The 230,112-nt window shown below is 58.2% G+C and carries 210 protein-coding genes, 1 tRNA gene, 8 pseudogenes and 1 riboswitch (2 of these 220 cut by a window edge); of the genes and pseudogenes, 133 read left to right on the forward strand and 86 right to left on the reverse strand.

Features of this window, described 5'->3' with window-relative positions:
• Positions 1-560, reverse strand: partial view of a chlorophyll synthase ChlG gene (gene chlG, locus AABB31_RS15015; protein WP_342077373.1) — the 5' portion only. The gene continues 346 nt to the left of window position 1, outside the view; the window shows 560 of its 906 coding nt (coding positions 1-560); the start codon lies at positions 558-560; its stop codon lies beyond the left edge, outside the window.
• Between the two features lie 229 nt (positions 561-789).
• On the opposite strand from chlG, the gene AABB31_RS15020 reads away from it, so the two are divergent.
• The 8 genes from AABB31_RS15020 to AABB31_RS15055 all read left to right on the forward strand — a co-directional run bounded on the left by AABB31_RS15020 (position 790) and on the right by AABB31_RS15055 (position 9,074).
• The gene (locus tag AABB31_RS15020; RefSeq protein WP_342077372.1) at positions 790-1,572 is read left to right on the forward strand and encodes a ThuA domain-containing protein; all 783 of its coding nucleotides are present in this window, start codon (positions 790-792) and stop codon (positions 1,570-1,572) included.
• Entirely contained in the window at positions 1,569-2,618 is a 1,050-nt protein-coding gene (locus AABB31_RS15025; protein WP_342077371.1) for a Gfo/Idh/MocA family oxidoreductase, read from the forward strand. The genes AABB31_RS15020 and AABB31_RS15025 overlap by 4 nt, the downstream gene beginning before the upstream one ends.
• Before the next feature lie 137 nt (positions 2,619-2,755).
• Positions 2,756-3,133 (forward strand): hypothetical protein, encoded by a 378-nt coding sequence (locus tag AABB31_RS15030; RefSeq protein ID WP_342077370.1) that lies wholly within the window; start codon positions 2,756-2,758, stop codon positions 3,131-3,133.
• 92 nt (positions 3,134-3,225) lie between these two features.
• The gene (locus AABB31_RS15035; protein ID WP_342077369.1) at positions 3,226-4,062 is read left to right on the forward strand and encodes a flagellar motor protein MotB; all 837 of its coding nucleotides are present in this window, start codon (positions 3,226-3,228) and stop codon (positions 4,060-4,062) included.
• A gap of 100 nt (positions 4,063-4,162) precedes the next feature.
• The gene (locus AABB31_RS15040; protein WP_342077368.1) at positions 4,163-5,491 is read left to right on the forward strand and encodes a flagellar hook-basal body complex protein; all 1,329 of its coding nucleotides are present in this window, start codon (positions 4,163-4,165) and stop codon (positions 5,489-5,491) included.
• A gap of 20 nt (positions 5,492-5,511) precedes the next feature.
• Positions 5,512-6,960, forward strand: coding sequence for a flagellar hook-associated protein FlgK (gene flgK, locus AABB31_RS15045; protein ID WP_342077367.1), 1,449 nt, complete (start codon positions 5,512-5,514; stop codon positions 6,958-6,960).
• Positions 6,961-6,963: 3 nt separating this feature from the next.
• Complete coding sequence (locus AABB31_RS15050; RefSeq protein ID WP_342077366.1) at positions 6,964-7,968, forward strand: flagellin; 1,005 nt, start codon at positions 6,964-6,966, stop codon at positions 7,966-7,968.
• Complete coding sequence (locus AABB31_RS15055; RefSeq protein WP_342077365.1) at positions 7,968-9,074, forward strand: flagellar basal body P-ring protein FlgI; 1,107 nt, start codon at positions 7,968-7,970, stop codon at positions 9,072-9,074. Before AABB31_RS15050 ends, AABB31_RS15055 begins: the two co-directional genes overlap by 1 nt.
• Before the next feature lie 346 nt (positions 9,075-9,420).
• On the opposite strand, the pseudogene AABB31_RS15060 reads toward AABB31_RS15055, so the two are convergent.
• Positions 9,421-10,556: pseudogene (locus AABB31_RS15060) on the reverse strand (IS3 family transposase).
• Between the two features lie 23 nt (positions 10,557-10,579).
• On the opposite strand from AABB31_RS15060, the pseudogene AABB31_RS15065 reads away from it, so the two are divergent.
• Positions 10,580-11,004: pseudogene (locus tag AABB31_RS15065) on the forward strand (IS5/IS1182 family transposase); the annotation flags it as partial.
• 10 nt (positions 11,005-11,014) lie between these two features.
• Here AABB31_RS15065 and fliP read toward each other — a convergent pair.
• From fliP to fliF, 4 genes are read right to left on the reverse strand one after another with little or no spacing between them, the layout of a single operon-like run.
• Positions 11,015-11,752: a flagellar type III secretion system pore protein FliP gene (fliP, locus tag AABB31_RS15070; RefSeq protein ID WP_342077364.1), complete on the reverse strand. Its 738-nt coding sequence runs from the start codon at positions 11,750-11,752 to the stop codon at positions 11,015-11,017.
• A gap of 1 nt (position 11,753) precedes the next feature.
• Positions 11,754-12,047 (reverse strand): FliM/FliN family flagellar motor switch protein, encoded by a 294-nt coding sequence (locus AABB31_RS15075; protein WP_342077363.1) that lies wholly within the window; start codon positions 12,045-12,047, stop codon positions 11,754-11,756.
• Entirely contained in the window at positions 12,040-12,600 is a 561-nt protein-coding gene (locus AABB31_RS15080) for a hypothetical protein (protein WP_373634926.1), read from the reverse strand. Before AABB31_RS15080 ends, AABB31_RS15075 begins: the two co-directional genes overlap by 8 nt.
• On the reverse strand, positions 12,601-14,199 hold the full coding sequence (gene fliF / locus AABB31_RS15085; RefSeq protein ID WP_373634927.1) for a flagellar basal-body MS-ring/collar protein FliF: 1,599 nt from the start codon (positions 14,197-14,199) through the stop codon (positions 12,601-12,603).
• 103 nt (positions 14,200-14,302) lie between these two features.
• Between fliF and fliL the strand changes: the two genes are divergently transcribed.
• From fliL to AABB31_RS15135, 10 genes are all read left to right on the forward strand, one after another.
• Positions 14,303-14,797, forward strand: a complete 495-nt coding sequence (gene fliL, locus AABB31_RS15090; RefSeq protein ID WP_342078814.1) for a flagellar basal body-associated FliL family protein — start codon at positions 14,303-14,305, stop codon at positions 14,795-14,797.
• 10 nt (positions 14,798-14,807) lie between these two features.
• Positions 14,808-15,164, forward strand: coding sequence for a hypothetical protein (locus AABB31_RS15095; protein ID WP_342077359.1), 357 nt, complete (start codon positions 14,808-14,810; stop codon positions 15,162-15,164).
• Complete coding sequence (locus AABB31_RS15100; RefSeq protein ID WP_342077358.1) at positions 15,161-15,733, forward strand: magnesium transporter MgtE N-terminal domain-containing protein; 573 nt, start codon at positions 15,161-15,163, stop codon at positions 15,731-15,733. Before AABB31_RS15095 ends, AABB31_RS15100 begins: the two co-directional genes overlap by 4 nt.
• 84 nt (positions 15,734-15,817) lie before the next feature.
• Positions 15,818-16,687 (forward strand): flagellar motor stator protein MotA, encoded by an 870-nt coding sequence (gene motA, locus AABB31_RS15105; protein WP_342077357.1) that lies wholly within the window; start codon positions 15,818-15,820, stop codon positions 16,685-16,687.
• Positions 16,684-18,918 (forward strand): hypothetical protein, encoded by a 2,235-nt coding sequence (locus AABB31_RS15110; protein WP_373634928.1) that lies wholly within the window; start codon positions 16,684-16,686, stop codon positions 18,916-18,918. The genes motA and AABB31_RS15110 overlap by 4 nt, the downstream gene beginning before the upstream one ends.
• Before the next feature lie 79 nt (positions 18,919-18,997).
• A complete protein-coding gene (locus AABB31_RS15115; RefSeq protein WP_342077354.1) occupies positions 18,998-19,363 on the forward strand; it encodes a hypothetical protein in 366 nt (121 codons plus the stop codon).
• Positions 19,360-21,450 carry a flagellar biosynthesis protein FlhA gene (gene flhA, locus AABB31_RS15120; RefSeq protein WP_342077353.1) on the forward strand — a complete coding sequence of 697 codons (2,091 nt, stop codon included), beginning with the start codon at positions 19,360-19,362 and terminating at the stop codon, positions 21,448-21,450. Before AABB31_RS15115 ends, flhA begins: the two co-directional genes overlap by 4 nt.
• Positions 21,447-22,229, forward strand: a complete 783-nt coding sequence (locus AABB31_RS15125) for a flagellar biosynthetic protein FliR (RefSeq protein ID WP_342077352.1) — start codon at positions 21,447-21,449, stop codon at positions 22,227-22,229. Before flhA ends, AABB31_RS15125 begins: the two co-directional genes overlap by 4 nt.
• Positions 22,226-23,308 carry a flagellar type III secretion system protein FlhB gene (locus tag AABB31_RS15130; protein WP_342077351.1) on the forward strand — a complete coding sequence of 361 codons (1,083 nt, stop codon included), beginning with the start codon at positions 22,226-22,228 and terminating at the stop codon, positions 23,306-23,308. The genes AABB31_RS15125 and AABB31_RS15130 overlap by 4 nt, the downstream gene beginning before the upstream one ends.
• Positions 23,309-23,331: 23 nt before the next feature.
• Entirely contained in the window at positions 23,332-23,700 is a 369-nt protein-coding gene (locus tag AABB31_RS15135) for a hypothetical protein (protein WP_342077350.1), read from the forward strand.
• On the opposite strand, the gene AABB31_RS15140 is transcribed toward AABB31_RS15135, so the two are convergent.
• Genes AABB31_RS15140 through AABB31_RS15180 form a run of 9 tightly spaced genes read right to left on the reverse strand, consistent with a single transcriptional unit; the run spans position 23,688 to position 28,216 of the window.
• Entirely contained in the window at positions 23,688-24,185 is a 498-nt protein-coding gene (locus AABB31_RS15140) for a flagellar basal body-associated FliL family protein (RefSeq protein ID WP_342077349.1), read from the reverse strand. The genes AABB31_RS15135 and AABB31_RS15140 overlap by 13 nt on opposite strands.
• Positions 24,186-24,203: 18 nt before the next feature.
• Positions 24,204-24,950, reverse strand: a complete 747-nt coding sequence (flgH, locus tag AABB31_RS15145; protein ID WP_342077348.1) for a flagellar basal body L-ring protein FlgH — start codon at positions 24,948-24,950, stop codon at positions 24,204-24,206.
• Positions 24,937-25,353, reverse strand: coding sequence for a flagellar basal body P-ring formation chaperone FlgA (flgA, locus tag AABB31_RS15150; RefSeq protein WP_342077347.1), 417 nt, complete (start codon positions 25,351-25,353; stop codon positions 24,937-24,939). Before flgA ends, flgH begins: the two co-directional genes overlap by 14 nt.
• The gene (gene flgG, locus AABB31_RS15155; protein WP_342077346.1) at positions 25,350-26,135 is read right to left on the reverse strand and encodes a flagellar basal-body rod protein FlgG; all 786 of its coding nucleotides are present in this window, start codon (positions 26,133-26,135) and stop codon (positions 25,350-25,352) included. Before flgG ends, flgA begins: the two co-directional genes overlap by 4 nt.
• A gap of 12 nt (positions 26,136-26,147) precedes the next feature.
• Positions 26,148-26,864, reverse strand: coding sequence for a flagellar hook-basal body complex protein (locus AABB31_RS15160; protein WP_342077345.1), 717 nt, complete (start codon positions 26,862-26,864; stop codon positions 26,148-26,150).
• A gap of 2 nt (positions 26,865-26,866) precedes the next feature.
• On the reverse strand, positions 26,867-27,133 hold the full coding sequence (locus AABB31_RS15165; RefSeq protein ID WP_342077344.1) for a flagellar biosynthetic protein FliQ: 267 nt from the start codon (positions 27,131-27,133) through the stop codon (positions 26,867-26,869).
• Entirely contained in the window at positions 27,133-27,414 is a 282-nt protein-coding gene (gene fliE, locus AABB31_RS15170) for a flagellar hook-basal body complex protein FliE (RefSeq protein WP_342077343.1), read from the reverse strand. Before fliE ends, AABB31_RS15165 begins: the two co-directional genes overlap by 1 nt.
• Positions 27,415-27,426: 12 nt before the next feature.
• The gene (gene flgC, locus AABB31_RS15175; protein WP_342077342.1) at positions 27,427-27,819 is read right to left on the reverse strand and encodes a flagellar basal body rod protein FlgC; all 393 of its coding nucleotides are present in this window, start codon (positions 27,817-27,819) and stop codon (positions 27,427-27,429) included.
• A 10-nt stretch (positions 27,820-27,829) separates the two neighbouring features.
• Positions 27,830-28,216 carry a FlgB family protein gene (locus AABB31_RS15180; RefSeq protein WP_342077341.1) on the reverse strand — a complete coding sequence of 129 codons (387 nt, stop codon included), beginning with the start codon at positions 28,214-28,216 and terminating at the stop codon, positions 27,830-27,832.
• Between the two features lie 84 nt (positions 28,217-28,300).
• On the opposite strand from AABB31_RS15180, the pseudogene AABB31_RS15185 reads away from it, so the two are divergent.
• Positions 28,301-29,649 (forward strand): annotated as a pseudogene (locus tag AABB31_RS15185) (FliI/YscN family ATPase).
• 1 nt (position 29,650) lies between these two features.
• Here AABB31_RS15185 and AABB31_RS15190 read toward each other — a convergent pair.
• The 6 genes from AABB31_RS15190 to AABB31_RS15215 all read right to left on the reverse strand — a co-directional run bounded on the left by AABB31_RS15190 (position 29,651) and on the right by AABB31_RS15215 (position 33,712).
• Complete coding sequence (locus AABB31_RS15190) at positions 29,651-30,457, reverse strand: DUF1217 domain-containing protein (RefSeq protein ID WP_342077340.1); 807 nt, start codon at positions 30,455-30,457, stop codon at positions 29,651-29,653.
• Entirely contained in the window at positions 30,454-30,858 is a 405-nt protein-coding gene (gene flbT / locus AABB31_RS15195; protein WP_342077339.1) for a flagellar biosynthesis repressor FlbT, read from the reverse strand. The genes AABB31_RS15190 and flbT overlap by 4 nt, the downstream gene beginning before the upstream one ends.
• Before the next feature lie 2 nt (positions 30,859-30,860).
• Positions 30,861-31,232: a flagellar biosynthesis regulator FlaF gene (flaF, locus tag AABB31_RS15200; protein WP_342077338.1), complete on the reverse strand. Its 372-nt coding sequence runs from the start codon at positions 31,230-31,232 to the stop codon at positions 30,861-30,863.
• 95 nt (positions 31,233-31,327) lie between these two features.
• Positions 31,328-32,881, reverse strand: a complete 1,554-nt coding sequence (locus AABB31_RS15205; RefSeq protein WP_342077337.1) for a flagellin — start codon at positions 32,879-32,881, stop codon at positions 31,328-31,330.
• Positions 32,882-33,084: 203 nt separating this feature from the next.
• Positions 33,085-33,426, reverse strand: a complete 342-nt coding sequence (locus tag AABB31_RS15210; RefSeq protein ID WP_373634929.1) for a hypothetical protein — start codon at positions 33,424-33,426, stop codon at positions 33,085-33,087.
• Positions 33,419-33,712, reverse strand: a complete 294-nt coding sequence (locus AABB31_RS15215; protein ID WP_342077335.1) for a rod-binding protein — start codon at positions 33,710-33,712, stop codon at positions 33,419-33,421. Before AABB31_RS15215 ends, AABB31_RS15210 begins: the two co-directional genes overlap by 8 nt.
• An 81-nt stretch (positions 33,713-33,793) precedes the next feature.
• On the opposite strand from AABB31_RS15215, the gene AABB31_RS15220 reads away from it, so the two are divergent.
• On the forward strand, positions 33,794-35,140 hold the full coding sequence (locus AABB31_RS15220; RefSeq protein WP_342077334.1) for a flagellar hook-length control protein FliK: 1,347 nt from the start codon (positions 33,794-33,796) through the stop codon (positions 35,138-35,140).
• Between the two features lie 10 nt (positions 35,141-35,150).
• On the forward strand, positions 35,151-35,822 hold the full coding sequence (locus AABB31_RS15225; protein WP_342077333.1) for a flagellar hook capping FlgD N-terminal domain-containing protein: 672 nt from the start codon (positions 35,151-35,153) through the stop codon (positions 35,820-35,822).
• Between the two features lie 275 nt (positions 35,823-36,097).
• On the opposite strand, the gene ubiB is transcribed toward AABB31_RS15225, so the two are convergent.
• Positions 36,098-37,627, reverse strand: coding sequence for a 2-polyprenylphenol 6-hydroxylase (ubiB, locus tag AABB31_RS15230; RefSeq protein WP_373634930.1), 1,530 nt, complete (start codon positions 37,625-37,627; stop codon positions 36,098-36,100).
• Between the two features lies 1 nt (position 37,628).
• A complete protein-coding gene (gene ubiE, locus AABB31_RS15235) occupies positions 37,629-38,381 on the reverse strand; it encodes a bifunctional demethylmenaquinone methyltransferase/2-methoxy-6-polyprenyl-1,4-benzoquinol methylase UbiE (protein ID WP_342077332.1) in 753 nt (250 codons plus the stop codon).
• 160 nt (positions 38,382-38,541) lie between these two features.
• Between ubiE and mutM the strand changes: the two genes are divergently transcribed.
• The 10 genes from mutM (at position 38,542) to gyrB (ending at position 49,165) form a co-directional block, all read left to right on the forward strand.
• A complete protein-coding gene (gene mutM / locus AABB31_RS15240; RefSeq protein WP_342077331.1) occupies positions 38,542-39,393 on the forward strand; it encodes a bifunctional DNA-formamidopyrimidine glycosylase/DNA-(apurinic or apyrimidinic site) lyase in 852 nt (283 codons plus the stop codon).
• 63 nt (positions 39,394-39,456) lie between these two features.
• Positions 39,457-40,233 (forward strand): enoyl-CoA hydratase, encoded by a 777-nt coding sequence (locus tag AABB31_RS15245; protein ID WP_342077330.1) that lies wholly within the window; start codon positions 39,457-39,459, stop codon positions 40,231-40,233.
• Positions 40,234-40,411: 178 nt separating this feature from the next.
• Positions 40,412-40,675, forward strand: a complete 264-nt coding sequence (gene rpsT / locus AABB31_RS15250; RefSeq protein WP_342077329.1) for a 30S ribosomal protein S20 — start codon at positions 40,412-40,414, stop codon at positions 40,673-40,675.
• 643 nt (positions 40,676-41,318) lie between these two features.
• The gene (gene dnaA, locus AABB31_RS15255; RefSeq protein ID WP_342077328.1) at positions 41,319-42,650 is read left to right on the forward strand and encodes a chromosomal replication initiator protein DnaA; all 1,332 of its coding nucleotides are present in this window, start codon (positions 41,319-41,321) and stop codon (positions 42,648-42,650) included.
• 123 nt (positions 42,651-42,773) lie between these two features.
• The gene (gene dnaN, locus AABB31_RS15260; protein ID WP_342077327.1) at positions 42,774-43,892 is read left to right on the forward strand and encodes a DNA polymerase III subunit beta; all 1,119 of its coding nucleotides are present in this window, start codon (positions 42,774-42,776) and stop codon (positions 43,890-43,892) included.
• Positions 43,893-43,944: 52 nt separating this feature from the next.
• On the forward strand, positions 43,945-45,045 hold the full coding sequence (recF, locus tag AABB31_RS15265) for a DNA replication/repair protein RecF (RefSeq protein ID WP_342077326.1): 1,101 nt from the start codon (positions 43,945-43,947) through the stop codon (positions 45,043-45,045).
• Positions 45,042-45,482 (forward strand): VOC family protein, encoded by a 441-nt coding sequence (locus tag AABB31_RS15270; protein WP_342077325.1) that lies wholly within the window; start codon positions 45,042-45,044, stop codon positions 45,480-45,482. Before recF ends, AABB31_RS15270 begins: the two co-directional genes overlap by 4 nt.
• A complete protein-coding gene (locus tag AABB31_RS15275; RefSeq protein WP_342077324.1) occupies positions 45,469-45,999 on the forward strand; it encodes a GNAT family N-acetyltransferase in 531 nt (176 codons plus the stop codon). Before AABB31_RS15270 ends, AABB31_RS15275 begins: the two co-directional genes overlap by 14 nt.
• Before the next feature lie 3 nt (positions 46,000-46,002).
• Positions 46,003-46,623: a LysE family translocator gene (locus AABB31_RS15280; RefSeq protein ID WP_342077323.1), complete on the forward strand. Its 621-nt coding sequence runs from the start codon at positions 46,003-46,005 to the stop codon at positions 46,621-46,623.
• Positions 46,624-46,750: 127 nt separating this feature from the next.
• Entirely contained in the window at positions 46,751-49,165 is a 2,415-nt protein-coding gene (gyrB, locus tag AABB31_RS15285) for a DNA topoisomerase (ATP-hydrolyzing) subunit B (RefSeq protein ID WP_342077322.1), read from the forward strand.
• Between the two features lie 195 nt (positions 49,166-49,360).
• Here the strand turns inward: gyrB and AABB31_RS15290 are convergent, their stop codons facing one another.
• Both AABB31_RS15290 and AABB31_RS15295 read right to left on the reverse strand, forming a co-directional pair.
• On the reverse strand, positions 49,361-50,455 hold the full coding sequence (locus AABB31_RS15290) for an AbrB family transcriptional regulator (RefSeq protein ID WP_373634934.1): 1,095 nt from the start codon (positions 50,453-50,455) through the stop codon (positions 49,361-49,363).
• Positions 50,392-51,165: an aminoglycoside phosphotransferase family protein gene (locus tag AABB31_RS15295; RefSeq protein ID WP_342077320.1), complete on the reverse strand. Its 774-nt coding sequence runs from the start codon at positions 51,163-51,165 to the stop codon at positions 50,392-50,394. Before AABB31_RS15295 ends, AABB31_RS15290 begins: the two co-directional genes overlap by 64 nt.
• A gap of 73 nt (positions 51,166-51,238) precedes the next feature.
• On the opposite strand from AABB31_RS15295, the gene AABB31_RS15300 reads away from it, so the two are divergent.
• From AABB31_RS15300 to AABB31_RS15320, 5 genes are read left to right on the forward strand one after another with little or no spacing between them, the layout of a single operon-like run.
• Positions 51,239-51,979: a class I SAM-dependent methyltransferase gene (locus AABB31_RS15300; RefSeq protein ID WP_342077319.1), complete on the forward strand. Its 741-nt coding sequence runs from the start codon at positions 51,239-51,241 to the stop codon at positions 51,977-51,979.
• Between the two features lie 58 nt (positions 51,980-52,037).
• Positions 52,038-53,285 (forward strand): sarcosine oxidase subunit beta family protein, encoded by a 1,248-nt coding sequence (locus AABB31_RS15305; RefSeq protein ID WP_373634935.1) that lies wholly within the window; start codon positions 52,038-52,040, stop codon positions 53,283-53,285.
• Positions 53,286-53,296: 11 nt separating this feature from the next.
• The gene (locus AABB31_RS15310; protein WP_342077318.1) at positions 53,297-53,563 is read left to right on the forward strand and encodes a sarcosine oxidase subunit delta; all 267 of its coding nucleotides are present in this window, start codon (positions 53,297-53,299) and stop codon (positions 53,561-53,563) included.
• Positions 53,560-56,352, forward strand: coding sequence for a 2Fe-2S iron-sulfur cluster-binding protein (locus AABB31_RS15315; RefSeq protein ID WP_342077317.1), 2,793 nt, complete (start codon positions 53,560-53,562; stop codon positions 56,350-56,352). Before AABB31_RS15310 ends, AABB31_RS15315 begins: the two co-directional genes overlap by 4 nt.
• A complete protein-coding gene (locus AABB31_RS15320) occupies positions 56,345-56,875 on the forward strand; it encodes a hypothetical protein (protein WP_342077316.1) in 531 nt (176 codons plus the stop codon). The genes AABB31_RS15315 and AABB31_RS15320 overlap by 8 nt, the downstream gene beginning before the upstream one ends.
• Positions 56,876-56,877: 2 nt before the next feature.
• On the opposite strand, the gene AABB31_RS15325 is transcribed toward AABB31_RS15320, so the two are convergent.
• Together AABB31_RS15325 and AABB31_RS15330 are read right to left on the reverse strand one after the other, a co-directional pair.
• Entirely contained in the window at positions 56,878-57,783 is a 906-nt protein-coding gene (locus AABB31_RS15325) for a rhodanese-related sulfurtransferase (protein WP_373634936.1), read from the reverse strand.
• A gap of 24 nt (positions 57,784-57,807) precedes the next feature.
• Positions 57,808-59,055 carry an Hsp70 family protein gene (locus AABB31_RS15330; protein ID WP_342077315.1) on the reverse strand — a complete coding sequence of 416 codons (1,248 nt, stop codon included), beginning with the start codon at positions 59,053-59,055 and terminating at the stop codon, positions 57,808-57,810.
• A gap of 137 nt (positions 59,056-59,192) precedes the next feature.
• On the opposite strand from AABB31_RS15330, the gene AABB31_RS15335 reads away from it, so the two are divergent.
• From AABB31_RS15335 to dxs (AABB31_RS15360), 6 genes are all read left to right on the forward strand, one after another.
• Positions 59,193-59,726 (forward strand): AAA family ATPase, encoded by a 534-nt coding sequence (locus AABB31_RS15335; protein WP_342077314.1) that lies wholly within the window; start codon positions 59,193-59,195, stop codon positions 59,724-59,726.
• Complete coding sequence (pncA, locus tag AABB31_RS15340) at positions 59,723-60,322, forward strand: bifunctional nicotinamidase/pyrazinamidase (protein WP_342077313.1); 600 nt, start codon at positions 59,723-59,725, stop codon at positions 60,320-60,322. The genes AABB31_RS15335 and pncA overlap by 4 nt, the downstream gene beginning before the upstream one ends.
• Before the next feature lie 240 nt (positions 60,323-60,562).
• Positions 60,563-61,483 carry a histone deacetylase family protein gene (locus tag AABB31_RS15345; protein ID WP_342077312.1) on the forward strand — a complete coding sequence of 307 codons (921 nt, stop codon included), beginning with the start codon at positions 60,563-60,565 and terminating at the stop codon, positions 61,481-61,483.
• Complete coding sequence (locus tag AABB31_RS15350) at positions 61,483-61,716, forward strand: exodeoxyribonuclease VII small subunit (RefSeq protein WP_342077311.1); 234 nt, start codon at positions 61,483-61,485, stop codon at positions 61,714-61,716. Before AABB31_RS15345 ends, AABB31_RS15350 begins: the two co-directional genes overlap by 1 nt.
• A complete protein-coding gene (locus AABB31_RS15355; protein WP_373634938.1) occupies positions 61,709-62,611 on the forward strand; it encodes a polyprenyl synthetase family protein in 903 nt (300 codons plus the stop codon). The genes AABB31_RS15350 and AABB31_RS15355 overlap by 8 nt, the downstream gene beginning before the upstream one ends.
• A gap of 11 nt (positions 62,612-62,622) precedes the next feature.
• Complete coding sequence (gene dxs / locus AABB31_RS15360) at positions 62,623-64,539, forward strand: 1-deoxy-D-xylulose-5-phosphate synthase (protein ID WP_373634939.1); 1,917 nt, start codon at positions 62,623-62,625, stop codon at positions 64,537-64,539.
• A gap of 208 nt (positions 64,540-64,747) precedes the next feature.
• Here the strand turns inward: dxs (AABB31_RS15360) and AABB31_RS15365 are convergent, their stop codons facing one another.
• Positions 64,748-65,254 (reverse strand): DUF3592 domain-containing protein, encoded by a 507-nt coding sequence (locus AABB31_RS15365; protein WP_342075654.1) that lies wholly within the window; start codon positions 65,252-65,254, stop codon positions 64,748-64,750.
• A 260-nt stretch (positions 65,255-65,514) separates the two neighbouring features.
• On the opposite strand from AABB31_RS15365, the gene AABB31_RS15370 reads away from it, so the two are divergent.
• The 8 genes from AABB31_RS15370 (at position 65,515) to AABB31_RS15405 (ending at position 82,177) form a co-directional block, all read left to right on the forward strand.
• Positions 65,515-66,135: a hypothetical protein gene (locus AABB31_RS15370; RefSeq protein WP_373634940.1), complete on the forward strand. Its 621-nt coding sequence runs from the start codon at positions 65,515-65,517 to the stop codon at positions 66,133-66,135.
• 248 nt (positions 66,136-66,383) lie between these two features.
• Positions 66,384-72,071, forward strand: a complete 5,688-nt coding sequence (locus AABB31_RS15375; protein ID WP_342077309.1) for a hypothetical protein — start codon at positions 66,384-66,386, stop codon at positions 72,069-72,071.
• Positions 72,072-72,171: 100 nt separating this feature from the next.
• Positions 72,172-73,503 (forward strand): type VI secretion system baseplate subunit TssK, encoded by a 1,332-nt coding sequence (gene tssK / locus AABB31_RS15380; RefSeq protein WP_342077308.1) that lies wholly within the window; start codon positions 72,172-72,174, stop codon positions 73,501-73,503.
• A complete protein-coding gene (gene icmH, locus AABB31_RS15385) occupies positions 73,503-75,134 on the forward strand; it encodes a type IVB secretion system protein IcmH/DotU (protein WP_342077307.1) in 1,632 nt (543 codons plus the stop codon). The genes tssK and icmH overlap by 1 nt, the downstream gene beginning before the upstream one ends.
• A 44-nt stretch (positions 75,135-75,178) precedes the next feature.
• On the forward strand, positions 75,179-78,733 hold the full coding sequence (gene tssM, locus AABB31_RS15390) for a type VI secretion system membrane subunit TssM (RefSeq protein ID WP_342077306.1): 3,555 nt from the start codon (positions 75,179-75,181) through the stop codon (positions 78,731-78,733).
• A gap of 3 nt (positions 78,734-78,736) precedes the next feature.
• Positions 78,737-79,423, forward strand: coding sequence for a type VI secretion system-associated protein TagF (gene tagF, locus AABB31_RS15395; protein WP_342077305.1), 687 nt, complete (start codon positions 78,737-78,739; stop codon positions 79,421-79,423).
• Positions 79,420-80,214 (forward strand): PP2C family serine/threonine-protein phosphatase, encoded by a 795-nt coding sequence (locus tag AABB31_RS15400; RefSeq protein WP_373634941.1) that lies wholly within the window; start codon positions 79,420-79,422, stop codon positions 80,212-80,214. The genes tagF and AABB31_RS15400 overlap by 4 nt, the downstream gene beginning before the upstream one ends.
• Positions 80,207-82,177, forward strand: coding sequence for a serine/threonine-protein kinase (locus tag AABB31_RS15405; protein ID WP_373634942.1), 1,971 nt, complete (start codon positions 80,207-80,209; stop codon positions 82,175-82,177). Before AABB31_RS15400 ends, AABB31_RS15405 begins: the two co-directional genes overlap by 8 nt.
• A gap of 2 nt (positions 82,178-82,179) precedes the next feature.
• Here the strand turns inward: AABB31_RS15405 and AABB31_RS15410 are convergent, their stop codons facing one another.
• The 6 genes from AABB31_RS15410 to AABB31_RS15435 form a co-directional block, all read right to left on the reverse strand.
• The gene (locus tag AABB31_RS15410; protein ID WP_342077303.1) at positions 82,180-83,451 is read right to left on the reverse strand and encodes a hypothetical protein; all 1,272 of its coding nucleotides are present in this window, start codon (positions 83,449-83,451) and stop codon (positions 82,180-82,182) included.
• Positions 83,448-83,852 carry an ExbD/TolR family protein gene (locus tag AABB31_RS15415; RefSeq protein ID WP_373634943.1) on the reverse strand — a complete coding sequence of 135 codons (405 nt, stop codon included), beginning with the start codon at positions 83,850-83,852 and terminating at the stop codon, positions 83,448-83,450. The genes AABB31_RS15410 and AABB31_RS15415 overlap by 4 nt, the downstream gene beginning before the upstream one ends.
• Positions 83,849-84,325 (reverse strand): ExbD/TolR family protein, encoded by a 477-nt coding sequence (locus AABB31_RS15420; RefSeq protein ID WP_373634944.1) that lies wholly within the window; start codon positions 84,323-84,325, stop codon positions 83,849-83,851. The genes AABB31_RS15415 and AABB31_RS15420 overlap by 4 nt, the downstream gene beginning before the upstream one ends.
• On the reverse strand, positions 84,325-84,963 hold the full coding sequence (locus AABB31_RS15425) for a MotA/TolQ/ExbB proton channel family protein (protein WP_342077300.1): 639 nt from the start codon (positions 84,961-84,963) through the stop codon (positions 84,325-84,327). Before AABB31_RS15425 ends, AABB31_RS15420 begins: the two co-directional genes overlap by 1 nt.
• Positions 84,964-85,003: 40 nt before the next feature.
• Positions 85,004-85,450: a hypothetical protein gene (locus tag AABB31_RS15430; protein WP_342077299.1), complete on the reverse strand. Its 447-nt coding sequence runs from the start codon at positions 85,448-85,450 to the stop codon at positions 85,004-85,006.
• 105 nt (positions 85,451-85,555) lie between these two features.
• Positions 85,556-85,807: a hypothetical protein gene (locus tag AABB31_RS15435; RefSeq protein WP_342077298.1), complete on the reverse strand. Its 252-nt coding sequence runs from the start codon at positions 85,805-85,807 to the stop codon at positions 85,556-85,558.
• Positions 85,808-86,009: 202 nt separating this feature from the next.
• On the opposite strand from AABB31_RS15435, the gene AABB31_RS15440 reads away from it, so the two are divergent.
• The 5 genes from AABB31_RS15440 to AABB31_RS15460 all read left to right on the forward strand — a co-directional run bounded on the left by AABB31_RS15440 (position 86,010) and on the right by AABB31_RS15460 (position 91,556).
• Positions 86,010-86,429, forward strand: coding sequence for a DUF1036 domain-containing protein (locus AABB31_RS15440; RefSeq protein ID WP_373634947.1), 420 nt, complete (start codon positions 86,010-86,012; stop codon positions 86,427-86,429).
• A gap of 63 nt (positions 86,430-86,492) precedes the next feature.
• Positions 86,493-88,079, forward strand: a complete 1,587-nt coding sequence (locus AABB31_RS15445; protein WP_373634948.1) for a caspase family protein — start codon at positions 86,493-86,495, stop codon at positions 88,077-88,079.
• Between the two features lie 2 nt (positions 88,080-88,081).
• Positions 88,082-90,415, forward strand: coding sequence for a peptidoglycan DD-metalloendopeptidase family protein (locus AABB31_RS15450; RefSeq protein WP_373634949.1), 2,334 nt, complete (start codon positions 88,082-88,084; stop codon positions 90,413-90,415).
• Positions 90,408-90,563: a hypothetical protein gene (locus AABB31_RS15455; protein WP_342077292.1), complete on the forward strand. Its 156-nt coding sequence runs from the start codon at positions 90,408-90,410 to the stop codon at positions 90,561-90,563. The genes AABB31_RS15450 and AABB31_RS15455 overlap by 8 nt, the downstream gene beginning before the upstream one ends.
• A gap of 120 nt (positions 90,564-90,683) precedes the next feature.
• A complete protein-coding gene (locus tag AABB31_RS15460; protein ID WP_342077291.1) occupies positions 90,684-91,556 on the forward strand; it encodes a LysR substrate-binding domain-containing protein in 873 nt (290 codons plus the stop codon).
• A 2-nt stretch (positions 91,557-91,558) separates the two neighbouring features.
• Here AABB31_RS15460 and AABB31_RS15465 read toward each other — a convergent pair whose 3' ends face one another.
• The 11 genes from AABB31_RS15465 to AABB31_RS15515 all read right to left on the reverse strand — a co-directional run bounded on the left by AABB31_RS15465 (position 91,559) and on the right by AABB31_RS15515 (position 104,892).
• Positions 91,559-92,341 carry a hypothetical protein gene (locus tag AABB31_RS15465; RefSeq protein ID WP_342077290.1) on the reverse strand — a complete coding sequence of 261 codons (783 nt, stop codon included), beginning with the start codon at positions 92,339-92,341 and terminating at the stop codon, positions 91,559-91,561.
• A 26-nt stretch (positions 92,342-92,367) separates the two neighbouring features.
• Positions 92,368-95,103 (reverse strand): type VI secretion system ATPase TssH, encoded by a 2,736-nt coding sequence (tssH, locus tag AABB31_RS15470; protein ID WP_342077289.1) that lies wholly within the window; start codon positions 95,101-95,103, stop codon positions 92,368-92,370.
• Positions 95,104-95,144: 41 nt separating this feature from the next.
• The gene (tssG, locus tag AABB31_RS15475; RefSeq protein ID WP_373634951.1) at positions 95,145-96,128 is read right to left on the reverse strand and encodes a type VI secretion system baseplate subunit TssG; all 984 of its coding nucleotides are present in this window, start codon (positions 96,126-96,128) and stop codon (positions 95,145-95,147) included.
• Entirely contained in the window at positions 96,125-98,065 is a 1,941-nt protein-coding gene (gene tssF, locus AABB31_RS15480; protein ID WP_373634953.1) for a type VI secretion system baseplate subunit TssF, read from the reverse strand. The genes tssG and tssF overlap by 4 nt, the downstream gene beginning before the upstream one ends.
• Positions 98,062-98,646: a type VI secretion system baseplate subunit TssE gene (gene tssE, locus AABB31_RS15485; protein ID WP_342077286.1), complete on the reverse strand. Its 585-nt coding sequence runs from the start codon at positions 98,644-98,646 to the stop codon at positions 98,062-98,064. Before tssE ends, tssF begins: the two co-directional genes overlap by 4 nt.
• A 92-nt stretch (positions 98,647-98,738) precedes the next feature.
• Entirely contained in the window at positions 98,739-99,236 is a 498-nt protein-coding gene (locus tag AABB31_RS15490) for a type VI secretion system tube protein Hcp (protein ID WP_342077285.1), read from the reverse strand.
• A 67-nt stretch (positions 99,237-99,303) separates the two neighbouring features.
• On the reverse strand, positions 99,304-100,797 hold the full coding sequence (tssC, locus tag AABB31_RS15495) for a type VI secretion system contractile sheath large subunit (RefSeq protein WP_342077284.1): 1,494 nt from the start codon (positions 100,795-100,797) through the stop codon (positions 99,304-99,306).
• Positions 100,798-100,854: 57 nt separating this feature from the next.
• Positions 100,855-101,382 (reverse strand): type VI secretion system contractile sheath small subunit, encoded by a 528-nt coding sequence (tssB, locus tag AABB31_RS15500; RefSeq protein ID WP_342077283.1) that lies wholly within the window; start codon positions 101,380-101,382, stop codon positions 100,855-100,857.
• 101 nt (positions 101,383-101,483) lie between these two features.
• On the reverse strand, positions 101,484-102,842 hold the full coding sequence (locus AABB31_RS15505) for a type VI secretion system ImpA family N-terminal domain-containing protein (RefSeq protein ID WP_342077282.1): 1,359 nt from the start codon (positions 102,840-102,842) through the stop codon (positions 101,484-101,486).
• A gap of 130 nt (positions 102,843-102,972) precedes the next feature.
• On the reverse strand, positions 102,973-104,259 hold the full coding sequence (gene tagH, locus AABB31_RS15510; RefSeq protein WP_342077281.1) for a type VI secretion system-associated FHA domain protein TagH: 1,287 nt from the start codon (positions 104,257-104,259) through the stop codon (positions 102,973-102,975).
• Positions 104,260-104,295: 36 nt separating this feature from the next.
• On the reverse strand, positions 104,296-104,892 hold the full coding sequence (locus AABB31_RS15515) for a hypothetical protein (protein ID WP_342077280.1): 597 nt from the start codon (positions 104,890-104,892) through the stop codon (positions 104,296-104,298).
• A 182-nt stretch (positions 104,893-105,074) separates the two neighbouring features.
• Between AABB31_RS15515 and AABB31_RS15520 the strand changes: the two genes are divergently transcribed.
• Positions 105,075-105,731, forward strand: coding sequence for a hypothetical protein (locus AABB31_RS15520; protein WP_342077279.1), 657 nt, complete (start codon positions 105,075-105,077; stop codon positions 105,729-105,731).
• On the opposite strand, the gene AABB31_RS15525 is transcribed toward AABB31_RS15520, so the two are convergent.
• The gene (locus AABB31_RS15525) at positions 105,697-106,557 is read right to left on the reverse strand and encodes an SDR family oxidoreductase (RefSeq protein WP_342077278.1); all 861 of its coding nucleotides are present in this window, start codon (positions 106,555-106,557) and stop codon (positions 105,697-105,699) included. The two genes, AABB31_RS15520 and AABB31_RS15525, sit on opposite strands and share 35 nt — an antisense overlap.
• A gap of 56 nt (positions 106,558-106,613) precedes the next feature.
• Between AABB31_RS15525 and AABB31_RS15530 the strand changes: the two genes are divergently transcribed.
• On the forward strand, positions 106,614-107,240 hold the full coding sequence (locus AABB31_RS15530) for a methyltransferase domain-containing protein (protein ID WP_342078813.1): 627 nt from the start codon (positions 106,614-106,616) through the stop codon (positions 107,238-107,240).
• Here the strand turns inward: AABB31_RS15530 and AABB31_RS15535 are convergent.
• On the reverse strand, positions 107,237-107,980 hold the full coding sequence (locus AABB31_RS15535) for a class II aldolase and adducin N-terminal domain-containing protein (protein WP_373634958.1): 744 nt from the start codon (positions 107,978-107,980) through the stop codon (positions 107,237-107,239). The two genes, AABB31_RS15530 and AABB31_RS15535, sit on opposite strands and share 4 nt — an antisense overlap.
• A 78-nt stretch (positions 107,981-108,058) precedes the next feature.
• On the opposite strand from AABB31_RS15535, the gene araD reads away from it, so the two are divergent.
• The 5 genes from araD (at position 108,059) to AABB31_RS15560 (ending at position 113,938) form a co-directional block, all read left to right on the forward strand.
• Positions 108,059-109,801, forward strand: coding sequence for an L-arabinonate dehydratase (gene araD / locus AABB31_RS15540; RefSeq protein WP_342077277.1), 1,743 nt, complete (start codon positions 108,059-108,061; stop codon positions 109,799-109,801).
• Positions 109,801-110,712, forward strand: a complete 912-nt coding sequence (locus AABB31_RS15545; RefSeq protein ID WP_342077276.1) for a Gfo/Idh/MocA family oxidoreductase — start codon at positions 109,801-109,803, stop codon at positions 110,710-110,712. The genes araD and AABB31_RS15545 overlap by 1 nt, the downstream gene beginning before the upstream one ends.
• A 162-nt stretch (positions 110,713-110,874) precedes the next feature.
• Positions 110,875-112,203 carry an NAD(P)-dependent oxidoreductase gene (locus AABB31_RS15550; protein ID WP_342077275.1) on the forward strand — a complete coding sequence of 443 codons (1,329 nt, stop codon included), beginning with the start codon at positions 110,875-110,877 and terminating at the stop codon, positions 112,201-112,203.
• A 38-nt stretch (positions 112,204-112,241) separates the two neighbouring features.
• Complete coding sequence (preA, locus tag AABB31_RS15555) at positions 112,242-113,546, forward strand: NAD-dependent dihydropyrimidine dehydrogenase subunit PreA (RefSeq protein ID WP_342077274.1); 1,305 nt, start codon at positions 112,242-112,244, stop codon at positions 113,544-113,546.
• An 80-nt stretch (positions 113,547-113,626) separates the two neighbouring features.
• On the forward strand, positions 113,627-113,938 hold the full coding sequence (locus tag AABB31_RS15560; protein WP_342077273.1) for a hypothetical protein: 312 nt from the start codon (positions 113,627-113,629) through the stop codon (positions 113,936-113,938).
• Here AABB31_RS15560 and AABB31_RS15565 read toward each other — a convergent pair.
• Complete coding sequence (locus AABB31_RS15565; protein ID WP_373634960.1) at positions 113,908-114,510, reverse strand: TetR family transcriptional regulator C-terminal domain-containing protein; 603 nt, start codon at positions 114,508-114,510, stop codon at positions 113,908-113,910. The two genes, AABB31_RS15560 and AABB31_RS15565, sit on opposite strands and share 31 nt — an antisense overlap.
• A 164-nt stretch (positions 114,511-114,674) precedes the next feature.
• On the opposite strand from AABB31_RS15565, the gene AABB31_RS15570 reads away from it, so the two are divergent.
• The 15 genes from AABB31_RS15570 to AABB31_RS15640 all read left to right on the forward strand — a co-directional run bounded on the left by AABB31_RS15570 (position 114,675) and on the right by AABB31_RS15640 (position 129,839).
• The gene (locus AABB31_RS15570; protein ID WP_342077272.1) at positions 114,675-115,925 is read left to right on the forward strand and encodes a Zn-dependent hydrolase; all 1,251 of its coding nucleotides are present in this window, start codon (positions 114,675-114,677) and stop codon (positions 115,923-115,925) included.
• A complete protein-coding gene (locus tag AABB31_RS15575; protein ID WP_342077271.1) occupies positions 115,922-116,482 on the forward strand; it encodes a hypothetical protein in 561 nt (186 codons plus the stop codon). The genes AABB31_RS15570 and AABB31_RS15575 overlap by 4 nt, the downstream gene beginning before the upstream one ends.
• Positions 116,479-117,933: a dihydropyrimidinase gene (hydA, locus tag AABB31_RS15580; protein ID WP_373634961.1), complete on the forward strand. Its 1,455-nt coding sequence runs from the start codon at positions 116,479-116,481 to the stop codon at positions 117,931-117,933. Before AABB31_RS15575 ends, hydA begins: the two co-directional genes overlap by 4 nt.
• Before the next feature lie 25 nt (positions 117,934-117,958).
• On the forward strand, positions 117,959-118,414 hold the full coding sequence (locus AABB31_RS15585) for a hypothetical protein (protein WP_373634963.1): 456 nt from the start codon (positions 117,959-117,961) through the stop codon (positions 118,412-118,414).
• 1 nt (position 118,415) lies between these two features.
• The gene (locus AABB31_RS15590; RefSeq protein WP_342077269.1) at positions 118,416-119,192 is read left to right on the forward strand and encodes an ABC transporter ATP-binding protein; all 777 of its coding nucleotides are present in this window, start codon (positions 118,416-118,418) and stop codon (positions 119,190-119,192) included.
• A gap of 39 nt (positions 119,193-119,231) precedes the next feature.
• Positions 119,232-120,152, forward strand: coding sequence for an ABC transporter permease (locus AABB31_RS15595; RefSeq protein WP_373634964.1), 921 nt, complete (start codon positions 119,232-119,234; stop codon positions 120,150-120,152).
• Positions 120,149-121,003 carry an ABC transporter permease gene (locus tag AABB31_RS15600; RefSeq protein WP_342077268.1) on the forward strand — a complete coding sequence of 285 codons (855 nt, stop codon included), beginning with the start codon at positions 120,149-120,151 and terminating at the stop codon, positions 121,001-121,003. Before AABB31_RS15595 ends, AABB31_RS15600 begins: the two co-directional genes overlap by 4 nt.
• A gap of 47 nt (positions 121,004-121,050) precedes the next feature.
• Positions 121,051-122,043 (forward strand): ABC transporter substrate-binding protein, encoded by a 993-nt coding sequence (locus AABB31_RS15605; protein ID WP_342077267.1) that lies wholly within the window; start codon positions 121,051-121,053, stop codon positions 122,041-122,043.
• A gap of 233 nt (positions 122,044-122,276) precedes the next feature.
• Positions 122,277-123,308 carry a LacI family DNA-binding transcriptional regulator gene (locus tag AABB31_RS15610; RefSeq protein ID WP_342077266.1) on the forward strand — a complete coding sequence of 344 codons (1,032 nt, stop codon included), beginning with the start codon at positions 122,277-122,279 and terminating at the stop codon, positions 123,306-123,308.
• Positions 123,309-123,401: 93 nt separating this feature from the next.
• On the forward strand, positions 123,402-124,715 hold the full coding sequence (locus AABB31_RS15615) for a sugar ABC transporter substrate-binding protein (RefSeq protein ID WP_342077265.1): 1,314 nt from the start codon (positions 123,402-123,404) through the stop codon (positions 124,713-124,715).
• Between the two features lie 138 nt (positions 124,716-124,853).
• Positions 124,854-125,720, forward strand: a complete 867-nt coding sequence (locus AABB31_RS15620) for a sugar ABC transporter permease (RefSeq protein ID WP_342077264.1) — start codon at positions 124,854-124,856, stop codon at positions 125,718-125,720.
• Positions 125,721-125,722: 2 nt separating this feature from the next.
• A complete protein-coding gene (locus tag AABB31_RS15625; RefSeq protein WP_342077263.1) occupies positions 125,723-126,553 on the forward strand; it encodes a carbohydrate ABC transporter permease in 831 nt (276 codons plus the stop codon).
• Positions 126,554-126,565: 12 nt separating this feature from the next.
• Positions 126,566-127,570: an ABC transporter ATP-binding protein gene (locus tag AABB31_RS15630; RefSeq protein WP_342077262.1), complete on the forward strand. Its 1,005-nt coding sequence runs from the start codon at positions 126,566-126,568 to the stop codon at positions 127,568-127,570.
• The gene (locus tag AABB31_RS15635) at positions 127,567-128,340 is read left to right on the forward strand and encodes an L-iditol 2-dehydrogenase (RefSeq protein WP_342077261.1); all 774 of its coding nucleotides are present in this window, start codon (positions 127,567-127,569) and stop codon (positions 128,338-128,340) included. Before AABB31_RS15630 ends, AABB31_RS15635 begins: the two co-directional genes overlap by 4 nt.
• Before the next feature lie 29 nt (positions 128,341-128,369).
• Complete coding sequence (locus AABB31_RS15640) at positions 128,370-129,839, forward strand: mannitol dehydrogenase family protein (RefSeq protein ID WP_373634966.1); 1,470 nt, start codon at positions 128,370-128,372, stop codon at positions 129,837-129,839.
• Positions 129,840-129,999: 160 nt separating this feature from the next.
• Here AABB31_RS15640 and crtC read toward each other — a convergent pair whose 3' ends face one another.
• Both crtC and crtD read right to left on the reverse strand, forming a co-directional pair.
• On the reverse strand, positions 130,000-130,866 hold the full coding sequence (gene crtC, locus AABB31_RS15645) for a carotenoid 1,2-hydratase (RefSeq protein ID WP_342078812.1): 867 nt from the start codon (positions 130,864-130,866) through the stop codon (positions 130,000-130,002).
• Positions 130,821-132,383, reverse strand: a complete 1,563-nt coding sequence (crtD, locus tag AABB31_RS15650; protein ID WP_373634967.1) for a 1-hydroxycarotenoid 3,4-desaturase CrtD — start codon at positions 132,381-132,383, stop codon at positions 130,821-130,823. The genes crtC and crtD overlap by 46 nt, the downstream gene beginning before the upstream one ends.
• An 88-nt stretch (positions 132,384-132,471) precedes the next feature.
• Between crtD and AABB31_RS15655 the strand changes: the two genes are divergently transcribed.
• The 19 genes from AABB31_RS15655 (at position 132,472) to AABB31_RS15745 (ending at position 148,802) form a co-directional block, all read left to right on the forward strand.
• Positions 132,472-133,353, forward strand: coding sequence for a polyprenyl synthetase family protein (locus AABB31_RS15655; protein WP_373634969.1), 882 nt, complete (start codon positions 132,472-132,474; stop codon positions 133,351-133,353).
• Positions 133,353-134,501, forward strand: a complete 1,149-nt coding sequence (locus tag AABB31_RS15660; RefSeq protein ID WP_373634971.1) for a methyltransferase — start codon at positions 133,353-133,355, stop codon at positions 134,499-134,501. Before AABB31_RS15655 ends, AABB31_RS15660 begins: the two co-directional genes overlap by 1 nt.
• Before the next feature lie 114 nt (positions 134,502-134,615).
• Complete coding sequence (gene bchC, locus AABB31_RS15665; protein ID WP_342078811.1) at positions 134,616-135,554, forward strand: chlorophyll synthesis pathway protein BchC; 939 nt, start codon at positions 134,616-134,618, stop codon at positions 135,552-135,554.
• Complete coding sequence (locus AABB31_RS15670) at positions 135,551-136,555, forward strand: chlorophyllide a reductase iron protein subunit X (RefSeq protein ID WP_342077256.1); 1,005 nt, start codon at positions 135,551-135,553, stop codon at positions 136,553-136,555. The genes bchC and AABB31_RS15670 overlap by 4 nt, the downstream gene beginning before the upstream one ends.
• Entirely contained in the window at positions 136,542-138,134 is a 1,593-nt protein-coding gene (bchY, locus tag AABB31_RS15675) for a chlorophyllide a reductase subunit Y (protein ID WP_342077255.1), read from the forward strand. The genes AABB31_RS15670 and bchY overlap by 14 nt, the downstream gene beginning before the upstream one ends.
• Positions 138,135-138,210: 76 nt before the next feature.
• Positions 138,211-139,671: a chlorophyllide a reductase subunit Z gene (gene bchZ, locus AABB31_RS15680; RefSeq protein ID WP_342077254.1), complete on the forward strand. Its 1,461-nt coding sequence runs from the start codon at positions 138,211-138,213 to the stop codon at positions 139,669-139,671.
• Positions 139,668-139,892, forward strand: coding sequence for a cytochrome PufQ (gene pufQ, locus AABB31_RS15685; RefSeq protein WP_373634972.1), 225 nt, complete (start codon positions 139,668-139,670; stop codon positions 139,890-139,892). Before bchZ ends, pufQ begins: the two co-directional genes overlap by 4 nt.
• A 147-nt stretch (positions 139,893-140,039) precedes the next feature.
• The gene (pufB, locus tag AABB31_RS15690) at positions 140,040-140,195 is read left to right on the forward strand and encodes a light-harvesting antenna LH1, beta subunit (protein ID WP_342077252.1); all 156 of its coding nucleotides are present in this window, start codon (positions 140,040-140,042) and stop codon (positions 140,193-140,195) included.
• 15 nt (positions 140,196-140,210) lie between these two features.
• The gene (gene pufA / locus AABB31_RS15695; protein ID WP_342077251.1) at positions 140,211-140,369 is read left to right on the forward strand and encodes a light-harvesting antenna LH1, alpha subunit; all 159 of its coding nucleotides are present in this window, start codon (positions 140,211-140,213) and stop codon (positions 140,367-140,369) included.
• Positions 140,370-140,496: 127 nt separating this feature from the next.
• On the forward strand, positions 140,497-141,327 hold the full coding sequence (gene pufL / locus AABB31_RS15700; RefSeq protein WP_342077250.1) for a photosynthetic reaction center subunit L: 831 nt from the start codon (positions 140,497-140,499) through the stop codon (positions 141,325-141,327).
• Between the two features lie 14 nt (positions 141,328-141,341).
• Positions 141,342-142,271 (forward strand): photosynthetic reaction center subunit M, encoded by a 930-nt coding sequence (pufM, locus tag AABB31_RS15705; RefSeq protein WP_342077249.1) that lies wholly within the window; start codon positions 141,342-141,344, stop codon positions 142,269-142,271.
• Positions 142,272-142,282: 11 nt separating this feature from the next.
• Positions 142,283-142,519, forward strand: coding sequence for an RC-LH1 core complex protein PufX (pufX, locus tag AABB31_RS15710; protein ID WP_342077248.1), 237 nt, complete (start codon positions 142,283-142,285; stop codon positions 142,517-142,519).
• 179 nt (positions 142,520-142,698) lie between these two features.
• On the forward strand, positions 142,699-144,624 hold the full coding sequence (gene dxs, locus AABB31_RS15715) for a 1-deoxy-D-xylulose-5-phosphate synthase (protein WP_342077247.1): 1,926 nt from the start codon (positions 142,699-142,701) through the stop codon (positions 144,622-144,624).
• Positions 144,625-144,793: 169 nt separating this feature from the next.
• Entirely contained in the window at positions 144,794-145,180 is a 387-nt protein-coding gene (locus AABB31_RS15720; RefSeq protein ID WP_342077246.1) for a Fur family transcriptional regulator, read from the forward strand.
• A gap of 29 nt (positions 145,181-145,209) precedes the next feature.
• Complete coding sequence (locus AABB31_RS15725; protein ID WP_342077245.1) at positions 145,210-145,824, forward strand: DUF2796 domain-containing protein; 615 nt, start codon at positions 145,210-145,212, stop codon at positions 145,822-145,824.
• 15 nt (positions 145,825-145,839) lie between these two features.
• Positions 145,840-146,526 (forward strand): ABC transporter ATP-binding protein, encoded by a 687-nt coding sequence (locus AABB31_RS15730; RefSeq protein WP_342077244.1) that lies wholly within the window; start codon positions 145,840-145,842, stop codon positions 146,524-146,526.
• Entirely contained in the window at positions 146,523-147,773 is a 1,251-nt protein-coding gene (locus AABB31_RS15735; RefSeq protein WP_342077243.1) for an ABC transporter permease, read from the forward strand. Before AABB31_RS15730 ends, AABB31_RS15735 begins: the two co-directional genes overlap by 4 nt.
• 22 nt (positions 147,774-147,795) lie before the next feature.
• Positions 147,796-148,296: a DUF3299 domain-containing protein gene (locus tag AABB31_RS15740; RefSeq protein ID WP_342077242.1), complete on the forward strand. Its 501-nt coding sequence runs from the start codon at positions 147,796-147,798 to the stop codon at positions 148,294-148,296.
• Positions 148,290-148,802 carry a DUF3299 domain-containing protein gene (locus AABB31_RS15745; protein ID WP_342077241.1) on the forward strand — a complete coding sequence of 171 codons (513 nt, stop codon included), beginning with the start codon at positions 148,290-148,292 and terminating at the stop codon, positions 148,800-148,802. Before AABB31_RS15740 ends, AABB31_RS15745 begins: the two co-directional genes overlap by 7 nt.
• On the opposite strand, the pseudogene AABB31_RS15750 reads toward AABB31_RS15745, so the two are convergent.
• Positions 148,770-149,559: pseudogene (locus AABB31_RS15750) on the reverse strand (IS5 family transposase). The gene AABB31_RS15745 and the pseudogene AABB31_RS15750 overlap by 33 nt on opposite strands.
• Before the next feature lie 135 nt (positions 149,560-149,694).
• On the opposite strand from AABB31_RS15750, the gene AABB31_RS15755 reads away from it, so the two are divergent.
• On the forward strand, positions 149,695-150,036 hold the full coding sequence (locus AABB31_RS15755) for a hypothetical protein (RefSeq protein WP_373634975.1): 342 nt from the start codon (positions 149,695-149,697) through the stop codon (positions 150,034-150,036).
• Between the two features lie 1,083 nt (positions 150,037-151,119).
• Here AABB31_RS15755 and AABB31_RS15760 read toward each other — a convergent pair.
• The 3 genes and pseudogenes from AABB31_RS15760 to istA all read right to left on the reverse strand — a co-directional run bounded on the left by AABB31_RS15760 (position 151,120) and on the right by istA (position 159,014).
• A complete protein-coding gene (locus AABB31_RS15760; protein WP_373634976.1) occupies positions 151,120-156,390 on the reverse strand; it encodes a hypothetical protein in 5,271 nt (1,756 codons plus the stop codon).
• Between the two features lie 382 nt (positions 156,391-156,772).
• Positions 156,773-157,479, reverse strand: a pseudogene (gene istB, locus AABB31_RS15765) (IS21-like element helper ATPase IstB).
• Positions 157,412-159,014 (reverse strand): annotated as a pseudogene (gene istA, locus AABB31_RS15770) (IS21 family transposase). Before istA ends, istB begins: the two co-directional pseudogenes overlap by 68 nt.
• A gap of 36 nt (positions 159,015-159,050) precedes the next feature.
• Here istA and AABB31_RS15775 point away from each other — a divergent pair.
• From AABB31_RS15775 to AABB31_RS15815, 9 genes and pseudogenes are all read left to right on the forward strand, one after another.
• Complete coding sequence (locus tag AABB31_RS15775; RefSeq protein WP_342077238.1) at positions 159,051-159,800, forward strand: cupin-like domain-containing protein; 750 nt, start codon at positions 159,051-159,053, stop codon at positions 159,798-159,800.
• Positions 159,801-159,833: 33 nt separating this feature from the next.
• Entirely contained in the window at positions 159,834-160,301 is a 468-nt protein-coding gene (locus AABB31_RS15780) for a hypothetical protein (protein WP_342077237.1), read from the forward strand.
• Complete coding sequence (locus AABB31_RS15785; RefSeq protein ID WP_342077236.1) at positions 160,282-161,247, forward strand: hypothetical protein; 966 nt, start codon at positions 160,282-160,284, stop codon at positions 161,245-161,247. Before AABB31_RS15780 ends, AABB31_RS15785 begins: the two co-directional genes overlap by 20 nt.
• Before the next feature lie 46 nt (positions 161,248-161,293).
• Positions 161,294-161,581, forward strand: a complete 288-nt coding sequence (locus tag AABB31_RS15790; RefSeq protein WP_342077235.1) for a hypothetical protein — start codon at positions 161,294-161,296, stop codon at positions 161,579-161,581.
• A gap of 79 nt (positions 161,582-161,660) precedes the next feature.
• Positions 161,661-163,117, forward strand: a pseudogene (locus tag AABB31_RS15795) (IS3 family transposase).
• 189 nt (positions 163,118-163,306) lie between these two features.
• Positions 163,307-164,206, forward strand: a complete 900-nt coding sequence (locus AABB31_RS15800; RefSeq protein WP_342077234.1) for a LysR family transcriptional regulator — start codon at positions 163,307-163,309, stop codon at positions 164,204-164,206.
• Between the two features lie 78 nt (positions 164,207-164,284).
• On the forward strand, positions 164,285-164,980 hold the full coding sequence (locus AABB31_RS15805; protein ID WP_342077233.1) for an RraA family protein: 696 nt from the start codon (positions 164,285-164,287) through the stop codon (positions 164,978-164,980).
• Positions 164,977-166,368, forward strand: a complete 1,392-nt coding sequence (locus tag AABB31_RS15810) for an MFS transporter (RefSeq protein ID WP_342077232.1) — start codon at positions 164,977-164,979, stop codon at positions 166,366-166,368. The genes AABB31_RS15805 and AABB31_RS15810 overlap by 4 nt, the downstream gene beginning before the upstream one ends.
• Positions 166,369-166,534: 166 nt before the next feature.
• A pseudogene (locus tag AABB31_RS15815) lies at positions 166,535-167,753 on the forward strand (IS3 family transposase).
• A 274-nt stretch (positions 167,754-168,027) separates the two neighbouring features.
• On the opposite strand, the gene AABB31_RS15820 reads toward AABB31_RS15815, so the two are convergent.
• A tRNA-Lys gene (locus AABB31_RS15820) sits at positions 168,028-168,103 on the reverse strand.
• A 95-nt stretch (positions 168,104-168,198) separates the two neighbouring features.
• On the opposite strand from AABB31_RS15820, the gene dapF reads away from it, so the two are divergent.
• From dapF to AABB31_RS15840, 4 genes are read left to right on the forward strand one after another with little or no spacing between them, the layout of a single operon-like run.
• Positions 168,199-169,014 (forward strand): diaminopimelate epimerase, encoded by an 816-nt coding sequence (gene dapF / locus AABB31_RS15825; RefSeq protein WP_373634977.1) that lies wholly within the window; start codon positions 168,199-168,201, stop codon positions 169,012-169,014.
• 6 nt (positions 169,015-169,020) lie between these two features.
• On the forward strand, positions 169,021-170,274 hold the full coding sequence (gene mtaB / locus AABB31_RS15830) for a tRNA (N(6)-L-threonylcarbamoyladenosine(37)-C(2))-methylthiotransferase MtaB (RefSeq protein WP_342077231.1): 1,254 nt from the start codon (positions 169,021-169,023) through the stop codon (positions 170,272-170,274).
• A gap of 2 nt (positions 170,275-170,276) precedes the next feature.
• Positions 170,277-170,912: a glutathione S-transferase gene (locus AABB31_RS15835; RefSeq protein ID WP_342077230.1), complete on the forward strand. Its 636-nt coding sequence runs from the start codon at positions 170,277-170,279 to the stop codon at positions 170,910-170,912.
• A 19-nt stretch (positions 170,913-170,931) separates the two neighbouring features.
• Positions 170,932-171,534 carry a glutathione S-transferase gene (locus tag AABB31_RS15840; RefSeq protein ID WP_342077229.1) on the forward strand — a complete coding sequence of 201 codons (603 nt, stop codon included), beginning with the start codon at positions 170,932-170,934 and terminating at the stop codon, positions 171,532-171,534.
• On the opposite strand, the gene AABB31_RS15845 is transcribed toward AABB31_RS15840, so the two are convergent.
• Positions 171,535-172,182: an outer membrane protein gene (locus AABB31_RS15845; RefSeq protein ID WP_373634978.1), complete on the reverse strand. Its 648-nt coding sequence runs from the start codon at positions 172,180-172,182 to the stop codon at positions 171,535-171,537.
• 407 nt (positions 172,183-172,589) lie between these two features.
• Here AABB31_RS15845 and petA point away from each other — a divergent pair, with 407 nt between their 5' ends.
• Genes petA through AABB31_RS15860 form a run of 3 tightly spaced genes read left to right on the forward strand, consistent with a single transcriptional unit; the run spans position 172,590 to position 175,387 of the window.
• The gene (gene petA / locus AABB31_RS15850) at positions 172,590-173,150 is read left to right on the forward strand and encodes a ubiquinol-cytochrome c reductase iron-sulfur subunit (protein ID WP_342077227.1); all 561 of its coding nucleotides are present in this window, start codon (positions 172,590-172,592) and stop codon (positions 173,148-173,150) included.
• 12 nt (positions 173,151-173,162) lie between these two features.
• Positions 173,163-174,512 (forward strand): cytochrome b N-terminal domain-containing protein, encoded by a 1,350-nt coding sequence (locus AABB31_RS15855; protein ID WP_342077226.1) that lies wholly within the window; start codon positions 173,163-173,165, stop codon positions 174,510-174,512.
• A 17-nt stretch (positions 174,513-174,529) separates the two neighbouring features.
• Complete coding sequence (locus AABB31_RS15860; RefSeq protein ID WP_342077225.1) at positions 174,530-175,387, forward strand: cytochrome c1; 858 nt, start codon at positions 174,530-174,532, stop codon at positions 175,385-175,387.
• Between the two features lie 72 nt (positions 175,388-175,459).
• Here the strand turns inward: AABB31_RS15860 and AABB31_RS15865 are convergent, their stop codons facing one another.
• Genes AABB31_RS15865 through thiB form a run of 3 tightly spaced genes read right to left on the reverse strand, consistent with a single transcriptional unit; the run spans position 175,460 to position 178,642 of the window.
• Positions 175,460-176,161: an ATP-binding cassette domain-containing protein gene (locus AABB31_RS15865; RefSeq protein ID WP_342077224.1), complete on the reverse strand. Its 702-nt coding sequence runs from the start codon at positions 176,159-176,161 to the stop codon at positions 175,460-175,462.
• On the reverse strand, positions 176,148-177,677 hold the full coding sequence (locus AABB31_RS15870) for a thiamine/thiamine pyrophosphate ABC transporter permease ThiP (RefSeq protein ID WP_373634980.1): 1,530 nt from the start codon (positions 177,675-177,677) through the stop codon (positions 176,148-176,150). Before AABB31_RS15870 ends, AABB31_RS15865 begins: the two co-directional genes overlap by 14 nt.
• The gene (gene thiB / locus AABB31_RS15875) at positions 177,653-178,642 is read right to left on the reverse strand and encodes a thiamine ABC transporter substrate binding subunit (protein WP_342077223.1); all 990 of its coding nucleotides are present in this window, start codon (positions 178,640-178,642) and stop codon (positions 177,653-177,655) included. The genes AABB31_RS15870 and thiB overlap by 25 nt, the downstream gene beginning before the upstream one ends.
• Positions 178,643-178,679: 37 nt before the next feature.
• Positions 178,680-178,782, reverse strand: a riboswitch (TPP riboswitch).
• Between the two features lie 349 nt (positions 178,783-179,131).
• Between thiB and aroC the strand changes: the two genes are divergently transcribed.
• From aroC to AABB31_RS15890, 3 genes are all read left to right on the forward strand, one after another.
• Positions 179,132-180,241 carry a chorismate synthase gene (aroC, locus tag AABB31_RS15880; RefSeq protein WP_373634981.1) on the forward strand — a complete coding sequence of 370 codons (1,110 nt, stop codon included), beginning with the start codon at positions 179,132-179,134 and terminating at the stop codon, positions 180,239-180,241.
• Between the two features lie 82 nt (positions 180,242-180,323).
• Positions 180,324-181,442, forward strand: coding sequence for a polysaccharide biosynthesis/export family protein (locus AABB31_RS15885; RefSeq protein ID WP_373634982.1), 1,119 nt, complete (start codon positions 180,324-180,326; stop codon positions 181,440-181,442).
• Positions 181,443-181,680: 238 nt separating this feature from the next.
• Complete coding sequence (locus AABB31_RS15890) at positions 181,681-182,031, forward strand: H-type lectin domain-containing protein (RefSeq protein WP_342077220.1); 351 nt, start codon at positions 181,681-181,683, stop codon at positions 182,029-182,031.
• Here the strand turns inward: AABB31_RS15890 and AABB31_RS15895 are convergent.
• Positions 182,025-182,945 (reverse strand): hypothetical protein, encoded by a 921-nt coding sequence (locus AABB31_RS15895; RefSeq protein ID WP_342077219.1) that lies wholly within the window; start codon positions 182,943-182,945, stop codon positions 182,025-182,027. The two genes, AABB31_RS15890 and AABB31_RS15895, sit on opposite strands and share 7 nt — an antisense overlap.
• A 495-nt stretch (positions 182,946-183,440) precedes the next feature.
• Between AABB31_RS15895 and AABB31_RS15900 the strand changes: the two genes are divergently transcribed.
• Positions 183,441-183,707 (forward strand): LuxR C-terminal-related transcriptional regulator, encoded by a 267-nt coding sequence (locus AABB31_RS15900; RefSeq protein WP_373634984.1) that lies wholly within the window; start codon positions 183,441-183,443, stop codon positions 183,705-183,707.
• A 38-nt stretch (positions 183,708-183,745) separates the two neighbouring features.
• Here AABB31_RS15900 and AABB31_RS15905 read toward each other — a convergent pair whose 3' ends face one another.
• The gene (locus tag AABB31_RS15905; protein WP_342077218.1) at positions 183,746-184,765 is read right to left on the reverse strand and encodes a ribose-phosphate pyrophosphokinase; all 1,020 of its coding nucleotides are present in this window, start codon (positions 184,763-184,765) and stop codon (positions 183,746-183,748) included.
• Between the two features lie 112 nt (positions 184,766-184,877).
• On the opposite strand from AABB31_RS15905, the gene AABB31_RS15910 reads away from it, so the two are divergent.
• A complete protein-coding gene (locus AABB31_RS15910; protein WP_373634985.1) occupies positions 184,878-185,474 on the forward strand; it encodes a 2-hydroxychromene-2-carboxylate isomerase in 597 nt (198 codons plus the stop codon).
• Entirely contained in the window at positions 185,474-186,259 is a 786-nt protein-coding gene (locus AABB31_RS15915) for an alpha/beta fold hydrolase (RefSeq protein ID WP_373634987.1), read from the forward strand. Before AABB31_RS15910 ends, AABB31_RS15915 begins: the two co-directional genes overlap by 1 nt.
• Here the strand turns inward: AABB31_RS15915 and AABB31_RS15920 are convergent.
• From AABB31_RS15920 to AABB31_RS15945, 6 genes are all read right to left on the reverse strand, one after another.
• Positions 186,219-187,274 carry a beta-eliminating lyase-related protein gene (locus AABB31_RS15920; RefSeq protein WP_342077216.1) on the reverse strand — a complete coding sequence of 352 codons (1,056 nt, stop codon included), beginning with the start codon at positions 187,272-187,274 and terminating at the stop codon, positions 186,219-186,221. The two genes, AABB31_RS15915 and AABB31_RS15920, sit on opposite strands and share 41 nt — an antisense overlap.
• Complete coding sequence (locus AABB31_RS15925; protein ID WP_342077215.1) at positions 187,274-187,741, reverse strand: YcgN family cysteine cluster protein; 468 nt, start codon at positions 187,739-187,741, stop codon at positions 187,274-187,276. The genes AABB31_RS15920 and AABB31_RS15925 overlap by 1 nt, the downstream gene beginning before the upstream one ends.
• Positions 187,731-188,672, reverse strand: a complete 942-nt coding sequence (locus AABB31_RS15930) for a bifunctional riboflavin kinase/FAD synthetase (protein ID WP_342077214.1) — start codon at positions 188,670-188,672, stop codon at positions 187,731-187,733. The genes AABB31_RS15925 and AABB31_RS15930 overlap by 11 nt, the downstream gene beginning before the upstream one ends.
• 36 nt (positions 188,673-188,708) lie before the next feature.
• The gene (locus tag AABB31_RS15935; RefSeq protein WP_342077213.1) at positions 188,709-189,152 is read right to left on the reverse strand and encodes a MaoC family dehydratase; all 444 of its coding nucleotides are present in this window, start codon (positions 189,150-189,152) and stop codon (positions 188,709-188,711) included.
• A gap of 89 nt (positions 189,153-189,241) precedes the next feature.
• Positions 189,242-190,117: a TIGR01459 family HAD-type hydrolase gene (locus tag AABB31_RS15940; RefSeq protein WP_373634990.1), complete on the reverse strand. Its 876-nt coding sequence runs from the start codon at positions 190,115-190,117 to the stop codon at positions 189,242-189,244.
• Between the two features lie 73 nt (positions 190,118-190,190).
• A complete protein-coding gene (locus tag AABB31_RS15945) occupies positions 190,191-191,108 on the reverse strand; it encodes a manganese-dependent inorganic pyrophosphatase (RefSeq protein ID WP_342077212.1) in 918 nt (305 codons plus the stop codon).
• Between AABB31_RS15945 and AABB31_RS15950 the strand changes: the two genes are divergently transcribed.
• Both AABB31_RS15950 and AABB31_RS15955 read left to right on the forward strand, forming a co-directional pair.
• A complete protein-coding gene (locus AABB31_RS15950) occupies positions 191,107-191,238 on the forward strand; it encodes a hypothetical protein (RefSeq protein WP_342077211.1) in 132 nt (43 codons plus the stop codon). The genes AABB31_RS15945 and AABB31_RS15950 overlap by 2 nt on opposite strands.
• Positions 191,239-191,328: 90 nt before the next feature.
• Positions 191,329-192,021, forward strand: coding sequence for a DUF2161 domain-containing phosphodiesterase (locus AABB31_RS15955; protein WP_373634991.1), 693 nt, complete (start codon positions 191,329-191,331; stop codon positions 192,019-192,021).
• On the opposite strand, the gene AABB31_RS15960 is transcribed toward AABB31_RS15955, so the two are convergent.
• The 7 genes from AABB31_RS15960 to AABB31_RS15990 form a co-directional block, all read right to left on the reverse strand.
• Positions 191,997-192,998: a TraB/GumN family protein gene (locus AABB31_RS15960; RefSeq protein ID WP_342077210.1), complete on the reverse strand. Its 1,002-nt coding sequence runs from the start codon at positions 192,996-192,998 to the stop codon at positions 191,997-191,999. The genes AABB31_RS15955 and AABB31_RS15960 overlap by 25 nt on opposite strands.
• A 54-nt stretch (positions 192,999-193,052) precedes the next feature.
• Complete coding sequence (locus AABB31_RS15965) at positions 193,053-193,358, reverse strand: hypothetical protein (RefSeq protein ID WP_342077209.1); 306 nt, start codon at positions 193,356-193,358, stop codon at positions 193,053-193,055.
• A 496-nt stretch (positions 193,359-193,854) separates the two neighbouring features.
• Positions 193,855-194,535, reverse strand: coding sequence for a Crp/Fnr family transcriptional regulator (locus AABB31_RS15970; protein ID WP_373634992.1), 681 nt, complete (start codon positions 194,533-194,535; stop codon positions 193,855-193,857).
• Positions 194,532-197,528 carry an adenylate/guanylate cyclase domain-containing protein gene (locus AABB31_RS15975; protein ID WP_373634994.1) on the reverse strand — a complete coding sequence of 999 codons (2,997 nt, stop codon included), beginning with the start codon at positions 197,526-197,528 and terminating at the stop codon, positions 194,532-194,534. Before AABB31_RS15975 ends, AABB31_RS15970 begins: the two co-directional genes overlap by 4 nt.
• A gap of 27 nt (positions 197,529-197,555) precedes the next feature.
• Entirely contained in the window at positions 197,556-200,519 is a 2,964-nt protein-coding gene (locus AABB31_RS15980) for an NAD(P)-binding protein (RefSeq protein WP_373634996.1), read from the reverse strand.
• A gap of 170 nt (positions 200,520-200,689) precedes the next feature.
• Positions 200,690-201,670: a hypothetical protein gene (locus tag AABB31_RS15985; protein WP_373634997.1), complete on the reverse strand. Its 981-nt coding sequence runs from the start codon at positions 201,668-201,670 to the stop codon at positions 200,690-200,692.
• Between the two features lie 163 nt (positions 201,671-201,833).
• The gene (locus tag AABB31_RS15990; RefSeq protein WP_342077205.1) at positions 201,834-202,355 is read right to left on the reverse strand and encodes a tail fiber protein; all 522 of its coding nucleotides are present in this window, start codon (positions 202,353-202,355) and stop codon (positions 201,834-201,836) included.
• 522 nt (positions 202,356-202,877) lie between these two features.
• Between AABB31_RS15990 and AABB31_RS15995 the strand changes: the two genes are divergently transcribed.
• The 5 genes from AABB31_RS15995 (at position 202,878) to AABB31_RS16015 (ending at position 207,061) form a co-directional block, all read left to right on the forward strand.
• Positions 202,878-203,123, forward strand: a complete 246-nt coding sequence (locus tag AABB31_RS15995; RefSeq protein ID WP_342077204.1) for a hypothetical protein — start codon at positions 202,878-202,880, stop codon at positions 203,121-203,123.
• Positions 203,124-203,182: 59 nt separating this feature from the next.
• Positions 203,183-203,782, forward strand: a complete 600-nt coding sequence (locus AABB31_RS16000; RefSeq protein ID WP_342077203.1) for a hypothetical protein — start codon at positions 203,183-203,185, stop codon at positions 203,780-203,782.
• A 179-nt stretch (positions 203,783-203,961) separates the two neighbouring features.
• Positions 203,962-204,624: a response regulator transcription factor gene (locus AABB31_RS16005; protein WP_342077202.1), complete on the forward strand. Its 663-nt coding sequence runs from the start codon at positions 203,962-203,964 to the stop codon at positions 204,622-204,624.
• Positions 204,621-205,958, forward strand: a complete 1,338-nt coding sequence (locus tag AABB31_RS16010) for an ATP-binding protein (protein WP_373634998.1) — start codon at positions 204,621-204,623, stop codon at positions 205,956-205,958. Before AABB31_RS16005 ends, AABB31_RS16010 begins: the two co-directional genes overlap by 4 nt.
• A 110-nt stretch (positions 205,959-206,068) precedes the next feature.
• Positions 206,069-207,061: a DUF2125 domain-containing protein gene (locus AABB31_RS16015; RefSeq protein ID WP_342077199.1), complete on the forward strand. Its 993-nt coding sequence runs from the start codon at positions 206,069-206,071 to the stop codon at positions 207,059-207,061.
• Between the two features lie 2 nt (positions 207,062-207,063).
• Here AABB31_RS16015 and AABB31_RS16020 read toward each other — a convergent pair whose 3' ends face one another.
• From AABB31_RS16020 to AABB31_RS16030, 3 genes are read right to left on the reverse strand one after another with little or no spacing between them, the layout of a single operon-like run.
• A complete protein-coding gene (locus tag AABB31_RS16020; RefSeq protein WP_342077198.1) occupies positions 207,064-208,050 on the reverse strand; it encodes a TIGR01620 family protein in 987 nt (328 codons plus the stop codon).
• Complete coding sequence (locus tag AABB31_RS16025) at positions 208,047-208,484, reverse strand: GNAT family N-acetyltransferase (RefSeq protein WP_342077197.1); 438 nt, start codon at positions 208,482-208,484, stop codon at positions 208,047-208,049. Before AABB31_RS16025 ends, AABB31_RS16020 begins: the two co-directional genes overlap by 4 nt.
• On the reverse strand, positions 208,481-209,893 hold the full coding sequence (locus AABB31_RS16030) for a YcjX family protein (RefSeq protein WP_342077196.1): 1,413 nt from the start codon (positions 209,891-209,893) through the stop codon (positions 208,481-208,483). Before AABB31_RS16030 ends, AABB31_RS16025 begins: the two co-directional genes overlap by 4 nt.
• A gap of 94 nt (positions 209,894-209,987) precedes the next feature.
• Between AABB31_RS16030 and truA the strand changes: the two genes are divergently transcribed.
• Positions 209,988-210,773 carry a tRNA pseudouridine(38-40) synthase TruA gene (gene truA, locus AABB31_RS16035; protein WP_342077195.1) on the forward strand — a complete coding sequence of 262 codons (786 nt, stop codon included), beginning with the start codon at positions 209,988-209,990 and terminating at the stop codon, positions 210,771-210,773.
• On the opposite strand, the gene AABB31_RS16040 is transcribed toward truA, so the two are convergent.
• Both AABB31_RS16040 and AABB31_RS16045 read right to left on the reverse strand, forming a co-directional pair.
• Positions 210,770-211,291: a DUF3726 domain-containing protein gene (locus AABB31_RS16040; RefSeq protein WP_342077194.1), complete on the reverse strand. Its 522-nt coding sequence runs from the start codon at positions 211,289-211,291 to the stop codon at positions 210,770-210,772. The genes truA and AABB31_RS16040 overlap by 4 nt on opposite strands.
• Positions 211,288-212,883, reverse strand: coding sequence for a hypothetical protein (locus AABB31_RS16045; protein WP_373635000.1), 1,596 nt, complete (start codon positions 212,881-212,883; stop codon positions 211,288-211,290). Before AABB31_RS16045 ends, AABB31_RS16040 begins: the two co-directional genes overlap by 4 nt.
• A 179-nt stretch (positions 212,884-213,062) precedes the next feature.
• Between AABB31_RS16045 and AABB31_RS16050 the strand changes: the two genes are divergently transcribed.
• Complete coding sequence (locus tag AABB31_RS16050; RefSeq protein WP_373635001.1) at positions 213,063-214,832, forward strand: autotransporter assembly complex family protein; 1,770 nt, start codon at positions 213,063-213,065, stop codon at positions 214,830-214,832.
• Entirely contained in the window at positions 214,829-219,079 is a 4,251-nt protein-coding gene (locus tag AABB31_RS16055) for a translocation/assembly module TamB domain-containing protein (RefSeq protein ID WP_373635002.1), read from the forward strand. Before AABB31_RS16050 ends, AABB31_RS16055 begins: the two co-directional genes overlap by 4 nt.
• Before the next feature lie 12 nt (positions 219,080-219,091).
• Here AABB31_RS16055 and AABB31_RS16060 read toward each other — a convergent pair whose 3' ends face one another.
• From AABB31_RS16060 to AABB31_RS16085, 6 genes are all read right to left on the reverse strand, one after another.
• Positions 219,092-220,723, reverse strand: coding sequence for a substrate-binding domain-containing protein (locus tag AABB31_RS16060; RefSeq protein WP_373635003.1), 1,632 nt, complete (start codon positions 220,721-220,723; stop codon positions 219,092-219,094).
• Positions 220,724-220,735: 12 nt separating this feature from the next.
• Positions 220,736-221,743 (reverse strand): oligopeptide/dipeptide ABC transporter ATP-binding protein, encoded by a 1,008-nt coding sequence (locus tag AABB31_RS16065; RefSeq protein ID WP_342077188.1) that lies wholly within the window; start codon positions 221,741-221,743, stop codon positions 220,736-220,738.
• Complete coding sequence (locus AABB31_RS16070) at positions 221,743-222,708, reverse strand: oligopeptide/dipeptide ABC transporter ATP-binding protein (RefSeq protein ID WP_342077187.1); 966 nt, start codon at positions 222,706-222,708, stop codon at positions 221,743-221,745. Before AABB31_RS16070 ends, AABB31_RS16065 begins: the two co-directional genes overlap by 1 nt.
• A 2-nt stretch (positions 222,709-222,710) precedes the next feature.
• Positions 222,711-223,637 carry an ABC transporter permease subunit gene (locus AABB31_RS16075; protein ID WP_342077186.1) on the reverse strand — a complete coding sequence of 309 codons (927 nt, stop codon included), beginning with the start codon at positions 223,635-223,637 and terminating at the stop codon, positions 222,711-222,713.
• 12 nt (positions 223,638-223,649) lie between these two features.
• The gene (locus tag AABB31_RS16080; protein WP_342077185.1) at positions 223,650-224,657 is read right to left on the reverse strand and encodes an ABC transporter permease subunit; all 1,008 of its coding nucleotides are present in this window, start codon (positions 224,655-224,657) and stop codon (positions 223,650-223,652) included.
• An 87-nt stretch (positions 224,658-224,744) separates the two neighbouring features.
• A complete protein-coding gene (locus AABB31_RS16085; protein ID WP_342077184.1) occupies positions 224,745-226,379 on the reverse strand; it encodes a peptide ABC transporter substrate-binding protein in 1,635 nt (544 codons plus the stop codon).
• Between the two features lie 277 nt (positions 226,380-226,656).
• Here AABB31_RS16085 and AABB31_RS16090 point away from each other — a divergent pair, with 277 nt between their 5' ends.
• Positions 226,657-227,244, forward strand: a complete 588-nt coding sequence (locus AABB31_RS16090) for a hemerythrin domain-containing protein (protein WP_342077183.1) — start codon at positions 226,657-226,659, stop codon at positions 227,242-227,244.
• Here the strand turns inward: AABB31_RS16090 and AABB31_RS16095 are convergent.
• A complete protein-coding gene (locus AABB31_RS16095; protein ID WP_342077182.1) occupies positions 227,241-228,104 on the reverse strand; it encodes a DMT family transporter in 864 nt (287 codons plus the stop codon). The genes AABB31_RS16090 and AABB31_RS16095 overlap by 4 nt on opposite strands.
• Here AABB31_RS16095 and AABB31_RS16100 point away from each other — a divergent pair.
• Positions 228,082-228,885, forward strand: coding sequence for a response regulator transcription factor (locus AABB31_RS16100; protein ID WP_342077181.1), 804 nt, complete (start codon positions 228,082-228,084; stop codon positions 228,883-228,885). The two genes, AABB31_RS16095 and AABB31_RS16100, sit on opposite strands and share 23 nt — an antisense overlap.
• Positions 228,878-230,112, forward strand: partial view of a HAMP domain-containing sensor histidine kinase gene (locus AABB31_RS16105; RefSeq protein WP_342077180.1) — the 5' portion only. It continues 157 nt past the right edge of the window; 1,235 of the gene's 1,392 nt are visible here — the first part of the coding sequence; its start codon is at positions 228,878-228,880; its stop codon lies beyond the right edge, outside the window. The genes AABB31_RS16100 and AABB31_RS16105 overlap by 8 nt, the downstream gene beginning before the upstream one ends.

Below are 230,112 nucleotides of genomic sequence, written 5' to 3' on the forward strand. Positions count from 1 at the left end.
AGAACAGCAATAATGATGACGTCTGCCTGCGGCGCACCCGCGCTGAGAATTGCCGCGCCGGTGATCCAGGGAAGCGTCTCGTATGCCAGTCCGCAAAGGCCGGGCCCCCAAAAGCCCGATTGCTTTGCCCGGATCGGTTCCGCCGAATAGGCCCACGCCGCCGCAACGGCCAGAATCGTCGCACCAAAGCCCCACGGCCCCAGTTGATATCCCAACAATAGCGACAATCCGGTCATCGCAAGTGCGATATACAGCCCCCATCGGCCCGGAATGCGTCCGGATGGAATCGGCCTGTCCGGTTCGTTGATCGCGTCCACATGCCGGTCGCACCAGTCATTGGCGGCTTGGCTCATGCCGCAGACGACTGGCCCGGCCAAGATCACCCCCAGAATGATCAATACCCAATGGCCAGAGGGGCTTACCCCAGATGACACGACGCCACATAAGTAGGCCCACATCGGCGGAAACCACGTGACCGGCTTGATCAGGCGCAGCGTTGCGCGCGGTTCCGGCCACCGCCGTGTCGTGGTCTCAATCTGTAAATCTGACGTGACACTCATAACGTCAGTCTAAAGTGACATGCCTCATCGGAGCAAGTGTAAAGGTAGCTTGACACTTTTGCGCCGCGTCGGTCGCCCAAATACGATCTGTCACGCCGTCGGATCTTGCCTGATGCCCCGCCTGCAGGCGGCCATGACGGCCTGCCGCTGGTTATTGATCGCAGATGACTTGCGTTTCTGCAGATTTCGCCGCAGGGTTTTCCAAAGCGCTTTGAGAAGAGGTAAAACCATGCCAATCCGTGCAGTTGTCTGGGGCGAGAACGTTCACGAACAGACGAATAAGACAGTATCCGATCTCTACCCCGACGGAATGCACGGCACTATCGCTGCCGCATTGCAAAGTGATGATGTCACCGCCACGACGGCAACGTTGCAGGACCCGGAACATGGGCTGACGGCCGAACGGCTTGCAGAAACTGACGTGCTGTTATGGTGGGGGCATGCGGCCCATGGGGATGTGTCGGACGCCGTTGCCGAAAGGGTGGTCGAGGCCGTCTGGTCCGGCATGGGTTTCATCGCCCTGCATTCGGCCCATTTCGCCAAACCCTTCAAACGGCTGATGGGAAGCGCCTGCAACCTCACCTGGCGCGAAGCCGGTGAGCGCGAGCGGCTGTGGGTGACATCCCGCAACCATCCGATTGCCGCGGGGCTTCCTGATCATTTCACACTTGAGAATGAGGAAATGTATGGCGAGCCCTTTGGCGTCCCTGAACCGCTGGAAACCGTCTTTATCAGTTGGTTTCAAGGGGGCGAGGTATTCCGGTCCGGCCTGACATATAAACGTGGGGCCGGGAATGTTTTCTACTTCCGCCCGGGCCACGAAACCTATCCGACCTATCACGACCCCAATGTCCAGCGCGTGCTGCAGAACGCGGTGCGCTGGGCCTATAACCCCGCCCGCCGTGTTGTCGGGGTGAATGACGCCCCGAATGTGCCGGTTGATCAGGCACTCGAGCCCATTCAGGAACGCGGTCCCCGGCTTCATCAGGATGGCGAGGAGGGTTTTCGATGATCCGCGTCATCATTGTCGGCACCGGCAGCATGGCCCGAGAGCATGTGGCCGCCTATTCCAAAATACCGGATGTTCAGGTCGTCGGTGGCGTCGACCCGAATGCCGAGGCGCTTGCCGCATTCTGCGCCACGCACGATATCCCCAACGCGTTTAATTCGGTCGAAGCTGCCGTGGAATGGGGTGGATTTGATGCGGCATCCAATGTGACCCCTGATCAAATTCACCATCGGACGACGCTACCGCTGTTGGCCGCGGGTAAACATGTTCTGTGCGAGAAACCGCTTGCAAGCAATCAGACCGATGCCGCCGAAATGGCCAATGCCGCCGCCAAAGCCGGCGTGATCAATATGGTCAATCTCAGCTATCGTAACGTGCCTGCGCTGGAGGAGGCCGCCAAACTGGTCGCCGCAGGCGAGATTGGCGGGGTGCGCCACTTCGAGGCCTCATATCTGCAAAGCTGGCTGACCCAATCGCTGTGGGGTGATTGGCGGGAAGAGGCCCAGTGGCTGTGGCGGCTGTCATCGGCCCACGGCTCTATGGGCGTTCTGGGGGATGTAGGCGTTCATATTCTTGACTATGTCTGCCATGCCATCGGAGCGAATGCAGATCATGTATCCTGTCGGTTAAAGACATTCCCCAAGGCCCCCGGCGACAAGATTGCGGACTATGCCTTGGATGCCAATGACAGCATGGCCATGCATCTGACCCTTGCGAACGGGGCGATGGGTGTCATCCATGCCAGCCGATTTGCCAGCGGGCATATCAATGACCTCAGCCTTCGCATTTACGGGACACTTGGTGGGCTGGATGTGCAATTTATCAACTTCGAAAGCAGCCTGAAGATCGCAAAGGGTAAGGATTTGCAGACCGGCACGTGGCGCCCGGTCGCTGCCCCCGATATCCCATCAAACTATGTCAGGTTTCTTGATGCCATCCGCGCGGGTAAACCCGTTCAACCCGATTTTGCACATGGCGCAACCTTGCAACGTGTCCTTGATTTGGCGGTGTTGTCCAGTCAGCGCAACTGCGCTGATCAGTCTATTTAAACGCGGTTTTTGGCATCAACACAGCCTCAAAACACAGCATATCCGGGTGTCGGCGCCAAAATAAGGACTGAGATTAGCCATATTATTTTGTGTTTTTGGTGCTAGGCATGCATCGTTCTTGCACCGGATAGCAGTTGATGGCCGAAATACTAGTCCCACTCCAACCCGTCGAGTTGGTGGAGCGTTTGCAACATCAGCGCGTGGTCCTGGCCTTTCTGGACGAACCGCTTGCGCGGGCTGCACAGGCTGCCCGGGTCGAGGTATTGCAACGGATCGCCGACCGGATTTTGCCTGATGATCCTGCGCAAATGACGCTTTGGGACGCTCTCTTTGACGTGCTGACTGAATTGCACACGCTTGAACACGAGATCCGCAGTTTTGAGCAACAGGGCGATTTTGGCACCGCATATGTTGCGTTGACCCAGTCTTATATGGCCGCCCGCGCCACGCGTGCCCAACTCAGGATCGACATTGCAGCGGGCCTGGCCCTGATCGTTGGATCGGATGATCACTGATTACCGCCGCATTTGCATTGAATTGTTACTTTAAGGGCGTTTTCACACCCTCCCTCTACCTCTGCCAGCGGGGTGAAATTCGAGGGTAGATCATGAGCGGTACATCAAACGCACCGACAATCATCAAACGCAAGAAAGTGGTCGGCGGTGGCGGCCATCATGGTGGCGCCTGGAAAGTCGCCTATGCCGATTTTGTAACGGCGATGATGGCCTTCTTCATGTTGATGTGGTTGCTGAACGCCACAACAGAACAGCAGCGCAAAGGGATCGCGGATTATTTTTCGCCAACAATTCCGATCAGCCGGGTTTCCGGCGGTGGGTCCGGCGCTTTTGGTGGCAATAACATCTTTACCGAAGACAGCCTCGCCAGAAGCGGGACGGGCATCAACCAACCCACGATCGGCCAGAACCCCTTGCGGACGGAAAGTGATGATGAGGGCGACGCCGCCGAAGCCGCGCAGGTCGCGTCACTGCAAAACATCGAGGATATCCTTTTGGGGCAGGGCGGCGAAAGCATGGTTTCGGACCTTGCGCTTCGGCATATTGTCACCCGCCTGACAGATGAGGGTCTGGTGATCGAGATATTCGACCGCCCTGACGTGAAACTGTTTGAAGCGGACGGCGTGACCCCACGCCCGGTTGCGACACAGATCGGCCTGATGCTGGGCCGCCTCTTTCAAAGCGTCACCAACCCGGTTGCGATCAAGGGACATCTTTCTGCTGAAACTGTCTTGCGGGTGGACCGGCCTGTCTGGGATCAATCCATCGGTCGCGCCACGCAGATGCGACTGCTGCTTGAAGAAGGCGGTTTGCCGTCAAGGCGCATCGTGCGCCTGACCGGTGCCGGTGATCGGCATCCGGTGGTCACCGATCCGACGGCACCCCGCAACAGCCGGGTCGAGATCGTTTTGCTGCGTTCCGACCGTTGAGATTATTTGAAGCGCATTTGAGATATTAGGGGGACATTAAGTAAGGGCGTTTAGGCAGGTGAGGACTTTGCAAGTCATCCCAGGTGCAGAAAGGCTCAGAATGACGATTTCCTCCTCTTTGAATGCCAGCGTTGCCGGTTTGGCGGCCAATGCGTCCCGCTTGGCCACGATTTCGGACAATATCTCGAATTCATCGACCTTCGGCTACAAACGTGCCGTGACGGATTTTGAATCCATGGTGATCGAAAGCGGGCGAGGGACCTATTCTGCCGGCGGTGTCCGAACCACGACAACCCGTCTCATTGATGAACGCGGGGCATTGGTTTCAACCACAAACCCCACTGATCTGGCGGTACGCGGTCGGGGCATGTTGCCGGTGACTTCCGAGACATCGGTGGCTGTGGATAATGGCGACAACCCATTGTTCCTGACAACAACCGGATCGTTCCGGCCTGATGCACAAGGATATTTGCGCACACCGGGCGGGTTGGTCCTGATGGGCGTTCCAGCGGCGGCAGATGGTACCATTCCAAACTATCCGCGTGATTCCATCGACGGGTTGGTTCCCGTCCAGATCAACGCCAACCAATTCGCGGGTGAGGCAACGACACGGGTCGACCTGTCTGTAAACCTCCCTGCAACCGCGACGCGGGAGGACTCAGATGGTGACACCGAAACCTTGTCGGTCGAGTATTTTGACAATCTCGGCGCGTCATCCAATCTCGATTTCACATTCACTCCAACAGTTCCGGCCAACGGGTCATCCAACCAATGGACGATGGAAATCCGGGACAGCGAGACTGACGTGGATGCTGACGGGATCGGTGATGTTGTCGGTGAGTATATCCTGCAATTCGATGATAGCCGCGGTGGGGGCGGAACGCTTCTGAGCGTGGCAAATACGGCCGCAGCTGTTGGTGACCCTTATGACCCGGCGACGGGGACAATGGTCATCAACGTTGATGGCGGGCCCATGGAAATCAATATCGGACAACTGGGCAGTTCGATTGGTTTGACGCAATTGTCCGACGCCTTCGCACCGGTCTCGATTTCGAAGAACGGAACACCCGTCGGCAGTCTGACTTCGGTAGAGGTCGATCAAAACGGCTTTGTCCGCGCATCATTTGATATCGGCATCAACCGGGTCCTCTATCAAATCCCGCTGGTCGATGTTCCCAACGTGAACGGGTTGGAAACACTCGACAAGCAAAGCTTTCGGGTGACGCCTGACAGCGGAACATTCTTCTTGTGGGATGCGGGCGACGGGCCGACCGGTGACATCGTGAGTTACGCGCGCGAAGAATCTGCAACCGACGTAGCGGGCGAATTGACAGAACTGATCCAGACGCAGCGCGCATATTCGTCGAATGCCAAGGTGATCCAGACAGTGGATGAGATGTTGCAGGAAACCACCAACATCAAGCGCTAAGTAGAAAAGGGGTCTAGGTGATGAGCATTTCAGGCGCACTCAGCAATGCATTGTCCGGTCTCGCGACAACATCGCGCATGGCTGACATTGTCTCATCGAACCTGTCGAACGCGTTAACCGATGGTTATGGTCGGCGGCAGGCAGAGCTTGCATCCTCACAACTTGGCGGTGCCGGTGGTGGGGTGCGCATTGAAGGTATCACCAGATTTGTGGACGCGGGACTACTGGCTGATCGCAGACTGGCGGATGCTGCGCTGACCGGGCAGGAACGCGGGGCCAGTACCCTTAACCGTCTGGAGCAGAGCATTGGTGGACCAGAAGATGCGGCCAATCTGGGTATGCGACTTGCCGCATTCGAGCGGGCCCTGATCAGTGCAGCAAGCGACCCGGCGTCCGAAACACGGCTGGCATCCGCTGTTACGCGCCTTGGTGACGTGGCCGAGACCCTACGTGAAAATACCAGGGCTGTTCAGACCCTGCGGCAAGAGGCTGATGCCAGCATCGCGCGGGATATTGATGTGTTAAATACCGCCTTGCTTCAGGTTGAAGGGCTCAATCGCGATATCGTTCGCTTGAACGCCACGGGGACCGATACAAGCTCACTTGTTGACGCACGCCAACGTGTGATTGACCAAATCGCCGAGATTGTCCCTGTTCGCGAAATGACCCGAGATAACGGGACGGTCGGCTTGTTAACGACCTCTGGAACCACGTTGCTGGATAGCAAAGCGGCGCAGTTTAGCTTTGACCAAACGCCAACGATCACGGCCGACATGACCTTTGCGTCCGGCGCTTTGTCGGGCATCATGATTGATGGCGAGCCGATCAGCCCGACAAACGGGATCGGACGACTGGACGGTGGGTCACTTGGTGCTGCATTCTCTATGCGGGATGCGACGCTTGTCGAAACCCAGGTGGGTCTGGATGAAATTGCAGCCGATCTCGTCGCACGGTTTCAGGATCCCGCCAACGATTCCACAATCATTGCAGGTGATCCCGGCCTGCTGACCGACGAAGGTGGCGCGCTTGATCTGGCCGATCTTGACGGCCTTGCAGGTCGCATCAGCCTGAATGCTGCAATTGACCCGTTTCAGGGCGGGAATGCCACGCTGATCCGTGATGGCTTGGGTGCGGTTGCTGCAGGACCGACAGGGGACCCTGGCCAACTCAACAACTGGATCGCGGCACTTGGTGCGGCACGGGCCGACACGCCAAACAGCGCCAGCAGAAGTGCTGCAGGTCGCATGGCTGACTTTACCGCACAGGTCGGGTCAACGCGTTTACGCGCGGAAGAGCAACTAAGCTTTACAACCGCCAGATGGGACACCTTGCGCGAAGCCGAACTTGCAAATGGTGTTGATACTGATGTCGAACTGCAAAATCTGCTCCGCATCGAGCAGGCTTATGCCGCAAATGCCAAAGTTATCCAGACTGTTGATTTCATGATGCAACGCTTGATGGAGCTCTAATTTATGCCGGTAACTTCCGTGGGCGATATGGCCCAACAATTTGTTTCCATGCGTAACGGTGGCCGGATCAAAACCGACCTATCGCAGCTCGCGCAAAGTCTCTCGACCGGCCGGGTTACCGATGTGACGGCCACGCTCGGTGGGGAAACAGCGCGTTTGAGTGGCATCAACTACACGCTTAATCAGTTGGAAAGCTACGAGCAGGTTAGTAAAGAAACCACACAAACCTTGTCGGGAATTCAGACTATTCTGAGCCAGGTGAACAGTCTGCGTGCGCAAACTAGCGAGCAATTGCTTCTTCTCAGCGACGAAAGCAATCCATCCCAAATCGACGAAGCTGGGCGGGCATCCCGAGAGACATTCAATCAAATGATTGCAACATTGAATACGCGGGTCGCGGATCGTTCACTGCTGAGTGGTAGCGCCGTCGAAGCGCAGGCTTTGGCAGATGGCGATGACATGATCGCGGACATGATCGCCACATTGGGCGGTGCCACGACGTCAGACGACATTTTGCAGGGCATTGATACCTGGTTTGACGACCCCGCTGGCGGCTTTGAAACGATGGGCTATCTTGGTGATCGCGGCCCTGATCCAGAAAAGCGGCTGTCTGATACCAAGTCTCTGGTCATCGATGCACGCGCCAACGACGCAGAAATCATAAACCTGTTGAAAGCCGCCGCAGTTGCGGCAATTGCCGATGAACTGCCAACCATCGACCTGCAAACAAAGTCCACCTTGCTGCAATCGGCAGGTCGCAGCCTCTTTGCAGCGGCAGATGGAATGGTAGATGTACAGGCACGTATCGGATTTTCAGAAGCAAATATCGCGAGATGGGCTGCCGAACTGAATGCTGAGAAGACGGCACTGCAGATTGCAAAAAACGATATGATATCTGCCGATCCGTTTGATACGGCTTCGCGTTTGCAAAGTGCGCAACTGCAGCTTGAAACCCACTACAGTGTAACAGCCAGAATGTCGCGAATTAGCCTGTTGGATTATATTTGATGTCCCATATAAAAGCCTTCGTCCTGACACTCATATTATTGTTTCCAGGTTTTGCGCAGGCGACCCCAATTCGCATCAAAGACCTTGTGGAGTTTGACGGCGTGAGATCCAATGATCTCGTTGGTTATGGCTTGGTTGTCGGACTTAACGGTACCGGCGACGGGCTTCGGAACGCACCTTTTACCGAGGAAATGTTAAGTAACATTTTGGAGCGCTTGGGCGTCAACGTCACTGGCGAACAATTCCGGCCAAAGAACGTTGCGGCGGTGCTGGTAACTGCGAGTCTTCCTCCGTTTTCCAGGGCTGGCAGCCCTTTAGATGTGACGGTCTCCGCGATTGGTGATGCAAACAGCCTGCTTGGTGGAACATTGATCATGACCCCGCTTAATGCAGCGGACGGTGACATATACGCCGTCGCGCAAGGAACGATAATTGCCGGTGGTGCGTCAGCAACGGGCGATGCCGCTGCCGTAGTGCAAGGTGTTCCAACCGCAGGCGTTATTCCATCGGGTGCAACAATCGAGCGCGAGGTGGACTTCGACTTTACAGAGATGCGCACGTTGAGGTTGGCACTTAGAACACCGGACTTCACCACTGCCGGGCGTATCGAGCAGGCCATCAACCAGAACTTTGACCGAGTTGTTGCCGTTATGCTTGATGCTGGCACAGTTGAGCTGGACATCGTGGCGACCCGTATGGCGTCACCAGCTCATGCGCTGGGCCGCATCGAGAACATACTTGTGGAACCCGAGCGACGTGCCCGGGTTGTTGTGGATCAACGCTCTGGTACAATCGTTATGGGTGAAGATGTGCGCATTAGCCGGGTCGCCGTCAGCCAAGGCAACCTGACACTCAGGATTCAGGAAACACCTCTGGTTGCCCAGCCAAATCCATTCGCGCCAGGTGAAACAGTGGTTGTTCCAAGAACCAATGCATCGATCACTGATGAACCGGGTATTGGCTTGGCCGAATTGCCGGACGGTACATCGTTGAGCGAGGTCGTTGCAGGTCTTAATGCACTTGGCGTTTCACCTCGCGATATGATTGATATACTGAAAAGTATCAAAGCAAGTGGCGCGTTGCATGCTGAATTTGTCGTTCGGTAGTTTCTAGACGACATAGCCGGGTCGAACTGCTTATGAGTTGCCAGCTGCTCCAATTCCTGACCAAGATTGAGCAAAATAAGCAAGACAACGATCAAGCATTCACTGGAGGGGCGAGAGCGGGCCGTTCGCATGAATTTAGACATGTCCGGGCTGCATGAGCACCGCTGAATCAATTGTCGGAAAGGTGGACCTGTGACGGGCGTATTCTGCTCCTTTGACTTGGCATTATGTCACAATGGAGAGCCGTTATGGCACAGAAACCAACGCCAAAATTCCTCGCCACGGTAGTTTGGGTAGTAGTGACCCGCTGCCTGCGGCGTGGGCAAGTTCAATAGTCCCTAGTTTCCTAGACAGCCTCCCGGATCGCTTGGCCCTGCCTGTTTTCGAAGTCGACAGGCGACGACATGCCGTGTCCGACATGTTTACGTTTTGGCTTATACGGCATTTCGATGTAGTCGAAGATGTCCTTGCCTCGCTTGCTTCGGCGTTCTGTACATGTGGGGGCGACTACGTTCGCGTTTGAGCAGGTTGATGAGGCTTTCTGGCAGTCCATTTTCGCCATTCATCCGAGGACAATGGACATGCGCGTTACTATGACAATTTCTGCGCCTGTTCATTGAATCATCAACGCTGTGAGTCCAAAGAAATGCCGTCCAATCCTTGCTCGTTTATTGGGAACCCCGATCCGTGTAGATTAAGAAAGGGTGCTTTGGTTTGCGCCGCCAGACAGCCATTGTTAGCGCCTGCAGGACAAGGTCAGTTGGCTGGCGTGACCGCGTGGCCTAGCCAATCACACGACTTCAGTACAGGTCGCTGACAACAGCCAGATACAAGAACCCCAGAGAGATCTTGATGCAGGCCATGTCAGATACTTAAGCCGTGTCTGGCGCAACCGCATCGAACTGCCGATCCAGTTAATTGCCAACGATGACGGAAGGCCTACCGCCATAGCTGCCGGGTATGCGTTTATGGCCGATTTGGGCGCGGATATCTGCCAGACGGGCCAATCTCGCGATACGGTTTGGGCAACTTGCCTCGCCCTGTTCGATGAGGTCGTCATGCTTTTTGCGACATCCATAGACTTTGCTGCCGTCTTTCTATGCATCTTTGAGCAAAGTGGTCGAGCGGGCATCCTCATGCGCGCGCTGGCTTAACCTGTTTGTAACCCATGCAGAAAACCCGCTGGGATGAATGTTGAGTCAACGGCACATCCGACATACCAAAAACTGTGGGTGGCGCTCGGCGACAAACGCGTCCTCCACCTTGCATCCTTTGCGAAGTACGCGGCTGCCTTTTTTGGATATCGCGCTCCTGTGTTATCCGGACCATCTCACGATTGAGCCTGCGGTTCTCGGCTTCATGGTCCGCAGGTGATACCTGTGACGCGGCCTTGGCTTACAACTTCATCTATCTGTATTGCGCGTAGGCGCTGACGCCTAACCGCTCTGAAACGTTCCGAACCGGATATTCAGGTACCGCGATCCTCCTCTCATCGAAACTGCGTTTCGACTGGGGCCGCGGACGCCGCCTGGTTGAAGGCCCACCACACCGCGACCAGCATATGCGTGAAAAAGGGGGGCGTCGGCTGAACCTGTTCGTCACTGCTGGCCAGGTCAGCGCCGACATTAGCGCCCAGGCATTGCTGCGCAGTATTCTGGATGTGGACCGGCTGCTGGGTGACCGCGGCGATGACTCGGATTGGGTTCGAGAAGCGTTGGAAAACAAAGGGATACGACCCTGCACCCCCGGACGAAAGAAATGCAGGCCCACCGTGAAGTACGCCAAGCGTCGGTACAAGAGGCGTAACAGCATCAAAATCATGTTCGACAGGCCCAAGGACTGGCGACGCGTCACAACCCGCTATGGTCGCTGCCCCAAGGTTTTCCCTGCAGCTATCGCACGCGCTTCAATCGTCAGCTGGAGGCTATGAGCCCTGCCCCTTAGAGGGTAGTGCCATAGCCGCGGACCAGACTTGACGCAATTAGCCCCCAGCCATCAGCAACCACAAAGAATGCCAACTTAAACGGCAGTGACACGATTGCCGGCGGAACCATCATCATCCCCATTGACATCAAAACAGCTGCGACGACGAGATCAATGATCAGGAACGGTATGAAAATAAGAAAACCGACCTGAAACGCGCGTTCCATCTCACTTAACAGGAATGACGGTACCAAAACGGAAAGTGGCGCGTCGCTAATAGTACTGGCGGCGCTTACATCTGGGCGCAAGTCCGCCAAGGCGGCAAAGGTGTCGGCCGCAATCCGGCCCGACATGAACGTGCGCAGCGGCTCCATCGTGCGCAGAAAGCCCTCCTCGATTTCTATGCTTCCCGCCAGCAGGGGATCTATGCCGGCCTGCCAGGCTTCGATAAAGACCGGCTCCATCACGAAATAAGTCAGGAATAGTGCCAAGCTGACCATCAGCATATTCGGCGGCGATTGTTGCAACCCGATTGCTTGACGCAAAATTGCAAAGACGGTCACGATGAAGGGGAAACACGTCACCATGATCGCGATACCCGGCACCAAGCTGAGAACTGTGATCAGTACAAGCAGCTGTATCGACCGGGTTGCGAGTGATCCATCATCGCCAAGCGTTATGGACACTTCTTGGCCAAATGCGGGTGAGACCCCGACAAGCAGAAGCACCGATGCAGCGAATGCAAGCGCCCGCATTTTAGTCGAGATCGCCTTTATCGGTCACAACTTCCGTCAAGCGGACAGCAAGTTGCCCGTGCTCGCCACCTTCAAGCTCCTGTAATTCCCCACGCGCGATCAGCCGATCACCGACGAATAGCTCAACTGGATCCTCAATGCGCTTGTCCAATGGTAGGACGGCGTGTTCGCCCAGGCTCAGCAGATCACGCACGAGAGGGCGTGCTTTTCCCACAGTTACCGATATTTCAATCGGAATGCGTTGAAGTGGGTGAGTGTCGTCGACACCACTCGGCCCGGCAGATGCATTATCCATGCTCAATGGTCCTTTCGAATTCCGTCTCTATCGCGCCAAGCATCTTGTCGATCTCTGCAGTGATCGAACTTAAGTCAAACAGACACTCAGCATCGTCCCTGCCGATCCATGCGGTCAGCGCCGGCAACGATACGTCTGGTTTCACATCGACCTGGATGGGCAAGCCGGACAGGGCGGCCAAGACCGCCTCATATTGGTCGGTGCTGACATGGACCGATAGTGGCTTTCCAATTTCGGCCGCCGCGCCATTGGACAGGGTATTTGCAAGCTGACTGGCAAAACCGGCGTCAACACAATGCGGTAGGATCTTTTCGCTGAGTGCCTGAAAGAGCGGGCGCAAGGATCGCAATAGTTGGCTGCTTGCTTCGGCATAGGTGAATTCCGCGTCGGATACGGACTGAACAAATGAACTGGCAAGCGCTGCGCTATCGGCTTCGGCCTCTGCTCGTCCTGCCGCCAATCCTTCCGCGTAGCCCGCAGCATAATCTTCATTGGGGCCAGTTTCGACCACAAGCGCTTTCTCGAACGATTCTAGTGATAGTACCTGTGCCATTTATGCGCGTTCCTTTGCAGCGGGGTCTTCGATCCAATCCTGTAGGATCTGAATGGTTTCTTCCTCGCGGTCCGCAATCATATTTCGCAGGCGCGAGACAGGGTCCTCGTCGGGCGAGGCAATCATCCCGACATCACCTCCCATGAAGTCGCCCATTGTGTCGTCACTGATCGCCATCGTCATCGGTGGCACGACATCGTCGGCCTCAGACAAGTCGCCTGATGACTCAATCAGCTGCTGCGACGACATCTGTGTCAAAATCGGACGCACGACGAATAGGCCGAGTATCAGGGATACCAGCGCCAGAACCCCGATTTGGATAAGCCGCATAATATCCAGCGGTACCCGTGCAGACGATGCCAACGCTTCGGTGCCGAGCACGGAAGCAGGCTCAAACGACATTGATTTCAGTGTGATAATGTCGCCGCGCGCCGCATCAATGCCGACGGCAGATGCCACGAGATCTCGCAATGCATCGAGTTCCTCTTCGCTGCGCGCTGTTGTTGTGGCGTTGCCGTCTGGGCCTACGACAGAAGCCTCATTTACCAGCACAGCAACGGTAAGCCGCTTGACTGCCCCGGCGGCGCGCACCAATTGACGTTCTGTCTGCGATACTTCGTAATTTGTCAGTGCGCGGCTCTCGCTGTTTTCGTTCGTGGATCGCCCGTTTTCACCGCCCGCATCCCCATCCGGCAGGTTGGATGCGACAGTGACATTTCCGTTTCGACTATCGGATGATGTGCCGGCTGTTTCGGTAACGTCCGTACTGATCGCAACGCGGCTGTCCGGATCAACTCTGCGCTCGATAATCGACTCCGTCTCTGTGACGGTGTCGATGCTCACCTCGACCAGCGCATTGCCCGGACCGACCCGGGCGGCAAGCAGTCTTTCCGCACGCTGCTTGAGCTCACGCGCTCTTTCATCGCCATTCGTCGCCGCGATGCTGTCACCGCTTTCGGACAGCAGGCCACCATCGCCGTCGATAATTGCGACCGCTTCTGGCGCAAGGCCAGGAACGGCTGATCCAACCAGATACTGCAGTGCCTTGACCTGCTGGGCGGACAAACTGCCGGCACCGCTTGAGACTGTCACCGCTGCGGTGGCGACATGGTCCCGCTGAAACGGTCGATTTGCCGGCACCGAGATATGAACCCGCGCCGAACGAATGTGAGGGCTGGCGACAATTGTGCGCGCCAATTCACCTTCTCGCGCACGCCAATAGGCGGCGTCGAACATTTGCGAGGTGGTGCTGAAACCCGACAATTCATCGAGAATCTCGTATCCTTGATTCCCGTTGGCGGGCAAGCCATTGCCTGCCAACGACATCCGAACGCTGTCACGATCCGCGGTCGGTACATAGATTGCAGCGCCTCGCACCTCGTAAGGGACACCACTTTGATCAAGAGCGGTAATTACATCCCCTGCTGCACCTGCTTCCAACCCCCCGAACAGCAGCGACATATCTTTGTCACCTGCGCCCCGCGCCAAGAATAAAACGGCTGCAAACATGGCCAGTGTTGCAATGACCACCATCAGTCGACGGCGTCCATCCAAAGACGACCAAACAGAATTAAGACTTTGCAATTGGTTCTCCACCATTTTGGCATTCTGCCGAATAGGTCCGTTGTGAACGATTAGGATTAACAATCGGTTAGGGCTTGCCGGGTATTGAATGAAGAAATCTCAGGCCAGCGAGGGCATCATGGCAGACGAGGCCGCATCCGAAGACGACCCGCCCAAGAAAGGGTCAAAGAAACCTATTCTGATTGGTTTAGTCCTGGCGGTTGCTGGCGGTGGTGGCGGTTTTTTCGCCGCGCAGTCGGGCGCATTGGACAGTATAACGGGGGCAGAGCCGAAGGGTGAGCAAGCCGCAGAGGCTAAATCATCGGCCGCGCCGGAAATAGCGTTTGTCGCGATCGACCCGTTGGTTATTTCGTTGCCCGGATCGGGTGGTCGCAGTCACCTGCGATTTGCAGCCCAACTGGAAGTACCCCCTGCCTATGTCACAGAAGTAGAAGCAATAAAGCCCAGGGTTGTCGATGTGCTCAACAGCTATTTGCGCGCCGTGGAATTGGCCGAACTGGAAGATCCGGCGATCCTGATCCGGCTGCGCGGGCAAATGCTGCGCCGGGTCCAGATTGTTGCCGGTGAAGGTCGGGTGAATGACTTACTGATCATGGAATTTGTATTGAGCTAGGAGTGGCAAGATGACGATGATCGCCGATACACTGTTGATCGCAGGGGCGCTTGGCGCGGGGCTATACTGTTACGTACTCGCGCGTAGATTGCGCCGTTTCACCGACCTTGAAAAAGGGGTTGGCGGTGCTGTTGCTGTTTTATCCGCACAGGTTGATGATTTGACAAAGACCCTCGACCAGGCGCGAAGCAGCGCGCAGTCCTCTGTTGACCGGCTGGATGATGTCAGTAGCCGGGCCGAGACAGCCGCCCAGCGACTTGAGCTGCTGATGGCGTCACTGCATGACTTACCCGATCCCGCCGCTGCGCGTCCGGTTGATAGCCCGTTTTTCGTGCGGCGACAGACGCAGCCGGAGGGACGCCAGTGACGAAATCAACCCGTGGCCGCTCACGCCGTGGCACGTTGAATATTATCGCCGGACTATTGATTGCCTCTGCTTTTGTCCGAGGTATCGCTGACATCGGCCCGGCGCTTGCCAATAACGCGCCAGACGACCTGACAGAGGTTATGACGGTACCCGATACGCCGACGGATACCGCAAGCCTAGTCGAGGCATTTCAACAGCGCGAAGCCCGGCTCGCGGCGCGCGAGGCGTCCTTCCGCGATCGGATGCAAGCCTTGCGTGTTGCGGAAATCGAAATTGAGGAAAAGCTGGAAGAACTACGGCGGGCCGAAGAATCGCTTCTTGCCACAATCGCACTCGCCGAAACCGCCGCGGCGACTGATCTTGGGCAACTGACCAGCGTCTACGAGAATATGAAACCCAAGGAAGCAGCCGCCCTATTTGAGGAAATGCCACCTGAATTTGCCGCCGGTTTTCTGGGCATGATGCGGCCGGATGCGGCAGCGCTCATCATGACACAGCTGGCGCCGGAAACCGCTTATTCGTTCAGCGTCGTCCTTGCTGGCCGCAACGCCAACGCACCAACGCAATAGCGATGATAGAAAGTTAACACCTTGGCCTTATGCATTGGAAGGAGTCGAGATCACGCTGCGCGCTGTCAAAGGGAAATGATCTAAATGGTTGGGATAATAGGCATTGTTATCATCTTTGTCATGGTCTTTGGCGGGTATCTGCTGGCCGGCGGGAAGATGGGAATCATTCTCAAGGCATTGCCGTTCGAGATGATCATGATCGGCGGCGCGGCGATTGGCGCGTTTGTGATCAGCAATGATACCAGTGCGATAAAACATACGCTCAAGGATATGGGCAAGGTGTTTAAGGGGCCAAAATGGCAGGCCCAAGACTATCGTGATCTGCTGTGTCTGATGTTCGAATTGATCCGCGTCGCACGCACCAACCCTGTTGACCTCGAAAGCCACATTGAGGCGCCGGATAGCTCATCAATTTTCGGGAAATACCCCAAAATACTCGATGACGCCGAAGCAATTGCCTTGATTTGCGACACGTTGCGGTCCGCGTCAATGAATTACGACGATCCCCACCAGGTAGAAGAAATTCTGGAAAAACGGATTGAAGCAACCTTGCATCACAAGATGCATTCGACCCACGCATTGCAAACCGTCGCTGACGGGTTACCGGCGCTTGGTATTGTCGCGGCCGTTTTGGGCGTGATCAAGACGATGGCCTCAATCGACCAACCGCCCGAAGTGTTGGGCAAGCTGATTGGTGGCGCCTTGGTGGGGACCTTCCTCGGCGTCTTTTTGGCCTATGGGCTGGTTGGCCCGTTTTCTGCCAAGGTCAAAGCCGTTGTTGAGGAAGATGCGCACTTCCATCAGTTGATCCGAGAAGTTCTTGTGGCCAATCTGCACGCCCATGCCCCCAATATCTGTGTCGAAGTAGGCCGACAAAACATGCCGAGCCATTATCGTCCGAGCTTTGCAGAGATGGAGGACGCATTGAAAGCAACCAAGCAGAGTGCAGCATGAGATATTGGTGCTTCTTTGCCGCCTTGTTCCTTACCTCCAGCATGTCGGCCGCTGCACCGGTCGGCATACAAACGGGCGAGCATGACACTTTTTCAAGAGTCGTCCTCAATATTCCCGAAGGGTCGTCCTGGCAGTTGGGGCGCGTGCCCGAAGGTTATCTACTCTCACTCGACGTCGAAGAGGGATTCGACCTTGAGGGCTTCTTTGAACGTATCCCACGGGATCGCATCGATGATGTTTCGCAGGATGCAGAAGCCGGACAACTTGTTTTGTCAGTGAATTGCGTCTGCAAAGCCCGCGCGACACTCTTTTCGCCAATATATCTCGTCATCGACATCGTCGATGGTGAAGCCGCTGTTGACTCGCCTTTTGAAGCGCCGATTGACCAGCCAACCACTGCCCGCGAGGTCGCAGAAACTTACCGGATACCGAACCGACCTTTACTACCGGTGGTCCTGCCACGGTCGGCATCAACCCCTGCAGTGGCGCAGGAACCACCCCTAGTTTCAGAACGATCGGCGGCAGTGGCCGAAGATCAGCCCTCGAACGAAAGCGTCGTGGCAGCAGGCGGCAACCTCCGCGATTTGGAACAATCCATCGCGCAAGGACTCTCTCGCGCACTCACCCAAGGCCTTTTGGATGTGAATCCGGATTTGCAGGAAGATCCGCGCGCGGCGCAGCTGGTTCAAAGGCAGCTTGATCAACGTGATCAGCAAGCCGGTCCAGGGCTTCGCACCGAGACAAGCATCGACAACCTGGCAATCCTCACCGGGCCCAGCGCCGCGGTGGCACAAGACGGTCAGGTTTGCGTGCAAGCCGACTACGTCGATGTGGCAAAATGGGGTGATGATCGCCCATTCGCGGTTCAAATCGGCGAAGCACGCTCAAAAATCAGCTCTGAAAGGGATCGCGTGGACCAAACTGCAGTGGAGTCGCTGGCACGGAACTATCTCTATTTTGGCTTTGGTCGCGAGGCAAAACAGACGCTGCAAATCGACAATATTGCGTCGGTTGAGCGTCAGTACCTTCTCGCCATTGCAAATATTATGGATGCCTACCCAGCCGATAAGGCGCTGTTTTCTTTGCAGGTAAGTTGCAATTCGCCGGTCTCACTCTGGGCCTTATTGGCCAATACTGAGAACCCGCTAGACGCCCAAATTGACCGCGCTGCCGTCCTCCGCCATTTCAAGACGCTTCCGGCACATCTACAATCGCACCTCGGACCCACGTTATCAGCGAGGCTATTGAACCTTGGCGATCAGGATGGTGCGGCACAGGTTCTGCAAAGCGCGCAGACTTTGCCGGAGCCATCGCTCGAGACCGACCTTGCAGAAACGGCATTGTTACGCGCCCGCGGCGAACAGGACCAGGCCATCGAACAACTTGCTGACATTGCACAGACAACAACTCGTATCTCGCCCGCCGTCATGACCGAGGTCTTGCGCGATTCTCTCAGCCAGGGACGGAGCGTGACTGCGGCCGATCACCTGACGGCGGATACACTGAGATACGAAAATCGAGCAAACCCAGAGATCGGCGCGCTGGCCGTTGCTCAAATCCGTGCATATCTGCAGGATAATAATTTCGACGCCGCGTTCGGTCTTCTCGATGAGGAGGCTGATATTCTTGCTGGGCAACGCGACGAACTTGAAAATGAACTGGCGCTATCCGCAGCATCTAATATGGAGAATGCTGCGTTTCTCGAACTGGCATTTGACCCATCTTTCCAGTTGCAAACGACCACTGCGGAATATGCCTTTGCAGCAAGGTTGATTGATCTCGGTTTCCCTGATCGTGCGACGATACTTCTCACGTCCCGGCCGGAGGCTGGATTTGACACCAGAAGGCAAGAATTATTGGCAACGGCATTTCTCGCAAGTGGCCAACCGGGCAGCGCGCGCGAAGTTTTGGAGGGTGTCGCTGGTAATCAGGCAGAGCTGTTACGACTGGCGGCCGACGATTTATCGGCTGGCGACCAGGTTAGCGCAGATCTGTCAATTGGCGAAGAACAGCCAGCCAGCCAGTGGCGGCGCGGCGCATGGCAAGAACTATTGCAGTCGGATGATACGCTTCTTCAAGCCGCTTCGTCTGCCGTCAATGACAATGCGATCACAGATTTAGATGATCAGGAGCCCCTTGCCAGTGGAAGGAACCTCGCCGAGGAGGCTAGTCGAACTCGCGACCTTCTGGACGCTCTGTTGCAGCGGTTTCAAACACCCGAACCTCTGTAAGAGAAGTAGCATTACTTACCATTTCTCAACCAATTTAGATCAATTGTAAGCAGTGTATTACTGTGGGACGTGATCGGCGATGCTAGGCAGAAAGCCTTTTCTTCGGCACATCGAATTTGTGCTGTTTATCTTTCACACGATGCGGCAGCACGTTTGCATGATCATGATGGAAATTCCTGCAAAATTTGGCAAAATAGGTCAGCGACGACAGAAACAGCTTTGCGCTGAGGCGCCGCAGCCCAACCGCTATCGAACTTCAAGGCTGTCCTATGGATATAGCTGTCCTGCTGATTGGGTTGAATTTCGCAAACAAGACCACAAAACCCTATCTCACGAAATGCCAGATGGGTATGAGCCACAGCCTTCGCTCTTTCAGATCACGCCAAAATTGTGCGACGTGTCGTTTGATGCCGTAACGACCAGGCAGATGGGAACTAATCCATGAAGTCCTTGGCGCTGAGTGATATTTTCCAACCCACCATTCTACTGGCAATTGCATTGATGGCCATCATCGTGATGATGATTTTGCCCATGCCAGCATGGGTGTTGGACATTGGTTTGGCCGCTTCATTTGCGCTTGCGATCCTGATGTTTACGGTCACGCTGTTCATTGAAAGGCCTCTTGATTTCTCGGCCTTTCCGACGGTGCTTTTGGCATCTTTGATGCTTCGCCTTTCGTTGAATGTATCGTCCACGAAGCTGATCATCGGGGAGGGCCACACCGGTACAGATGCGGCCGGGGACGTGATTGAAGGCTTTGCGATGTTTGTGATGAGCGGCAACGTATTGCTTGGCCTCGTCGTTTTTTGCGTGCTGCTGATCGTGAATTTTGTGGTGATTAACAAGGGTGCTACACGCATGGCCGAGGTTGGTGCGCGATTTGCACTGGACGCGATGCCAGGTAAGCAGCTTGCGATTGATAGCGACATGTCAGCGGGCGCAATCGACCACGCAGAGGCAAAGTTGCGGCGCGAGCGTGAGCAGGCCGAAACGACGTTCTTCGGGTCACTCGATGGTGCGTCGAAATTTGTGAAGGGTGACGCAATAGCTGGTCTTTTGATCACGGCGCTGAACTTGATCATGGGCCTGATAATCGGGATTTCGGTTCATGGTATGCCAATAGGGCAAGCCTTTGAAACATATGCGATTTTGACTGTGGGCGACGGACTGGTTTCACAAATTCCAGCGGTCGTCATCTCAATCGCATCGGCATTATTGTTGGCGCGGGGCGGCGCGACCGGCGCAACTGACCTAGCTTTGGTGCAACAATTGGGAAGACATCCGGCCGCCTTGATGACGGTAGCGATCCTGATGGCACTTTTTGCGTTGGTGCCCGGACTGCCATTTCTTCCTTTCATCGTCGGGGCTCTTGTTCTTGCTGGCTGCGCATGGGCCATGTCCGCAGCGGCGCAACGCCGAACGGTCGAGGAAGAGGCCCCAGCTGCGCCGCAAGAAGAAAAGGCAGATACCCTGTCCATGGCGGATGCACTTGATCTCGATGACATCCACGTCGAATTCGCGCCAGATCTGGTAGATATGGTGCTTGATCCTGGTACCGGATTGGATGCGCGGATCGCAAACATGCGGAACCACGTGGCAACAACCTATGGTGTCTTGCTTCCGGAAATTCGGCTGACCGACAACGCAGCCCTGACACCTGGTTCCTATGTGGTTCACGTACAGGGGGTTGAGCAGGTTCGTGACAGGTTAATGGCCGATCAGGTTCTCGCATTGATTAATGATGGTGAACCCTCTGGATTGCCGGGCGAAACCGTCAAAGAGCCGGTTTACGGCGCGCCGGCTCAATGGATCAGTCACGAAAATCAGGAAACTGCGGCGCTTGCCGGGCTCACAACAGTTCAACCTACAGAAGTGCTGGCCACGCATTTGCTTGAGATTGTCAAACGCAACTTCCCGCGCTTGTTGACCCATAAAGCGTTGCGGCGTCGCCTCGACGAAATGACCAACCTGAGCGATCCAGATCGCGCGCAAGCCAACAAAACCCTTCTTGATGAACTTATCCCGGACAAGGTCCCCATGGATGTGTTGTTGTCGGTCTTGCGCTTGCTTTTAGAGGAACGTGTATCGATCAGAAACCTGCCATTGATCCTTGAGGCGATTGCCGAGGGTCGGCCAATGTTTCAGACCATTGATGGGATAACAGAGCATGTGCGGCAACGACTTGGTTTCCAACTGGTCGCAGAAATGCGGCGCGCGGATGGGACCATTCCGTTGGTCCAATTGGCACCGGAATGGGAAGATACATTTTCCACATACGAAATCAGGGGTGAGCGCGGCAGCGGCGACGTCGCCCTGCCCCCGGAGAATTTTAATAAACTCGCCGACAGTATTGCCGAAAAACTTGGGCAAGCAGCCGAAGCCGGCGCATACGCGGCGGTTGTTACCTCCATGCGGCGGCGGCGTTTTTTGAGGACTGTGATGACTGCGAAAGGCATCATGAACCCTGTCCTGTCGTTCGAGGAAATTGGCATTGACGCGCGTCCTGCACTTGTTGGGCTGGTACCAGCGTGATCAACGATCTGCTGCCCCTTGTGCCGATGTCGCAAGCGGTGCTTTGGACGGGCCTGGCGGTGTTCGTAAGGATCAGCACGATGATGGCGGTGCTTCCGGCATTTGGCGATCAACCGGTGCCAATGCGCGTTAGGCTCGCCTTGGCCGTGATGTTCACGCTGATCGTGGCGCCGGCGATTGCGCCCACACTTCCAGCTGTCCCCAACAACATGTTTGCCGCCATTGCACCGCTGGGGTCAGAGGTGCTTGCTGGGCTGTTCTTTGGCGTATTCTTGCGGTTCTTTATCCTGGTCTTGCAAATTGCCGGTTCAATCGCGGCACAATCAACCTCACTTTCCCAGATCTTTGGGGGAAGTGCAGGCGTAGACCCGCAACCCGCAATCAGCCACCTCTTGGTTGTGGCCGGTACGGCATTGGCAACACTTTTGGGCCTGCATGTGCAGGCCGCTGCCTACATGATCCACAGCTACACATTGGTTCCGTTTGGTTTCACACTTAACGGCGAAACGGTCGCAGATGTCGGGGTGGCACAGGTTGGGACGACATTCAGCCTTGCATTTACACTCGCCGCGCCGTTTCTGATCGCATCGCTTGTCTATAATGTGGTTTTGGGGATCATCAACCGGGCGATGCCTCAATTGATGGTTTCATTCGTGGGCGCGCCTGCGATCACCGCTGGCGGGCTACTTCTTTTGCTGCTTTCTGCGCCTGTGATGCTGACAATCTGGATGCAGGCGTTTTCAACCTTCATGGCCGCGCCATTTGGAAATCTGCCATGAGCGGGCAGGACGATGATAGTGACAAGCAATACGAGCCGACGCAGAAAAAACTGCAGGATGCGCGCAAGAAAGGTGAAATCGCCAAATCCACCGATCTGACGACCGCCGCTGTCTATCTTGGGTTTCTGATCACCATGATGACAATTGGGCCACTTGCCCTGATTGATCTGGCAACTGCGATGTCATCGCTGTTGCGAAATGCCGACGATCTTGCCGTATTGTGGTTTTCTGGCAGCGGGATGTCGCTATCGGGCGGAATTTTCTCCGAGGTTTCGTGGGGGTTTGCCCCTTGGTTCGTGATCCCGGCGATGTTGGCCATTGCCTCCATTATCCTGCAACAGAGCTTCATTGTTACCGGCAGCAAGCTCGCGCCCAAGCTGGATCGAATCTCGCCCTTGTCAGGCATCAAGAATAAATTCGGGCGACAGGGCCTTTTTGAGTTCTTCAAGAGCACGATCAAACTGATCATCTACGGCGTGATCATGGCATTGTTTCTAAATGCCCAGTTGGACAAGATGATCGGAAGCATGCAATTGCCGCCCGCGGTCATTGTCGCCGAGCTTGGGCGGATTCTCGTGCAATTGATGCTGATTGTCCTGGTTGTTGCGGCAGTCTTGGGGGGTATTGATTACCTCTGGCAGCGGGCGGAACACATTCGCAAAAACCGCATGAGCCGCAAGGAAATGATGGAGGAGCACAAGCAAGCCGAAGGCGATCCGATGATGAAACAGCAACGTCGGCAGCGCGCCCACGAAATTGCCATGAACAAGATGCTGGCAGACGTACCAACAGCCGACGTCATCATCGTGAATCCAACCCACTTTTCTGTCGCCCTTAAATGGGATCGCAGCGCGGGCGGCGCCCCCATTTGCGTGGCAAAAGGGGTCGACGAAATCGCGGCGCGTATCAGGGAAATGGCGCATGAACATGCTGTTCCGATCCATTCGGATCCACCGACAGCCCGGGCACTGCATGCAAGCGTGGAAATCGGCGAGGAGATCGCGCCAGATCACTACCGTGCTGTTGCTGCAGCGATCCGGTTTGCCGAAAGCATCAAGCAGAAGGCGCGCAGATCGTGAGCAAATCGACACAGATTGCCAGGTTGGGCGAAGTCGCAAAACTGCGTTTGCAGGTGGTACAGGCCGAAATGAATGATCTGGTGAACCAGGCAAATGGGTTGCGACGTAATCTTGACCAGTTGGTTGAAAGCAAGCACGCGCTTGCGCGTGCAGATCGCCAAACAGATGATCCTGCCCTTGCAGCTGGCGCAGACATCAGGTGGCAGAAATGGGCCGACCAACGTCGCGCTGCGATCAATACAGAGTTGGCGCAAGTCATGGCCAGACAAGATGTTTGCCGGCGGCGGCTGAAACATGCTTTTGGTCAAGACCAGGCAGCGGATCAATTGTTGGCGCAGCAGATAGTTGAAGAACAGGTCAGGCGTCGCCGAAAGATCGACTACGAATCCTGACGCAAGATATCCACGATCAAGACATCTGTGACCTGCGGGCCCGCGATGGTCCGCGCGACGCGCTGCAATTCACTGCGCAATGCCCGCATGTTGGTCCCTGACGTGAAATTCCCGGAAAATCCGCCGATATTGGCGTGATCAAACATGACCTGCAGGAACCCGTCCCGCAGTTTGGGCTCGACCGCGAAAACGGTTGTACGCGCGCCAGCCTCGACCTCGACACTCAGAGACATCACAACCATCGCAGCCACCGCGCCGTTTTCGATGACTGGAACGATAAATTGATTGTTCAGCTTGGCATATTCCTTGTCGCCGGTGGATTCGTCTGCAGCTGGGGGTTTTTCAGCTGTCGCCTTATCTTCACCCGGCGCATCCTCGCCTTCTTCTGCTGTTTCGGTGGGGGCAGGTTTCAATACCAGCCCCGCGGCAACACCACCACCCACGCCCAACAAAAGCAGAATTAGCGGCAACAACAATTTCATCATCAGGCGGCTCCGATCAGGTCAAAACGGCAGGGTGGCTTCGAGGATTTGCTGACCGTAGCGTGGCTGCTGCATGTCAGTGATCTGGCCACGGCCCCCATATGAAATCCGCGCAGAGGCAATCTTGTCATAGGTGATTTCATTCTGGCGGGTGATGTCTTCTGGCCTGACATAGCCAGTGACCATCAACTCGCGCAGTTCGAAATTGACCCGCACCTCTTGCTGACCGACAATTGCAAGAACGCCATTCGGCAGCACATCAATGATCGTTGCGGCCACCCGAAGGGTCAGTTTTTCATTGCGACGCACGCTGCCATCGCCCGAGGTTGAACTGGACGAGCTAAGGTCGACGAGGTCGGCCGATGACGCGCCTTCAGGCAACCGCGGATCAATCCGTTGTGGAATGCCCAGGAGTTGTGGAATCCCGGCCTGCTGAGATGCCGACCTGGATCTGTCGGTCGAGTTGGAAATCTCGGCCCGGTCGTCGATTTCGATAACCACTGTCATGATATCGCCGCGCTGCATGGCCCGACGATCACCCAGCAGTGATCCGCGCGCACCCGTCCATAGCGATGCGCGCGATGATGGGGCCAGCGCAGTCGCCTGAATGGCAGCCGGAGTGCCGGGATCAATCATTGCATTGCGTTCAATCGCCCGATCCATCGGTGAAAATGGTGGCGGTTTTCCCACAGGGGTGCTGCTGCATCCGCAAACAAGAAGCAGGGCAAGAGATGCGATAGCCTTCTTCAACGCCTTACCGTGCAACATAACCCGCCCCATCCGTGCCAATCTGTGCCGTGACCGTACTGCGCGAGCTGAGGTTCATCACCCGGATGATGTCACCCGGACCGCCGCGGCCCAGCGCCCTGCCTTCTGTCGAAATCATCAGACCGTTGCGCTGATAGTGCAAAAAAATGATCTGGTTTCGTTCGACCACTGCCGGAAAACCGACATCGCCGGGACGAATGGGCCGACCGGCGTAAAGCGCCACGCGCGCCTCCATGCCGATAATGGTTGCAGGGTCCTTGACCCCGCCCGGAATATCCCGCTCGTGCATGACGATGTCATCGGGCATGATTAGCGATTGTGCGGGGATGGTCCGGGCAGCGACCACTGTGTCCGCGAAGGATGCGCCAGGTATCAAAAGCCAAAGAAGAACCGCCCACCTCATCTTAGCTGGACCATTGCGCTAAGCATCTGATCCGCAGCTGTGATCACCTTTGAATTCAGCTCGTACCCGCGCTGCGCCTCAATCAGATCGGTCACCTCGCGCACCGGGTCGACAGAGCTGTCTTCCAGATATCCTTGCCGAAGGACCCCCAGACCATCCGTGCCGGGCGTCGCGACCGCCGATGGCCCGGAAGCCGGTGTTTCAAGGAACAGATTGGACCCAATCGCCGCTAGCCCCTTGGCATTGGTAAAGCCTGCCAGGGAGAATTGGCCGAGCAGTTGTGGCTGCACCTGATCGTTGAAGTAGCCATAAACCTCCCCCTCTGCATTGATGGAAATGGAGCGGGTGTCGCGTGGAATGGTGATATCTGGCACAACCGGATACCCATCGGACGTTACAATCTGTCCGTCGCCGGTCAATTTCAGCCCGCCATCACGCGTGTAGGCCGAAACGCCCGACGGCAGGGTTACTTCCAGATAACCATCACCCTCGATCGCGAGGTCGAGATCACCGCCAGTTGCCGCCAGCGATCCCTGGCTCAGCATCACGGAAATTGCGCTGGACCGGACCCCGAGTCCAAGCTGAACGCCGGTGGGCAGCACCGTCCCGTCGGATGCATTGATCGTTCCTGGCCGGGCAAGTTGTTGATAGTGAAGATCGGCAAACTCCGCCCGGCGGGCGTTGTAGCCAGTCGTATTCATATTGGCGAGGTTGTTTGAAATCACCTCAACCCGCATTTGTTGCGCCGACATACCAGCGGCAGCTATTTTCAAGGCACGCATGTTATTTCTCCTTTATCGGCGAATTGCCTGGATGACGCTGCGAATGCGCTCATCCTCTTTGTCCATAAAACTTTGGCCCAGCTCATAGGCGCGCTGCACCTCGATCATGCGGCTGACCTGCAAGATCGGATTGACGTTGGAATCTTCCAAAAAGCCCTGCAGCATCCGGCCATCCAGGGCAGGTTCAAAACCGCCACGGGCGTCAAACATCACGCCGCCTTCGCGGATCATCTGGTTGGGATCGACCGGTACAACCAACCCGATCTGTCCAATCGGCTGGCCGCCGGCACTGATCGTTCCGTCGGGTCCAATCCCGATTTGACCAACGCCCTGCGGTACAAAAACCGGGGCACCGCCCGCATCCAGAACAGGATAGCCATCCGCCGTCACCAGATCGCCGTTTTCATTTGGGCCGAACGCACCCGCGCGGGTCAGCCGCTGCCCATTTGGGCTTTCGACCAGAAAGAACCCGTCCCCCTCAATCGCAAGGTCAAACCGACCACCGGTTTGCGACAGGCTGCCCTGCTGCATCACGGTATCGCGCACCGCCGCAGTCGCCATTGAAAGCGAACTTGCATCCGGCCCAAGCGCTTTGACATGTTCGGAAAACATAACGCCCTCGGCCCGGAACCCCGTCGTTGATGTGTTCGCAATATTGTTGGCGAGTGTCCGCAACTCGTTCATCAAGCCCGATTGCCGGGTGAGCGCGGTATATGATGCGTTATCCATTTTCAGCCTCCGGCTATGATCGGGACGAGCGTGTCCTTGAACAAGCTCACCAGGGTTTCGGACATGAAGGCCATGCTCAGCCAGAAAACAGCGACGATTGCAGCCAGCTTGGGGACAAATGTCAGCGTCATTTCCTGAATTGAGGTCAGCGCCTGAAATAGGCCCACGATCAGACCAGCCATCAACGCAACTGTCAGGATCGGGATGGAAATCACAAACGCGACCCACAGGCCCTGCCGCAACGTGTCGTAGAAAAGCGCCTCATCCATCAGACGGGCATACGCAAAATCTCTTGATAGGCCTCAACCACCTTGTCCCGCACGGTAACCGCGGTCTGCACGGCCAGTTCGGTTTGTGCCAAGGCCTGGACCAGCGCATGCGGATCAGCACCGCTGGTCATGGCCTGCATTGCCGTTGCCTCGCTTGCCTTGAGGGTCGACATGAAATCCTGTGACGCACCCATAATAGCGGCGCCACCACCAGTTTCAGCGGGCGACGTTACTGATTTACTAGCCGCATAATTCTGGGCGACAAGAGCGCTAATATCCATCACATATCTCCTTTAGTTTCTTAGCAGGTCCATCAGGGCAGACGACATTTGTCGCACCTGATCGAACATTTTTAGGTTTGCCTCGTAGCTGCGTTGCGCCTCGCGGGCGTCCGCAATTTCGACCAGCAAATTGACGTTGGACCCGTCGTAATGCCCGCTGGCATCCGCCAGCGGATTTGCAGGGTCATAGATGCGTGTCAGTTCGGTTTGATCCAGGCGCATCGGGCCGGTGACGACGGCGCCTGACCGCATGCCTTGTGCCACTTCTTCCTCGAAGGATATGACCTTGCGCTGATACCCCGGCGTATCGGTATTTGCGATATTTTCCGATACGTGCCGCAGGCGACTGGCTTGCGCCTTCATCCCGCTTGCGGCAACCGACATGGCGTTACTGAAATCAGTCATGTTTACGTCCTTATGACCTGCCTAATGTGGTACGCAGCACTGTCATGGCGTGGCGATAAACAGCCAGCGCCCGATCGTGTTCGCGGCTGATAGCGACAGAGTTCAACAACTCTTCTTCCAGTGAGACCGTGTTGCCATTTGGCGCGGGCTCGCTACCGGCTGCGGCCAGTTCAACCTGTGCCACACCGATGGCGCTACCCGAAACATGGCCACTGCGCGTCGTCCGCATCTGCGTGGCGCCCGTCGATTGATATGTTTCTGAAAAGGGTGCAATGGCCTGCGCCTGAAAACCCGGCGTATCGGCATTGGCAATATTTTGCGCAACAATCGCCTGGCGTGCGCCTGCATGGCGCGCCATCGCTGTTGCCGTCTGGAATATATCCAGTGAATCAAACATCGGGGCTTCTCCCTCGGTTCCTGAAACGAATGATTAAGGCTGATTCCTTAAGAAGACGTGAGTGGTTAACGGGAAGAGGCGATTATGGCAGAAAAAATTCTAGCGCAGATCACCAGCGCCATCGCAGACCTCAAGGCAACGCATCCTGTGGGACGGGTGACTGCAGTTGCGGCCGGTACGGTTCAAGTTTCGGGAGTTTCCGCGGTCGCCCGCGTGGGTGATCGCGCGGAAATCCATACGGCATCACGTGCAATTTCCGGCGAGGTCGTCAGGCTGGAACCGGATGTCGCACATATCCTGACCGATGGGTTGGCCGATGGTATTTGTATCAACGATAGGGTCGTGTTGAAGGCACCCCCCAAATTTGCGCCCGATATCAGTTGGATTGGGCGGGTGATTGACCCGGACGGCGTGCCTATTGATGGCAAAACCCTTTTGCCGGGGTTGACGCAGCGCAATTTGCGCATGCTCCCCCCGCCGCGCATCAACGGCGCCCGATGGGGGAACGGCTGGAAACGGGAATCGCTGTTTTCAACACCTTGCTGCCTTTGGCCAAAGGGCAACGGATCGGCTTATTCGCCGGATCAGGTGTCGGAAAGTCCACGCTGATTGCTGATCTTGCCCGTGGCGTCGCGGCGGATGTCATCGTCATTGGTTTGGTGGGCGAGCGCGGCCGCGAATTGCGGCACTTTATCGAAGAGGTGCTAGGCGCGGAAGGAATGAAGAAGTCGGTTGTCGTTGCCGCGACCTCTGATCAGGCGCCGCAGGTTCGGCGCCGCTGTGCGTGGGCGGCGATGTCGGTGGCCGAATATTTTCGCGATGAGGGTCTGCAGGTCTTGCTATTGATGGATTCAGTCACCCGGTTTTGCGAGGCGCATCGGGAGGTTGCCGTCGCGGCCGGGGAAACCGCAAATCTCAGGGGGTTTCCTGCCACGACAGGCCCCTCCATCGCCGCGCTGTGCGAGCGGGCGGGCCCCGGCACAGGTCAAGGCGGTGATATCACCGCAGTTTTCACAGTTCTTGTGGCAGGATCCGACATGGAAGAACCAATAGCTGACATGCTGCGGGGCGTTTTAGACGGACACATCGTGCTGGATCGCGAAATTGCTGAACGCGGGCGCTTTCCGGCAATTGATGTTCTGCGCTCAGTCTCGCGCGCATTGCCTGGTGTTGCTACCGATCAGGAAAACACATTTATTTCCCAGGCACGTGGGGCACTTGGCACCTATGACAGATCTGCTTTGATGATCCAGGCGGGCCTCTATTCTGCTGGCTCAGACAAGGCGATTGACAACGCCATCGCGTGCGCGCCGGCGCTGGACGCTTTTCTGAGTATTAATGACGGTCGGGGGGCACAGGCTCATTTCGCCAAATTGCGGCAAGCACTGAGCAGCAGCCAAATGCATTCAGAGGCGGTTGGGAAACCAGCATAAGCTACCCAAACAAAGAGGGTGCTGACTGCAGAAGGGTCAACGCCGCCGAGCCGCCGGATACGGTGTTGATGCTTGCAGCCTCCGCACGCACCAGGAACATGCGTATCAGGTTTTCTTGCTGCTCCGGATCCTGAAAATCAGCGATTTTGTCGGTTCCAAAGACAGATCTCGAACGCTCTTGAAAAACGTCCAGCTGTTTGTCCAAATCAATACTGGCAATACTTGTCGGCAACCCAAGGGCGGTTTGGAATACGTTTCGTAAGGGCGGATTGCCCATGATCGAGAACCATTGCGCGGTCTCGCTTTGGGTTCGATCCAGAATGTCCGACAGACCATCCTCTACGTTCATTGCCAGACGCAAATCATTGTTCTGCTCACCCACCGCGCGCTCGAACTGACGCGTTTCAAAGCGCGCGATGATCTCGTCTGGAAAACTGGTCAGACTGGTCCGCGCCAGGATGCGGTCCCCAAAACCAAATGTGCGGGCGAAGTCAGCATAGCGCGGATCTGCCAGGCGGTTTGCCAATGCATCGTCATCCAACGTTCCCTCTTCCAGAATGGTTTGGATGAAGAAGCGGTTGTCGATGTCGTCGTCGAGCCCAAAGGCACCCAGCGCAACGGATAACAGCTGCCGATCACTGACCAATTGTTCCGCGGTTACGACGTCGGCGATATTTTCACGAAAATAGTCCGTCGCACGCATGATAGGCTGGCTAGTGCTGTAGGCCTGTTGCTGGTTGTCCAGCGTACGTTCCAAAAAACGCCAACCGACATATCCAGACAATGGAACAACCGGCTGAAACGTCATGACTGATGACCTGCCAACAACCGCGCCTCGCGTGGGAGCAGGTTTCGGAGTGTTTTCAGTGTGCGATAAAAATCCTTACGACCGACCGCCTCTGTCGCCGTATCCAACGTTGCCCGACTGTCATCGTCTCGCAGGGCTTGGCTTAGCTGTTCTATCCCGCGCATGATTTGATGGTACGCATCATCTTCTGCTACGTCGCCGGACAAGACCAACTGCGCGATATAACAGACGCGGCGGACCGGGGTGTTGACCTCATCAGGGCGAATGGCATCGCGCAATCTCAGGATATTGGCGTTTGGTGTCAGGATAGATAGTCTACTCCGCCGATCACCATTCTCGATGACCGCACCATTTACCAAAACACGCTCTTTTGGATTAAGCTTCAGAACCAGGCCCGACATAATCAGCCCTCCCGTCCGTTCAACCCACGTATGACGGCCGTATTGATTTCGATCAGTGGTCCGACATCAGCGGTACCACGAATGACATTCCGAGTGTGATGTTCCGTAAACTCTGCCAGATAGAATAGCTGCGCGCGGAGTTCCTGGGGAAGGCTGTTGTCCTTGTCGGCGACGCTGGCAGCCATTGTGATCCACATGCGGCGGTTTTCATGAAGTGCCGTCACCATTTGCGGATAGCTTGCGCCCGCACCTTGCGATGTTTTGCGTAAGCGGGCAGTGATTTGGCTTATCAGCTGCGCTTCAATGGAACGTTCGCTACGGACAGATACTTGGGTCGGGGCATAGGCTTGCCGGGCTTGCTCAATGACGTTCACGAGAGGTCCTTCCGGGACAAGATAGAACGAGGTGCGGTTTTACCGCACCGAATTTCATGGTGATGGCGCCGCTTTCACGGCGCCATCAGGTTCCTTTACCGGAACAGTGACAGGATCGTCTGCGGTGCCTGGTTCGCAATTGAGAGCGACTGCACACCCAGCTGCTGCTGAACCTGCAAGGCCTGCAAGCGGGCTGACGCCTCTTCCATATCGGCATCCACCAATGCGCCGATCCCGGACTTCAAGCTGTCTGTCAGGTTCGAGATGAACTCGGACTGTGTGTCAATCCGGCCTTGGCTTGAACCGAACTCAGCCGCAGCATCAATGGTGGTATCGATATAAGTCTCGATATTGGCCAAAGCGGCGGCAACACCCTCATCCGTCGTAACATCAAGGTTATCGAGCCCGACCAGGCCACCGGTTGCCGTACCACCGGCTGCACCGGAATCCAGCAGCGCAAGATCAGTCGCACTGTCATTGTCGATCTGCAAGACCCATGCACCAGTGTCAGCATCCTGTTTCACGTTGGTTGAGATGTTCGCTACACCAGCGCCGTCAATGACGGTCTTCAGGCCCCGCGCAACATCTTCAAAGGTTTCACCAGGACCAGCAACGTAGTCATAGTTTACCCCACCGATGGAGGCACGATAACCGTCGCCTTCAGCAACACCTGCCGTCGTCGAGAACGTCAGGGTCGAAGCACGTGCGTCAATCGTCTCGCCCGTGAAACCAACACCCGCAGCACCGGCACCACCACCGTTGACGTTGGTGGTTGCGGTGGCATCAGTCGTCGAGAAATTCACCTCAACATCATCGAACTTAGACAATGATGTAAGTGTGATTGTACCCGTTGCAGCGGTTGCCGAGACACCTTCGATGCCTGCGGCGTTAAGAGCAGCAGTAATACCATCGGCAATACTGGTTGCCGTGTTGCCGGTCGCCAGCGACGTAAATGTCACCGTCTCACCCGCAACTTGAAGGTTATAGGTGTTGCTCGCCGCGGCTGTTGTCGCTGCCAGCGCAATGGTCATGGTATTGCCAGCGTTTGAGAATTGGTTACCTGCAGCGCCAGCCAAGCTGTTTGCACCGTCAGCGGCAGTCACGTTCGCGCTCAGATCGGCGCCTGTTCCGAAAACGCCCGCATCGGTGCTAAGGTCTTGACGTGCAACAGAGATATTCGCCGATGTCACCGTGCCGTCATTCGACCGGTCAAGCGAGGAGAGCACGTTGACCGCGTCTGTCCCTTGCAACATGTTCAAACCGTTGAATTGAGCAGCCCCAACAACAGACGCAATCTGGTCGGTAAGTGCATTAACGTCATCTTGCAGTTTGGTTCGATCAACATTCTCACCCTGCGCGGCGACGATCTTCTCCTTCATATCGGTCAGAAGGTCGGTCACTGTTTCTGCACCGTTACGTGCAACCGCAACAGATGAGCTGCCCAGGGACAGGCTTTCGGAAATGGCTTTGAAACCCTTTACGTCGGATTCCATCACTTTTGAGATGGCCCAAACGGCAGAGTTGTCGCGGGCAGAACCGACTTCCTTGCCGGTCGAAATCATTGCCTGTGTCTTGGACAGGTCGCCATTGATCGACTTGAGTGTCTGAAGCGCAACCATTGCGCTGTTATTTGTCAGAATACTGGACATGTTTCATGGTCCTTTCTTAAGGCGCTTTGCGCCGGGTTGGTTCATGGGAATGCGCCGCAGCGCAACGAACACGTCGTTCTGACGAGGATCACCGGCGCATTTTCCACACCGGGCTAGCCTTTATGGCGTGATGTCACTTTGACCAGATCTGCCTGAATAAGCCGTTAATCAGCGCTCGTCTTTTCCGTGCAATTTTAGCTAAGTCAGGCCTTCTTCTCGATGCTGGATTGCGGATTCGCAACGATAGCCATGCCGCCGGCCCGATTATAAACGGTCATGCCGTGGCGCATTTCGTCCAACATCTTGAGCCTTTTTTGGGCAGATTTCACCCCAGACATTGCTGCAGAAATTAGTGCCTGATTCTCGACCAGCGCATTGTGAACCTCGCGCAGGTATTTCTCAGGCGAAGACGAGCGGCGCAGCACATCAAAGAGGCGCTGCTTCTCTTCAATGGAGCGATCGAGCATTGCAAAATCGCCCTTCTTCAATGCATCGCGCTCTTGCTTGAGCAAGGCTAGCATGCGGGTGACTGCGCCCTCAGACATTCATACGTAGCTTCATTGCTTCGAACAAGGCCTCTGCCAGGCCGATACCCCCAGCCTCCACCATCTCTTTTGCCTGCGCATCCCGCAGGAATGACGCAAACTGATCCTCGCCCGCGCCGCCGCCAAACGCATCACGCGGCGCGCCCAAGCCCGCGGATTTGAGCATTTCGGACAGGAATGTTGCTTCCAGTTTGTTTGCGGCGTCTCTGAGCTTGTCATCATTCTTGACATAGTCAGGCAATGTGGGTGCGCCGCGTGGCGATGGCAGAACTGGGATTGTGGTCATCGGCTTCTCCGTCATGGTCGAGGGCAATTTGTCAGATAGCCGTAAACAATCAGTAAGTTTTTGGTGCCAGACAGAGGTCAGATGGATTCTACCGGGGCTGCGATGATACCGAATTTGCTTACCGATCTGACAGCAAAGCCAGCTGCTGTGATGCTAGAGGGCGGCGCCCTAGCGACGGACGATAGTCAGCGAGGATTTGAGGTTATTTTCGGGGATATGGTTGAATTGGGTGGTGATGTCGCCGCCGAGGTTCCCTTGGAAGTGGTGGAGGAGAATTCCCCGGACACAACCGAAACGCCCGAGAATTTCCTGCGTCCAGCACCAGCTGACGGTCAAACCGATATTCCATTGGTAAAGGCGTCAACTGTAAGCGACCCGGATTTCAAGCCAGATCAACAGCCTGTTCTGCCGCTCACAGGCGAACAAAAGACATCAAACGCTCTGGGAGCCAACGACAAGGGCGTGGCACAGCAAGGCCCTCGCAACGATATGTCGGCTTCGCCAGAGGGATCTAAAAGCAAGGCCGAAATGCCTGTTCCGACCAAGACTTCGGATGCCCGTAGTCAGGGGAATGCTGCGCAATCGCTGTTTGAAAGTCGCGTCCCAGCAGCTGCTGTTATCGGCGACAAAAAACCAGTAGATTCCAAAACGACGCAGCAGGGTGCCAAGATTGACGTGCCTGCAAAAAATGCAGAAAGGGCCGTCGCCACTGCTGAGTCTGGCCGTGAGACAGTCATTTCCATGGAAAAAACCATATCGCCACGCGAGCGCAAGGATTTTGATCACCCACCGCGCAGAGAGTGGTCAACTGTCGGGAACGCTTCGTCGGGCGACCGGCAAACTGCCCAGTTGCCTAGCCAAGCAACTACCGCCGCTGCCGTGCCGATAATACACCTGAAACCCTCGGGAAACGACACTTTGAAACCTGCACGTCAGGAGGGGGTGTTTGATGCGCCGCTGGCGGTAGGTTCAAATGCAGAGCGGGCAGCACCATCGACGATTGCGGCGCCGACAGCGCCTAGTGCTACCGGTAACCCTGATATGGCCCGTCAGGTTGCCAACCAACTGGCCGTCGCCATCGGCGGGCAATCGGGTGGTAAGGCGGAAATTGTGCTTAGCCCGAAAGAGCTTGGGCGCGTCCGGCTTAGCATGTCAGCAGTTGATGCTACAATTACACTGCATATCGCATCCGAAAGACCCGAGACTGCAGATCTCATGCGGCGTCATATCGACGTGCTGGCGCAGGAGTTTCGGGAACTGGGTTACGAAAATATTGGTTTTTCCTTTGATGGCCAAGGCCGGCAGACAAAGGAAGACGATGCAACGGCATCAATAGATCAGGCCCGCGCTACCGGATCAGACTCCGGTGACGAGGGCGAACAAACTATGCGCGCGCCAAAAGTCAGCGGCCTCGATTTGCGCCTATAAGGACAATAATATGGAAATCTCGACAAACCCGACCGCAACAACGCCGCCGCCAATCCCGGCAGCAAGTCAGGATAGTCCGACAAGCGGTATCAGTTCGGATTTTGAGACATTCTTGCGGATGCTTACAGTGCAGATGCAAAATCAGGACCCGTTAAACCCCGTCGATTCATCGGATTATGCTGTGCAGCTCGCCACCTTCTCTGGGGTAGAACAAGCGGTTTTGACGAATGACCTGCTGAAATCCCTGACCTCGCAAATGAACACAAGCGGATTGGCGGGTATGGCAGACTGGGTTGGGAAAGAGGCCCGGGCCGAGGCCCCCGGGTTCTTTGATGGGCAGCCAATTGTCATCGCCCCGCGACCCGAGGCGATTGCCGATCGGGCCGAGATTGTCGTCCGTGATGAAGCGGGCAGCGTGGTGCAACGTTTTGATATTGCCGTGACATCGGATCCGATAGAATGGGCAGGCGTTGATACCGGCGGTTTTCCAATGGATCGCGGCCTTTATTCGTTTGAGGTCGTCAGCATGTCCGGTGACGAAATCATCGCGCAAGCCCCCGCCGCCGTCTACAGCCGCATCACCGAAGTCCGCACCGAGAGCAGTGGGACCGTCTTGATCCTGGAAGGTGGCGCAGCTGTCACAAGCGACAAGGTCACGGCGTTGCGGGATCCGAGCGCCTGACAGTCAAGCGTACCCATAGCGCAGCGACGGGTATAGATCCGCTGCGCGGCTCATCTCGCTCCTCGAAAAAGGCAGCGTTGGGCCGGATGCCAGTTCCAATTGATACCAGTCAAGAGCGGCGAAAAGCCATCTTCCGAACAATTTCAGGGATATTGCCCCAACTGCAAAGCGTCGGGGGTGCAATGAAGTCGATAGGGCAACTTAAGCTGGTTTGCCGCGTCAAATGGGCCAGTGACCCAAGGCGTAAGTCAATCAGCGGGCCCAGGGCTAGAACCCTAGAGAAAGTTGCTTATCCAGACGCCAAGCCCCACCAATGTTCCGCCCAGTGCCATCCAGGATAGCCGCGCGATCCGGCGTTGCGGTTTTGGCGGTGGCGGCGGGTTGTTCAACCGGATCAAGGCATCCTCGGCCAATTGGGGAAGTTGCGGGCCAAAGCGTGCCAGAACGCGGGCCGTCTTGGCCAAATCTGCAAGCAGTGCCTTTGGGCCAATGCTTTTTTTGATGTAGTCCTCGACGACCGGGCGGGCGACCTCCCAGATATTTATATGCGGGTCGAGGGATCTGGCCACCCCTTCCACGACCACCATCGTCCGTTGAAGCAGGATGAGTTCTGTCCGTGTCTCCATCCCGAAACGTTCGGTTACTTCAAAGAGGTAGTTCAGCAAACGCGCCATGGAAATCCGGCTGGCATCCATTCCAAAAATAGGCTCACCCACCGCGCGCAGCGCCCGCGCAAATTCGTCCACGTCGCGATCCGCCGGAACATAGCCCGCCTCGAAATGAACCTCGGCGACCCGATTGTAATCCTTGCGAATGAAGCCAAACAGGATCTCGGCATAGACACGGCGGGTATATTCATCAATCCGGCCCATGATTCCGAAATCGTATGCAATGATATCGCCATTCGCGGCCACCTTCAGGTTGCCTTGATGCATATCACCATGAAAATACCCATCGCGCAGGGCGTGGTTCAGAAAAAGTTCCAAGACCCGCGAGGCAAGCGCACGTCGGTCATGACCTGCGCTATCGAGCGCATCATTGATGCCGATATTGGTGCCCTCTGCCCAGTCCAGCGTCATCACCCGCCGGCCCGACAAATGCCAACGGATCTTGGGTACCTGAAAACCTGAATCCGTTTCGGTATTGGCGGCAAATTCGGCAGCCGCAGCGCTTTCCAGACGCAGATCAAGCTCGCCCATGACGACGCCTTCGAAATGGGTGATCACATCCATGGGCCGCAAACGGCGGGATGCGGGTGACAAGACCTCGATCACACGGGCGGCAAAGTAGAACGCGTCGATATCCTTTCGAAACGCCTTTTCGATCCCGGGGCGCAGGATCTTGACGGCAACAGCCTCGCCAGTATCGGCCAAGTGCGCCTTGTGCACCTGCGCCAATGACGCTGCAGCAACAGGTTCCGAGAATGTCGAAAACAGCTGATCAAATGACATACCCAATTCGTGTTGCAAGGCGGCCTTGGCCTCCCGCATGGAGAAGGGCGGCAACTTATCCTGCAAGACGCGCAACTGCACGGCCAACTCGTCCCCCACCACATCCGGGCGGGTAGACAGGATCTGCCCAAACTTGATGTAGGCGGGGCCCAGCGCAGTCAGCGCCCGGGGGGCTGGCGGCATCGAAAGATCACCCTGATATCCCAGCCACCGGAAGGGCCAAACCAGTGTGCGAAATGTGATCCGCAAAAGTGGCCCGGCATCAAATGCGTCAAGCACCACTTTCATGGCACCTGTCCGTTCAAGCGTCGCGCCCGTTCGGATCAGACGAATAATATTGTGAGGTCCGCGCAAATCAGATCTTCCAGCCGGAATGCAATGCGGCAACGCCCATTGTCATGTTCCGGTATTTCGCATTTTCGAAACCCGCATCGCGGATCATTTCCAGGAAACTATCCTGATCCGGAAACTTCCGGATCGATTCAATCAGGTATTGATAGCTATCGCGGTCCCCCGCGATAACCTGCCCCATGCGAGGGATCACGTTGAACGAATACGCATCATAGGCGGCCTGCATCATCGGGTTCGGCAATTGACTGAACTCCAAAACCATCAACCGCCCGCCTGGCCGCAAGACCCGGTAGGCTTCGGCGAGCGCCTCTTGCGGGCGCGTCACGTTTCGGATGCCGAAGCTGATTGTGTAAACATCAAACGTGTTGGCCTCGAAAGGCAGCGCCATTGCATCCCCGACCACCCAATCCAGACTGTCGGACATGCGGGCAGCCTCGGCCCGTTTGCGGCCCTCGACCAGCATCGGCTCGGTCAGATCGAGAACGGTTGCATGCCCGTGACCCGCCCTTTTCAAAAACCGAAACGAGATATCGCCCGTCCCACCAGCCACATCCAGCAGCCTTTGGCCCGGGCGTGGCGCAAGCCAATCCATCATGGCGTCTTTCCAGATCCGGTGAACACCGCCGGACATCACATCATTCATAATGTCGTATTTGCTGGCGACCGAGGAAAACACGCCCTGCACGCGGCCGGCCTTTTCATCTTCGCGAACGGTTTCGAACCCAAAATGCGTTGTTGTGTCTGGCTTGTCTGTCACGGTCAGCGTCCCACCCGGTAAACTTCTATCTTGGGGTTATACGCAGTTCGGGGAAGAGACAAACTGTCAATCTGCCACGGGGGCACCGACAGGATTCTTGTGGGCCTTGCGATCCACCTGCATTAACGAGAGGTCAGCAACAACAATCTGATTGGGTGTTATGCCAGAATTGCCAGAAGTTGAAACCGTCAAGGCTGGGTTGGCCCCTGTTCTTGAAGGGCAGGTGATCGCCCGTGCGCTGGTGAACCGGCCCGATCTGCGCTGGCCCTTTCCTGAAAATATGGCGGCCCGACTGACCGGAAAGCGCGTGATCGGTCTGCGGCGTCGTTCGAAATATATTCTTGCTGATCTGGATAGCGCCGAAACATTGTTGATCCATCTGGGGATGTCGGGCCGCATGCTGATCTCGGGACACAAGGTCGGAAATTTTGTGCATCCGCAGGCCGCACTTGTGAAACATGACCATGTGGTCCTGGATATGGCAGGCGGCGCGCGTATCGCATTTAACGACGCCCGCAGGTTCGGGGCGATGGATCTGATGCAAACGGACGCGCAGGACGCGCATTGGTTAATCCGTGATCTGGGGCCGGAACCGCTTGGCAATCGCTTTGACGAAACCCATCTGGTCGCGCGCTTGAAGGGTCGAAATACACCGATCAAATCCGCGCTGCTTGATCAAACCGTCGTGGCTGGCCTAGGCAATATATATGTGTGCGAAGTCCTGTTTCGTGCCGGTATACACCCCCGCCGCAAAGCGGGGCAGATCAGCGCCAGGCGGATTGCCGCACTGGTTCCGATCATTCGTGATGTCCTTACGGAAGCCATTGCCGCGGGTGGATCATCTTTGCGCGACTACAAGCAAACAGATGGCGAACTGGGATATTTTCAGCATGGGTTTCAGGTTTACGGTCGCGAGGGCGAAGACTGCGTAACCCCCGGATGCAGCAAGAAAATCAAGCGAATCGTTCAATCCGGACGCTCATCTTTCTTCTGTCCGCAATGCCAAAGATAACTTGATCCGCCTTGTTGCTTTGATAAGCACAGGGGATCGACCGGCGGCAAGAAGGACGGCAGCATGGCCTATGACAAGATAATCGTCGATATCAGCGACGACGTGGCAACGATCACGCTGAACAGACCCGATTCCATGAACGCGCTGAATTCCGCGCTGCTTTTCGAATTATGCGCCGCACTTGAAGACGCTGACAGCAATGACAAGGTGCGCTGCATCATTATCACCGGGTCCGAAAAAGCCTTTGCGGCCGGTGCGGACATCAGCGAGATGGCCGAGAAAAACTTTGTCGAGATGTACACAAGCCGCTTTTTCCAGAACGAAGGCGACCGTTTCAACAATACCCGCAAACCAATCATTGCGGCCGTTGCTGGCTACGCTCTGGGCGGCGGGTGCGAACTTGCCATGATGTGCGATTTTATCATCGCCGCCGAAAACGCCAAGTTCGGGCAACCGGAAATCAATCTGGGTGTCATCGCGGGCATTGGCGGCACGCAACGACTGACCCGCTATGTCGGCAAGGCCAAATCAATGGATATGCATTTGACCGGGCGTTTCATGGACGCGGAAGAGGCCGAGCGGAGCGGCCTTGTCAGCCGAGTTGTTCCGAACAAAAAACTGATGACCGAGGCAAAAGCCGCCGCCGAAAAGATCGCTGAAAAGTCCATGTTGGCGACGACCGCAACCAAGGATGCCGTGAACCGCGCCTACGAGACCACGCTGGCCGAAGGTATCCGATACGAGCGCAGCCTGTTCTACGCGCTGTTCGCCACCGAAGATCAAAGCGAAGGCATGGCCGCATTCACCGAAAAGCGCGAGGCGCAGTTCCGCGACAGGTGACGACGCGCCCCCTATTTTAGGCTTCCATTTTAGGCCCAACTGTCCTATCAGCGCGCCAGACATGCGCGTGAGGTCCGCTTTGACCAGAATCACCGGTTCAGAACCCGGTTGGGGCAGATTGCGCTATCACTTATTTATTTGACCCCGACACCAGGGGTTCGGACAAGGACACGACAACATGGCTAACTCACAACAGGCTAAAAAACGCGCCCGCCAGAACGCAGCGCGCTTTGCAGTAAACAAGATGCGCCGTTCGCGCATCCGCACGTATCTTCGCGCAGTTGAAGAGGCGATTGCATCTGGCGATCAGAAAGCCGCAGCAGAGGCATTGAAGGCCGCACAGCCTGAATTGATGCGCGGTGTGACCAAAGGTGTCATGCACAAGAATACGGCATCGCGGAAAATGTCGCGCCTGGCATCACGGGTCAAAGCGATCGGCTAAACCTGGTTTGGGGCCATTGAATATCGGCAGGACTTGGCCGATCTGGTCCACTATTCGAGACAGAAAGGCGCGTCCGTTTCGGGCGCGCTTTTTTTGTTTGTGTTGCTGTCCGACACAGTTTGCGCGCCATTTCAAAGCGGTCAGAGATTCTTTTTGTAGAAAGCGAGAGTCAAGCACGATGTTATGTTGAAGCGGCCCCAAACCCCTTGCTAGCTTAGCGATGCGATTCACATCGTTCCGGGGGGACATGAAGAAGCGCGGTGCTGACGATAACCGGTTTTGGGCTTTTTCAAGAGTTCGCCAACCGCTGCTTTGATGTACCGAACTTCATGCAAAGGTGGTGTCGGGAAACATAGTGTTACTATGGAACTGGCCGTTTTTGTGTCTGCACGGTTGTCGGGGGCTGCTCTCTGACGATTGCTGCTGTTTATGGACCTCAACCTGCCACATGGCATTTGACCGCGGTGTCTTTAGATCCGCAGTAAAATGTTCCGGCCTAAGGATTTGATGAAAGGCAGACCGCCCCGATGGTGCCATCAGGGGAGCAGGTATCCTTTTGTTCGGCGCAATGTGTTTGGTGTGACAAGGGGGGCAATCCCGGTTCACGGTGAAATGTTATGTGCGAACGGGACAAAGGGACAAAATGACCAACGATATCTGGGCCACAGTACTGACTTCATTAAAGGGTGCCTTGGGGGCGAATATTTTTTCAAGATGGATTGAACCACTGGAATTTTCGAAACTGTCTGGCGGTGTTGCGACCATCAACGTTCCGACGAATTTCATCGGAAACTACGTGGCACAGAACTTTGGCGAACAGATCATCTACCAGCTCAATAAAGCCGGTGAAGACGTCCAGCGCCTGAAATTTGATGTCACCGACAAGATCACCACAAAACCCGCCGCCACCCGCAAGGTAGCCAGTGCCGACGATGTGTCGGGTTCTCCTCTGGATACCCGGTTCACCTTTGATACGTTTGTGGTCGGCAAGCCAAACGAACTGGCCCATGCCGCCGCCCGCCGCGTTGCCGAAGGTGGGCCCGTCACCTTCAACCCGCTGTTCCTCTATGGCGGTGTCGGCCTGGGTAAGACCCACCTGATGCACGCCATCGCGCACGAGCTTCAGCGGCAATCACCCGAATTGACGGTGCTCTATCTTTCGGCGGAACAGTTCATGTACCGCTTTGTGACCGCCCTGCGCGAACGCAAAATGATGGACTTCAAACAGATGTTCCGTGCTGTTGATGTCTTGATGGTCGATGATGTGCAGTTCATCGGCGGCAAGGACAGCACACAGGAAGAATTCTTTCATACCTTCAACGCGCTGGTTGACGGGCACAAGCAGATCATCATCTCGGCTGATCGGGCGCCGGGGGAAATCAAGGACCTTGAAGAACGGATCAAATCGCGCCTGCAATCGGGTCTGGTGGTGGATTTGCATCCGACAGACTATGAATTGCGTCTGGGCATTCTTCAGTCAAAGGTCGATTTCTACGCCGGCCAATATCCCGAAGTCAGCATCGCTGACGGCGTGCTAGAGTTCCTGTCCCACCGCATTTCGACAAATGTCCGCGTTCTTGAGGGTGCGCTGACCCGGCTATATGCATTTGCATCGCTGGTCGGCCGCGAGATTACGTTGGAACTGACGCAGGATTGCCTGTCTGATATTCTCAAGGCCTCCGACCGGAAAGTCACCGTCGAAGAAATCCAGCGCAAAGTATCAGAGCACTATAACATCCGCCTGTCCGACATGATCGGTCCCAAGCGGGTCCGCACATTGGCGCGCCCGCGTCAGATGGCAATGTATCTGGCCAAGCACATGACCAACAGATCGCTACCAGAGATTGGCCGCCGTTTTGGTGGGCGTGACCACACGACGGTGATGCATGGGGTTCGCAAGATCGAAGAGCTTAAGGCGCTTGATAGCCAGATCGCCGATGATCTGGAATTGCTCCGCCGCGCGCTGGAAGAGTAGGTCGCGCTTGACGCTTGGGCCACAAAGGTCAAAAGTCCAACAAAACGCTTGAGCCGCCCGTGGAATGCAGTACATTTTGCGTCCCGGCGGTGGCAGCCATCAAGATATGCGGAGCATTGGGACATGAAATTCAGTATCGAACGCGCGGTACTTCTTAAGGCGGTGGCGCAGGCGCAATCGGTGGTCGAGCGGCGCAACACCATCCCGATCCTTGCCAATGTCCTGATCGAGGCCGAGGGCGACGATGTGCAGTTCCGCGCAACCGATCTGGATATTGAGGTTGTTGACCGCGCCCCCGCCAAGGTCGAACGTGCCGGGGCCACAACGGTCGCTGCCGTGACGCTGAATGAAATCGTACGGAAACTGCCGGATGGTGCGCTGGTTACATTGTCAGAAGACGGCGCATCAGGCCGGCTGACAATCGAGGCTGGTCGTTCCAATTTCTCACTGGCCACGCTGCCCAAGGAAGACTTTCCAGTGATGGCATCGTCGGAATATGCCGCCAACTTTTCTGCCCCTGCACCAACGCTGCGGCGGCTGTTTGATAAATCCAAATTTGCCATATCAACCGAAGAGACGCGCTATTACCTCAATGGTGTTTACATGCATGTCTCTGACGCTGAAGGGGGCAAGGTATTGCGCTGCGTGGCGACCGATGGGCACCGGCTTGCCCGGATCGACGCCGATCTGCCTGATGGCGCGGCGGATATGGCCGGGGTCATCGTTCCGCGCAAGACGGTTGGCGAGTTGCGCAAGCTGCTGGACGATGATGATGCCCAGATTGCCGTATCCGTATCCGAAACCAAGATCAGGTTTGCGACCCCTGATATCACCCTGACATCCAAGGTGATTGACGGCACATTCCCCGATTACACGCGCGTCATCCCGCAGGGCAACACCCGCAAGCTGGAAGTCGACGCAAGCGAGTTTGCAAAGGCGGTCGACCGGGTCGCAACAGTCTCTTCCGAGCGGTCACGCGCCGTCAAACTGGCACTGGATGAGGACCGGTTGATCCTGTCGGTGAATGCCCCGGACAGTGGCGCCGCCGAAGAAGAGCTTGCCGTGGCCTATGGTGATGAGCGCCTTGAAATCGGCTTTAACGCCAAATACTTGCTGGAAATTGCAAGCCAGGTTGATCGCGAAAATGCGGTATTCATGTTTAATTCCTCGGGCGATCCGACCCTGATGCGTGAAGGCAATGATACGTCTGCCGTTTACGTGGTCATGCCCATGCGGGTGTGACCACGCAGGGCAATCCAACGGGGCAGTGGCTTGGATGCGCTGACTGTCACCGATGACAACCTTGTCCCTGTCACAGCTGACCCTGTCGCATTTTCGGTCGCACAAACGCGTGGTCCTTGATCTCGCCCCGCAGCCCATCGCGATTTACGGCCCAAATGGCGCAGGCAAAACCAATCTGCTGGAAGCCGTGTCGCTTTTGTCGCCCGGGCGCGGGTTGCGCCGGGCCGGCGCAGAGGATCTGATCCGCAGGCCAGAGGCGCTGGGCTGGAAGGTCACGGCGCATCTGCAATCACTGCACCAATCCCACGACATCGCCACCTGGGCAGAGGTCGGCCAGCCGCGCCAATTGCGTATCGACGACAAGACCGCGCCGCAGGTCGCGCTGGGTCGTATTGCGCGCATCCTGTGGTTGGTGCCGTCCATGGACCGGCTATGGATCGAAGGGGCAGAGGGCCGCCGCCGCTTTCTGGATCGGGCCACCCTCAGCTTTGAACCCCGCCACGCTGATGCTGTTCTGGCCTATGAAAAGGCGATGCGTGAACGTAACCGGTTGCTCAAGGACATGGTCCGCGACCCGCATTGGTACACCGCGCTAGAGGCGCAGATGGCCGATGCCAGCACGGCAATCCAGGCCAACCGGATGCGCGCCATCGCGGAACTGACCGCAGCGCAGGCCGCGGCGACCACCGCATTTCCGGCCGCATCACTGTCGTTGACCGCGCCGGATCCTATTCCCGATGACTTGCAGCAGGTGCTCGCAGACACACGACCACGCGACATGGCCGCGGGCCGGACATTGATCGGACCACACCGGGCTGATCTGCAGGCGATCTACGCAGATAAGGGCGTGGCCGCCAAGGATTGTTCGACCGGCGAGCAGAAAGCATTGCTGATCAGTCTCATTCTGGCCAATGGCCGCGCGCTTGCATCTGATTTTGGCGCGCCGCCGATCCTGTTATTGGACGAGGTTGCAGCCCATCTTGACGCCACGCGGCGCGCGGCGCTTTATGACGAGATATGTGGCCTGGGCGCGCAGGCCTTCATGACCGGCACGGGGGCTGAACTGTTTGCGGAATTGGGCGCCCGCGCGCAATATCTTGAAGTCACGGATGCGGACAGGACCTCCGTCGTGACAATAAGGGAAAATGGATGACCCCACAGCGTGTAACCCTGATTACGTTGGGCGTGGCTGATCTTGACCGGTCAAAGTCCTTTTATGGTGCGCTTGGCTGGGTGCCGACGCGCGAGATGCCGGGTGAGGTGGTGTTTTATCAGATCAACGGCATGGTGCTTGGGTTGTTCGGGCGGGGACCGCTTGCGCGGGATCAGGGCCGGCCGGATGCGGTACTGGGAACAGGCGCGATGACGCTGGCGCAGAATTTCGCGGATGAGGGCGCGGTTGACGTGGCCTATGCCGCAGCACTTGCCGCTGGTGCCAGCGGCCTGAAGGCGCCGGAAAAGGTCTTTTGGGGCGGATATTCAGGATATTACGCGGACCCGGACGAACATGTCTGGGAGGTCGCGCATAATCCCTTCTGGCCCTTAAGTGGTGACGGTAGTCTGACGCTACCGGCTGATGATGCAGATTGAGCGCATCTACGAGGCTGATCTGACACCTGCGGATGAGGTGTTGATCAACCGGCTGCTGGTTCGGGCCTTTGACGAGGGCTTCGGGGATCGGTCCTACCACCAGCAGCGGCATTACTTTCGGCTGATCATGCGCGATGCTGACGCGATTATCGGTCATATGGCGTTGTGTTACCGGGCCATACGCATGGGCGCGCGATTGGTGAACATCATGGGGCTGGCAGAGGTGGCGACCGATCCGGACGAACAGGGTAAGGGCATCGGCAGCGCATTAATGAAGGCGGCAATTGCCGAAACCCGGAAATCCCAGGCCGACTTTTTCCTGCTGTTTGGTGTTCGGCCCATGTATGCCGGAAATGGCTTTTGCAATGTGTCCAATCCGATCAGTTATGTCGATTTCTACCATGCCAGAATGGGAAATATTCATCACACAGACGATCATGCGCTTATGGTCCTCAAGACTGGTGATCTGGACTGGGACGATCAGGCACATATCGATTTGCTGGGGCACAATTTCTAGATCATGACAATTACCCCGCCGGAACTGTTGCTATACGCGGGCGCGCTTGTCGTGCTCTTCATGACGCCTGGCCCGGTTTGGGTGGCATTGACGGCGCGCGCGCTTTCGGGCGGGTTTCATGCGGCATGGCCCGTGGCGCTTGGGGTGGTCGTGGGTGACGTGATCTGGCCGTTTCTGGCTATTCTGGGGGTGACATGGATTGTGTCAGTCTATGCGGGTTTCATGGCCCTGCTGCGCTGGATTGCCTGTATCACCTTCCTGACGATGGGCTGGTTGATCATCCGCCATGCTGACAAGACCATCGCAGCTGATAGCCGACTGACCAGACCTGGAATGTGGGCAGGTTTTCTTGCCGGATTGGCGGTTATCCTGGGCAACCCAAAGGCAATCCTGTTCTATATGGGAATGCTGCCGGGGTTTTTTGATCTCACCGCCCTGACATGGGCTGATATCGCGGCCATCTGCTTTCTTTCCTTTCTCGTGCCACTTGTGGGGAATCTGTTGATGGCGGGTCTGGTCGGGCATGCCAGAGGGCTGCTGACATCGCCTGTTGCCTTGCGCCGCACCAATCTGACGGCAGGGGTTCTGCTGATCATTGTGGGCCTCGCTATCCCGTTCACATGACGGCGTAAGATGGGTTTAAACCCATCCTACGACCAAGCGCCATTGGGGCACAAAATCTTGTGTCATTCGCGTGACAATCCCGGCCAATACGCATATATTTTGGGTGTAATGCGACGGGACAGCACACATGGCAGACGACAATAAGAACGCCGAGGACTACGGCGCCGATTCTATTAAAGTTCTCAAGGGCTTGGAGGCCGTCAGAAAGCGCCCCGGTATGTATATCGGCGACACTGATGACGGCTCTGGTTTGCACCACATGGTGTATGAGGTCGTCGATAACGGCATTGACGAGGCTTTGGCCGGTCACGCCGACCATGTCTATGTCAAAATTAACGCAGACGGGTCAGTGACAGTTGGCGACAACGGACGCGGGATTCCGGTGGGCATCCACGAGGAAGAGGGCGTCTCGGCCGCCGAGGTGATCATGACCCAGTTGCATGCTGGCGGTAAGTTCGACAGCAACTCGTACAAGGTCTCGGGCGGTCTGCACGGCGTTGGTGTGTCCGTTGTGAACGCGCTATCGGATTTCCTCGAACTGCGTATCTGGCGTGACGGCAAGGAACACTACGCGCGGTTCGAAGGTGGCTTTACCACCGAACATCTGCGCATCGAAGGCGACGCCGACGGGCGCAAAGGCACCGAGGTTACATTCCTCGCCTCGACCGACACGTTCAGCAACCGTGACTATAGTTTCGACACGTTGGAAAAGCGTCTGCGCGAACTGGCGTTCCTGAATTCCGGCGTGAAGATCATCCTCGAAGACCTGCGGCCGGCAGAGCCGTTGAAAACGGAACTGTTCTATGAAGGCGGCGTCAAGGAATTCGTCAAATATCTCGACCGGTCCAAAACGCCGCTGATGGACGCCCCGATCTATGTCGCGGGCGAACGCGATGATATCGGCGTCGAAGTCGCCATGTGGTGGAACGACAGCTACAATGAAATGGTCCTGCCCTTTACCAACAACATCCCCCAGCGGGATGGCGGCACCCATATGGCCGGTTTCCGTGGCGCGCTGACCCGCGCAATCGCCAAATACGCGACCGAGACCGGGATCACCAAGAAAGAGAAAGTCTCGCTAACGGGTGACGACGCCCGCGAAGGGCTGACCTGTGTGCTGTCCGTCAAAGTCCCTGACCCAAAGTTTTCCAGCCAGACCAAGGATAAACTTGTCAGTTCCGAGGTGCGACCAGCCGTCGAAAACCTGATGGGTGAAAAGCTGAACGAATGGTTCGAGGAAAACCCGAACGAGGCCAAAGCGATCATCACCAAGATTGTCGAAGCTGCCGCCGCCCGCGAGGCCGCCCGCAAGGCCCGTGAAATCCGGCGCAAATCAGCGATGGACGTGAACTTCAACGCCTCCAAGCTCAAGGATTGTTCGGAAAAGGACCCGTCCAAGACCGAAGTCTTTCTGGTCGAGGGTGACAGTGCAGGTGGCTCTGCCCAAACCGGTCGCGACCGGCAGACACAGGCGATCCTGCCTCTGAAAGGGAAGATCCTGAATGTAGAGCGCGCCCGCTTTGACCGAATGCTGGGCAGCCAGGAGATCGGCAACCTTGTCATGGCCCTTGGCACCGGCATTGGGCGGGATGAGTTCAATATTGACAAGCTGCGGTACCACAAGGTCATCATCATGACCGATGCCGACGTAGATGGCGCGCATATTCGAACGCTCTTGCTGACCTTCTTCTTCCGCCAGATGCCCGAACTGATCGAAGGGGGCTATCTCTACATCGCGCAACCGCCGCTGTATAAAGTGGCCCGCGGTAAATCAGAGGTCTACCTCAAGGATCAGGCCGCCATGGATGAGTATCTGATCGAGCAGGGGATCGAAGGCGCGATGCTGCGCCAGGGCAATGGCGAGGAAATTGCCGGTGCCGATTTGCGCCGCGTGGTCGATGAGGCCCGCCAGCTAAAGCGTGTGCTGGATGGCTTTGCCACGCATTACCCCAAACATATCCTCGAACAGGCGGCCATTGCCGGTGCGTTTGTGCCGGGTGTGGTTGATAATGATCTGCAAGGCACCGCAGATCGCGTCGCCCAGCGCCTTGATCTGATTGCGCTGGAATGGGAACGCGGCTGGCAGGGTCGTATTACGCAGGACAAGGGTATGCGATTGGCGCGTATTCTGCGCGGTGTCGAAGAGGTTCGGACTTTGGATGGTCCCATGCTCCGCTCGGGCGAGGCCCGGCGCACAGGGACATTTACCCAAAGCCTGCAAGAGGTTTACAACCTGCCAGCAACGCTGGTGCGTCGTGATCGCAGCCAGATCATCCATGGCCCGCTTGACCTGCTTCGGGCCATTCTGGAAGAGGGCGAAAAGGGCCTTTCCCTGCAGCGCTACAAGGGGCTTGGCGAGATGAACCCCGACCAGCTGTGGGAAACGACCCTAGACCCGGACGCGCGCACCCTGTTGCAAGTCAAAGTCGATGACGTTGCGGATGCAGATGACCTGTTTACCAAGCTGATGGGTGATGTTGTTGAACCGCGCCGCGAGTTTATCCAGAACAACGCACTGAACGTGGAAAACCTGGACTTCTGAACACTTGTCCGCACCCCGGGGGCAGCGGCACCTGCATCACGGCCTCCGGTATCTTCGTCATGGGTGGCTACGAGGTGGATTGCCGCCGCCAATAGGGCAAGCGCCACGATTTCTGGTGGCATCTGCCACAGCATTACATGGGCAGTTTCGAATAGGATTTGCTGCCACAGTTCGAAACCGACATCGACCTAATCGCTATCGCTGCAACCATTTGAACACAAGCGGCGCAGTGCCGATGACCATAGTGATCCGCACGATATGCATGATCGACACGTAAGCCACGTTCTGCCCCATCGCCAAGGTCAATAGCGCCATTTCCGTCAGCCCGCCGGGAGAATAGGCCAGAAAAGCCTGCGACAACGGGATACCGCTAAAGACCGCGATCAACTCAGCAAAAAACAGAGTCACTGCAAGCATGGCCAGGGCCGACATCGCCGCCAGCATCAGATCATGCCGGATCTGGCGCAGGGTCGCCCCGATAAAGCGGGCGCCAATGATACTGCCAATGGTTATTTGTGCCGCGACAATGAAGATCGTCGGGGGTGCGACCGTCAGTATTCCCGTTGCATGGGTGATCGCACTCAGGATCATCGGCCCAAACACTGCTGCGGCAGGCAACCTTACGGCCTGGCCCAATAACACCCCCAATACCGCGCATAATCCCAACAAAACATAGTCGCACAACCCGATTTCACCCACGCCAATCCAGACCGACGCATCCGTACCGCCGGTTGATACGCCCAGAACAAACCCAAAGAACAGCGCCACAAAGGCGATGACCAGCAAGATGCGCGAGGCATGGGCCAAGGCGATCCGACGCTCATCACCGCCGGCCTCGGTTCCGACGATCAGCATCTCATTCAAACCACCGGGAACGGCCGAGAAATAGGCGGTGACCACGTCATATCCGCCGATACGCCGATAAACCGCATAAGAAACCGCAGAGGCGCAGATCAGGAATATCGGCAGCAATAGCAGCGTTGGCACCCATTGTGCGAGTTGCCGCAACACCTCGGCCGTGACTGTCGAACCCAGCATCACCCCGACCACAGGTATCACGAAAGGGCGCAGCTTGGCCGGGGCGGCGATGGGTACCGCCAACAGTGCCGCAACGGTATTGCCAATCATCGGGCCAAGCATCCACGGCAGGGGCAGGCCGACAAGATAGGCCATGCATCCGCTAAGAACGCCGATACCCAGGGCAAGCACTTGCGGCCACAGGGCGATCACGACAGACACGCCCGCACGTGCGATAGATGCGTATCGAATGCCGCTGCCTCGGCTTGCCAATGTGCAAAATGCCCACCTTCATCCAGTTTTCTGACGGCATTGTCACCAAGTGTGCCGGCACATGCCGCCGCGTTCCCCATGTGATGCAGAACCTCGGACAGATAGTGCAAAAGCTGTTCGTGATCCGCTGTTCCGTAGGCCACGCAAAGCCGCCGAAGCCGGGGGTATCCCTGTTTTGCCTGATGTTGCGTGTGGTGTTTCAGATCCGGTGCGGCGAATGACAGCGGCACCATCCAATAGGCCAGATAAGCAAGGTCACGCAGGCGCGGGCCGGGGCCCGCAAGATCAAAGTCAAAGATGCCAACCGGCAGACCGTCGGCGAAAACCATATTATAGGGTGCGAAATCATTGTGGCAGATCACCTCGCGCAGGTTTGGGTGCGCGCTGGCCCAGCCCGGTTGGTCAACGAAGCCCACGCTTGCATCATGGATCGACCGCAGCAATCCGGCGGCGGCATCCAATGCGGCATCATCCTGCCATAGCGTATCTGGCATCTGCGTGTTGCCGGGCAGATAGGTCAAAACCTCGCGCCCCTGCGGGTCGATCCCTAAAAACCGGGGCACGTCATCAATCTGCTGCTCCTCCAGATGGGTCAGAAAACGATGCACAACTGCTGCAGACGGGCCGGGCGAACGACGTACCGTATCGCCGACCCGCACGACACTGGCATTTGTGTTGCCGCCTGAAAGGGGGATTTCTGCGTCGGTCATGTGATGTCTATGCGGGGAACGCCGCAAAGCCGCAAGGCTTGCCCGATTATTGACGCCCTGCTACGCCCGGAACATGGAAGGTTACGATGCCACAACATTCGGGGCCCTGAACGCGGCGGACTATGACGCGCTGCACGATCCCGGCACAACGGATGCATGTGTTGCGCTGATCGCGGACCTCGCACCCGGCAAACGATTGCTGGAGCTTGCAATAGGCACTGGGCGTGTCGCCCTACCGCTTGCCCAACAAGGTTTCGCGGTCACCGGGATTGAAGCCTCGTACGAAATGATCGCGAAACTTCGCGAAAAGCCCGGAAGCGATGCGATTGCGGTGACATGTGGCGATATCGCGGATGTGCCTGTCACTGGCCCCTTTGACCATGCGTTTTTGGTGTTCAATACGCTGTTCAACCTGCAAACGCAGGCAGCCCAGATCAGTTGTTTCGCCAATACTGCAGCACAGCTGACGCCCGCCGGTACATTTCTGATCGAGGCTTTCGTTCCAAGATTTGACGGGTTTCGAAATCACCAGAAGCTTGAAACCAAACGTCTTGATATGGGCAATGTCTGGCTCGAGGCCGTCACCCATGATCCGGTTGAACAAGTGTTGTCGTTCCAGCGTATCCGGATCAGTGATGACGGGATCAGACTGGTGCCGCTGCCGATGCTTTATGCATATCCGCCCGAAATTGATCTGATGGCCCGACTGGCCGGGTTGCAACTGGTGGATCGGTGGGGTGGATGGGACAAATCCCCCTTCACCGCCGAAAGCAGCTTTCATATCTCGGTTTATCGCAAACCAGCCGATGCTTGATCGGCCATTGGGCCTGCACTAGCGTGATTTTCAGCATACCCTGACCCTGGATCATCAAATGTCCTACTCTGGCATGACCATCCTGCGCGAAGCACTGCGCGGCCATCGCGGCTGGTCCAGGGCATGGCGCAGTCCAACCCCGAAAGACGCGTATGATGTCATCATCATTGGCGGCGGCGGACATGGTTTGGCGACCGCCTATTATCTGGCCAAAAACCACGGGCTGTCCCGGGTGGCTGTCCTTGAAAAGGGGTGGCTTGGTGGTGGGAATACCGGCCGGAATACAACAGCCATTCGCTCAAATTATTTCTACCCCGAAAGCACGGCCCTATATGATCTTTCGGTCCGTCTGTATGAGGGTCTGTCGCGCGCGTTGAACTACAACGTCATGTTTTCACAGCGCGGCATGATGGTCCTGGCCCATTCAGAGCCTGAGATGGAAATGGCGGCCCGACAGGTCAATGCGATGCAGCTGGGTGGTGTTGACGCCGAACTTCTGACGCCAAGGCAGGTCCGCAAGATTGCGCCGCTATTCAATTTCTCGGACAAGGCTCGCTTTCCGATCCACGGGGCCACCTGGCAGGGGCGGGGCGGAACAGGCCGCCATGATGCGGTTGCCTGGGGATATGCCAGAGCTGCCGATCACCACGGTGTCGACATCATTCAGAACTGTGCGGTCACCGGTTTTCTAATCGAAGGCGGGGTCTGCAAAGGTGTTGAAACAACGCAAGGGCTGATCAGGGCTGACCGGGTCGGGGCCGCGGTTGCGGGCCATTCCTCGGTTCTGGCGCAGATGGCCGGGTACACATTGCCAATCCATTCCTACGCCCTGCAGGCTTTCGTGTCGGAACCGCTGAAACCTGTCATGGATACTGTTGCATTATCCCCCGCGCTGGGCGTCTACTTTTCGCAATCTGACAAGGGCGGGTTAGTGATTGGTGGCGGCCTGGACCGGGTGCCATCCTACGGTCAGCGCGGGAATACACCCATGCATGAGGAGGTGCTTGGCGGGTTGATCGAAATGGCGCCCATGCTGGCCAATGTGAAACTGCTGCGCCATTGGGGGGGCATCGTCGATGTAACGCCCGACAGCTCGCCCATTATCGGCCCTTCCGGTGTTCCGGGCATCTACCTCAATTGCGGCTGGGGCACTGGCGGGTTCAAGGCGATACCCGCCGGCGGCTATCTCTTCGCCCATCTTCTGGCCACCGGCGACCATCATGACATCAGCAGGCCGTTTGATCTGGCCCGGTTTCAGACCGGCCAGCTGATTGACGAAGGTGCCGCATCCGGCATCGCACATTAGGAGCAACCCCAGTGCAAGTTTTTCCCTGTCCCTTTTGTGGTCTACGTGACGAGCGTGAATTCCGCTACATTGCCGAGGCGGGGAAAACCCGTCCGGATACGGCCAGGGACGTATCAGCGCAGGACTGGGCGGCCTATCTCTTTGCGCAGGCGAACCCGATGGGGCCAGGCCGTGAAATATGGGTCCATATCCCGTGTCAGGAATATTTCACGATGCGCCGTGACACTGCCAGCATGGATGTGCTGGATACCGCCCCCTTGCGAAAGTCCGACGCGTGACAGCCCGGCGGCTGGGCACAGGCGGTTTGATCGACCGCAGCACGCCTTTGGGCTTCCGCTTTGATGGGCAACCATTGCGCGGCTATGCCGGTGACACACTGGCATCTGCGCTATTGGGGGCAGGGGTCGGGATTGTCGGGCGCAGCTTCAAATATCATCGGCCCCGGGGCGTTTGGGGGGCATGGACCGATGACCCGAATGCGATTTTTGATGTCCGCATGGGGCGCGTCACCAAGCCAAATGTCCATGGTGCGACCACACCGCTTGAAGACGGTATGATCCTGAAATCGGTCAACGCCTTTCCATCCGCCCGCTTTGATCTGAAAGGCGCGCTTGACCTGCTACACCCGGTTTTGCCGGCAGGCTTTTATTACAAGACCTTCATGTGGCCGAACTGGCATCTGTTCGAGCCGGCGATCCGCAAAATGGCAGGGCTTGGGCAGGTTTTGCCCAGCGCCGGGCAGGATCAGTCCAGTCTTCAGATCCATGATCAATGCGATCTGTTGGTTGTGGGTGCAGGCCCCGCCGGGCTTGCCGCGGCGCGTACCGCAGCAGAGGCGGGGCAGAACGTTGTGCTGGTCGATGATCACCGGGAACCTGGCGGCAGTCTGCACGATGATCCGGTCGCCATTGACGGGCAGCCCGCAACGGCGTGGATCACAGCACAAGCGGACGCGATCAAAGCCGCTGGCGGTCGTATCATGACGCGGACCAGCGCATTTGGCGTCTATGATCATGGGCTGATCAGCCTACATCAGGCCGCCGAGTTCGCGGGGCAGCCCACAATGATCAAGATGCGGGTCAGGCGGATGATCCTGGCGTCGGGGTCGATTGACCGGCCTGTTGTCTTTGAAAACAATGACCGACCCGGTGTGATGTCAATCGGGGCCGCCGCCTCCTATCTTAATCGCTACGGTGTTTTGGTTGGCGAACGGATCACATGCATCGGGGCGCCGCACCAAACCGGGCGCCATGCGGCCCGGTTCACCAAAGCCGGGGCAGAGGTGCGCCAGATTGACCCGGCCACAACGGATATCGGCGCAATCGGACGCCGGCATCTTCGCGCTGTTTCAGCCGGTACATCCCGGCACACGGCGGATGCCGCGGTTTGCACCGCCGGACAAACGCCACTGATCCACCTGTGGTCGCAGGCCGGTGGACATTTGGGGTGGGACCCCGGCCGGGCGTGTTTCCTGCCCACCGAAGGTCCAAAGATGATACAGGTCATCGGCGCGGCGCGTGGGCAAGACAAGCTGGCCGCCTGCATCGAAGACGGGGTGCGCGCGGCCCGATCCCAACCGCTTGCCCCGCTTGCAGATGTCGCGGCCGTAACCGCCGGCAAGCCGCGGTCGGGTCGCCAATGGATCGACTTTCAGAATGACGTGACCACCAAGGATGTGACGCTGGCGGCTCGGGAAAACTATGCCTCTGTCGAGCATCTGAAAAGATACACAACATTGGGGATGGCTACCGACCAGGGAAAAACATCCAATATCAATGGGTTGACGGCCCTGGCCGCAGCGCTTGACCGTCCTGTTGATCAGGTGGGAACAACACGGTTTCGACCACCTTACGCGCCGGTCCCATTGCAACTCTACCGTGGTGCAAAACATGATCAGCAGCACGCGCCGCTTAAGCGGTCCCCGCTGGAACCAGCGTGTCGGGCGGCTGGGGCGGCCATGGCGGAATATGGCGGATGGTTAAGACCCGCCTGGTACGGCCCGGATATGGACAGTGCCGTCAAAGCCGAATGTTTGCGGGCCCGCCAGTTTGCCGCAATCATGGATGCATCAACCCTTGGCAAGATCGAGGTCATGGGCCCCGACGCTGCGGACTTCCTGAACTTTGTCTACTACAATACGTTGAAGACACTGCGCATTGGTCAGTTGCGATACGGGTTTCTGCTGACAGAGCGAGGGGCGATCTATGATGATGGTGTAGTTGGGCGGCTGGGCGAAAATCATTTTCTGGTATCCAGTTCGTCCAGTCACGCAGATGGTGTGACGTCCCTGTTAGAGGCATGGCGGCAGGACGGCAATGATCCCGATCAGATCTTTGTACATGACGTGACCCAGCAATGGGGGACTGTCACTGTTGCCGGGCCCAAGGCCCGGGATGTTCTGGCAGGCCTTGATCTTGGGATCTCGTTGGACAGGGCCGATTTTCCGCACATGACATTGCAGATCGCCGAATTTGACGGCCAACCGGCGCGGATTGCGCGGGTCAGTTTCACTGGCGATCTCAGCTTTGAAATCTCGGTTCCGCGTCAGCTCGCCCCAGCCTTGTGGGACAGGCTGATCCATGCAGGCGAACCGTACGGGGCGGGGCCTGTGGGGTTAGAGGCATCCTCGGTCCTGCGGGCGGAAAAGGGCTATATCATTATCGGCAAGGACACCGATGGCGACACGATCCCGCCTGACCTGGGTTTTGTGGCCCCAAGGGACCGAAAGACCCGGCCCTATGTCGGGGATCGGGGGCTGATGATGGACGCGGCCCTGTCATCGGACAGGCAGCACCTTGTCGGGCTGGATGTGATCGGATCAGATCAGCGACTTCCCGTCGGGGCGCATATTGTGGAACCGACCGGCACAGGTCAGCGGTCAATTGGTTTTGTCACGTCCAGCTATGACAGTCCGACCTTGGGCCATCCCATCGCGCTTGCGCTGCTACGCGGCGGCTTTGGACGGATTGGGGATGACTTGACCCTGTATCATCTGGGGCGCGAACGGCAGGCCAAGGTAATCAACCCTTGTGTCTTTGATCCGGAAGGAACCCGGCTGCATGCGTAACGACACAGACAGATGGGCGGCAACGACAGTGGGGCAGAAGGCACCGGCCAGCTTTGCCGGGGTGACCATGTCTCATGTGACCGGACTGGAACAGACCCTGATAAGTGGGCCCCGCGCCGCTGCATTGTCGCATGTGCAACTGACGTCTGCCATTGGCTGGCCGGATTGCGCAACCGGGGAACGTTATGCGGTCTCCCTGCGGCGAGACCGGGTTTTGGCCATTGGGTTTGCATGCGGCAGATTTGGCTGGAACGATGAGGCAGGGCTGGCAATATCCCAAATGTCGCAGGGGTATGGCGTGGTTGATCTGACGGGACCAGATGCCTTGCCCATCCTGCAAACCGGGACAGAACTATCGCCAAAGACGCCGTCAGCCTCGGCCGTCAGGCTTTGGCACGGCTATGATCTGATCGTGTACGCCTTGGGCCACAATGACGGGTTTCGGCTGCACATTCCTGCCGCTTTACTCGAGGCTGCTTGGGATATGTTGTCCCGGCAGGCAAAGCTGATCGGTGGGTCCTGACCCTAGGCGCCACCGATATGGTGCGTGCCGCGTTTTTTCGCCAGCGCGATCTGTTTTTGTCTTTCGCGAAAGCGGTCTTTGTCCGCATCGGTGGTTTCATTAACGCATTGATGGCAGGCAACACCCGCCTCGTAGGACGGATGGTCACAATCTTCGGGCCGCAGCGGGCGGCGACAGGCGTGACACAGAATATGCGGGCCTTCCTGCAACCCATGGCCGACGCTGACGCGGGCATCAAAGACAAAGCACTCGCCATCCCATTTGCTTTGGTCTTGCGGGACCTCTTCGAGATATTTCAGGATGCCGCCCTTGAGGTGATACACATCCTCCACACCTTGACCCATCAGATAGTTCGTGGATTTCTCGCACCGGATGCCGCCGGTGCAGAACATCGCGATCTTCTTATTGTGGAACCGGTGCTTGTTTTCCTCCCACCATGCGGGGAACTCACCAAAGCTTTTGGTTTGCGGATCAACCGCGCCGTCAAAGGTGCCGATCGCGACCTCATAATCATTGCGGGTATCAATCACGGCCACATCAGGGGCGGAAATCAACGCATTCCAGTCGGCGGGATCAACATATTGGCCAACCCGGGCCACAGGGTCCACATCCGGCTGCCCCATGGTGACGATTTCGCGTTTCAACCGGACTTTCATCCGGTGAAATGGCGGGGTTGTTGCCGTGCTTTCCTTCCATTCCAGATCTGCGCAACCCGGCAAGGCCCGGATATGGCCAAGAACGGCGTCAATGCCCCCCCGGCTTCCGGCGATTGTTCCGTTGATCCCTTCGCCCGCCAATAACAATGTGCCGCTGATGCCGTGACGCTTGCACAGCTCTTGCAACGGCGGTTGCAGGGCAGCCGGGTCGGCAAAACGGGTAAAATGATAGAGTGCGGCAACAATATACATGGGCGGTCAAATACGCCTGCGGCGTCAATTGGGCAAGCAGTGTGATGCGGCGATGGCAAGCCCATCGGCCACGGCGGTAAAGGCCTCGGCGCGTTCAAGGGTGGCATCGGGGAACATGGACACCATCGTATTCTCAACCACATGCAGCAGGCTTGAGCCGCCAACAAACACGATTTTGGCGATCCGATCTGCAGGAACATCCGCAAGGCGTAGCGTTTCGGCCGCGCAATCCCTGATTTGGCCCGCATGTACCGCCAAAAGCTGCTCCATACCTGCCTGGGTAAACCGCGCCCAAAGCCCCTGCTCAATCACGCGCAGGTCGATACCCGCATCCGCGATACCCGGCTTGTTGATCTGGATTTTCCCCGCCTCGACCGCAAAGGCGATATCGTGGCCCAATTCCATCTCCAGCACCGTATGCAGCCGTTTGAACAGGGCTTGATCCATGCCCAGCTTTGCGAAATCCGCCGCCATGCGCAGGTTTTCGGCCGTATAGACAAACGGGATTTTTTGCCAGGTCGCGAGATCATTGAAGATAGCATTGGGTGCGAGATGGGTGCCCGACCCGATGGCATTGCGTATTTCGCCGCCGCGCCCCAGCAGCGGCATGACTTCGGCGATACTGATCGCCCTGTCAAAATCGGTGCCGCCGACGCGCACGCCGTGGCTTGCGATAATCCGGGTGGCATCACCATCGCGCTCAAAGACCGAAAAATCAGACGTACCGCCGCCAATATCGACAATCAGGCCCAGCGCATTCTTATCCAGCTGCCCGCTTGCAAGCGCGGCGGCCTCTGGCTCGTACATGAACGAAACGTCATCGAACCCCGCCACCATATATGCCTCGCGCAGGTCCAGTTCAGCCTGCGTATTCCGGGCCGTATCACTGGAATGAAAGCGGACAGGGCGGCCCGACAAGGCGGTTTGATAGGTTTCGCCAGTTGCGGCCTCGGCCCGGTCGCGGATCATGGACAAAAAGCGGGCGACGACCTCGATCAGGGTCAGACGTTCATAGGCGATCTGGCGCTTTTCGCGCATCAGCGGCGTGCCAAGCACGGATTTCAGTGCCCGCATGAACCGCCCCTCGCGCCCGTCGATCAATGCAGCATTGGCAACGGATCCATAGGTCGTGATCTTGCGATCGTAGTCAAAGAATACCGATGTCGGCAGGGTGGTTCGGCCCGGCTCCACCTCGATCAGGTGAGGGCGACCCCCGACCATCACCCCCGCCGCCGTGTTGGAGGTACCAAAATCAATGCCCAATGTCGCCATTTTCGCCTCCGAATGATCCATGATGGAAAGGCGCGCGGGCTACGCGATTGCAGATCAGGCGTCAAGTACCATGGGGGGTGCGACCGCCGGAGATGATTGGCTTTCATCGGCCGCCAAGCCGGACTAAGTCTGCGCCCATGCAACGCGTTATGATCTGCGGCGGGCCGGGATCCGGCAAAAGCACACTTGCCCGTCTCATTGGCGAGCGGTTGGGCCTGCCCATTCACCACATGGATCATATTCACTGGACGCCCGGCTGGGTTGAACGGGACAAAGCCGCGAAAACCCCGCTTGTCTTGGACATCATCGCAAGGGAAAGCTGGGTTTTCGAGGGCGGCCATTCGCAAACCTATGATGCGCGGGCCGCGCGGGCGGATGTCTTTATCTGGCTTGATCTGCCGGTTTCGCTGCGGTTCTGGCGGGTTTTTTGGCGCACCCTTCGCGATCTGGGAAAGGTGCGGCCCGATATGGCAGACGGGTGCCCGGAAACCTTTGGTCATCAGACACTGGAATTCTGGTGGTGGATCTGGACCACCCGGCACAGCAAACGCACGCGCATGCAGCGGCTGATTGACGATTTTCCCCATTTGCAGGTCCATCACCTGCAAACCCGCTCGCAGGTCGCGACCTTCATCGCTAAACTGCCACCAAAACCGGAGACCATACCATGACCCACGCCCTGCTTGTGATCGACGTCCAGAACGATTTCTGCCCTGGTGGGGCGCTGGCCGTTGCCGGGGGCGATGAGATCGTCAGCGGTATCAACGCGGCCATGAATGATTTTGACGCGGTGATCCTGACGCAAGACTGGCATCCGGCGGGGCATTCCTCGTTCGCGTCCAGCCACAACGCGGAACCGATGAGCGTTACGGAAATGCCCTATGGCCCGCAGGTCCTGTGGCCCGATCACTGCATTCAGGGGTCGACAGGGGCACAATTCCACCCGGATCTGACAACTGACCGGGCAGATCTGATCATCCGCAAGGGATACAACCCGGCAATCGACAGCTATTCGGCCTTTTTCGAAAACGACAAGACAACACCCACTGGACTGGACGGCTACCTGCGCACGCGGGACATCGACACATTGACGCTGGTCGGGCTGGCCACGGATTTCTGCGTGAACTACTCGGCGGTCGACGCCGCCAAGTTGGGGTTCAAGGTCAACGTAAACACCGGGCTCTGCCGGGCCATCGACTTTGACGGGTCGCTGGCCGCGGCCAAAGCCGGCATGCAAGAGGTAGGGGTTGCGTTGACAGCCAATTGATTTTGGTAAGTGTGGGCGATACCTGACCTCCGCCCCAACAGGCGATAGCTGGTCCAATAGAACGACGAACCCCCAGTCGTCATGTTCTTTTCATCCTGCACGGAGGAAGAGGTTTGATGCTGCCGTCGGACGGGTAACATACCGCGGACAGCACGGGTCACTTACATGCGACCCATAGTTGCCCTAAGATTTCCGAACAAGGCAGTTGTACTCGCGCAGCAAAGCGGGTTCTTTGAGCCCATGACAACAGCTTTGATTTCACATGACGATTGCTTGGATCACGTCACCCCGCCCGGGCACCCTGAACAGGTGGCCCGTCTGGATGCTGTCTTGGGCGCGCTGGCAGATATGGATCTGCTGCGGGTCAAGGCGCCGCTCGCGGCAGAGGATGATCTGCTGCGCGCCCATCCCAAGACCCATATTGATGCGGTGCGCGCCGCTGCCCCGACCGAGGGCTGGCGATCTTTGGATGCCGATACACATATGTCGGCGGGGACGCTGACGGCAGCCTATCGTGCTGCGGGTGGGGTTGTGCGTGCCGTGGATATGGTGATCGGCGGTGAGGCGGCAAATGCCTTTGCCGCTGTGCGTCCGCCGGGCCATCATGCCGAACGCGAAACCGCGATGGGATTTTGCTTTTTCGGCAACGTGGTGATCGGCGCGAAACACGCGCTGGACCATCACGGGCTGGATCGCGTGGCCATCGTGGATTTTGACGTCCATCACGGCAACGGCACGCAGGATCTGATCGAGGATGATCCGCGTATCCTGTTCTGCTCGACCCATCAGTCACCGCTCTATCCTGGCACCGGTGCCGCGCATGAGGTTGGGGTGGATAATGTGCTGAACGTACCACTTCCGGGCGGCACGGGGTCAAAAGGGTTTCGCGAGGCGATGGACCGGGTGGTTTTGCCGCGTGTCGATGCGTTTTCTCCGCAACTTCTGATCATATCAGCAGGGTTTGATGCACATGCAGCTGATCCACTGGCGGGCATGGAACTGACGACAGAAGATTTTGGCTGGGTCACCGAACGCCTGTGCGATCTGGCAGACAAACATTGCGCGGGTCGGCTGGTATCAAGCCTTGAAGGTGGCTATGACCTAGAAGCGCTGGGCGCATCTGCCGCCGCCCATGTGAAGGTATTGAAGGAGCGGGGCTGATGAGCAACGTAGACGAGATGAGCTTTGAAGACGCGATCAAGGAGCTGGAAACGGTTGTTGGTCAGTTGGAACGCGGCGATGTCGCACTGGATGAAAGCATTGCCCTTTATGAACGCGGTGCCGCCCTGAAGGCCCGGTGTGAGGCCAAGCTGAAAGAGGCCGAGGAGAAGGTGGCCAAGATCACGTTGGGCGATGGTGGCGAACCCAAGGGCACGGCCCCGCTGGATGACTGACCGGCTGCCGCGCATCGCCGCGCTTGACCGGCGGCCATTGAAAGACGCCTTGTCGCTGGCGGCAAAGGTGGCCGAGGCCCGTATCGGCTTTGCCGTTACGGGGCTGTCGGGACCAGTGCCGGATGCGATGAAATATGCGGTGACGGGGGGCAAGTCGCTGCGCGCCTTTCTGGCACTGGAAACAGCGCGTCTGCATGACATCAACCCGGCCGCAGCGGCCGGTGCCGCAGCAGCAATTGAATGCCTGCACGCCTATTCGCTGGTCCATGATGATCTGCCTTGCATGGATGACGATGATCTGCGGCGCGGCCAACCCACCATCCACCGCAAATGGGATGAGGCCACGGCGGTCTTGGCCGGTGATGCGCTGCAGGCGCTTGCCTTCGAGCTTGTGCTGCAGGCCGAATGCGCCCCACGCGCGCGCCTGAACCTTGCGTTGACTTTGGCGCATGCCGCGGGCGTTCGCGGGATGGTCGGAGGTCAGGCTGCCGATATCGCCGCTGAATCAGCCGCCCAACCGCTGAATCTGGATGAGATCATCGCGTTGCAGGCCGGCAAGACCGGCGCGCTGATGTCCTGGTCTGCCCTTGTCGGACCGCGCATGGCCGAGGCAGAGCGTGAGCCGCTGTCCATCTATGGCCGTTGCCTTGGTCTGGCCTTTCAGATCGCCGATGATGTCCTTGATGTCACAGGCGATGCCGCAACAGTCGGCAAGGCGGTGGGGAAAGACGCAGCCGCCGGCAAGGCCACATTTGTATCGCTATTGGGCCTTGATGGGGCAAAAAGCCGCGCGACTGGCCTGATACAAGAGGCCTGCGATGCGCTATCCCCTTACGGTGAAAACGCCGAGACGTTAAAGGAGGCCGCGTGCTTTGTGATTGCGCGGACGCATTAGGAAGGGTCGATATGTCAGACCAACCCCACACCCCCGTTTTGGACCGCGTGACCACGCCGGATGACATGAAATCCATGTCCGACGCGGAATTGCGACAGCTTGCAGATGAATTGCGGGCCGAAACGATCTCTGCCGTGTCGGTGACGGGCGGCCATCTTGGTGCTGGTCTGGGTGTTGTTGAACTGACCGTCGCGCTGCATGCGGTTTTTGATGCGCCCAAGGACAAGATCATCTGGGACGTCTCGCATCAGTGTTACCCGCATAAGATCCTGACCGGCCGGCGCGAACGCATCCGCACCTTGCGGATGGAAGGCGGGCTTAGCGGGTTCACCAAACGGTCGGAAAGCCCCTATGATCCATTTGGTGCCGCCCATTCCAGCACGTCGATCTCTGCCGGTCTGGGATTTGCGGTCGCCCGCGATCTGGGCGGCGAAGGCGGCGATGCGATTGCCGTGATTGGTGACGGCGCCCTGTCGGCCGGGATGGCCTACGAGGCGATGAACAATGCGGGCCATCTGAAAAAGCGGCTGATTGTAATCCTGAATGACAATGAGATGTCGATTGCCCCCCCGACCGGCGCGATGTCATCCTATTTGTCACGCCTCTACGCCGAAGAACCATTTCAGGAGTTCAAAGCCGCAGCCAAGGGCGCGGTGTCCTTGCTGCCCGAACCGTTCCGCGAAGGGGCCAAGCGGGCCAAGGACATGCTGAAACATATGACTGTCGGCGGCACCTTGTTCGAGGAGTTGGGCTTCTCTTATCTAGGTCCAATTGATGGCCATGACATGGACCAATTGCTGTCGGTCCTGCGCACCGTCAAGGCGCGCGCTGATGGGCCAATCCTGATCCATGCGATCACCAAAAAAGGCAAAGGTTTTGCCCCGGCCGAAGCGGCCAGCGACAAGGGGCATGCCACGGCAAAGTTTGACGTTGTCACTGGCGAGCAAAAGAAATCACCCAGCAATGCGCCCTCTTATACGTCGGTTTTTGCAAACAGCCTGTTGGACCAGGCTGCAAAGGACCCCAAGATCTGCGCGGTCACTGCGGCAATGCCCGACGGCACAGGCCTGTCGAAATTCATGGAACGCTATGCCAGCCGCTGCTTTGATGTGGGCATCGCCGAACAACATGCAGTGACGTTTGCCGCCGGGCTGGCCGCGGGCGGTATGCGGCCGTTCTGTGCGCTGTATTCAACCTTTCTGCAACGGGGCTATGATCAGGTCGTGCATGATGTGGCGATCCAGCGACTTCCGGTGCGGTTTGCAATTGATCGGGCCGGTCTTGTTGGTGCGGATGGCGCGACCCATGCGGGGTCATTCGACATCGGGTATTTGGCCAACCTGCCCGGCTTCGTCGTGATGGCCGCCGCCGATGAGGCAGAGCTGGTGCGCATGGTGGCGACAGCCGCTGCACATGATGACGGGCCCATCGCGTTTCGTTTTCCGCGCGGTGAAGGCGTCGGTGTTGAGATCCCCGAGGATGCAGTACCCTTGGAAATCGGCAAGGGGCGGATGATCCGCGAGGGTTCCAAGGTTGCGATTGTGTCTTTTGGCACCCGCCTGCAGGAAGTCATGCGTGCGACAGAGGCGCTCGAGGCAAAAGGGATCAGCCCGACCGTGGCTGATGCCCGGTTTGCCAAGCCGCTGGATCGGGACCTTATTCTTGGTCTGGCTGGCACACATGATGCGTTGATCTGCGTCGAGGAGGGCGCCGTTGGCGGCTTTGGCTCGCATGTGGCGCAATTGCTTGCGGATGAAGGTGTCTTTGACCGCGGCCTCAAGTTCCGGTCAATGGTCCTGCCGGATACGTTTATTGATCAGGCGGATCCGAAAAGGATGTACACGGTCGCCGGGCTGAACGCCGAACATATTGAGGCCAAGGTGCTTGAGGTACTTGATGTTGGACAGATCGGGGCAAAAAGAGCCTGATTTGTCGAGAGTCGCGGACCTTTAACCCGATGCCTCGGATTTGCTGATCCCTGGCAATGGGCCGCGTCACGCAGTATTGGCCCTAACTTCAAACATCGCTGACCCAGATCAGACCTTCACCTTGATTTAGGCCAACGGAAGCAAGGCGGACGGAGCTGACGTTGACTTCGCATCTGCGAAGGTCTGCATCCGCAGAAAACACCGGTAGTTAAGCCTCGGGATTACCCCTTAACAATCGTCCCATTACAAAACTGATCAAGCTTCCTATCAAGATCAGGCGAGGTAAAAACCAAGGACCCTCCTGAGTTTCAACACGAACGTCCCTTGGATTATCGGGATCGTACTTAATATCCAGCTCGGTTCCGACCGGCAAATTGTAAGAGATCGCCTTGACGCGAGGGCTCGTAACGTGGACAGTCCCATCTTCGTGTGTCCATCTAAGCGTCAGTTGATAAACCGCATCACCGTCTGACGTTTCGCCCTCCTGCACCTCCAAAACTTCGGAAGTCGCAGTGAGTGCGTCTAACTCGAAATGTGCTCTTTGAGCGATCCAAGCCAACCCAATCACGCAACCGGTTATTCCCGCAAACATCAGGTTGGCACCCCAGCCTCTTCTCGAAGAGAAGCCCAACCTTTGACCATCTTCAGTCCGATGCAACATGCCTTCCAAGAACGTGACACGTACCAAATTCCAAAACCTAGCCAAGATACTCATGGTGTCTCCAATTCCCGAGACCTGACATTAGCTGCGCTGCCGAATTTTGGAAAGTCGGGCTCATTTGACACTTTCGCCGCGTTTCGCGCGAACGTCAGCTCTCCTATTTTTCGAATTTGGGTCAGTGTTGTGTCGTCAACGTCAAACATATCTGACGTTCAACAGATTTCGTTGCGATAGCCCTTTCCATCCGGCGCGTCGTGTTGCAATCATAACGTGTCTCGACCGTCCAGAACTCTGATGCGCCAAGGAGCAACCTGATGCAGCAATTCGCCCCCGTGACAGTATGCCTGATCGGATTGGCCGCTTGTGGATCGGGATCTGGTGGTCCGGACCGGCCAGCGACAATCACCTTGCCCGAAGTTCAGGCGATCAGGGCTGAAATTCCGGATATACATGCGCTTCCGACGACGGTGGTGGGCGACCTTCCCATTGGCGCTGTCACCTATGAAGGTCAGTTCGTGGCCCGGCTGACTGACGCCGAAATTCGCGGCAACATTGCGGGTGACCTGAATGTCACTGTCGATTTTGTCGGTGATGCGGCGAATGGTGCGCTGCAAAATATGAATATTACAAGTGAAAGTGACGAACCGATTGAACGGGTTGATGGTGAAATTCTTGTCTCTGGCACGGAAACAGATGGCTCTATCCTGATGACCGGCCAAGGCGAATTGAGCTTTACAGGTTCCGACGGCGTCGTGGGTACGTCGCTGGTGCCGGACGTCACGGTGACGGGGATCGTCAAGACAGATGCAGCGCCTGGCGACACCATCGCATTTTTCATAAGCTCGCAAGAGGCCGTCGGCGATTTGGAGTTTGAATTTTCCGGCGGTCAGCCATCCGACGGACGTGGCGGCTTTGCGGATCGCGTTTCACCCTAAGATCGCTTGAACCCCTTGTATTCCCTTGCCGTAACAGCGGCCGGTTCGGCTTGGGCTGAACCATCGCAGACCGGGCCGACATTCTGTGTGCCTTTTGGGTGACCTGCAGCCTGACATGAGCGGTAAAGGGTTGAATGCTTGCGGCGTAGTTGCAACAAATGGTTGCGAGATCATTCTTATTGCCAAGGTTATTTCATATGTCATTTTTGCGTAGTGGTTATGTGCGGCGGGCCCCAAGATCGGGTTTGATGAACACGACTGCAATCTTGTGCGTCTTATCCAGTGTGTTTGTTGCGATCACACCAGATCTGGCCAATGCTGATACGCTGCAATGGGATCTGGAATTCGGACCCGGCAATAATGGCCCGCAACCGGACCCCGGCACCGGCACATTCAGCGGCGTTTGGGAAAATGAAGGGGCTTCGCCGGAGAATGAAAACTGGTTCGACCCGGACGACAACCGGAACGAAGAATTCGAAAACGACAGTGATGATGAGGTCTTCTTTGGAGATGCGGCAGCACCGCTGGGCGGAACGCCCGCGACAGTCACTGTTGTCGGCACTGTCGCGCCCGCCGCGATCACCTTTGGTGAGCCGGGCTATACCATTGAGGGCGGCACCCTTTACGTTGGTGGTGATGCCGGATTTGGAAGTGTCGATACACTCGCGATAGAGGTGGCCTCGGGGAGTGCTGTCGTCAACTCCGATCTGGTGATCGAGGATGACGTGACGGTGAATGTCGCCGGTGGTGCGGGTGTGTTGACCTTGGGTGGATCCACGACCGGTGCGGATACAACCGTGGCCCTGATCACCGTTGGCGGTGGCGGGCTGGTTGTCAGCGGTACGATCAACGACAATGTTACCAATGATGGCGGGACTGTGACGGTTGATGGCACGGTCGCAGCTGTGACAGCGTCTGATGGTGATACGATCAATAACGGCCAGATCAACGGGGCAACGGTCGTGGATGGCGCAGGCGCCACCTTTGAAAACAACAGTGCCCTGAACGCAACGCTCGAGGTCAGCGCCGGATCCTTTGACAATGAAACCGGCGGTACGGTTGACGGCCTGTCCACCATATCCGGTACAGGTATTGTGAACGCCAATGGGGGCGATTTTGCCGGCGGCATCCTGCTGAATGGCGGCACGCTGGAGGTCAACGAAGATACCGCTGACGCGGGTCAGGTGACGAATAATGGCGGCACGGTGAATGTCGATCCGACCCGCACCTTGACCACAACCCTTTTCGAACATCAGGGCGGCAATACGAACGTATCCGGCACGATTGCTGGCCCTGTTGAGGTTGAGGGCGGTGATGCGGCCAACAGCTTTAACAACAATGGTGTTGTTGCGGGTGCCGTGACCGTGACGGATGGCGTGTTCAATAACGGCTCTGCCGACGGCACCACGCCGGGCGATGTGCAGGGCACGGTTGATGTGGCGGGTGCCGCCGCTGTGTTCAACCACAATGCCGGTAGCAATATCACCGACACGCTGACGATTGGTGCGGGCGATGCTGGCGGTACGGTTGAGGCAAATGGCGGCACATTTGGCGGTGATATCATCGTTGAATCAGGCGCATTCAACGTCAATGCAGATCTTGACACTGTCGCCACCGGTAGCGCGCTTGATAACCGGGGTGGCGATGTGGTGGTCGGCGAAGGCGTCACCCTGACTACTGATCTGACCCAGTCGGGCGGACGCACAATCATTTCCGGCACAACACCCGCCAACCGGGGAACAATCATTGATGCGGATGGCTTTGATGTCACCGCGGGCGAGGTTCTCAACTCTGGCCAGATGACAGGTGCGGTGAATGTCAGCGGTGCCGGCAGCGTCACCAACGAAGCCAACGGGCTGATTGATGATCTGGTGACGGTCGAGGATGACGGCACCCTGAATGCGGCCGGTGGTACATTCACCACCGGCATTGATGCCCAGGGCGGCAATATCAATATCACGGCCGACAGTACCTTCACCACGTTTGATCTTGATAACCAGGGGGCGACTGTCGATATCGCTTCGGGCGTTGAACTGACCGATGATGTGACAAACACAAGTGGTGATATGTCATCATCCGGCCTGATCACCGGTACGCTGGATATTGATGGCGGCAGCTTCACCCAGAACGCGGATAGTGGCCCGACCGATGGCGTCAGTGGTGATGTGACCGTTGCGGGCGGCATCATGAATGCCGAAGGCGGCACCTTTGCCAGCGGTATTGATGTGGCTCCGGGGGGCACGTTGAATGTCGGTGACGGCGTTGCAGGCGATGCGGATGTCACAGCTGATGTCGTCAATACGGGCGGCGCCGTGAATATCCTGACCGACGGGCAGTTGACCGGCGGTATAGAGAACAGCGCGGGCGACACGGATATTGCGGATGGGGGTGTGCTGTCGGGCGGTGTCGTGCTGACTGGCCCCGATGCAAGCAGTAGCCTGACCGTCGCGGGCGTGATCGCGGACGGACCAGCCGGAGGTACAGACGTTGTTGATCAACAGGGCGGGACGCTGACCCTTGATGGCGAAAATGCCGACATTCAGATCGCGGTTGACCAGACCGGCGGGGCCATTGTGGCCAATGAGGGGGCATTCTCGGGCGGTGTCACAGGGACGTCCGGCAGCATTGATATCAACGGTGATGTCAGCGGTGATGTCAGCGTCGAAGGCTCTGCATTCGCGATCAACACAGGCGGGAACCTGACGGGCAATGTGACCATGACAACGGGTGCGACCATTGCCGGCACAAACGATGGCACCTTGACCGGCACCCTGTTTGCCGATGTGGGTACCTTTGAAAACAACGGGGCCATTCCCGGCCCCACCGGCGGTGGCAACGCGATTGAAATCAACGGCGGCGTTGTGAACAACAACACCGGCGGCACTGTCGACGGTGCGACAGTTCTGCGCGACGGGACGCTGAATGCCAATGGCGGTGACTTTGCAGGCGGCATTACGGTGCAGCAGGTCGGCCCCGCTGTCAGTGCGCTGAACGTTAATGATGACCTGGCCGGTGACATCACCAATGGTGGCCTCGCCCCTGCGGTCCCCGGTGGGACCGTGACCATTAACGCCGGGAATGCCGTCGATGGCACCGTCACAAACAATGCGGGTTCCACAATTGTCAGTGGGCGCGTTGACGACGTTCTGAATGTGGCAGGTGGAACAGTAACCACCAACGCAGGCAGCGCGGTTGGCCAAGGCACGAATGTCTCGGATGGGACGCTCACTGCCAATGGGGGCAGTTTTGAAGGCGGGATCAATGCAACTGGCGGCCAGGTCGACGTGGATGGCGATATCGCAATCGGCGCGGGCGCGGCGCTGGTTGCCGATGATGGCCTTGTTGACATTGATGCGGGCGTAACCGTCACCGGGGATGTGCAGGCCAACAATTCCGGCGGCACTGCCGACAGCGTGGTCACCAATGCAGGTATAATCACCGGCGCCGTCACCGTCGGCACCCTGACAGAGGGTGGCGCGGGCGCGTCGTTCGTCAACACCGGCACTGTCGATAGTGCGCTGACCGTCAACAACGGAACGGCCGAGAACAACACCGGCGGTATGCTGGATGGTGGGGTGAGTGTCACTGATGGTGGGGTATTCACGCTCAATGACGGCGCGATTGGCGCTGCCTCCACGGTCGAGACGGGCGGCACCTTTGATGTTCTTGGCGGGTCATTTGTACCGGGCATCGACAATGATGGCGGCACAATCAATGTTGATGCCAGCGCAACCGGCGCGATCCGCAACAGTGTTGGTGACACAGTGATTGCGGCACCCGCGACGCTGACCGGCGCGGTCACCAATGGTGACGACGGCACACTGGATCTGGACGGAACGATTTCCGGCACGCTGGACAATGACGGGGGCATTGTGAATGCCGCAGGCACCGTGACTAGTGCTGCCACAAACGCCAACACAGCCGGTGGTGCAGGCCCCGAAGACGGCAAGATTGTTGTTGCCACCGGCGACATCGCCGATTTCACCGGCGGCCTGACCAATAGCGATGGCGGCGAGCTGCAGATTTCTGGCCGTTTGAACGGGCCGGTGACCAACGCCGATGACGGGATCGTCACGGTCACAGGGGGCACGCTGGGTGGCGCGCTGCAAAATGCGGGCGAGGCCACATTCGCGGGCGCCTCAACGGCCGCCGACGTGCTGGACAATACCGGAACGCTCAACATCGGCTCGGCCGGTTTGGGGGTTGGCGCATTGAACGTGACGGGGACGTTGACGAACCAGGCCACCGGCACGCTGAATGTGGGGGCTGGCAGCACGCTGACATCTGCAAACCCGATCACCAATAACGGGCTGATTGACCTGTCGGGCAGTATCCTGTCGCGTTTGGACAATAACAGCCAGATTGATGTGAATGGCGGATCATTTGGGGGCCCGGTCAACAATAGCAGTGCAGGCACGATCACGCTGAACGGAACTGCCGGACCCGATATGCTTAATTTTGGCGGCGATCTGTCAAATACCGGGCTAATTGATCTATCAACCGGGACGCCGGATGTGGGTGACATGCTGGTGGTCAATGGTGCGCTAAGCGGCAACGGCAGATACGCCATGGATGTGAACCTGTCTGACACAGATTCCGGCACAGACACCATTCAGGTCGTCGGTGGTGCGGCAACGGGCAACTGGGTGATTGACTTCAATGTCCTGGAATCGGGCGGTGAGCCGGGCGACCAGATCCGCGTTGTTGATGTGGACAGCGGCTTTAATGCGGCAAACACCTATGACCTGACCTTTACCGGCCTGCCCGATTTCGGCGAGCCGATTGTCTACGTACCCTCGCAGATCACCGAGGCTGGCAACCCGGATCAGGGCGACTTTTTCATCCAGAACGCACTGAACCCCGGGATCGGGGCGCTTGCGGGCTCTATCGTGTTGACCCAGTCGCTGATCGGATCGGTCATCAACCGGCCCTCCAGCCCCTTTGTCAGCGGGCTGGCCTATGACGACCCGCAACCATGCGGCCCCGGCCTCTGGGCGCGCGGAATTGGCGGGCAGGCGGATTCCAGCGGCGAAGTGGCCGAGCAGAATGAAAACGGGTTCAGCTTTGATGGCGAAATTTCCGCCGATTATTACGGCCTGCAGGGCGGTGGCGACCTTGCCTGCTTTAACGGCTATTTCGACGGGTGGGATATCTCTGCCGGGGCGATCGGCGGGTTCAACGAAGGCAGCACCGAACAGCCGGTCTTTGCGCTGGTTGGTGACGGGGCAGGTGGGCTTGTTGTTGGCGATCAGCTGACAAGTGTCACACGGGTGCAGTTTGATCAGACTTATGGCGGTGTGTACCTGACCGGGGCGCGCAACCAGTTCTCGGTCGATCTGCAATACCGGCTGGAACAGACCAACTTTGTTGCCAATAACGAAGGCGCGGGCGGGTTTTCCGGACTGGGGCTGGAGGAAAGCGCATTCAGCAGTGAGGCGTCCACATTCAGCGGATCCATCAGCTATGCGGTACCATTTGGCGAAAACAACCTTAGCTTCATCCCCACGGGCGGGTTTGCCTATACCCAGGTCGCGACCGACCGGATTTCATTCTCTGACGGCAGCTCTGTTCAGGTCGAAGATTTCACCTCCGAGACGCTGTTTATCGGCGGCACGATCTCGCGGACCAGTTTTGGCGAGGATGGCACATCGGCGCTGAACCAGTTCGGCACGGTGACATTCTATAACGACTTTGCGGAGGCGCCGACCTCGGTCTATTCGCCTGATGCGGCATCGGGCGAGGCCCCGCGCAGCGTTGTCGGTGAAAATCTCGGCGGTTACGGCGAAATCAGTGCGGGTCTGAACTACTTGCAAATCCTGCAACCGGGCGCCCCGCTTGGCGCCAAGCAGATCAGCGCAAGCATTCGCGGCGACCTGCGTGGTTCGGACCAGTTGCAAAGCTGGGGTCTGACCACACAGTTCCGGGTCCAGTTCTGAACAGGTCTGGTCTTCCAGCCTTGACCCAGCCGGGTCAAGGTTTCACACTCTGACCGCCGGGGGCCACCTTCGGTTGCATTTTTGAATTGATTGGAACGACATGTCTTGGTTTAGCAAAGTTGCGTGGAAAGAGGGCCTGTTCCTGCAACCGCAACACCTGCAGCAGAGCGATCGCTACCTCGAAAAACTGCTGCAAAGCCGGACTGACGTCATCACCCCCTATCCATGGGGCCTGTCAGAGCTGACCATTGACCGGGATATGGCCCAGCAAGGGCGCATTGGCCTGCGCAGCGTTGTTGGCATAATGCCGGACGGCACCCCGTTTGATGCTCCAAATGCTGGTGTGCTGCCCGAACCTGTGGATGTGGGCGATGATGCGAAGGGGCTTTATGTCTGGCTGACATTGCCGGACCTTAGCCAGAATGGGCGTGATGTGGGCCTTGGCCCCGACGCGGCCACGACCCGCTATATTCTGTCCTCGGACACCGTGGCCGATAATGCGGCTGGATCCCGGGTTGAACATCAGATTGAAACGGCCATCCCCCGGTTGGAACTTGATATCCGCAAGTCGACCAAGCCGGGGTATCAATGCCTGCGTATCGCCCGGATCAACGAGATCCGCGATGGGGTGATCTCGCTGGATGACACGGTGCCGCCGCCTGCGCTGGTACTGGCCGTGCATCCGGTGATCGAAGGATACCTTAGCCGGGTGATCGGCTGGATCGAGGCAAAGCTGGGCAGCCTTGCGCGGTTCGCCTCTGACCCGTCATCAGGCGGCGGGATGCAGGCGACGGATTACCTGATGCTGATGACCCTGAACCGGGAAATCGGGCAGTTGCGGCATCTGTCCCATGGCCGGGCTGTGCACCCTGAACGGCTATATGAAAAGCTTGTGGGATTTGCCGGTGAGTTGGCCACTTTCGACAATGGCGAACGGATGGCCCGCACGTACAAGCCTTATGATCACGGCGACCTGAAAGAAACCTTCACCCCGGTGGTGCAGGATATTCAGCGCCTGCTGAGCCGCGATGTGGGTCGCGCGGTGCGCCTCAACCTGAACCAGGTCCGTCAGAATTCATTCCTTGCCGAGGTGCAGGATCGCAACCTCTTCCGCGACGCGACTTTTGTGGTCGAGGTCGAGACCGGCAAGCCGCTGACGCAGGTACAGCAGCAATTCCCGGAATTGTGTAAGGTGGGGCCAAACACCCGCATGTCCGAGATTGTGAACAACAACCTGCCGGGCATTTCCTTGATGCATTTGCCGAACCCGCCACGGCAGATCCGGGTGGTGTCCAGCAATGTCTATTTCCTGCTGGATAAGAAGACCCCGCTTTGGCAGGAATTCTCGATGGCCCCGGCAATCGGGATGCACTTTGCAGGCGACTGGCCTGAACTCAAGCTGGAGCTTTGGGCGATACCGGAGAAAGCGTGATGTCCGACGACGACGACAAGACGGTTTTTGGCGGCCCCTTGCCCGGTGCCAAGCCCACGCCGCCGGCTGGCAATGACAAGACAGTGATCGGCGGCGCCTTGCCGCCGGGTGGGCAGCCCGCGCCACCCATTGGGCGGCCTGCAACGCCACCGCCCGCGCCGGGCGGCAACACCTGGCTTGGCGGCAATGTGCCTGCCCCGGGTGGCAATATGGGCCGCCCCGCCGCCCCGACTGATGGCTTCTTTCCCGAGATACCGCAGGAGACGCCGCAGCAGGCAGCGCCGCTGCAAACGCCCCGGATTTCCCTTGAGGAAGCACTGCGCGCCAAGGGGTTGGGCCAAGGGGGGCCAAGCAACCCACTACTGGCGGCCGCCGCCAATCTGCTGATCCTGTTTGGGCGGTTGCGCACCGGTATGGTCGAAATGCAGGCCCAGCCCTTGATGGAACATGTCACGCGCGAGCTGAATAGCTTTGAACAAAACGCCGTCAGCGCAGGCGCCGACCCGCACGAGGCGCAGGTCGCGAAATACGCGCTTTGCGGGACGGCGGATGATATCGTACAGAACCTGCCCGGTGCCGATAAAGGCGTCTGGATACAATATTCCATGGTCGCGCGCTTCTTTCAGCGCAGGGATTCCGGGGTGGGGTTCTTTCAAGAGGCTGAAAAAGCCATGCAGGCCCCGGCCCAGCGGTTTGATCTGCTGGAACTGATGCTGGTCTGCATGTCCCTTGGTTTTGAGGGGCAGTACCGGACGGCGCCCAATGGCGCGGTTGAGTTGGCCCGGGTCCGGTCCGCAATTTACGAAACACTGCGCCGGGTCAAGCCGCGCCCGGATGACGATATCTCGGTCAAGTGGGCGGGCGTGCCGATGACCGGGCGTCGGAAATTTGGCGGTTTGCCATTGTGGATCTATGGCGGGATTGCTGCAGCCCTTGTGGTGGGGACTTTTGCGACCCTGTCGACGCTGATCAACCGCGATGGCAATACGGTGGCGACAGAACTGACCGAGATGCATCCAAACGTGACCCAAATCTCGCTCGTGCGGAATTTTGACATCAACCCGTTTGTGCCCCCAGCCGGGGATGAAAGCCAGCTGGAACGCATCACCGATGCCTTGTCGGATCAGATCGCCGAAGGCGCGGTTGAGGTCGGCACAAAGGGCGATTTCATCTTTATCCGGGTTGGAAATGCGCTCTTGTTCAACTCTGGCAGCGTCGACGTCAAACCGGAATTTCAGGCCGTTGCCGGACCGATCCTGAATGTGCTGAACGCCGAACGCGGCCCGGTTCGTGTGGTTGGGTTTACCGACAGCATTCCGCTATCCGGGCGGGGTCGCTTTCGCACCAATCAAGAGCTGTCGGTGGCGCGGGCAGAGGGCGTCGCGGCTATTCTGCGCGATGGCCTCAGTGCACCGTCTTGTGACGCCGAGACGGTCAGTGTGGTCACCGATAATGGCGACAGCGTAGCCGTGCCGTTGAACAGCGACGCCCCCGGCTGTGGGTCGGCCGCCGAACGGCTAAGCGTCGAGGGTCTGGGTGAGGCGGACCCCATTGGCGATAATGCAACGGCTGAAGGCCGTGCGCTGAACCGCCGGGTTGAAATCCTTCTGGCGCGCGAGGGCACATTTTGAATATTTTCCGTATTCTTTGGCGGTTTTTCCGTTGGCGGCCCTGGATGCGTGTTCCGCTGATGATGATCGGCATTCTGGGTCTGATCGCGGCGATCTGGATTGGCCTGCCCATGATCCCGCTTGCGGTGACGGCGACTGTCTGGCTGCGGGCCACATTGATCGGTGTAACTGTCGGGCTGATTGTGCTGTTTCAAATCCTCGGCTGGCGCAAGCGCCGGGCCGCCGCAAAAGAGATCGAAGAAGCGCTGACCCCGGATGTGCCAACCGGTGACGGTGCCGTCCTGTCTGAACGGATGAATGATGCGCTGGCCACATTGAAAAAGTCAGGCGGCGCGTCCTACCTTTATGATCTGCCATGGTATGTCATTATTGGCCCGCCAGGGGCAGGCAAGACGACGGCCCTGCGCAATTCCGGGATCGAATTTCCATTGTCCAACGCCGAAGATGCCGGCGTTGTCTCGGGCTTTGGCGGGACGCGCTATTGCGACTGGTGGTTTGCCGAGGACGCGATCCTGATCGACACGGCTGGCCGGTATACGACGCAAGACAGCGACAAGGAGGCTGACGAAAGCAGTTGGCAGGCCTTCCTTGATCTGCTCAAGAAATCCCGCCCCAACCAACCGATCAACGGTGTCATTCTGGCCTTCTCGGTTGAGGATATGATGAATGCCTCATCTGATGATCTGGCCCGGCATTCCCAGATCGTGCGCGACCGGCTGGCCGAGGTGCATGACAAACTGCGCATTGATTTCCCGGTCTATATTCTGTTCACCAAATGCGATCTGATTTCCGGTTTCCGCGAATATTTCAGTAGTTTCAGCCTGAACCGGCGCAAGGCCGTCTGGGGCGTGACCTTTCAGACCAAAGACCGCAAGGCCCAAACCCACGAACAGGTTCCGGCGGAATTTGACGCGCTGGTTTCACGCCTGTCGGACGAAATCATCGACAGGCTCAACGAAGAACCCGATGGCATCAGCAGGGTGGCGATTTTCGGACTGCCCGGGCAGATGGCCCTGCTGCGGGACAATGTCACCGACTTTCTGCGCCGCGTTTTCGAACCTACCCGCTATCAGACAAGCGCGATCCTGCGGGGCTTTTATTTCACCTCGGGCACGCAAGAGGGCACGCCGATTGATCAGGTCCTGGGTGCCATGTCGCGGAATGATCAGGCCCCGGGGGCCTTTGCGCCCTCGTTCATGTCCGGGCAGGGCAAAAGTTTCTTTCTGCATGATGTGCTGCGCCGGGTCATTTTCGCCGAACGGGACTGGGTCGGGCATGACGCCCGCGCGGTGCGGCGCAACAGTCTTTTCCGGGGGTTGACCCTGGCCGCCCTTGGGTTGGTGACCGTCGGATTGTTAAGCGCATTTGGCTTTAGTTACTGGCAGAACAAGCAGCTGGTGGATGATGCCAGCGCGCAAGCCCAGACATATGCAATTGATGCGCAACGCGAGATCGCGCGTGCCGAGATTGATGACTGGGATCCGCTGCCTGTCCTGCCGTATCTGGAACGGATGCGCAACATGCCCGCGGGCTATGGTGCTGCGGCGAATGACACGGTCTGGAACGGATTTGGCCTGCGTCAATCCGGGCGGATCAAGGTGTCGGCGCGGCGATCCTATGCCGATGCGCTGGAACAGATGTTGCGCCCGCGACTGATCCTGGATGTGGAAAGGCGCCTGCCGGAATTGCGCACGCAGGACGACCCGGCGCAGATCTATCGCGCGCTCAAGGTCTACATGCTGTTGGCCGGACAGGGGCCGCGCCCTGACGACGCGGCGATCAAAAGCTGGTTTGACGAGATTTGGCGCGAAGCTTACTTTAACACCGGCAATTATGACGCCTACGACCAGTTGAACACGCATCTTGATGCCATGCTGGATCTGGACGACACCCGCGATATTGCCGTGCCGATTGACGACAGCGCAATCACGCTGGCCCGCAGTGCGATCGTGCAGATGTCGCTGGCCGATCAAGCCTATGCGATCATCAAGGACAAGGCGGCCCTGTCATCGCTTGAAGACTGGACATTGACCGACCCCGCAGCACCCGAAGTGCCTGTGGTCTTTTCCACCAATGACGGGACCGATCTGGACGATGTCAGGGTGCCGGCGCTTTACACATTTGACGGCTATTGGTTCCTGTTCATGGAAGAGCTGATCAATGTCCGCGAGGTGCTGGAAGCCGATAAATGGGTGCTGGGCGATCAGGCCAATGCGGTCAACTTTGATGCCCAGCTCGCCGGGCTGAACCAGGCCCTGCAACGTCAATATGCCCGCGATTTCGAAGCGGCCTGGCAGGCGATGCTGGATCGGCTGCAGCTGAACAACATGTCCGCCGACAAGCCGCAATATGACATCCTTGCGACGGCCGCTTCCAGCTTTGCCTCGCCCATCGTTCGGCTGGCCAACGAGATTAATCGCGAGACCAAGCTGACCACATTCCTTGACGAACTGGCAGAAATTGATCCGACCGAACTTGCCAGCGGCGATTTCGGCGAGAACGTGGGCAATCAGCTGTTCCGCCGGTTCAAGCAATCCTCGGGCGGTCTGCAGCGGATCCTGCTAGAGGCCGCGTCAGGGTCCAAAAACCAGAACCAGGTGAATGGCTCGAACGGTGACGGCCCCCGCCGCGAAGCAGAAAGGATCGAGGATCGTTTTGTGCTCTGGCATTTGTTGGTCGATGGTCCGGACGGTCAGCGCCCCATTGATATCGTGATATCGGATCTGTCCGCGATCCGTGAAAACCGCAGACTTGCCGCACAGGCCAACCCGGTGCAGGCCAATGCGCTGTTGCCTCAGCTGTTAAGCAACCTGACCGCCAATAATTCGCGTCTGCCGCCGAAACTGGTGGATTTCATCAATGATGCGGAACGGGATTTCCGCAGTCAGGCCACTGATGCCAGCGTCGCAGAAATGAACCAGGCGCTGAGCAATCAGATCACATTTGCCTGTCGCGAAGGGATTGAGGGGTATTTTCCTTTCACCAATTCGTCGGCCCATGTGCCGATGGCCGAATTTGGCCGGTTCTTCGGTGTTGGCGGCGACATGGACAAGTATTTTAACGAATATCTGGCCGCACACGTCGTCCGGACCGCCGATGGGCTTGCTGTTGATCCCAACAGCCCGCTGGCGGATCGTTTGTCGGAAAATATGCTGCGTCAGTTTGACAGGGCGCAACGGATCCAGCGCGCCTTTTTTGGTAATGGCGGCGCGCAGCCCGAAATCCAGATCAGTCTGACGCTGGTTGGGGCGCATAGCACGATTGAACAGGTCCTGCTGGGCATCAATGGCACTGTGACCATCATGGAGCCGGGCGGCGGATCGCAGACGGTCACATGGCCCGGGGCTGGATCATCCACCACGCTTGACGCCAAGCCGCGCGAAGTTGGCGTCGATGCCCGCCAGTGGCGCAATGGGCAGTGGACGATTGTCCGTTTCATCGCCGAGGCAAGTTCCCGTCAGGCGCTGGGTAATGGCGTCCGCCTGACCCATCAGCTGGGCCAGCGGTTCATCCAGTTCGATATGGAGTTTTCGACCGCCGACAATCCTTTTGCGATGCCAGAGCTGCGCAATTTCTCCTGCCCGCAAAGCGTGGACTGATCCATGTCGGAAGCGCCCGCAGTGCATATCGGATTTTATGGCAAGCATCCCGGCTATGGCGATTTCGTCTCGGCGGGTCTGTCCAAAGGCCTCGCCGACAGGCTGGAATATTGGTTGAACCTGATCTTGCCAGACTTGCGCGATGGTGTCGCGGACGCGTGGGAAGCCCACTATGATGCGGCCCCCGATATGCGCATCTGGATTGGTCCGGCGCTGACCCCGGATGGGACCGGTTTCTGCGGCACCATGACCGCCAATCGCGACAAGGTGGGGCGGCGTTTTCCGTTGCTTAGCGGGATGGAAGGGGCGGATATCGCGCCCCCGTCTGTTGACCCCGATCAATCCCATTACGAAGCAATCGAGGCCTTCTGGAAAGACTATCATCGCGATGGCGAGGACGCCAAGGGCATGGCCGCATTGCTGGCGCAGGCCATGGATGCCGGCCTGAACGCTGCCACCCCTTTGCCTGCAACGGATTTCTGGGCCGCGCGTCCGGATGGTGATGTCAAGCGGCTGTGGCAGGATGTGGCTACGGCGGATCAGGCACGCGCGCAGGCCAGCCGCACTTATCTGTGGCGGGCGGGGCCGGATGGGTCGGCCTTGTATGTGACGGATGGATTGCCCGGTGCGGCGGTTTTTGCATGGATGATGGGTGCGGAATACACGCCACCACAGGGGGCCGTGGCGTGATTGTACAGACCGAATATTTCCAGCTTGAAACGGGGGCTGCAACCGATACCGGGCGCGTCCGCGATCATAACGAAGACAGCTTTCTGCCACGCCCCGAATTCGGCGTCTGGGTCGTCGCTGATGGCATGGGGGGCCATGATGCGGGTGATGTTGCAAGCCAGACCATTGTCAGCGAACTCGCCTCTGTCGGCTACGCCATTTCCATCGAGGATCTACAAGTCCGCTTTATGGAGCGGCTGGGCCGCGCGCATGAGCGTATTCTGCAGCATTCCGCGTCCCTTGGCGGGGTCACGGTAGGTGCAACCCTGGTGGCTTTGCTGACATTTGATGATCACTATCGCTGTATCTGGTCGGGCGATAGCCGCATCTACCGGATGCGCGACGGCGTTCTTGTGCAGCAAACGGCGGATCACACCGAAGTCCGCGAATTGCTTGAGGCCGGGCTGATCTCGGCTGAAGAGGCCGAGAATTGGCCGCGCAAGAACGTGATCACGCGCGCAATTGGGGTCAGCCCGCAACCCAATTGCGATGTCGTTGGCGCAGAGCTGCAGCAGGGCGATATGTTTCTTTTGTGCTCTGACGGTCTGACCGAACATAACAGTGATGCGGATTTGGCGCAGGCGCTTGGCTCTGGCATGGACGTGCAGCAGATTTGCGATGGGCTGATTGCGCAAACCCTTGATCGCGGGGCAAAAGATAACGTAACTGCGGTGGTGCTGCGTTGTGCGGCACCATTGCCTGTTGAACCGGTCGAAGACGTTTACGAGGAAGGGGGCGGATACGATGTCTGATGAACATTCCAACCCTCCATCCGATGATGACAAAACCCAGATCGCAGCACCCGGCGGTGCGGTTCCGGCACAACCGGAACCGGCCCTGACGGCAGCGCCAAAACCTGTGACCAAGGCGCCGACCGCTGATCCGACCGCACCGGTGCCGATAGGGACGCTGATCAACAACAACTACGAAATCAAGCAGTTGATCAATGCGGGCGGCATGGGCGAAGTCTTTCGCGGGGAAAATGTCTTTACCGGCGATTCCGTGGCGATCAAGATCGTGCTGCAGGCCTTGGCCCATGACGAAAAGGTCGCCGCCCTGTTCATGCGCGAGGCCAAGGTACTTTGCCAGCTCTCGCATCAGGCGATTGTGCGCTACTACAACTTCGTGCGCGATGCGGATCTTGATCGCTTTTGCCTGATCATGGAGTTTATCGAAGGCGTTGCGCTATCCGATCACATCCGTGATGTCGCCCCGCTGACCCTTGGGCAGGCGACGGGCTTGATGCGCCGGGTTGCTGCGGGCCTCGACCGCGCCCACCAGATGGATGTGATCCACCGCGATCTGTCGCCCGACAATGTCATGCTGCGCGATGGGCTTGTCGAAAATGCGGTGTTGATTGATTTTGGCATCGCCAAATCGGCCGAGATGGCCGAAAGCACGTTGCACGGCCAATTGGCGGGCAAGTTCAAATATATTTCGCCCGAGCAGCTGGGCCATTTCGGAGGCGAGATCGGCCCGCGTACCGATATTTACGGGCTGGGTCTGATGATGGCTGCGGCCTTGCGCGGAACCCCCCTTGATATGGGCAGTTCGGTGGTGGAGGCGGTCAATGCCCGCCGCGAAATTCCAGACCTGTCTGATATTGGTCCGGCGCTGCGCCCCCTTCTGGCCCATATGCTTGAACCTGATCCGGCGCATCGTCCGGCGCGGATGTCGGACGTCATCGCGTTGCTGGATAATCCGCGCACGATCCCATCAAAATACGGCCAGGCTGCCCCGGTAGCAGGGGTTGGCGGCGCGTCTGCCGCTGCCGTGCCGGGTTTACGCCAGCCGCCGGGTCGCAATGCCGCCCCACCGTCGTTTGGTGTTGCAGCAACCCCCGCCGATGCAGACTCTGCCAGCCCTTTTGGAAACGCCCCGGCCCCGACCACCACCCCACCAAGCCCGGTCAGTGATGGCAAGCAAGGTGGTGGCCTTTTACGGTGGCTGCTGGTTTTGCTGATCTTTGGCGGGATCGGCGGCTTTTTTGCCTGGCAGCAAGGCTATCTGGATGACTTCGCCGGACCGGTCGCAGGTCCTGATAACGGGAATGGTACCGTAACGCCCCCTGTTGCTGGCGGGCTGGATCCGTCTACCCGCGAGGGGTATCTGGCAGGTTGGTCAACCGGCGCATGCAGTTTTGCCACCCGGATCAAGGCCGGCCCCAATAGCGGGACTATCGCGGCCTTCTCATCGGACGCAACGGCGTTTGACGGGCTCGCAGAAGCCTATGACGAGGAATTCGGCGCCCGTCCAACCGTCTTGGAACGGCCCGTTGCCGGTGCCCAATGCCCGGCCTTGGCCCTGGCAAACAAAATGCGCACGGCACAGGCCGCCCCGCCGGTCTTGACGCTGGATACCGATATCATGGAAAGCGGCGGCGCCATTGTGGGCAGGTTAAGTGACCGACGTGGCCGCCCTGTCTGGCTGGCCTGGGTGTCCAATCAGGGTGGCGTCTACAATCTGACGGATCGTTTGCTGGAACAGGCAGATGGCAGTGCCACCTTCACCTTTGGACTGACGGCTGAGGATGATGCCGATCCGACCCCGCAATTGTTGATCGCTGTTGTTACGGACACGCCGCTGATTGCGGCAGCGGCTGCATCTGACGGGACTTTGGCCGCGTCACTCATGCCGCTGATCGAGGCAGAGATCGCCGGCCGTGACGATGATCGGGCCGGTGTGGCCGTGATCGGCTTTTCCCTTAGCCCATAAGGCTATTGCACGTTGAACGGCACGATCACGATGGGCGTTTCCGGCCCCAGTTCAGCGCGGAGTGCTGCAAAATAGTCCTCGGCCAATTGCCCGTTCTGGGCATCAAGGGTTGCTGGCCGGCTTGCGGTGGCCAAGGCGATCAGCGCTTGGCTGGTGTCGCGTGCGTTGCCATCCCGGCGCATGGGAACATCAAACCGGGCCTCGCTGCCGGTGAAGGACAGATAGTTTCCGATATCCTGCACGACCCCGTTATCATCAACCAATAGCAGCGAGATGTAGCGCCCCGCCGTGTTCCCCACCGTCCCGGTCAGATTGGTTTCCGCATCAATCACGGCTTGATCCAGACTGATCGACAGCCGGAATGCGGGATAGGATGTTGTCGCACGAATGAAATTCAGCGCCGGGCATTGCCGCCCATCCATCAGGATGCTGCGCTGATCGGGCTGCGGTGTCAGATCGGTCAGAACAGCCTCTGCAAAGACGCGCATGCCCGCCTCGTCAGAGCCGATCATCACCAGTTCCGGCACGCCACCGGCACCTTGTTGCGGGATCGCCAACAGGCAGGCATCTGTCAGACGTGCCCTGATACGGGTGACCAATTCGCTGACCGCGCCCCCGGCCGTTGGCCCCTCGGGGGTCGGGGCGGCTTGCGTTTCGGAGCGTGGCGGCGGAGCCGGGATGCTTTCGACAGGCGAAAGCGAGGATGTTTCGGTCACCGCCGGGGCAGCCGTGACAGGCCGGGCGGCCAATCGTGTGCCATCCTGCGGTCTAGGTGCGGCAACCGACGCGATGGGGGCCACGGGAATGGCCGTTCCTTCCTGCGGTCGCAAAGGGCTGGCTGGTTGCGGAACAAGCGCTGTTTGCGTGTCGACGGGGGCAAGCAGTTCCGGCACGGTTTCAGGCGATTGCGCGATTTGCGGTTCCGGCAGTGGCTCGGGCGCCTCGACCGGGGGCTCCGGTTCGGGTTCCGGCTCTGGCTCTGGCTCCGGAGCGGGGGCAGGTTCGGGAGCAGCCTCTGGTTCTGGCTCTGCCACGGGTTCGGGAGTGTCCGCGATCGGCGCGTTGCTGAGGTCTTCTGGCGCTGGGGCAATGTCGCTATCGAGCAGGATAGAGGTGACGATGATCTCCGGTTCGGCGGGCGGGTCATTGTCGAACAGGTTGATGCCGTCCAGAAGGTCAAACAGGAACAGCGCAGCACCAAAATGCACCACTGCGGATGCGCCAAATGCTTCGGCCCAATGCAGGCTGCGGCCTTTCTTTTCGCCAAAAATCATGGCTGCACCGTCCGGCGAAGCGTGACAAGCTTGATTTCCGCCTGCGACAGGTCGGGCCGGTTGATGATCTCAAGCAGGCTGGTCGCCGGTGCATCGCGCCCGATCAGCACATGCAGTATCAATGGGGTTTCCAGATTGCTCAGGGCCGCACCCAGCAGGTCAGGGGCCACATCCTGCCCGTCCAGCTGCCAGCTGCCGCTGTCGCGCACCACCAGAATAGGCGAAGGAAGCTGATCAAGCGGCAGTTCAGTGGTCTCCGAGATGTCGACGCCCTGGCTGGGCGGGTTCAGCAACTGTCCGGTTGCCAGAAAGAAGAAGATCAGCAGCAGCACGATGTTCACAATGGCAAGCGATACATCCAGCCCGATAGCCTTTTTGCGTTGTGGCAGGGACCGGATCATGCGCCACCCTGCCGGGCAAGCTGGACCGATGTCACCCCGGCGGCGGTCAGGGCCTCAAGCACCGATGTCAGGTCCTGCACCTGTGCTGCATCCTCCATCACCAGAATAATTTCGGCCAAGGGGTTCTGCCCAATGGCCGCCGCCAGCGTGGGCAGTTGTTCCATGGGAAAAACTGCGCCATTCGCGGTGATCTCGCCCTGTGCGATATACCATAGCTGGGCGTTTTCACCGGGGATAATCGGTTCATCCGTCGGGGGGGCTGCGGTCGGGTCGCTGGTGGTGTTCCCGGCCTCGGGGCCGCTTTGCACGACCAGTAGCGAATAAGGGGTCAGGCTGGATGTCAGCATGAAAAAAATCAAAAGCTGGAACATCGCATCCGCCAGCGGGGTCAGCGCAAATTTATAGCGTGCCGATGATCGTGGTTGCATCACCGGATGGGCATGTGCGGAATATGCCTGCGCGGTCTGGGACATCAGCCTGACTTGGCGTCGACGCGGCCATTGATTGCCGCAGAAATCAGCGCCTCAATCGACTGGCGTTCGCCTTCGATCCGGCCTTCCAGCCAGGTGGCCACAAAAAACGTGATCAGCGCAATCGCAAGACCTGCTGCCGTCGTTGTCAGCGCGGTCCAGATACCGCTGGCCAACAGGGCGGGGTCAACCGCACCATCCGTGCTGGCCAGGGTACTAAACGCGTCGATCATCCCGATCACGGTTCCAAGCAGCCCAAGCATTGGCGCGGCCTGCACAACCGTTTCCAGCAGGCGCATGCGGCTGGTCATCGCCGAAAGTTCGACAATTGCGGTTTGCCGCCCCAGTTCTTCGGCAAAGCTTTGATCTTCGGGGCGGGCCTGCAATCCTGAAAACACCGCCTGCAGGACACGCGCCAGCACCGATTTACGGGCCGAGGCATCGCGCATCGCCTTGTCGGCCTGCCCGCCAAGCCAGTCATTCAGGATGTTTTCGGCTGTGTTTGTCTTTCCCACACCCATCCGGGCGAATTGGAATATCTTGAAGAAGGCCACCGTCACTGCCAGCACGGACATGACAGCCAGCGCCGCAAAAACAATGATGGTTGGTGTATTCAATGCGGCAATATCTGGCGCGTTCATGATTTACCCTTTGCAGGAACTGAATGGGAAACGAGGCAGATCAGATGCCAAACTGGATCGCACCACGCGATGCGGTTTCCAGGCCGGTCAGGCAGAAATCACCAACCCCGCCATCCGCAAGCGCGCATTCAGCCACCTCGTTGACTGTAATCCGCGAGATATCCGCGCAACCGCGGCCAGCCAGATCAAACTGGACCACCTTCGTTTTGCCCGCGATCAGATTGCCGAATTCCAGCACCAACAGATCGGTAACGCCCCCATCAGCATCAAAAACCGCAACCTGATACGAGATCGCCTCGATCGCCAGTCCGGTCTGATTGGCGGCCACATAGGTCAGCCTGCAACCGCCCTGTTCGGTGTCAGCGGCGTTGTTAAGCTCAAGCGAGAAACGTGGCGTCTGCGTGTCTTGTGCCATGGCGGGCATGGCAATCATGGCGCCGCCGAACAGAGCAGCCGTGAACCCTGAAATAACATTTTTGAATAGCATGTGATCCCTCAATCCAAATGTCATGCGCAGGCCCGTTATGCGGCACACACGCAGAAGATGATACAAGGGATTGGGCCGTATCAGCCCGGTGCTGTCAACCGGCGTTTAGCGAAACACCCCGATTGACCACGTGTTCTGGATTTGGCGGACCGGCGCGCTTGCCGTCTCGGCCTCTGTCAATACCGGGGTCGTGCCCAGATCGACGACGCGCAGCGGCGGTGCGACGGGTGCCGGGCGTGATTCGTCAGCCATTTCAAGCGGCAGAACGCCTGCCTGGACATCGCCGAAGGTTTCAAAAGAAAACGACCCGCTGGGTGCGGCGTCAAAACCTTGTGCGACAGATAGGCCCGGTGCCATTCCGGCAACGCAAACAACCAAAAAACCTGCAAATCTTGTCTTCAAAGGATGTGCCATTTTCGACAATCCTCCCTTTTTTGGTGCGCCCCTACCGCCATAGCTTATCAGACGGGCGGCCCAAACGCATTACTTTTCCTGCATTCTGGTAAGCAGAGTGTATTCATAACCCCAAAAATTGTCGCTATCGTGGGGTGTGCGATCATTGATTTCATATCTGCGGTTATTGGGGGCAGGCTGGGCTTTGGCCGGGTCTATCGCCTTTCCAACAATGGTTCAGGCTGAATTTGCCGTTTGCAATCAGTCATTTGATGTCGCCAATGTCGCGGTGGGCCAATACGAGGAAAACGCGTTTGTCACGCGTGGATGGTGGACAATTGGCCCGAACCAATGCGCGAATGTCATTCGCGAGGCGTTGCAGGCGCGCTACATCTACGTTTTTGCAAAGGACGTTTTTGGCAATGAAATCCTGCAAGGGGCCACGCCGATGTGCATCGGCCCCGAGCGCTTTGTCATTCAGGGTGAGACATCCTGCCTGTTGCGTGGCTATCTGGATGCGAACTACCTTGAGATTGACACGCTTCAAACGGAAAGATGGACGCTGTTTTTAACCCCTCAGCCGTAGCGTTAGGCGCGGTGATCCGCTACGCTATACAGGTTGAGTGCCCTATTCTGGACCAAGATGCCAATGCCAAGCCTGATGCATCTGAAAACGACGATTGCCGCCATTGGCGCGGTCTGCGCGATTGCGGCCGAGGCAGAGCAGGCACTGATTATCTCGAATTTCAATTACGCCGATACCGCGCCTTTTGGTGACGTCCGTGCGCAGTCGCTGAAGTTGTCAGAGACCTTGTTTGGTTTGGGTTACACCGTGAACCGGCTGGAAAATCCCAGTGCAGCTGAAATCAGCACCGCCACCGGGGCGCTGGCAAATGCCGAAGACCCCGTCGTCATCTACTATGCAGGCCGCACGGTGGTCAGGGATGATGCAACATATCTGGTCGCCGCCGATGGACAGGATGAGGTCGCCCTAGCTGATTTGTTCCCGGCGCCCGCATCACGCCCGGCCACGTTGGTGTTTCTGGATGTCTGCACCACGCCCGCTGCCCCCGAACCTGTCAACGACGCTGTGGTAGAGGAAACGCCCGAAATCACGCCGATCCCAGCGGCAGCCGCCCTTGCACCTCTGCCGCCCAGCACCAACCTTTTTGTTGCGGCGTCCGTCGCGGCAGGCGCCCCATGTGCCGAAGCCCCTGCATTGTCCGAGGTGATGCTGGAACGGCTGTTGGTACCCGGTCTGGGGTTGGACAGCTTTTTTGCCGATACCGGCGTCACGGTGACATCGACCCTGTCGACGCCGTTCCTGTTTCGCAACGTTGACACCGGCATGCGCCTGACGGCCGAGGATTACCGAATGCTCGACAGCTTGTCGCCCGAGGCGCAGGCGCAAATGCTTGCACTTTGGCGCGAAGCAGGCATTGCAGTGGATCAGGCCGATGCGAACCCCACATCCGCGCCGGCGAGGCGTGTGAATACCGAAACGGTTGTGCTCTCATCACCGATCCGCCCGGTCACAAGCGGCGCGACCCTGACACCCGTCCGCCCCAGCGCGACGCGGGTCAGCGGGGGGGTGTCACTAGCACCGCGCAGTGCGACCCTGCAAACGCCGGTCAGCACGTCCCGGCCTGTGCCGGGCGCGGGCGGCCTGCCCCGGCCATCCATTATCGTGGGCGAAATTGCCCCAACCGAGGCCAGCTTTGGCACCGCGACCGAACCAACTGGTCCGATTGAAGGGTCGTTTGTCGAATATTCGGATGTCGAGGGTCGCCGGGCCCTACGGGACGATGACCCTGAATTTTTTGCCACGCTGGTGGCCTCTGGCGCCTTTGATCCCCCGGAGGAAGAGCTGGTGATCGCCTTGCAGACCGAACTTGCGCGGATGAACTGCTACACTGCCGGGATTGACGGTGACTGGGGGCCGGGATCACGTGCTGCCGCAGGGCGCTATTTTCAAGAGCTTGGCACCGGATCACCTTCGCAGGACCCTGACGTGTCCATCTTTCGGCAGATCATGTTGCGCGATGACGTAACATGTCCTGTGGTTCGGGCCGCACCGGCGCCCGCGCCGCGCGCCACAAGCACACCACGCCGGAGCACACCGGCACCCGCTGCCCCGCGTCAGGCTGCGCCCGCACCCGCCCCGGCGCCAGCACCCGCCCCCACGGCGCCTTCCCGGACGATCAACCGGAATGTCGGCACAGGTGTGTTCCGTTAAGGATGCAGGTCGATCCGCAATTCCGCAAATCTCAGGCCGCCGCGCGCAAACGCAAGGCGCAGCGACAGTTGCGCATTGCGGCAATTGGGGGTGGGGCGGCGTTAAGTGTTGGTCTTGTTGTCGGGCTGTTCTTCTGGATCACTTCGGGTCCCTCAGGTGACGAGGGGCTGCCTGAATGGGTCACGGACGTGAGCGATCAGATTGTACAGGTGGAACCGGGCACCGCACCAGCCGTGCGATTGGCGACCCCGTTTGTTGATATCGCGGGGGATCCGATGATCTTGCGGTTTGAAACGGCGGACGGGTCAGCGATCAGATCGCTTCCGGGGCCAAATACGCTTGATACCGTCCGTTTTGGCAGCCCTGCGGCCGCCCGGCTTGCGCTCGTGGTAGAAGATCTTGTCGTTCAGGAAAGCCGGCTGATCACCGCGCTGCCATCCAGCCGCGAGGATTTTGCGTTTTTTCAGGCCAAGCGCAGCCAGACGCAGCAGATCGAAACCGATATCTCTGCACTGGTTGCCCTTCCGCCCGAGGACCCCGACGCGCCCGCGGGCGAAGAGGTGATTGTCGGTGATGATGACAATAGCTGGGGCGAAACGGTCGGCGATAGCGAGGCGGGCTTACCCAGCACCTATCGGGCCACACGCATTCAAAACACAACATCGGTTGCATTTGTCCGGCCCGAGGCGGCCCGTGTAGAGGTCTCGCGCGACCTGGTCGTTCGTTTCGAGCGGCCAAGATCCCTTGTGAACTTTCTCAAGGACAACGGTTTCACTGAAAAGGACGCGGGGCTTGTAAACGCGGCCGCATCGGCAGAACTGCCCGCGATGGCGGCGGTTCTGACAGATGACAGGTTGCCTGCGGGAACAATCGTGGCGGTCAGACATCGCAAGATCGACGGCGCGCGCACCCCGTTGCAAATCGCGATCTATGGACCCGATGGCTATGTTGGTACATTGGCCCGGCGGGGGGTGAACGGGTATATGCTCGCCACCAATCCATGGTTCGAGGATGATCTGCCCAAGCTCGCCTCGCCGAACCAGGGCAATGCCCCGGCGCAGGCGCAGGACTACCGGCTGCTGGATGCTGTTTACAGCGCGGCGATCCGCAACGGGGTTCCGATTACCCTGGTGGGCGAGCTGATCGTGATGATGTCGCAAGCCTATGATCTAGAGGCCGTGGCCGCCCCGGGTGATCAGGTTACGTTGCTTTATGCCCCAAATGCGGGCGATGGAGCGGCGCAGATTGCCTTTGTGGGGATCAGCGGACCATCGGGTGACATGCCCTGTTATGTCGCCGCAAAAACAGGCGCGGGGCCCGAGGAATTCAGCTGCTTTACACCCAATGGGCAGCGCGGCGGCGCAAATGGGGGTGCCTTTGTGACGCCGGTGAGTGGCACGTTGTCCTCACCCTATGGTCCCCGGTTTCATCCGATCCTGAAAGAGGTTCGCCTGCATGGGGGTGTTGACTGGGCTGCGCCGACAGGCACCCCAATCCTTGCAGCCCGCGATGGCACATTTGCTGTTGTCGGCAATGGCGGCGGTTACGGGAATGTCGTTTATATTGACCATGCGGATAACCTGCAGTCCCGATACGCCCATATGGACCGGTTTGCGCCCAGCGCGGTTGTCGGAAAATCCGTCAGGGCGGGTGAGGTGATTGGCTATGTCGGTACAACGGGTCGCAGTACCGGCCCACATCTGCATTTCGAGTTCCGGCGCAATGGACGGCCGATTGATCCGTTCTCGCTGGGTGCGGCGGGCAGCGGTCTGGCTGCTTCTGACGCGGTCGAGGGGCTGACCGATCAGATCATTCGGGTGGAAAGTGCGGGAAATGCCAATGCGAAAAACCCGCTATCGACGGCCACGGGTCTTGGCCAATTCATCGAAAGCACATGGTTGCGGATGATGCGCGATTATCGCCCCGATCTGGCCCGCACCATGAAGCGGGCAGAGCTGCTGGCGCTGCGCACGGACCCGACCCTGTCGCGCGAGATGGTGCAGAACCTGGCCCGCGAGAACGAGAATTACCTGCGCGCCAGAGGGCATCGTGTTGACGCAGGCCGTCTTTATCTTGCGCATTTTCTGGGGCCGGCAGGTGCGAATACGGTTCTGTCGGCACAGGATAATCAAACCATCCTGTCGGTCATGGGGGCCGCTGTTGTGCGGGCCAACCCGTTTTTGCGGGATTATACGGTTGCCGATCTCAAGGCTTGGGCGCAGCGCAAGATGCGCGGGGCCGGATCGGGCAGCAGCACACCGCCGCGTCCGACCCTGACCGCCGAAATGCGCGCCTATATCGAAACCATAGACGCCTTGCTTGACCAAGATGCCTGATCAGACATCACCAAAGACCCGCATCACGTTGCGCCCGATAACGCCATTCGGCGGCATCCCGATCTGCCTGGGCACTGCTGCGTGGTCGCTTGTGATCGACCCAATGATCTGGGGCTTCCCATCTGTTTCGCGGTTTGTGGCGCAATAACGCGTCGGCAATAGATGTAAGCATGGCTTTTCCTTTCTATGCGATGGCACCCGTAGAATATGTTTGGCACATGCGGAACGCGACTCTATAAGATTTTGAATATGATAGTTGAGCTAATATATGGATTGGCGTGATATCCCGTCGCTTTCTGCCTTGCGCGCGTTTGAGGCAGCTGGGCGTCATGGTACATTCAGTGCCGCTGCACGTGAGTTGAATGTCACGCATGCGGCGATTGCGCAGCATGTTCGGGGATTAGAGGCGCATCTGGGTGCGTCCCTGCTGGTGCGCGAGGGGCGCGGCGTGCGATTGACAGATGCCGGTCGCCGCCTTGCAGGATCATTGAGTGAAGGGTTCGCCCGGATCGCCGCAGCTGTGCGCGACGTACGTGATGATGTGGCAGGTCGCCCGCTCGCCATTACCGTCACACCCAGCTTTGCGGAAAACTGGTTGATGCCCCGGCTTGGCGGGTTCTGGGCGGCCCATCCCGAGGTGCAGATTTCAATCTCGCCCAATACAGCCGTCGTGGATTTGCGGCGGGACGGGTTTGCGCTTGGGATCAGATATGGGCGCGGCGACTGGCCGGGCCTCGAGGCTGAGCAGCTGATCGAAACGGATTATACGATCGTGGCGGCGCCGTCATTGCTGGCGGGGCGGGATCCCAAGGGCATGGCGGATCTACAGGACCTGCCCTGGATATTCGAAACCCTCCATCAAGAGGCGCAGGCATGGGTTACCGCGCTTGGTCTTGATCTGGAATGCTGCGGTCCAAAGCATGTCGCAACGCTTGGGATGCTGTTGCCCGCCGTGCGGGCAGGCGCCGGCCTGTCAGTGGTCGCCAGCGCCCTGATCGCCGATGATATTGCGCGCGGCACATTGATACCCCTGTGGCAGGAACGGCGCGAGGCGATGGGCTACTACATCGTGCGCCCGTCGGGCGCCTTGACGCCCACCGCGCAATTATTTCGCAAATGGCTGTTGGCGCAGGCCGCCTAGGCCTATTCGCGGGTCTTGCCGTAGATCCCGAATGGCGCGATGCCCTCTGCCTCGCGCGATGCCCGGGCGACGGTCAGGTTCTGGCTCATCCATGTCCAACTGGCCTGACTTCCCTGCTGGTCCTGCGCGACCGTGACATTGGTAAAGTCGTGGATGTTGGCCGCAGGTTGTCCCATCAGCACGATGGCGGCTGCCTTGGTGCTATTGTCCATTTCCTCGATCTTGCCGGATTTGCCGTTTTCTTTCCACGGGCAGCCGCCGACCCCGCCATGGGTGCAGTAAAAGTGCTTTTCGGTATAGGCGACTGATGCGGCATGTTTGCGCCCGCAATTGCCAAAGGACTCGCGTGATCCGGCCTTGGGATCCCGCAACGCGTGATAGCAGGCCGCGACATTCTTGGGGATTGTATCGGTGAACAATAGCGGTGACCGGTCCACAGCATCAAAAAGCAGCATGGCGTGAACCGGGATATCCGCCTTGTCCAGATGATAGGCAAGCGCGATGACAGCTGCACCACCACGGCTGTAGCCCGACAGGAAAATGCGGTTCGGCTTGGCGGGGTTGGCGTTCTTTTGGGCTTGTTCCCACTGTTCCTTGACCCAGGACAGGCCTTTCCACATCCGGTCGGCGGTTTCGGTTCCGGCCAGCGATGGGCCACGGATATATCCGGCCGCAGGGGTGTGCCAGTTCTTCCATAGCGTCCGTACATGGCTAGAGCTGAAGTCCGTCGCGTAGGTGTTGTTGTCGTCCGGCCCGGTGCCGTCGACCCCGTAAAAGATGTCCATGTGGTAAGGTCCTGTTGGTGAGTGTTTTAGGCGAATGCGTAGTCGATGGCCCCGTCTTTCATGACGATGGTGACCTCTTTCATCTCTTCGCCGGACACCATCCGGCTGAGCACCTGACGGGATAAATCAGGCAAGATGGAATTGGTAATAATGTTGTCGATCATCCGGCCCCCGCTATCGGGGTCGCGGCATTGTTCAACAATATGATCCAGCACGTCGTCGCCATAGACCATATTGGCGCCATGCGCCTCTTTCAGGCGTTTCGCGACAGAGCCCAGCTTTAGCCTGGTGATGCCCCCCAGCACCTCTTTGCCCAAGGGGAAATAGGGGATCGTCACGATCCGGCCCATCAAGGCGGGTGGGAAGACTTCAAGCAGCGGGGCTTTCATCGCCGCACTCAATTCATCCAGATCGGGGATGATTTCGCCATTATTGCCCATCTCCATGATCACATCGGTGCCCACGTTGGACGTCAGCAAGATCAGGCAGTTCTTGAAATTGATCGGCCGCCCATTGCCGTCTTCCATGATGCCTTTATCAAAGACCTGAAAGAACAGCTCGTGGATGTCGGGGTGGGCTTTTTCCACCTCGTCCAGCAGCACAACGGAATAGGGTTTGCGCCGCACCGCTTCGGTCAGCCGCCCGCCTTCGCCATAACCCACATAGCCCGGAGGCGCCCCTTTCAACAGCGAAACGCTGTGCGCTTCCTGAAATTCGGACATGTTGATGGTGATGATGTTCTGTTCGCCGCCATACAGGCTTTCGGCCAGCGCCAGCGCTGTTTCCGTCTTACCCACACCCGACGGCCCGGCGAGCATGAACACACCAATGGGCTTGTTGGGGTTGGACAGGCCCGCACGGCTGGTTTCGATCCGTTTGGCGATCATTTTCAGCCCGTGATCCTGCCCGATGACCCGTTCGGCCAGATGGTCGGACAGGTTCAGGATCTGTTCCAGTTCGTCCACGACCATGCGGCCCGCAGGAATCCCTGTCCAATCCGAGATAACAGAGGCGACAGCCTGCTCATCGACATGGGCATAGACCATCCGGTCATCCGCGTCGGTGGCGTCCAGTTTGGCCATGAGGGCAAGCATATCGCCGCGGATGGTGTCGGGATCGCGTGGAGCTTCGTCAGAGGTGCCTTCTTCTGCGGCGTCCGCGCCTTCGGGATCGCGCGCGTCACCGATATCGCCTGGCTCTGGTGCTTCGTCGCTGCCGGTTTCGGCCTTGGCCAATTCGGCGCGCAAGGCCAGGATGTCATCCACGACCTTCTTCTCAGCCTCGAATTTCGCCTCGAAGCTGGTCAGTTCCTCGCGGGTTTTGCCCAGATCCTCTTCGGCTTCGGCCAGCCGTTCCTCGTTTTCCTCGCCCAGATCGCGCTGGGCGGTCTTGCTGGCGATTTCGGTTTCCAGCGAGGCGATTTTTGCATGCAGATCGCCGATGCGCGCAGGCACAGAGGCCTGGCTGACGGCCACGCGGGCGCAGGCGGTATCCAGCAGTGACACGGCCTTGTCCGGCAGTTGCCGCGCCGGGATATAGCGCGCCGACAGGCTGACAGCGGCCACAATCGCCTCGTCCGAGATGCGCACATTGTGATGCGCTTCCATCGGACCAAGGATGCCGCGCAGCATATAACAGCAGCGCTCGGTGTCGGGTTCATCGACATTGACAGGCTGAAAGCGTCGGGTCAGCGCCGGGTCTTTTTCGAAATAAGTCCGGTATTCGGCGAATGTGGTGGCCCCGATGGTGCGCAACGTGCCGCGCGCCAGCGCCGGTTTCAGCAGGTTTGCTGCATCGCCCGTGCCCTGCGCACCGCCCGCACCGATCAGCGTGTGGGCTTCGTCAATGAACAGGATGATCGGGGTGGGAGAGGCCTGTACCTCGTCAATCAGGGATTTCAGGCGCTGCTCGAACTCGCCCTTCATCGAGGCCCCGGCCTGCATCGCCTGAATATCCAGCATATGCAGACGGGTGCCTTGTAGTTTCGGCGGCACCTCGCCGGCAGCAAGGCATTGTGCAAAACCTTCGACGACAGCGGTTTTGCCCACCCCGGCCTCGCCCGTCAGGATCGGGTTGTTCTGGCGGCGGCGCAGCAGAATGTCGATGATCTGCCGGATTTCGTCATCGCGACCAACAACACGGTCCATCTTGCCGCTTTCGGCATCGGCGGTCATATCGACGCTGAACCGTGCCAACGCGGTCGAGGCGCTGGATGTAGGTGTGCCATCGGCAGCCTCGGCACCGCCCGCCTGCAGGCCAGAGCCGTCCATCGGCCGCATGTCTTCTTCGTCGCTGTCTTTCCACAGCGACCGGGATTCCTTGCCAAGCCGGTCGGCAGACACCTCACCGAGTACGGCAGAGGCGCGGGTGATTTCACGGTGCAGGTTCTTGTCGTTCAACATGGCCAGCAGCACGTGGCCTGACCTGATCTGCACTTCCGAGAAAAACAGGGTCGCGTAGGTCCAGGCGTGGTTCAGGGTGTCGGACAACCCTTCGGAAATACCGGGCGTTTCGGTGACGTTCTTGTCCAGCTTGTCAATTGCGGCGATCAGGTCCTTGAGGACGCGGCCGCGATCCAGCCCCAGGTCCCGCAGCGTGCAGGACACGTCCGAATTCTGGTCGGACACCACATGAAACAGGAAATGCGCCGTTCCCACATTGCGGTTCTTTTCCGACCGGGCCTGCCGCATTGCTTTGAGAAAGGCATCATAGCCAAGGCGGTTCATCTTGCCGGCGTATTTTTCGATGTTGATCTCGGCCATTTGGCATCCCCTTCTTGAATAGTTTTGGTCGTAATAGTGGGCTAGGCAGCGTCGCTTAACGTGTAGGTCGCACCGGGCAGGTATGTGCCCGGTGGCGGTTCGGGATTGGGTGACAGGGTCGCCATCCAGCCCAGTTCCGCCGACTTGCCGACAATCGCCGGTTCGAATTCGTCTGATGGAAGCGACAGCGACACGGCCACCTCAAATGTGCGGCCCAGATACCCACCGACAATGTCGCGCATCCGCGTATGTGACATGCCGCCGGGCAGAAAATCACGGTATTCGTCAAGCGTCTTTGCCTTGATGCGGATGACGATCTTTTCGTTCACCGATTGCGCGCGCGATCCCAGAAAACAATCGCGACCAATGGTGCTGCCCTGCATCCCCAGCCGGTTCAGGCCGTCCGCCTCAAACATGATCCATGTCGGCGCATGTTCATCCAGCGTAATATCCGCGCCCAGATCATAGCGCAGCATCTGGCGCAGGCGCACCGGGCTTTTTACCCGGCCCATCCCAAGCGAGACCATGCTGTAGCGTTTAGTGTCCGACAGAACCCCGCGATCCTTCCAGGCGGGGGTTCCGATGCCGATCAGGGCGCCGACATAGCGCGAAAAACTGTCATCGTCTTCGTGATCGAATTGGGTGATCGCCCGGGCGTCGGACCAAGCCCGGAAAAACAACTGCTGAAAGCGGGTTGCAAACAGGTCCGTGAATTTCACAAACGCCAGATCACCGCTTTTGGCCCAGCGGAGCACTTCTTCGGTTGTGTTCAGCGGCAGCGCGCCATGGGGTCCAAAAAAGCCGATGATCTGGTTGCGCAGATCCGGACGACCCGCCTTGTCTTTGCGGATGTCCGACATGTCGCTGGCCGGAAAGGCCAGAAACGGGTCTTGCCCGATGGTCGCAACCTCCTCGGACAGCGTTGTGTTCTTGCCGATCCGGGGCTTGCCTGTGGATTCGCGCTCAAGCTTGCGCAAAAGGGCCAGATAGCCGACAGGGCGGGGTTCTTGCTCGGGTGCGCTCATATCAGCGGGCCTGACCCGGTTCGCGGGGGGAATTTCACGACCTCGCCCCTGTCGGTCGAGGCGATGACCGTCTGGGTGAAACTGTTCACGGCTGCATATTCGGCCAGAAAGCGATCCAGCGTGGCCCCTAGCAGGATAATGCCCGACCCCTCGAACGCCGGTTCGTCAAAGGTGATCTTAACCTCCAGCCCTCGCGCAGGGTAGTAACCATCGCCCCGCTGGATTGACCGGACAATCGGCCGGGTTGTGACGGACTTGAGGCCTTGCAATTGCGCCTCGCTGACGACGTTGGACAAATCCGCGAATAATGACAGAAGTTCGCGCAGGCTGTCCGCGGCGGTCTGTCCGTCATCATCGCCATCAAGACTGAAATGGCTCAGCGACAGATAGCTGATCAGGCGCCAGTAGTTGTCACCCGAGGTACTGCGATGACTGGCATTCGCCTCAAGTTCGGGCATGGCGGCGCGCGGCGGGGTCGGCCCGCCCACACAGGCCAAGCTGACGCTGACATCATCACACATGTGGAAATCATCGCGGCTTTCTGCGATGGGCAGATATTCCGGCAGATGCCGATTGGAACACAATGTTCTGACCTGCAGCCTTTGGGCGCGGGCGTCGCCCTCCAGATTTGGGGGCTCGTAGATCGAAATGAACGTCTCGGTCCCCGCATATCGCTGCTGACTGCCAAAACGCCGTTCCTTTTCCGTCGGACGACGCGGTTTCTGGCGCGAGGTATAGTACAGCGCCTGACGCGGCTTCTTGCCCCCACGCGGGACCGCATAGAGCGGGTTCACCCGCACCTTGTCCTGCACGCCGGGATAATGTGCATGCACCGACGTGATGCTGTAAATCTCGTAATGTGTCAGTGGGCTGCTATCGGGGGTGACGACAAATTCGGTACGTTTGTCATCCAGCCTGATCTGGCTGGACGTTTCCTCGAACAGGTTCACCGCAGGCGCACAATTCAGGGCAAAGCCCTTCTCGCTGATGCGGGCGGCAAGGTTCTTGTTGCCGTTGCCGAATTCCAGCATCAGTTGAATTTCGGACTCTTTGATGCGCGACAGATGCTGGCGAAGCCCGGTCAGACGGAACCCCAGCAACTTGCGTGGGAACACGAAAATCTCGCGCAGCTTGGCAAACCCTTCAAAAAGGCGGCCGTCATGCGGGAACAGATTATCGCCTTCATCAAAGCCGATCTGTTCAATGGATGAGGGATCAAGCCGGATGAAGACCGGGTCGCCATGCGCATCAAGATAGCGCAGCGAGGCGCGTTTGAGATCGCAGAAAATCTGCTCGTACAGGGCCACAGCATCGGGCATGTCGCCAATCAGGTGAATGGGCAGGCTGTCGGCCTCGATCTCTGACAGGGGGCCGCCCGGCTTTGTGCTTGTGGCTGAAAGCGGGCGTATGATGGTCAGTTGCAACCCGCCTTTTGTGCCGGGCGCGACCTCGGCCTCGCCGGCGGCCAGAAAGGGGGCGGGGCTGCTGTGATAAACAGCCTTTGGTATTGTCAGCGGCCAGATCGACAGCGGACCGCAAAGCGCATAACGGCAGGATACCCGCTGATCGGCATCAACAAAGCGGGCATCCATATAGCTGCCGCCTTCAAAATGCAGACCCTTGACGAGGTCCTTGTTGTCAAAGGGTGGGTTGGCCTGTGTCAGCATGACGCTGGGGGTCGGGGCCAGCGCATCGGGGAAGATCTGGTTCAGCAGCTCGGTTGAAAATGTCCGAAATTCTTCGTCCATTTTCAACTGGACGCGGGCGGCCATGAAGGCGGTGCCTTCCAACAGACCCGCCACCGCCGGATCAAGATTTTCCTTGATCAATCCGCCAAGCCGATCGGCGATCCCCGGGTAATCGGCTGCAAATTCGCGCGAGCGCTCGTAGAGCAGCGCCAGTTCCTTGTTATAGGCGTCGCGAAAGGCTTTTTTCATGTTTGAACCCGCAGGCGCGTCATTTGTATCTTGCCTGCGCCCATATCCACCTCGGCCACAAAATCGAGGGGGACATCAACCGGCGTGGCGACCATTTCGGCCGACACATCAAAGCTAAGCCGCTGGGTCGTTTCCTGTTCCTCGCGGTTCAGCTGAATTTCGATTGTATCCGCGATCAGGCGGGGCTCGTGTTCAATCAGGGTGTTGCGAATAAGCTGGGCAATCTGCTTGCCGGCATGGATCGAGTTGCTCATCTCGCTCATGTCGCCAAAACCGTAATTGATCACTGATTTTGCAACATAAGGGGCATCGTCTAGCGACGAGATTGCATCAAGGTTGATCGTATTCATCAGGCTGGCCAGATCGGCCGTCAGGTGCTTGCGCAGCGTTGCCTCATCCGTGCCGGTGCGCCGTTCCTGACTGCGGGCGGTCATTTCGCGGGCGCCATCCTGATAATTGGCCTCGTCTTTCTTGCCATCGCCGGTCGCGCGGGCCGCCCGGAACACGTGCATCAGCGAGACTTGCCGCCGGTCCTTGGCGTCGCTGGCCTTTTGTTTGCGATGGGTTGAGCCGGTGTTCATCAGAATTCAGTAAATTGAATATGCTCTAAGGACATTCGGGGCCGCAGAGGGCCCCGAATAAGCGTGCTTGCGATGTATCAGCGAAATGCTGATTAGCTGCTCCACTCTGCGTTCTGGGCGATATCCCAGCCAACCAGTGCTTCTGCACCAGCGGCACCGGATTCTTCCTGCAGCGTGTAGGTGATTTCGAACTTGCGGAAGTTCAGGGTCAGGTTTTCCTGGATACGGTCCAGACCGTCCTTGGATCCGCCAGTCGAGTAGGACGAGATCATGATGTTTTCCATCTTGATCTTGAAATACTCAACAGGGGCCGCACCACCGGACTTGCGCACGATCAGTTCGCCGTTTTCGATATGCTCACCGGTTGTACAGCGCTTGATCAGGTCGTTCGAGGCCAGGTCAACGTATTTGGTCAGGGAAATATCCTGAACGTTCACCTTACCGCCGCCGCCACCAGCGCCAACATGCGTTGTGCCGGACTGGGACAGGCCCCAGCTCCATGCCAGAACGTCAATCTGGTCGGCATGGGTTGCGTCCTGCGATTCACCTTTGATGTTGTTGGAAAGTTTAAGAAAAATATCAACAGCCATTATATTACTCCGTTTTGGCCGTCAGCGTACTCAAATGCAGCTAACGCGTTGGTTGGGGGAGGGGTCGTCATTTGCCGCTCGGCAGTTTGGATACCAGGCTCATCCCGATATCCATTCCTTCCATCTGGAAGTGTGGTTTGAGGAAGAACTTGCCCATGTAGTAACCTGGGTTCTCCTCGTCTTCGATGACCTGCACGGTTGCAGCCGCCAAAGGCTTTTTGGCCTTCTCTTTCTCGGTGGCGCTTTCTGGGTTTGCAGAGACATATTTGTTGATCCACGTTTGCAGATCTTTTTCAAGCTGGATCCGGTCGGGGCTGGTCCCGATCTTATCGCGCACCATGCATTTCAGGTAATGGCTAAAGCGCGACACCGCGAAGATATAAGGCAGGCGCGACGACATGTTGTCAGACGCCGTGGCCAGATCGTCCACGTATTTCTTGGGCCGGTAAAGCGACTGCGCACCGATAAAGGCCGCCTTGTCGGTATGCTTGCGGTGGATCAGGCCGATCAGGCCGGCCTTGCTCAACTCACCCTCACGCCGGTCGGTGATCGACACTTCGGTAGGGATTTTCATGTCCTTGGACCCGTCACCGGTATCAAAGGCATAGGTTGGCAGGTTCATCACCTCACCACCGGACTGCACGCCGCGGATTTTTACGGTCCAGCCATGTTCCTTATGCGCCCGGTTGATGTTTGCGGCCATCGCGTGGGCGGCGTTCATCCACGCATATTGGTTGCCCTCGTGCCCGTCGGTTTCCTCGATAAAGTTGAACTCTTCAACGACCGAACTGCCATCTTGGGTATAGGGTTCGCGTGACAGCACACGCGGCAGGGTCAGGGCCAGATAGCGCGAGTTCTCGCTGTCCCGCAGGCTGTTCCACGCGGCATAGTCAGGCGTATCAAAAATCTCGGACAGATCATCGGGGTTGGGCATCTCGTTCCAGCTATCCATGCCAAGCAGGGCAGGTGCGGCCGCCGAGACGAATGGCGCATGCGACGCCGCCGCGATCTTGGACAGATCACGCAAAAGACCCACATCGCCGCTTGACTGGTCAAAGTAGAAGTCCCCGATCAGTGTGCCGAAAGGCTTACCGCCCATCGTGCCGAATTCCTGTTCGTAGATCTTCTGGAACAAGGGGGACTTGTCCCATTTGGCACCGGGATACCGGCGCAGTTCGCTTTTCAGCTCACCCTTCGAGACGTTCATGACATTCACCCGCAGGCTGCTATCCGTCTCAGAGTTGTTGACCGTGTAGGCCAGACCGCGCCAGCTGCTTTCCAGTTCCTGGAATTCCTTGGCATGGATGATTTCGTTGACCTGCTTGGTCAGCTTTTCATCAATCTTTGCAAGCATCGCGCCGATTGTGTCGATGATATCCTCGGAAATGACGGTCTGGTCATCCAGCGCCTCGCGGACCAGTGTCACAACCGCATTGTCGACCTCTTTCGCCGCCTCATCGGTGCGCGGCTTGATGGTCTGCTTGAGCATATCGGAAAATTCATCAAGTTCGCTCAGGCCTTCCTGGACCTGGGCTTCCTGTGTCTGGGCTTCTTCTGCCATTTTACGTTTCCCTATTGGTGCCGCAATCTGCGCCCCGAGGGGCGCGCTCGCAGGTTATTATTCAGCTTTGTCTTCGTCTTCTTCGGCGTCAGCATTCGCCTCGGCCAATGCGGCCATCAGTTCCGGATCTTCAAGCAAGGCTTTCAGATGATCCTGCGCTTTGGACTTGCCGTTCATGTAGCGGGACAGGTTTGCAAGCTGTTCGCGCGCTTCCAGCAGTTTTGCCAGGGCAGGCACCTGACGGGCGACCTGCGCCGGGCCAAAGTCGTCCATCGAACTGAATTCAAGATTGACGCCAAGCTTGGTACCGCTGTCCGGGTCCAGCTTGTTTTCCACCGCAAATGACAGGCCCGGAGAGACGCTTGCCATGTAGTCATCAAGGGTGCCGGCGGTCACATCTGTAAAGTTCCGCTCGGCCAGTGGGGCCTTCTCCACTTGGGATGCATTTCCGGACAGATCAGACATCACGCCCATGACAAAAGGCAGCTCGACCATTTTCTCGCTGTCATAAGGATCGGCGTAGGAAATATTGACCCGCGGGGGGCGGTTACGCTTGATAAAACCTGTGGCAGAATCTGATGGCATTTAATCTCTCCTCAACATCGCGAACATGAAACTTTGTCTGAACTTTGAAGTCAACGTACTTCGCCTTCTAGTCGAGACAAACTGTGGTTGTATGTGCCAAATTACACATCGCCCTTCGGCGGTAACAAATCTGCGACAATCGCCGCGAAATCCTTGTCCAAATATGTGCGCGCCTTTGAGAGCAGCACCGGAATAGGGCTGGCGGGCTCGCGGACCCTGAAATACTCCTCAACCGCGCTGATCAGCGGGGCCACATGGGTGCGATCCGGGATGTCCGGAACCGGGCCGGGTTCGGCATCGGCGGCCGGTGCGGCCTGATTGGCGCCCTCACCAGCAAGCATTTTAAGCCGGTCCATGTATAGCACGAAACTGCTGCCCGACCCAAATGTGATTTTGGTCTGGTTCGCGTGTTCCGGCATCAGCGTTTCAATCGCCTCGATCAGCGGGCGGCCCACAAGCAGTCGCGCCTGCGTGACCAGCAACAGCGAGGGGGCGGCCGGTTCGTTGGTGGCCAGATAGCTTTCGACAGCAGTCAGGGTCTGCAAGGCGGCCGCCCTGTTTGGCACGGATGTGCTGATGGCGGGGGCTGGCTGCGTTGTCGCCGCAGGCGCCGGGCCGGGTGCGGCCGCAACCGCATCATCCGACGGCGCGTCGGTATCAGTGGCGGGCGCATCATCGTCGGTACTGGCGCCCTCGGCTGACCATGGGGTCAGATCATTGCGCGCATCCTGCATCATCGTCTGAATATTGGCGATGACGGTCTGGGTGGCGTCGATTGATGGCGTAAATGGCGCGTCCAGGCGCAGGCAGGCCGACTTAATCCGGTGCAGCGCATCGGCGGCCTTTGTCAGGGCGGCATGCGCCGCATCAACATGCTGCTTGTTGCCGGGTGCCGCAATCTCGGACATCAACGTGCCGGCGTTCAGCCCGACCTCACCCTCGCGCGGTTCGGATTGGCCGGTAGCAACCAGATGTCTGCGATAGGTCACTTCGCCCGGCCCGGCGAGGTTTGCATATTGCAGGGGTTGTCCAACGACGGTTGAGCCACCCAATTCGTCAATGGCCCCCCGGCGGTCAGAGGTCTCTTGCGGGTGCACGTCATTAGGGTGCGTTTCCAGCGCCAGCGCCAACCCATCGACGGCGTCTGCAAAATCGGGCAGTCGGCCGGCAAGGATCATCAGACGCGCCAGCAGTGACAGCAACCGGATATCGCGGCTGCGCTTCAACAGCCCGTTGATCGTCTCTTTCTCGGATTTGTGGTCGATTGACTTGGGATCAAATACCGTGCCGGGGGTAAATTCGTCATCGGGAGCCTTGATACCGGGGGTGAAATACCGCTCTGGCATCCGGGATTCGGCTTCGTAATAGTAATCCACGAAGGCCGCATCATCCGCCGCCTCAAGATCGGGGCCGCAGGAAGCATCTGCCGAAATAGGCTCCTTCATCCAGTCGTAGCTCATGACAGGTCTTTCATGTTGGGCAGCACAGTCAAATTCATCTTCCGCATAAATACCTTATCAATGACGATCACCGTGCCGCGCAGCCCGTCTTGGGTCAAGCAAGGGATTCCTGACCTGCAAAGGTGGTGCTTCACTTTTTGGCGGCATCGACGGCCGCCGCGTAGCTTTCGGCGAAATGGGCAAGGAACACATCAAGCATACCGTTTTCATGATCGCCGACCTTGGCGTCCCAGCGTTTGACAAACTCGTCCCAGGATTTCCGCCGGCCACCGGCAAGCAGGCCGCCACCGGTCGTTTCCTCGATGGCCTCCGGCGAGATGTCTTCCAGCAATTTGATCAGCGCAGGCTGAATGGCGGCGAAGACCGCTAGCTGATGGGTTTTCACATCTTCAAGGGCCGCCGTCATGCCTTGCCCGCCGGGCAGAAAGCCATCGCGCGGGCGCAGGAACATGACCTCTAACGCTTGGGTTGGGTCAGGCAGAAACTTGAGCGGGTTGTTTCCGATCGCCCCCATCATGGTCCGGTCGCCGCCTCGGGTGAATTTCTTGGCTGCCGCCCGATCCTGCAGCAATGTCATCAGCTCGGCTGCGGCAACCTTCATCGTCGCGCCCAACTCGCGGGCAAGGGCAATGGCATCCTCGGCATTGGCGCCTTCGGGCGTTTGAAGGCCAGCAGCCTCGCAAAAGGCCGTAACGATTGCGGCACCTTGATCCGGGCCGGGCGTCGCAGGGGCGGCGGGGGCAGGAGGTTGGCGCGGCGCTTGGGGGGCGGGCGCGACCGCTGCGGGTGGGGCAGCAGGTGCGGGAGCGACTGCGGGCGGCGCCGCACCAAACGGCGAGTCCGAGTTGCCAAAGGGTGATGGTGCCGCTGCCGGGACAGGCGGTGCACTCGGGGCCGGTTGTGGCGGTGCTGGCGGCGGTGTGACGGGCAGCGGATTGACGATGAAGTCGCTTGCGAAATCTTCAAATGCCCGTGGGTCCGGGCGGGGATTGGGGTCAATCGGGGCTGCAGGCGCGCTGGCCACGGCCCATGGGTCGCTGTCGTCAAAAGCGGGTGGCGGTGGGGTTGCCGGGGTTTCGCCGGGCGCCGCAGCCGCGGCCCCTGCACCCAGCGACACCCCGATAAAGTAGTGTCCAACCTGAAACCGGTCGCCTTGGCGGATCATATGCGCGCCTTCCAGCCGGTGCCGTTGCCCATCCAGAAAGACACCGTTGGTGGATACATCCGTCAGCCAATAGGCACCGTCTTTATAGGCAATGTCGAAATGGTGGCTTGAGATATGTTTTTGCGGGTCCGGCAAGGTCCAGTCCATGGCCGTCGAACGGCCAACCGTCAGCCCCTGTTGGGTGACAGTCGTCGTCGTTGGGCCGCCATCAGGCAGCCTGTCATAGTTTTCGATCCGCAGTGTGAGGGTCATGCAGTGCCGGGCCAGTTGGTAAAAAAGAACAAACGCTTAATAAACCTTGAAGAGTGATTCCGCCATGTCGATAAACCGGGCCAGCAAGATCGGCCTGCGCGACAGATCGGCACGCGCAAGACAAGACAGGATCGCCGTATTCAAGGCGCGTGGTGCGCGGCTTGCAGGGACTTGGGCGGGATCATTGGGGGCGATGGACCCGCCTGACCATCCGGCAGCCAGTGCCAGATGCACACCGGGTGATTTTGCGGGCGCCCATAATGCTTCGCGCATGATGTGATGGCGCATGGCCGCGTCCGGGCGGCCGATCCAGCCGGCCACAAGTTCCATCATCTGCCGATCCAGCGCAGTCAGGGCATCGGGCATCATGCGCAGGCATTCATGCCCCCACCAGATGGCGAGCTTGGGCTGAATCGCAAAGGCGGTGAAGGTGATCGCCTCTTCGGGCGTTGTCGATTGCCGCAGGCGCATCAGGTAGTGCAGCGCTTCTTCTTCGGGCTGTGGCCGTTGTTGGGTCAGCTCGGCAAGCTGCGGAATCCCGACATAGAGATCGGCCAGCGTGTCATACCGTGTTGCAACCGCCGGCGGCCTTGTCTTTTCGTCGTCTCCGGGCGGGGCGTCGTCTGGTGACATAATGGCATCGCTCCAATGACTTGATGTGGCGCAACCGGCCATTCACAATATGCGGGCGAGTTTCGGGAGTTGCGGATCAACCGTCAAGCATGGTTTTGGGATTTATCTGCAAAATTCAGACGTGTGGTCAGACTGGACGCGGCTGCAACCCATGCCGCATGTTGGCCGAAAAAGGGAAATGAATGAACAATCGCTTTGTGATCGCCTATCGGTGGATCGTCTTTGGGTTAGCCGCCGGTTACTGCATTCGGACACTTGTTTTTGGCGGGTTCGACAATTTTGGCGGACCATTCCGATTTCTGACGATCTGGGCGCTTTTTGCATCCTTCTTTGCAGCCAGCCGCATGATGGCGTTGATGGAAGGACGCAGTGACCGACGCTGGGACGGGTTTGTCTGTGCGACTGCGGTGCTCAACACGATGGTCGTTTTCCTGTACTGGCGCTTGTATTTTGCAGATCCGAATTCGGTGACCCGGGATGGTCAGTTGGCTGCGTGGCATCTGGAACTTTATCTGCATCTGTTTGGGCCGCTGCTACAGTGGATTGATACGGTGTTCATTCATCGCAGCTATCGCAGGCTTCTGGCTGCGGTTGGGTGGCTTACTGGCGTTATTGCGCTCTACGTTCTTTGGGCAGAACTGATTGTGCAGCGCTTCAATGATACGCCGGTCGGCAGCGTCACATCAGGCCTGCCCTATCCTTTCCTGAACAATCTGGAACTGCCGGGGCGGTTGATTTTCTATGCGACCAATCTGGGGATGGCATTTGTGCTGCTGCTTGCCTTTGCAGGGATCGCATGGCTGGTCAGGCGCCAATTTCCTGTGCCAGCAACGCCTTAAGCCCGGACCGATAGTCAGGGTAAAGCAGGGTCACCCCCAGTTCATCCTTGATCCGGTCATTCCGGACCTTCTTGCTTTCGGCATAGAAACTGCGGGCCATCGGGGTCATTTCGGCGGTCTCGAAGGGCTCGGCAGGTGGGGGCGGCATGCCTAAAAGCGCGGCGGCGTAGCCAATGACGTCTTCGGGTGGCGCAGGATCATCATCGCAGACATTATAGGCAGCCCCCGGATTGGGCCGCGCGATCGAGGCCGCAAGGACCCGTGCGATGTCGGCGACATGTGTGCGGCTAAAGACCTGACCCGGCTTGATGATGCGGCGGGCCGTGCCGGCGCGGACCTTGGAAAACGGGCCGCGACCGGGGCCATAGATGCCGGCAAGGCGGAAAATATGCAGCGGCAGCCCCGGGATTGCGGCCCAGGCGGCCTCTGCCGCGACGCGGGCGATGCCGCGTTTGGTTGCGGGGGTCAGTGCTGTGTTCTCATCGACCCAGTCACCCCCATGATCCCCATAGACCCCTGTGGTGGACAGGTAGCCGACCCATTGGAATTGTTCGGCGCGCGCCGCGATTTCATCGCGTAGCGCGCCAAGCACCGGGTCGCCTGCTTCATCCGGTGCAGCCGAGATCAGCAGATGGGTCGCTGCATTCAGTGCCGGGATCATGTCGGCGCCGGGCCAAATGCGGGGTTCAACACCTTCGTTCATCAGGCGCGCCGCGCGGTCTTCTGACCGGGTGGTGCCGATGATCCGCCATTCCTGCGGCAGCAATATGCGGGACAAGGCACGGGCGCTGTAGCCATGCCCGAATGAGAGAAGCGTATTTGTCATATGCCGGTGGTGCCAGCGCTGGCGCAAATCCGCAAGACCATGTTAGCCTTCCAAAGATGGACCCGACACATGATGTAGATAACGCCTATGCGCTTACTTCCAAGGAAGAGGTCAAGGCGCTTTATCAATCATGGGCGCATAGCTATGACACCGCGTTCGGCGATGGGCAGGGGTATCAGCTGCCGCGCGAGGTTGTGCTGGGCTATCTGGCCGGTGACGGCTGTGGGCCGGTTCTGGATGTGGGCGCGGGGACCGGCCTTGTCGGGATGCACCTGCAAGGTGCGGGTGTCGGCCCTGTCGATGGGGTCGATCTTTCCGAGGAAATGTTGCGGGTTGCCGAAATGAAAGGGTGCTACCGGCACCTGACCGGCGGGGACATCACACAGCCGCTCCAGCTGCCGGCGGCACCCTATGCGGGCATCGTCAGTGCGGGGACGTTTACCTTTGGGCATGTGGGCCCTGTCGCATTGCAACATTTGCTGAATGTGGCGGCGCCCGGTGCGGTCTTTTCGCTTTCGGTGAATGACGCGCATTTCGTGGCGGACGGGTTTGAGGCCGCATTGGACGCGCTGGCAGATCAGATCATGGATCTGAATTTTCGGCAGGTCCGGATTTACGATGATCGGGCGGATGCGGCGCATCGCAATGACATGGCGCGGCTTGTGCTGTTTCGAAAGCGCTAGGCTGCGTAGTTTGATCCCTCCTCATCAAGGATCGCCTTGAGCTCGGCCAGATGCCGGGCGTCCTGCTCGGGGTAGCTTTCGAGTTCCTGGGCTGTTTTTTCGGCGATGTCATCGGGCAGAACACGCAGGGGCAGGCCGGTTTGCAAGGCCCGGATATACGTCTCGCATGCCCTCTCGAAATAATAGAGCCGGTTGAACGTGTCCGCCACCGTGTCGCCAATGATCAGAACGCCATGATTGCCCATGATCATCACCTTCTTCTTGGGGTCCGAAAACAGGGCCGCGCAGCGCTCGCCCTCATCCTCGAACGCCAGGCCGCCATAGCTGTCATCAATGACATAACGGTTGAAAAACGTGCAGCAGGTTTGTTCGATCGGGGGCAGACGGCTGTCCTGCAGGCTGGCCAGAACTGTCGCAAACACCGAATGAACATGCATCGCGCAGCGGGCATGCGGCACATTGCGGTGAATGCCCCCATGCAGGCCCCACGCCGTCGGATCAGGCGCATCGGGGCCGGTCATGGCATCGGGATCATTGGCATCAACCAGTATCATGTCGCTGGCCTTGATCCGCGAGAAATGCATCTGGTTGGGGTTCATCAGAAACCGGGTGCCGTTATCATTCACCGCAAGGCTGAAATGGTTGGCCACGGCCTCATGCATATTTAGCCGGGCTGTCCAGCGAAAGGCGGCAGCCAGATCAACCCGTTCGGGCCAGAATTCCATATTGTGCTTGGTCATTGCGGGGCCTATCGGTTTGCGTGTCCTTGTCAGACCTGAAATGATATCGCTGATAATCACAAGAGATAAGAGACCTACATGGCATTTCAGCCCGCAAAATGGCCGCGCAAGCTGCGGTCGCAGGAATGGTTCGGTGGCACCCACAAGGACGCGATATATCACCGGTCATGGATGAAGAACCAAGGCCTGCCAGCCGATCTGCTGGATGGCCGTCCGGTGATTGGTATCTGCAATACGTGGTCCGAATTGACGCCTTGCAACGCGCATCTGCGCGATCTGGCCGAACGGGTAAAGTTCGGCGTCTATGAGGCGGGTGGTTTTCCGGTCGAATTTCCGGTGTTCTCGCCGTCCGAGGTTGCGCTGCGCCCGACGGCGATGATGTTTCGCAACCTTTGCGCCATGGATGTCGAGGAATCGCTGCGCGGCAAGCCGATTGACGGGGTTGTCCTGCTGGCCGGTTGTGACAAGACCACCCCGGCCCTGCTGATGGGTGCCGCATCGGTGGATATTCCGGCGATCATGGTCTCGGGCGGTCCCATGTTGAACGGGAATTTCCGGGGCGAGACAATAGGCTCCGGTACACATATCCGCAAGTTTTCTGCCGATGTCGCCGCAGGCAAGATGACACCCGAGGAATTCGTTGCGGCCGAGGCATCCATGTCCCGCTCGCCAGGTTCCTGCAACACGATGGGCACCGCAAGCACGATGGCATCAATGGCCGAGGCGCTGGGCATGGCCCTGTCCGGGAATGCCGCTATTCCGGCAGTGGACAGCCGGCGCAGGGTGATGGCGCATGTCTCGGGCCGGCGGATCGTGGATATGGTCAAGGATGACCTGAAACCGTCGGATATCATGACAAAGCCCGCTTTTGAAAATGCGATCCGGACGAATGGGGCGATTGGGGGATCGACCAATGCGGTTGTGCATCTTCTGGCACTTGCCGGACGATGTGAAGTTGACCTGAGCCTTGATGACTGGGACCGCTGCGGCAAGGACGTCCCGACAATCGTGAACCTGATGCCATCAGGCAAATATCTGATGGAAGAGTTCTTTCATGCCGGCGGCTTGCCCGTTGTCATCAAGCGGCTCGGTGATGCGGGACTGCTGCACAAGGATGCGCTGACCGTATCAGGCGGGCCGATCTGGGACGAGGTCAAGGATGTCACCAACTGGAATGAAGATGTGATCCTGCCCGTCGACAAGGCGCTGACATCTTCGGGGGGCATTGCAGTTTTGCGTGGTAATCTGGCCCCCGATGGCGCGGTCCTAAAACCCTCGGCAGCGTCGCCCGCGTTGATGAAACATCGGGGCCGGGCCGTCGTGTTCGAGGATATCGACGACTACAAGGCCAAGATTAAGGATGAGGATCTGGATATCGACGAAACCTGCGTGATGGTTTTGAAGAATTGCGGCCCGCGCGGCTATCCGGGCATGGCCGAAGTGGGTGACATGCTGCTGCCACCCAAGATCCTGCGCAAGGGTATCCGCGATATGGTTCGCGTCTCTGACGCCCGCATGTCGGGGACCGCATTTGGCACGGTTGTTCTGCATACCGCGCCTGAGGCCGCCGCAGGTGGTCCGCTGGCCATTGTGCGCGACGGGGACATGATTGAGCTGGATGTTGAGGGGCGCTGCATCCATCTCGATGTCCCCGAGGCCGAGATTGCCGCCCGGCTGGCCGCATGGACCCCGCCGGTCGAGCGGCCAAATGGGGGCTATGCGCAACTTTATCATGAAAAGGTGCTTGGCGCTGATACCGGTGCAGATTTTGATTTTCTGGTTGGGTGCCGGGGTAACGCGGTTGCAAGGGAGTCGCATTGATGGCCACAAATATCGCATTGGTTGGCATCGGAAAGATCGCCGTGGATCAACACGTGCCTGCAATCAACGGGTCAGATGACTGGCATCTGGCCGCAACTGTCAGCAGATCGGGCACGGTCGAGGGCGTGCAGGCTTATACTGATTTTGATCAGATGCTGGCGGATCGGGCCGATATACCAGTTGTATCGCTATGCTTGCCGCCTGTGCCGCGTTTTGATTATGCCCAGCGGGCCATTGCGGCCGGCCGTCATGTAATGCTGGAAAAGCCGCCCGGTGCAACCTTGGCCGAAGTCCACACGCTTGCAGAACTTGCCGCCGATGCGGGTGTGAGCCTTTTTGCCACATGGCATAGTCGGATGGCTGCCGGGGTGCCGCATGCCAAGGCGTGGCTTGCGGACAAGGATATCAAGGCCGCTCATATCACCTGGAAAGAGGATGTCCGGCGCTGGCATCCCGGGCAGGATTGGGTGTTTGCGCCAGGCGGCATGGGTGTCTTTGATCCCGGCAGCAACGCCCTGTCGATCATGACAGAGATATTGCCGATGCGGGTGCATCTGACCAAATCCGTTCTCGAATTTCCGGCCAATAGTGACACGCCGATTGCAGCGCAACTGACATGGACAGGTGGCGTGACAGGGGATTTCGACTGGCGTCAGGAAGGCCCGCAGAGCTGGGACATCACCGTGCAGACCGATGCGGGTGATCTGACCTTGCATGATGGGGGCGGTCGTCTGGTCATTGACGGATCTGCCGTGGATGTTGGGCCAAACCGGGAATACCCGGCCCTTTATGATCGCATGGCAGGGCTGATCAAAACCAATGCGTCTGATGTGGACCTGTCGCCGATGCATCATGTTGCAGATGCGCTGACACTGGGGCAGCGGGTGATGGTTGACCCGTTTCACCTTTAGCCTAACAGATTGGTAAAATGATAGAAATGAGACCCGCGCCACCAACAGGTGCGGGTTTTTTCGGGCTGATCATCGTAGTTCACAAATTGCCAGAAATTTACCATTTGATAAAAAAATATTTTGTGGCAGGCTGGCGGTAATTCAGCCAGGACAGGATCAGCCATGCCCAGCCCTATGACCCCCGGTATTGCGCCGGCCCGTTTACCGGCCGACGAACTCGCCGCAAATTTTGACGATCTGCACGCCCCCTACGCGCCGCATGAAGCGGCAGTGGCCGCGGATCGGTGCTACTTTTGTCATGACGCACCATGCGTGACGGCCTGCCCCACGGATATCGATATTCCCTTGTTTATCCGGCAGATCAGCACCGGAACACCGGAGGCAGCTGCAAAAACCATATTTGATCAGAATATCCTGGGCGGCATGTGCGCCCGTGTTTGCCCTACCGAGGATTTGTGCGAACAGGCCTGCGTGCGCGAAATGGCCGAGGGCAAACCGGTTGAGATTGGCAGGTTGCAGCGATACGCCACTGATACCTTGATGGCCAGGCAAAGCCACCCCTACAGCCGGGCCCCGTCGACTGGCAAGAAAGTTGCGGTTGTGGGCGCCGGGCCCGCCGGTCTGGCCTGTGCGCATCGGCTTGCGATGCATGGCCACGACGTCACCATCTACGATGCTGCTGACAAACCCGGCGGGCTGAATGAATTCGGTATTGCCGCCTACAAGGCCACGGATAATTTTGCAGCGGCAGAGGTTGACTGGCTGCTTGGCATCGGCGGGATCACCATCAAGACGGGTATGCGGCTGGGTGACAACCTGTCGCTGGACGACCTGACGGGCTGCTTTCCGGCCGTTTTCCTCGGTGTGGGTCTGGGCGGGGTGAACGCGCTTCGGGCGGAGGGCGAGGATAAGGACGGCGTGCGTGATGCTGTCAATTTCATTGCTGATCTGCGACAGGCGACTGACTTGGCCAACTTGCCTGTGGGCCGGGATGTGGTCGTCATTGGCGGCGGCATGACCGCTGTGGATGCGGCGGTGCAATCGAAACTGCTGGGTGCCCAGAATGTGACCATCGCTTATAGGCGTGGACGCGAACAGATGAGCGCCAGCAGGTTCGAACAGGATCTGGCCGCGTCAAAAGGTGTACGGCTTCTGTTCAACGCCCAACCCGTGGGGATACATGGCAACGGGGCCGCGCGCGAAATCGAGCTGGAATACACCAGCGATGATGGAACAGGGCTCAAGGGCACCGGCGAGACAATGCGTCTTGCCGCAGATCAGGTGTTCAAGGCCATCGGGCAGGCGCTTGCCACCGATGTGGGGCTGGCACTTGAAGGGCGGAAAATTGCGGTTGATGAAGTCGGGCGGACCAGCCTCGCCGGGGTCTGGGCGGGCGGTGATTGTGCCGCGGGCGGTAACGATCTGACGGTGACAGCCGTCGCCGAAGGGCGTGATGCTGCCGAAGACATCCACAATATGCTAACATCGTAAGATGGGTTTTAACCCATCTACCCTACGGGAGAGACATCATGGCTGACCTCACAACTGAATTTCTCGGCATCAAAAGCCCCAATCCGTTCTGGTTGGCTTCTGCCCCACCGACAGACAAGGAGTATAACGTCCGCCGCGCGTTCGAGGCTGGTTGGGGCGGTGTGGTCTGGAAGACCCTCGGCGCCGAGGGCCCACCCGTCGTGAACGTCAATGGCCCGCGCTACGGCGCCGTCTACGGCGCCGACCGGCGTTTGCTGGGTCTGAACAATATCGAACTGATCACCGACCGACCGCTTGAAACCAACCTGGAAGAAATCACACGGGTCAAGGCGGATTACCCCGATCGGGCCATGATCGTCAGCATCATGGTCCCCTGCGAGGAAGAGGCGTGGAAGGCAATCCTGCCCCGGGTGGCCGAAACGGGTGCAGACGGGATCGAACTGAATTTCGGCTGTCCACATGGCATGTCAGAGCGCGGCATGGGTGCGGCCGTCGGGCAGGTGCCTGAATATATCGAAATGGTCACGCGCTGGTGCAAGCAGTATTACGACAAACCTGTTATTGTGAAACTGACACCGAACATCACCGACGTGCGCAAACCCGCCGCAGCAGCCATGCGCGGTGGGGCTGATGCAGTCAGTCTGATCAACACGATCAATTCCATTACGTCGGTCAACCTGGACACCATGTCGCCCGAACCATCCATCGACGGCAAAGGGTCGCATGGCGGGTATTGCGGCCCTGCGGTCAAGCCCATTGCCATGTCGATGGTGTCAGAAATCGCCCGCAATCCGGAAACCCATGGTCTGCCGATCAGTGGGATCGGTGGGATTACGACCTGGCGTGATGCAGCAGAGTTCATCAGCTTGGGCTGCGGCAATGTGCAAGTTTGCACCGCCGCTATGACTTACGGGTTCAAGATCGTTCAGGAAATGGTCAGTGGCCTATCCCAATGGATGGATGAAAAAGGTTATACATCGGTAGAAGAGGTCGTTGGTCGCGCTGTTCCAAACGTGACCGACTGGCAGTACCTAAACCTCAACTACGTCGCTAAAGCCAAGATCAACCAGGACGATTGCATCAAGTGTGGACGTTGCTATGCGGCGTGCGAAGATACCAGTCATCAGGCGATTGCGATGTCTGATGACCGGACATTCAGCGTGATCGACGCCGAATGCGTCGCTTGCAATCTCTGCGTTGATGTCTGCCCTGTTGAAAACTGCATTACAATGGAAGCGATGGCGCCCGGGCAGGTTGATCCGCGTACAGGCAAAATCGTTGAAAAAGATTACGCCAATTGGACAACCCACCCCAACAACCCGGGGGCGGTCGCGGCAGAATAATCGGTGTCTGCAGACTTTTCATTGCGAAAAGTCTGCTCACGGGCAAAGTCTTCGTCACGAAGACTTTGCGTCGCTCAAACATGTACCGTCAAATGGTCGGATGCGCAGATGACAACAAACTGGTCGGCGCATTCAATCAAATGAAAGCCGCGCCGGACCACCTCGGCAATCATCGCCTCGCGTCCGACTTCCCGCTCGACATCGCGGACTGCCCGTCGAACGACACCGCCCGACATGGCGGCTTTTGCACTAAAAAGCTGGTGAAAAAAGGCTGGATTTCCGCCGGCGAAACGGGTTTGGCGCATCTGGATTTGTCTCATGCGTCAAGGCTAGATCTGACTTGGTTTATAAAACCTTACTATCAGACACGCAGCATATTTCGCAAAACTTGATCCAGAAATGCGCCTGCGCCTGCCAGAGGGTCATCTGTGTTCAAGACTGCGCGCACCTGCACGTCAAAATCCGCATAGTGCTGTGTTAGCGCCCAGATCGAAAAGATCAGATGATGCGGGTCAATATCCGCAATCCTTCCTGTTTCTGACCAATTTTTGATGACCGCTGCCTTCTCATCCACCAACGCCTTCAGATCGCCGCTAAGGTAGTTTGCGATATGTGGGGCGCCTTGCAGGATTTCTGTCGCAAAAAGTCTGCTCTCTCGGGGGTAATCCCTGCTCATATCAAGTTTGCGCCGGGCATAGCCCAGGATTTCCGCGACCGGGTCGCCGTGCCTGTCCATCTGCGCAAGCGGTGTCAGCCAGGTTTCCAGCAGCCGCTCCAGCAATGCGGTATAAATCGCATCCTTCGAAGGGAAATAATAGAGCAGGTTCGGCTTGGACAACCCGGCCGCCTCAGCGATTTGATCCAGCGTTGATCCCCTGAATCCGAATTGCGAAAATACGTCCAGACCAGCGGATAGAATGGCGGCCTTGTTACGTTGCTGGATACGGGTTTGGGGTTTGTTCAAAACGGTGACCTGCTCATTTTTCGGGCGTCGCTGGGCGCAATCGGCCTGATTTGCATAACCTATCAGCATCCGCCTGCATTCTGCGCGGAAAACTTGACTGCACTTCCCCCTCTGTTAGCGTTGTTTTGACCAGTTGGTCAAACCAAGATGAAGGAGCCCGCCAAATGCCAGCCCCCGGAGAAAACCTGCGTATCAATGGCGAGCGTCTGTGGGACAGTCTGATGGAGATGGCCAAGATCGGCCCCGGTATTGCGGGCGGCAACAACCGGCAGACCCTGACCGACGAAGACAGCGAGGGCCGCCACTTGTTTCAGCAATGGTGCAAGGATGCGGGTTGCACCATGGGTGTCGACGAGATCGGCAATATGTTTGCCCGGCGGGATGGGACGGACCCGGACGCGCTGCCCGTCTATGTCGGATCACATCTGGATACACAGCCGACCGGCGGGAAATATGATGGTGTGCTTGGTGTGCTCGGCGGGCTGGAGATTATCCGCACGCTCAACGACCTCGACATCAAGACAAAGCACCCAATTGTCGTGACCAACTGGACGAATGAGGAAGGCACACGGTATGCGCCCGCCATGCTCGCCTCCGGTGTTTTTGCGGGCAAGCACACGCTGGACTGGGCCAATGACCGGGTGGATGCGGACGGCAAACGCTTTGGGGATGAACTGGAACGTATCGGCTGGAAAGGCACCGAAAAGGTCGGCGACCGCAAGATGCATGCGTTCTTTGAACTGCATATCGAACAAGGGCCGATCCTTGAGGCAGAGGGCAAGGATATCGGTGTCGTCACCCACGGGCAGGGCCTGCGCTGGATCGAATGCACGGTTGCCGGAAAGGAAAGCCACACCGGATCAACCCCGATGCATATGCGCAAAAATGCGGGGCGCGGGTTGGCGCTGATCACCGAACTGGTCCACGAGATTGCGATGAAAAATCAGCCCAACGCGGTGGGCGCCATCGGCCATATCGACGTGCATCCCAACAGCCGCAACATCATCCCCGGCAAGGTGGTCTTTACTGTCGATATGCGGACCCATCTGCTGGATAAGCTGAACGCGATGGTGGCCGAACTGATGGAGCGGGCACCGAAGCTTTGCGAAGATATCGGGGTCACCTTCGAGGCGGAAATCGTCGGCCAATTCGACCCGCCCGCCTTTGACGAAGGCTGCGTAAAGGCAGTACGGAACGCAGCAGAGCGGCTGGGCTATAGCCACATGGATATCGTATCAGGCGCGGGGCATGACGCCTGCTGGATCAACGACCTCTACCCGACATCCATGGTCATGTGCCCCTGCGTGGATGGGCTGAGCCACAACGAGGCCGAAGAAATCAGCCCCGAATGGGCGCGGGCCGGGACAGATGTGCTGTTCCACGCGGTGCTGGAAACGGCGGAGATTGTGGGGTGATACTGGGAATTTTCGATAACTGGCCGCAGTTAATTGAGGTTGTCGGAATATGGTTTGCTGGAACTGCCACGTTTACAGCGGCGATAGTAGCTCTTCGCGTTGCGAACAGGGCAAATGCTCAAGATGTTAGACTTGTTGCTAGACCAATGCAGGAAGTCACCGTGGGTGGTGGAGAGCCTAAGAAGGTTTTTCATGTTGCAGCAACTAACGTCGGTCATCGGAAAGTCACCATCACTCACTTGGGCGCGAGATCCTTGTTCAAATTAAATAGCTTCGTTTTAATCACCGGCCTGCCGGGTGATTCACCCGTACCTACCCACTTAGAGGACGGAGAGGTTGCACACTGGCGATTTCCAGAACTGCGGGATGATGGGAAAAACTGGTATGGAGATTTCGCAAAGCGATTTGAGGAATATAACTGGCTCAGTCGCTGGGTTTTATTGCGAAGCTTCCGTTTTCTAATTGTGACAAGCTTGGGAAATACCATTCTTTCAAAGCCGTCAAAGGAGTTTCGAAAGAAAGTATATGAGCAAATGGAGAAGGACCCGGACAAATGACCAAAGTCGTCAAAAACGGCACCATCGTCACGCATGATCTGACCTACAAGGCGGACGTCCTGATTGACGGCGGCAAGATCATTGAGATTGGCCCGGACCTGAAAGGGGACGAGGAGCTTGACGCCACCGGTTGCTACGTCATGCCCGGCGGTATTGACCCGCATGTGCATCTGGAAATGCCGTTCATGGGCACCTATTCCAGCGATGATTTTGAGTCCGGCACACGCGCGGGCCTTGCCGGTGGCACCACGATGGTGGTCGATTTCTGCCTGCCCAATCAGGGCGAAAGCCTGCTTGACGCCATCAAACGCTGGGACAATAAATCGACCCGCGCCAATTGCGACTACTCCTTCCACATGGCCGTCACCTGGTGGGGCGAGCAGGTGTTCAACGACATGGAAACGGTCGTGAAGGATCGGGGGATCAACACGTTTAAACATTTCCTCGCCTATAAAGGCGCGTTGATGGTGAATGATGATGAGCTGTTTTCCAGCTTTAACCGCCTGTCGGAACTGGGGGCCATCGCCATGGTCCATGCCGAAAACGGGGATGTTGTGGCCGAGATGACGGCGAAACTGCTGGCTGAGGGGAATACCGGGCCCGAAGGGCATGCCTATTCCCGACCGTCTCAGGTCGAAGGCGAGGCGACGAACCGCGCCATCATGATCGCCGATATGGCGGGCGTGCCGCTCTACGTCGTGCATACCTCCTGCGAAGAAGCGCATGAAGCGATCCGCCGTGCCCGTCAGCAGGGCAAGCGGGTCTGGGGCGAGCCGCTGATCCAGCATCTGACGCTGGACGAGTCCGAGTATTTCAACAAGGATTGGGACCACGCCGCGCGCCGCGTTATGTCGCCTCCGTTCCGCAACAAGCAGCATCAGGATAGCCTCTGGGCCGGCTTGCAGTCCGGGTCCCTGTCCGTCGTGGCGACAGATCATTGCGCCTTTACGACCGAACAAAAGCGGACGGGCGTTGGTGATTTTTCGAAAATCCCGAACGGGACAGGGGGGCTTGAGGACCGGATGCCGATGCTCTGGACCCATGGGGTAAAGACCGGGCGGCTCACGCCGAATGAGTTTGTCGCTGTGACCTCGACCAATATCGCGAAGATCCTGAACTGCTATCCCAAGAAGGGGGCCGTGCTGGTCGGTGCCGATGCTGATCTGGTGGTCTGGGACCCCGAGAAGTCAAAGACGATCACTGCGGGCAGCCAACAATCGGCGATCGACTACAACGTGTTCGAGGGCAAAGAGGTGACAGGCCTGCCGCGCTTTACCCTGACACGCGGCCATGTGGCGATCCATGACGGCGAAGTGCGCACGCAGGAAGGCCACGGCAAGTTCGTAAAGCGCGAGGCGAACACGCCTACCAACAAGGCGCTGAGCACGTGGAAGGAACTGACCGCACCAAGGCCGGTGGAGCGGACGGGCATTCCGGCAACGGGGGTCTAGCATCATCTCTCTTCCAAAACGATATATGTCGGTTGATCGCTTCCTTTTGGTTATCTTCTCGACGATCATTTTGACATTTCCTGCGATGGCGGCTTGGGGTTGGCTCCAGCCGGGTAACGAGGACAAGTCGTTAATTTCTTTTTTGGAGATGTTAGAAACGCTACCCGGTTTTGTGGTTGTCTCGTTGTTCTTTGGCTGGATTGTTTGGATCCCGGTCGCACTGATTGCACTGGTCGTTGGAATGCCACTTTGGATCAGCGCTCTGAAGTTTTTTGCGAAGAAGAACGTGCGACAACGGATGTCAGTAGTGATCGCTACCCTGCTTGTTGTTTGTGTCACCACACTTGGTACGGATATCTTCTTCATGACGTTGAGCGCGTCGCCGCATGGTGCGGGGCGATTTGCAGTTACGATTGTGTTTGGGCCCGCAGCCGCTGTTATCGCGATTGTGATAACCCAACTCTTGTACGGATTCGACTAGAATGGATGCAGCGATTTCAGCTTCCGACCTGAACCTCACCTTTCAAACCAATGATGGACCGGTTCACGCCCTCAAGGACGTGGACCTCGACATTGCAAAGGGTGACTTCGTCAGCTTCATCGGCCCCTCGGGCTGTGGCAAGACGACCTTTCTGCGTTGCATCGCTGGGCTGGAAACGCCCACAGGCGGGGAGATTACCGTCAATGGTATGACCCCGGATGAGGCGCGGCGGGCGCGGGCTTATGGCTATGTGTTTCAGGCGGCGGGGCTTTATCCCTGGCGCACGATTGGCGGGAATATCAGGCTGCCGCTGGAGATTATGGGGTTTTCAAAGGCCGAGCAGGCAGAGCGCGTGACCCGTGTTCTGGAACTGGTCGAGCTGGCTGGGTTTGAGAAGAAATTCCCATGGCAGCTGTCAGGCGGGATGCAGCAGCGGGCCTCGATTGCCCGGGCGCTGGCGTTTGATGCGGATATTCTCTTGATGGATGAGCCCTTTGGCGCGCTGGACGAGATCGTGCGGGATCATTTGAATGAGCAGCTGCTTCAGCTTTGGGCCCGGACGGAAAAGACGATTGGTTTCGTCACGCACTCGATCCCAGAGGCGGTGTATCTGTCCACCAAGATTGTCGTGATGTCCCCCCGCCCCGGTCGCATCACCGATGTGATCGACAGCCCGCTGCCCAAAGAGCGGCCTTTGGATATTCGCGATACCCCGGAGTTCATCGCCGTGGCGCATAGGGTGCGTGAAGGACTGCGCGCGGGGCATGATGATGCCTGAGGATTTTGAGTATTTTTGGCGAGATGATGGGGGTCTTGTGTGAAATCGCTGCTGCCTGTTCTGACAGTTGTGGGTGCGATCCTGTTGTTTTGGGTCGTGTCAGTTGTGCCCATGAACATGCATCTGACCGCAGATCAGGCGCAGCGCGACGGTGTGGCCGTCACGCCTGAAACACCGGCCGCAAGGCAAGCGTATTCCGGGATCGGCCTGAGCCTGCGCAACCTTCATCTGATTGGCCCGACTTTTACCCTGGATCGTCCGCGCCTGCCTTCGCCCCATCAGGTTGCGCTGGAGCTTTGGCAGACGACCGCAGAGAAGAAGATCACCTCGAAAAGGTCGCTGGTCTATCATGGCTGGGTGACCCTTTCGGCGACGTTGCTGGGTTTTGCCATTGGCACGGGCCTCGGGATCCTTCTGGCGGTTGGGATTGTCTACAACAGGGCGATGGATATGAGCGTGATGCCCTGGGCTATTGCGAGCCAGACGATCCCTATTCTTGCGCTTGCCCCGATGATCATCGTCATGCTGGGATCTGTCGGGATACAGGGTTTGTTTCCCAAGGCGATTATCAGCGCCTATCTGAGCTTTTTTCCGGTGGTTGTGGGGATGGTCAAGGGGTTGCGCAGCCCCGACGCGATGCAGCTGGATTTGCTGCACACCTACCATGCCAGCCCCGCCCAGGGGTTCTGGAAATTGCGGTTGCCGGCCTCGGTCCCATATCTTTTTGCGTCCCTCAAGATCGGGATCTCCGCATCACTGGTGGGCGCGATTGTTGCCGAGTTGCCAACCGGTGCGCGGGCCGGTTTTGGCGCGCGTATGCTTGTGGGTGATCAATACGGGCAGCCGCTGGTCACCTGGGCCGCCCTTTTTGCCGCCGCAATAACGGCCGCCACGCTGGTGGGGCTATTCAGTCTGATCGAGCGGATTACCCTGCGCCGGATGGGGATGACAACAGCATGAGTGGCAGCGTTGCATTCATCAGTGTCATTGCTGTCTGGGCGGCTGGTTGGCTGATCAATATTCGCCTGGCCCGCAGTGCCGCCGCCAATACTCGATTTGTCCGGTTTCTGGTGCCGCTGATTTTTGGGTTATCCCTGCTGATCATGTGGGAGCTTTTGGTGCGGCTCTTGGAGATCAGCCCCGTGATACTTCCCGCCCCTACAGCGATTGCGGAGCGGTTTTCCCAATCAATCCCACTTTTGTGGGCGGATTTTGTGCAGACCGTGATCAAGGGCGCGATGACCGGCTATGTCATCGGCGCCCTTGCCGCCTTGATTGTGGCCCTGCTTGCGGATCGCTCGGCCTTTCTGACCCGGGGCATTCTGCCGGTGGGCGGGTTTATGGCCGCCCTGCCGATTGTGGGAACCGCCCCGATTTTCGTGAAATGGCTGGGGAGCGATTGGGAATCCAAGGCTGCTGTGGTCGGCGTGATGGTCTTTTTCCCGATCCTCGTGAACATCGTTGCGGGGCTGCGCGATACCACCGCGATGCAGCGGGACCTTATGCGCACCTATGGCGCCGGATATTGGGCCACGCTGTTCAAGCTTCGGCTGCCCGCGGCGATGCCATTTATCTTTAACGGGCTGAAGATCGCGACGACACTGGCCTTGATTGGGGCGATTGTTGCTGAATTTTTCGGCTCGCCCACGGTTGGCATGGGCTTTCGGATATCAACATCGGTCGGCCAGCTTGCGCTGGATGTGGTCTGGGCCGAAATTGTTGTGGCAGCGATTGCTGGCAGCGCATTTTATGGGCTTGCGGCATGGGCAGAAGGGCGGGTGACATTCTGGCATCCGTCACAACGGACATAACCAACGCCCCCGGGGAAGGGGCCAAACTGACTTGGAGGTCAAAGAAGATGAGAAATTTCATGATGACGGCGGCGCTTGCGACCGGCTTGGGCGGGACGGCCTTTGCTGATGGGCACGCGAATGATGTGACTTTGCAGTTGCAATGGGTCACGCAATCACAGTTTGCAGGCTACTATGTAGCGCTTGACGAAGGGTTCTATGAGGAAGAGGGGCTGAACGTCACCATCCTGCCCGGTGGTCCAGATATTGCCCCGCCGCAGGTGCTGGCAGGTGGCGGCGCTGATGTCATGCTGAACTGGATGCCCTCTGCCCTTGCCGCCCGGGAAAAGGGACTGCCGGTGGTGAATATTGCCCAACCCTTCAAGACATCCGGGTTGATGCTGACCTGCTGGAAGGACACCGGGATCACATCTGTCGAGGACTTTAAGGGCAAGACCATTGGTGTTTGGTTCTTTGGTAACGAATATCCGTTCCTGAGCTGGATGAGCCAGGAGGGTATTTCGACCGATGGTGGCGAGGATGGCGTGACTGTGCTGAAGCAGGGGTTCAACGTTGATCCGCTGTTGCAACGGCAGGCCGATTGTATCTCGACCATGACATACAACGAATATGGGCAGGTGCTGGATGCGGGTGTCAGCCCCGATGAGTTGGTGACGTTCAAATACGAAGATCAGGGTGTTGCCACGCTGGAAGACGGGATTTACGCGCTGGAAGAGAACCTCGAAGACCCCGTGTTTGTGGACAAAATGGTCCGCTTCGTTCGCGCCTCGATGAAAGGCTGGAAATGGGCCGAGGAAAACCCCGAGGCAGCCGCAGGTATCGTGCTGGATTATGACGAGACCGGTGCGCAGACCGAAGCCGCGCAGATCAGGATGATGGGTGAGATTGCCAAGCTGACGGCCGGATCTGACGGATCTCTTGACCCGGCTGACTATCAGCGAACGGTTGATACGCTGCTTGCCGGTGGGTCTGATCCGGTGATTTCGGCCGAGCCCGAAGGTGCGTGGACCAGCGTCATCACTGACCAGGCGCTGAACTAAGGTCAGCCTGACATTCACTGCAACGGCAAACCCCGGGCGTCAGTCCGGGGTTTTTTGCGTGATGCGCATTGCTCCGGGTTTTCGTGCGAAAGGCCCATGACTGATGATTTTGCGGGCAGATGGGGGTCCCGAACAGTAAAGTGACAATGTAAAGGTTGATTTTTTGCGCGCGTTAAGAAATCTTGTGGGCAAACACGTCTGCGGGCTCTCCCAGACCGGCGCCGGGAGATGGCATGACGACCAGAAGTAAGAAGATCAGGAATATGGAGGACTTTGCCGCCGTCAGCGGGATTTCCCGCCCGACGCTGTCCAAGTTTTTTCATGACCCCGAGACGGTGCGTGTGTCGACCCGGTCGCGGATCGAGGCGGCGCTGGAAAAGTATGACTATCGGCCAAACATCTATGCGATGAACCAGAACCGGAAGCTGACCAAGAATGTCGGTATCGTGGTTCCCTATCTGGCTGACCCTGTGTTTGCGGAACTGGCGCGGAATGTCGAACAACGCTGCATTGATGCCGGGTACAGACCCACGCTGTTCAGTTCGCATGGCTCACCGGCGCTTGAGGCGGAAATTCTTGATAACCTTGTGTCGATGAAGCCTGCCGGGGTCCTGTTGGCACCGCTTGGCCGGTCATCGGACCGCCGCGCGCTTGAAAAATTCTGCAAGCAAGTCCCGACAGTTCTGTTTGACAGTAGCGTTGAGGAATTCGGGATTGCCTTTGTCGGGTCGGACAATGCGCAATTTACCGAATTGATTACCGATTACCTGTGCCGGACCGGCGAGGCGCCGTGTTTCTTTGAAATGCAGAACCCGGCCAACCCCAACGCGCATCGCCGCCGCGTGGGGTATCTGGATGCAATGCAGAAATTCGGGTATCCGCCGCGGGTGATATCCGTCCCAGGCGAGGGCTGGGATTTCGAAGAGATCGGTCGGCAGGGCGGCCGCAATGCACTGGCGTCCGGCGCGTTCGAGACGAACACGGTTCTGTGCAGCAATGATCGCCTGGCAATTGGCCTGTTAACGGCTTGTTATGAGGAAGGGCGCATCGTCGGGCGGGGTGCAGATTGCACGATTCGCGTGGCTGGTCAGGACGATCATCCGTTTTCGCGCTATACCTGCCCGCCGCTGACAACCGTTGCACATGACTATGATGCGGTATCCAAACACGCGGTTGAGGGGCTTTTCGCGGCGATCGAGGATCAGCCAGGCCCTTGGAAAAGCACACGAATGCAGGGAAAGCTGATCATGCGAGACTCAGCATAACCAACTTATATTTTACGCGCGTAAATTTTTTATTGACGTCGCGTACAAAGTTCCTCTAGGTTAGGGCATCACATCCAACCAGGGAGGAAACGGATGTCTTTCAAACGTTCACTACTTACAGCAACGGCTATGTCGCTGATTACCGCCAGCAGCGCATTTGCTGACGGACATTCTGCGACGATCACCATCGCCACCGTCAACAACGGCGACATGATCCGCATGCAGGGTTACACCGACCAGTTCACCGAAGAGACAGGCATCGCCGTCGAGTGGGTTACGCTGGAAGAAAACGTGCTGCGTCAGCGCGTCACAACGGACATCACCACCAAGGGTGGTCAGTTCGACATCATGACAATCGGCATGTACGAAACGCCGATCTGGGGTGCCAACGAATGGCTTGTCCCACTTGATGATCTGTCCGAAGAGTATGATGTAGCCGACATCCTGCCAGCAATGGCCGGTGGTCTGTCTCATGATGGCACGCTTTATGCAGCACCATTCTATGGCGAAAGCTCCATGGTGATGTATCGCACTGACCTGATGGAAGCAGCCGGTCTGGAAATGCCGGACGCGCCAACATGGGAATTCATTGCCGAAGCTGCGGCTGCGATGACCGACCGGGACAATGAAATCAACGGGATCTGCCTGCGTGGTAAGGCCGGTTGGGGTGAAGGCGGTGCTTTCATCACAGCAATGTCCAACTCCTTTGGTGCCCGCTGGTTCGACATGGACTGGAATGCACAGTTCGACACAGAAGCATGGGCAAACACCCTGAACTTCTACAAAGACATGATGGATGCATCCGGCCCAGCTGGTTACGCCACCAATGGCTTTAACGAGAACCTGTCCCTGTTCAACCAGGGTAAGTGCGGCATGTGGATTGACGCGACTGTTGCGGCATCCTTCGTGACTGGCGACGATTCGACTGTTGCTGACAGCGTTGGTTTCGCACTGGCACCTGATAACGGTCTGGGCAAGCGGTCCAACTGGTTGTGGGCCTGGGCGCTTGCAATCCCAGCTGGTACGCAGCAGGAAGCAGAAGCCAAGCAGTTCATCGAGTGGGCCACATCCAAGGACTATATCGAGCTGGTAGCCGCAAACGAAGGTTGGGCCAACGTGCCTCCGGGCGCCCGTACATCGCTGTACGAAAACCCTGACTATCTGGCAGTGCCTTTCGCGCAGATGACACTGGACTCGATCCTGTCTGCCGATCCTAACGACTCGACCGTTGAGCCAAGCCCATATGTGGGTGTCCAGTTCGCAGCGATCCCAGAGTTTGCCGGTATCGCAACAGAAGTGAGCCAGGAATTCTCTGCCGCCTATGCTGGTCAGCAGTCGGTTGAAGAAGCGCTTGAGAAAGCACAGGCGATCACAAACGAAGCTATGGAAGCAGCCGGCTACAAGTAAGCCGCCGCTTCAAGCACAATCCAGAGGGCGGCATGTGACCGTCGCCCTCTGACACCCAGTCTACCCCTTCATGCAAGTTGTCGTAACATGGCAGCGCTGCGCCAATGCAGCGGACTGTCAACGGAGGAGATGTATCCAATGGCGACCAAGGCTTCCCGATCCGCGGCCCGGCTGATGATGGCCCCAGCAGTTGTTCTGCTTCTGGGCTGGATGTTGGTCCCGCTGATCATGACATTATGGTTCTCGTTCCGGACCTACTTGCCTCTGCGCGGAGGTGACCAGGGCTGGACCGGTTTTGACAATTACGTCCGGTTTGTTTCTTCGAGTGCGTTCTGGCCTGCGGTGCAGACGACGCTGATCATCGTGGTTGGCGTTCTGATTATCACGGTCGTGTTGGGTATCCTGCTTGCGATGCTTCTGGACCAGCCGATGTGGGGCCAGGGTATTGTCCGCATTCTTGTCATCGCCCCCTTCTTTGTTATGCCAACCGTGTCCGCACTGGTCTGGAAAAACATGTTCATGGATCCGGTGAACGGGTTGTTTGCCCATCTGTTCCAATTTTTTGGTGCCGAACCCGTCAGTTGGTTGTCCGACGCGGCGATGCCCTCGATCATCATGATCGTCAGCTGGCAGTGGCTGCCATTCGCGACCCTGATCCTGCTGACAGCCATCCAGTCGCTGGATAGCGAACAACTGGAAGCCGCTGAAATGGACGGCGCGCCGCAGCTGAAACGGTTCTTCTATATTATCCTGCCGCATCTGAGCCGCGCGATTACCATCGTGTTGCTGATCCAGACGATCTTTCTGCTGGCGATCTTTGCAGAGATCTTCGTGACCACAGGCGGCGCATTCGGCACACGGACACTGTCCTACCTGATCTTCCAGCGGGTGCTGGAAAGCCAGAATGTCGGTCTCGGCTCCGCCGGTGGCGTCTATGCCATCATCCTCGCAAACATCGTCGCGATCTTCCTGATGCGGATCGTCGGCAAGAATTTGGATAACTGATCATGGCACGTGCTGTTTCATCCCGTCGTAAACTGATCAACACGTCCATTGCCTGGATTATCGGCCTGTTGATCTTCTTTCCAATCCTTTGGACCATCCTGACCAGCTTCAAGACCGAAGCGCAGGCCATCGCCAGCCCACCCATCTTTCTGGGCTTTGACTGGACGCTGGAAAACTATGCCGTGGTCATGGAACGGTCCAACTATGGGCGGTTCTTGTGGAACTCGATCATCATCGCGGGTGGCTCGACCATTCTGGGGCTGATGATCGCGGTTCCGGCGGCCTGGTCCATGGCCTTTGTGCCATCCAAGCGGACCAAGGACATCCTGCTTTGGATGCTGTCGACCAAGATGCTGCCCGCTGTGGGCGTGCTTTATCCCATCTATCTGTTGTTTATCGAGATGGGGCTTCTAGACAGTCGCGCAGGTCTTGTTGTGGTCCTGATGTTGATCAACCTGCCGATCATTGTCTGGATGCTATATACCTACTTTCGCGAAATCCCGGTCGAGATCCTTGAAGCCGCCCGGATGGATGGCGCCACGCTGAAGGAAGAAGTGCTTTATATCCTGACGCCAATGGCAATTCCGGGCATCGCATCTACCATGCTTTTGAACTTCATCCTGGCATGGAACGAAGCCTTCTGGACCCTCAACCTGACAGCCGTGAACGCGGCACCACTGACGGCCTTCATTGCAAGCTATTCCAGCCCCGAAGGCCTGTTCTTTGCGAAACTCAGCGCGGCCTCGACTATGGCTATTGCGCCGATCCTCATTCTTGGCTGGTTCAGCCAGAAACAACTTGTCCGCGGCCTGACCTTCGGCGCGGTGAAATAAGGAACCTGACACATGGGACAAATCCAACTCAAACAGGTGACCAAGAGCTTCGGCGATGTTCAGGTCATTCCTCCGCTGGACCTGACCATTCAGGACGGTGAGTTCACAGTCTTCGTCGGCCCTTCGGGGTGCGGTAAATCCACCCTTCTGCGTCTGATCGCAGGATTGGAGGACATTACCACCGGCCATATCGAGATTGACGGCGTGGATGCCACCGATCTTGTGCCCGCCAAGCGCGGTCTGGCCATGGTGTTCCAATCCTACGCCCTCTATCCGCATATGTCGGTGCGCAAGAATATCGCGTTCCCGCTGAAGATGGCCAAGATGGATCAGGCCGAAATTGACAGGCGGGTGGATGCAGCTGCCCGGGTCCTGAACCTGGCGGACTATATTGACCGCCGTCCGGGGCAACTGTCTGGTGGTCAGCGTCAGCGTGTGGCCATCGGCCGGGCCATTGTCCGCGAACCGTCTGCGTTCCTGTTCGACGAACCATTGTCGAACCTTGATGCCGCCTTGCGGGTCGGAATGCGGATGGAAATCTCCGAACTGCACACAAAGCTGGCGACCACGATGGTCTATGTGACCCACGATCAGGTCGAGGCCATGACCATGGCCGACAAGATCGTTGTGTTGCAGGCCGGTGTGATCGAACAGGTCGGCAGCCCGCTCGAGCTTTACCGCGCGCCGCGGAACAAATTCGTGGCGGGTTTCATCGGATCGCCCAAGATGAATTTCATCGAGGGCGAGCTGGCCGCGCGGCATGGCGCACATACGATTGGTGTCCGGCCGGAACATATCGACGTTGTGGTCAGTGGTGGCGAATGGCAAGGCACTGTCGGGGTCGCAGAACATCTTGGCTCTGACACCTTCTTTCATATCCACAATACCGGGTTGGCCGAAACACTGACCGTGCGCGCGATTGGCGATGTCAGCCTCAAGCACGGGGATACTATTCACCTGACCCCGCGCACCGAGGAAATCCACAAATTCGATGCAAGTGGTTTGCGGATCGAATGACACGGCTGGCGGGGAAGACAGCGCTGATCACCGGTGCCGCACGCGGCATCGGCCTCGCCTTCGCGCAAGCCTATGTGCGCCAAGGCGCACGCGTCGCGATAGGCGACATTGATATCGACCGCGCCCGTGATGCGGCGGCCGCAATTGGCTCTTCCGCCTTTGCGGTGGAAATGGATGTCACGGATCAGGACAGTATTGCGGGCGCTGTTGCCGCAACCATTGCGACCTTCGGGCAGATCGACATCCTGATCAACAACGCGGCAATTTTCACCGCCGCCCCAATCGTCGAGATCACGCGCGCCGATTATGACAAGGTGTTTGCGATCAACGTCGCCGGCACATTGTTCACGATGCAGGCCGTCGCGGATCACATGATCAAACAGGGGATCAGGGGCAAAATCATCAATATGGCAAGTCAGGCCGGGCGCCGGGGCGAGCCGTTGGTCGGCGTCTATTGCGCAAGCAAGGCCGCCGTCATCAGCCTGACCCAATCGGCGGGTCTGAACCTGATCCAGCACGGGATCAATGTGAACGCGATCGCACCGGGTGTTGTGGATGGCGAACATTGGGACGGCGTGGACGCGTTCTTTGCGAAATACGAGGGCAAGGCACCCGGGCAGAAAAAGAAAGAGGTCGGCGAAGCCGTCCCCTATGGCCGCATGGGCACCGCTGACGACTTGACGGGCATGGCGATATTCCTCGCCAGCGAGGAGGCCGCCTATGTCGTCGCGCAAACCTATAATGTGGACGGCGGGAATTGGATGAGCTGATGAAAGATCACGTGCGGGGAGGGGATCTTATGAAACTCAGTAATGCAACGCTGGCAAATTTGCCTGCGGGGATCGTGACACCGACCTATGACCGGTCGGCGCTGTCAGCGGGGATCGTGCATATTGGTCTGGGCAATTTTCACCGCGCCCATCAGGCGTGGTATCTGCACAGATTGATGCAGCAGGGTAAGGCGCTTGATTGGGCCATTATCGGTGCCGGTGTCCGGGCAGGGGATGCCGCGATGCGTGATCGTCTGCTGGCGCAGGACTGCCTGACCACGTTGATCGAACTTGATCCCGCCGGCCGCTCGGCCGAGGTGACGGGCGCGATGATAGATTTTCTGCCGGTCGAGGAGGGCAACGCCGCATTGATCCGGGCGATGTCCGATCCTGCCATCCGGATTGTCGCGCTGACAGTCACCGAAGGTGGCTATTATGTGGATGCCACCGGTGCGTTGGATCTTTCACATCCTGATATTCGGCACGATGCGGCGAACCCCGACACGCCCCGCACCGCCTTTGGGGCGATGGTTGCGGCGCTGAAAATCCGCCGCGATGCCGGGCATGGCCCATTCACGGGTCAATGCTGTGACAACCTTCAGCATAATGGCGTCATTCTGCGCCAGACCGTTGTCGGGCTGGCCCGCCTCAGCGATGCTGATCTTGCTGACTGGATCGACGCAAACGCAACTTTCCCCAATGCCATGGTCGATTGTATCGTTCCGGCGACAGGCGAAAGTGAACTGGCGCTGGCCCGTGATCTGGGCGTTGATGATGCCGCACCGGTGACCCATGAAAACTATCGCCAATGGGTGATCGAGGATGCATTTTGTGCCGGGCGCCCCCCGTGGGAGGATGCCGGCGCGACATTGACCGACGATGTGCATGCCTATGAGACCATGAAGATCCGCACCTTGAATGCAGGCCATCAGGTCCTGGCCAACGCGGGCGAGCTTTTGGGCGTTCCGACGATTGCGGCCTGTATGAGCGAGCCGCAGATCGCGGCCTTCTTCCGCAAGGTGCAGACGACTGAAATTATTCCCTATATCGACGCAGTACCCGAGGTGACACCGGCCGAATATCTGGCCTTGATCGAACGCCGCTTTGCCAACCCCGAGATACATGACACAACCCGTCGGGTCGCCTTTGACGGCAGTTCACGGCACCCGGGTTTTGTTCTGCCCATTCTGCGCGACGCGTTGGCGGCTGGTGGTCCGATTGAGGGCCTGGCCCTGACAGAAGCCCTGTGGTGCCGGATGTGTGCGGGTACCCGCGAGGATGGTTCGGATATTGCCCCAAATGATCCGCACTGGGCTGATCTGACCGCTGCCGCGCAGACCGCCAAGGACAGGCCAGCTGCATGGCTCGAACAGGCACAGTTCTATGGTGATCTAGGCGAGAATACCGCGTTGGCGCAGGCCTTTGCCAAGTGGCTGAACCTGATCTGGGCCGATGGTAGCTGGCACGCGTTGCAGCACTATGCAGAAACGGTCGGCTGACGGGCCGCAAGCCGCGGGGTCATTCTTGGGGAATATCCCAAGCATTGTATCGGGCTTGCTGCGGCGCCCTTCCCGGGGGGTGCGGTGAAAATCGGCGTAGGTTTCGCTGGGTTGGGCGGGCTAATCTGACGAATGTCCCCATCGGTACCATGCGTCAGTTCTAACGCCAGCCGCGCCTGCGCGGCACCCGAACGGCCAGCATCGGCTTGAGCAATGGCGACGCGAACCTGTCAAGATCAAGTGCCTCGTGAACCCCGGTAACGACCTCGCCATCCAGTTGGGTCCGGACGGCTGACCGGGAATAGAAGGGCGCATCAAGCATATTGAGAACCTGTGTCGGTGTTGTGCCCGGGTCGGCACGGGTCTCGCGCTTGACTTGCCATAGTGATCGTTTGAACCGGGTGCGTGGCGGGGCCTCTACAATCTGCGCATGGCCGCCCTTGTCAAAGGCAATCGCGGTATCAAGCGTCGTTCCATCGCGCCGCACGGCGTCATAAATGCAGGTCGCCCCGGTTTGTGTCGGGTATCGCCCCCATGTCCAAAAGCTGAAATCCTGTTCCAATGCGCGTGTGCCAAAATTGGCATCAAAATAGCCGTGGCCGGACCACTGCCAGCCCTTGGCCTCCAGATCGACTTTGATATCTGCTGATGGGGCGAAGGGGCGCCAGATATGGGCGCCATCCGGGGTCAATGGCAGTTCGACATGGGTGATCGCATGCGGGCGTATGGTGATCTGGCCACGCACCCGGCTGATCAACGGGGGGCTTGCGATTTCGTTGATATCAATCACCAGATCCGATCCGGTCCAGCGCATGCTGGAGGGGCCGACCTGAAACAGGTCGTCCGTTGTATGCAGCGCCTGTCTGCCCCGATCGGTCATGGTGAAACGCCCGCCCGGCCCATATGTGGCGACGTTGATGCAGCAATGATTGGCCGGATCGCGCCTGCCGGACCACGCATACCAGGGTGAAAAGACCGACCCTATGAACCCGATGACAGAGACCGCTTTGGTCCCGCAGTCGCTGATCCCATCGACATACCACCACGCGTATCCGTTTGGGGGGACGTCGATTGCAAAGCATGGTCCGTCATGATCGCCGCGGCCGCGTGCCGTGCGGAGAGGACTGCCATCGGCACCCCCGCCCCCGGATGCGTGCCGCCCCCGCACAGATACAGACCCGGGATCGCCGTGCGTGCTGTTGGTCGCTTGAACGCCGCCGTCAGGCCGTGCGGGCTGCGCCCGTAAAGCGAACCTTGGCTGGCTGGAAACAGCGCGTCGAACCCGTGTGGCGTCGTCAATGTCTGAGGGCCGGGGACCGGATCGAAGGTCAGTCCGAAATCCTTGAACCGGTTGAATATCACTGTCTGACATAGGGTTTTTTCCTTTTCCGGATCGCGAGGAATGGGCGGCGCGTTCATGATCACTTCGAACCGCTGCATGGCTGTCGGATCAACCTGCCCGTGGTCCTGCGCGCAAAGATACAGCGTGGCGTCATTGGGCATGCCGCCTTCGGCAATGGTTGTAAATTCCGCCTTCGGGTTCTGGGCGAAAAAGACGGTGTGATGCGCCAGATCAACGCCCTTGGGCGCCGCGGCAAACGCATAGACATAGGCCGACAGGCTGCGCGGCTCGGTTGCGTCATGACTGACGACTTCTTTGGGGGCTTCGCCCAAAAGGCCCGTGGCCAATGCGCGCGGATCCCCGTTGAACAGCACGATATCGGCCGGGTAATGTCGCGCGGCGGTCTGCACGCCGGTAATCCGGCCCTGTTGCCGGGTGATCCGGGTGACCTTGGTGCCATAGCGGAATTCTGCGCCATGCGCCTTTGCGCGCGAGGCGATGGTGGCCGCAAGCCGGCTCATCCCGCCATCGACTGTCCAGACGCCCTTGGCCTCTGCCTGCCATATCAATGCAAGCAAGGCGGGCGCGGCATAGGGCGATCCGCCGACATAGGTCGCATAGCGGCCAAATAGCTGCGCCAGCCGGGGTTCCGAGAATGCGGATTTCAACATCCCGGCCAGTGTTTTGTGGGGGGCCATATCCCAGATCAGCTTGGGGTTTTTCAAAACGCTCCGCGTCACCGCCTTTTGATCCGGCGCGGGAGTTTGCATCATCGGCGCATCAAACCCATCAAAAAGCCGCGCCGCCCGTGCGGAAAAAGCGGCAAACTGTTTTGCGGCCTTCGCCCCAAAGGCCCTGTCTACATTTGCAATATTCTCGTCCGCGTCGACTGTCAGATCCAGCTTGGTGCCGTCCAACCAATAGTGCCGGGCTAGAACATGCAGTGGGGTCAGCGCGATATGATTGTCCAATCGTTCGCCAACATCCGCAAACAGGCTTTCGAACACCGGCAGCATCGTCAGTACGGTGGGGCCTGCATCAACTGGCCCGCATTCCGATGGCAGCGTCCGCATTTTGCCGCCCGGTTCGTCGTGCATATCAAGGACGGTGACCTTGCAGCCTCGATGGCTTAACCGCAGCGCAGCGGCCAACCCGGCGATCCCCGCACCGACAATGATAATTTCAGGAGCATTGCCGCTCATCAGTCCCCATGACCCATGTGTTGGTTTTGATTTACATTGACACATGTAAACTAAAATGGACACTATGAAGTGACCTGTGGAGGCTATGATGAAAATCTCCGACCGAATTGAAATGACGATGAATGCCGCGATCAGCAATGGTCAGGGTGGTATTGCGCCGGCCAAGCTTGCCGCGGCGTTGAACTATGCCGTCACGCCGGGGGGCGCTCGAATCAGGCCGACAATCCTGATGTCGGTTGCGATGGCCTGCGGCGATGATTGCCCCAAGCTGACAAATGCGGCTGGTATCGCGTTGGAGCTGATCCATTGCGCCAGCCTTGTGCATGATGACCTGCCCTGCTTTGACGATGCTGATCTGCGCAGGGGAAAACCCGCGCTGCATCGTGCCTTTTCCGAACCGCTTGCGGTCTTGACGGGCGACAGCCTGATTGTGATGGCCTTTCAGGTTCTGGCTGCGGCGGCTGCGCATACACCCAACCGCGCCCTTCAATTGATCGAGATTCTGGGGATGCGTACTGGCATGCCCTATGGCATCTGTGCCGGGCAGGGTTGGGAAAGCGAAGATCAGATAGATCTATCCGCCTATCATCAGGCCAAGACCGGCGCGCTGTTTATCGCCGCCACGCAGATGGGCGCTGTTGCTGCGGGGCAAGAGGCGGAACCATGGGCCGAACTGGGCGCCCGGATTGGCGAGGCCTTTCAGGTTGCTGACGATCTGCGCGACGCGCTTTGTGACGAGGCAACATTGGGCAAGCCTGCCGGTCAGGATGATCTGCACGGACGCCCGAATGCGGTTGCGTCCCTTGGTATTGCAGGCGCGGTTCAGCGGTTTGACGATATTCTGGGCGGTGCGATTTCGTCGATCCCCGCTTGCCCGGGCGAGGCTGCGCTGGCCCAGATGGTGCGCGCCTATGCCGATAAACTGGTGCCGGCCGGCGCGCGCAAGCGGCCAACTGTTCCGGGCGAATAATGGCCGATGTTGGCCTTTCCACATCACCGGTAAGCCCATCGCAGCAAACCGTGCGCCGGGCCAGTTGGGTCACCCGTTTGGTGGCCAGCCCGCGATTTCAAAGCTGGGCTGCCCGCTTTCCGCTCACGCGGCGCATCGTGCGCCGGGAAGGCGACGCGATGTTCGATCTTGTCGCGGGCTTTTGCCATTCACAAATCCTGCAGGCGCTGGTCAAGCTGGGAATACCGGACATGTTGCGCACGGCGCAATTGGATGAAACCGCGCTGGCCCGCGCCGCCGCCGTGCCCCTGGCCAGAATGCGGGTGCTGCTGGCGGGTGGGGTTGCGATTGGTGTGTTGAAGCAGGGGCGGCATGGCGATTATGGCCTGACCGTCCGCGGGGCTGCCTTGGCGGGCGTGCCGGGTCTTGCTGGCATGATCGCCCATCATGATGTGCTTTATCGCGATCTTGCAGATCCGGTCGCCTTCTTCCGTGGCGAGGTCGAAACCGAGCTGGCCGCGTTTTGGCCCTATGTTTTTGGGGCCGGTGCTGCGGCAGATCCCGATGCCGCAGCGACCTATTCGCAATTGATGGCCGACAGCCAAACCCTTGTTGCTGCGGACACTCTTGCCTTGGCCGATTTTGGGCAGACGCGCAGTTTCATGGATGTCGGGGGTGGCACCGGTGCGTTTCTTGCGGCGGTGGGGCAGCAATATCCCGCCCTGGCGCTGACGCTGTTTGATCTGCCGGCGGTGGTTGATGCTGCACATGACCGATTCGATGCGCTGCGCATGGCGGACCGGCTGACTGTTCTCTCTGGCTCATTCCGTGACGATCCCTTGCCCGCCGGGCATGACATGATCAGTCTCGTTCGGGTGCTTTATGATCATGACGATGCGACGGTTCTGTCCCTGCTCGGCGCCGTTTTCAAAGCACTTCCCGTCGGGGGTCGTCTGTTGGTGTCAGAGCCGATGACGGGGGGTGCAAGCCCCCAAAAGGCAGGTGACGCTTATTTTGCGCTGTATTGTCTGGCGATGCGTACCGGCAAGGCGCGGTCCCCGGCCGAGATCGCGGCGTTGATGGCCCAAGCCGGCTTTGCACAGATTTCGGCGCCGCGCAGCAGACGCCCATTCATTACCACAGTCCTGCAGGGTGTCAGGCAGAGTTGACACATTCAATGTCCAAAACAATTGACACTCGGCGACGTAAAGCTAGACTGACACTCAGATAATGCGCCGCGTGCGAGTCTTGGGCAAAGACGCGCGCGGCAGGTGGGAGACGTTTTGGAAAGCAAAGCGGTCATACTTTCAGCGCCGGGCGACCTGACGCTAGACGCGGTGCCGATAACGCCGCCGGGCCATGATGATATTGTGGTCAAGACGCGGCATACCGGCATTTCGACGGGCACCGAGAAGCTGTTCTGGTCCGGCGAGATGCCCCCGTTCCCCGGTATGGGTTACCCGCTTGTCCCCGGATATGAGGCCGCAGGCGAAGTGGTCGAGGCGGGTTCTGATACCGGGTTCAAAGTTGGCGAACATGTCTTTGTGCCGGGGGCGAGCTGCTATCAGGGGGCATTTGGCCTTTTTGGTGCGGCCGCAGGTACGCTTGTGACGAAGGCTGATCGCGTGACCCGCATTGATCGCGGTTTTGGTGCAGCCGGTGCCTTGCTTGCGCTTGCTGCAACCGCGCGGCACGCAATGGCCGGGCCGAACAAGGCCGTGCCGGATTTGATTGTGGGGCATGGCGTATTGGGCCGCTTGCTGGCCCGCCTGACCGTGGCCGCCGGGGCGCCGCCCCCGACCGTCTGGGAGATCAATTCGGACCGGATGGCCGGTGCGCAGGGCTATGAGGTAATTGCACCGGATGCCGATACGCGCCGCGACTACATGTCTGTTTATGACGCGTCGGGCAGGGGTGACCTGCTGAATGATCTTATAGGTCGTATCGCCAAGGGGGGTGAGGTTGTACTGGCCGGGTTCTACACCGCGCCGCTGCAATTCGCCTTTCCGCCCGCTTTCATGAAGGAAGCACGCTTGCGGATCAGCGCCGAATGGGCTGCTGACGATATGACCGCCACGCGCGCCCTGGTCGAGGCAGGCACGCTGGAACTGGCCGATCTGATTACGCATCAGCGGCCATCGACCGCCGCGAAGGACGCTTACCAGACAGCATTCACGGATCAGGCTTGTCTGAAAATGATTTTGAATTGGGGTGCTGCATGAAAGACGAAATACCAAATCTGAAGGATTTCGATCAGCGCCTGCGAGATGAAGCAGCCGAAGAGCCCAATCTGGAAGTCCCGCAAGGAGAGCCCACCTCCAAAACGCAAATCATCGCGATTTACGGCAAAGGCGGTATCGGCAAATCATTCACGCTGGCAAATCTCAGCCACATGATGGCCGAAATGGGCAAGCGGGTTTTGCTGATTGGCTGCGACCCGAAGTCTGACACAACCAGCCTTTTGTTCGGCGGCAAGGCCTGTCCAACGATCATCGAAACCTCTGCCAAGAAAAAGCTTGCTGGCGAAGAGGTCGCCATCGGCGATGTCTGCTTCAAGCGCGGCGGGGTCTTCGCGATGGAGCTTGGCGGGCCTGAAGTTGGCCGGGGTTGTGGTGGGCGTGGGATCATCCACGGCTTTGAATTGCTTGAAAAGTTGGGATTTCATGATTGGGACTTTGACTATGTCCTGCTCGACTTTCTGGGTGATGTGGTGTGCGGAGGTTTTGGCCTGCCCATTGCCCGGGACATGGCTCAAAAGGTAATCTTGGTGGGATCAAATGACCTGCAGTCGCTTTATGTTGCTAACAATGTCTGCTCAGCAGTCGAATACTTCCGAAAGCTTGGTGGTAATGTTGGGGTGGCCGGGCTTGTCATCAACAAGGATGACGGAACCGGAGAGGCGCAAGCCTTCGCCAAGGCAGTTGATATTCCTGTCCTTGCTGCAATTCCACAAGATGACGATCTAAGGAAAAAATCGGCGAACTATCAGATTGTCGGCACCCATGAGAGCAAATGGGGTCCGATGTTCGAAGGCCTGGCCGAGGCCGTCGGTCTTGCGCCACCCGTGCGCCCCACCCCGCTTGATCAGGATGGGTTGCTGGGCCTGTTTGATGCCAAGGATACCGGCGGCGACTATCAACTGGTGCCTGCGACCGATGTCGATATGCGCGGCAAGAATGCCAAGCCCAAAGAGTCGTTGGAGGTCATCTATGACGACGCCTGAGGCGCAGGGATATGAAGTCGGCTATGATGAGGCTGGCAATGTCCAGATCATCGAAGGTGAGGCAAGGGCCGAGGTCCCGGATCAAGTCCGGGACGCAGTTGCGCTTGAAGGTGGCTGTACTGCAGGTGCGGCCACGATGGAAGCAGCGGCCCGGTCCGCTGGCAAATCCGACATCTTAGACCAATACGCCAAGGACTATCCGCAAGGCCCCCATGACCAGCCACAATCCATGTGCCCGGCATTTGGGTCTTTGCGCGTGGGCCTGCGCATGAAGCGTGTGGCGACAGTTCTCTCTGGCTCTGCCTGCTGTGTGTATGGCCTGACTTTCGTGTCTCACTTCTACGGCGCGCGTCGGTCGGTTGGCTATGTGCCGTTCAATTCCGAAACCTTGGTCACCGGCAAGCTGTTCGAGGATATCCGCGAAAGCGTGCACGATATGGCTGATCCTGATCGCTATGACGCGATTGTGGTGACAAATCTTTGCGTGCCGACGGCGTCCGGTGTGCCACTGCGGTTGCTGCCAAAGGAAATCAACGGCGTGCGCATCGTCGGCATTGATGTGCCCGGCTTTGGTATTCCAACCCATGCTGAGGCCAAGGATGTGCTGGCCGGTGCGATGCTGGCCTATGCCCGCGAAGAGGTCGCTGCCGGGCCGGTGCAAGCCCCTGTTGGTGGCAAGTCGGATCGTCCGACAGTCGCGTTGCTGGGCGAGATGTTCCCCGCCGATCCGATGATGATCGGCGCGATGCTAGCCCCGATGGGTCTGGCTGCTGGTCCTGTGGTGCCAACACGTGAATGGCGCGAACTTTATGCTGCTTTGGATTGTAGCGCTGTTGCCGCGATTCATCCGTTTTACACCGCCTCCATTCGTGAATTCGAAGCAGCGGGTCGCCCCATCGTTGGGTCCGCCCCGGTTGGATACGATGGCACGGCTGATTGGCTGGCGGGGATTGGTGACGCCTTTGGAATTGCCAAGGACCAGATCGCGGCGGCTCAAAACGCATTTTTGCCAGCAATCAAGGGTGCATTTGCCGGGGCCGGGATCGATGGCACAGTGACGCTGTCCGGTTACGAGGGGTCAGAACTGCTCGTCGCGCGCTTGCTGATCGAAAGCGGCGCGGATGTGCCTTATGTGGGCACGGCTTGCCCCAAAACGCCTTGGTCTGCCGCAGATGCCGAATGGTTAGCCGCAAAAGGTGTGAAGGTGGTCTATCGCGCGTCGCTTGAGGATGATCTGGCGGCTGTTGATGCGATCAAGCCTGACTTGGCAATTGGCACAACCCCGGTTGTGCAGCACGCGAAAGAGGCGGGGATCCCGGCGCTCTACTTTACGAATTTGATTTCGGCACGGCCACTCATGGGGCCAGCGGGGGCTGGTTCGTTGGCCCAGGTCGTGAATGCGGCCATTGGGGGCAAAGCCAAGATGGACAAGATGCGCGCCTTCTTTGAAGGCGTTGGGCGTGAAGACACAGCAGGTGTGTGGGAGGGGGCACCGAATTTGCGCCCTGACTACCGCGCGCAGCACCAAAAGAAGCTCGACAAGATGGCACGCGCCGCAAAGGCGGAGCAGATGATATGAAGAATTTTGGCCAAAATTCTTCCGCTGGGAAAAATCTTCGTCACGAAGATTTTTCGGCATCGAAAGGAGGCGCGTCTTGTTAATCACTGATCATGATCGCGCTGGTGGCTATTGGGGTGCTGTCTATGCCTTCTGTGCCGTAAAAGGACTGCAAGTCGTGATCGACGGCCCGGTCGGCTGCGAGAACCTCCCCGTGACATCCGTATTGCACTACACCGATGGTTTACCACCGCATGAACTGCCTATTGTCGTCACCGGTCTGGGTGAAACCGAGATGGGTGAAGGCACCGAGGAGGCGATGAAGCGCGCATGGGAGGTGCTTGATCCAGCGCTGCCCGCTGTTGTTGTGACAGGCTCCATTGCCGAGATGATCGGCGGCGGTGTGACCCCGCAAGGCACCAATATTCAGCGCTTCCTGCCCCGCACCATTGATGAGGATCAATGGGAATGTGCGGATCGGGCCATGACGTGGATTTTCACCGAATTTGGCATGACCAAAGGCCGGATGCCGCCTGAAAAGAAACGCGAAGAGGATGCCAAGCCGCGCGTGAACATTCTTGGGCCGATGTATGGGGCCTTTAACATGCCCTCGGATCTGGCTGAAATTCGGCGTCTCGTCGAAGGTATCGGGGCCGAGATCAATATGGTCATGCCGCTGGGTGCGCATGTGGCCGAGATGCGCAATCTGGTGAATGCTGATGTCAATGTCACCATGTATCGCGAGTTTGGGCGCGGACTGTGCGAAGTGCTGGGTAAACCGTATCTGCAAGCCCCTTTCGGTATTGATTCTACTACGAAATTCCTGCGCAAGCTGGGTGAGTTGACCGGGCTTGACCCTGAACCATTCATCGAACGCGAGAAGCATTCGACAATCAAACCGGTATGGGATCTGTGGCGGTCGGTCACACAGGATTTCTTTGCCACCGCTGAATTCGCCATCGTCGCCAATGAAACCTACGCCCGTGGCGTGCGGCATTTCTTGGAAAATGACCTTGGCTTTCCCTGCGCCTTTGCCGTGGCCCGCTGCAGAGGCAAGAAAACCAACAACGAGGAAGTGCGTCAATTGATGCACACCAAACGGCCACTCATCGTGCTCGGGTCCATCAATGAGAAGATGTATCTGGCCGAAATGAAGGCGGGGCATGGACCTAGTCCCGTCTTCATACCAGCAAGCTTTCCGGGGGCCGCCATTAGGCGGGCGACCGGGACGCCGTTTATGGGATATGCGGGTGCGACCTACCTGCTGCAGGAGGTCTGCAACGGGTTGTTTGATGCGCTGTTCCACATCCTGCCGCTTGGCACCGATATGGATGCGACCGATGCAACACTGACGCCGCTGCGCCGTGATTTCCCCTGGGATGCGGACGCGCAGGCCAAACTGGACGAAATCGTCGCGACGCATCCCATTCTGACCAGAATTTCTGCCGCCAAGACGCTGCGTGATGCAGCCGAACGGGCGGCCCTCGACGCCGGCAACGACCGGGTTGTTTTGGAGACCGTCGAGACACTGCAATCATCCTCGGGAGGACGGACATGACTGACTTTACCTCAGATGCCCCAGTGCTGCGCTCACGGACAGCACCACCAAAACGGGAATACTACGCCTATTTCGCCCTGATCTTTGTGGCGACCCTGCCGCTGGCTTTTCTGACGTGGGTTCTGACCGCCGCGCGCCGGATGGAATTGCCGGAAAAGGGACCATTCGCAAAGGCCTGGACGCAGGCCCGGATCATCACACCGCATATTTTCAACGCGTGAGGATCCAGCATGACATTTGCCCGAACGTGGGCATTCAGAGGTTCATCGCTCCCCCCCGGGGTGATGGATTGGGGCAGAGGAAGAGCTTCTGTCGTAACCCGGCCGCGGGGGGTGCGCGGCGTCAGAACCCAATTTTGGAGACAAAACATGGCTGACAAATCGGACCTGTCCTTCACAGGTCTCACTGACGAGCAGGCCCAGGAACTGCATTCGGTGTACATGAGCGGGTTTACGATCTTCACGATCGTAGCCGTGGTTGCTCACTTTCTGACGTACATCAAGCTTCCCTGGTTCAGCTGGTAGGGAAAGGAAAAGCACATGGCACAGTTCTACAAGATCTGGCTGGTCTTCGACCCCCGCCGCGTTTTCGTGGCGCAGGGCGTTTTCCTGTTCCTTCTCGCAGCGATGATTCACCTCGTCCTGCTGAGCAATGAAAGCACAAACTGGTTCCAACTCGCCTTTGGCGCAGGTGGCTAACCGGCTTTGCCGCAAACACAGCTAGGGGCGGAGCGCGGGTTCCGCCCCTGGCAAACCGCAAGACATTGACGACGACAGGGCGCGCTCGAACGGGGTCGCAGGGCCTGTCCATGAATGGAGTAGGAAGATGGCACAGCTCAGCTTCGAAAGAAAATACCGGGTCCGTGGCGGGACATTGGTTGGCGGTGATCTGTTCGACTTTTGGGTGGGGCCATTTTATGTGGGCTTCTTCGGGGTCACGACGTTCTTTTTCGCCGTCCTTGGGACAATCTTGATTTTTTACGGGGCCAGCCAGGGCCCGACATGGAACCCGTGGTTGATTTCGATCAATCCGCCGCCACTGGAATATGGGCTGGGGGCCGCGCCGCTGCTTGACGGGGGGCTGTGGCAGATCATTACGATCTGTGCCATCGGCGCCTTTGTCAGCTGGATGATGCGCGAGGTCGAGATTTGCCGCAAACTGGGCATCGGCTATCACGTGCCTTTCGCCTTTGGTGTTGCCATCTTTGCCTATGTGACCCTTGTGGTGATCCGCCCCGTCCTGCTGGGCGCATGGGGTCATGGATTTCCCTATGGCATCTTCAGCCATCTCGATTGGGTGAACAACGTGGGCTACGCCTATGGCAACTTCCACTACAACCCGGTCCACATGATCGCGATCACCTTCTTCTTTACCAACTGTCTGGCATTGGCCTTGCACGGCAGCCTCGTGCTGTCCGCGGTCAATCCGGGCAAGGGCAAGGAGATCGCATCGCCTGACCATGAAGACACCTATTTCCGTGATCTGATCGGCTATTCCATCGGGCCGCTGGGCATTCACCGTCTGGGCTTGTTCCTTGCGCTGAACGCCGGGTTCTGGAGCGCGATCTGCATCGTGATTTCCGGCACCATCTGGTTCGAGGAATGGATCGTCTGGTGGGATTGGTATTACGAGCTGCCCTGGTGGCGGGACCTGTAAGGAGGACATGAACAATGGCTGAATATCAAAACATCTTCACCCAGGTTCAGGTTCAAGGCCCGCCTGAATTGGGGATCAACCCTGCTGAGACGAACCCTGCATCGGAACGGATCGGCAAGGGCCGTTTCTCGACCCTGTTCGGTTGGTTTGGCAACGCCCAGTTGGGTCCGCTGTATCTGGGCTCGTTCGGGGTAATTTCACTGGCGACGGGCCTGATCTGGTTCGTCATGGTCGGTTTGTCCTTCTGGGCGCAGGCCGACTACAACCCGGCGATCTTCCTGCGGGATCTGTTCTGGCTGTCGCTGGACCCACCCTCACCGGGCTATGGTCTGGGCATGCCGCCGATGGATGACGGGGGCTATTTCATGATTGCGTCCTTCTTCCTGCTGATTTCGGTGCTGACATGGTGGGTACGCACCTATCTGCGGGCCGAGGCGCTGGGCATGGGCAAGCATGTGGCCTGGGCGTTTGCGTCGGCGATCTGGCTGTTTCTTGTGCTGGGCCTGTTCCGGCCCATCCTGATGGGTGACTGGTCTGAAATGGTCCCATACGGGGTGTTCAGCCATCTGGACTGGACCAACCTGTTCTCGATCACGCATGGAAACCTGTTCTACAACCCGTTCCACGCCCTTTCGATTGTGTTCCTCTATGGCTCGGCCCTGCTGTTTGCGATGCATGGGGCGACCATTCTGGCCGTCAGCCGGTTTGGCGGTGAACGCGAGATCGAACAGATCGTTGACCGCGGCACGGCCACAGAGCGGGCCGCGCTGTTCTGGCGCTGGACTATGGGCTTTAACGCCACGATGGAAGGTATCCACCGTTGGGCCTGGTGGTTTGCAGTTCTGACCACATTGACAGGCGGCATTGGCATCCTGTTGTCTGGGACGGTCGTTGATAACTGGTTTGTCTGGGCGCAAGACCACGGCTTTGCGCCGGTCAACTGAGGAGAATGACGATGAGTGATAACGACAACATCCTTGAGACCACCAGCCGGGGGCGTCTGACCGCTGATGTGACGCTCCTGATGCTCAAAGGGGCAGGCTATGCGTTGGTGTTCTGTCTGGCATTGTGGTTCGTCATCGCGGTGATTGCGGTGATCGGACGGGCACTGCCCGAGGAAAGCCGTGAAACACCTGATCCGATCAACCGGTCGTCTTTGCCGATTGAGACGCCACTGGTGCAAGTTAGCTGATTGGGGCGGGCGGCTGGCGCGACGCTGCCGCCCGGTCCTTCGCTGTCGGGCCTCCCTCCCTGGCTGGCCCGTCATGGGGTCTGGCGACCCCGTTCCCTTCCTGTTGGCTACAGGAGACTGGCGTCGCAAACGGACTTGTCCGATTTGCGGCGCCTTTTTCATATCACAAAGGTGCCGCCATGACTAATCGCCCCCACACCCCCGTTCTCGATGCGGTTGCAGGTCCCGCGGATATCCGACGTCTAAGCGATGACGCCTTGGCAAGTCTGGCCGCAGATGTCCGGGCCGAGGTCATTTCGGCCGTGTCCGAAACCGGCGGGCATCTTGGGTCATCGCTGGGCGTGGTTGAGTTGACCGTGGCGCTGCATGCCGTCTTTGACACCCCGCGGGACAAGCTGATCTGGGACGTCTCGCATCAATGCTATCCGCACAAGGTGCTGACCGGTCGACGTGACCGGATCCGGACCCTGCGCCAGGAGGGTGGCTTGTCAGGTTTTACCAAACGGGCCGAGAGCGATTTTGACCCCTTTGGCGCTGCCCATTCCAGCACGTCCATTTCTGCCGCTTTGGGTTTCACAATTGGCCGGGATATGGGCCGGCCGACAGGTGATGCGATCGCCGTGATCGGCGACGGGTCCATCAGTGCTGGCATGGCTTATGAGGCGATGAACAATGCCGGCCACGAAGGTCGCCGGATGTTTGTCATTCTCAATGACAACGAGATGTCGATTGCCCCACCAACCGGTGCGATGTCGAAATATCTGTCCAGCCTCTATGCCTCGCCCATGGGCGATTTGCACAAGATGGCGGAAGGGTTCGAATCTGCATTGCCCGGCCCGATCCGGGATCATGCCCGCCGCGCCCGCCAATTGGTGACCGGCATGCAAACCGGCGGGTCCGGCACATTGTTTGAAGAACTGGGGTTCAGTTATGTCGGCCCCATTGACGGCCACGACATGTCCCAACTTCTGCCGGTCCTGCGCTCGGCCCGGACCCGCGCGACCGGACCGGTTCTGATCCATGTCTGTACCACCAAAGGCAAGGGCTATGCCCCCGCCGAACACAGTGCCGATTGCGGGCATGGTGTCGCGAAATTCGATGTGCAGACCGGAACGCAGGCCAAGGCAAAGTCAAATGCGCCAAGCTACACCAAGGTATTTGGCAGTGCCTTGACGGTCGAAGCGCAACAAGATCCCAATATCGTCGCGGTCACCGCTGCCATGCCATCGGGAACCGGGGTGAACATCATGGAGGAACGCTTCGCGTCCCGCGTCTTTGATGTCGGTATCGCAGAGCAGCATGCGGTGACGTTTGCAGGCGGCATGGCCGCGAGTGGCTTGCGTCCATTCTGCGCGATTTATTCGACTTTCCTGCAACGCGGCTATGATCAGGTGGTCCACGATATCGCCTTGCAAAACCTGCCGGTCCGCTTTGCGATTGATCGTGCCGGGCTGGTTGGCGCCGATGGTCCGACCCATGCCGGTTCCTTTGATATCGGGTATATGGCCGCACTACCGAATATGGTGGTGATGGCCGCCGGCAACGAGTTGGAGCTGATGCATATGGTCCGCACGGCCGCGGCCTATGATGACGGCCCCATCGCCTTTCGCTATCCGCGTGGCGAGGGCGTTGGCCTTGATTTGCCCGAACGCGGCAATGTCATTGAGATTGGCAAGGGCCGTATTGTGCAGGAGGGATCTGATGTCGCGCTGCTCTCCTTCGGCGCGCATCTGTCGGAATGCCAGATTGCGGCTGACCAAATGGCGGCACAGGGTGTGTCGGTTACGATTGCCGATGCCCGCTTTGCCAAGCCGCTGGATCGGGATTTGATCCGGCAACTGCTGCGGCATCACAAGGCTGTCGTGACGGTTGAGCAGGGCGCCCGTGGCGGATTTGGCGCCATGGTGCTGCATGATCTGGCCAATGACGGGCTGCTGGATGGCCGCTGCCAGGTCCGGACGATGACATTGCCCGATCGCTATATAGACCAGGCTGCGCCGGCGGCCATGTATGCCGATGCAGGTCTGACAGCTGTTGATATTGCAGCAACCGCGATGCAGGCCGCAGGGCTGAAGTTGAAACGCTCACCGGTCGGCGTCGCCTGAACCAGCCGTACGGTCGGGTCTGCGTCGCCGCGCGGGGCGAATAGGTCTTCACGCATCCGATCGAGGCCCGCGAAGTTCCTACCTTTTGCCGGTTTCACCACGCCAGAATTTTCGACTTGCCGTTTGTTACTTTATAAAATAATCCTCCCGAAACGATGGAGGTGGGTCCATGAGGAAACGCGCAGCTGCCCGGCAAACGGATGTTTTGACCGTGTTGAAGGCCTCTGACAGGCCAATGACAGCCTACCAAATTCTGGAACGGCTGCAGATCAGCGAGCCTGATATCGCCCCGCCCACCGTCTATCGCACACTATCGGCACTGACCGATCAAGGTCAGGCACACAGGTTGGAGTCGATCAAGGCCTTTGTTCCCTGCCGCTGCAGCCATGTCGAAAGCGTGCCTGTTCTGGCGATTTGCGAAGATTGCGGATCGGTCGAAGAACATGACGGCAGCAGCCTTTTGCCGCAGCTTGATGCGCTGACGGATCAGAATGCCTTTCGGGCTGATCGTCACATCGTCGAAATTCATGGGCAATGCGCCACCTGCGCCGCCTGAGCCAACGCAATCATTCAAACGGATTCATCATGAAACAAGCACTGTCTCTTATTGCCCTTGTCGCCGCCATGCCCGCCTTTGGCGAACAAACCCGCCAATTGGATGCCCACGAACATGGTGTTGGCAAGCTGAATATTGCCATCGACGGCACGACAGTGGCGATGGAATTTCACGCCCCTGGCGCCGACATTGTCGGATTTGAATATGTCGCAGAAAGCGACGCCGACATTGCCGCGATTGATGCGGCCCTTGTGACACTCGGCGCCCCGCTTGATCTTTTTACTGTGCCGGATGCCGCGGCTTGCACCGTCGCTGAAACGCAGGTCGCACTGGAAAGCGAAGAGGCCCATGATGATCATGGTGAGGATGACCATGGCCACGACGACGATGGGCATGACGACCATGGACATGATGATCACAGCGATGACGATCACGCCGCGCATGAAGAAGAGGCCGGACATACAGAGTTCCATGCCGAATATACGCTGAACTGCGAAAACGCTGATGCGTTGACCAGCATTGCGTTTGGATATTTCGATACCTTCCCGAACGCGCAAGAGGTTGAGGTGCAGATCATCACCGCATCAGGCGCGCAGGGCGTTGTGGTGGAACGTGACGCGCCCGAGCTGAATATCGGGCAATAAACATAGTTGGCGACGATGGTTCTTGCACTTTCCGATGTCGGCTACAGATGGCCGGGGCGGGCCGGTTTTTCGCTGACCGTGCCGGAATTGACCGTTGCCAAGGCTGAATCTGTTCTGCTGCTGGGTGAAAGCGGTTCGGGGAAATCGACGCTGCTGTCATTGATCTGCGGAACGATTCTGCCCGATCAGGGTAGCGTCACCATTGCAGACACCAATATCGCCAAGCTGTCCGGTGGCGCACGCGACAGGTTTCGCGCCGAGCAAGTCGGCGTGATCTTTCAACAGTTTAACCTGCTGCCCTTTGCATCTGTGACTGACAATATTCTGCTGCCGCTTCGTTTTGCCCCTGCGCGCCGGCAGCGTGTCAGTGATGCCGCAGCCACAGCCGCAACGATTTGCAGCGCACTTGGTCTGCCGGCCGAGGTGATGGGCGCAAAGGCAACGGCGCTTAGCGTTGGCCAGCAACAGCGTGTTGCCGTCGCCCGGGCGCTGATCGGGCAGCCGCCGCTGATCATCGCCGATGAACCGACATCGGCGCTTGATGCAACCAGCCAGGCGGCCTTTCTCGATTTGCTGTTTGCACAGACACAGGCGCATGACACCTCGCTTTTGATGGTCAGCCATGATCCGCGGCTTGGGGATCGCTTTGACCGGGTCATCCGTATGGAAGATATCGCCCAGATCGAAAGGGCCGCTGCATGATCCTGCGTCTGGCCATTGCCTCGCTATTTGCGCGTGCTTTGACCGTGGGCATGACCATTCTTGCCATCGCCTTGTCTGTCGCCCTGTATCTTGGGGTGGAAAAGGTCCGCACCGGCGCCAAGACCAGTTTTGCGGATACGATTTCCGGCACTGACCTGATTGTTGGTGCGCGGTCCGGGTCCGTCCAGCTATTGCTGTATTCGGTGTTCCGCATCGGCAATGCGACCAACAATGTGACCTGGGAAAGCTATCAGGATATCGCGGCGCGGCCGGATGTTGACTGGATTGTCCCGATTTCGCTGGGTGACAGTCATCGCCAGTTCCGGGTGATGGGAACGACCCAGGCTTTTTTCGAACATTACAAATATAGGCAAGGCAGATCGCTGGCCGTCGCAGACGGGATCATCATGGATGACCTGTTTGACACCGTTATCGGTGCCGATGTTGCCACAACGCTGGGCTATAGCGTGGGCGACCCGATCATCGTTGCGCATGGTCTGGCATCCTTTGCCGAGCATAAGGACCAGCCGTTCCGTGTATCGGGCATTCTGGAAAAAACTGGCACACCTGTTGATCGGACCGTGATTGTCAGCATGGAGGCGATTGAGGCGATCCATGTGGATTGGCAGGGCGGCGCCCAGATCCCCGGGCAGGCGACGCCCGCGGATGTGATCCGCCAGATGAACTTGACCCCCAAAGCTGTCACCGCCGCACTGGTCGGTGTCGAAAGCCCATTGCAGACCTTTGCGCTGCAGCGTGCGATCAATGAATACCCCGAAGAGCCCTTGCTGGCTGTCCTGCCCGGCGTTGCCCTGCAGGAACTATGGGGGATCGTGGGCATTGCGGAAACTGCCTTGCTTGCGGTGTCGGCCATGGTTGTTGTCACCGCACTGATCGGCATGATGGCGACGATCTTTTCCAGCCTGAATGAACGCCGCCGCGAAATGGCGATCTTTCGGGCGACGGGGGCAAGACCCGCGACAATCCTTGGGATGCTTGTTCTCGAGGCCATGGTCATGGCTGCAGCGGGCGCTATTATTGGATTGGGGCTGTTATACATCGGGCTGACCATCGCGCAGCCTGTTGTCGATAGCGCCTTTGGTTTGTGGCTGCCAATTGATGCGCCCACCTTGCGCGAGCTCTGGGTGATCATCGGCGTTGTCTGCGCTGGCGCAATTGTGAGCCTTGTGCCCGCATTGCGGGCTTACAAAATGTCGGTTGCAGATGGTATGATGGTGAAAACGTGAAACCCATGATGAGGTGAACGGAATGCTAGATCGTAGAACGACATTGACGCTTTTGGCGGGGTCGACGCTCGCACCGGGTGCCGCTTTCGCAGCCGCCCCGCGCGAGATCATGTGGGATGATCTGATCCCACCGGGCGTTCCCTATTCCGAAATCATCGGAGAGGGCGAGTTGGACGAAGCCAACGATACCTGGAATCCGATCTACGACGCCAATGCGGTCAAGCTGAACGATGCGCTGAATGGGGCCTATATCAGGATGCCCGGTTTTATCATTCCCTTTGAGGTCAGCGCCAAGGGCGTGACGGAATTCATGCTGGTCCCGTATATGGGGGCCTGTATCCACGTACCCCCGCCACCCGCAAACCAGCTTGTGATGGTCACCGCAGCACAGCCCTGGCCGGGTGATCAACTGTGGGATGCCGTCTGGGTCACAGGGCGGATGCAAACGCAATTGCAATCGACGGATCTTGGCAAAACCGGATATTTCATCGCCGCCGACGAAATGGAGATCTACGAATGGTAAACCGCCGCGTTCCACGTCGCATGGTCTTGGCGGGCATGGCAGCAACGGCTGTCGCACCCCATGCGGCGCGCGCCGAAGAATATATCGACCTGGAATGGGAAGATCTGCTGCCGGAAAATGACGTGGCTGTGCAAAACCCGCTACGCGGCCTGTTTGCACATGATGAAGATGCGCCGCTCTCCAGTCAGCAACCGGCCTCGTCCGGTGTCAGATCCGACTGGAACGGACAGGTTGTCCGTCTGCCAGGGTTCATTGTGCCGATTGACTATAGTGGCACTGGCGTGACCGCCTTTATTCTGGTGCCGTATGTCGGTGCATGCGTGCATGTACCGCCCCCGCCCGCCAACCAGTTGGTTTTCGTCTCAACCCCAACACCTTACGAAAGCAAGGGGTTGTTCGAACCTGTGAATGTCGTTGGGATGTTCGGCGTCTCGTCAATCTCCACGCAGCTTGCAGATATTGGCTATGCCCTATCAGCGGATCGAATTGAGCCCTACCGCTCCTAAGGTCAGGACTGATAGCCAGTAAATGACGATTGCGGCGAGAGCGATGGTTGAGCGGAAGGCTTTCGGGTACCGGCCGTAGCGGGTCGCCAATGCTTCAGCCTTCGAAACATGAGCTCAATCCGTTTACGCCGTTCGTACCGGCGCTTGTCGTATTTGAGGGTCTTCTTACGTTGTTTTCGGATTGGTAGGCAGGGACGTATCCCTTTATCTTTCAACGCATCTCTGGACCAGTCCGCATCGTAACCGCGGTCCCCGAGAAGCCAGTCGACCTCGTGCAAGCTGCCGAGCAAGGCCCGTGCACCGATGTAGCCGCTGACCTGACCGGCTGTGACAACCAGGCTTAGCGGACGCCCTGGCTGTCGCAGATGGCGTGTAGTTTAGTGCTCATTCCGCCCTTGTTGAGGCCGATCAGGCGTCGACGCCCCCCCTTTTTGATCCCCAATCTGGAAGCGGTGGGATGCGCTTTGAGATAGGTAGCGTCCATCATGACGGTCTTTGTCTCGCCGTGATTTGCAGCCAAAGCCACCATCACTTGTGCAAAGATACCTTTATCGCTCCACCGCTTCCAGCGATTGTAGAGCGTCTTGTGCGGGCTGTAGGTACTCGACGCGTCACGCCACCGTAAGCCATTGCGATTGATGAAGATAATCTCACTCAGCACACGCCGGTCATCAACCCGAGGTTTGCCTTGGGACTTCGGAAAGAAGGGTCCAAGACGCGCCATTTGCGCATCCGTCAGCCAACGTAGATCAGATATGTTCACCGCTCGTTTTTGAGCTGTGAATCACGCACTCAAACAGAAATCAATGGGTCGTGACCCCAGGAACAGTCGCGCGGCAGACTCCTCAGGTTTGTATGGCAGAACGAAAGCAACAAGAAAGGAAACAGATCAATGAATCTAATGACTTTAGCGGCATTTATGGGCGCAATAGTTCTTTTCGGCCTTTCCGTATCGCCAGGACATCCTGCCGTTCCATGTTTCACAATACTTGCCTACGCACTTTGCGCGTACATCTTGATGCCTGATCTCGCGATAGCGTCATCACGCGAAACCATCGAATGGCATTTTGTCTACCCGCTGGTTTCTTCGGTGCTGGTGACCGCAGAATTGTTTATGCTAAATCCAGCTGCTGGCCCTGCACTGATCGCGTTGGGCAGCGCACTGTTCGGGGGCCTTTCTACTGGGCACTCTTGCGGCATTTGCGGCCCATGCTATTCTGGCAGTCGTGTGTGATTGAAAAGTTCAAGACACCTTCAGGGCTCAGCCATTTGGCTTCTCTGTCTTGCTATTTGTAGTTGCCGCTATTGCTTCGCGGTTCGTGAATTTGGCGATGGGAAATAGCTACTAATGAGCCGATGACCGAAGCGATACTAAACCCCAAATGCCTTCTTCAAAACGCTTGAATGCTTCGAACCCGTAGCATGGGCACAAATGAGAACCTGGATCGGGTTATCAGGAACCGTCACTCGATCTATTCAGGCGACTAAACAACTTGAAACTGTCGCGGTTTGATGCCGCTCCTTTGATAGCATTTATTGCAGCAAAGGAGATGAACGTTGGGACTGAAACGTACGGATGAGTTCCGGGCTGATGCGGTGCGGATCGCTGGGACCAGCGGACTGACACCTTCAAATGGCCGGTTTTACCAGTGCTGGACACCTATGGGTTTTTGACCGGAATTGCCGGGCAGGCAAGCTCAGCAGCTGGGGAAATGTCCGTTCCAGATTGGCGCCCGAGAAGGCCGAGCTCTTGGTCTGTGCATCGGTACAGGTTGCTCGAAAAAATGCCTCCAATGGGCGTCGTATTGGTAGGAAACCAATATTCCGGGTTTGACCTTTCCAAGGATCAGAATCCCGGATGAAGGTTACAGTGACAATCTGACCAGCAGCGAATCAGTGGCTCACCATCCAATCGCACGCAAGCGGTTGAGTCACCCGCAAATCCGGCGCAGCTCGTACCGGGACAGAGCGCTCGCTCTGCGCCCGAAATCTTCGCGCCAGACCGGTCTAATCTGCAGTGTGTTCGAAGTTTTCTTAGTACCTGACATTCTCTGGCGGCGGACGTGACCATTCTTTCGGTTTATCCGGTGAAACTGGCATATTCGTATAACCACTCCAATCACGCCCGCCGTCAGTTTGGCAATTGATCTTCAACCTCTGGACTTAGTAGCGCCCCCCACATCGGTGAAATTCCCCCGATCCTGCTGGCAAACTTTGACGGCGAGACCAGCCCGCCGTCATGAGATCAGACGAAAACTCTTGCCCTGGGTAGCAGAAGAGTGCGTAGCAGAGCAGCAGGTCGTGACCAGCTCCAACTTTAGACTGGTGGGGGCCCTGCCTCGTCACGTGCCGGATCCAAAGCTGGCGCGCGCCCGACGCTCGTGAAGTTGAGCACAAACCCAGTCTCGATCCCGCCTTCTACAGTAACAGGTGGTGCTCTCACTATGAGTTTTGCAGGCTTAAGTGCTTGTCCAAGTTCCGGGTTAAGGCTTGAGAGGTCAATTGGCGCCTTTATCCTGCCCATCGTCGTGTCATAGAACACCCCGGCGGTAGCAGTGAAGCTATCAGGTATGATATCCAGCCCTCCAGCGCCTGGCCGGAATTCATTGTCTGGGTTATCCGGAGAAACTTTCGCGTCGGAATTCCACCAATTCAATGCAACGAATGGCAAATAGAACCCTCCTTCCAGGAGGAGAAGATCAACCGGATCCCCACTCGGAGTATCAACTACTGGCGGCTGCCTAACCGACGGGTCGAGTGACAGGAAACTTGCCCCACCGCCCGGATTTGCCCCACCACCCAGAAATGCGCCCGGCGGGGGAACTTCATAGGAGTCATACTCCGCCTCAAGGTCACCCAAGTCAGCGTCGTTAAAGGGATCTCTTTGTGTCTGCAAGTATGTGTTGGCACGATTAATCGTAAATTCAACACGTTGAATAGAGCCCTCAACATCCGCGAAAATGAAATCGGATCCAGTGGGGTTCTGTTCCAAGACAGAGCGTAAGCCATCCACTTGATCAGCGAGCGTCCGGATATCGCGCCTTAGTGTTCCAACGATGGGACCCAATTCAGCGCCCCCTGGCTGTCCCCTTAGCCAATTAAGATACTCGGTAGCCGAACTCAAATAGTCCTCTGCCTTATCGAGGGCTTCTTGCACCTGTTCGCGCTGCGTAGGTGCATCTTCAAACTCGGCCTCATTTGTTGGTGGCGCAACCGTCGCCGGTTGCTCGGGCAGCATTGGGGGATTGCCAGCAAAAATTGTATTCAGTTCTCTTTCAAGCCCGCGCGAGGGAATCGCGAAATCCAAGTCAAGTATGAATTCGCCTCTTTCCCTTCTGTCAGCTCTATTCAATATTTGCGCGATTGCCTGACGAGCACGGGCAACTTGACTCTTTAATACTGGGTCTGCCTTCGACATATCAATCTTGTCTAATTCCAAACTTGCCCGTTTCGCAAATTCGACCGTTTGATCAACGTCAACATCTTGAATGTCCTCACCCGCAAAATCGTCAAGAACTGGAGCGGGAGGTGGCGGGCTATCCAAATCGTCATCGTCATCGTCGTTAAAGACGTTTACTTCTGGCGGCTGAACTCTGGATCTACCGGTCAACCACTTGTAGAGGCTTTTCAGTCCAGCACCAACATCGAGGGCCCCTACAAAGGCGCCACCGATTGCAATTTTGTCTAGTCGCCTTTCGGTCTCACCATCACTGTTCTTCCTAGTTGAGATATTCATGGAAGCCTGCATCGTAAATGCGCGTCCAAAAGCACTGCCCGGTATATTTACTTCAGTTTCAAGTGCATAGCGCATGATAACTTGATATTGTGATACGCCATTTTGGCCCCTAAGAACACGGATCTTCCCATCGGAATCGCGAAAGATCGGTGTTGCAATAACTATGACCGGTGCAAATACCTTTCCATTCGCTAGTGGTTTACTGACGCGCAATACGGTCTTGAGAACATGAGCTTCACCTTTCTTGATGAATTCAAATGTCCCTTGGGTGCCGTCGGGTTCTTCAATAACTGTGTCACCTTCCGGAGTAGGTACCGGAACAGTGGCTTCGGATACCTCGCCATTATATTCATCTACGACTTGCTCGTGGAAATTATGGATACCTCCGGTCGTTTCCATGAATTCCGCCTTGCTCATCCCGAGGGCGCTCAATGGATCGGCTGCAAAATTGTATGCATCGTCTGCATAATCACGCGCAGCATCATATTCGCGGCGGTCCGCTGGGTCGCTTGGTGCAGGGCCGAATGCTATTTCGTACACCCCGGCATCATACGCGGTCTTGTTTATTTTTCCTTCCCGGAAATCATTTTCAAGCTCGGCCATTTGGGCAGCTTCATCTTCTGAATAGAGATGTTCTTTTGGAGCAGGTTTATCGCTTTCCGGGTGGTCTTCTGGGCCTGGGATGTCGTCTTGTGCGGGTGTATCTGTGGGTTTTGAGGCGTCAACATAGGTGCTGTTGATCTTGATCGACGTGTTGAACGGTGCCCAGACATCCGTACCGGCCGGGTCCAGGCCGCTGTCCACACTGACCACATATTCGTCATTGCCCTCCTGGCCGTCCTGCAGGCTGAACTCTTTGCCTTCGTAAAAGAACGGGTCGCTCCGGGCGTTTTCGTCGCGGATCACGACAAGGCGTACCGTCGGCGGTTCCCCATTCACATGCGGAATGAACCCGGCCCCCTCTGTCAGGCCAACGCCATCACCCGTGCCGCTATATTCACTGCCTTGTCTGGCCCAGCCGATCTTCCATTTGCCAGTCTCGTCCTTGTACTGAACTTCGTAACGCGTGTGCTTGATGTCGTTCGTTTCATTGAGAAAGTCTTCGGTGTCGCCGGCGTCGGTCGACAGGATCACATCCCCGTTGATCAGGGTGCCTTCCTGGCCTGTGTAATGGCTAGGCGGATCAAGCGCGTCGACCGTCACGCGAGTGCGCGCATTTGCGTCGATGGTCCCCGCGGGGTCGAAGATTGTACTCAGGATGTCGGTCAGACCGGCCGAGGTCTGTCCGCCTTCCTCGATCTTTTCTTCGATATACTCACCGTCCTTGATCACCCCGACACTGGCGATATTGTCATTGACGTTGCGCCCAAAGTTGGAGTCTTTGCCTGAATACATGTCATATTCAAGCTTATCCCCGTTCTGGACAGGCCTGTATTCTACATAGACGGTCCCTTCCTCGCCGGGCTTGCCATAGACGGCCCGGATGTTGGGCCGCCCATCGCGACCATCAAAGATAACGGGGAACTGGAACGGGCCAAAACCGCCATCCTGATCGGTATCGCGCGAGGCTGTGACCCATTTGCCGTCCTTGCGCTGATACTGGATCTCGGTGATCCCTGTCGTGCCGCTGCGTGTGCCGCGGGAGGTTTCGATCACCGCCAGTTTGCGATGCTCAACCGGAATATCTTCGGTCGCCGTAGAGACCACACCTGCATCAAGATTTTGGGCCTCCCCGCGCACAGTGTTATCATCAACCACGCTTGGGGCCGGGGGCTGCTCTGAGAATGTCACGCTGACGTCGTTGAAGCCTTGGCCGGTATCTCCGTACTCAAAATCCACCCTTGTGGAATTGTCGCTCGCGTTTGGCGTTTCTTGTGACCGTCCTGATCCGTCCCCATTCTTGATAGTATCATCGTCCATGTTCAGGTTACGCACACGTACGTTTGGAAGCTTCTGACCAGACCGGTTTACGCGAACAACAATTTTTTCGCTAGAAGCTGGGCCGGAATCCTTGCGAGCGACTTCGACCCATTCCCCTTTCTCAGGATCAAAAACTTCGACCACAGCCGCATAGGATGTTTTAAAACTCACCTCGGCAAAAACTTCGTTGGTCTCGTTTTCAGGTGTGACCTGCAGAACACCGTCAGCATTGAAAGCAATGAAACCGTCATCCATTGCCGCGACTAAGGCATCGGGCCGTGAAATATTGCCGCCATCCCCATACACTTCGTCGATCGTGGCGAGGTTTGCGCGACTGAGGCCGCCATAGTCAGTGTCATAGTTGTTCTCCGACACCCCAAGCATAGCGCCGTAAATCTCGTCAAGCAGCTCTCCACCACTTGGATGGGTCCTAACAACACCAGAACTAGGCTCCGCAGCCCGCACCAAATTGTTGCGTTGGTCTTTGGTCAGTTTTGTCAGGTCGAGACGGACCTTTCCTTCATCCAACTCGATAACGCCTTGATCGTAGAAGTCTTGGAAATCGGCTTTCGACAGCTTACCGCCATTGGCACTCTCGAGAACGAACGAAAAGAACTTTTGCCCGCGTTCTGCCACCCAACCGTCAAGTTCCCAATCAGTGTTGGCGATATCCATTTCATCAAAGCCAACGGTGTCATCGTCACCACCACCGTTCCCCTCGATAAGTTGTTGCCCCAGCATTGACGCGGTCTTGAATTCGATCCCATTACTATCTGAGCTCAGGCGGAATAGCCCTTTTTCTGCGGCCTCTGCCAACTCTCTATTGTCAACTTGACCATCCCCGTTTCCAAGAGCGCTATCAATATATCCCGCTTGCCCGGAGGTCAGATCAATGTCTTCGAAAAATGAGGATTGAATGACTTCATCAGGATCAAAACCAAGTTGTTCCAGGTATCGAGAGGTCTCGCTGCCATTTTCCATCTCGTTTAGAACAGTCTGGTGATCTTCCTCTGTCATTGCGGTTTCATCGACCATTAACTTACCGTTACCATCGTCGACTAAAACACCACGTTCTTTGAGCGCATCGATCTGCGCATCACTTGGCGCAGTGCCACCAGCCAAGGCGACAACAATAAACTTGGTGCGATCTGGATTTGGACCTCCAAACTTTGACAGTTGGGACGGTGCGCTTGCATTTACCCGAACACGTTTACCCTGAAAATTGGCGACAGCCTTATCATCCGGGCGCCGCTCAAAGTCTGATTTCTTGAGGTCTGCGCCCCGGACCACCTTGGCAACCCGCGCACCCACATCACCCGGTGCCAGCTCCAGCCCGCGCTGGCTGACCTGCGCCCCAAGCCATTCGCCCATCTCCTCGCGGATCGCCGCGCCTTGCCGGGCCGGGGACAGGCCCTGGCGCACCATGATCACGTTCTTGCCAGGCACATAAGCCGCATCCACACCGGGCGGCAGCGCATTGCGTGGCGCCGTGCCCTTGCGGATCTCTGCGCGCGAGGCGGTCGGCACCGAAATAATCCGGGGCCGCGGCCCGCCTTTGCGCAGCGTCTGGCTTAATATGTCATCAAACAACAGCTGCTCTTCGAGCGTCAGTTCCTCGATCTGCTTGCCGAACAGGGCTTCGGCCAGCGCCTGATCGCCATCGGGCTGTTCGCCGAAATCCTGCATCTGCTGGCGGGCATCATTCCCCCGGTCGCCAAGATTTGCGGAATCCTGAGACCCTGACCGCGACTGGACTTTCCGGGTGCCTTGGGTTGTCTCATCAGCACCATCACGGCGCCCGGCCTGCGCGGTCTCGCGCCGCTTACGCGCCGCCTGATCGCGCACCACAGCACCACGACGGCTGAGCGGGCGCGCACCACCTGTGACAACAGACTGACCGGCACCGGGGCCTTTGTTGATTCCATCAAGCATAATAGATCTCCTTAAAGCGCCGGGGGTCGCCGGCCATGCACTCGATTTAGCAACCGTTAGTTGCGACCGTAAGGACCACTACGTACGCGAAATTTGCGGGGCCACTACGTAGAAAAACAAGTAAGATACGGAAATCCAGGTGCCTGATATTGTCACTGGACCAGCACAAGTGGACTGGACATGTCTCGCCTTAAGTCCTGAACCTAGTGCCGTTCCAGTTGCTCGTTTAAGTTGTCAATCGGCATCGAACATTGCCCCCCTGCTGGCATCCAATATTGACCCGCTTGTGCTGAGCAGGCCCGCCGCTGCGTAGCACTCACCTAGCGCAGCGGGGGTAGGCCTGCGGGGTTTCGGATTAGCGCTATGCGAGGTTCTTGAAGCGCTAGCTTTCGTTGCCTGTCTCGACGATCTCGCAATGGTGGGTGAGCTGGTCCAGGAGCGCGGTGGTCATCTTGGCATCGCCGAAGACACTGGCCATTCGCTGAAGGTCAGGTTTGTTGTGACGATGATGGATGTGCGTTCGTAGAGCTTGCTGATCAGATGGAACAGAAGCTGGGCGCCGGTCTGTGCGAATGGGAGGTAGCCCAGTTCATCGAGGATCAGGAAGTCGAGCCGCGAGATCAGGTCGGCGGTTCGACCCTGCCGTTCTGCCCTGGCTTCGGCGTTCAGCTTGTTCACCAGATCAACACCGTTGAAGAACCGCCCGCGGCGGCCAGCCTGGATGCAAGTGCGGGCGATGCTGACGGCAAGATGGGTTTTGCCGGTGCCGGTGCCCCCGATCAGGATGAGGTTGCGCTGGTGATCCAGGAAGTCGCCCGTGGCCAGGTCTCGGATCATGGTCACATTGACCTCGGCAGCGTCGAAGTCGAGCTCTTCCAGTTCCTTGGCCAGCGGCAGCTTGGCGATGGTCATCTGGTACTTGACCGACCGCGCCTGCTTGTCCCTGATCTCGGCCGTCAGCAGATCCCCGATGATCTGCTGGGACTCATGCTGGCGTTTGACGGCGGTGGTCAGCACCTCGTCATAGGCGGCCCTCATGCCGTAAAGCTTCAGCTTCCCCACGGCGTCTATTACATCTGATCTTTCCATCTGTCTTTCTCCTCAAGCTGTCATAACGGTTGCAGTCGGCCATGGGCTCACACGAGAGCCGCAGGGCGTCCGGGGTGGTGATTGTCAGGGGCTGCGGTGGTTCGCGATGACGGGCCAGGATGTTCTGCATGACCCCGGCGGAATGGACATTGTGCGACAGAGCTTCGGCACAAGCAGCCTCCACCGCATCGATCCCGTCGGTCAGCACGGCACTCAGGATGTCGACCATTTACCGGTCGCCGCAGGGCTGGCGTTCCAGCTTGCGTTGCACGCGGCGGATCGGGGACGGCAGATCCCACTCTTTGAATGGCGCGTCATTGCGCAGCGCACCGGGTTTGCAGGCCAGAACCAGGTATGTAATGCGGGGGGGGGGCGAAGACGGTTTGGTCGCGACCAAAGGCGCGGAGGTGGTTGCCAACAATCCTGCCAGCATTCCAGCTGGTCGGCATAATTCCAGCTGGTCGGCATAAGCTCTGATCTCGACCGGCCGCCCCACGGCTCGGGCATCGACCGCGCAGCGGTTCTTGTCGAAGCCCGCGAGGCAGGTCTTGGAGACAGAGGCCGGAACCGCGTGGAACCCATCGAACGGACCGACGCAAGGAACCAGGCTTGGGCGTTCTTCTTCGAACACCTCCCAGATCGTTCTGTCGCGCAGCTCCGGGTGCTTGTTCGCCTTCGCATAGGCCAGGCATCGGTCTTCCAGCCAGGCGTTCGGCTCGGCATAGGAGTTGAACTTCGGACGCGGCACGAAGAACCGCCGCCTGAACACGCCCACTTGGTTCTCCACCTGACCCTTCGCCCAACCCGAGGCTGGCGTGCAGGCAACGGGGTTGACCAAGTAATGTCCGGACATCTGCTGGAACCGGCGATTGTAAGCCCGATCCTTCCCGACAAAGATCGCATCGACCGCAGCCTTCATATTATCGTAGATGCCCCGGGCGCAGACGCCGCCAAAGAAGGCGACTGCGCGATCGTGGGCATCGAACACCGTCTCTTGGCTCTCGCGGGGGGTAAGCCCGGACAAACGGTATGCGGCTGTGGCTCAGGCGAAGATGCGCAACCTTCACCGTCACGGTTGCAGCATCGATCAGAACGGTCTCATGGCTCCAGTCGAACTGATAGGCCTCGCCGGGATCAAAGCTCAGCGGCACATAGGCCGCAGCCGAAGCTTCCCGCGTCACTTTCGATCAGCTGGCTGCATATCGACGAACCGCATCGTCGCTGCCGTCGTAGCCTCGATTGCGCAACCCTTCGTAAATCCGGACCAGGGTCAGCCGCTGGCGTTTGGGTTGCCGGGCGTTCTCAGCCAGCATCTCATCCAGGTGAGGCCGCCACGGGTCAATCTTTGGTCGGGGTTGCGTGGACCGATCATAGCTGAACGCGGTAGACCCGGACCGCACCGCCTTCCGTACCGTGTTCCGCGATACCCGCAGTTCCCGGCAGATCCGCTTGATCGACTTCCCCAGGGTAAAATGTCCGTCGTCAGGGTTTTCGGAACCATTACGTTCGCGGGCAATCTTGCCTTGGCAAACCATCTGGCAAAATGCTGCTTGCGGCCATCAGATTGGACAATGGCCAGATTTCGAAAAGCCGCTCGGCAGCATGCCCGAATGGGTTACCGAAATCTGACAACAATTGAGTATCTCGATACGCCAAGCCAGCGCCAAATTCTTGAGGTGATGGAAGAAGGCCGCCCTGTGGTTGTCACGGGACTTGAACCTGAACCACCTTGCCGGGACTGGACAATTGATAAGCTGGCCCAACGCTTTGGCGATGCGGTTACGCGCGTGCGGTCAGCAACGCACCGTCAAACCATGGCAGAGTTCGTTGCGGAATTGAAAGAGTTCGAAGAACATCCCAAAGATGACCTTATCGAGGGTTTCACAAAGCCCTACACCGAGGGGGCCAACCTTCCGGAAGAGATGTGGGCCGACTTTGGGACGCTGTTCTTTGATCGTGAGGATTTTATCCCACCGCAACTTTGGTTGGGTGCGGTACCAACCCATATCCCGACCTCTAGCTTGCACAGAGATCCTTTGACCGGATTTTTGTTGCAGGTCATAGGACGCAAGCGCCTTGATCTCTATTCAGCTGATCAAGAAGATCTGCTTTACCCGATGAAAAGTTATAATAACTATCAGCCGTGTTGGTTCAAACCTGAGCACCCAGATCCTCTTATTTATCCAAAGTCACAGGCGGCAAGTTGCCTGTCAGTGACGCTACACCCGGGCGAGCTTTTGATTCAGCCAGCAGGGTGGTTCCATCAGGTTTATGCCTTGGACAGTCCAAATATGTCTGTCAGTTATTTCTGGCGCTACTAAGCGCCAACCGTATTTTGTTTGGTCCGGCTTCGGATGAAACAAAATTGGGTGAAGGGTTCTGAATCAACCCTCCACCCGTTTGAGAAGCCTGATTTAGATAATCGGGCAACTACCAACAGTGGTTTACTTAGTACTGTGACCACACAAAAAAAGGGAAATATAGGAATGAAAAGTATTACTGCAAATTCCTTCGATGACTTGAACAGTTCCATCAGCTTTGGCGGCGGTGGTGGCGGCGGCGGCGGCGGTGGTGGCGGCCGGAGCAGCGGTGGCGTTGCACCTGCGTCGCTTCGTCAGCGGACGATGGACTACAATGCGAATACGGCAGGTCGTCAAGCACAGGCGGATGCCGACAGACAGCGGCGCAATGATGTCGCACAACACATAAACTCAAACATTCAGCAGGGGACGAGTGTGAGTATAACAAATGGTAAGCCGTCAGTCACTGTGCGGTCGAATTGCACAAGCTGCCACCATAGCAATGATCCCTTTGCCAACTAAGGGCATCCACACAGCTTTCCGCACCCGCCAAAAGTTACTTTTGGCGGGTGTAGTTGCTGTCGCGTTAGGCATCTGGGGCTTCACGCAGAACTCGGCTTCACGCTCAGTGCCGGAATATGAAGCGTTTGTTGCAGCTTATGGCCAAACGGTGGGCGCAGACGACACGCTTGTCGTCGGAAGTCGATCGACAGCTCCGCATGCCTGCATCATTGCAACAACGCCAGCGCAGATCTATGTGGCCGAACGGATCCAGCGGTTTTGGTCATTTCTGTCTACTCAGTTTTCCCTAGTAGGCGTGTTACAGATTTCGCCGCGTTCCGATGATTGCCCGGCCAATACTAATTTCACTTTTCTGCCTTTGGATGATCCTGCCGGTGCTGGCGTTGAGGCGATGCTACGCAGCCTTGGTGTTGACTTGGAAGAGGGCAACCGCCGCAACACGATTAACCCGCTGGGATATGGGTTCGGTTATCTTGACGACGACCAGCCGAAAACAGTTGTCGTTATCAATACACTATCCTCCCAAACGCCAAACTCTTCGGTGGCTACCCGCTTTGTCAACGCGGTCGTTCTGCAGGAAACATTCCAGATGCTCACTTTCGGGCCCGACAGACCGGTCGAATTTGCTCCAACCTCGATCCTGCACGAGCCCGTCTCTCGCCCTGATCCGGATTGGGAAAGCTACACGCCGGAAGATCTGGCCATATTTCTTGATCAAACACCCGAAAGACTATGCCGCGAGGATGTTTTCGCCTTGGCTGCGTTTGAACGGATTTCAGCCGCCGGGGTGGTTTATGAAAGTGACGTCAACGAAGTGGTTATGAGTGCTTTTGAAAGCATACAAAACAAGACAAACGAAATCACCAGCGATCAAGAATGGAACGACATCGTCGATCCAAACTGCAGTCTTGCAAACCCGCTTGGCCCATCCGGAACCTCTCAGTAATGTATTTGTCTTATGTGACCTGTCGTTTGATTGCTGGCGCCCGAAAATGAGCGCAACGCAAAACGAAAACGCCAATGAAATACCACTGTCGTGGTTTGGTAAAGCGTTTTGGAAGTTTACACCGCTTTATATTGAACTTGTTTTTTTAGCAATTTGTTTGCGCCTGATCGGGTTGGTCGAACCGTTTATTTTTCAAGTCATCATAGGTCGCATAGTCCCCTTTGAACGTGAAGCGTCCTTGATGGTGGTCGTGGCGATATTCGCGGTCGTTAGCCTATTTCAGCTTGGGTTTGAGGCTCTATCCCGATTGCTTGGAATGTTGACGGCCGTCTGACGTCAGCGCTTATGGGTCTACATAGGGCTTTTTGCTAAGAGAGAGTTTGTTGCTCATCGTAACCATCAAGGAGTGGAAGATGAGAAAGACAACGAAGAGCGCTGGCGAGAAGATCGTCAGAGACATCAAGCCCGCCACGCGCAAGCAGTATTCCAGCGAAGAGAAGATCCGCATCGTGCTGGATGGATTGCGTGGTGAGGACAGCATCGCAGAGTTGTGCCGTTCCCCCTGCCCGGCAGTCGAAACGCAGTTTCGATGACAGGGGCGAGGGCATCTCCCAAGGCCTTTATTATAAGTGGTCGAAAGACTTCATGGAGGCCTGGAAGAAGCGCTTGGCCGGGGACGCAGCACGGGCTGCGAACACCCAAGAGGTCAAGGAACTGCGCCGTGAAGCCAAGGATCTCAAAGAGGTGGTCGCTGAACAGACACTTGAACTGCGTCTTCTCAAAAAAAGCATGCTCGGGGATGGGGACGACCACGCATCAGGTATGCCGCATCAGAGGAGCTGGAGAGTGAGCCATTGATGCGCCATTGGTTCAAGCACAATGGCGAACCGGCTGGTGGAAGAAAGCCATCTGTTGGCACGTCGGACACTGGCTAAGCTTGGTATCCCTCGCACCATGTTCTACCGTTGGTATGACCGATATCTGCAGCGCGGTGAGGCTGGGCTGGCGGATCAATCTCCCAAGCCCAATCACGTCTGGAACCGGGTGCCCACCGACGTGAAGCGCAAGGTTGTGGATCTTGCGCTGAAGGAAACAGAGCTGTCACCACGCGAACTGGCGGTGACGTTCAGCGATCAGGAACGCTATTTTGTGTCGGAATCTACGGTCTATCGCACGCTCAAGGCACATGACCTGATCACTAGCCCGGCCTTCATCGTTCTGAAAGCCGCTGATGAGCTCCAACACAAGACAACGGCCATCAACCAGCTTTGGCAGACCGACTTTACCTATCTCAAGGTGATCGGCTGGGGCTGGTTCTATCTCAGCACCGTCCTTGATGATTACAGCCGGTATATCATCGCCTGGAAACTCTGCACCAATATGCGGGCCGAAGATGTGACGGACACTTTGGACCTGGCGTTGCGGGCTTCGGGATGTGACCAGGTTCATGTTGTCCACAAGCCACGCCCGCTCAGCGATAATGGATCAAGCTACGTCTCGAGCGACCTGGCCGAGTGGTTGCACGACAAGGGCATGAAGCACTCGCGCGGTGCGCCATACCATCTGCAAACCCAGGGCAAGATCCCTCTCATCGTTTCTGCGAAACGACTGCCGGGCAGTGGAACGCTGGCATCAGACCCTCAAGAACCGCATCCTGCTGGAAAACTACTTCCTGCCCGGCGATCTCGAAGCGCAGATCACGGCCTTTGTCGATCACTACAATCACCAGCGCTTCCACGAGAGCATCAACAACGTCACGCCCGCCGACGTCTACTTCGGTCGCGACAAAGCCATCCTCAAACAACGCGAAAGGATCAAACAGAAAACACTTGAAGCGCGCCGCTTGCATCACCGCAAACACGCCGCATAATCAAACCAACAACATGAGCCAAACTCTCGCCTAGTTCAGGATGCCATTGGCACCAAAAACCCTGACGACGGACATGGCGGTGCAGCGAATGTCTGGTCTCAGTTGCCCATCTCTGGCCATCAATCCCCTTTAGTTTTCCATGTTTCCGGTTAGCTTGAAAGGAATGAAGGATGTTGGTGGAATAGTACAATGAAGGATGTGATTGGGTATCTGCGCTGTTTTGAAGCCGCTTCTCGTTTGATGAACTTCACTTATGCAGCCGATGAGTTATGCGTTACCCAAAGTGCGGTTAGCCACCAGATGAAGGAACTTTCCAGACGCCTGGGGTTTGCCCTGTTCAATCGCACGGGAAACACGCTGGAACTGACTGCGAAAGGTCAAGAGTTTGCGAGACTTACGTCTCGTCTGCTACAAGATCTGGATATTGGCCTTGAAGGGTTGCGCAGCGATATCCTCAAAGGTGCTCTGTTGATCCATTGTGACCCGGTGTTGGCCAACAAATGGCTCCTGCCGAGACTGGACAGACTTGAAGGCCGGTGCCTCCCACTCCGGGTAGAACTGCGCTCCAGTGGTGAACCGAAAGATGCTGACATTGTCATCGGTTTTGAGGCCGTTGACGGGTTTGAAGAAAGTCACTTCGACGCGGACTACTGCACCTTCGTCTACAGCCCTGAGATTCTGACATCTGGCGAAAACAAGCTATCGCCCGCGCAGATAATATCCGAGACCGCAATCCAACTTGGCAAGCCCAACTTAGAAGAGCTGTACGGTGCGAAATGGTCAAGCTGGGGAGCAACGCAAGGCAAAGATATAAGATCAGCCGGGGACATTGAGGCGCACGGTAGCGTCGAACTGGCCTTGCAGGCGGCTGTCCACGGACGTGGCGTGGCATTACTTCGCAGAACGATTGCCGATGACGACATCCGCGCTGGACGGCTTATCGCAGCGTCGCACGGACGTTTGCCGGATGCGCCACCACTTATTGTGTCTATAAACACGCAGACCCTCCATCACGATCTATGCCGCGATCTTGAGAATTGGCTGCTGGCTGAATTGACTTCGACAGTCGCGGAAGCGCGGTGTGAATAGAACTCATGCAGCCATGATGAACCATCATTCGGGATAAACGGCATTGGGTGATATATCAGCCTTCGAACAGTGAGGCGCATGATGATCCAACAACCCAAACCCCTGACCGTAAAAAGAGATTTACCCCGTCCAAGCGACGCACAAATTGCAGCGTTTCAGGCGATACCCACCGGCTTTGTCGCTGATGCGCTGGCTGGGCGGGGTGTGCTGGCACCTGCGATCAAACCGCTTTTGGAGGGCAACCTTCCGTTTCACGCCGCTGGTCCAGCGGTGACGGCGCATAACAGCCCCGGTGATCTTCTGGCAACCTTGGCGGCACTCAATGACGTGCAAAAAGGCGATATCGTGGTTGCCACCGTGTGCGGGCATCAGGGAAATGCCGCTGCGGGTGATTTGGTCATGGCGATGTTGAAAAATGGTGGCGGTGCCGCGCTTGTCACCGATGGCCCGATGCGAGACCTGTCAGGTATCGTAGATGTTGGCCTTCCTGTCTGGTGTACCGGATTGAGCCCAGCCTCGCCCTCTACCTCCGGCCCCGGAACCGTTGGCCTGCCGATTCAGATCGGCGGCCAATGTGTTAGCAGTGGTGATATGATTGTGGCGGACCGTGACGGCGTTGTCGTCGTGCCGTTGGGAGAAATTGATACTGTTCTTGCGACGCTGGACACCATCCGTGCAGCAGAGGCGGCCTACGACGCTGAAATTCGTGCGGGGCGCAAAGTGTCACGAAAGGCGCTCGATGTTTTGTCGGATGGGCGCACCGATTTTCTATGATGCCAGCAGCTGACGACACCTCACCAACCCGGTGGAGCGATCTGCTCAACAGGCATTATGCGCCAGCCCTGATCATGGTGTGCTGCGCGGTCTTGTTGCATGCGGCGGACGGTTTGCTGGTCGCCACGATGCTGCCTGTGATTGTCGCCGATATCGGCGGCCTGCACCTGATGTCGTGGGTCGTGATGCTCTATGAAGTTGGGTCGATCATCGTTCGTGTGATCAGCGGTTTCCTCCTCATCCGCTTTGGCCTGCGTCTGCCAATGGCGGGTGCAGCGCTGTTGTTTGCCTTTGGCTGCAGCCTAAGTGCACTCGCCATATTGATGCCTGTCATGCTTTGGGCACGATTGTTTCAAGGTTTCGGAGGTGGCGGGCTCATAGCGATGTCGTTTGTTGCAGTGACGTTGTTGTTTGAACGCAAGCTAGGGGCACGCGCTATGGCACTTGTCTCAACGACATGGGCAGGTTCCGCCTTTCTTGGTCCTTTGATTGGTGGCCTCTTTGTCCAATTTGGAAATTGGCAAACGGCGTTCTGGACTTTCGGCGCTATAGCGCTTGGCCTGTCACTGATGATGTTGCGCATCGCACCACGAAACACATCCAAATTGCCGCAAAACACCCACCTGCCGGTTACGCGGCTGCTCCTTTTGGTCGCCGGGATCATGGCCATCGCCTTCGCGGGTGAAGATGTGCAGTTGCCCAAGACGTCTGCCCTCCTGGTCGCAGGTTTCTGTTTGATCGCGCTGTTCCTGTGGCAAGACTCCCGCCAATCGACCGACAGACTCTTGCCGGTCTTTGATCCACTGCCGCGGGATCGTCCGTCTGCGATAATCGTTACGGTGGCTTTTTTTGCCGCCGCGACGATCGCGATTGGTGCCTATGCTCCCTATTTCCTTGTCACTTTGCACGGCGTAACCCCGCTAGAGGCCGGATATGTCATCGCAATAGAAGCCGTGGCATGGGCTATCACGGCCTCACTGGTTGCTGGTGGACCCGAGGCGCGGGATGTAAAACTGATCACCACGGGCCTTGGTATTGTGACAGTCGGTGTCACCGGATTGTGCATGACTATTGGCTTCGGACCGGTTTGGATGATTGCTTTCTCTGCACTTTTGCAGGGCGTTGGGTTTGGGATGGCTTGGACGTTCATCCCTCGCCTCGCTACAAAAGGTCTATCAGATGACGAAAGCGCATTGGTCGCGGGTGCTTTGCCAACAACACAACGGATCGGCTACGCGGTCGGAGCTGCGTTTATGGGGCTAGCTGCTAATGTAGCAGGTCTAGGAGAGACGCCGCCGCATATAGCCGCAACAGCAATTTTTGCGACCGCGCTACCTCTCATCGTCGTGGGGCTCATTGGTCTTCACAGGTTCCTCAGAGCGGTATGACCGAAACCAATCATATGCAGACATTGGTGCGTTGACAGAAATGTCCCGCATTGCGTAAATCCGTGTGCTTTGCAGCGAAGGGTCTGCTGTGATCCCTGAAAACGTCCTCGTTTCTGGCTAGAGTTTTCCGCTAGATTTCCCTTGGCTGGGAGAGGAGCGGATGACGATGAAAGCATCCAAATTCACGGAAGCGCAGAAGGCGTTCATCATCAAGCAAGGCGACGAAGGCACGCCATTTGCTGAGATTTGTCGGAAGGCTGGGATCAGCCAAGCGACGTACTTCAATTGGAACAAGAAGTACGCCGGTATGTTGCCGACGGACATGAAGAAGCTGCGTGAGCTGGAAGACGAGAACAGACGGCTGAAGAAGATCGTCGCGGATCTGGCTCTGGACAAAGAAATGCTTCAGGATGTCATCAAGCGAAAGCTCGTCGCCATTGTCGCTTGGACCAATGGCGCAACAATGACGACCCTGCTCGCAAGAGAACGCTGGTCGACGAGATCACGGCTGATTGGCGAGTATCGATCCGGAGGGGTTGCCAATGGTTGCGCCACTGGTCCGAGCAACCATTGGCGACGGTCTCATCCGGTGCGGTCCGCGGACATATCGGTACAAGTTTCCCCTCTCGGCAGATTGCGTTGCAATCGCCTACCGGGCAGCGGTGCGACGCGACGAGGCCGCGTTAGAATAGCGGATAAAGGAGATTTGTGAGACATGCGTGCGGTTTGGCTATCGGCGCGTCCATGTGCTTCTGCGTCGGGAGGGTTGGGAGATCAACGCAAAGAAAACCTATCGTGTTTACAAGGAATTGGGCATGCAGCTGCGCAACAAGACACCCAAGCGGCGTGTAAAGGCGAAGCTTCGCGAAGATCGCAAAGAGGCGGTGAATCCAAATGATGTTTGGGCGGTGGACTTCGTGCGCGACCAACTGGCCACAGGGCGCAAGATACGCATCCTGACAGTCGTCGACACGTTCTCTCGCTACGTGCCAGCGCTAGACGCACGGTTTAGCTATAAGGGCGAAGACGTCGTTGCGACTTTGGATCGTATCTGCCGCAAGACCGGCTATCCCAAGACAATTAGGGTCGATAATGGCAGCGAATTTGTCTCTCGTGACATGGATTTTTGGGCTTACCAACGGAACGTCACACTGGACGTCTCAAGGCCGGGAAAGCCGACCGACAATGCCTACATCGAAGCGTTCAACAGCAAACTCCGATCCGAATGCCTGAACGCTCATTGGTTCATGGGCCTTTAAGATACGGCCAAAAAGTTGGAGGCTTGGCGTAGAGACTACAACGAAGAAAGACCGCACAGCGCAATCGGGAACAACGTCCCAGCTGCGCTCATGAAATTGCCAGGCGCATCCAGCCCGTCTGTGTGATCAAAGGGCGGAAAACCTAACCCCAAGCGGGGACACTTTCGGTAGCACAGCAACACCCAGCAAACTCTCGTCATAAATGAGGGAGCTTCGGGCGGCAGATCACTGCGACTGCGCTGCCTTTGGACTGATGGTTCCAAAACGCGCTTGATAGCTAGAAGGCTCTGCAAGACCCAACTTGCCGCCGAAGCTTGGCAAAGTTCAAAACTAAGTGTCGAAAAGTTCGAAAACTGTGTCGAAAGTTCACAACTAACTGTCGTTCGACAATTTAGAAGAATGGTGAGCCGTGATGGGTTCGAACCATCGACCTACTGATTAAAAGTCAGTTGCTCTACCAACTGAGCTAACGGCCCACGTGACGCGTGTCTTAGAAAGCCGGCCAAGCAGGGTCAACCCCCAAAAGACGTGATGGCTGGATAAGTTGAAACCCATTGTCTATATGCCGCTCATGGACTCGCAGGTTTCGAATACGTTGCCCTTTATGAAGATGCATGGGCTTGGCAATGACTTTGTCGTGGTTGACGAAAGGGGCGCGCCGCCTCGCGTCGATGCGGCCATCGCCACACGCATTGCGGATCGCCACCGTGGCGTCGGGTTTGATCAGCTGGCGGTGATGTCAGAGACCGAGAATGCGGATATTCGACTGACGTTCTGGAATAGCGACGGGTCTATCTCGGGCGCTTGTGGTAACGCAACCCGCTGCATCGCGCGTCACTTGATGGATGAGACCGGCAAGACCAGCGTTGTGATCGAGACCGCGCGGGGGCTTCTTCAGGCCAAAGATGCTGGCGGAGGCCAGACATCAGTAAATATGGGGCAGCCGCAGCTTGATTGGGCCGACATACCCTTGGCTGAGGCGATGGATACGCTTCAACTGCCAATCGCAGGCGAACCGGTCGCAACGGGCATGGGCAACCCACATTGCACATTCTTCGTGCCGGATGCGGACGCTGTTGATCTGGCCGCCCGTGGGGCCGAAATGGAACGACATCCGCTGTTCCCGGCGCGCACGAATGTTCAGTTTGCGAGCTTGATCGGGCCGAACCGGTTGCGCATGCGCGTTTGGGAAAGGGGGGCGGGTGTCACCTTGGCATCGGGATCCTCATCTTGTGCGACGGCGGTTGCCGCGGCCCGGCGTGGCCTGACGGGGCGGGATGTGCAGATCATGCTTGATGGCGGCACGTTGTCGGTACAGTGGGCCGAAGATGGCGTCTGGATGACGGGGCCCACGGCTCATGTGTTCGACGGTGTGTGGCGGGGCTGATCACCAATGAAAACCCCGATTTTTTCAAATCACGGTTGCAGGTTGAACGCCTACGAGACCGAAGCGATGAAAGAGCTCGCCGCTGCATCGGGTGTCGAGAATGCAGTGATCGTAAATACATGCGCCGTGACGTCAGAGGCCGTGCGCAAGGCGAGGCAGGATATACGCAAACTCGGCCGAGAAAATCCGGGCGCGACGATCATTGTCACCGGGTGTGCGGCACAAACCACGCCTGAGGTGTTCGGCCAGATGGACGAGGTTGATGTTGTGCTGGGGAACACCGAAAAGATGAACCCGGCCACTTGGGCGCAATTGGCCCCGGACCTGATTGGGCAGACGGAGCCTGTTCAGGTTGATGATATCATGTCTGTTTCTGAAACGGCCGGTCACCTTATTGATGGCTTTGGCACAAGAAGCCGGGCCTATGTTCAGGTGCAGAACGGGTGTGATCACCGCTGTACCTTTTGCATCATACCCTATGGTCGCGGCAATTCGCGGTCGGTGCCGGCCGGTGTTGTTGTGGATCAGATCAAGCGCCTTGTGGACCGGGGTTATAATGAAGTTGTCCTGACCGGTGTGGATTTGACCAGTTGGGGTGCTGATCTGCCAGCACAACCCAAGTTGGGCGATCTGGTGATGCGCATCCTGCGGTTGGTGCCGGACTTGCCGCGCCTGCGTATCAGCTCGATCGACAGCATCGAGGTTGATGAAAGCCTGATGGCCGCGATTGCGACGGAAACCCGGCTGATGCCTCATCTGCACTTGTCGCTCCAGCATGGTGATGACCTCATCCTGAAACGGATGAAGCGCCGCCATCTGCGGGATGATGCCATTCGTTTTTGCGAGGATGCCAAGGCTGTTCGGCCCGATATGACCTTTGGCGCTGATATCATCGCCGGATTTCCGACAGAGACGGATGCGATGTTCGCGCAGTCGCTCGACCTGGTAGAGGCGTGCGATCTGACCTGGCTGCATGTGTTTCCCTATTCCCCCAGACCGGGCACCCCGGCCGCGCGGATGCCGCAGGTTGACGGCAAGGCGATCAAGGACCGGGCCGCAAGGTTGCGTGCCGCCGGGCGCGCCCGCGTGGCCGCCCATCTGGCCGCGCAGCCGGGCAAAACGCATCAGGTCCTGATGGAAAACGCCCGCATGGGACGCACAGCGCAATTTGCAGAGGTGACTTTTTCTGCCGATCAGCCGGAAAGCCAGATCGTCAACGCACTGATTACCGGTGTCGCCGGTGATCAGCTGACCGCCTAGCGATGTCAGAAAGGCCGATCCTGTGGTCCTTTCGCCGGTGCCCCTATGCCATGCGGGCCAGGCTTGCGATCCGCGCAAGCGGTGTGCCGGTCGTTCTGCGCGAGATTGTGTTGCGGGACAAACCAACGGCCTTTCTGGATGCCTCGCCCAAAGGAACGGTTCCCGTCATTCAGGCGAACACGGGCGTTATCGAGGAAAGCCGCGACATCATGATCTGGGCGCTTTCGCAGAACGACCCGGCCCATTGGTTGGACGTCCCTCAAGACGGCCACGCTTTGATCGACCAATGCGATGGCCCGTTTAAGGCTGCCCTTGATCACACCAAATACGCGGTCCGCTTTCCTGATCGTGATCCGGCGGAAGAGCGTGAAAAGGCGATGGTCTTCCTGCGCGATCTGAATGCGCGTCTGACGGAACATCGCTTTCTGATGGGGCCTGACATCCGCCTGCCTGATATGGCGATTTTCCCATTTGTCCGCCAATTTGCAAACACGGATCGGGCTTGGTTTGACGCGCAGGGTTTGCTGTCGCTGACCGCGTGGCTGGATGGATTGCTTGCCTCGGCCGATTTTCTGGCAATCATGGCAAAATATCAGCCATGGCAGCCGGGGCAGGACCCGGTCAATTTTCCACCTTAGCCCACACGGAGTGCCTGAAATGAAATTGTTGATGTCACCACCGTCGCCGTTTGTACGCAAGGTGCGCGTTGTTCTGCGTGAAACGGGCTTGATCGACACCATTGAGGAAGTTGCCGTCACGACGACGCCCCTCGCCTCTGACCCCGATGTGTCGGCTGCGAATCCCTTGGCAAAGATACCGGTGCTTATTCGCGATGACGGCCCTGCCATCTACGATAGCCGGGTCATTAACCGATTTCTGAATACACATGCGCAGGCCAATCTCTATCCCGAGGGGCGTCTTTGGGAAATCCTGACGCTTGAGGCAACCGCTGATGCGATCATGGAGGCCGCCGTCGGGATGACCTACGAGATGCGGTATCGCGAGGCGGCGGCGCAATCGCCCGCCTGGCTGGATGCACAATGGGCCAAGGTCGACCGGGCCACCCGGGCGATCAGCACGCGATGGATGAGCCACTTGTCCGGCCCGCTGAATATTGGCCAGATCGGTGTTGCCTGTGCCTTGTCATATCTTGATTTGCGCCATGATGCCCGCGGGTGGCGCGCAGGCAATGACACATTGGCCGCTTGGCACGCGGCCTTTGCACAGCGTCAAAGCATGTTGGATACAGCCGTCAGCTGATCAGAAGTTGAAGCTGACCCCGAGGTTCACGGCATTTGTGACAATGTCGGTTTCCAAGGTCCCGCCTGTATCCAGGTCAGCGGTGTTGGCGGAATATGTCCCTTTATACTCGCCAAAAACGGACCATTGATCATTGATCGGAACACTCGCGCCCGCGATCCATGTAGCGGCCGGACCGGTCAGCTGGTAGCCAAACGTTTCGGAATCGCCATTTGTCACCTCAACATGCGGAACTGACAGCCCAACGCCGCCGCCCACATAGGGTGACACCTCGCCAAACGCTGCGTTCCAGCGCCGGTAGGCATTGACGGTCAGGGTATTCAGGCCGTCGGTGAATTCCAGCACATCGTAACCAGCTGGCAGTTCATCATCTTTCGGATAGACCTTGTTATGCGCAAAATCGAGCCCGTATCCAAAAGTCGGCGACTGCCACTTGGTGGCGCGCAACCCGTAGTAAGGCGGCGCCGTTGTTGAACGCCCTTCCCAGTCAATGGACAGATCGTCATCAGCGATTTCGTCATCGTTGCGAATCGAAACGTCTGACGGTTGGGCGGATTGCAGGCCGCCATAAAAGCTCAATTCCACCTCTGCTGTCGCAGCGGCAGGCAGGCCAAAGACCAGAAAAGAGAGCGCAAGCGCACGTGTCATCACCGATGTCCCGACGGTTGAGTTGGTAAATCAAGTCCTATGCAGCGCCATAAGGAGTGACAAGAAAACATTAAGTGATCCCTAACCACAGGCAGGTGATGTGTCTGCACTGTCACAATATGATCAAGTATTTGCTGTTTTCGGGCCGCTGATACGCATTGATCCGCCAAACAGGGGCCGAAACCCATGGTTGTGCGCACCTGTCTTGCACATCTTTAGAATCAGGCAACTTTTGCGGTGATATGAGGGCGTTGATGTAGATGCATGTAAGATGACACGGGACTGCGCCCTATTGTCCGCTGGACTGATCCGAATTTGATGGCTAAACAGCGCTCGATTGGACAGACTGATGTCATTGTCCTGACTTTTGTGTGGGCAAAAGGCCCAAAATATCGGAGATGTACCCCGTGTCACATACTGATGACGACCACGGCACACGCCGCGACTTCCTTTATTATGCCACCGCAGGTGCGGGCGCCGTTGCGACGGGTGCCGCCGTATGGCCATTGGTGAACCAGATGAACCCGTCTGCCGATGTTTTGGCGCTGGCGTCAATCAGGGTTGACGTTGGGGCGGTTGATCCGGGCACGCAGATCACCGTTCTGTGGCAGGGTAAGCCCGTATTTATCCGCGCCCGGACCGAGGAAGAAATCGCCGAGGCACGTGCGGTCGAGGTTGCTGATCTGCCCGATCCGGATGCGTTTAACGAAAACCTCGGTGCGGTTCCTGCAACCGATGAGAATCGCGCATTGACCGAAGATGGCGTCTGGTTGGTGCAGATGGGTGTCTGCACCCATCTGGGCTGTGTGCCGCTGGGTGACGGTGCGGGTGATTTTGGCGGCTGGTTCTGCCCCTGCCACGGCTCGCACTACGACACCGCTGGCCGCATTCGCAAAGGGCCCGCGCCGCGGAACCTGCCGGTACCCCTCGCGTCCTTTGTGGACGAAACAACAATTCAACTCGGTTAAGGAGAGAGAGCCATGGCTGGTATCCCCCACGACCATTACGAACCAAACTCAAAGGGCGAAAAGTGGCTTCACTCGCGGCTGCCCATTGTTGGGTTGCTTTATGATACATTGATGATCCCCACGCCCAAGAACCTGAACTGGATGTGGATTTGGGGGATCGTGCTGACCTTTACGCTGGTCCTGCAGATTGTCACCGGCATTGTTCTGGTGATGCACTATGTCCCGCATGTCGACATGGCGTTCCAGTCGGTTGAACACATCATGCGGAACGTAAATGGCGGCCATATGATCCGCTATTTCCACATGAACGGCGCCTCGCTGTTCTTCTTTGCGGTCTATCTGCATATCTTCCGCGGCCTCTACTATGGCTCATACAAGGCCCCGCGCGAGGTGACCTGGATCATCGGGATGCTGATCTACGTGTTGATGATGGGGACGGCCTTTATGGGTTACGTGCTGCCTTGGGGGCAGATGTCCTTCCACGGGACCGCGGTGATCACCGGCCTGTTCGGCGCCATTCCATTCATTGGCGAAAGCGTGCAGGTCTGGCTGTTGGGTACGCCCAACGGTGCGATTGATCAGCCTGCGCTGAACCGGTTCTTCTCGCTGCACTATCTGCTGCCGTTTGTGATTGCAGGCCTTGTGGCCGTGCATATCTGGGCGTTCCACACGACGGGGAACAACAATCCAACCGGTGTCGAGGTGCGACGCACAAGCAAGGAAGATGCCGCCAAGGATACCCTCCCGTTCTGGCCCTATTTTGTGATCAAGGACCTGTTTGCCTTGGCCATCATCATGGCGCTGTTCATGGCGGTTGTCGGGTTCATGCCGAACTACCTTGGCCACCCGGACAACTACGTGCCGGCGAATGCGCTGGTCACCCCATCCCATATTGTGCCTGAATGGTATTTCCTGCCGTTCTACGCTATCCTGCGCGCCTTCGACCAAGAGGTTTGGCTGGTTATCTTCGTTAACTGGGTCAGCTTCGGGATCATCGACGCCAAGTTCTTTGGGGTGATCGCGATGTTTGGTGCGATTGTTGTCATGGCACTGGCCCCGTGGCTGGATACATCAACAGTCCGCTCTGGCCGGTATCGCCCGATGTTCAAGTGGTGGTTCTGGCTGCTGGTTGTCGACTTCATCATTCTGATGTGGGTTGGCGCGCGCCCGGCCGAGGGGATTTATCCTTATATCGCCTTGCTTGGGTCGACCTACTGGTTTGCCTACTTCCTCGTGATCCTGCCGCTTTTGGGTGTGATCGAGAAGCCGACAACACCGCCAGCGACGATCGAAGATGATTTCAATGCGCACTATGCGCCGGATGATGCAGGGTCTTCGACCCTTGTGAAACCGGCCGAGTGAGAAAGGACAAAGACAAGATGTTCCGCAAACTCACCATGACTGCTGCAACGGCCCTTGCCCTGACAACAGGGCAGGCCATGGCAGCCGAAGTTGAAACACATATCGAGGATTACGCCTTCTCGTTCGAAGGGCCATTTGGCAGCTTTGACCAGATGCAGCTGCAGCGCGGCCTGCAAGTCTATACCGAGATCTGTTCGGCCTGCCACGGGCTGGAACTGATCGCGTTCCGCACCCTGCATGATGAGGGTGGGCCCGGCCTGCCGGAAGATCAGGTGCGCGCCTATGCCGAATTCTACGAGGTATTCGACGAAACCCTGTTTGACGGCGAGGGCGATTTCCGCCCCGCGACCCCGGCTGATCATTTTCCAGCCTCGTCCTTGTCCAATGCGCCCGACCTTAGCCTGATGGCCAAGGCCCGCGCTGGTTTCCACGGGCCCTACGGCACCGGGATTAACCAGTTCGTCAAAGGCATGGGTGGGGCCGAGTATATCGCGTCGCTGCTGACCGGATACGCGGATGAACCCGAATGCGCCCTGGAAGGGGAACCGATGGATGGCTACTACAATGTCGCCTTTGCGGCAGGTGGTTTCCACGAGAACTGCAAGGACGAGAACGGCAAGCACAAGGTGCCGGGCAGCTGGATTTCGATGGCACCGCCGCTCTATGGTGATGACGTCGAATATGCAGATGGGCACTCGACAGATCTGGAACATGTGGCCGAAGACGTCTCTGCGTTCCTGATGTGGACGGCCGAACCCAAGCTGGTTGCGCGCAAGCAGGCCGGGCTGACGGGTGTGATCTTCCTGACCGTGCTGTCGGTTCTGCTGTATCTGACCAACAAACGGTTGTGGGCGCCACATAAGAAAAAGCACTGACAGACAACGTCATGTCGAAAATCACAAAGGCTCGCCAGATTGGCGGGCCTTTTTGACGTCGTAGGATGGGTTTTAACCCATCTTGCCCAGATAGGCGGCCAGGGCTGGCGGGGGCGCGGCGAAGAGAGGTCCAGTTGCGGTCGGCGCGGCAGCCGCGCCATCTGCAAGCAACACTGTTTCATCGGCGATACGCAGCGCATCTGCGGGGTCATGGGTGACCATGATCACGCGGCGCTCCTGGCTGACCAGTATGGTCTGCACAAGATCCAGCATTTCATCCTTCAAACCCGGGCCCAGTGCCGCAAATGGCTCGTCCAGCAACACGACGGGTCGATCTGCCAACAGGACACGGGCCAATGCCGCGCGGCTTTGCTGCCCCCCGGACAATTCAGCCGGCCGTCGGTCGGCCAAGCCGTGCAAACCGACCTGGGACAGCACGTCGTCGATCCGGGCAAGTTCGGGGGCCGACAGGCGCAGGCGGGGGCGCACGGCCAGCCCCACATTCTGAGCAACGGTCAGATGTGGAAACAGGTTGTTATCCTGAAACAGAATGCTGATCGGGCGATCACCGGGGGGCAGATGTGTCAGGTCCTTGTCATCCAGCAGGACACGACCGGATGCCGGTACCAAAAATCCCGCAATTGCATTCAGCAAGGTTGACTTGCCGGCGCCAGATGGGCCGATCAGGGCGGTCAATGCGCGTCCGGCAAATGTCAGATCAGCCGTCAGACTGAAGGCATCTTGGCGCAAAACAAGATTTTCACACTGCAGCATGTCGGCGCCCCACCCAATCAAAGACAGCAAACACGGTAAAGCTCAGACCCAGCAGCAGCAACGCGGCCGAGGCCGCCGCCTCCATCCGGTATGCGCCCATCAGACGATACATCGCAAGCGGCAGTGTCTCCTGCGCGTCACCTGCAAAGAGGGCGATGACACCCAGATCCCCCATCGACAACGCGGCGGCCAAACCGGCGCCAAAACCCAATGGTTGCGCGATGCGGGGCAGGACCACCAAACGCAGCCATGCCAATGGCCCGAAACCCAGCGTGGCACCAAGCCGGGAAAAATTGGTATGCACCTCTTCAATCGCAGGCGCGATGGACCGTAGGACAAAGGGCAGGGCAAGGGTCGCATTGACCAGTGCCGTGACGACAAGGGCCAGTCTGGCAGGGTTCACGAAAGGAAAAACCACCAGAAACGCGCCTGTGCCGATAACCAGACCAGAGGCGGCAAGCGGCAGAAAGCCTATGGCCGTAACCCACCCGCTGCGCCAAAGGCCCAGTGAAACGGCCATGACGATGCATAAAAGGGCCGATGTCAGCGCCACGCTGACCGAACGGATCGCGGCCTGCCAAATGCCGGGCGGCAGGTCCGCGATGCCCGGTAGTCCGCGCAATATGATCATGACAAGTGGCAGCAACAGAAACGCAGCCGCCGCTGCGATAGCAAGCCCATCCCGGACGGGCGACCCCTTGTCCCATCGTTGGATGGTCCGATCCAGACCACCGCTTAACATCGCCTGCGCGCTGAATTTCCAGGCAATCAGGGCACCGGTTGCGCAGAGGCCGAATTGAACACCGGCCAAAAGGGCGGCCCGACCCAAATCAAAGTCAAAACGCAGTGCCTGGTAAATGGCCAACTCGACTGTTGTTGCCCGCGGGCCACCGCCCAGGGTCAGGGCCACGGCAAAACTTGTCAGACAGATCAGAAAAATGACCAGAAACACACCCGGTCCGATGGCGCGCAGCATCGGCCATTCCAGAAACCTGCCCACGGGGGCGTTCAGCGTGGCGGCAAGCCGGTAACGCTCTGCCGGGATGGCCAACCATCCTTGCAGCAACAACCGGGTGGCCAGCGGCAGGTTGAAAAAGACATGCGCCAGAACGACGCCGTGAAAGCCGTAAATCGAAAAGGGGGGCAGCCCCAGCCAGGCAAGCCCCGCATTCAGCACGCCACCCCGTCCGAAGATCGCCAGCAAACCCAATACGGCGACAATAACCGGAAGCAGAAATGGCGCCCCCAGCAGGGTCACCAGCAGGTCCCGCCCGGCAAAGCGGCGGCGCGCGAGCGCGCGCGCGACGGGGACCGCCAGTAGCGTGCTAAGCGCCGCGGATACCAACGCCTGCAAGACCGTGAAACGGATCGCGGCCCAATCCGCCGTTGACAGGCCGCTATCCCACTCTGCGCGGAGTGCTACAGCGGCCAATGTCCCCAGCGTCAGGGCGACAACCACGAGCCCGGCGAGGATGCCGGGCCAGCGTGGCGCTATTGCGAGAGCGCGGTGCGCCATTCATCCAGCGCTGTATCGCGGGCCGCGGCGGCTTCGTCGGCGGTCATCAACAGCGATTTTTCCGGTGTGATGAGTGTCTCGAAACCTTCGGGCAGGCCGGCCTCGGGCGTGGCTGCCGGATACATCCAGTTTGTGGTTGGGATCACGCTCTGGAATGTGTCGGATACCATGAAGGCCAGAAACGCATCCGCCAGGGCGGGCTGATCGGTGCCGGCTACTTTGCCGGCCACTTCGACCTGCATGTAGTGGCCTTCATCAAAGGCCCATGCGACCTTGCTTGCGTCCTCTTCGGCAATCAGGTGGTAGGCGGGCGAAGTGGTGTAGGACAGCACCGCATCCGCCTCGCCATCAAGAAACAGCCCATAGGCTTCGGACCAGCCCGGTGTCACGGTCACGATATTGTCGGCCAGATCGGCCCAGATGGACGGGGCTTCGTCGCCATAGGCCGCCTTGACCCACATCAGCAGGCCCAGCCCGGGGGTGGATGATCGTGGGTCCTGAATCACGATCTTGGCGTCGCTGGCTGCAAGTTCGGGCATATTCGCGGGCGCGGCGGCACCTGCGTTGCCGACAAACGCAAAGTATCCCCAGTCAAATGGCAGAAAATCCGGATCTTCCCAGCCAATGGGCAGGTCCAGGTCAGCAGTGACCCCATGTGGCGCAAACAGCCCGGTTTCGCGGGCCGCGGCCGTTAGGTTTGTGTCCAATCCCAGGACGATGTCAGCCTCTGTGCGGGGGCCTTCCAGCTGCAAGCGCGCCAGAAGCGCGGCGCCGTCGCCCGCATTCACAAACTGCAGATCGCACGCGCAGGTTTCCTCAAACGCGGCTTCAACGGCCGGACCGGGCCCCCATTCCGTGGTGAAACTGTCATATGTGTAGACTTGCAGCACCGGGGTCTCGGCCAATGCGCCTGTGGCACAAAGGGCAAGTCCCGCAGCAGCTGGCAGATAGGTGGCTTTGGTCATCTTATCCTCCAAATGCGACGAGCGGATTGGGGGGTAAGCGAAAATGGCTGACCTTCCCTCCGCCGGTCTTAACCGGTTCAGGTTCAACGGGTCCGCTTTTCAAAGCATCTCAGCCATTTCTGGCCCCCCGAGGTACTGCAACAGCTATGAGAAAAGTGCCTGGATCACAAGATAGAACTGGCATTTCCAGCGCGGATGATGTAACAAGTATTTACATCCAAAAATCATCAGAAAGGAGGCGCCCTTGGGAGAACGCCAGTAATTATCTTATGTCTTGAGCTGCTTTTTGTGTGGCTCGTCTATTTCGTCTTTGGCATGGTCACACGTTATGAAATCCCGATCTGGGCCACCGCATTGCTGGTGATCATCGTGGACCGGACTGTCACCTTCATCACAACATCTGCCGCTGATAAGCGATCGCGTTTACGGGAATAGCTTGGCTTTCGGCTGGGCGCTGGTTATCTGATCTTCCAGTCAGGAGCCGCGCCCATGTCGATCAACAGTTTTGGCCATCTTTTTCGCTTTACCACCTGGGGTGAAAGCCATGGCCCTGCGCTGGGCGCGACGGTTGACGGCTGCCCCCCCGGTGTGCCGCTGGCGCCTGAAATGATCCAGCAATGGATGGATAAACGCAGGCCGGGTTTGAACAAGAACACAACCCAGCGAAACGAACCTGATGCGGTCGAAATCCTGTCCGGCGTGTTCGAGGGGCAGACCACCGGCACCCCCATCCAGTTGATGATCCGCAATACCGATCAGCGGTCAAAGGATTATGGGGATATCGCCAACACATTCCGCCCCGGCCATGCGGATATTACCTATCATCAGAAATACGGTTTGCGCGATTATCGCGGTGGTGGTCGGTCCTCGGCCCGCGAAACGGCTGCGCGTGTCGCAGCGGGTGGTGTGGCCCGTGAGGCGATCAAGACAATCGCGCCGAATGTTCAGATTATCGGCTATATGACCCAGATGGGAACCAAGCAGATCGACCGGACCAAGATGGATTGGTCGCAGATCGACAAGAACGATTTCTTTTGTCCTGATGCAGACGCAGCCGCGGAATGGAACGACTATCTGGGCTGGCTGCGCAAGGATGACCACAACTCGGTCGGGGCGATTATCGAGGTCGTGGCCCGCGGTGTTCCTGCAGGGATCGGCGCGCCGATCTATGCCAAGCTTGATACCGATCTGGCCGCTGCGATGATGTCGATCAACGCGGTGAAAGGCGTGGAGATTGGCGAAGGGATGGCTGCCGCGGCGCTGACCGGGCGCGACAATGCCGATGAAATTTTCATGGGGCAGGGCGGCCCAGAATACAGTTCCAATCATGCCGGTGGCATTTTGGGCGGGATCAGTACCGGTCAGGACGTTGTTGTGCGCTTTGCGGTCAAGCCCACTTCATCCATCCTCAGCCCTCGCAAATCCATCCGGATGGATGGCAGCCCGACAGAGGTGATCACCAAGGGTCGCCATGATCCTTGTGTAGGTATCCGGGCGGTGCCGGTGGGCGAGGCGATGATGGCCTGCGTGATATTGGATCATCTTTTGCTGGACCGTGGTCAGACGGGTGGCGTGCGCGGCGGTATCGGCCCGGATTGATCCGTTCATCTTATGTCAATGGAAACAGGTTGTTGTCACTGATTGGGACCTGCTAGGGTTCGCGGACGATCAAGGGGGAATCATGCTGCCGCTTTTCCGCACCGTCATTTGTGCTTCACTTTGCCTTGGCCTGGCCAGTTGTGGCCTGCCGCGCGGTGCCGGGTTTCAATCCGAAGTATTGGCCGCATCTGCTGTAGGCCCGGCCGAGGATGGCGCCGAACCGGTCTATGATTTTGCGGTCTACGAGGTGACACGCGCAACGCTGCCGGCGTTGCAATCCTGGCCCGACCGCACGCAGAAATCCTATCCATGGGTGACGGATCGACAGGCAGCGACCTCGCTGATCATCGCACCGGGTGACAAGCTGCAGCTGACAATCTGGGACGCGGAAGAAAATTCCTTGCTGGCAGGCACCGGCCAGCGCGCAACACCACTTCAAGAGATCGAAGTTAGCGCTGCGGGTCGTATTTTTGTGCCATATATCGGCGATCTTCGCGTCACGGGCATGTCGCCTGAAACCGCCCGCGCCCGGATCGAAGAGCAATTGACCCAAACAATCCCGTCCGCGCAGGTGCAGCTGGTTGTAGCCCCTGGTCGCGTGAACACGGCGAATGTGGTGACAGGGGTGGCCGCGCCCGGGATTTATCCGCTGGAATATCGCAACACCAAGCTGCTTGATCTGCTGTCGGCTGCGGGGGGGATCCCGCCAGACCTGGTCAATCCGCAGATCCGCCTGGCCCGGGGTGATCAGCTCTATGGCATCGCTTATGAGCGGCTGCTCAAGACCCCATCTTTGGATACGACTGTGCGTGGCGGTGACCGGATCATTGTCGAACCCGAAGACCGGTATTTCCTGTCTCTTGGCGCTGCCGGGACGCAGGCACAGCACACATTCCCCCAAAACAGCATTTCGGCGCTTGATGCCCTGTCGATCATTGGCGGAGTAAATCCGGGGCGCGCAAATCCGGAGGGTATTCTGATCCTGCGGCAATACCGCGCCGCCGATCTACGCAGTGACGGCAGTGGCCCACCCCGGGACCGCGTGGTTTTTGTGCTGGATCTGACGTCTGCGGACGGCCTTTTTTCTGCAGGCCAGTTCGAGATTCAGGCAAATGATCTTGTCTACGCCACCGAAAGCGCGCTGGGCCCAGCATTGACACTGTTCAATGTGGGAACCTCTCTCGCGAGCCTGTCCAACTAGTGCTTATCGGCCCAACGGGCCGCGCAATGCCACGCAGTCGCCAATTGAATACGACATCAGGCAGCCGAGACTGCAAACCCGTATTGGGCCAGTTGGTCGACACACAGTCCGGCATTGCGACAAGGCACAGTTCCAACGACCATCTGATCGTGCCAGAAGGGGTTTTATTACTCTTGGCGTCGTATAAATTCAGGGGCGAGAGCTTATCTCGAAGTTATTCAAGAGGCCGTCAGCGGCGATGCGTAGATTAAACAGTGGTACGATTGGTATTGATCATGGGGATGTGGGGCTATTCTCGGATTTCGAACATGACGGCGAGATGTGGCGGGGGACTGGGCCACGGCAGGCAAGCGAGGCTGTTCAATTCTCGCAACCATTCCTAAGCCCGCCTCATGTGCAGGTTTCGATCTCCATGTGGGACATTTCGAACAACACGAATATCCGGGCCGATGTGCAGGCCGAAAGTGTTACGACCAATGGTTTCGATATCGTGTTCCGGACCTGGGCAGATACGCAGGTCGCGCGCATACGCGTCTCGTGGACGGCCATCGGTGAGCTTCCCAATGATGACGGCTGGGAACTTTATTGACGCCACCCGGGACCTATTGAAGGGGCAATTGCCTTTGCGGGCTCTGCGGTCGGGGCGGCGGCTATCCGCACCTCTGGCGGCATCCAGTATGTTGCTTGGTTTTCAAAGTCGACATGGATGTTATCGCGACGCCATCTGTCCACCGATGCCTGGCGCCGATACGCCAGTGGCCCAAGTCCAGCCAAGATTCTTCGGGGTGTGAATTCTACGTAGGGCACCGGATCGCCTCGCAAACGAATGGAGCCTGCTGCGTCGAATATGAAACTATAGACGTCGTCACGAAACGCAAAGTTAAGCGATTCACCCTGAAATCTGGGGTTGGCTCGCTGCGAGACGACAAACTGCAATGCAACCTCCGCACCGTCGAGAGTTGGGTGTGTGCTGATCAAGTTTGCGACATCTTTTGCATAAGGTTTGATGGGCTTGCCATCCTCGTCTTTCAAACCTGCGGGCGCTGGCGGAATACCTTTGCTAGCCGCTGTCCCCAGCATTGTGCCTTTCGCCAGTGTGTCCATTATACCGGACATCGACGATATGATTTTGCTTTCGAGCCCGGATCTCGCCGCCTTGTAGCTTGTTCTGCGTCCGATGATCGGGGTCTCTTCCATTTCGGGGCCGATACCCAGCGGCAACTGAATATCAAAGGAAAGGACATCGCGCGTCAGGTCAAAAAAACGATCCCATATCGTGCTGGCGCCGAGTGCCAGCACGATAAAAAGCGCGGCTAGTCCAACGATCAACCAGATCGGCTGTGCAAGCTCTGACCAAATAAATGTCAACACCACGTAAAAAACAATTGCCAACGCAACGCCGGATACTGCTGATGATTTCGTCTTCTTGGGCGTTTCCATATTCTTTGCAATGATGTCAAAACGCGCCAGCAAAGCGGATGCCGATGAAATGCGCCCGATCAAATTGGCCTTTTGGTTGTCAAAAAGATCGCCATATTTGTTTTCCAATCGCGTGGCACGACGTTCCAATGCCTCATTTGCAACGAACCCGGTGGCGAATTTCACTGCTGGTGGCACCAAGCCCACCAATCCCGCCATTAATTCAATCAGCATGATAAATCCAACCTATTGAAATTTCTATTTGTGCGACTGCGGCGCGCTCTTTGGCCCAACCGGGCGCGCTGCAATAGGGTGGCATTTTACGCGTCGAGCCTTGCCAAAAGGTCCGAACCCCGCCCACATTTGGACAGACTACCGTTTTTATGGGAACCCCATTTTGGGGAACCAGCCAGGTTTGGGGCGAAATATGTGGGCGCGCGAAATTCATGCCGGTGACGGTGAGTTACTATTCAGTGTCTGGAAACAGCATCTACCGGCAAGTGATGACAGATACGATTGGATACCTGAGGCGTTGACGGCCGGCTGTGACCGCGGGCAATTCCGCCGCGCTTGCGGTTGGTGCCGCGCGAGCAAGAGATTGTCAGCCTGGCGAGCACGGGCAAGACCGATCAGCAAATCGCGGACACGCTGGGTGTGTCAAGAGACGCCATCAAGCAATGGTGGTCCAGAATATATGATCACGTCCTTGATGTGCACCCGGATGTGTTTTGGAACGACAGCAGTTCTTGTGCAGGCGAGGTGCGCGGTACTGAAAAACGCCGATCGGTTCTGGCATATTGCGCATCCCGCCCCTCGGAACTTAGGCCGCACTACCTCAAAAGATAGGCGCCTGCCGGGTCACGGCGATGTGCTGGATCAGGCGGCTATTCCGCGGCATAAAGCCCTTCGTAGATTGGCCCCAGCGTCTTGTGATCGAACAGCGATGACACCGAGGTCCCGTTCCACGTGTTCAGAATCGCCTGAGCGAACATTGGCGCGGTCGGCACGATCCGAATGTTCTTGGCCGATTTGACCGCCTCTGTCGCCTGGATCGTGTCGGTGATCACCAGCGTTTTCATTACGGATTTCTGAATGCGGTCCACGGCCGGCCCGGACAGCACCCCGTGCGTGATGTAGGAATGAACTTCCTTGGCGCCGTTTTCCATCAACACACCTGCGGCCTTGCACAGGGTTCCAGCCGTATCGACGATATCGTCCACGATGACACAGACCTTGTCTTTGACATCACCGATGACAGTCATTTCGGCCACTTCGCCGGGTTTGCCGCGTCGCTTGTCCACAATGGAAAGCGGTGCCCCGATCCGTTGCGCAAGATCACGCGCGCGGGCCACACCACCGACATCGGGTGAGACGACCATCACCTCGTCCATCTTGCCGCGGAAATTATGCATCGCATCCAGCGCATAGATGGGTGAGGCATAGAGGTTATCCACTGGAATATCGAAAAAACCCTGAATCTGCGTGGCATGCAAATCCAGGGTGAGAACGCGTTCAATGCCGGCTTCCACGATCATATTCGACACCAGCTTGGCCGTGATCGGGGTGCGCGCCTTGGAGCGGCGATCCTGTCGGGCATAGCCGAAATAGGGGATCACCGCCGTGATGCGCGCCGCCGAGGATCGGCGCAGGGCATCGGCGATAATCAAAAGCTCCATCAGGTTGTCATTGGCCGGGTTTGATGTGGGTTGGACGATGAACATGTCTTCGCCGCGCACGTTCTCGAAGACCTCGACGAAAATCTCGCCATCGTTGAACCGTTCGACCCTTGCGTCGCACAGGCCGACCTCCATTCCCCGGTGCATCGACATGCGGCGGGCAATTCCATTGGCCAGTGGCTGGTTTGCGTTGCCGGAAATCAGCTTTGGCTCGATCATTGTGGGCATGGGGGGTCCTTTGGCAGAAGGCTTAACTGTTCTTAACAGAATCGTGACGTTGACACCGGGTAGCACAAGCTTACCGTCGCGCAAAGAATTCACGCGTCCAAAAAGGTGACAAATGGCCCATATCGACTACTACTTCGCGACACTATCGCCCTTTACCTATCTGAGCGGGACCCGCCCGCAGGCGATTGCCGACAAGCACGGTGCGACAATCACCTACAAGCCGCTTGATATCATGGCCCTGTTCGCGCGCACCGGGGGGACGCCACCCAAGGACCGGCATCCGAACCGTCAGGAATACCGCCTGCAAGAGCTGCAGCGCCGGTCGAAACTTGTCGGGATGCCGCTGAACCCCAAGCCGGCCTTTTGGCCCACTAACGGTGCCCCATCTGCCTATGCCATCATTTCGGCGCAGAATGCCGGGGGCGATGTGGCCGCGTTGGTCAAGAACTTCGGCGCCGCCTGCTGGGCCGAGGACCGCGATATCAGTCAGGATGACGTGGTGCGGGACTGCCTTGAAAAGGCGGGTTTTGATCCGGCATTGGCAGACAAGGACATGATGACAAGCGCCGATACCTTCGCCAAAAACCTTGAGGATGCGGTCAGCGCCGGGGCATTTGGTGCGCCATTCTTTATCACAGATACCGATCAGCGGTTCTGGGGCGAAGACCGGATTGACGATCTGGATGCGTATCTGGCCGGCAAGATCTAGTGCCGACGATCTCGGGGCATGCGGTGCATGCCACGACCACCGGCACCGGGTCACGGGCGGTCATGATCCACTGCGCCCTTGCGCGCCATGAAAGCCTGCTGCCCTTGGCCGCGGCTATCGGCGGGCAGGTCAGCCTGTTTGACATGCCCGGACATGGGCGCAGCGCGGATTGGGATGGTCAGCACGACTATCAGACCCTGGTAACAGACAGCGCGGCGGCCCTGTGCAACGGGCCAACCCATGTGATTGGGCATTCCTTTGGCGCAACTGCCGCGTTGCGCCTGGCGGTGGAGCAACCCGATCTTGTGCACCGCCTGACCCTGATCGAGCCCGTGTATTTTGCCGCCGCCAAGGGGACGCCAGAGCATGCGGCCCACGCCACGGCCTTTCGCCCCTTTGTCAGTGCGATGCTGGCGGGTGATGACGTCCGCGCCGCCGAGATATTCAATGACCTCTGGGGTGCGACCGCGTGGGCGGCCATTCCCGGACGGCTGCAAAAATACCTCGTTGATCGGATCCACCTGATCGTGGCGAGCGGCGCCGCGATTGAAGAGGACGCGTTGGGGATCACCTCGCCTGAACGGCTTGGGACCTTAGGCATCCCGGTCACCTTGATCCGGGGTGCGGCGACGCAGCCGGTGATCGCTGCCATTCAAACCCGATTATTGAACCGTTTGCCGAATGCGCGCGAAATCATCGTCCCTGATGCAGGGCATATGGTGCCGATCACGCATATGGCCGATGTCAGCCGGGCGATCCGTGCAGCAGGTCCAGAAACTGGCTGACGCCCTCTGCGGTCATGGACCAATCCGTGACCAGACGGCCGATCAAGGGGGCGTCGGGATCACCGGTAGCGGGATCGCCATTCATCACGTAGTAGACAGCGCCGCCATCCAGCATGCGTTTATGTTCCCGCCGGGCCATCTGGAAAAAGATGATATTCGCCTGCGGCGGGAAGAGTATCTCGACCGCGTTGTGGCCGCGTAACCCTCGGGCCAGCTGCGCGCAGCGATCATTGGCGGATCGGGCAAGCGTTAGCCATAGGCCATCGGCGAGATAGGCCTGCATCTGGGCCGACAGATATCTGTGCTTTGACAACAGATGCCCGCCGCGTTTGCGGCGCAGTTCAAATTCCCATGCCAGGGCAGGATCAAAGATCACACAGGCCTCGACCCCCAATGCGCCGTTTTTTGTGCCGCCGAAACTGACCGCGTCAATGCCGGCCTTCCATGTCAATTCCGCCGGGCTACAATCCAGCGCCACCAGCGCATTGGCAAAGCGGGCGCCGTCCAGATGGGTCTGCATCCCGAAGGCCTGCGCGACATCGGTAAGTGCCTTCATCTCATCCAGCGTGTATAGCGTGCCTTTCTCGGTCACTTGCGTCAGTGACAATGGCCCGCGTTGGGGGCCGTGAACGCCGCGATTTTCCTCGGCAAGGATTTTGGTCCGTAGATCGGCAGGGTCCATCTTGCCATCTGCACTTGGCACCAGGGTCAGTTTTGCGCCGGTATAGAACTCGGGCGCGTTGCATTCATCCTCGTGGATATGCGCAACATCCGAGCAAAAGATCGTCTGCCAGGGCTGTGACATGGTTCCCAGAAGGACGGAATTGGCTGCCGTACCGTTGATGATCAGGTAAACCGCCGCTTCAGGTGCCGCGAACAGATCGCGTATCTGGGTGCGGACCTCGTCCATCAGCGGGTCAGCCCCATATCCCATGGCATAGCCCTGATTGGCGGTTGTCAGCGCGTCCATGATGCTTGGATGGGCAGGGCCCGCATTGTCGGATGCAAAAAACACTATGTTGGCTCCTCGATGATATGGTCGTCCCAGTCGTCTTCATCCACATCGGTTTCCGCGATTGTCCGATGTTGAATGGATACCCCGGCATCATGAACGGATTGCGGATCGCCACTGATCAGCGGGTGCCAGTCAAACAGTGGGCGGCCCTCGTAGATCAGCCTGTAGCCGCAGGTTTCCGGCAGCCAATACATGTGTTTTTCAAGGGTCGTCGGGGTCAACGCAATACATTCCGGCACGAATTCGTGCCGCATCATGTAGTTGCTGCACAGGCATGTGCTGTCGTCCAGCAATCGGCAGGCAATGCGCGTCAGGGCAACTTCGCCATCGTCATCTTCCAGCTTGTTCAGGCAACATTTCCCACAGCCATCACATAACGCTTCCCATTCCTGTTTGTTCAGCTTGTCCATCGGCTTGGTTTCCCAAAACCGATCCGCCAGACCTGCGCGATCTATTTTACTGGACATCGGCGAGGATTTCGCGGGCTTGCGCGCAATCGGCATCCATTTGCGTGATCAGCGCCTCAAGCCCGTCAAATTTCAGCTCTGGCCGCAGATAGTCGATCAGGGCGACGGACAGATGTGTTCCGTACAGATCACCCTTGAAATCAAAGAGAAAGGTTTCGCAATTGGCAGCATTTTCGCCAAACATGGGCCGGACCCCGATAGAGGCCGCGCCATCATATGTGCCTTTGTGCGGGCCGGCCAAGACATCGACCTTTACGGCGTACACACCGAATTTTGGCGGATGCAGACCCGCAATCGACATGTTTGCGGTCGGGTATCCCAAATCGCGGCCACGCTGAAACCCGCGAATAACGGCCCCTTCGATCCGGTGCCAGTGGTCCAGCATACGGGCCGCATCCCGTGGTCGCCCATCTGTCAGCGCGCGCCGGATTGCCGTGGACGAGACAGCGCCTGCATCATTGCTGATGATCGGGGCGATGGTCACGCCGAACCCCATCTCGGCACCATAGGTCTGCAAATCGGCTGTGGTGCCGGCACGTCCCTTGCCAAAGCAAAAATCAGCCCCCACCACGACATGTTTCAGGCCAAGCTGATCGGTGATGATGTCCTGGGCAAAGGCGCGCGGGGTCAATCCGGCCAGTGTGGCGTTGAACGGAACCTCATACAGCTTTTCGACCCCCAGCTTTTCAAGCCGGTTTGCCTTGGCTTCGGCGTTCATCAGGCGGAACGCCTTGTGGCTCTTGTCAAAATAGCTGCGCGGGTGCGGCTCGAATGTCATGATACCAAGCGGCGCATTTACGGCGCTGGCCGCCTTGCGCGTGATGTCGATGACGGCTTGATGGCCAATATGGATGCCGTCAAAATTCCCAATGGCCGCGGCTGCACCGCGATCGGCCGGGTCCATGAAAACTGTATCTCTGACAATGCGCATGGCTTTGGGTATCGCGGCCCGCGCAGGCGTGCAAGATCAGTCGAACTTCCGCGATGGGGCAAGGACGGTTGCGTCGCCCACAAGGACCTTTTTGTCATCAACCAGGCAGCGGGTTTCCATCTTGACGCGGCGTTTGGAAAAGTCGATTTCCTTGACCTCAACTTCGGCCAGAACCATGTCGCCGGGGCGCACGGGGGCCAGGAATATCAGGTTCTGGCCCAGATAGACAGTGCCATGCCCGGGAAGCTGTTCACCGATCACCGCGCTGATCAGGCCAGCGGTCAGCATGCCATGCGCGATGCGCCCACAGAAAATCGTGTCCTGCGCGTAATCCTCGTCCAGGTGAACGGGGTTCCGGTCGGTGGAAACTTCGGCAAAAAGTTCGATATCCCGGTCAGTGACGACCTTGCGCAGGGACCGGACCATGCCGATCTCAATATCTTCAATGCAGATCGTACCGCGGGGGGCATTGTCCAACATGTTATCTCCGCCTCGTAATAAAATTCATCATACCGAACCGATATTGAAATTTTATTACCTCGCGGATGCAGCGAAATCAAGCGATTCCCTTACCGAAGATGTCCGATTGTGTAAGTCGCGCTCATCTGTTGTGCGGCGAGGTATGTTTCCAGCGCTGCAGCGTCTGGTTGGGTCTGCGTTTTGGTCTCGGCGGCGGCGAGCCCGCCCGAGATGAACAGGGCATCAATGTCTTCCTGGACTGCCCCAAGAATATCGGTGTGAATGCCATCGCCGATCCCGATGATGCGCGGATCGCTTGGCGCATCAGGCAGGGCCGCTAGACGGCGGCGGGCCAGATCGTAGATCGGCGGGTGCGGTTTGCCGAAATACAGGCTTTCGCCCCCCATCTCGGTATAAAGTGCGGCCAGCGCACCCGCACACCATTCGCGTATATCGCCACGGTCGACCACGATATCGGGATTGGCGCAGAGCAGCTTTAGCCCCTTTTGCTTTGCGTATAGAAACTCGGCCCTGTTTGTGTCGAGGTCGGCCAGCGGATCAAAGGGACCACAGCACACGATACCTTCGGCCTCTTCCAGCGGAACCTTGGTAATCGGGACGGGGTCATCAATGATCTGCAATGGTTTAAAAAAGTCGTCATCACGCGGGCTTTCGCCCATGAACCAGATCTTTGACCCGACGATGCCGCGATACATTCCGGCCCGCGCACTGTCGCCGGATGTGGCAATCGCATCCCATGCATCGGCCGGAATGCCAAAACCATCAATCTGGCGCGCAACCGAATCCCAGGGGCGCGGCGAATTGGTGACAAGAATGACCCGACCGCCCCGCGCCCTGTAGGCTTGCATGGCCTTCACCGCGCTGGTCAAGGCCTGAACGCCGTTATGCATGCAGCCCCACAGATCGACAAATGCCGCGTCATACTGATCCGAGATGGTGGCAAATGACGCGATGATCTCGGTCATGACAAAGCTTCTTTCGCAAAAAGATGAGATGGGCGGGGCGTATGCCCCGACCGGTCGTCCGGATGCAGCGTGATCAGACCTTGAGGTTCGGGATGATCTGCTTTTTCCGGCTCATGATGCCGGGCAGCACCACGGTGTCGCCATCAACGGTTGCGTCAAATGATTTCTCTGCGACAGTTTTGGTCAGGTCGTTGGGAACCAGCATCGTGGCTTCTTCATTCAGGATATCGACCACAAACAGCAGCACCTGATCGACGCTATCCTCTTTGGCCACATCCGGCATGGCGGCGATCAGCGCATCCTTGCGGTCGAGAACCTGCTGCGGGGATGTGGTTTCCAGCACGGAAACCCGGAACTTTGTTCCATCAACTTCGTATTCCTTGCTGTCCATGCGCAATAACTCAGCCTCCGAGAAGGCAGAGACGTCGGATTTCGCGGCAAACATCTCGGCGGCATAGGTCGGGATGTCGATCTTGAGGTCCGCGGCCAGCTGTTCGGCAAGCGATTGATCAACAGGGGTTGTCGTCGGTGACCGGAATTCCAGCGTATCCGACAGGATGCATGACAACATCAGCCCCTTGACCCCTTCAGGCATGTGGCTGGCATGGTCGCCCATCATCTGGTGCATGATCGTGGCTGTACAGGCCAGCGGGCGAATCGTGATGTTGATCGGGTTCTTGGTTTCCAGCCCGGCCGTCAGCTTGTGGTGGTCGATAATGGCCACGACCTCGGCGTCGTTGATGCTGGCGGGCAGTTCGGCCGGATTGTTGGTGTCGACAATAATGCATTTGTCATCTGCGGCGACGTCCTCGATGATGTCGGGCAGCTCAAAACCCCACCGATCCGCGACAAATTTCGCTTCTGTGTTGGGTGTCCCCAGCAAGACGGCCTGCGCACGGATATCCACATGGTTGAGATACCATTCCCAGATCAGCGGCGATCCGGTGCTGTCAGTGTCAGGAGCCTTGTGGCCGAAAATGAGCGTGGTCATGGCGATCTACCTTCATCTCTACTCTGTTTGCGGCGGTTATAGCAGGGCATCGGGGGATGTCACGGGGCGTTGCGTGGTGGGTGATGCGACATATATCGCCCGCATATACGCGATCTTCGGGCGGTTGTGAGCGCGCGGCCATTCGGGCTAGCATGCACAAACGCGGGACGGCGGGAACGTCACCGCATGTTGTCACCAGGTTTGGGCAGATCGGCACGGCATGACTGGCACGAAGCAGGCAAAGCAAAAGGAAACCGCGCTCTATCCGCCGATCAAGGCCTATTTGCAAGGCCAGGGATACGAGGTGAAGGGCGAGGTGGGCGCCGCAGATGTCGTCGCATGCCGGCCCGGCGAACCACCTGTTGTGATCGAGTTAAAGCTGGGATTTTCGCTGACCCTGTTTCATCAGGGGATCAACCGGCTTGCGGTCAGTGATCTTGTATATCTGGCGGTGCCGCATAAGCCGGGCAAGCCCTTTGCCCGCGCCTTGAAGGACAACGTGAAACTGGCCCGCCGCATTGGTCTTGGTGTGATGACCGTGCGGCCACGCGATGGGCATGTGGTGGTCCACGCGGATCCGGGCCCCTACGCGCCGCGGAAATCAGCCAAGAAAGCGGCCAGGCTGCTGCGCGCTTTTGATCGGCTGAAGGGCGATCCCAATGACGGCGGGGCAACCCGGCACGGGATTGTCACCGGCTACCGTCAGGATGCGCTGCGCTGCGCGCGGTTTCTGGCGGTGCATGGGCCGTCAAAAGGGGCGCAGGTCAAGGAATGGGCCGAGGTTCCGGACGCAACCCGGATCATGGCCGCTGATCACTATGGCTGGTTCACGCGTGTCGCGCGCGGGGTTTATGGCCTGACCGATGCAGGGCGAAAGGGGCTGGCGGATTATGGGGATGTGGATGGTAGCTGATCCAGTGTCCAGCCATCATCCGACAGAAACTGCAATAATCCCTCAACACCCATCAGATGGGCGGCACCGACCGCAATGACCACGTCATCATGCTGGTCAACTGCGTCACCGATAACCGGCATCCAGTTGCGATTGCGGTCAATCAACAGCGCATTTTCTGTCTGCGTAAACAAGGCGCTCGCCTCATCCGCTGACATGCCGGGGGTCTGGCTGATGGCCAGACGCGACATTTCCCACAAGGTCGCGATGTCACCGTCAAAGTAACGATCCAGCATGGAAACGAACATCTGTCTTTGCTGCTCTGGCGCCAGAATATTCACCCGCAACATGTCGATTTGTTCGTCCATCGGGTCCTGCTGGAAAATCTCGAACAAGGTCATGACGGATTCAAGCGATTGCATCGGGACGCCAGCCGCAGCGGCATCTTGCATGATCATATGATCCAGGCCGCGATTGCCCTGGGTCAGGTCCTGCATTGCGCAGGGCGGGATCGACAGCATCATCGACAAATACCAGGGCTGCATCTTGGACGCCATGAAGCCCGGGATGGATCGGGCGCTGGCTGCGTCTGCAATCGCCTCCCATGTTTCGTCGTCAAGCAGTTCCGGCAGGGTCGGACCCTCGGTGATGAACAGGATGCCGGGATCGGTTACGATCAGGTTCTGCAACTCGACTTCCTGATCGCTTGTCGCCTCGACCAGCAGCAGGTCGGTGCCTTGGACACGCGATTTCACCTGATCGCGGATCGCTTCCAGGCGCGGATCATAGATATGCATGGTTCCGATCAGCAGGGCGCGCTTGCCGTCCTTGGTCGCATCCCAGACAAGGCCTTGCCCGAAAGGCGTTTGCGCCGCCGCCGCATCCAGACTGGCCCGTTCGGCGGCGTCCAACTGGTCAAGATAGCCATCACCAACACATTGCGCCGCAGCGGGCAGACCAAACAGGCAAAGGGCAAAACTGGCGGCGCGCAGAAACATGTGACGATCCTTACATTGTCGTTCTCAACGTAAGAATGAACGGACCCGGGTCAATCACCCGAGCCCGTTTTGCAGGATCAATTTTTGACCCATCCGGATCAGAAACCGCCCCAGGGCGTCGCGCATGCCGCGGCGCGGTGGCGGAACAAGCTGCAATTGCGGCCGATCCGGGGTTGTGCCAGAGGGCAGGCCGACCCCATCCGGATCGTCAAAGGGCAGACGCACTGGCGGCCAGCCCGTTCTGACCGGGCTTAGCCGCAACACTTGCGGCAGCGACCTGCGCCGGGCCGGGCGCGTGTCGCCAAGGTGGTCAATGTCAGGGCTGATCTTGTGATCAACATGATAAAATGGGGGATGCATGGGAGTATCCGATCAAACGAGGTCTTTTTAGGAGGGAACAATCGCGCATCTTGGGTCGCGATCATGCTGCAGCGCCGTGGGTCAATGCCACGCGAGGGTGAAATCCTTTCTGATCATTGCAGTCTCCTATGATTCGTTTTCGAATGGCTGTGGGATAACCCAAGGTCAGCTTCTGGACCAAATGGTTTTTCAGTGAACTTGAAAAAAGGCGGATCAGCTGTGTGTCGGGCAGGGCACGCGCCCTGAAACGCAGGCTTAGTGAGAAACAGTGACCAGGGGGCTTTGGGCCGGTCCGGGCTGTCCGGGCATGACACCAGTGGCCTGAGTGCTGATCAAAGCACCAAAAAGGGTCAGCGCAGCACCAGCGATAATCACTGTCGCTTCTGGTCCAAGGATACTCATAATGCGCATTCTGCCACCCAAATGTTATGCCACGCCGACAATAGCATGCACGAGATGTTCATGAATGTGCGATAACGCACTTGTGGTTAACAATTTATGAAAAACCGTCAGAAAGCCCTTCCGGGTCGCAAATTTCTATCCTTTGCCGCGATGGTTTGATCGCGCCGCGCTTGGCCAGCTTGCTGATGGAACGGCTGACCATTTCACGGTTGGCGCCAATGGTACCCGCGATTTCGGCATGGGTTGGCGCATTTTCGATGACCCCGCCCCGGTTCAGCTTGCCATGTTCGGCCGCCAATCGGATCAGGTAGGTCGCCACACGCTGTTCGACGGACATAGTGGTCATTTCCATGCTGCGTTCCGTCAGGGTCCGGATCCGCGCGACAAGCTGGTTCACGATGCGCTGTCTGATCAGCGGGACGTCATTGAACAATTGCAAAAAGCACTGCCGGTTCATCGTCAGAACCCGTGCATCTGTTTTTGCAAAAACAGCCAGCGATCTTGGGATGCCGTCAAGTGCGGCCAGTTCGCCGAAAAACGCGCCTTCGGGAAAACGCGAGAACACGATTTCCTTGCCTTCCGCTGTCCAGAACACGGCAAGGATCGCGCCACTTAGCAGAAAATAGAGATCATACGAGGCGTCTTGCTGGTCAAACACCGTTTGCCATGGCGTCAGCTTGTGTTCGCTGACCGACAATGTGATGCCGTCCAGATCCGCCTCTCTCACCCCGTCAAAAAGAGGCAGGTTGTAGGATAAGAGCTTTTCCGGCGTCATGCCGCATCCAGGATGGCTTGGGCTTGCGCAAGTTCCGGGGGTGGTGCCTGTTTGGGCAGCGCGTCACAGATGTCACGCAAGGTGGCGGTGTTATCAACGCCAAGCGCGTGCTGATCCAGCAGCGCCCGCAGGCTCCATAGCAGGGCGCCCTGTTTCTTGGCCACGTCAATTGCCCGGGCGACATAGATGTTTGCATCATCAAAACGGCGGGACATCTGGCAGACCTTTGCGTGCAGGCGCAGCACTTCGGGGAACCAGCAATGCAGCCCCGATGCCTCGCACTCGCGCACAGCGCGATAGGAGCTTTGGTAGGCCTCTTCAAACCGGTCGTGGCGGGCCAGGGCGACAGCATAATGCGCCCGGAAATACGGAAGCCCTACCAACGCGCCAACGGCCTCATGCGTCTTGATGACGGTGTCGAACCCGGCAAGACCTTCGTCGGTCTCGCTTTGCGCCGGATCCATCACATTCAGCCAGGCAGCGCCGGTGATCTGCCAAAAGGCTGCCGTTTGGCTGTGGGCGGTTGCAATACCTTCCTTGACGCGGGCAATCGCCCTGTCAGTCTGGCCAGCGTAATAGAGCGGGACGGCACCCCATATCTTTGCATAAGGCTCCATCACCGGGATGTTCAGCTTGACCTGATGTTCATCCGTCTCGGCGCTAAGCGGGTCAACAAGATGCGTATCGCCCACGATGGCCCGGCCTACGGGTTCGAACATTTGCGCGGCGGCAAAAATATCCACGCCGTAATTGGTAATCATCGCCCCGTGTTTGGTGATATCATAGACCTCGCGCAGGGCCGCAAAATCCTTGAACTGTTGTTGAAAGTTCCCGCTGTAGAAGTTCAGCGCGACCTGAACATTGTAGGACCCAATGCGGATTTCGCTGTCTTCGTCGGCGTCAGGTACATTTGCCAGCGTGTCCAGAAACATGTTGCCGAACCGGACCGCGCCCGCCCGATCGCCAGATAGAATAGCATGGCTGAAACTGCCATAGAACGCTGGGCAGTTGGCGGCGGAATACTTGGCCTTGGTGGTTGCCAGCCGCTCCACTTCCTCAAAGGCCTGTTTGGCCGGATCGGCCGTAAAGCCCATGGTTTGTACATGAATTGATCCAAGTGCGGTATGACAGGCGATTTCCAAATCCGTCATATCGACATCATCAGGCGCTTCTTCGCAAAGCGAGAGTGCCGCAAGCACATGGGCCTCGGCATCATCAAACGCGCCCTGGAACAAGGCCCACTGGCTGACCGCAAGATAGTTCTGAACCGCCGGGACATGCTGTTGGGCGAGGCTGAGGTGATCGGCAAGAATTGTTGGATTGCGGTGGACCGCATCAGCACGATGTTCCTGCAAATAGGATGCAATGTCGCTGTGATAGGCGATCCGGGTGCGCCGCAGCAGGCCCTGATAGGCAGCCTGATGCAGCAAGGCATGCGAAAATGTCCAGGTGTCGGTGCTTTCCTGATCCAGAACGCCGCGCGCGCAGGCTTTGTCCAGATGCGGGATCAATGGTTCATGCTCGGACGCGATGGCGCGCAGTGTCGGCAGGTCAAAGTTCCGGCCGATTACGGCCCCACATTGCAGCACTTGCTTGGATGGCCCGGTGGCGTCAATTTGCGCGGCCAGCAAATCCATCAGCGAGCCGGGGATCGCACCATCCTCGCCCTCCTCGGTCAGGCTGCGCTGAAACAGCTGGGACAGGAAAAGCGGAACACCCGCCGCCTTTTCGATCAGGGCCGCCTGTTTGTCTTCGGCAACGGCGCCGTTTGACAGGGCCGCAAGCATGCTGCGGGCATCGGCATCGTCCATCTTGTCCAGCGGGATCATGTCGATGGGCAGCCCCTCGAGATATTTGCTGATCTTGGTATCCTCGCGGCTGGTCATCAGGATCTGATGCACAGCCGGATCGGCGCTGTTCAAAATTGCCACCAGAACGCCAAAGCTGGCATTGTCGAGCCAGTGAAGGTCTTCAACAATCAGCAGGCCCTTGGGATGCGCAATCTGTATTGCCTGCCAAAAGCTGTTTTCGATTAGCGCCTTGACGGCAACATTCGACTTTTCCGCCAGCAGACGTTGCCCATCGGGCAGGCCCAGTGACAGTGCCAGCGCGCGCTGGGTATCAAGATCAAGGGTCGGGAATTTTTTCTTGATATCGTCAAAGCTTGGCAGCCCACCGCCCATCCGGGCAATGAGCCAATCGTTGAACGGCTGATAACTGGCACGCGTGTGAACACCGTCTGCCGCGATGGTCGTGACGGCGTCGGCACCTGCAGCGACCTTTTGGGTCAGGGCGGTTTTGCCCATGCCCGCCTGCCCGATAATCAGGCTGGGCCGGTTATTTGCCGCGATGCGATCCAGTTCCGCACGCCGCCCCACAAAGAAGGAAGAGGCCTCGGCCTCTTGCGCCACGGCAGAGGTGTGGCTGGGTTGATAGAGGGTCTGGGCCTCGGCAAAGCCTTTGAGCTGCTGATCAGGGACTGCCTTGATCGCAAGGCCGCCGCGTAGCAGCAGCTTGGTGCTTTCGGCGATCATGACCGTGCCGGGCGTCGCCCGTTCCTGAATGCGCTGGGCCAATGTGGTCACCATGCCGGTGGCGCGGGGCAGGCTGCCGCCGCGATTGGCGCGCACGGCCACTTCGCCCGTGGCGACGCCCGCGCGCAATTGCACGCTGATCTTGCCCTGATAGCCGGTGTTGATTTCGGTCACCGCCTTGATTGCGGCATTCACCGCCTTGGGCGCGGTCAATTCGTCAGCTTGCGAAAGCCCGAACAGGGCCACGACCCCGTCACCAAGATATTCGGTCACCTCGCCGTCATGGGCTTCGACGATCTGGCGGGATTGCTCGTAATAGTCTTCAAGCCAGACTTCGAGGTCTTCGGCGTCGGCGGTGCTGGCGATGTCGCTAAAGCCAACCACGTCGATGAAAACAGCCGTGATCTGCTTTCGTTCGCCCCTGCCGTGTACGGCAGGGGATACCTCTGGCACCGTCATTGCGCTCTCCCTATTCGCAGGGACGCATTATAGGCGTGTTTTCTCCGCTTCCAAGCGCGCAATGCGCCCGCTGTCAAATGGATTGGACAATGTCCAGCTGCTCCAGATCCGAAACGCGCCGGGCAACGCCAGATTTTTCGACGCTTGCGGGTTTTCCAGTTTCAGCGGCTGCGCGATTATTTTGCCGGCGGGCAGGTTGGCCAGCCCGGCATCGTGCACGTCAATTTCCGCATGAATGCCCGCGCCGTAGGCGGCACCTAACCCGAAGTCCAGGTTGGAATATTGCCATTTTCCAAGCTTGTTCTTTGTGACAACCACCTGATCGGCCAATCTGTGGACCGCACCGAAAGTCTCGTAATCGGTCAGCGGTCTGGCAAAGTCGCGCTGGGCGTATTGACCCGACCAGACAGGGGTGCCGTCACTATTGGCGACCCTGTAGCGGTCATTGGCCATGCTTAATTTGCCGAGACGCTTGTTGTAGCCATAAAACCACACTCCGGCCAATTGCGGCATGCGACTGTTCAGATAGAGGTTCGGCAAATAGGCAAATGCGCCTTCCTGCCCTTCTACCTGCACATAGTTTATGGCGATGATCGCCTCATAGTAGTCTTTGAAACCCATCAATTGCGGCAGGATGCTGGGGCGGACCCCCATTTGCTGATTGGCCAGAATGGACACGGGATGTGTCCCGGCGGGCGTGATCGTTTGCGGGTGCAATGTCATGCCGGCGGGCAGGCATTTTTCCAGTTCCTTGCTATCAACAGCATGAAAACTGAAGAACCCGTCGAGCTTTCCAACGCCAAAGAACGGGGTCAGCGGCCAATCGGCACTCTGCGCGTACGGACTGGCGAGCTTGGCGCGATCAGACGGTCCGGCATCGGGGGCAATGTCGCCTTCGCCCACAATCTCGATATCAGCGCCGGTCAGCGCGCGCGCTGCCCCCAACCCCGAGATTGTCGCCGCCTCAACACAGCCTGCGTTGATGCCGCAGCGGGTCCAGTCGCCAGCCAGAAACAGGTTCTGAAAACCGGCGCCGTCTGGCGGCAGCCGGTATTGTACGCTGCCGGGCACTGAAAGCACATAGCGTTCAGAGCCGTAGAAGTTCTGCCGGAAATACTGATATGCGAACTTTTCGTGGTCGCTGTTAGTACCTTGCGCATGCAGCAGGGACATGTCGAACTTGCCGTCTTTCACAGCATCCGGCCACATCTGCACCAGCCAGTTGTCGGCCCAGTCCTTGACCAGATCGGGAAACGGCGCCTTGTCGATACCGGCGTCATGCGCCGGGCTGCAGAAATAAGCGATAGAGGTCGGACCGGGGGTGTCCCAATCCTCGCGCCCGATCAGGTCGGTCATGTCGGCCCAAGTGTCCAGCGGCTCTTCAAAGCTGGTGATCACGGTGCGCAAGTCGTCGGGGATTTCACCGACATTGTGTTTGGCAACCAGATCATTCCAGCCCATTTCCTTGGCAGTGCGGTCCATCCAGAACTGCGCCGCATGGGTGGCCACGGTTGGCACCTTTTCCATCATCATGCGCCAGCGGTCGCTTGCGTCGATCAATTCCTGCGCCATGTAGGGAAGCGAGCCAAGCGAGGCACCAAGGATCACCTCGTCATAATCTTCGCCGCGTCTTAGCGTATAGGCACGGCCCTTGGGGGCCTCCTTTTCGCATTCAAAATCGACACCTTCATGGGCCAACCGCTCACCGTCTTTCAACTGCTCCCAGATCGGCTCGGACGGCCAGCACGGCAGATCCTTGACCGGGACCAGCGGATCATATTCGCCTTCAAGCACCTCGGCCTGTTCGACCATGTCGATGCGGTCAATGTAGGTTTTGGTCTCGTCCAGCCCCAAATGGGTGGCCGCGTTGAAGTATTTGAATTTCACGCCGCGGTGTTTCAGGATCTGGTAATAGGGGCCGAAAATCGTATCGCCCATACCAGCCATCATCTTGAAAAACAGCGACCCCTTGTAGGTGAACGCAAGGCGCAACAGCCCGCGAATGGCTGTGCCGGCGCCAACGCTGCGATGATCGGTGACACCTGCCGGATAGCCGAACACATAGTCATAACAACCGCGAAACACGGCGGAATAGACGGCCTCTTTCGACGCCCCATAATCCAGCAGCCACTGGCTGATTTCAGCGTCGTCAATCGCGTCAAAACCATGTCGGAAAACGCCGTTGTCGATTGTGCCGCGGAAGAACGCCAGTGACAGGCTGACCAGGTAATGCAGTCTGCGACTTTCGTCTGATTTGAGATCTGATTTCTGGACATTCTCGTCGAACCAGATTTGCGTATGTCTGGCCATGTCGCCCAAGGTCATCAGTTGCGAATGGGTGTGATCAAACGCGTTTTGGGGCAGTTTGGCGGCATAATCGCGCATATGGTGGACGGGCGAGCGTTTCTTGATCGGCAGGCCCAGTGATTTGAAAGGAACATGAAAGCGCGGGGGCAGGGCGTGATCTGCCGTCAGATCAACCTCGTCCAGCATGTTATCCAGCAGCGACGCGATGAATTTCAGAACTTCCTGAAAATAGGCGTAAGGTGTCGGCAATACACCGCCCGATCCGGGCTTGTCATCATTGCCAAAGAATTCGATGCGCCAAGGATGCAGCTCTTTTTTGCCGTCGGTTTCAATTTCTTCGGCCAGCAGAAAACTGTTAAGGCCGGTAAAGGCTTTTTCCAGCGTGCCAAGCGGCGCATCCGGGCTGCGCAGCCCGGTGACGTTCAACTGTTCATAGCAATCCCGCATCAGGCGGAAGCCGTTTTCGTAGAACCCGGCCCAGATATGCAATCCGTGTTCCTCGATCCGGCCGCCTTTCTTCATATTGCGCCCGCTGGCGCCTTTGCCGCCCAGACGCCATCCCAGCTGGTAGAGGGTGATGTCGTATTCATCCTGCCAATTGGGCTGCATGGTGATGGCATAGGTCGCAGTAATCGCGCCAACGCCCCCGCCGATAACGGCGATTCTCTTCTTTTTCACAGACATGCTTTTTCACTCCCCAAAGCTGGTCTTGTTTTTTGCCCCTACCACATGCCGCAGGGTCAACCATTCGTTGTGGCTTGCCAAGTGTTTCGCCTCGCACATGGCCCTACGTGCGGATGTCTGCGACTTTGGCGCAACGCGGCGGATGTACCGGACGCGCGCGAAAGGTGCTGTCAGTCGATATGCGCGTGCCATGGGGCGGCGACGCTGACCGTCAGATCGGGTGCTGCGCCCTGACGTGCGCGCAGCCCGATATAGCCGTGATGGGTTTGGCCTGCGGGTGCCGGGGGGTTGTTTTCGATCAATGCCGCATAGCCAGACAGGCGCCGCCCGCCGCATGATTGGATCCGTGCCGCAATCGCAGCATCTGATTGGAACAGGGTTGCCGCACGCAACCAGATTGTCAGCGCAGGTGGTTGGCGGCCATCCGCGTCCAATTCATAGCTGAAATAGAAGTTATCAACCGGAAGACGCGGGGTGGGCGTGATATCAACCAGACCATCAATCGCATAAGACAGGACATCCGGTGAAACCTGTGCTGGTTCGGCGAGAATTGGCAAGATCGCCCGGGATGTCGCGACGGCGGCGCAGTAGATGGTCGAGTTGCCGGTCGCTCCGTCAAACCCGATCATTGTTGGCCGCGCCGCCCCATCCAACTGGTCAAGCAGGCCCTGCAGGACGTCTGTTCCGATTAGCGGGGCCAGATCGGTTGCACCCGCAGGAAGCTCGGCCAGTAGCGAAGTGCTTGTGCCTGCCGCCTTTTCGTGGCGTAGGCCCAGCCATGCCCCAAATCGAAGCGGCTCGCCCCCTTGCGCGGAACTGATCACCTCGCGCAGCGCATCAGATGGCAACACGCTGCCAAATTGGCGCATGAACCGGCAAACCTGATCGACGCGTGTAGTCTTGCATGTTGCGGGATCATCAACCTCTGTTGCCAGGGCAAGGCTATCAGTTGCGGTGGAAAAGACCATCTGCACGGGCGCGCCTGTTGATCCCAGTTCGCTGGGTCCCCACGCAGCCCAGCCGCCGGGCTGCATCACGCCAATATCATGCAATGCGCGTTCCAGGACTTCGCCCGAGGCACCTTGGCGGCGCAGATACCAGCACCAATCAAGATCACTACGGGCAGGTATAGCTGGGTCTAGGCGGAACATGCGTTTTGCTTTCTTTCTCTGCCAAAACCTTTTTGGGGCGTGTTAGGCCCCTGCCCATGTTCAGGTTGGCACATTGTTTTCGACGCATAGCCACGCCGCTTTGTAAAAAATGGCGCGTCGGTGACAGCGACGCGCCGGTACTTGTTACCCTTCCTATGCAAAGTCAGTTCCGGGACGGGAACGTACCTTGCAATGCAATGATGTAGTTAATGCACAACGACGGTTGCACATTGTCATGGGGCGCACTTCCGCCCGTCTGACCGATGGTCTTGCTGTTAAGTGCCACACTTGGCGCTGTGGCCGGATCGGCCGCGTTGACGTAGATATTGGCGCGGCCAAAGGCGTCCCCGGTGTCACCAGATGGGTCTGGGGCGGCCTCTGACACGAACATTTCATGGCTGTGTTCGGGCAGCTGGGCCGAGGTCAGCGCAACACCTTCCTCGCCGAATTTCTGCCCGATCTTGCGGGGCGTCAGCCCCGCGCCATGCCCGGCATGGACCGGCGCGCGACCGCGCAGGTCGGGAAGGGCAAATGTCTTGCGACCGTCGCCCCCGTAGGTTGTCCCAAGAATGGCGAACAGGGCTTCGTTTTCCGCGATGGCAAGCAGCTGGCCGTCGCAAAAGGCCCAACCACGGGGAGCAAAATTGCCCCCGAACATCGTGATTTGACCAACCAAAGGCTCCATAAACCCTCCAAGAAAAATATATGCTGCATCGCAACACAAAGATGACAAAAGCAACATGCGCTGCGGGGGCCGGCCCGGTCTGTGTCAGAACGCACATTGGGTAGCGGAATTGCCGAATTTTGATGGGGCTCTCGTTGGCGATGGGGGTGTCGTGGGGATGCCAGCGCGGCGCCCAGACTGATCGCGTGATTCGGAGCTCGGACTACCGAAAAACAACCTTAAGTAGTAAGTTGAGTAGGCGAAAAACTGCCTAGTTGTTAGCTGACCCAAGGTCAAATAAATTAATTCGAAACTGTGTTATCATAATGCAAAACTAAATTTTATGTCTACTTTCAATGAAGTATGTTGGTATTTGGCAAGGATTGCCGTGCAAATAAGGGAAAAAAAGACGGGTTTGCAAAAAATGAACCCAAAATGAACAGCCCGTTTCGGGCATGTTAATATAACGGGCCTCATATCGGAATTCATGATTTCTTAACGTCTGTGGGGTGACGCGAGGACTGGGACAAAGGAGCGACCTGTATGTTTATCGAACATATCCCTACAAAAGACGGCGTATTGATCGACCAAAGCGCAACTTCCCGCCTGTTGGCACTCTACCAGAAATTCTCAAAAACCGACCGGTCTCATAACGAAGAGGCCACCAAAGAACGCAATGAAAACACCCGAACTTCGTCGAACAATCGCTTTCCGCAGGTCGATGAAATCGTTGATCGGCTAAATACGCGTACACAAGTGACGTCGCTGTCGGGTCATTCTGATAATTAAGCAGCGCTTTCACTGATTTTGTGTTTTGCGATATGGTTGTCGTGTTTTATATTGTGGAAATGATGCGCCGTTATCTCCGTTTCTTTAGCCTTGCTGCTTTTATGGTGCCGACCATAGGTTCTGCCGACGTCCGCGAGATGTCGCAATCCGATCTGCGTCATGCCGTTTCCACCCTCGGGGCGATTTCGACGTCGCGCCTGGTGGATGGTGTCGAGAATTTTTCCGGTGGTCGGGTGGTCGAGGTGCGCGGCTTTGATGTTGATGGCGCACTGACATATCGGGTTCTGGTCCGCCATGATGACGGTCATTTGGGCGCGCTGCTTGTTGATGGCGTGTCCGGGCATGCCGTGGCGCCGGATACCAGCGTGGGACGCCGGGTGTCGTCGGCAGCGTCCTCGACAGCTGCGAACAACGATCAGCTGGCGCGTTCGCCGGGGTCGGGTAACAGTGGTCGCGTAGGCTCGATCGGCAATAGCAGCACGAATTCTGCAGGCCTGCGCAATGGCGATTCCACCAAATCGACCCTGAGCCGCAACAATGGCCGCGGTGATCACTCTGATGTTGCCAAAAATGATAGGGGCAGCCGGTCCAGCGGCGATACAGGAAACAAGGACGGTGGGTCCAGTGGCAACCGTAGTGGTCGCGGAAGCGCAAATTGACACCAGTGTGTTTGACACCGGCTCGTGCTCGGGTGCCGGCGATACTAGGCAAGTGATCTGAGCTTTCGACGACGCAGCAAGGTTTGAAAATAATCAAGCCGGCGGCTTACCGACAAACAGCGCCGCGCCTGTTTGGGGTTGCCCAAAAATTGCCATGAGTGCGATCTAAGGTTCAATCCATGAGAATACTACTTGCAGAAGACGAGCATATCCTCGCACAGCAAATCAAAAGCGTCCTGTCATCTGAAGGGCGTGTCGTGGATGTGGCTGCCGACGGCGCCGAAGCCCAGTTTCTGGGCGAAACGGAACCTTATGACGTTATCGTCCTTGATATCGGATTGCCGCAGCGTGATGGCATCACGGTCTTGAAAAATTGGCGTGCGCGCCAGATTCAAACGCCGGTGCTTTTGCTGACTGCGCGCGATGGTTGGTCAGACCGGGTTGACGGGCTGGATGCCGGGGCAGACGACTACCTGACCAAGCCTTTCCATATGCCGGAACTCTCTGCCCGGATACGGGCGATGATCCGACGTCAGTCGGGCCGGACCAATCCGGTTTTTGCCAAGGATGATGTGGTATTTGATACCCGAAACAATCAGGTGACGCTGGATGGTATTCCCATAAGCCTGACGGCACAGGAAGTTGCCGTGCTGTCCTATCTCTTCCACAATGCTGATCGCCTCATCTCGCGAACTGAATTGTCCGACCATATTTATGAATATGACGGTGACCGGGACTCGAACACGATTGCGGTTTTTGTAAACCGGCTGCGCAAGAAACTGGGCCCTGATTTGATCGAAACGGTGCGCGGGCGCGGATATGTGATTAAAGTCGCTGCATGACATCGCTGCGCACACGCGCAGTCGCGGGTGGGGTGGTCTGGGCGGTTTGCTCGATCCTGCTGGGCGTGTTTGGCCTGGCCTCATTTCTCGAGTCCCAGACACAGCAGCGATTTGATGACCTGCTGCTGAACCGGCACACGCAGGCCGTCATCGCCGTTGGCAACCACTTTGATGCGCCGGCAAATATTGCGGCCGCAATTGGTGATCCCGTCTATCTGCGGCCATTTTCCGGCGAGTACTGGCAGATCGAGAACGGCGATGGGGCACTTTTTGTATCGCGGTCCCTGGTCGATCTGTTGTTGCCCCGGCCTGTGCCGGAATCGGGTGAGCTGATGATCAGCAACTATGTGGGCCCAACGGGCGCGCAAATGCGCGCGGTCACCCAATGGGTGACGCTTGATGACGGGTCGCGCTGGCACGTGCAGGTGGCGTCGTCCGTACAAAGCCTGTTGGCGGATCGTGCCAAGTTACGCAGCAATCTTGTGCTGGCCTTTGGCGTGATCACGATCATCGGTGTCATGGCCGCATTCCTGCAGGCTTCGGCTACATTGCGCCCCCTGAACGATTTGCGGCGGGATGTCCTGGCCCGCTGGGAGGCAGATGGCGATCTGGATCCAGAGGCCTACCCCATCGAGGTTGCACCGTTGGTCAAGGACATCAACGTGCTGCTCGAACGCAACCGCGAGATCGTGAACCGGTCGCGCCGACAATCCGCTGATCTGGCCCATGCGATCAAGACGCCGTCTGCTATCGTCCGCAATGAGCTGGAAAAGATGCAAGCGGCCGGGCAACCTGTTCAGCAATCTATTGACGCGCTCGACCGGCTGGATGCGCAGCTGAAACGGTCCTTTGCCCGGATGCGCGCCGATGGTGGGAATGCTGCGATGCACACCTTTACCGATCTTGATACATCGTTGGGCCGCTTTACCCGCGCCTTTGCCGCCATGGCGCGCAATGACGGAAAGATACTGACAACCGATATTCCGCCCGGTCTGCGGGTCCGGATGGATTCAAGTGATTTTGACGAGATCATTGGCAATCTTTTGGACAATGCGTTGAAATGGTCCCACAGCATGATCCACCTCTCGGCGCGGGAAGTCGGCGATTTTGTTGACATATGTGTCGAAGATGACGGTGATGGCATCCCCGAGGATGACTACGGCAGTGCGACGCTCAGCGGCCAGCGGCTGGATACATCCAAGCCCGGCACGGGCCTTGGGCTGGCGATTGCGTCAGATCTTGCACATGCCTATGGCGGAAAAATCCAGTTGAGTGTTTCGGACATGTTCAAGGGGCTTCACGTGCGTATTCACCTGAAACATACCGGCGTCTAAGCGATCTAGTGGGATGCGGGCTGGGCGACATCCCGCCCTGATCCCGCTGACGCTGGCACTTGGCATTTCGAGGCGCTACACCCGGCTCGTCTGAATATGCGGAGTACGCAATGAAGCGCCTGACATTTTTGGTTGTTGCCTTGGCCGTGCTGTATAGCGGCTATTGGTTTTTCGGCGCGCGCGCGGTGGAACAGGGCGCCCGGGGTGCGATTGAAAATGCCCAAAGTCAGGGTTGGCAGATTGACTATGCGTCGCTGAACACAATCGGGTTTCCGTCCCGCTTTGATACAACAGTGCAGGATATCGCCGTGGCATCACCGGATGCCCGTTGGGCGTGGCGTGGGCCTTTTGTCCAGCTTTTTGCGCTGAGCTATCAGCCGCATAAGGTCATCGCGGTCCTGCCCCCTGACCATAGTTTGCGTTGGGGACAGCAGGACATCTTACTTTCCAGCGACGGTTTGCGGGCAAGTGCGGCTGTCCGTCCTAATCCTGACCTGCCACTGCAAAATCTGACCATTGAGGGTGGCGCTATACGTGCTGTTTCGGATTTGGGCCTCGATATACGGGTTGCCAACCTGCTGGGTGCTGTGCGCGCAGCAGGTGACGCCCCGCAGGCCTATGATGTCTATGTTGATCTTCAGGAGGTGGCTTTGCCGCCGGGTCTGCTTGCACAGATTGCCGATCAGGCAACCCTTAGCGATGTGATCGACAGCGTCGTTGTTGATGGATCCGTATCGCTGGACAGGCCGTTGGACCGGCATTTCGCAACGGATGGTGGCACCTTGCCATATCCTGAACAGATCACCGTAAAGTCCGGCACGTTGAACTGGGGCGATTTGATACTAAAGCTGGACGGGACCTTGGATTTTGACGCAACCGGAACACCCCAGGGGCGGGTTACGTTGCGCACAGGACAATGGCAAAAGCTGATCACGCTGATGGTCGATGCGGGTCTGATGGATCAGGGTGCCGCGCCCACATTGACCATTTTGGCGGGCAGCATGGTTGGGCCGGATGGCAGCCTTGATCTGCCGGTGACCTTTCAGGGCGGTTTGATGTCGATTGGCCCTATTCCTGCCGGTCCGGCGCCGCGGTTCTGGTAGGCTTAACCCTGCCCGAAAAGACCGGTGAGCGCGCGGCGGACAAGTGCCGTGACAGACGGCCTTTTCGCGACGTGAAATGGCAGCGGGCGGCAGACCTCAATCGCCGCTATCCCGACGCGGGCCGTCAGCGCCCCATTCACGACCCCCTCACCAAACCGGCGCGAGACTTTCGACAAGACCCCGCCACCAGCGACCGACCCGATCAGATCATCCCCAATCGCAACTGCGCCTGTGGCGACCAGATGGGTCAGGACCGTGCGGGTAAGGCGCCAGCTTCCCAGTGTACCGGCCCTGCCGCCATAGATTTCGGCAATGCGTCGGATCATCCGCAGATTGGCGGTCAGCGCGGTAAATACATCCGCCAGCGCAAGCGGGACGATGGCCGTGACTGTGGCCACCTGACGGGCTGCGGCCTCAACCTCGCGGGTGGCGCGCGCGTCCAGCGGGGCCATCAGGCTTGTTTCTGCCAGTCCCAGCAATCCGTCAGCGTCCAGCACATCGGTCTGCCTGTCACGCAACTCTGCCCGGCCCCATGCGGTATCTTCCCGGTCACGGTAGAGCCTGTCGAGCTTGCCGACCACGTTCTTGGCGTCAGCAAGATGGCCTGTTTCCAGCGCCTCTGCCGCCTGTTTCTGGATAGTGTCGAGTTTGCGCAATCTGCCAAATGCGGCCAGCTCACGCAAAGCCCCGATAACCAACAGCAAAAGGATCAGCCCGATCAGAACCGTGGCGATGCCGCCCAGAACAGGCGAGCGGGCCAGCAACCCGTTCACATAGTCCCATGCGGCCAGCGACACCACAAACCCAACCAGCGCAACGGCCAGCGACCAGAACCATTTGGCAAGGCGCGACGGGCGGCGGGCCGCAATGGCCGCAACCTGCTGCATCGCCGCACCCTGTGGTGCAACCAGATCAGGCACCGCGGGCGCGACATGGGGTTGTGCCACCGCGTCATCGTCAAGTTCGATCAGAACGGGTCCCCGGCTCATGTCGTGGCCTTCCATGTATAGTAGATATCCGGCAGATGCTCTTCATTGCCGTGCCCGTCGGTTTTTTCTGCCGCTACAAATCCATGTTTTTCATAGAAATTGCGCGCTGGCAGGTTGGCCTGAAAGCACCATAGCGCCAGTGCATCGGCGCGGGCCTTCATCTTGTTCAGCAATTGCGATCCAAGACCCTTGCGACGGGCCGATTTCTGCAAATAAAGCTGCGTAATCAACTGGTCGTCGCGGGCGATGAAGCCTTCGACCCCAATGCCGCTTGCCCCGACCAGCACATCCTGCGTTTTGATAACCTCGCCGAAAAACCAGCGATCTTCCTCTGCTGTATGCAGAACAGGCATCCCGTCTAGTTCGGGGCGCCAGTCACCCACGATCCGGGCCATTGCATCCCCATCGGCGCTGGTGGCTGGGCGTATGATCATAGCCGGTCGCCCAACAAAAACTGTGCCGCCTTGTCCAGCCGGATATGTGGCGGGCCGTCGCCTGGGCGCATTGTCAGCGGCGCAGGCGCAAAATTCATCACGCTATAGTCGGCATCCAGCCAGTTCTCTGCCCCGTCGCGGGCCGGGGCCAGCAGATGCGACGGGTCTTGCGGGAGCTTGCCGGGATAGAATGCGGCTTGCTTGCCACTTTCCAAAAGACGCCCGCGCACAACATCCAGCGGTCCGTCCGGATGGTCGATAGTATCCTCGACCGTTGTTCTGAGTGCCGCAATCGACATCGCGCTGGTCTGCGCACCTGCGAAATCCGCGCGATCCTGTGCCTCGCGCAAAAGGGCCTGCGTGATCGCGGTCAGTTGCGGATGTTGGGTATGATGCAGGTGGTCTGCCTTGGTGGCGGCGAACAGGATGCGTTCGACCTGCCGGCCTTGAAAGATGCGGGTCAGGAACGCATTTCGCCCCGGCCGGAACGCCCCGAGGATCCGCGCCATTGCGCCGCGCAGATCATCCAGTGCAGCAGGCCCCGCGTGGATGGCCCCAAGCACATCGACAAGAACGATCTGGCGATCAATCTTGGCGAAATGGTCATAGAAAAAAGGCTTGATTACATTGCGCTTGTAGCTATCGAACCGCCGGGCAAACTCGCGACCCAACGACCTGCGGCCGTAATTGCCCGGTGGCAATGGTGCAAAGGTCAAGACCGGCGATCCAGCCAGATCGCCGGGTAACAGGAAACGCCCCGGAGAACAGTCAGAGAAACCGGCCTCGCGCGATGCGCGCAGATGGGCGGTGAATTGCTGCGCCAGTCCTTGAGCAGTCGGCTCGTCAAGTGGCGCGGCGCCGTCCGCCGCGGCCAGTTTCGCGAGGTAGGCGTCGCCCTGCGGGCGGCCAGCCGCGCGGTCCAGTGATGCGGCAGACCAATCTTCGTAGGTTTGGTCGAGCAGCCCCAGATCCAGCAGCCATTCACCGGGATAATCCACGATATCAATATGCACCGTGCGCGGCCCGGACAGACCGGACAGCAGGCCGCTGGGCTGCACACGCAAGGACAGGCGCAACTCGCTGGTCTGGCTTGTGCCTTCCGGCCAGCTTGGCGCGGGCGCGGTCAGCTGGCTCAGATGCGCCTCAAAGGCAAAGCGCGGGACTGTGTCATTTGGTTGGGGCTGCAGATAGGCCGTGCGGATCGCCCCGTTTGCGGCAGCGGTCAGCTGCGGCATCCGCCCCCGATCCATCAGATTGGCAACAAGCGAGGTGATGAACACCGTCTTGCCCGCGCGGGACAACCCCGTCACGCCCAGTCGGATCACCGGGTCCGCAAAGGGGGCTGTCAATACATCAGCCACGCTGTCGACACCGCGCGTGATCTGATCGGCAAGAGTTGCGATAACCAATGACGGCCCCTTTTTGCTTTCGCCACAAGATAGGGGCGGTCGCCGCACTTGTGTAGGGATTGATTTTGCGCAGCAAGGCCCCTAATCGAAACGGATGCCTCGTTACGCGCTTCTTGTTGAATATCACGGTGGCCCTTTTTCGGGCTGGCAACGACAGGCTGATCAGCCTTCGGTCCAAGGCGCAATCGAAACCGCATTGGGCAAGCTGGAGCCGGGTGACCACACGATCGCGGCGGCTGGCCGGACGGATGCGGGCGTGCATGCAACAGGGCAGGTATGCCATTGCGATCTTGCGAAAGACTGGGATCCTTTCCGACTGTCGGAGGCGTTGAATTATCACCTGAAACCGGCCCCTGTTGCCGTTCTGGCCTGCAGCCGGGTGGCTTATGACTGGCATGCGCGGTTCGACGCCACCGAACGCCGCTATGTTTTTCGGCTGATTGCGCGCCGGGCACCGCTGACGACCGAGGCGGGTCAGATGTGGCGGGTGAATCATCCATTGGATGCCGAGGCCATGCAGGCGGGCGCGGATCACCTGATCGGCAAGCATGATTTCACGACATTTCGGTCCTCGATCTGTCAGGCCAAAAGCCCGATCAAGTCGCTGGATGCGTTGCAGATATCTGTCGTGCCCCGCGATATCGGGGTGGAATACCGGTTTTACGTGCGGGCCAGATCATTCCTGCACAATCAGGTCCGCAGCTTTGTTGGCACGCTGGAACGGGTCGGCGCTGGGGCTTGGCGCCCCGATGATGTGGCCGCAGCCCTCGCCGCCAAGGACCGTGCGGCCTGCGGCCCGGTCAGCCCGCCGATGGGCTTGTATCTTGCCGGTGTGCGTTATCCAGATGCGCCTTTCACCACAGAGGGCACCCGTTTCTAGTCGTTATCCGTCAGCCCCGCCCCCGCACCCGCAGCGCGTGATGCGTCGCTGGCCTTGACATAGGTGCGCGCGGCGAAGACCTGCAGCGCGTCCCAGACCTCGTCCGCGATCTCTACAGGGCCGTTGCCAGGTTTGGCTGGTATGTTGCCGGTTCTCGTGATCAAGGGCCCATCGGCGCGGGCATCAAGGCCGGCTGCAGCCAGCATGGCAAGAACAAGGGGTGCATGCGATGTTTGCGCCAGACGCGCCTTGGTGACGCCCGTTGCGAAACCGTCTTTGACGATGGGGGCCGTCATCGCCGCGTTGCCTGCCTTGACCGCCAGTTTGTCGCCGCCCCAGGCCACATCAATGGGGGCGTTTGGTTCGCTGATTGCATCCAGTATGACCCGAAGGTCGCCGTTTTGGGTGACCAGATGACTTGCCGTGCGGGCAAGATCCTCGGCCTGGCCCACGGGCAACCCGGCACCCAGCCCGGCCTTTAACACAAGCGCAGTCACCTCGTTGAGGGATCGCATCATAGCCCGGCCACCGGAAGCCACCAATCATCGGCATTGTCCAACTCGTCAAAGCAGGGGGCGCCTTGTGCGAGGGTGATCCGGGTCCAGCGATCCGATTTTGGGTCGAATTTCGCCGCCCCGAAAAAGGCAAGCTTGCAGCGCAGGATGTCGACAGGCAGGCAATCGGCCGCAATCAGATTATCGCGGATTTCGGCATAGGGATGATTGATCAGGCTTTGCACCCGGCGCGCCGCGGCCCTGTGTTGTGGAAACAGCGCAAGAAAACCGGCCACCTCGCCGGATGCGCCGGTCAGATCCTGCGCCAATGCCTTGACCTGCCGGGCGATATCGAGCGGGGTTTCCTGATCTGCCCCGTTTTCGTGATGCCTTTGGCCTAGCCGGGGTTCCAGCTTTTCTTCGGAAACGTACCAGAATTGCGCGCAGGCCTCGGGGGCCTCAAAGTCAATTGCGCAGGCCCAGTCCCAATCAGCGGAAATCGCCGCCCGCAGGCTTTCGCATGACATTGACGGGTCCAGCTGCGGCAGGAACGGGGTCGCCATGCAATGGGTCAGCGGATCGACCAATGGGCCGAACGGTTCCAGCAACATGGCCACAATCAGTTCCTGCGTATCAATGGAATAGCGCACGCTATCGAGGATAATCTGATCCACCGGCCGGTTCGACAACAACATCTCTGGCGTCAGTGTGGCGGCGAAATGCTGCCATTCCTGTCGCAGTACGGATAGACGCGTGGCCGCAACCTCGTCGGCAACCTGCCATTCTGCCAAGTGCTGGGCGGCGCGGGCTGTCAGCGCGTAGATCTTTTCAATATCAGCTGTCTGAAGCTGGCGGATTGCGCGGATGCGCGCGATGGCTGTCTCGCGCGCCTGCATCCACGCATCCAGAAGAAGCGGGTGATTTACCAGGAAAGGCGCCATACCAAGACCAGTGGCATTGCCGATCCCCAGATGCCGCTTGATTGCCGGGTCAAGCTTGCGACCGCCGATATGTTCCACAAGGTCATGGGTAAATCCGCGGATCAACCAGACTGTCAGCATCTCGGCCATGAACGGCCCGCCCAGACCCGGCCTGTCCGCGATATGCCCACGATCAGCGATGCCGAATTTGCCGTTTCCGTAGACGGCTGTTGTGCGCATCAGGTAGCCGGTTTGCTGGACGCGCGCGGGATCCGGCTGTTGACCGCTGCGCAAGGCCTCGACCACATGGTTAAACAGGCGCACCGATTTGTTTGCGCGGCTCAGCACGATGTCACGCGGGGTAAAGCGCGCGGCCTCTTGCAGGGGGGCATCACGCACGATGCGCGCGACTTCATCCGCGTCAGGAATGCCGTCATAGAGCACATAGGCGGTGTCCCAACGGGTGGCGATCACCCGATCAGTGCGCATCGCATCGGGTAAATCATTGGAAACGGCGATCAATGAATAGTCATGCCCCCCAAAGCGCAGGCTATAGACCGCATGCCCAAATCCGGCAGTATCAATGTGCCAGACGGGCCGTTCCACCCGCACGTTTTCCGCCGCCAGCGCCCGCAGCAGGCTGCGCAAAAAAGACAGCCGCGTTGGAAATGCAGCCCCCATACGCCGCAAGCGCATCACTGTATCCGGGCGCCGCAAAGGGGGGGACTGACTGGCAGGTGGTCTTTCATGCAAATCAGACTATCGTGATCTGGCATAGCCACATAGTCCGAAAACGACTAGGCAGGCCGTTGGCGACATGGAACCATTGCGGGGCGGCCGCATTGTAAACAGTGGCACGTGTGAAAGGGTGGGCATTGCTGAGACGAATATTTGTGTTTGCGGCCATATTGGCCGGATCAACAACGGCAATCAGTCAGGAAGTCCGGCTCAAGACTGATGCCGCCCGCGATGCGTTGGACGACGCGTCCCTTCTGCGCCAGCTTGATGATGACGCGGATCCGCAGGACTATGTGGCTGCCGCCCGTGCTGATTACAGACGGCTGCTGACCGCCCTTTACGCCGAAGGGTTTTACGGCGGGACGGTGTCGATCACGGTAAACGGGACAGAAGCTGCGGCGCTTTCACCGCTTGCAGCACCTGGCGCGATTAACGAGGTGGTCATCACGGTTGATCCCGGCCCGCGCTTTCGCTTTGGCCAGACAAACATTGAACCAGTCGCGCCCGCGACGGCGATACCAGACAGCTTTGCCACAGGCGAAGCGGCCGAAGCAGACGAAATCAGGCGCGCGGTGTCCGCCGCGATCGGGGGCTGGCGCGATGTGGGTCATGCCAAGGCACGCGTCACGGATCAACGGGTGACGGCACAGCATGACGAAAGCCGGTTGAATGTGAATGTTGGGGTCAATCCGGGGCCGCGTCTGACCTTTGGCAATCTGAATATTTCCGGCAATGAGGATGTGCGCACCAACCGCATCCGCCAGATCGCGGGCCTGCCAACGGGTGAGGTGTTTTCGCCCGAGGAACTGACCCGCGCGGAACGCCGTTTGCGGCGCACGGGCACATTTGACAGCGTCGCCTTTTCTGAGGCGGCAGAGATTGGGCCGGGCGATACCCTGGATATCAATGCGCAACTTGTCGAAAGCAAACCGCGGCGCTTTGGCTTTGGCCTTGAACTGTCGTCGATTGAGGGGCTGACGGTGTCGTCCTTCTGGCTGCATCGTAATCTTCTGGGTGGTGCAGAGCGGTTCCGCGTTGGCGGTGAAGTATCCGGTATTGGTGGCGAAACCGGCGGTGTGGATTATGCCTTGCGGGCCAATTTCACGCGGCCTGCCACCTTTGGGGCCGACACTGATTTCTTCATCCGCAGCGAGATTTCCCGCGACGACGAACCGACATTCCTGCTGGACAAAATCTCGATTGAAACCGGGTTCAGCCGCATTCTCAGCGATGATCTGACGGTAGAGGCCGGGGTGGGCCTGTTGCGCGCCCGCGAGACAAGCGAAGTTGGCGAGCGTGGTTATACCCTTTTGACATTGCCGCTGAAGGCAACACTGGATCGGCGCGATGAGGCGGCGAACCCCTCTGCTGGCTACTATCTTGATACAACCGCTACCCCGTTTGTCAGCCTTGATGGGTCATTCGCAGGCGGTCGGGTCTTTGTGGATGCGCGCGCCTACCGCACTTTTGGTGAGCGTCTGACGCTTGCCGCGCGGGCGCAGGTCGGCAGCGTTCTGGGTGCCGATCTGGATCAGGCACCAGCAGACTTTCTGTTTTATTCCGGTGGCGGCGGAACAGTGCGCGGCCAGACCTACCAATCGCTGGGGGTGGACCGGGTCGACGGGGGTGAGACAATCCGCACCGGGGGCCTCTCCTTTGCGGGCGCGCAGCTAGAGGCGCGATTTGGCCTGAACGAAAACCTGTCTGTGGTGGGTTTTTATGACACCGGCTATGTTGGGGAAACCGCAACGCCGCTCGAAGATGGCGCATCCCATGCCGGGGCAGGTCTTGGCATTCGTTATAATACCGGCATCGGCCCGATACGTCTGGATATCGGCACGCCAGCCAGTGGCGATGATGCGGGTGGGTCAGTGCAAGTCTATATCGGGATTGGACAAGCGTTTTGAGACATTTTTTTGGGATCATCATCCTTGTTCTTCTGCCGGTCCTTGCGGTTGCCCAACCGCAGGAAGAGGAAGACAAGGGATATATCGCATCATTGATTGAGGATAACCTGTCTGGTGTCAGCCGCGAGGTGAACATCATCGGATTTGCCGGTGCCTTGAGTTCCGAGGCAACAATTGACGTTCTGACAGTCGCGGATGAAGACGGGGTTTGGCTGACCCTTGAGGATATCGTGCTCAGCTGGAACCGCAGCGCCCTGCTGCGCGGCGCCATCGACATCAAGGAAATCAGCGCGGGCCGTATCGTCGTGGCGCGCGCACCCATCGCAGAAGACACCGGACCCAGCCCAGAGGCTGCCCCGTTTTCCCTGCCCGAGTTGCCCGTCAGCATCAGCCTTGAGACACTTGAAGTGGCAGAAATTGTGCTGGGCGAGACGTTCCTTGGTGAGGAAGTCGCGCTCAGCCTGAAAGGAACCGCCGCGTTAAGTGGCGGCGAAGGGAGCGCCAATGTCGTCGCCGAACGGCTGGGCGGCAAGCGCGGCATTTTTGAAGTAGACGGCAGCTATGTCAATGAAACCAAGGTGCTTGGTCTGGCGCTGAACCTTGAAGAAGGCGCAGACGGCATTGCGGCCCGCATCCTTGATCTGCCCGGCAGACCGGCCATCGGGCTGCAAATTGAAGGCACCGCACCGCTGGATCAGTATCAGGCCACACTTGCCATCGCGACTGACGGGACGGACCGGTTGAATGGTGAATTTGCGCTGACAAGTGATGATGCGGGACGTCAGGTGCGGCTGGATATCGGGGGCGATATCTCGCCCTTGTTCGATCCGGCTTATGGCGCGTTTTTTGGCAATAATGCCCGCCTGTTCGCGCAAGCGCAGTTGACTGATGATGGGCGTGTTGATGTCTCGGACCTTGATCTGACATCCCAGCGTCTGAACCTGGCTGGTGCGGTCAAGATCGGTGCGCAGGGCTGGCCGGAACTGATCGAATTGACTGGCGGGATCTCGGCCGATGGCGATCCGGTCCTCTTGCCGTTGTCGGGGCCGGAAACCTACGTGACCGGGGTTGGTCTGGCGATCAATTATGATGCGGCCGTGTCGGATGACTGGCGTGCTGAGATCGACATTGCGGAATTCGAGCGGCCGGGTCTTGCCATTGACGTGCTGTCGCTGGAAGGCGGCGGCATCCTGCGCCCCGGCGAAGGCGATGCAACCGGGTTTGTGACAGCGCGGCTGAACTACGGCGCGCGCGGTCTGCAGCTTGCCGATGCGGGGGCTGCCGAGGCGCTGGGCGACACAGTCAGCGGGATGTTTGCAGCGGAGCGGACCGAGGGCGAGCCGACCCGCATCAGCAGCCTCACCCTGTCAGGCGCGGGCATTGATATCGCCGCAGATGCGGTGATCGAAGGGCCGGGTGCCGGGCTGCGGACCCAGGCCAACGCAAGTCTGCAGGTGGCGGCGATTGACCGGTTCTCGACCCTGATCGGTCAGGAACTGGGTGGCGGTGCCGATCTGGCCCTGCGCGCGACACTAACCCCGCTAGAGGGGCTGTTTGATATTGTCCTTGATGGGCAGACGAATGATCTGCGCGTTGGGATTTCGCAGGCTGATGCCGTGCTTGCCGGGCGCGGAACGATCGCGGCACGCGCCGTCCGCGACGCGGAAGGGACCCGGCTGGAAATGCTGCGCATTCGGACGAATGCCGCTGAAATCAACGCAGAGGCTGACCTGACCAGCGATGGCAGTGATGCCAATTTTGCGGCCCGCCTTAACAATGTTGGTCTTTTGGTGCAGGGGTTGGATGGACCGGCCTCGGCGGTTGGCAATGTGCTTGCAGCCCCCGACGGCGTCATTGACTTTACGCTGACCGGCAATGGGCCGGCGGTTACGTTGGTGGCCAATGGCACGGTGAACCCCGCTGAAACCGGCCAGACGATGAACGCGAATGTTGTGGCGGATGTGTCCGACCTGACCCGCTATGCCACCATTGCGCAGCGTCCTTTGTCCGGGTCGGCGATGCTGGAAATCGGTGGCGTCGTTTTGACCGACGGGCTGCGATTTGACCTGGATGTGGCGGCGCAGACCACCGATATCGTCACCGGCATCACCCGACTTGATCCGTTTCTGCGTGGTGAAGGCGAAATCAGTGCAGCGATTGCCCGACCGACAAGCGACACTTACTTGCTGTCGGATATGTCGGTCGTGACCCCCGCATTGCGCGCAACCGGGGACGCGGCGGTGCGGCTGGACGGGCCCACAAGCGGCAATCTGGACCTGCAGATCGCCGATGCAGGCCTGATTGATCCCAGCCTCAGCGGCCCGATCAACGCGATGGTGCAGGCCAGACCGGCGGATGGCAGCGACATTGCCATTACACTAGCCGCAGATGGGCTGGGCGCGGATATCGACCTTGATGCGGTTGTGGCCCGCCCCAGCAATGAAATCAGCGGTGATCTGACCGCATCACTGGCAGATCTGTCAGCCTATCGCGCCCTGATCGGGCAGCCGGTATCGGGCAGCGTTGACGCAACACTCAGCGGGTCAGCGCAGGCCGATCTGTCGGCCTTTGACGCGCGGGTCAGTTTGCAAAGCCAGAACCTGGGTATTGGCAACCCGACCGTTGATGTTCTGTTGCGCGGCACCGGGCGGGTGAATACCAGCTTGGCCTTGCAGGACGATGTCCTATCGGTCAGCACGCTAGAGGTTTCGACACCGCAATTCTCGATTGTTGGCGCGCTCAACGGCGCGGGTGGTACGGGCACAGGCCGTTTTAACGCAAGCCTGCGCGATGTTGGTCTTCTGACCGATCAGATCAGCGGCCCGGTCCGCGCCCGCGGCAGCGCGTCCCTGAATGACAATGGCAGCTGGGGCGTGGATGCCAACGGGACCGGTCCTGGCGGGTTGAACGCCCAGATACGCGGACAGGTTGGGCAAGGCGGGCGGCTTGATCTGGATATCGACGGCAGCGCGCCGCTGGCGCTGGCCAATAAGGCGATTGAACCCCGCAGATTAAGTGGTACGGCCAATTTCGACCTGAACGTGAACGGGCCACCTGCGATCAGTTCGCTTGGAGGGCGGGTAACATTCACCGAGGGTCGTCTGGCGGCACCTACATTGTCGCAGGCGCTGACGGATATTGGCGGGCAAATTACGCTGGGCGGCAACAGGGCCGATGTGAACCTGCGCGCAAATGTCGAGGCCGGCGGCGGTGTCACCATTGTCGGGCCGGTGGGGCTTTTGCCACCCAATACCGCGGATATCACAACCACATTGCGTGATGTGCGGTTACGCGACCCGGAGCTGTATTCAAGCTCTATCGGGGGGACAATCACCTTGCGGGGGCCGCTGCAAAACGGGGCGCGTGTGGTGGGCCGGCTGGAACTTGGCCAAACTGATATCCGGGTGCCATCCTCAAGTGTCAGCACATTGGGTGACCTTCCCGATGTCATTCACATTGGCCAATCCGCCGCTGTGCAGCAAACCCTGCAGCGGGCCGGGTTGAATGGTCAGGGCAAACCTGCGGCGGATGCTAGCCGTGGCCCGGGCCCAAGCTTTCCGCTTGATATCGTGATTGATGCACCATCCCGGATCTTTGTGCGGGGCCGTGGGCTGGATGCCGAACTGGGCGGTCGGCTGTCGATTGGCGGCACCTCGCGCAATGTCATTCCGGTTGGTCGGTTTGATCTTTTGCGTGGCCGCATTGATATCCTGCAGCAGCGATTTGAATTGACCGAGGGCAACGCATCCCTGCAGGGGGATTTTGAACCCTTCATCCGTCTTGTGGCCACAACGGAAAGCAGCACAGGCACCACGATCAATATCATCGTCGAAGGCCCCGCCAGCGAACCCGAGGTCCGGTTTGAATCGACCCCCGAGCTGCCGCAGGACGAGGTGTTGTCCCAGCTGATATTCGGTCGCGACCTTGACAGCATCAGTCCATTGCAGGCTGTGCAGCTGGCCTCTGCCGTGGCGACATTGGCGGGTCGGGGCGGTGGTGCCGTCGACCGGCTGCGCCGCAATATCGGGCTGGATGATTTTGACGTCACCACCAATGAAGAGGGCGAAACCGCCCTGCGTGCGGGCAAATACCTGTCCGAAAACGTCTACACCGATGTGACTGTGACCAGCGAGGGCGGGACCGAGATTAATCTGAACCTTGATATCACCGATGAAATCACGGCCAAGGGGACGGTCGATAACGAGGGCGATACCAGCATCGGCGTGTTTTTCGAACGCGACTATTGAGGTTGGGGGTGTCTAGCGCACCCACACCTCGACCCGTCGGTTGCGGGTATCGGCCCCGGGCGTGTCGGAACAGGCGATTGGCCATAAAGGACCAAAGCCGATCGCAGTGAACCTGTCGCGATCCGCCGTGTCAGCGGCCTGCTGCAGAACAATCGCGGCCCGGACTGCATCCGCATCGGCCTGCGACGCGGCGATGCCCGCGTCAACATCGCCCGGCGCTGCGCTGAACCCCGCAAGAATGACCTGCCGCCCTGCGTAGTCAGGCCGGTCGAGGAAGGCGATCAGCCGGGCGATATCGGCCTGGGACGCGTTTCCGTCAAACCGAAATGTTGTCGACAGCCTGACGGCCTCTCCCAGTGTGTCCCGCATTCGCGTCAGATGCGCGGCGCGCGCCGGATCGGCGCCATCCAAGGCGGGCAGGGGGGCCGGGTCGGGATTTGCAATGATCCGCGGCCCGATAAAGCCCGCTTGCCGGATCAGGATGTCAGCGGCGGGTGATGTGGCGAAATCCAGTAGCCCGCGAGTCTCCGGTCCCGGCGTCTGACTGCTTGTCAGTAAACGAAGCGGGCGGCGCAGCGGATCATCGCCCGCTTTGATGGCAAAGGGTGTCGCCCGCCAGGGCAGCCCGCAATTCCCGGTAAGTGACACCGGTGTCGCAGGTCCCGATGCGCTGGTTGGCACAACACCGATACCGCCGGGATTGGCCGCAATCGCCCTTGCGACGGCATCTGGTGTCTCAACAGCCACCGCGCCGGGGGCGAATGTCAGGCCCGCCGGCCCCATGAGTGCCGTGGAAAAGGCAAGCTGGCTGTCTGCGCCTGCTTTCGGGGCGAAAACCGCAACCGGAACATCCGGCCCGCCAAGGCTGGCCCAGTTGGCAATCTTGCCGGATAACAGGTCTTGCAGGTCCGAGAGGGCCAGTGATTGCACCGGATTGTCCGGCGAGACGATGACCTCTAACCGGTCAAACGCGATCACGTGGTTCTGCACAGGATCGCGTAGGTTCTCAAGGCCGTCTGCCCTGAAGGTATCAACCTCGGTCTGTGTGGGCTGTCGGGACATCATTGCCAGATCCGCATCGCCGCGTTGCAGGGATGCGAGGCCCGCACCTGCATCTGTCGCTTCAATCTCGACGACAAAGCGCGGTTCGGCCGCTTCGTCAGTGTTCTGGACCACCAGTGTCATGCGCTGATCCGCCAATGCGATCCGGCGGGGGGCGCTGGCCCCCTGTTGGGCCGCATATCCCTGCACAAGGAAGGGCATCAGAACATCGCTCATGACGCGCGATCCGGCGATGCGCACATCGGTCAGGATTTGCGCCGGATCAATCGGGTCAGCGGGTGGTGCGGTGTCCGCGATAGCGGGCGCGATGTCGATGGGTGCCGCGTCGGGAAGCTGCGGACAGGCAAGCCCCTCGCATATCGCGTCTTCGCGCGCGATGCGGATAACGCCCAATGTCGTCTGCACCATAAAGCTTGATGTATCGCTGGGCAGAAGCCGCCCGGCGATCACGCCTGTACCCTCTTTTTCGCGAATAACCACCTGTTGCGCGCCAAGCGGCTGTGCCGTCAGACACGCAAAACACACCGCCCACAATGGGACAAGCCGCCTTTGAAAACCAAGCGTCGCAAAACCCACCCACATGCGCGTCAGCCGCTAAGCATTTGCCGCAAGAACCTGCTTGGCGGCATGGAACGGGCATGCGACCTGATGGCCGTCGCCGAGATCTTCGAGAACGGGGCGTTCGCCCGCGCAAGATGTCTGCGTCTGGGGGCAACGGGTGCGGAAAACGCAGCCGGACGGTGGCGCCAGCGGCGAAGGAAGCTCGCCTTCCAGAATGGGCCGTGGCCGCGCCCTTTCCAGAACGGGGTCGGGGATCGGAACGGATGCGATCAGCGCCTGACTATAGGGATGTTCGGGCGCGGTTGTCAGCGTATCGCTATTGGCGGTTTCCATCACCCGGCCCAGATACATCACGACCGTGCGGTTGCTGATATGTTTCACAACGCTCAGATCATGGGCGATGAAAATCATCGACAGCCCCATATCCCGCTGCAGACTCATCAGCAGGTTGACGACCTGCGCCTGCACCGAAACATCAAGGGCAGAGACAGGTTCGTCGCAGATGATCAGTTTGGGGCGCAGGATCAACGCACGGGCAATGCCGATCCGCTGACATTGCCCGCCGGAAAACTCGTGCGGATAGCGGTTGATCAGGTTGGGCAGCAGCCCGACCTTTTCCATCAATTCACGGACGCGGGCCTTGACCTCTTTACGGGGGGTCTTGGGCTCGTGCGTGATCAGGGGTTCGGCGATGATGTCGCCAACCGTCATGCGCGGGTTCAGTGCGGCAAGCGGGTCCTGAAAGATCATCTGCACATCGCGGCGATGCACGCGACGCTGGCGCGGATCCATATTGGCCAGATCGGCCCCTTCAAACATGATATGGCCACCAGATGAGGGGACGGTGCCGACAATTGCACGGGCCAGGGTCGATTTCCCGGAACCGGATTCCCCCACAACCCCCAGACATTCGCCCGGCTGCAGATCAAACGACACCTCCGAGACAGCATGCAGTTTGCGCGGCGGCGTCCAGGGCCATGCGCCCGGACGTCTGACATCAAAGGTGACCGACAGATCACGCACAGACAGGATCGGTGCCATTACGCGACCTCCCTGACCGGCAGATGGCAGGCCCTGCGGCGCGCATCAACGGTTTCCAACAGGGGCTTTTCCGCGCGGCAATTGTCCAGCACCTGTTTGCAGCGGGGCGAGAATGGACATCCCTGCGGCAGGCGCGACATGTCAGGTGGCTCGCCCGCAATCGTGGCAAGCGTATCGTCGGCCCGATCCAGCCGCGGAACCGCCTGCAGCAGCCCGGACGTGTAGGGGTGGGTTGGTGCGGCGAACAGCTGATCTGTTGCACCTTCTTCCATGATCTGCCCGCCATACATCACCAGCGTACGGTCGCAAAACCCGGCCACAACGCCAAGGTCATGAGTAATCAGAATGATTGCCGTTCGAAAGTCGTTCCGGATATCGGCAAGGACCTGCATGATCTGGGCCTGAACCGTGACGTCGAGGGCTGTGGTCGGCTCATCAGCGATCAGCAGCTTTGGCTGGCATAGCAGGGACATCGCAATCATGATCCGTTGCCGCATCCCGCCCGAGAATTCGTGAGGATACATGGTGATCCGGGCGCGGGCATCGGGGATGCGCACCGCGTCCAGCATGCGCGCGGCCTCGGCAATGGCGTCCGACTTGCTGACCCCTTTATGCAGGGTCAGCACCTCGGCCATTTGATCGCTGATCCGCATATAGGGGTTCAGCGATGTCATCGGATCCTGAAAGATCATCGCGATTTCCTGGCTGCGGATCTTGTTAAGGCTCTTTTGATCCATCTGCAGCAAGTCGTGCCCATCAAAACGGGCGCTGCCCGTGGCCCGCCCGTTCTTGGCCAGCAGTCCCATGGCCGCAAAAGCGGTCTGGCTTTTGCCTGATCCGCTTTCGCCCACAATCGCCAGGGTTTCGGCCCGGTCAATCCCAAAGCTGACCCCGTTCACAGCATTCACGTCACCGTCCCCGGTTGTGAAAATGACCCGCAGGTCGTCTACATCCAGCAACGCCATATTCAACGATCCTTGGGGTCAAGCGCGTCGCGCAAGCCATCGCCCACAAAGAAGAAGGCAAAGATGGTCAGCACGAAAAAGAAAAGCGGATAGAAAAACTGCCACAAAACACCGTTCTGCATATTGCTGGACCCTTCGTCGATCAGCGCGCCAAGCGATGTGTTCGGCTCTTGCACGCCGAGACCGAGGAAACTGATGAAGCTTTCGTAGATGATCATGCTGGGCACCAGAAGGGTGGAATAGACAATCACGATCCCCAAAAGGTTCGGTACGATGTGGCGCAGAATGATCTTGATCGGATGCACGCCGGTTGCGACCGCAACCTCGACGAATTCCTTGTTCTTGATAGTCAGGGTTTGCCCCCGCGCAATCCGCGCCATATCCAGCCAGGAAATCAGCCCTATCCCCAGAAACAACATGAAAATCGACCGCCCGAAAATCACCAGCATCAGGATCAGCACGAACATGAACGGAATGGACATCAGCACATCGACGATGCGCATCATGATCCCGTCAACACGCCCGCCGAAATAACCGGCAGTGGCGCCGTATAAGGTGCCCACGACCACCGCAACAAGCGCGCCCACGACCCCCACCATCAGTGATATCCGTGTCCCTTGCACAACCCGTGCAAACAGATCGCGCCCGTTCGCATCGGTCCCGAAATAATGGCCGGTTTCAAAGGATGGGACGCCCTTATAGGCGTTTGAGCCGATCAGGCTGAAATCAATGAAATCCGGTTCGTATTTCGCAAGCGCGCCCCCGAACATCGCAAAGCAGGCGATGGCGATCAGGATGATCAGCGACACCAGCGCCGCCCGGTTGCGGAAAAACCGCGTGCGGGCATCCGCCCAGAGCGACCTGCCCTGCACCTCTGCCAGTTCCATGGCCTCGCCCACACTTTCGACGGATGCTGCATTGGGAAACATGGCTTGCCCCCTCTAATAGCGGATTTTGGGGTCGATCCATGCGTAGAGGATATCGACCACAAGATTGAAAAGAATAGTCAGGGTTCCGACCAGAATGGTGATCCCCATGATCACCGAATAGTCCCGGTTGAAGGCAGAGTTCACAAATGCCTGCCCGATCCCACCGGTCGAGAAATAGACGTCAATGATCACAGAGCCGGTGATCATGCCGACAAAGGCGGGCCCCAGATAGGACAGGACCGGCAGGATCGTCGGCTTCATCGCATGCCGCCAGATCACCCGGCGCATCGGAAGGCCCTTGGCCCGCGCGGTACGAATAAAATTGGTGTTCAGCACCTCCAGCATGGATGACCGGGTAATCCGGGCAATCGACGCCATATACGAGGTAGACAGCGCGATGACAGGCATCACCAGATAGTCAAACCGCAAGGCCCCGCCCCATGGCAGGTTGAAGCACAGGTTGTTGGCGGCGGCACAGCCGTTCACAACGACCCCACCTTCCCAGCCGCCGCCGGGAAGCCAGCTTTGCCCGGTCAGCCAGAAGCCACCCAAGGTAAAGGCAAGAACCAGCAGCGGGGCCATCACGAAATTCGGCAGCACCTGCGCGCCGACCGTGATCCCGACCGCCAGATAATCCAGCCAGGAATTCTGTCGGATCGCGGCCGCAATCCCGAGCGAGACACCCACAGCCACGGCCACGACAAACGACCAGGCGCCATAGGTCAGCGTGACAGGGAAGCCTTGGGCGATGATGTCATTGACGCTTTGGTCCTTGTACTGAAAGGACGGGCCGAAATCGAAACTTGTGACCACGCTGACCACATAGTTGACGATCTGCTTCCAGAAGGGCTGATCCAGCCCGTATTTCGCCTCGATATTGGCGAGAACTTCGGGCGGCAACGGCCGTTCGGAATTAAACGGGCCGCCGGGTGCCGCATACATCAGGATGAACGACAGGACGACCAGAACCAACAGGGTCGGGATGGCCACGGCAAGGCGGCGAATGATGAAGCTGAACATGGGTCAGGGTCCACAAATCGGGGCTTGTGACGAAATGTGCCGCGCCCCGATGCGGTCGCATGGGGCGCGGCAGGTCAGTGGACCGACTTACTCGGCAACCTTGTACAGGTCGCGCGAGTACCAGTTTTGTTGGAAGTTGTTGAAGGGCCAGCCTTTGAGGTCCTCGGCGAACATCTTGACCGACGCATAGTGGTAGATCGGGATGATCGGCGTGTCCTTGGCGATGGCTTCCTCAACCGCGTCATAGTTGGCTTGCGGATTATCGGCGGTCTTTGCCTCGGCCAGCAACGCGTCAACGTCCGCATTCACGTATTTGCTGTCATTGTAACCGGATTCAGACTGCATCAGATCCAGGAAGGTGGATGCTTCGTTATAATCGGCACACCAGCCGCCGCGGGCGATGTCAAAGTCACCATTGCTGCGCGCCTCGAGGAATGTCTGCCATTCCTGATTGGCCAGCGTGGTTTCGACCCCAAGTGTCTGTTTCCACATCTGGCTGATCGCCACGGCAACCGATTTGTGGCTTTCAGAGGTGTTGTAGACCAGATCGACGCTTAGCGGGTTGTCAGACCCGTAGCCCGCCTCGGTCAGCAATTCCTGCGCCATGGCGTTGCGTTCGTCCTGGGTCATTGTCGCCATTGGAATGTCGGGTGTTTCAAACCCGGCAGTGGCCCAGTGGGTGAACGTGTAGGCTGGCTTCTGACCACCTGCGAGGACGTTTTCAACGATGATGTCGCGGTCAATGGCCAGGCTGAGGGCCTTGCGGACATTTGCATCCTGCAGTTCTTCGGGGGCGCCGTCACGCAGATTGAACATGTAGTAGTAGGAACAGGCCAGCGGGACAGACACAGCCTGTTCTGGATATTCCTCTGCCAGACGCGGGAATTGACCTGCCGGAACATCGGTGCGGTCAAGTTCACCGGCCAGATACCGGGTCAGTGCGACACCCTCGTCATTGATGACCAGCGATGTAACCTTTTCAAGGATGGTGTTTTGGTTGTCCCAGTACATCTCGTTGCGCTCGCGGACGAGCTTTTCCTGCGGCACATGTTCGGTCAGGACATACGCGCCGTTGGACACCATGTTGCCCGGCTTGGTCCAGTCTGCCCCGAATTCTTCAATCGTGGCCTGCGGGACGGGGAATGTGGTGAAGTGGGTCAGCATCTGCGGGAAGTAGGGCAGTGGCTGGGTCAGCCTGACCTCGAGCGTCGCGTCGTCAATGGCCGTGACACCCAGTTCGGATGGTTCGACGTCGCCTGCGATAACCTCGGACGCGTTTTCAAGCGCCATCAATTCGATGAACCACGAATAAGGCGATGCCAGTTCAGGCGATGCGGCCCGTTTCCAGGCATATTCGAAATCGCCGGCGGTAACGGGATCGCCATTGGACCACTTGGCGTTGTCGCGCAGGGTGAAAGTATAGACAAGGTTGTCGTCGCTGACCTCATAGCCAGTGGCCACACCCGGAACCAGATTGCCATCAGCGTCCTGGTTCATCAGGCCCTCAAACAGATCACGCAGGATGTCGCCGCCGGCGCTATCCTCGGCCACGCCCGGATCAATCGACGGGCTTTCGTCGAGATCGCGATAGGTGAATGTTTGATCACTGGCCAGTGTTTCGCCGGTTTCGGGATGTGTGGCATGCCCATCTGCGTAGACCATACCGCCCGAGGCGATCAGGACTGCGGCGGTGGTTGCCATCATTTTTGTCTTCAATGTCATGAAAATACTCCCTAGCTGATGTGCCGTTGACCGGCACAATTCATCATTGTCGCGCACATTGTTGCACGGATGGTCGTATCTTTTGGCCTCTACGGTGAAATGGCAAGGTAAATTGCCGCTTGACCCTGCGGTAGCCCCACCCATTGTCTGCCAGCGTACATTTTGCGCAATATCCGTAGGTTAGCGGCTAAATTCGCAAAATTATCTGACCGGCGACGGGGCTGCGTATTGATCCAATTCGATTCGCGCAAACCCGGACACGGTGCTAATGGGACTGATGGATGATGATGATCGCATGACGGATTTGGCGTTGAAAGATCGCGATGGGCTGCCCGACGCCTTGCGTGTTCTGTTGGCAGATTACCCGCGCGATCAATGGGCGTCTGATCCCGGTTTCGACGGTCTGGTCCGGTTCTGGCTGGACCGGCATCTGATGTTTCGAAAGCTTTTGGCAAATCTGCAGGACGATGCCGAGGCCCTGCTGGATGCCCGCATGGACCCGCAGCGCTATGTGGCAGGCCTGTCCCGCTATGGCGGGATGTTCGTCAATGGGTTGCACGAGCATCATACGATTGAAGACACCTACTACTTTCCCACATTGTCGCAACGCGACACCCGGATTTCGCGCGGCTTCGACATACTCGACCGGGATCACCATGATATTGATGACTATCTCAACAGCTTCGTGGCTGCGGCCAATGGCACGATCAAGGGGCTGGATGATCGCGACAAATTGCAAAACGAGGTTGGACATCTGCGCAGTGAGGTTCTGACGCTTACCGCGCTGCTCAACCGTCACCTGACGGATGAAGAGGAGCTGATCGTTCCGGTGATCCTGAAATTCGGGACTGCCGGGCTCGGCTAGGCCTGTTTTGACAATTGCACCGCCAGGATGCCGCCTGCGATGATTGCGACCCCGACAATATCAAGCCCGCCAATCTGTTCACCCAAAAGCACGGCGGCAATTGCCACCCCCAGAAACGGGTTCAGGAAGTGAAAGGTCGAGGCCTTCACCGCCCCGATCCGACCGACCAGCAGGAACCAGACCAGTGTGGCCGCCAGTCCGGGCACCAACGTCGTGTAGATAAAGGCCACACCCAATTGCCAGGTCCATCTGACATCCAGCGTTTCGAACATCAGCGCAGGGATCCATAGCATCGCACTGCCCACCAGCATCTGCAGTCCGACAATCATCAAGACATTGCCGCCCGATGATGCGCCCAGCACCGCAAGTGTTGCGATGGTCAGTGAGACCACCCCGATGACACACAGGATCAGACCAAACAGATCGACCCCGCCTTGCAGTCGTGCGCCCATGATCAGGCCGACCCCCGCAATCCCCGCAACCAGTCCGATGATCCCTAGCGGCCTGATCCGCGTTCCGAAGACCAGCCAACCCGCCACCGCCACCAAAAGTGGCATCGTCGATGCAATGATGGCCGCAAGGGATGCAGGCACTGTTTGCATCGCGACAAAGTTCAGCCCCAGATACAGGGCATTCTGGCAAGCCCCGAAAATCAGCACCCCCATCCACTGTGTCCGGGTCAATCGGGCGGATTGGCCCAGCCAGGCCGCGATCCCTACACCGATCAGCCCCGATATCAGAAACCGCAAGGCCAACGCGCCAAGCGGTGGGGCGTATTCGACGATGACCCGTGCGGACGTAAAGGCCGACGACCACATCAGCGCGAATGCCAGCCCCATGATGATTGCCTTGATATCCATACCGGCCACCTATCCCGTTTCCGGCCCGAAAGAAAAGCGCGGAACCGGGGGCAAACGCCGGTTCCTATTGGCTATTTCGCAGCCAAGACGGTTGCAGTACGGTTTGCGGATGAATGTGCTGATCATCGAAGACGATGCAGAGACCGGGCAGTATCTGCTGCGCGGGCTCCGCGAGGCCGGGTGGGACCCGGTGCTGCATGGCACCCCGCAGGCCGGCATTCTGGAAGTATCGTCGCGGACATTTGACGCGATTATCCTGGATCGCATGTTGCCGGGCATGGACGGCGTCGATGCGCTGCGCCTGATCCGTGGCGCGGGGATCATGACCCCGGTGTTGATGCTGACCGCCCGAACCAGCATCGAAGATCGTGTCGAAGGGCTGGAGGCGGGGGCCGATGACTACCTTCTTAAACCTTTTGCGCTGTCGGAACTGCTGGCGCGGATCAAGATCATATCGCGCCGCGCCCCGCGCGTGGCCGAGACCACAGAACTGACCATCGGGGATCTGTGCCTTGACCGGATGAAACGGGTTGTGGATCGGGCGGGACAACCGCTTGACCTGTCGCCGGTGGAATTCCGGCTGCTGGAATATCTGATGGCCCACCCGGGCGAGGTCGTCACACGGATGATCCTGCTTGAAAAGGTGTGGGGCTATCGGTTTGATCCCAAGACCAGCCTTGTACAGACCCATATGAGCCGGTTGCGCGGCAAGGTCGACAAGCCATTTGAGGTGGAAATGATCCGCACTGTCAGAGGATCGGGATATATCCTGGATGCGTAACAACACACTTGGATCAACGGTTTTTCAGCAAATCCTGCGCTCTTGCGGGGTGTTTGTGTTGGTTAGCCTTGCGCTGCTATGGCTGATCTGCGGCTGGCTGGTCTGGGAGATGGACCGCGCCCAGATTGCCGACCTCGAAGATACGATGCTGTATGCCGAAGATGTCTATTACGGGCGCGGCGCGGACGAGCTGATCGCCGAGGCTATTCAGGACGACGACGATTTGATCTGGTCAGATGACCTGATTTACGAGCTGTTGGAAGGTGAACAGCAGGTCTGGGTGCTGCGCGGCCCGGATTATGAACCCATTGCCGGGTTTCCCGGCCTGCATGCGGATTTCGGCTGGCAGATGACCAGTCTCGATCATCCCGAAATCGGCGACACGCTGCGGGCATACACACAGGAACTACGCGGTGGCGACCGTCTGACGATTGCCAGCTTTCTACCCGAGGACCGGGCCAATCTTTGGGCCTTTGCGCAATTCGGTACGTTTGCGCTGTTATTGATTGTCTTGCCTCTGTCGCTGATCACTGGCTACGCGGTCAGCCAACGGGTTTTTCGGCGTATCGAAGATATCTCTGCGACGGCTGCAGCGGTGGGGTCAGGCCAAATCGCGACCCGTGCCACCCAATCGGCCCGCCATGACGAATTCGACAGGCTTGCAGGCAGCATCAACCAGATGCTGGACCGGCTGGAGGCCTTGAACCGGTCAATCGAAGGCGTCTCTGTCGGGGTTGCCCATGACCTTCGCACGCCATTGACGAATATCGGTGGCCGGATGGAGCTGATCCGCAGGGACCGCACCAACCCGGAGGCGATTGAAACCCATCTTGAGGCAGCCGAAGCTGCGCAAGACCAGTTGATGCGCGTGTTTGACGCGTTGTTGCGGCTGGGTGAGGTCAAGGCAGGCCGCCGGAAAGCGGCCTTTGCGGATGTGGACCTGTCAGCGATCCTTACGGACCTGACTGACAGTTTTGCACCGGTCTTTGCGGATGCGGACAAACGCTTTTCCGTGACCATTCGCGATGGTCTGTCCGTCACCGGTGATCCCGAGCTTTTGCAGCAGATGATTGCCAATCTTCTGGAAAATGCGGTGGAACATTCGCGCGATGCGGCCAAGGTGTTTGTCACGCTTGCCAGCCAAGATGGACGCGTGGTTCTGCAGGTGGGCGATGACGGGCCGGGGATTTCGCCCCTCGACAAAGAGCGTATTTTCGAGCGCTTCTT

This window comes from Yoonia sp. SS1-5 (genome assembly GCF_038443705.2).
Classification (GTDB): Bacteria; Pseudomonadota; Alphaproteobacteria; order Rhodobacterales; family Rhodobacteraceae; genus Yoonia; species Yoonia rhodophyticola.

What these genes read in the sequence shown, in the direction of transcription:
- AABB31_RS15020 (WP_342077372.1), top strand. Translation starts at nt 790, where the DNA reads ATGCCAATCCGTGCAGTTGTCTGGGGCGAGAACGTTCACGAACAGACG.
- AABB31_RS15025 (WP_342077371.1), top strand. Translation starts at nt 1,569, where the DNA reads ATGATCCGCGTCATCATTGTCGGCACCGGCAGCATGGCCCGAGAGCAT.
- AABB31_RS15030 (WP_342077370.1), top strand. Translation starts at nt 2,756, where the DNA reads ATGGCCGAAATACTAGTCCCACTCCAACCCGTCGAGTTGGTGGAGCGT.
- AABB31_RS15035 (WP_342077369.1), top strand. Translation starts at nt 3,226, where the DNA reads ATGAGCGGTACATCAAACGCACCGACAATCATCAAACGCAAGAAAGTG.
- AABB31_RS15040 (WP_342077368.1), top strand. Translation starts at nt 4,163, where the DNA reads ATGACGATTTCCTCCTCTTTGAATGCCAGCGTTGCCGGTTTGGCGGCC.
- flgK (WP_342077367.1), top strand. Translation starts at nt 5,512, where the DNA reads ATGAGCATTTCAGGCGCACTCAGCAATGCATTGTCCGGTCTCGCGACA.
- AABB31_RS15050 (WP_342077366.1), top strand. Translation starts at nt 6,964, where the DNA reads ATGCCGGTAACTTCCGTGGGCGATATGGCCCAACAATTTGTTTCCATG.
- AABB31_RS15055 (WP_342077365.1), top strand. Translation starts at nt 7,968, where the DNA reads ATGTCCCATATAAAAGCCTTCGTCCTGACACTCATATTATTGTTTCCA.
- fliP (WP_342077364.1), bottom strand. Translation starts at nt 11,752, where the DNA reads ATGCGGGCGCTTGCATTCGCTGCATCGGTGCTTCTGCTTGTCGGGGTC.
- AABB31_RS15075 (WP_342077363.1), bottom strand. Translation starts at nt 12,047, where the DNA reads ATGGATAATGCATCTGCCGGGCCGAGTGGTGTCGACGACACTCACCCA.
- AABB31_RS15080 (WP_373634926.1), bottom strand. Translation starts at nt 12,600, where the DNA reads ATGGCACAGGTACTATCACTAGAATCGTTCGAGAAAGCGCTTGTGGTC.
- fliF (WP_373634927.1), bottom strand. Translation starts at nt 14,199, where the DNA reads ATGGTGGAGAACCAATTGCAAAGTCTTAATTCTGTTTGGTCGTCTTTG.
- fliL (WP_342078814.1), top strand. Translation starts at nt 14,303, where the DNA reads ATGGCAGACGAGGCCGCATCCGAAGACGACCCGCCCAAGAAAGGGTCA.
- AABB31_RS15095 (WP_342077359.1), top strand. Translation starts at nt 14,808, where the DNA reads ATGACGATGATCGCCGATACACTGTTGATCGCAGGGGCGCTTGGCGCG.
- motA (WP_342077357.1), top strand. Translation starts at nt 15,818, where the DNA reads ATGGTTGGGATAATAGGCATTGTTATCATCTTTGTCATGGTCTTTGGC.
- AABB31_RS15110 (WP_373634928.1), top strand. Translation starts at nt 16,684, where the DNA reads ATGAGATATTGGTGCTTCTTTGCCGCCTTGTTCCTTACCTCCAGCATG.
- AABB31_RS15115 (WP_342077354.1), top strand. Translation starts at nt 18,998, where the DNA reads ATGCTAGGCAGAAAGCCTTTTCTTCGGCACATCGAATTTGTGCTGTTT.
- flhA (WP_342077353.1), top strand. Translation starts at nt 19,360, where the DNA reads ATGAAGTCCTTGGCGCTGAGTGATATTTTCCAACCCACCATTCTACTG.
- AABB31_RS15130 (WP_342077351.1), top strand. Translation starts at nt 22,226, where the DNA reads ATGAGCGGGCAGGACGATGATAGTGACAAGCAATACGAGCCGACGCAG.
- AABB31_RS15140 (WP_342077349.1), bottom strand. Translation starts at nt 24,185, where the DNA reads ATGATGAAATTGTTGTTGCCGCTAATTCTGCTTTTGTTGGGCGTGGGT.
- flgH (WP_342077348.1), bottom strand. Translation starts at nt 24,950, where the DNA reads ATGTTGCACGGTAAGGCGTTGAAGAAGGCTATCGCATCTCTTGCCCTG.
- flgA (WP_342077347.1), bottom strand. Translation starts at nt 25,353, where the DNA reads ATGAGGTGGGCGGTTCTTCTTTGGCTTTTGATACCTGGCGCATCCTTC.
- flgG (WP_342077346.1), bottom strand. Translation starts at nt 26,135, where the DNA reads ATGCGTGCCTTGAAAATAGCTGCCGCTGGTATGTCGGCGCAACAAATG.
- AABB31_RS15160 (WP_342077345.1), bottom strand. Translation starts at nt 26,864, where the DNA reads ATGGATAACGCATCATATACCGCGCTCACCCGGCAATCGGGCTTGATG.
- AABB31_RS15165 (WP_342077344.1), bottom strand. Translation starts at nt 27,133, where the DNA reads ATGGATGAGGCGCTTTTCTACGACACGTTGCGGCAGGGCCTGTGGGTC.
- fliE (WP_342077343.1), bottom strand. Translation starts at nt 27,414, where the DNA reads ATGGATATTAGCGCTCTTGTCGCCCAGAATTATGCGGCTAGTAAATCA.
- flgC (WP_342077342.1), bottom strand. Translation starts at nt 27,819, where the DNA reads ATGACTGATTTCAGTAACGCCATGTCGGTTGCCGCAAGCGGGATGAAG.
- AABB31_RS15180 (WP_342077341.1), bottom strand. Translation starts at nt 28,216, where the DNA reads ATGTTTGATTCACTGGATATATTCCAGACGGCAACAGCGATGGCGCGC.
- AABB31_RS15190 (WP_342077340.1), bottom strand. Translation starts at nt 30,457, where the DNA reads ATGACGTTTCAGCCGGTTGTTCCATTGTCTGGATATGTCGGTTGGCGT.
- flbT (WP_342077339.1), bottom strand. Translation starts at nt 30,858, where the DNA reads ATGTCGGGCCTGGTTCTGAAGCTTAATCCAAAAGAGCGTGTTTTGGTA.
- AABB31_RS15205 (WP_342077337.1), bottom strand. Translation starts at nt 32,881, where the DNA reads ATGTCCAGTATTCTGACAAATAACAGCGCAATGGTTGCGCTTCAGACA.
- AABB31_RS15210 (WP_373634929.1), bottom strand. Translation starts at nt 33,426, where the DNA reads ATGTCTGAGGGCGCAGTCACCCGCATGCTAGCCTTGCTCAAGCAAGAG.
- AABB31_RS15215 (WP_342077335.1), bottom strand. Translation starts at nt 33,712, where the DNA reads ATGACCACAATCCCAGTTCTGCCATCGCCACGCGGCGCACCCACATTG.
- AABB31_RS15220 (WP_342077334.1), top strand. Translation starts at nt 33,794, where the DNA reads ATGGATTCTACCGGGGCTGCGATGATACCGAATTTGCTTACCGATCTG.
- AABB31_RS15225 (WP_342077333.1), top strand. Translation starts at nt 35,151, where the DNA reads ATGGAAATCTCGACAAACCCGACCGCAACAACGCCGCCGCCAATCCCG.
- mutM (WP_342077331.1), top strand. Translation starts at nt 38,542, where the DNA reads ATGCCAGAATTGCCAGAAGTTGAAACCGTCAAGGCTGGGTTGGCCCCT.
- AABB31_RS15245 (WP_342077330.1), top strand. Translation starts at nt 39,457, where the DNA reads ATGGCCTATGACAAGATAATCGTCGATATCAGCGACGACGTGGCAACG.
- rpsT (WP_342077329.1), top strand. Translation starts at nt 40,412, where the DNA reads ATGGCTAACTCACAACAGGCTAAAAAACGCGCCCGCCAGAACGCAGCG.
- dnaA (WP_342077328.1), top strand. Translation starts at nt 41,319, where the DNA reads ATGACCAACGATATCTGGGCCACAGTACTGACTTCATTAAAGGGTGCC.
- dnaN (WP_342077327.1), top strand. Translation starts at nt 42,774, where the DNA reads ATGAAATTCAGTATCGAACGCGCGGTACTTCTTAAGGCGGTGGCGCAG.
- recF (WP_342077326.1), top strand. Translation starts at nt 43,945, where the DNA reads ATGACAACCTTGTCCCTGTCACAGCTGACCCTGTCGCATTTTCGGTCG.
- AABB31_RS15270 (WP_342077325.1), top strand. Translation starts at nt 45,042, where the DNA reads ATGACCCCACAGCGTGTAACCCTGATTACGTTGGGCGTGGCTGATCTT.
- AABB31_RS15275 (WP_342077324.1), top strand. Translation starts at nt 45,469, where the DNA reads ATGATGCAGATTGAGCGCATCTACGAGGCTGATCTGACACCTGCGGAT.
- AABB31_RS15280 (WP_342077323.1), top strand. Translation starts at nt 46,003, where the DNA reads ATGACAATTACCCCGCCGGAACTGTTGCTATACGCGGGCGCGCTTGTC.
- gyrB (WP_342077322.1), top strand. Translation starts at nt 46,751, where the DNA reads ATGGCAGACGACAATAAGAACGCCGAGGACTACGGCGCCGATTCTATT.
- AABB31_RS15295 (WP_342077320.1), bottom strand. Translation starts at nt 51,165, where the DNA reads ATGACCGACGCAGAAATCCCCCTTTCAGGCGGCAACACAAATGCCAGT.
- AABB31_RS15300 (WP_342077319.1), top strand. Translation starts at nt 51,239, where the DNA reads ATGGAAGGTTACGATGCCACAACATTCGGGGCCCTGAACGCGGCGGAC.
- AABB31_RS15305 (WP_373634935.1), top strand. Translation starts at nt 52,038, where the DNA reads ATGTCCTACTCTGGCATGACCATCCTGCGCGAAGCACTGCGCGGCCAT.
- AABB31_RS15320 (WP_342077316.1), top strand. Translation starts at nt 56,345, where the DNA reads ATGCGTAACGACACAGACAGATGGGCGGCAACGACAGTGGGGCAGAAG.
- AABB31_RS15325 (WP_373634936.1), bottom strand. Translation starts at nt 57,783, where the DNA reads ATGTATATTGTTGCCGCACTCTATCATTTTACCCGTTTTGCCGACCCG.
- AABB31_RS15330 (WP_342077315.1), bottom strand. Translation starts at nt 59,055, where the DNA reads ATGGCGACATTGGGCATTGATTTTGGTACCTCCAACACGGCGGCGGGG.
- AABB31_RS15335 (WP_342077314.1), top strand. Translation starts at nt 59,193, where the DNA reads ATGCAACGCGTTATGATCTGCGGCGGGCCGGGATCCGGCAAAAGCACA.
- pncA (WP_342077313.1), top strand. Translation starts at nt 59,723, where the DNA reads ATGACCCACGCCCTGCTTGTGATCGACGTCCAGAACGATTTCTGCCCT.
- AABB31_RS15345 (WP_342077312.1), top strand. Translation starts at nt 60,563, where the DNA reads ATGACAACAGCTTTGATTTCACATGACGATTGCTTGGATCACGTCACC.
- AABB31_RS15350 (WP_342077311.1), top strand. Translation starts at nt 61,483, where the DNA reads ATGAGCAACGTAGACGAGATGAGCTTTGAAGACGCGATCAAGGAGCTG.
- AABB31_RS15355 (WP_373634938.1), top strand. Translation starts at nt 61,709, where the DNA reads ATGACTGACCGGCTGCCGCGCATCGCCGCGCTTGACCGGCGGCCATTG.
- dxs (WP_373634939.1), top strand. Translation starts at nt 62,623, where the DNA reads ATGTCAGACCAACCCCACACCCCCGTTTTGGACCGCGTGACCACGCCG.
- AABB31_RS15365 (WP_342075654.1), bottom strand. Translation starts at nt 65,254, where the DNA reads ATGAGTATCTTGGCTAGGTTTTGGAATTTGGTACGTGTCACGTTCTTG.
- AABB31_RS15370 (WP_373634940.1), top strand. Translation starts at nt 65,515, where the DNA reads ATGCAGCAATTCGCCCCCGTGACAGTATGCCTGATCGGATTGGCCGCT.
- AABB31_RS15375 (WP_342077309.1), top strand. Translation starts at nt 66,384, where the DNA reads ATGAACACGACTGCAATCTTGTGCGTCTTATCCAGTGTGTTTGTTGCG.
- tssK (WP_342077308.1), top strand. Translation starts at nt 72,172, where the DNA reads ATGTCTTGGTTTAGCAAAGTTGCGTGGAAAGAGGGCCTGTTCCTGCAA.
- icmH (WP_342077307.1), top strand. Translation starts at nt 73,503, where the DNA reads ATGTCCGACGACGACGACAAGACGGTTTTTGGCGGCCCCTTGCCCGGT.
- tssM (WP_342077306.1), top strand. Translation starts at nt 75,179, where the DNA reads ATGCGTGTTCCGCTGATGATGATCGGCATTCTGGGTCTGATCGCGGCG.
- tagF (WP_342077305.1), top strand. Translation starts at nt 78,737, where the DNA reads ATGTCGGAAGCGCCCGCAGTGCATATCGGATTTTATGGCAAGCATCCC.
- AABB31_RS15405 (WP_373634942.1), top strand. Translation starts at nt 80,207, where the DNA reads ATGTCTGATGAACATTCCAACCCTCCATCCGATGATGACAAAACCCAG.
- AABB31_RS15410 (WP_342077303.1), bottom strand. Translation starts at nt 83,451, where the DNA reads ATGATTTTTGGCGAAAAGAAAGGCCGCAGCCTGCATTGGGCCGAAGCA.
- AABB31_RS15415 (WP_373634943.1), bottom strand. Translation starts at nt 83,852, where the DNA reads ATGATCCGGTCCCTGCCACAACGCAAAAAGGCTATCGGGCTGGATGTA.
- AABB31_RS15420 (WP_373634944.1), bottom strand. Translation starts at nt 84,325, where the DNA reads ATGTCCCAGACCGCGCAGGCATATTCCGCACATGCCCATCCGGTGATG.
- AABB31_RS15425 (WP_342077300.1), bottom strand. Translation starts at nt 84,963, where the DNA reads ATGAACGCGCCAGATATTGCCGCATTGAATACACCAACCATCATTGTT.
- AABB31_RS15430 (WP_342077299.1), bottom strand. Translation starts at nt 85,450, where the DNA reads ATGCTATTCAAAAATGTTATTTCAGGGTTCACGGCTGCTCTGTTCGGC.
- AABB31_RS15435 (WP_342077298.1), bottom strand. Translation starts at nt 85,807, where the DNA reads ATGGCACCGGGCCTATCTGTCGCACAAGGTTTTGACGCCGCACCCAGC.
- AABB31_RS15445 (WP_373634948.1), top strand. Translation starts at nt 86,493, where the DNA reads ATGCCAAGCCTGATGCATCTGAAAACGACGATTGCCGCCATTGGCGCG.
- AABB31_RS15450 (WP_373634949.1), top strand. Translation starts at nt 88,082, where the DNA reads ATGCAGGTCGATCCGCAATTCCGCAAATCTCAGGCCGCCGCGCGCAAA.
- AABB31_RS15455 (WP_342077292.1), top strand. Translation starts at nt 90,408, where the DNA reads ATGCCTGATCAGACATCACCAAAGACCCGCATCACGTTGCGCCCGATA.
- AABB31_RS15460 (WP_342077291.1), top strand. Translation starts at nt 90,684, where the DNA reads ATGGATTGGCGTGATATCCCGTCGCTTTCTGCCTTGCGCGCGTTTGAG.
- AABB31_RS15465 (WP_342077290.1), bottom strand. Translation starts at nt 92,341, where the DNA reads ATGGACATCTTTTACGGGGTCGACGGCACCGGGCCGGACGACAACAAC.
- tssH (WP_342077289.1), bottom strand. Translation starts at nt 95,103, where the DNA reads ATGGCCGAGATCAACATCGAAAAATACGCCGGCAAGATGAACCGCCTT.
- tssG (WP_373634951.1), bottom strand. Translation starts at nt 96,128, where the DNA reads ATGAGCGCACCCGAGCAAGAACCCCGCCCTGTCGGCTATCTGGCCCTT.
- tssF (WP_373634953.1), bottom strand. Translation starts at nt 98,065, where the DNA reads ATGAAAAAAGCCTTTCGCGACGCCTATAACAAGGAACTGGCGCTGCTC.
- tssE (WP_342077286.1), bottom strand. Translation starts at nt 98,646, where the DNA reads ATGAACACCGGCTCAACCCATCGCAAACAAAAGGCCAGCGACGCCAAG.
- AABB31_RS15490 (WP_342077285.1), bottom strand. Translation starts at nt 99,236, where the DNA reads ATGGCTGTTGATATTTTTCTTAAACTTTCCAACAACATCAAAGGTGAA.
- tssC (WP_342077284.1), bottom strand. Translation starts at nt 100,797, where the DNA reads ATGGCAGAAGAAGCCCAGACACAGGAAGCCCAGGTCCAGGAAGGCCTG.
- tssB (WP_342077283.1), bottom strand. Translation starts at nt 101,382, where the DNA reads ATGCCATCAGATTCTGCCACAGGTTTTATCAAGCGTAACCGCCCCCCG.
- AABB31_RS15505 (WP_342077282.1), bottom strand. Translation starts at nt 102,842, where the DNA reads ATGAGCTACGACTGGATGAAGGAGCCTATTTCGGCAGATGCTTCCTGC.
- tagH (WP_342077281.1), bottom strand. Translation starts at nt 104,259, where the DNA reads ATGACCCTCACACTGCGGATCGAAAACTATGACAGGCTGCCTGATGGC.
- AABB31_RS15515 (WP_342077280.1), bottom strand. Translation starts at nt 104,892, where the DNA reads ATGTCACCAGACGACGCCCCGCCCGGAGACGACGAAAAGACAAGGCCG.
- AABB31_RS15520 (WP_342077279.1), top strand. Translation starts at nt 105,075, where the DNA reads ATGAACAATCGCTTTGTGATCGCCTATCGGTGGATCGTCTTTGGGTTA.
- AABB31_RS15525 (WP_342077278.1), bottom strand. Translation starts at nt 106,557, where the DNA reads ATGACAAATACGCTTCTCTCATTCGGGCATGGCTACAGCGCCCGTGCC.
- AABB31_RS15530 (WP_342078813.1), top strand. Translation starts at nt 106,614, where the DNA reads ATGGACCCGACACATGATGTAGATAACGCCTATGCGCTTACTTCCAAG.
- AABB31_RS15535 (WP_373634958.1), bottom strand. Translation starts at nt 107,980, where the DNA reads ATGACCAAGCACAATATGGAATTCTGGCCCGAACGGGTTGATCTGGCT.
- araD (WP_342077277.1), top strand. Translation starts at nt 108,059, where the DNA reads ATGGCATTTCAGCCCGCAAAATGGCCGCGCAAGCTGCGGTCGCAGGAA.
- AABB31_RS15545 (WP_342077276.1), top strand. Translation starts at nt 109,801, where the DNA reads ATGGCCACAAATATCGCATTGGTTGGCATCGGAAAGATCGCCGTGGAT.
- AABB31_RS15550 (WP_342077275.1), top strand. Translation starts at nt 110,875, where the DNA reads ATGCCCAGCCCTATGACCCCCGGTATTGCGCCGGCCCGTTTACCGGCC.
- preA (WP_342077274.1), top strand. Translation starts at nt 112,242, where the DNA reads ATGGCTGACCTCACAACTGAATTTCTCGGCATCAAAAGCCCCAATCCG.
- AABB31_RS15560 (WP_342077273.1), top strand. Translation starts at nt 113,627, where the DNA reads ATGTACCGTCAAATGGTCGGATGCGCAGATGACAACAAACTGGTCGGC.
- AABB31_RS15570 (WP_342077272.1), top strand. Translation starts at nt 114,675, where the DNA reads ATGCCAGCCCCCGGAGAAAACCTGCGTATCAATGGCGAGCGTCTGTGG.
- hydA (WP_373634961.1), top strand. Translation starts at nt 116,479, where the DNA reads ATGACCAAAGTCGTCAAAAACGGCACCATCGTCACGCATGATCTGACC.
- AABB31_RS15585 (WP_373634963.1), top strand. Translation starts at nt 117,959, where the DNA reads ATGTCGGTTGATCGCTTCCTTTTGGTTATCTTCTCGACGATCATTTTG.
- AABB31_RS15590 (WP_342077269.1), top strand. Translation starts at nt 118,416, where the DNA reads ATGGATGCAGCGATTTCAGCTTCCGACCTGAACCTCACCTTTCAAACC.
- AABB31_RS15600 (WP_342077268.1), top strand. Translation starts at nt 120,149, where the DNA reads ATGAGTGGCAGCGTTGCATTCATCAGTGTCATTGCTGTCTGGGCGGCT.
- AABB31_RS15605 (WP_342077267.1), top strand. Translation starts at nt 121,051, where the DNA reads ATGAGAAATTTCATGATGACGGCGGCGCTTGCGACCGGCTTGGGCGGG.
- AABB31_RS15610 (WP_342077266.1), top strand. Translation starts at nt 122,277, where the DNA reads ATGACGACCAGAAGTAAGAAGATCAGGAATATGGAGGACTTTGCCGCC.
- AABB31_RS15615 (WP_342077265.1), top strand. Translation starts at nt 123,402, where the DNA reads ATGTCTTTCAAACGTTCACTACTTACAGCAACGGCTATGTCGCTGATT.
- AABB31_RS15620 (WP_342077264.1), top strand. Translation starts at nt 124,854, where the DNA reads ATGGCGACCAAGGCTTCCCGATCCGCGGCCCGGCTGATGATGGCCCCA.
- AABB31_RS15625 (WP_342077263.1), top strand. Translation starts at nt 125,723, where the DNA reads ATGGCACGTGCTGTTTCATCCCGTCGTAAACTGATCAACACGTCCATT.
- AABB31_RS15630 (WP_342077262.1), top strand. Translation starts at nt 126,566, where the DNA reads ATGGGACAAATCCAACTCAAACAGGTGACCAAGAGCTTCGGCGATGTT.
- AABB31_RS15635 (WP_342077261.1), top strand. Translation starts at nt 127,567, where the DNA reads ATGACACGGCTGGCGGGGAAGACAGCGCTGATCACCGGTGCCGCACGC.
- AABB31_RS15640 (WP_373634966.1), top strand. Translation starts at nt 128,370, where the DNA reads ATGAAACTCAGTAATGCAACGCTGGCAAATTTGCCTGCGGGGATCGTG.
- crtD (WP_373634967.1), bottom strand. Translation starts at nt 132,383, where the DNA reads ATGAGCGGCAATGCTCCTGAAATTATCATTGTCGGTGCGGGGATCGCC.
- AABB31_RS15655 (WP_373634969.1), top strand. Translation starts at nt 132,472, where the DNA reads ATGAAAATCTCCGACCGAATTGAAATGACGATGAATGCCGCGATCAGC.
- AABB31_RS15660 (WP_373634971.1), top strand. Translation starts at nt 133,353, where the DNA reads ATGGCCGATGTTGGCCTTTCCACATCACCGGTAAGCCCATCGCAGCAA.
- AABB31_RS15670 (WP_342077256.1), top strand. Translation starts at nt 135,551, where the DNA reads ATGAAAGACGAAATACCAAATCTGAAGGATTTCGATCAGCGCCTGCGA.
- bchY (WP_342077255.1), top strand. Translation starts at nt 136,542, where the DNA reads ATGACGACGCCTGAGGCGCAGGGATATGAAGTCGGCTATGATGAGGCT.
- pufQ (WP_373634972.1), top strand. Translation starts at nt 139,668, where the DNA reads ATGACTGACTTTACCTCAGATGCCCCAGTGCTGCGCTCACGGACAGCA.
- pufB (WP_342077252.1), top strand. Translation starts at nt 140,040, where the DNA reads ATGGCTGACAAATCGGACCTGTCCTTCACAGGTCTCACTGACGAGCAG.
- pufA (WP_342077251.1), top strand. Translation starts at nt 140,211, where the DNA reads ATGGCACAGTTCTACAAGATCTGGCTGGTCTTCGACCCCCGCCGCGTT.
- pufL (WP_342077250.1), top strand. Translation starts at nt 140,497, where the DNA reads ATGGCACAGCTCAGCTTCGAAAGAAAATACCGGGTCCGTGGCGGGACA.
- pufM (WP_342077249.1), top strand. Translation starts at nt 141,342, where the DNA reads ATGGCTGAATATCAAAACATCTTCACCCAGGTTCAGGTTCAAGGCCCG.
- pufX (WP_342077248.1), top strand. Translation starts at nt 142,283, where the DNA reads ATGAGTGATAACGACAACATCCTTGAGACCACCAGCCGGGGGCGTCTG.
- dxs (WP_342077247.1), top strand. Translation starts at nt 142,699, where the DNA reads ATGACTAATCGCCCCCACACCCCCGTTCTCGATGCGGTTGCAGGTCCC.
- AABB31_RS15720 (WP_342077246.1), top strand. Translation starts at nt 144,794, where the DNA reads ATGAGGAAACGCGCAGCTGCCCGGCAAACGGATGTTTTGACCGTGTTG.
- AABB31_RS15725 (WP_342077245.1), top strand. Translation starts at nt 145,210, where the DNA reads ATGAAACAAGCACTGTCTCTTATTGCCCTTGTCGCCGCCATGCCCGCC.
- AABB31_RS15730 (WP_342077244.1), top strand. Translation starts at nt 145,840, where the DNA reads ATGGTTCTTGCACTTTCCGATGTCGGCTACAGATGGCCGGGGCGGGCC.
- AABB31_RS15735 (WP_342077243.1), top strand. Translation starts at nt 146,523, where the DNA reads ATGATCCTGCGTCTGGCCATTGCCTCGCTATTTGCGCGTGCTTTGACC.
- AABB31_RS15740 (WP_342077242.1), top strand. Translation starts at nt 147,796, where the DNA reads ATGCTAGATCGTAGAACGACATTGACGCTTTTGGCGGGGTCGACGCTC.
- AABB31_RS15745 (WP_342077241.1), top strand. Translation starts at nt 148,290, where the DNA reads ATGGTAAACCGCCGCGTTCCACGTCGCATGGTCTTGGCGGGCATGGCA.
- AABB31_RS15755 (WP_373634975.1), top strand. Translation starts at nt 149,695, where the DNA reads ATGAATCTAATGACTTTAGCGGCATTTATGGGCGCAATAGTTCTTTTC.
- AABB31_RS15760 (WP_373634976.1), bottom strand. Translation starts at nt 156,390, where the DNA reads ATGCTTGATGGAATCAACAAAGGCCCCGGTGCCGGTCAGTCTGTTGTC.
- AABB31_RS15775 (WP_342077238.1), top strand. Translation starts at nt 159,051, where the DNA reads ATGGCCAGATTTCGAAAAGCCGCTCGGCAGCATGCCCGAATGGGTTAC.
- AABB31_RS15780 (WP_342077237.1), top strand. Translation starts at nt 159,834, where the DNA reads ATGAAACAAAATTGGGTGAAGGGTTCTGAATCAACCCTCCACCCGTTT.
- AABB31_RS15785 (WP_342077236.1), top strand. Translation starts at nt 160,282, where the DNA reads ATGATCCCTTTGCCAACTAAGGGCATCCACACAGCTTTCCGCACCCGC.
- AABB31_RS15790 (WP_342077235.1), top strand. Translation starts at nt 161,294, where the DNA reads ATGAGCGCAACGCAAAACGAAAACGCCAATGAAATACCACTGTCGTGG.
- AABB31_RS15800 (WP_342077234.1), top strand. Translation starts at nt 163,307, where the DNA reads ATGAAGGATGTGATTGGGTATCTGCGCTGTTTTGAAGCCGCTTCTCGT.
- AABB31_RS15805 (WP_342077233.1), top strand. Translation starts at nt 164,285, where the DNA reads ATGATGATCCAACAACCCAAACCCCTGACCGTAAAAAGAGATTTACCC.
- AABB31_RS15810 (WP_342077232.1), top strand. Translation starts at nt 164,977, where the DNA reads ATGATGCCAGCAGCTGACGACACCTCACCAACCCGGTGGAGCGATCTG.
- dapF (WP_373634977.1), top strand. Translation starts at nt 168,199, where the DNA reads ATGGACTCGCAGGTTTCGAATACGTTGCCCTTTATGAAGATGCATGGG.
- mtaB (WP_342077231.1), top strand. Translation starts at nt 169,021, where the DNA reads ATGAAAACCCCGATTTTTTCAAATCACGGTTGCAGGTTGAACGCCTAC.
- AABB31_RS15835 (WP_342077230.1), top strand. Translation starts at nt 170,277, where the DNA reads ATGTCAGAAAGGCCGATCCTGTGGTCCTTTCGCCGGTGCCCCTATGCC.
- AABB31_RS15840 (WP_342077229.1), top strand. Translation starts at nt 170,932, where the DNA reads ATGAAATTGTTGATGTCACCACCGTCGCCGTTTGTACGCAAGGTGCGC.
- AABB31_RS15845 (WP_373634978.1), bottom strand. Translation starts at nt 172,182, where the DNA reads ATGACACGTGCGCTTGCGCTCTCTTTTCTGGTCTTTGGCCTGCCTGCC.
- AABB31_RS15855 (WP_342077226.1), top strand. Translation starts at nt 173,163, where the DNA reads ATGGCTGGTATCCCCCACGACCATTACGAACCAAACTCAAAGGGCGAA.
- AABB31_RS15860 (WP_342077225.1), top strand. Translation starts at nt 174,530, where the DNA reads ATGTTCCGCAAACTCACCATGACTGCTGCAACGGCCCTTGCCCTGACA.
- AABB31_RS15865 (WP_342077224.1), bottom strand. Translation starts at nt 176,161, where the DNA reads ATGCTGCAGTGTGAAAATCTTGTTTTGCGCCAAGATGCCTTCAGTCTG.
- AABB31_RS15870 (WP_373634980.1), bottom strand. Translation starts at nt 177,677, where the DNA reads ATGGCGCACCGCGCTCTCGCAATAGCGCCACGCTGGCCCGGCATCCTC.
- thiB (WP_342077223.1), bottom strand. Translation starts at nt 178,642, where the DNA reads ATGACCAAAGCCACCTATCTGCCAGCTGCTGCGGGACTTGCCCTTTGT.
- aroC (WP_373634981.1), top strand. Translation starts at nt 179,132, where the DNA reads ATGTCGATCAACAGTTTTGGCCATCTTTTTCGCTTTACCACCTGGGGT.
- AABB31_RS15885 (WP_373634982.1), top strand. Translation starts at nt 180,324, where the DNA reads ATGCTGCCGCTTTTCCGCACCGTCATTTGTGCTTCACTTTGCCTTGGC.
- AABB31_RS15890 (WP_342077220.1), top strand. Translation starts at nt 181,681, where the DNA reads ATGCGTAGATTAAACAGTGGTACGATTGGTATTGATCATGGGGATGTG.
- AABB31_RS15905 (WP_342077218.1), bottom strand. Translation starts at nt 184,765, where the DNA reads ATGCCCACAATGATCGAGCCAAAGCTGATTTCCGGCAACGCAAACCAG.
- AABB31_RS15910 (WP_373634985.1), top strand. Translation starts at nt 184,878, where the DNA reads ATGGCCCATATCGACTACTACTTCGCGACACTATCGCCCTTTACCTAT.
- AABB31_RS15925 (WP_342077215.1), bottom strand. Translation starts at nt 187,741, where the DNA reads ATGTCCAGTAAAATAGATCGCGCAGGTCTGGCGGATCGGTTTTGGGAA.
- AABB31_RS15930 (WP_342077214.1), bottom strand. Translation starts at nt 188,672, where the DNA reads ATGCGCATTGTCAGAGATACAGTTTTCATGGACCCGGCCGATCGCGGT.
- AABB31_RS15935 (WP_342077213.1), bottom strand. Translation starts at nt 189,152, where the DNA reads ATGTTGGACAATGCCCCCCGCGGTACGATCTGCATTGAAGATATTGAG.
- AABB31_RS15940 (WP_373634990.1), bottom strand. Translation starts at nt 190,117, where the DNA reads ATGACCGAGATCATCGCGTCATTTGCCACCATCTCGGATCAGTATGAC.
- AABB31_RS15950 (WP_342077211.1), top strand. Translation starts at nt 191,107, where the DNA reads ATGGCGATCTACCTTCATCTCTACTCTGTTTGCGGCGGTTATAGCAGG.
- AABB31_RS15945 (WP_342077212.1), bottom strand. Translation starts at nt 191,108, where the DNA reads ATGACCACGCTCATTTTCGGCCACAAGGCTCCTGACACTGACAGCACC.
- AABB31_RS15955 (WP_373634991.1), top strand. Translation starts at nt 191,329, where the DNA reads ATGACTGGCACGAAGCAGGCAAAGCAAAAGGAAACCGCGCTCTATCCG.
- AABB31_RS15960 (WP_342077210.1), bottom strand. Translation starts at nt 192,998, where the DNA reads ATGTTTCTGCGCGCCGCCAGTTTTGCCCTTTGCCTGTTTGGTCTGCCC.
- AABB31_RS15965 (WP_342077209.1), bottom strand. Translation starts at nt 193,358, where the DNA reads ATGCATCCCCCATTTTATCATGTTGATCACAAGATCAGCCCTGACATT.
- AABB31_RS15970 (WP_373634992.1), bottom strand. Translation starts at nt 194,535, where the DNA reads ATGACGCCGGAAAAGCTCTTATCCTACAACCTGCCTCTTTTTGACGGG.
- AABB31_RS15975 (WP_373634994.1), bottom strand. Translation starts at nt 197,528, where the DNA reads ATGACGGTGCCAGAGGTATCCCCTGCCGTACACGGCAGGGGCGAACGA.
- AABB31_RS15980 (WP_373634996.1), bottom strand. Translation starts at nt 200,519, where the DNA reads ATGTCTGTGAAAAAGAAGAGAATCGCCGTTATCGGCGGGGGCGTTGGC.
- AABB31_RS15985 (WP_373634997.1), bottom strand. Translation starts at nt 201,670, where the DNA reads ATGTTCCGCCTAGACCCAGCTATACCTGCCCGTAGTGATCTTGATTGG.
- AABB31_RS15990 (WP_342077205.1), bottom strand. Translation starts at nt 202,355, where the DNA reads ATGGAGCCTTTGGTTGGTCAAATCACGATGTTCGGGGGCAATTTTGCT.
- AABB31_RS15995 (WP_342077204.1), top strand. Translation starts at nt 202,878, where the DNA reads ATGTTTATCGAACATATCCCTACAAAAGACGGCGTATTGATCGACCAA.
- AABB31_RS16000 (WP_342077203.1), top strand. Translation starts at nt 203,183, where the DNA reads ATGATGCGCCGTTATCTCCGTTTCTTTAGCCTTGCTGCTTTTATGGTG.
- AABB31_RS16005 (WP_342077202.1), top strand. Translation starts at nt 203,962, where the DNA reads ATGAGAATACTACTTGCAGAAGACGAGCATATCCTCGCACAGCAAATC.
- AABB31_RS16010 (WP_373634998.1), top strand. Translation starts at nt 204,621, where the DNA reads ATGACATCGCTGCGCACACGCGCAGTCGCGGGTGGGGTGGTCTGGGCG.
- AABB31_RS16015 (WP_342077199.1), top strand. Translation starts at nt 206,069, where the DNA reads ATGAAGCGCCTGACATTTTTGGTTGTTGCCTTGGCCGTGCTGTATAGC.
- AABB31_RS16020 (WP_342077198.1), bottom strand. Translation starts at nt 208,050, where the DNA reads ATGAGCCGGGGACCCGTTCTGATCGAACTTGACGATGACGCGGTGGCA.
- AABB31_RS16025 (WP_342077197.1), bottom strand. Translation starts at nt 208,484, where the DNA reads ATGATCATACGCCCAGCCACCAGCGCCGATGGGGATGCAATGGCCCGG.
- truA (WP_342077195.1), top strand. Translation starts at nt 209,988, where the DNA reads ATGCCTCGTTACGCGCTTCTTGTTGAATATCACGGTGGCCCTTTTTCG.
- AABB31_RS16040 (WP_342077194.1), bottom strand. Translation starts at nt 211,291, where the DNA reads ATGATGCGATCCCTCAACGAGGTGACTGCGCTTGTGTTAAAGGCCGGG.
- AABB31_RS16045 (WP_373635000.1), bottom strand. Translation starts at nt 212,883, where the DNA reads ATGCGCTTGCGGCGTATGGGGGCTGCATTTCCAACGCGGCTGTCTTTT.
- AABB31_RS16060 (WP_373635003.1), bottom strand. Translation starts at nt 220,723, where the DNA reads ATGTGGGTGGGTTTTGCGACGCTTGGTTTTCAAAGGCGGCTTGTCCCA.
- AABB31_RS16065 (WP_342077188.1), bottom strand. Translation starts at nt 221,743, where the DNA reads ATGGCACCGATCCTGTCTGTGCGTGATCTGTCGGTCACCTTTGATGTC.
- AABB31_RS16070 (WP_342077187.1), bottom strand. Translation starts at nt 222,708, where the DNA reads ATGGCGTTGCTGGATGTAGACGACCTGCGGGTCATTTTCACAACCGGG.
- AABB31_RS16075 (WP_342077186.1), bottom strand. Translation starts at nt 223,637, where the DNA reads ATGTTTCCCAATGCAGCATCCGTCGAAAGTGTGGGCGAGGCCATGGAA.
- AABB31_RS16080 (WP_342077185.1), bottom strand. Translation starts at nt 224,657, where the DNA reads ATGTTCAGCTTCATCATTCGCCGCCTTGCCGTGGCCATCCCGACCCTG.
- AABB31_RS16085 (WP_342077184.1), bottom strand. Translation starts at nt 226,379, where the DNA reads ATGACATTGAAGACAAAAATGATGGCAACCACCGCCGCAGTCCTGATC.
- AABB31_RS16090 (WP_342077183.1), top strand. Translation starts at nt 226,657, where the DNA reads ATGGATGATGATGATCGCATGACGGATTTGGCGTTGAAAGATCGCGAT.
- AABB31_RS16100 (WP_342077181.1), top strand. Translation starts at nt 228,082, where the DNA reads ATGATGATTGCCTTGATATCCATACCGGCCACCTATCCCGTTTCCGGC.
- AABB31_RS16095 (WP_342077182.1), bottom strand. Translation starts at nt 228,104, where the DNA reads ATGGATATCAAGGCAATCATCATGGGGCTGGCATTCGCGCTGATGTGG.